The sequence below is a fragment of the Hydrogenophaga sp. Root209 genome, assembly GCF_001428625.1.
Taxonomy (GTDB): domain Bacteria; phylum Pseudomonadota; class Gammaproteobacteria; order Burkholderiales; family Burkholderiaceae_C; genus Hydrogenophaga.
Window position 1 is genome coordinate 1 of record NZ_LMIE01000033.1, and the last position, 226,173, is coordinate 226,173.

At 63.5% G+C, this 226,173-nt stretch carries 216 protein-coding genes, 4 tRNA genes and 4 pseudogenes (1 of these 224 only partly in view); 106 read left to right on the forward strand and 118 right to left on the reverse strand.

Translation table 11 applies throughout. From position 1 onward, the window contains the following. Positions 1 to 143: 143 nt before the first annotated feature. The 13 genes and pseudogenes from ASE11_RS22860 to ASE11_RS22910 all read right to left on the reverse strand — a co-directional run. A partial coding sequence (locus tag ASE11_RS22860) for a Tn3-like element IS1071 family transposase (RefSeq protein ID WP_235501429.1) occupies positions 144 to 2,197 on the reverse strand: 2,054 nt, incomplete at its 5' end. Position 2,198: 1 nt separating this feature from the next. Next, positions 2,199 to 3,158: pseudogene (locus ASE11_RS26830) on the reverse strand (DUF4158 domain-containing protein); the annotation flags it as partial. A gap of 118 nt (positions 3,159 to 3,276) precedes the next feature. Next, positions 3,277 to 3,678 (reverse strand): hypothetical protein, encoded by a 402-nt coding sequence (locus ASE11_RS22865; protein WP_056277387.1) that lies wholly within the window; start codon positions 3,676 to 3,678, stop codon positions 3,277 to 3,279. 96 nt (positions 3,679 to 3,774) lie between these two features. Continuing rightward, the gene (locus tag ASE11_RS22870; RefSeq protein ID WP_321166278.1) at positions 3,775 to 5,271 is read right to left on the reverse strand and encodes an IS5 family transposase; all 1,497 of its coding nucleotides are present in this window, start codon (positions 5,269 to 5,271) and stop codon (positions 3,775 to 3,777) included. Positions 5,272 to 5,618: 347 nt separating this feature from the next. Next, positions 5,619 to 6,548, reverse strand: a complete 930-nt coding sequence (locus tag ASE11_RS22875; RefSeq protein WP_235501430.1) for a LysR family transcriptional regulator — start codon at positions 6,546 to 6,548, stop codon at positions 5,619 to 5,621. 763 nt (positions 6,549 to 7,311) lie between these two features. Next, positions 7,312 to 7,581: a LysR family transcriptional regulator gene (locus ASE11_RS27170; protein WP_082585976.1), complete on the reverse strand. Its 270-nt coding sequence runs from the start codon at positions 7,579 to 7,581 to the stop codon at positions 7,312 to 7,314. Positions 7,582 to 7,812: 231 nt separating this feature from the next. Next, complete coding sequence (locus ASE11_RS25605) at positions 7,813 to 8,364, reverse strand: hemerythrin domain-containing protein (RefSeq protein ID WP_082585977.1); 552 nt, start codon at positions 8,362 to 8,364, stop codon at positions 7,813 to 7,815. Between the two features lie 63 nt (positions 8,365 to 8,427). Continuing rightward, positions 8,428 to 9,939 (reverse strand): tripartite tricarboxylate transporter permease, encoded by a 1,512-nt coding sequence (locus tag ASE11_RS22885; RefSeq protein WP_056277395.1) that lies wholly within the window; start codon positions 9,937 to 9,939, stop codon positions 8,428 to 8,430. An 18-nt stretch (positions 9,940 to 9,957) separates the two neighbouring features. Next, on the reverse strand, positions 9,958 to 10,446 hold the full coding sequence (locus ASE11_RS22890; RefSeq protein ID WP_056277398.1) for a tripartite tricarboxylate transporter TctB family protein: 489 nt from the start codon (positions 10,444 to 10,446) through the stop codon (positions 9,958 to 9,960). A gap of 232 nt (positions 10,447 to 10,678) precedes the next feature. Continuing rightward, the gene (gene fahA / locus ASE11_RS22895; protein ID WP_056277401.1) at positions 10,679 to 12,046 is read right to left on the reverse strand and encodes a fumarylacetoacetase; all 1,368 of its coding nucleotides are present in this window, start codon (positions 12,044 to 12,046) and stop codon (positions 10,679 to 10,681) included. Further along, positions 12,043 to 13,329, reverse strand: a complete 1,287-nt coding sequence (hmgA, locus tag ASE11_RS22900; protein WP_056277405.1) for a homogentisate 1,2-dioxygenase — start codon at positions 13,327 to 13,329, stop codon at positions 12,043 to 12,045. Before hmgA ends, fahA begins: the two co-directional genes overlap by 4 nt. Positions 13,330 to 13,384: 55 nt before the next feature. After that, the gene (locus tag ASE11_RS22905; RefSeq protein WP_235501431.1) at positions 13,385 to 14,383 is read right to left on the reverse strand and encodes a tripartite tricarboxylate transporter substrate binding protein; all 999 of its coding nucleotides are present in this window, start codon (positions 14,381 to 14,383) and stop codon (positions 13,385 to 13,387) included. Positions 14,384 to 14,430: 47 nt separating this feature from the next. After that, complete coding sequence (locus ASE11_RS22910; RefSeq protein WP_056277408.1) at positions 14,431 to 16,047, reverse strand: FAD-dependent oxidoreductase; 1,617 nt, start codon at positions 16,045 to 16,047, stop codon at positions 14,431 to 14,433. A gap of 99 nt (positions 16,048 to 16,146) precedes the next feature. On the opposite strand from ASE11_RS22910, the gene ASE11_RS22915 reads away from it, so the two are divergent. Continuing rightward, on the forward strand, positions 16,147 to 17,037 hold the full coding sequence (locus tag ASE11_RS22915) for a LysR family transcriptional regulator (protein WP_056278058.1): 891 nt from the start codon (positions 16,147 to 16,149) through the stop codon (positions 17,035 to 17,037). A 25-nt stretch (positions 17,038 to 17,062) separates the two neighbouring features. On the opposite strand, the gene ASE11_RS22920 is transcribed toward ASE11_RS22915, so the two are convergent. Further along, positions 17,063 to 18,364 carry a citrate/2-methylcitrate synthase gene (locus tag ASE11_RS22920; protein ID WP_056277412.1) on the reverse strand — a complete coding sequence of 434 codons (1,302 nt, stop codon included), beginning with the start codon at positions 18,362 to 18,364 and terminating at the stop codon, positions 17,063 to 17,065. 110 nt (positions 18,365 to 18,474) lie between these two features. On the opposite strand from ASE11_RS22920, the gene ASE11_RS22925 reads away from it, so the two are divergent. From ASE11_RS22925 to ASE11_RS22935, 3 genes are read left to right on the forward strand one after another with little or no spacing between them, the layout of a single operon-like run. After that, positions 18,475 to 19,617 (forward strand): aromatic ring-hydroxylating oxygenase subunit alpha, encoded by a 1,143-nt coding sequence (locus ASE11_RS22925; protein WP_056277415.1) that lies wholly within the window; start codon positions 18,475 to 18,477, stop codon positions 19,615 to 19,617. Positions 19,618 to 19,652: 35 nt separating this feature from the next. Continuing rightward, complete coding sequence (locus tag ASE11_RS22930; RefSeq protein ID WP_056277417.1) at positions 19,653 to 19,973, forward strand: non-heme iron oxygenase ferredoxin subunit; 321 nt, start codon at positions 19,653 to 19,655, stop codon at positions 19,971 to 19,973. 21 nt (positions 19,974 to 19,994) lie between these two features. Next, positions 19,995 to 21,209 carry an NAD(P)/FAD-dependent oxidoreductase gene (locus ASE11_RS22935; RefSeq protein WP_056277421.1) on the forward strand — a complete coding sequence of 405 codons (1,215 nt, stop codon included), beginning with the start codon at positions 19,995 to 19,997 and terminating at the stop codon, positions 21,207 to 21,209. A 23-nt stretch (positions 21,210 to 21,232) separates the two neighbouring features. Here the strand turns inward: ASE11_RS22935 and ASE11_RS22940 are convergent, their stop codons facing one another. Next, positions 21,233 to 22,012, reverse strand: a complete 780-nt coding sequence (locus ASE11_RS22940; protein ID WP_056277424.1) for an IclR family transcriptional regulator — start codon at positions 22,010 to 22,012, stop codon at positions 21,233 to 21,235. A 150-nt stretch (positions 22,013 to 22,162) separates the two neighbouring features. Between ASE11_RS22940 and ASE11_RS22945 the strand changes: the two genes are divergently transcribed. The 4 genes from ASE11_RS22945 to ASE11_RS22960 are packed head-to-tail and all read left to right on the forward strand — an operon-like array spanning position 22,163 to position 26,220. After that, positions 22,163 to 23,437, forward strand: a complete 1,275-nt coding sequence (locus ASE11_RS22945; RefSeq protein WP_056277426.1) for an aromatic ring-hydroxylating dioxygenase subunit alpha — start codon at positions 22,163 to 22,165, stop codon at positions 23,435 to 23,437. A 41-nt stretch (positions 23,438 to 23,478) separates the two neighbouring features. Beyond that, complete coding sequence (locus ASE11_RS22950) at positions 23,479 to 24,456, forward strand: Bug family tripartite tricarboxylate transporter substrate binding protein (protein ID WP_056277428.1); 978 nt, start codon at positions 23,479 to 23,481, stop codon at positions 24,454 to 24,456. A gap of 6 nt (positions 24,457 to 24,462) precedes the next feature. Beyond that, the gene (locus ASE11_RS22955; RefSeq protein WP_056277431.1) at positions 24,463 to 25,242 is read left to right on the forward strand and encodes an SDR family NAD(P)-dependent oxidoreductase; all 780 of its coding nucleotides are present in this window, start codon (positions 24,463 to 24,465) and stop codon (positions 25,240 to 25,242) included. A 3-nt stretch (positions 25,243 to 25,245) separates the two neighbouring features. Then, entirely contained in the window at positions 25,246 to 26,220 is a 975-nt protein-coding gene (locus ASE11_RS22960; protein ID WP_056277434.1) for a PDR/VanB family oxidoreductase, read from the forward strand. A gap of 153 nt (positions 26,221 to 26,373) precedes the next feature. Here ASE11_RS22960 and nadC read toward each other — a convergent pair whose 3' ends face one another. The 4 genes from nadC to ASE11_RS22980 are packed head-to-tail and all read right to left on the reverse strand — an operon-like array spanning position 26,374 to position 29,489. Next, positions 26,374 to 27,225, reverse strand: coding sequence for a carboxylating nicotinate-nucleotide diphosphorylase (gene nadC / locus ASE11_RS22965; protein ID WP_056277438.1), 852 nt, complete (start codon positions 27,223 to 27,225; stop codon positions 26,374 to 26,376). A 28-nt stretch (positions 27,226 to 27,253) separates the two neighbouring features. Beyond that, a complete protein-coding gene (locus ASE11_RS22970) occupies positions 27,254 to 27,703 on the reverse strand; it encodes a bacteriohemerythrin (protein WP_056277441.1) in 450 nt (149 codons plus the stop codon). 59 nt (positions 27,704 to 27,762) lie between these two features. Next, positions 27,763 to 28,521, reverse strand: coding sequence for a TSUP family transporter (locus ASE11_RS22975; protein WP_056277443.1), 759 nt, complete (start codon positions 28,519 to 28,521; stop codon positions 27,763 to 27,765). Beyond that, complete coding sequence (locus tag ASE11_RS22980) at positions 28,518 to 29,489, reverse strand: Bug family tripartite tricarboxylate transporter substrate binding protein (protein ID WP_056277446.1); 972 nt, start codon at positions 29,487 to 29,489, stop codon at positions 28,518 to 28,520. Before ASE11_RS22980 ends, ASE11_RS22975 begins: the two co-directional genes overlap by 4 nt. Positions 29,490 to 29,669: 180 nt before the next feature. Here ASE11_RS22980 and ASE11_RS22985 point away from each other — a divergent pair, with 180 nt between their 5' ends. The 3 genes from ASE11_RS22985 to ASE11_RS22995 are packed head-to-tail and all read left to right on the forward strand — an operon-like array spanning position 29,670 to position 32,358. Further along, positions 29,670 to 30,632, forward strand: a complete 963-nt coding sequence (locus tag ASE11_RS22985) for a PDR/VanB family oxidoreductase (protein ID WP_056277449.1) — start codon at positions 29,670 to 29,672, stop codon at positions 30,630 to 30,632. An 8-nt stretch (positions 30,633 to 30,640) separates the two neighbouring features. Continuing rightward, the gene (locus ASE11_RS22990; RefSeq protein WP_308331090.1) at positions 30,641 to 31,834 is read left to right on the forward strand and encodes a Gfo/Idh/MocA family oxidoreductase; all 1,194 of its coding nucleotides are present in this window, start codon (positions 30,641 to 30,643) and stop codon (positions 31,832 to 31,834) included. An 8-nt stretch (positions 31,835 to 31,842) separates the two neighbouring features. Next, positions 31,843 to 32,358, forward strand: a complete 516-nt coding sequence (locus tag ASE11_RS22995) for a MarR family winged helix-turn-helix transcriptional regulator (RefSeq protein ID WP_056277456.1) — start codon at positions 31,843 to 31,845, stop codon at positions 32,356 to 32,358. Positions 32,359 to 32,406: 48 nt separating this feature from the next. Here the strand turns inward: ASE11_RS22995 and ASE11_RS23000 are convergent, their stop codons facing one another. After that, positions 32,407 to 33,396 carry a hypothetical protein gene (locus tag ASE11_RS23000; protein WP_056277459.1) on the reverse strand — a complete coding sequence of 330 codons (990 nt, stop codon included), beginning with the start codon at positions 33,394 to 33,396 and terminating at the stop codon, positions 32,407 to 32,409. Continuing rightward, on the reverse strand, positions 33,396 to 34,727 hold the full coding sequence (locus ASE11_RS23005; RefSeq protein ID WP_056277461.1) for a Rieske 2Fe-2S domain-containing protein: 1,332 nt from the start codon (positions 34,725 to 34,727) through the stop codon (positions 33,396 to 33,398). Before ASE11_RS23005 ends, ASE11_RS23000 begins: the two co-directional genes overlap by 1 nt. Positions 34,728 to 34,926: 199 nt before the next feature. Between ASE11_RS23005 and ASE11_RS23010 the strand changes: the two genes are divergently transcribed. The 16 genes and pseudogenes from ASE11_RS23010 (at position 34,927) to ASE11_RS26035 (ending at position 49,275) form a co-directional block, all read left to right on the forward strand. Next, positions 34,927 to 35,124, forward strand: a complete 198-nt coding sequence (locus ASE11_RS23010) for a DUF2798 domain-containing protein (protein WP_321166275.1) — start codon at positions 34,927 to 34,929, stop codon at positions 35,122 to 35,124. A 254-nt stretch (positions 35,125 to 35,378) separates the two neighbouring features. Then, a complete protein-coding gene (locus ASE11_RS23015; protein WP_056277467.1) occupies positions 35,379 to 36,311 on the forward strand; it encodes a LysR family transcriptional regulator in 933 nt (310 codons plus the stop codon). Then, complete coding sequence (locus ASE11_RS23020; protein WP_056277470.1) at positions 36,308 to 36,577, forward strand: EexN family lipoprotein; 270 nt, start codon at positions 36,308 to 36,310, stop codon at positions 36,575 to 36,577. The genes ASE11_RS23015 and ASE11_RS23020 overlap by 4 nt, the downstream gene beginning before the upstream one ends. Positions 36,578 to 36,821: 244 nt before the next feature. Beyond that, a complete protein-coding gene (locus ASE11_RS23025; RefSeq protein ID WP_056277471.1) occupies positions 36,822 to 38,843 on the forward strand; it encodes a conjugal transfer protein TraG in 2,022 nt (673 codons plus the stop codon). Then, positions 38,840 to 39,334: a CopG family transcriptional regulator gene (locus ASE11_RS23030; RefSeq protein ID WP_056277474.1), complete on the forward strand. Its 495-nt coding sequence runs from the start codon at positions 38,840 to 38,842 to the stop codon at positions 39,332 to 39,334. The genes ASE11_RS23025 and ASE11_RS23030 overlap by 4 nt, the downstream gene beginning before the upstream one ends. Then, a complete protein-coding gene (trbB, locus tag ASE11_RS23035) occupies positions 39,331 to 40,374 on the forward strand; it encodes a P-type conjugative transfer ATPase TrbB (protein ID WP_056277476.1) in 1,044 nt (347 codons plus the stop codon). Before ASE11_RS23030 ends, trbB begins: the two co-directional genes overlap by 4 nt. Beyond that, entirely contained in the window at positions 40,371 to 40,775 is a 405-nt protein-coding gene (locus ASE11_RS23040) for a TrbC/VirB2 family protein (RefSeq protein WP_056277478.1), read from the forward strand. Before trbB ends, ASE11_RS23040 begins: the two co-directional genes overlap by 4 nt. Continuing rightward, positions 40,772 to 41,056 carry a VirB3 family type IV secretion system protein gene (locus ASE11_RS23045; RefSeq protein ID WP_056277481.1) on the forward strand — a complete coding sequence of 95 codons (285 nt, stop codon included), beginning with the start codon at positions 40,772 to 40,774 and terminating at the stop codon, positions 41,054 to 41,056. Before ASE11_RS23040 ends, ASE11_RS23045 begins: the two co-directional genes overlap by 4 nt. 10 nt (positions 41,057 to 41,066) lie before the next feature. Further along, positions 41,067 to 43,441: pseudogene (locus tag ASE11_RS23050) on the forward strand (conjugal transfer protein TrbE). Further along, a complete protein-coding gene (gene trbJ, locus ASE11_RS23055; RefSeq protein ID WP_056277484.1) occupies positions 43,438 to 44,202 on the forward strand; it encodes a P-type conjugative transfer protein TrbJ in 765 nt (254 codons plus the stop codon). The pseudogene ASE11_RS23050 and the gene trbJ overlap by 4 nt, the downstream one beginning before the upstream one ends. Before the next feature lie 27 nt (positions 44,203 to 44,229). Then, the gene (trbL, locus tag ASE11_RS23060) at positions 44,230 to 45,597 is read left to right on the forward strand and encodes a P-type conjugative transfer protein TrbL (RefSeq protein WP_056277486.1); all 1,368 of its coding nucleotides are present in this window, start codon (positions 44,230 to 44,232) and stop codon (positions 45,595 to 45,597) included. Between the two features lie 12 nt (positions 45,598 to 45,609). Further along, complete coding sequence (gene trbF, locus ASE11_RS23065; protein WP_056277489.1) at positions 45,610 to 46,314, forward strand: conjugal transfer protein TrbF; 705 nt, start codon at positions 45,610 to 45,612, stop codon at positions 46,312 to 46,314. After that, complete coding sequence (gene trbG, locus ASE11_RS23070) at positions 46,311 to 47,324, forward strand: P-type conjugative transfer protein TrbG (RefSeq protein WP_056277491.1); 1,014 nt, start codon at positions 46,311 to 46,313, stop codon at positions 47,322 to 47,324. Before trbF ends, trbG begins: the two co-directional genes overlap by 4 nt. A gap of 8 nt (positions 47,325 to 47,332) precedes the next feature. Then, a complete protein-coding gene (locus ASE11_RS23075; RefSeq protein ID WP_235501450.1) occupies positions 47,333 to 48,640 on the forward strand; it encodes a TrbI/VirB10 family protein in 1,308 nt (435 codons plus the stop codon). Next, a complete protein-coding gene (locus ASE11_RS23080; RefSeq protein WP_056277494.1) occupies positions 48,637 to 48,912 on the forward strand; it encodes a DUF2274 domain-containing protein in 276 nt (91 codons plus the stop codon). Before ASE11_RS23075 ends, ASE11_RS23080 begins: the two co-directional genes overlap by 4 nt. Before the next feature lie 114 nt (positions 48,913 to 49,026). Continuing rightward, the gene (locus tag ASE11_RS26035) at positions 49,027 to 49,275 is read left to right on the forward strand and encodes an AlpA family transcriptional regulator (protein WP_156406467.1); all 249 of its coding nucleotides are present in this window, start codon (positions 49,027 to 49,029) and stop codon (positions 49,273 to 49,275) included. Here the strand turns inward: ASE11_RS26035 and ASE11_RS23085 are convergent. Further along, complete coding sequence (locus tag ASE11_RS23085; protein ID WP_056277497.1) at positions 49,265 to 50,473, reverse strand: tyrosine-type recombinase/integrase; 1,209 nt, start codon at positions 50,471 to 50,473, stop codon at positions 49,265 to 49,267. The two genes, ASE11_RS26035 and ASE11_RS23085, sit on opposite strands and share 11 nt — an antisense overlap. Before the next feature lie 185 nt (positions 50,474 to 50,658). After that, positions 50,659 to 51,912: an NADP-dependent isocitrate dehydrogenase gene (icd, locus tag ASE11_RS23090; RefSeq protein WP_056277500.1), complete on the reverse strand. Its 1,254-nt coding sequence runs from the start codon at positions 51,910 to 51,912 to the stop codon at positions 50,659 to 50,661. 210 nt (positions 51,913 to 52,122) lie between these two features. Between icd and ASE11_RS23095 the strand changes: the two genes are divergently transcribed. Continuing rightward, entirely contained in the window at positions 52,123 to 52,572 is a 450-nt protein-coding gene (locus ASE11_RS23095; protein ID WP_056277503.1) for a DUF192 domain-containing protein, read from the forward strand. A 27-nt stretch (positions 52,573 to 52,599) separates the two neighbouring features. Here ASE11_RS23095 and ASE11_RS23100 read toward each other — a convergent pair whose 3' ends face one another. The 3 genes from ASE11_RS23100 to xseA all read right to left on the reverse strand — a co-directional run bounded on the left by ASE11_RS23100 (position 52,600) and on the right by xseA (position 57,000). Further along, positions 52,600 to 54,837 (reverse strand): NADP-dependent isocitrate dehydrogenase, encoded by a 2,238-nt coding sequence (locus tag ASE11_RS23100; RefSeq protein WP_056277505.1) that lies wholly within the window; start codon positions 54,835 to 54,837, stop codon positions 52,600 to 52,602. Between the two features lie 239 nt (positions 54,838 to 55,076). Then, entirely contained in the window at positions 55,077 to 55,658 is a 582-nt protein-coding gene (locus ASE11_RS23105) for a superoxide dismutase (protein WP_056278063.1), read from the reverse strand. A gap of 100 nt (positions 55,659 to 55,758) precedes the next feature. Then, positions 55,759 to 57,000, reverse strand: a complete 1,242-nt coding sequence (xseA, locus tag ASE11_RS23110; RefSeq protein ID WP_056278066.1) for an exodeoxyribonuclease VII large subunit — start codon at positions 56,998 to 57,000, stop codon at positions 55,759 to 55,761. Positions 57,001 to 57,415: 415 nt separating this feature from the next. Between xseA and ASE11_RS23115 the strand changes: the two genes are divergently transcribed. From ASE11_RS23115 to adk, 6 genes are all read left to right on the forward strand, one after another. Further along, entirely contained in the window at positions 57,416 to 58,057 is a 642-nt protein-coding gene (locus ASE11_RS23115) for a MotA/TolQ/ExbB proton channel family protein (protein ID WP_056277508.1), read from the forward strand. 4 nt (positions 58,058 to 58,061) lie between these two features. Continuing rightward, on the forward strand, positions 58,062 to 58,499 hold the full coding sequence (locus tag ASE11_RS23120; RefSeq protein WP_056277511.1) for an ExbD/TolR family protein: 438 nt from the start codon (positions 58,062 to 58,064) through the stop codon (positions 58,497 to 58,499). Positions 58,500 to 58,524: 25 nt separating this feature from the next. Beyond that, positions 58,525 to 59,595 (forward strand): tetraacyldisaccharide 4'-kinase, encoded by a 1,071-nt coding sequence (gene lpxK, locus ASE11_RS23125; protein WP_056277514.1) that lies wholly within the window; start codon positions 58,525 to 58,527, stop codon positions 59,593 to 59,595. Positions 59,596 to 59,622: 27 nt separating this feature from the next. Further along, positions 59,623 to 59,829, forward strand: coding sequence for a Trm112 family protein (locus ASE11_RS23130; protein ID WP_056278068.1), 207 nt, complete (start codon positions 59,623 to 59,625; stop codon positions 59,827 to 59,829). After that, positions 59,826 to 60,608, forward strand: coding sequence for a 3-deoxy-manno-octulosonate cytidylyltransferase (gene kdsB, locus ASE11_RS23135; protein ID WP_056277517.1), 783 nt, complete (start codon positions 59,826 to 59,828; stop codon positions 60,606 to 60,608). Before ASE11_RS23130 ends, kdsB begins: the two co-directional genes overlap by 4 nt. Positions 60,609 to 60,765: 157 nt before the next feature. Next, positions 60,766 to 61,422, forward strand: a complete 657-nt coding sequence (gene adk / locus ASE11_RS23140; RefSeq protein WP_056277519.1) for an adenylate kinase — start codon at positions 60,766 to 60,768, stop codon at positions 61,420 to 61,422. Positions 61,423 to 61,482: 60 nt separating this feature from the next. On the opposite strand, the gene ASE11_RS23145 is transcribed toward adk, so the two are convergent. The 3 genes from ASE11_RS23145 to ASE11_RS23155 are packed head-to-tail and all read right to left on the reverse strand — an operon-like array spanning position 61,483 to position 63,372. After that, positions 61,483 to 61,962, reverse strand: a complete 480-nt coding sequence (locus ASE11_RS23145; RefSeq protein WP_235501432.1) for a DUF6152 family protein — start codon at positions 61,960 to 61,962, stop codon at positions 61,483 to 61,485. Between the two features lie 11 nt (positions 61,963 to 61,973). After that, entirely contained in the window at positions 61,974 to 62,393 is a 420-nt protein-coding gene (locus ASE11_RS23150; RefSeq protein ID WP_056277522.1) for a hypothetical protein, read from the reverse strand. A gap of 1 nt (position 62,394) precedes the next feature. Continuing rightward, entirely contained in the window at positions 62,395 to 63,372 is a 978-nt protein-coding gene (locus ASE11_RS23155; protein WP_056277526.1) for an asparaginase, read from the reverse strand. 116 nt (positions 63,373 to 63,488) lie between these two features. Between ASE11_RS23155 and lexA the strand changes: the two genes are divergently transcribed. The 3 genes from lexA to ASE11_RS23170 all read left to right on the forward strand — a co-directional run bounded on the left by lexA (position 63,489) and on the right by ASE11_RS23170 (position 65,729). Then, a complete protein-coding gene (lexA, locus tag ASE11_RS23160) occupies positions 63,489 to 64,166 on the forward strand; it encodes a transcriptional repressor LexA (protein WP_156406481.1) in 678 nt (225 codons plus the stop codon). 136 nt (positions 64,167 to 64,302) lie between these two features. After that, positions 64,303 to 64,677: a hypothetical protein gene (locus tag ASE11_RS23165; protein ID WP_056277531.1), complete on the forward strand. Its 375-nt coding sequence runs from the start codon at positions 64,303 to 64,305 to the stop codon at positions 64,675 to 64,677. A gap of 44 nt (positions 64,678 to 64,721) precedes the next feature. Beyond that, the gene (locus tag ASE11_RS23170; RefSeq protein ID WP_056277535.1) at positions 64,722 to 65,729 is read left to right on the forward strand and encodes a D-2-hydroxyacid dehydrogenase family protein; all 1,008 of its coding nucleotides are present in this window, start codon (positions 64,722 to 64,724) and stop codon (positions 65,727 to 65,729) included. Between the two features lie 63 nt (positions 65,730 to 65,792). On the opposite strand, the gene ASE11_RS23175 is transcribed toward ASE11_RS23170, so the two are convergent. Further along, positions 65,793 to 67,874 (reverse strand): FimV family protein, encoded by a 2,082-nt coding sequence (locus ASE11_RS23175; protein ID WP_156406469.1) that lies wholly within the window; start codon positions 67,872 to 67,874, stop codon positions 65,793 to 65,795. Positions 67,875 to 68,007: 133 nt separating this feature from the next. Here ASE11_RS23175 and ASE11_RS23180 point away from each other — a divergent pair, with 133 nt between their 5' ends. The 5 genes and pseudogenes from ASE11_RS23180 to ASE11_RS23200 all read left to right on the forward strand — a co-directional run bounded on the left by ASE11_RS23180 (position 68,008) and on the right by ASE11_RS23200 (position 73,485). Continuing rightward, positions 68,008 to 69,528 carry a 3-hydroxyacyl-CoA dehydrogenase gene (locus ASE11_RS23180; RefSeq protein WP_056277541.1) on the forward strand — a complete coding sequence of 507 codons (1,521 nt, stop codon included), beginning with the start codon at positions 68,008 to 68,010 and terminating at the stop codon, positions 69,526 to 69,528. Positions 69,529 to 69,530: 2 nt separating this feature from the next. Beyond that, positions 69,531 to 70,224 (forward strand): annotated as a pseudogene (locus tag ASE11_RS23185) (enoyl-CoA hydratase). 109 nt (positions 70,225 to 70,333) lie between these two features. Continuing rightward, positions 70,334 to 71,053, forward strand: coding sequence for a Crp/Fnr family transcriptional regulator (locus ASE11_RS23190; protein ID WP_056277544.1), 720 nt, complete (start codon positions 70,334 to 70,336; stop codon positions 71,051 to 71,053). Between the two features lie 49 nt (positions 71,054 to 71,102). Next, positions 71,103 to 72,188, forward strand: a complete 1,086-nt coding sequence (locus tag ASE11_RS23195; RefSeq protein ID WP_056277547.1) for a phosphotransferase family protein — start codon at positions 71,103 to 71,105, stop codon at positions 72,186 to 72,188. A gap of 37 nt (positions 72,189 to 72,225) precedes the next feature. Then, the gene (locus ASE11_RS23200; protein WP_056277550.1) at positions 72,226 to 73,485 is read left to right on the forward strand and encodes an acyl-CoA dehydrogenase family protein; all 1,260 of its coding nucleotides are present in this window, start codon (positions 72,226 to 72,228) and stop codon (positions 73,483 to 73,485) included. Positions 73,486 to 73,506: 21 nt separating this feature from the next. On the opposite strand, the gene ASE11_RS23205 is transcribed toward ASE11_RS23200, so the two are convergent. Further along, entirely contained in the window at positions 73,507 to 74,172 is a 666-nt protein-coding gene (locus tag ASE11_RS23205; protein WP_162258084.1) for a hypothetical protein, read from the reverse strand. Positions 74,173 to 74,239: 67 nt separating this feature from the next. Here ASE11_RS23205 and ASE11_RS23210 point away from each other — a divergent pair, with 67 nt between their 5' ends. The 3 genes from ASE11_RS23210 to ASE11_RS23220 all read left to right on the forward strand — a co-directional run bounded on the left by ASE11_RS23210 (position 74,240) and on the right by ASE11_RS23220 (position 75,219). Then, complete coding sequence (locus ASE11_RS23210) at positions 74,240 to 74,944, forward strand: glutathione binding-like protein (protein ID WP_056277556.1); 705 nt, start codon at positions 74,240 to 74,242, stop codon at positions 74,942 to 74,944. A gap of 57 nt (positions 74,945 to 75,001) precedes the next feature. Beyond that, positions 75,002 to 75,078, forward strand: a tRNA-Pro gene (locus tag ASE11_RS23215). A 64-nt stretch (positions 75,079 to 75,142) separates the two neighbouring features. After that, positions 75,143 to 75,219, forward strand: a tRNA-Arg gene (locus tag ASE11_RS23220). Positions 75,220 to 75,421: 202 nt separating this feature from the next. Here ASE11_RS23220 and ASE11_RS23225 read toward each other — a convergent pair. Beyond that, positions 75,422 to 75,694, reverse strand: a complete 273-nt coding sequence (locus tag ASE11_RS23225) for a 2Fe-2S iron-sulfur cluster-binding protein (protein ID WP_056277559.1) — start codon at positions 75,692 to 75,694, stop codon at positions 75,422 to 75,424. A 138-nt stretch (positions 75,695 to 75,832) separates the two neighbouring features. Next, complete coding sequence (locus ASE11_RS23230) at positions 75,833 to 76,207, reverse strand: hypothetical protein (protein WP_056278075.1); 375 nt, start codon at positions 76,205 to 76,207, stop codon at positions 75,833 to 75,835. 297 nt (positions 76,208 to 76,504) lie between these two features. On the opposite strand from ASE11_RS23230, the gene ASE11_RS23235 reads away from it, so the two are divergent. From ASE11_RS23235 to ASE11_RS23280, 10 genes are all read left to right on the forward strand, one after another. After that, positions 76,505 to 77,695, forward strand: a complete 1,191-nt coding sequence (locus ASE11_RS23235; protein ID WP_235501433.1) for an HPP family protein — start codon at positions 76,505 to 76,507, stop codon at positions 77,693 to 77,695. 184 nt (positions 77,696 to 77,879) lie between these two features. Next, positions 77,880 to 79,142 (forward strand): phosphoglycerate dehydrogenase, encoded by a 1,263-nt coding sequence (gene serA, locus ASE11_RS23240; RefSeq protein WP_056277562.1) that lies wholly within the window; start codon positions 77,880 to 77,882, stop codon positions 79,140 to 79,142. A 44-nt stretch (positions 79,143 to 79,186) separates the two neighbouring features. Then, positions 79,187 to 79,375, forward strand: coding sequence for a hypothetical protein (locus ASE11_RS23245; RefSeq protein ID WP_321166276.1), 189 nt, complete (start codon positions 79,187 to 79,189; stop codon positions 79,373 to 79,375). Positions 79,376 to 79,744: 369 nt separating this feature from the next. Beyond that, entirely contained in the window at positions 79,745 to 80,443 is a 699-nt protein-coding gene (locus ASE11_RS23250; RefSeq protein ID WP_082585979.1) for a succinate dehydrogenase iron-sulfur subunit, read from the forward strand. 164 nt (positions 80,444 to 80,607) lie between these two features. Then, entirely contained in the window at positions 80,608 to 81,081 is a 474-nt protein-coding gene (locus tag ASE11_RS23255; protein ID WP_056277568.1) for a flavodoxin domain-containing protein, read from the forward strand. Between the two features lie 137 nt (positions 81,082 to 81,218). Continuing rightward, positions 81,219 to 82,406, forward strand: a complete 1,188-nt coding sequence (locus ASE11_RS23260) for an ABC transporter substrate-binding protein (RefSeq protein WP_056277571.1) — start codon at positions 81,219 to 81,221, stop codon at positions 82,404 to 82,406. A gap of 112 nt (positions 82,407 to 82,518) precedes the next feature. After that, a complete protein-coding gene (locus ASE11_RS23265) occupies positions 82,519 to 83,382 on the forward strand; it encodes a branched-chain amino acid ABC transporter permease (RefSeq protein ID WP_056277574.1) in 864 nt (287 codons plus the stop codon). Beyond that, the gene (locus tag ASE11_RS23270) at positions 83,379 to 84,371 is read left to right on the forward strand and encodes a branched-chain amino acid ABC transporter permease (RefSeq protein ID WP_056277577.1); all 993 of its coding nucleotides are present in this window, start codon (positions 83,379 to 83,381) and stop codon (positions 84,369 to 84,371) included. Before ASE11_RS23265 ends, ASE11_RS23270 begins: the two co-directional genes overlap by 4 nt. Then, entirely contained in the window at positions 84,368 to 85,129 is a 762-nt protein-coding gene (locus tag ASE11_RS23275) for an ABC transporter ATP-binding protein (RefSeq protein WP_056277580.1), read from the forward strand. The genes ASE11_RS23270 and ASE11_RS23275 overlap by 4 nt, the downstream gene beginning before the upstream one ends. Further along, positions 85,129 to 85,839: an ABC transporter ATP-binding protein gene (locus ASE11_RS23280; protein ID WP_414842481.1), complete on the forward strand. Its 711-nt coding sequence runs from the start codon at positions 85,129 to 85,131 to the stop codon at positions 85,837 to 85,839. Before ASE11_RS23275 ends, ASE11_RS23280 begins: the two co-directional genes overlap by 1 nt. 6 nt (positions 85,840 to 85,845) lie before the next feature. Here the strand turns inward: ASE11_RS23280 and ASE11_RS23285 are convergent, their stop codons facing one another. Further along, on the reverse strand, positions 85,846 to 86,628 hold the full coding sequence (locus ASE11_RS23285) for an IclR family transcriptional regulator domain-containing protein (protein ID WP_056277586.1): 783 nt from the start codon (positions 86,626 to 86,628) through the stop codon (positions 85,846 to 85,848). 138 nt (positions 86,629 to 86,766) lie between these two features. Here ASE11_RS23285 and pobA point away from each other — a divergent pair, with 138 nt between their 5' ends. Further along, complete coding sequence (gene pobA, locus ASE11_RS23290; protein ID WP_056277589.1) at positions 86,767 to 87,957, forward strand: 4-hydroxybenzoate 3-monooxygenase; 1,191 nt, start codon at positions 86,767 to 86,769, stop codon at positions 87,955 to 87,957. 102 nt (positions 87,958 to 88,059) lie between these two features. After that, a complete protein-coding gene (locus ASE11_RS23295; protein ID WP_056277591.1) occupies positions 88,060 to 88,965 on the forward strand; it encodes a CoA transferase in 906 nt (301 codons plus the stop codon). Here the strand turns inward: ASE11_RS23295 and ASE11_RS23300 are convergent, their stop codons facing one another. After that, a complete protein-coding gene (locus tag ASE11_RS23300; RefSeq protein ID WP_235501434.1) occupies positions 88,966 to 89,574 on the reverse strand; it encodes an AAA family ATPase in 609 nt (202 codons plus the stop codon). Then, the gene (locus tag ASE11_RS23305; protein ID WP_056277594.1) at positions 89,571 to 89,915 is read right to left on the reverse strand and encodes a TA system antitoxin ParD family protein; all 345 of its coding nucleotides are present in this window, start codon (positions 89,913 to 89,915) and stop codon (positions 89,571 to 89,573) included. The genes ASE11_RS23300 and ASE11_RS23305 overlap by 4 nt, the downstream gene beginning before the upstream one ends. Between ASE11_RS23305 and ASE11_RS23310 the strand changes: the two genes are divergently transcribed. Further along, positions 89,914 to 90,678, forward strand: coding sequence for a cold shock and DUF1294 domain-containing protein (locus ASE11_RS23310; protein WP_235501435.1), 765 nt, complete (start codon positions 89,914 to 89,916; stop codon positions 90,676 to 90,678). The genes ASE11_RS23305 and ASE11_RS23310 overlap by 2 nt on opposite strands. 84 nt (positions 90,679 to 90,762) lie before the next feature. On the opposite strand, the gene ASE11_RS23315 is transcribed toward ASE11_RS23310, so the two are convergent. From ASE11_RS23315 to ASE11_RS23330, 4 genes are all read right to left on the reverse strand, one after another. Continuing rightward, complete coding sequence (locus ASE11_RS23315; RefSeq protein WP_056277599.1) at positions 90,763 to 93,078, reverse strand: YgiQ family radical SAM protein; 2,316 nt, start codon at positions 93,076 to 93,078, stop codon at positions 90,763 to 90,765. A 65-nt stretch (positions 93,079 to 93,143) separates the two neighbouring features. Continuing rightward, complete coding sequence (locus ASE11_RS23320; protein WP_056277603.1) at positions 93,144 to 93,620, reverse strand: MarR family winged helix-turn-helix transcriptional regulator; 477 nt, start codon at positions 93,618 to 93,620, stop codon at positions 93,144 to 93,146. Continuing rightward, on the reverse strand, positions 93,610 to 93,807 hold the full coding sequence (locus ASE11_RS23325) for a hypothetical protein (protein WP_056277606.1): 198 nt from the start codon (positions 93,805 to 93,807) through the stop codon (positions 93,610 to 93,612). Before ASE11_RS23325 ends, ASE11_RS23320 begins: the two co-directional genes overlap by 11 nt. After that, positions 93,804 to 95,375 (reverse strand): FAD-dependent monooxygenase, encoded by a 1,572-nt coding sequence (locus ASE11_RS23330; RefSeq protein ID WP_056277609.1) that lies wholly within the window; start codon positions 95,373 to 95,375, stop codon positions 93,804 to 93,806. Before ASE11_RS23330 ends, ASE11_RS23325 begins: the two co-directional genes overlap by 4 nt. 118 nt (positions 95,376 to 95,493) lie before the next feature. Here ASE11_RS23330 and ASE11_RS23335 point away from each other — a divergent pair, with 118 nt between their 5' ends. The 6 genes from ASE11_RS23335 to ASE11_RS26045 all read left to right on the forward strand — a co-directional run bounded on the left by ASE11_RS23335 (position 95,494) and on the right by ASE11_RS26045 (position 100,698). Further along, a complete protein-coding gene (locus tag ASE11_RS23335) occupies positions 95,494 to 96,432 on the forward strand; it encodes a crotonase/enoyl-CoA hydratase family protein (protein WP_268766329.1) in 939 nt (312 codons plus the stop codon). A gap of 102 nt (positions 96,433 to 96,534) precedes the next feature. After that, a complete protein-coding gene (locus ASE11_RS23340) occupies positions 96,535 to 97,095 on the forward strand; it encodes a bactofilin family protein (RefSeq protein WP_056277615.1) in 561 nt (186 codons plus the stop codon). 79 nt (positions 97,096 to 97,174) lie between these two features. After that, on the forward strand, positions 97,175 to 98,842 hold the full coding sequence (locus tag ASE11_RS23345; protein WP_056278092.1) for an ExeA family protein: 1,668 nt from the start codon (positions 97,175 to 97,177) through the stop codon (positions 98,840 to 98,842). Between the two features lie 37 nt (positions 98,843 to 98,879). Continuing rightward, positions 98,880 to 99,512 carry a general secretion pathway protein GspB gene (locus ASE11_RS23350; protein WP_056277618.1) on the forward strand — a complete coding sequence of 211 codons (633 nt, stop codon included), beginning with the start codon at positions 98,880 to 98,882 and terminating at the stop codon, positions 99,510 to 99,512. 3 nt (positions 99,513 to 99,515) lie between these two features. Next, positions 99,516 to 100,184 carry an ABC transporter ATP-binding protein gene (locus tag ASE11_RS23355; protein WP_082585980.1) on the forward strand — a complete coding sequence of 223 codons (669 nt, stop codon included), beginning with the start codon at positions 99,516 to 99,518 and terminating at the stop codon, positions 100,182 to 100,184. Positions 100,185 to 100,293: 109 nt separating this feature from the next. Beyond that, complete coding sequence (locus tag ASE11_RS26045; RefSeq protein WP_156406471.1) at positions 100,294 to 100,698, forward strand: hypothetical protein; 405 nt, start codon at positions 100,294 to 100,296, stop codon at positions 100,696 to 100,698. Between the two features lie 33 nt (positions 100,699 to 100,731). Here the strand turns inward: ASE11_RS26045 and ASE11_RS23365 are convergent, their stop codons facing one another. Beyond that, complete coding sequence (locus ASE11_RS23365; RefSeq protein WP_056277623.1) at positions 100,732 to 101,712, reverse strand: LysR family transcriptional regulator; 981 nt, start codon at positions 101,710 to 101,712, stop codon at positions 100,732 to 100,734. Between the two features lie 98 nt (positions 101,713 to 101,810). Next, on the reverse strand, positions 101,811 to 102,974 hold the full coding sequence (locus ASE11_RS23370; RefSeq protein WP_056277626.1) for an acyl-CoA dehydrogenase family protein: 1,164 nt from the start codon (positions 102,972 to 102,974) through the stop codon (positions 101,811 to 101,813). A gap of 98 nt (positions 102,975 to 103,072) precedes the next feature. On the opposite strand from ASE11_RS23370, the gene ASE11_RS23375 reads away from it, so the two are divergent. The 8 genes from ASE11_RS23375 (at position 103,073) to ASE11_RS23410 (ending at position 111,665) form a co-directional block, all read left to right on the forward strand. Continuing rightward, positions 103,073 to 104,278, forward strand: a complete 1,206-nt coding sequence (locus tag ASE11_RS23375; protein ID WP_056277629.1) for an acetyl-CoA C-acetyltransferase — start codon at positions 103,073 to 103,075, stop codon at positions 104,276 to 104,278. Positions 104,279 to 104,297: 19 nt separating this feature from the next. Further along, entirely contained in the window at positions 104,298 to 106,454 is a 2,157-nt protein-coding gene (locus tag ASE11_RS23380; protein ID WP_056277632.1) for a 3-hydroxyacyl-CoA dehydrogenase NAD-binding domain-containing protein, read from the forward strand. A gap of 67 nt (positions 106,455 to 106,521) precedes the next feature. Continuing rightward, a complete protein-coding gene (fabG, locus tag ASE11_RS23385) occupies positions 106,522 to 107,265 on the forward strand; it encodes a 3-oxoacyl-ACP reductase FabG (RefSeq protein WP_056277635.1) in 744 nt (247 codons plus the stop codon). A 135-nt stretch (positions 107,266 to 107,400) separates the two neighbouring features. Then, complete coding sequence (locus ASE11_RS23390) at positions 107,401 to 109,002, forward strand: ATP-binding protein (protein ID WP_056277638.1); 1,602 nt, start codon at positions 107,401 to 107,403, stop codon at positions 109,000 to 109,002. Between the two features lie 7 nt (positions 109,003 to 109,009). Further along, positions 109,010 to 109,414: a response regulator gene (locus ASE11_RS23395; RefSeq protein ID WP_056277641.1), complete on the forward strand. Its 405-nt coding sequence runs from the start codon at positions 109,010 to 109,012 to the stop codon at positions 109,412 to 109,414. A gap of 52 nt (positions 109,415 to 109,466) precedes the next feature. Beyond that, positions 109,467 to 110,423, forward strand: a complete 957-nt coding sequence (locus tag ASE11_RS23400) for a helix-turn-helix domain-containing GNAT family N-acetyltransferase (protein WP_056278097.1) — start codon at positions 109,467 to 109,469, stop codon at positions 110,421 to 110,423. Positions 110,424 to 110,457: 34 nt separating this feature from the next. Then, complete coding sequence (locus ASE11_RS23405; RefSeq protein ID WP_056277644.1) at positions 110,458 to 111,072, forward strand: chromate transporter; 615 nt, start codon at positions 110,458 to 110,460, stop codon at positions 111,070 to 111,072. Continuing rightward, positions 111,069 to 111,665, forward strand: coding sequence for a chromate transporter (locus ASE11_RS23410; RefSeq protein WP_056277647.1), 597 nt, complete (start codon positions 111,069 to 111,071; stop codon positions 111,663 to 111,665). The genes ASE11_RS23405 and ASE11_RS23410 overlap by 4 nt, the downstream gene beginning before the upstream one ends. 13 nt (positions 111,666 to 111,678) lie before the next feature. Here the strand turns inward: ASE11_RS23410 and ASE11_RS23415 are convergent, their stop codons facing one another. From ASE11_RS23415 to ASE11_RS23430, 4 genes are read right to left on the reverse strand one after another with little or no spacing between them, the layout of a single operon-like run. Next, positions 111,679 to 112,068, reverse strand: coding sequence for a nuclear transport factor 2 family protein (locus ASE11_RS23415; RefSeq protein ID WP_056277650.1), 390 nt, complete (start codon positions 112,066 to 112,068; stop codon positions 111,679 to 111,681). 45 nt (positions 112,069 to 112,113) lie between these two features. Next, complete coding sequence (locus tag ASE11_RS23420) at positions 112,114 to 112,836, reverse strand: SIR2 family NAD-dependent protein deacylase (RefSeq protein ID WP_056277653.1); 723 nt, start codon at positions 112,834 to 112,836, stop codon at positions 112,114 to 112,116. A gap of 5 nt (positions 112,837 to 112,841) precedes the next feature. Continuing rightward, positions 112,842 to 113,585: a 23S rRNA (guanosine(2251)-2'-O)-methyltransferase RlmB gene (rlmB, locus tag ASE11_RS23425; RefSeq protein WP_056277655.1), complete on the reverse strand. Its 744-nt coding sequence runs from the start codon at positions 113,583 to 113,585 to the stop codon at positions 112,842 to 112,844. A 32-nt stretch (positions 113,586 to 113,617) separates the two neighbouring features. Continuing rightward, a complete protein-coding gene (locus ASE11_RS23430) occupies positions 113,618 to 114,316 on the reverse strand; it encodes an ABC transporter ATP-binding protein (RefSeq protein WP_056277658.1) in 699 nt (232 codons plus the stop codon). Between ASE11_RS23430 and ASE11_RS23435 the strand changes: the two genes are divergently transcribed. Together ASE11_RS23435 and mnmH are read left to right on the forward strand one after the other, a co-directional pair. Further along, positions 114,315 to 114,995 (forward strand): arylesterase, encoded by a 681-nt coding sequence (locus ASE11_RS23435; RefSeq protein WP_056277659.1) that lies wholly within the window; start codon positions 114,315 to 114,317, stop codon positions 114,993 to 114,995. The genes ASE11_RS23430 and ASE11_RS23435 overlap by 2 nt on opposite strands. A gap of 6 nt (positions 114,996 to 115,001) precedes the next feature. After that, positions 115,002 to 116,069 carry a tRNA 2-selenouridine(34) synthase MnmH gene (mnmH, locus tag ASE11_RS23440; protein ID WP_056277662.1) on the forward strand — a complete coding sequence of 356 codons (1,068 nt, stop codon included), beginning with the start codon at positions 115,002 to 115,004 and terminating at the stop codon, positions 116,067 to 116,069. Positions 116,070 to 116,104: 35 nt separating this feature from the next. Here mnmH and ASE11_RS23445 read toward each other — a convergent pair whose 3' ends face one another. The 22 genes from ASE11_RS23445 to ASE11_RS23550 form a co-directional block, all read right to left on the reverse strand. Beyond that, on the reverse strand, positions 116,105 to 116,290 hold the full coding sequence (locus tag ASE11_RS23445; protein ID WP_056277665.1) for a hypothetical protein: 186 nt from the start codon (positions 116,288 to 116,290) through the stop codon (positions 116,105 to 116,107). Between the two features lie 32 nt (positions 116,291 to 116,322). After that, positions 116,323 to 117,513 (reverse strand): PLP-dependent transferase, encoded by a 1,191-nt coding sequence (locus ASE11_RS23450; RefSeq protein WP_056277668.1) that lies wholly within the window; start codon positions 117,511 to 117,513, stop codon positions 116,323 to 116,325. A 5-nt stretch (positions 117,514 to 117,518) separates the two neighbouring features. Further along, the gene (locus tag ASE11_RS23455; RefSeq protein ID WP_056277672.1) at positions 117,519 to 118,043 is read right to left on the reverse strand and encodes a phosphoribosyltransferase; all 525 of its coding nucleotides are present in this window, start codon (positions 118,041 to 118,043) and stop codon (positions 117,519 to 117,521) included. Between the two features lie 68 nt (positions 118,044 to 118,111). After that, positions 118,112 to 119,500, reverse strand: a complete 1,389-nt coding sequence (locus ASE11_RS23460) for an adenylosuccinate synthase (protein WP_056277674.1) — start codon at positions 119,498 to 119,500, stop codon at positions 118,112 to 118,114. Beyond that, on the reverse strand, positions 119,497 to 120,681 hold the full coding sequence (locus ASE11_RS23465; RefSeq protein WP_056277677.1) for an ATP phosphoribosyltransferase regulatory subunit: 1,185 nt from the start codon (positions 120,679 to 120,681) through the stop codon (positions 119,497 to 119,499). Before ASE11_RS23465 ends, ASE11_RS23460 begins: the two co-directional genes overlap by 4 nt. Before the next feature lie 118 nt (positions 120,682 to 120,799). Then, on the reverse strand, positions 120,800 to 120,982 hold the full coding sequence (locus ASE11_RS23470; RefSeq protein ID WP_056277680.1) for a DUF2065 domain-containing protein: 183 nt from the start codon (positions 120,980 to 120,982) through the stop codon (positions 120,800 to 120,802). A 59-nt stretch (positions 120,983 to 121,041) separates the two neighbouring features. After that, entirely contained in the window at positions 121,042 to 121,935 is an 894-nt protein-coding gene (gene hflC, locus ASE11_RS23475) for a protease modulator HflC (RefSeq protein WP_056277683.1), read from the reverse strand. Positions 121,936 to 121,966: 31 nt separating this feature from the next. Continuing rightward, entirely contained in the window at positions 121,967 to 123,274 is a 1,308-nt protein-coding gene (gene hflK, locus ASE11_RS23480) for an FtsH protease activity modulator HflK (protein ID WP_235501453.1), read from the reverse strand. A 134-nt stretch (positions 123,275 to 123,408) separates the two neighbouring features. After that, positions 123,409 to 124,545: a GTPase HflX gene (gene hflX, locus ASE11_RS23485; protein WP_156406483.1), complete on the reverse strand. Its 1,137-nt coding sequence runs from the start codon at positions 124,543 to 124,545 to the stop codon at positions 123,409 to 123,411. 127 nt (positions 124,546 to 124,672) lie between these two features. Further along, positions 124,673 to 124,942 carry an RNA chaperone Hfq gene (gene hfq / locus ASE11_RS23490; RefSeq protein WP_056277693.1) on the reverse strand — a complete coding sequence of 90 codons (270 nt, stop codon included), beginning with the start codon at positions 124,940 to 124,942 and terminating at the stop codon, positions 124,673 to 124,675. 64 nt (positions 124,943 to 125,006) lie between these two features. Beyond that, a complete protein-coding gene (gene der / locus ASE11_RS23495; protein WP_056277694.1) occupies positions 125,007 to 126,341 on the reverse strand; it encodes a ribosome biogenesis GTPase Der in 1,335 nt (444 codons plus the stop codon). A gap of 41 nt (positions 126,342 to 126,382) precedes the next feature. Beyond that, the gene (bamB, locus tag ASE11_RS23500; RefSeq protein ID WP_056278100.1) at positions 126,383 to 127,516 is read right to left on the reverse strand and encodes an outer membrane protein assembly factor BamB; all 1,134 of its coding nucleotides are present in this window, start codon (positions 127,514 to 127,516) and stop codon (positions 126,383 to 126,385) included. An 8-nt stretch (positions 127,517 to 127,524) separates the two neighbouring features. Continuing rightward, positions 127,525 to 128,199, reverse strand: coding sequence for a YfgM family protein (locus tag ASE11_RS23505; protein ID WP_056277698.1), 675 nt, complete (start codon positions 128,197 to 128,199; stop codon positions 127,525 to 127,527). 104 nt (positions 128,200 to 128,303) lie between these two features. Beyond that, positions 128,304 to 129,617 (reverse strand): histidine--tRNA ligase, encoded by a 1,314-nt coding sequence (gene hisS / locus ASE11_RS23510; RefSeq protein ID WP_056278103.1) that lies wholly within the window; start codon positions 129,615 to 129,617, stop codon positions 128,304 to 128,306. Positions 129,618 to 129,663: 46 nt separating this feature from the next. After that, on the reverse strand, positions 129,664 to 130,959 hold the full coding sequence (ispG, locus tag ASE11_RS23515; RefSeq protein WP_056277701.1) for a flavodoxin-dependent (E)-4-hydroxy-3-methylbut-2-enyl-diphosphate synthase: 1,296 nt from the start codon (positions 130,957 to 130,959) through the stop codon (positions 129,664 to 129,666). Between the two features lie 2 nt (positions 130,960 to 130,961). Further along, positions 130,962 to 131,873, reverse strand: a complete 912-nt coding sequence (locus tag ASE11_RS23520; protein WP_056277705.1) for a RodZ domain-containing protein — start codon at positions 131,871 to 131,873, stop codon at positions 130,962 to 130,964. Positions 131,874 to 131,877: 4 nt separating this feature from the next. After that, positions 131,878 to 132,714 carry a type IV pilus biogenesis/stability protein PilW gene (gene pilW, locus ASE11_RS23525; RefSeq protein WP_056277708.1) on the reverse strand — a complete coding sequence of 279 codons (837 nt, stop codon included), beginning with the start codon at positions 132,712 to 132,714 and terminating at the stop codon, positions 131,878 to 131,880. Continuing rightward, positions 132,711 to 133,856 carry a 23S rRNA (adenine(2503)-C(2))-methyltransferase RlmN gene (gene rlmN / locus ASE11_RS23530; protein ID WP_056277710.1) on the reverse strand — a complete coding sequence of 382 codons (1,146 nt, stop codon included), beginning with the start codon at positions 133,854 to 133,856 and terminating at the stop codon, positions 132,711 to 132,713. The genes pilW and rlmN overlap by 4 nt, the downstream gene beginning before the upstream one ends. 20 nt (positions 133,857 to 133,876) lie before the next feature. Then, positions 133,877 to 134,302 (reverse strand): nucleoside-diphosphate kinase, encoded by a 426-nt coding sequence (gene ndk / locus ASE11_RS23535; protein ID WP_056277714.1) that lies wholly within the window; start codon positions 134,300 to 134,302, stop codon positions 133,877 to 133,879. A 128-nt stretch (positions 134,303 to 134,430) separates the two neighbouring features. Continuing rightward, positions 134,431 to 135,783 carry a pseudouridine synthase gene (locus ASE11_RS23540; RefSeq protein WP_056277717.1) on the reverse strand — a complete coding sequence of 451 codons (1,353 nt, stop codon included), beginning with the start codon at positions 135,781 to 135,783 and terminating at the stop codon, positions 134,431 to 134,433. Then, positions 135,749 to 136,492: an SMC-Scp complex subunit ScpB gene (scpB, locus tag ASE11_RS23545; RefSeq protein ID WP_082585985.1), complete on the reverse strand. Its 744-nt coding sequence runs from the start codon at positions 136,490 to 136,492 to the stop codon at positions 135,749 to 135,751. The genes ASE11_RS23540 and scpB overlap by 35 nt, the downstream gene beginning before the upstream one ends. Before the next feature lie 253 nt (positions 136,493 to 136,745). Further along, positions 136,746 to 137,801 carry an RluA family pseudouridine synthase gene (locus ASE11_RS23550; RefSeq protein ID WP_235501437.1) on the reverse strand — a complete coding sequence of 352 codons (1,056 nt, stop codon included), beginning with the start codon at positions 137,799 to 137,801 and terminating at the stop codon, positions 136,746 to 136,748. Positions 137,802 to 137,832: 31 nt separating this feature from the next. Between ASE11_RS23550 and ASE11_RS23555 the strand changes: the two genes are divergently transcribed. Next, entirely contained in the window at positions 137,833 to 138,639 is an 807-nt protein-coding gene (locus tag ASE11_RS23555) for an outer membrane protein assembly factor BamD (protein WP_056277720.1), read from the forward strand. Here ASE11_RS23555 and ASE11_RS23560 read toward each other — a convergent pair. Then, the gene (locus ASE11_RS23560; RefSeq protein ID WP_235501438.1) at positions 138,602 to 140,650 is read right to left on the reverse strand and encodes an ATP-dependent DNA helicase; all 2,049 of its coding nucleotides are present in this window, start codon (positions 140,648 to 140,650) and stop codon (positions 138,602 to 138,604) included. The genes ASE11_RS23555 and ASE11_RS23560 overlap by 38 nt on opposite strands. A 101-nt stretch (positions 140,651 to 140,751) precedes the next feature. Between ASE11_RS23560 and ASE11_RS23565 the strand changes: the two genes are divergently transcribed. Further along, positions 140,752 to 141,510, forward strand: coding sequence for a PP2C family protein-serine/threonine phosphatase (locus ASE11_RS23565; protein ID WP_056277723.1), 759 nt, complete (start codon positions 140,752 to 140,754; stop codon positions 141,508 to 141,510). Between the two features lie 63 nt (positions 141,511 to 141,573). On the opposite strand, the gene zapE is transcribed toward ASE11_RS23565, so the two are convergent. The 8 genes and pseudogenes from zapE to ASE11_RS23605 form a co-directional block, all read right to left on the reverse strand. Next, a complete protein-coding gene (gene zapE / locus ASE11_RS23570) occupies positions 141,574 to 142,671 on the reverse strand; it encodes a cell division protein ZapE (protein ID WP_056277726.1) in 1,098 nt (365 codons plus the stop codon). Between the two features lie 18 nt (positions 142,672 to 142,689). Then, on the reverse strand, positions 142,690 to 144,117 hold the full coding sequence (gene lpdA / locus ASE11_RS23575; RefSeq protein ID WP_056277729.1) for a dihydrolipoyl dehydrogenase: 1,428 nt from the start codon (positions 144,115 to 144,117) through the stop codon (positions 142,690 to 142,692). Positions 144,118 to 144,180: 63 nt separating this feature from the next. Next, positions 144,181 to 145,455: a 2-oxoglutarate dehydrogenase complex dihydrolipoyllysine-residue succinyltransferase gene (gene odhB, locus ASE11_RS23580; protein ID WP_056277732.1), complete on the reverse strand. Its 1,275-nt coding sequence runs from the start codon at positions 145,453 to 145,455 to the stop codon at positions 144,181 to 144,183. An 83-nt stretch (positions 145,456 to 145,538) separates the two neighbouring features. After that, positions 145,539 to 148,430, reverse strand: a complete 2,892-nt coding sequence (locus ASE11_RS23585) for a 2-oxoglutarate dehydrogenase E1 component (RefSeq protein WP_056277735.1) — start codon at positions 148,428 to 148,430, stop codon at positions 145,539 to 145,541. Positions 148,431 to 148,608: 178 nt separating this feature from the next. Beyond that, positions 148,609 to 148,983, reverse strand: coding sequence for an ArsR/SmtB family transcription factor (locus ASE11_RS23590; protein ID WP_082585987.1), 375 nt, complete (start codon positions 148,981 to 148,983; stop codon positions 148,609 to 148,611). Between the two features lie 98 nt (positions 148,984 to 149,081). Then, positions 149,082 to 150,986, reverse strand: a pseudogene (locus tag ASE11_RS23595) (propionate--CoA ligase); the annotation flags it as partial. 121 nt (positions 150,987 to 151,107) lie between these two features. Then, positions 151,108 to 151,719: an isochorismatase family protein gene (locus tag ASE11_RS23600; RefSeq protein ID WP_056277742.1), complete on the reverse strand. Its 612-nt coding sequence runs from the start codon at positions 151,717 to 151,719 to the stop codon at positions 151,108 to 151,110. Between the two features lie 87 nt (positions 151,720 to 151,806). Further along, positions 151,807 to 152,541: a TetR/AcrR family transcriptional regulator gene (locus ASE11_RS23605; RefSeq protein WP_056277744.1), complete on the reverse strand. Its 735-nt coding sequence runs from the start codon at positions 152,539 to 152,541 to the stop codon at positions 151,807 to 151,809. Between the two features lie 267 nt (positions 152,542 to 152,808). Here ASE11_RS23605 and ASE11_RS23610 point away from each other — a divergent pair, with 267 nt between their 5' ends. Beyond that, positions 152,809 to 153,360, forward strand: coding sequence for a C40 family peptidase (locus tag ASE11_RS23610; protein ID WP_056277747.1), 552 nt, complete (start codon positions 152,809 to 152,811; stop codon positions 153,358 to 153,360). A 324-nt stretch (positions 153,361 to 153,684) separates the two neighbouring features. Here the strand turns inward: ASE11_RS23610 and lpdA (ASE11_RS23615) are convergent, their stop codons facing one another. The 3 genes from lpdA (ASE11_RS23615) to aceE are packed head-to-tail and all read right to left on the reverse strand — an operon-like array spanning position 153,685 to position 159,920. Continuing rightward, a complete protein-coding gene (lpdA, locus tag ASE11_RS23615; RefSeq protein ID WP_056277749.1) occupies positions 153,685 to 155,511 on the reverse strand; it encodes a dihydrolipoyl dehydrogenase in 1,827 nt (608 codons plus the stop codon). Positions 155,512 to 155,520: 9 nt separating this feature from the next. Beyond that, entirely contained in the window at positions 155,521 to 157,197 is a 1,677-nt protein-coding gene (gene aceF / locus ASE11_RS23620) for a dihydrolipoyllysine-residue acetyltransferase (RefSeq protein ID WP_056277751.1), read from the reverse strand. Positions 157,198 to 157,217: 20 nt separating this feature from the next. Continuing rightward, on the reverse strand, positions 157,218 to 159,920 hold the full coding sequence (gene aceE / locus ASE11_RS23625) for a pyruvate dehydrogenase (acetyl-transferring), homodimeric type (protein ID WP_056277755.1): 2,703 nt from the start codon (positions 159,918 to 159,920) through the stop codon (positions 157,218 to 157,220). A gap of 204 nt (positions 159,921 to 160,124) precedes the next feature. Between aceE and ASE11_RS23630 the strand changes: the two genes are divergently transcribed. The 3 genes from ASE11_RS23630 to folD all read left to right on the forward strand — a co-directional run bounded on the left by ASE11_RS23630 (position 160,125) and on the right by folD (position 164,239). Further along, positions 160,125 to 162,686, forward strand: coding sequence for a PAS domain-containing sensor histidine kinase (locus ASE11_RS23630; RefSeq protein WP_056277759.1), 2,562 nt, complete (start codon positions 160,125 to 160,127; stop codon positions 162,684 to 162,686). Further along, positions 162,683 to 163,309, forward strand: a complete 627-nt coding sequence (locus ASE11_RS23635) for a response regulator transcription factor (protein WP_056277762.1) — start codon at positions 162,683 to 162,685, stop codon at positions 163,307 to 163,309. Before ASE11_RS23630 ends, ASE11_RS23635 begins: the two co-directional genes overlap by 4 nt. Before the next feature lie 78 nt (positions 163,310 to 163,387). Then, positions 163,388 to 164,239: a bifunctional methylenetetrahydrofolate dehydrogenase/methenyltetrahydrofolate cyclohydrolase FolD gene (gene folD / locus ASE11_RS23640; protein ID WP_056277766.1), complete on the forward strand. Its 852-nt coding sequence runs from the start codon at positions 163,388 to 163,390 to the stop codon at positions 164,237 to 164,239. On the opposite strand, the gene ASE11_RS23645 is transcribed toward folD, so the two are convergent. From ASE11_RS23645 to rpsB, 21 genes are all read right to left on the reverse strand, one after another. Then, positions 164,236 to 164,679 (reverse strand): DUF4149 domain-containing protein, encoded by a 444-nt coding sequence (locus tag ASE11_RS23645; protein WP_056277769.1) that lies wholly within the window; start codon positions 164,677 to 164,679, stop codon positions 164,236 to 164,238. The two genes, folD and ASE11_RS23645, sit on opposite strands and share 4 nt — an antisense overlap. After that, positions 164,679 to 165,155, reverse strand: a complete 477-nt coding sequence (gene greA / locus ASE11_RS23650) for a transcription elongation factor GreA (RefSeq protein ID WP_056277773.1) — start codon at positions 165,153 to 165,155, stop codon at positions 164,679 to 164,681. Before greA ends, ASE11_RS23645 begins: the two co-directional genes overlap by 1 nt. A 155-nt stretch (positions 165,156 to 165,310) precedes the next feature. Next, positions 165,311 to 168,568 carry a carbamoyl-phosphate synthase large subunit gene (gene carB, locus ASE11_RS23655; protein WP_056277775.1) on the reverse strand — a complete coding sequence of 1,086 codons (3,258 nt, stop codon included), beginning with the start codon at positions 168,566 to 168,568 and terminating at the stop codon, positions 165,311 to 165,313. A 26-nt stretch (positions 168,569 to 168,594) separates the two neighbouring features. Then, complete coding sequence (locus ASE11_RS23660) at positions 168,595 to 168,957, reverse strand: hypothetical protein (protein ID WP_056277777.1); 363 nt, start codon at positions 168,955 to 168,957, stop codon at positions 168,595 to 168,597. Positions 168,958 to 168,969: 12 nt separating this feature from the next. After that, on the reverse strand, positions 168,970 to 170,136 hold the full coding sequence (gene carA / locus ASE11_RS23665) for a glutamine-hydrolyzing carbamoyl-phosphate synthase small subunit (protein ID WP_056277781.1): 1,167 nt from the start codon (positions 170,134 to 170,136) through the stop codon (positions 168,970 to 168,972). Between the two features lie 165 nt (positions 170,137 to 170,301). After that, the gene (locus ASE11_RS23670; RefSeq protein WP_056277782.1) at positions 170,302 to 171,081 is read right to left on the reverse strand and encodes a TrmH family RNA methyltransferase; all 780 of its coding nucleotides are present in this window, start codon (positions 171,079 to 171,081) and stop codon (positions 170,302 to 170,304) included. Further along, positions 171,074 to 171,724, reverse strand: coding sequence for a ribonuclease HII (rnhB, locus tag ASE11_RS23675; RefSeq protein WP_056277785.1), 651 nt, complete (start codon positions 171,722 to 171,724; stop codon positions 171,074 to 171,076). Before rnhB ends, ASE11_RS23670 begins: the two co-directional genes overlap by 8 nt. Continuing rightward, the gene (lpxB, locus tag ASE11_RS23680) at positions 171,696 to 172,817 is read right to left on the reverse strand and encodes a lipid-A-disaccharide synthase (protein ID WP_056278112.1); all 1,122 of its coding nucleotides are present in this window, start codon (positions 172,815 to 172,817) and stop codon (positions 171,696 to 171,698) included. The genes rnhB and lpxB overlap by 29 nt, the downstream gene beginning before the upstream one ends. A 140-nt stretch (positions 172,818 to 172,957) precedes the next feature. Further along, on the reverse strand, positions 172,958 to 173,752 hold the full coding sequence (lpxA, locus tag ASE11_RS23685; RefSeq protein ID WP_056277788.1) for an acyl-ACP--UDP-N-acetylglucosamine O-acyltransferase: 795 nt from the start codon (positions 173,750 to 173,752) through the stop codon (positions 172,958 to 172,960). A 19-nt stretch (positions 173,753 to 173,771) separates the two neighbouring features. Continuing rightward, the gene (gene fabZ, locus ASE11_RS23690) at positions 173,772 to 174,212 is read right to left on the reverse strand and encodes a 3-hydroxyacyl-ACP dehydratase FabZ (RefSeq protein ID WP_056277791.1); all 441 of its coding nucleotides are present in this window, start codon (positions 174,210 to 174,212) and stop codon (positions 173,772 to 173,774) included. Next, a complete protein-coding gene (gene lpxD / locus ASE11_RS23695; protein ID WP_056277794.1) occupies positions 174,209 to 175,261 on the reverse strand; it encodes a UDP-3-O-(3-hydroxymyristoyl)glucosamine N-acyltransferase in 1,053 nt (350 codons plus the stop codon). Before lpxD ends, fabZ begins: the two co-directional genes overlap by 4 nt. A 16-nt stretch (positions 175,262 to 175,277) precedes the next feature. Further along, entirely contained in the window at positions 175,278 to 175,796 is a 519-nt protein-coding gene (locus ASE11_RS23700) for an OmpH family outer membrane protein (protein ID WP_056277796.1), read from the reverse strand. Then, positions 175,796 to 178,123: an outer membrane protein assembly factor BamA gene (gene bamA, locus ASE11_RS23705; RefSeq protein WP_056277799.1), complete on the reverse strand. Its 2,328-nt coding sequence runs from the start codon at positions 178,121 to 178,123 to the stop codon at positions 175,796 to 175,798. Before bamA ends, ASE11_RS23700 begins: the two co-directional genes overlap by 1 nt. A gap of 12 nt (positions 178,124 to 178,135) precedes the next feature. Beyond that, entirely contained in the window at positions 178,136 to 179,500 is a 1,365-nt protein-coding gene (gene rseP, locus ASE11_RS23710) for an RIP metalloprotease RseP (protein WP_056277802.1), read from the reverse strand. A 57-nt stretch (positions 179,501 to 179,557) separates the two neighbouring features. Then, positions 179,558 to 180,742: a 1-deoxy-D-xylulose-5-phosphate reductoisomerase gene (gene ispC / locus ASE11_RS23715; protein WP_056277804.1), complete on the reverse strand. Its 1,185-nt coding sequence runs from the start codon at positions 180,740 to 180,742 to the stop codon at positions 179,558 to 179,560. Positions 180,743 to 180,747: 5 nt separating this feature from the next. Further along, positions 180,748 to 181,581: a phosphatidate cytidylyltransferase gene (locus tag ASE11_RS23720; protein WP_056277807.1), complete on the reverse strand. Its 834-nt coding sequence runs from the start codon at positions 181,579 to 181,581 to the stop codon at positions 180,748 to 180,750. Further along, positions 181,574 to 182,344, reverse strand: coding sequence for a polyprenyl diphosphate synthase (uppS, locus tag ASE11_RS23725; protein WP_056277810.1), 771 nt, complete (start codon positions 182,342 to 182,344; stop codon positions 181,574 to 181,576). The genes ASE11_RS23720 and uppS overlap by 8 nt, the downstream gene beginning before the upstream one ends. Positions 182,345 to 182,379: 35 nt before the next feature. Then, entirely contained in the window at positions 182,380 to 182,940 is a 561-nt protein-coding gene (frr, locus tag ASE11_RS23730) for a ribosome recycling factor (RefSeq protein WP_056277813.1), read from the reverse strand. 41 nt (positions 182,941 to 182,981) lie between these two features. Further along, positions 182,982 to 183,692, reverse strand: a complete 711-nt coding sequence (gene pyrH / locus ASE11_RS23735; protein WP_056277817.1) for a UMP kinase — start codon at positions 183,690 to 183,692, stop codon at positions 182,982 to 182,984. A 148-nt stretch (positions 183,693 to 183,840) separates the two neighbouring features. Then, positions 183,841 to 184,758 carry a translation elongation factor Ts gene (gene tsf / locus ASE11_RS23740; RefSeq protein ID WP_056277820.1) on the reverse strand — a complete coding sequence of 306 codons (918 nt, stop codon included), beginning with the start codon at positions 184,756 to 184,758 and terminating at the stop codon, positions 183,841 to 183,843. A 114-nt stretch (positions 184,759 to 184,872) separates the two neighbouring features. Next, entirely contained in the window at positions 184,873 to 185,628 is a 756-nt protein-coding gene (rpsB, locus tag ASE11_RS23745; RefSeq protein WP_056277823.1) for a 30S ribosomal protein S2, read from the reverse strand. Between the two features lie 337 nt (positions 185,629 to 185,965). On the opposite strand from rpsB, the gene ASE11_RS23750 reads away from it, so the two are divergent. Continuing rightward, complete coding sequence (locus ASE11_RS23750; RefSeq protein WP_082585989.1) at positions 185,966 to 187,258, forward strand: FAD-dependent oxidoreductase; 1,293 nt, start codon at positions 185,966 to 185,968, stop codon at positions 187,256 to 187,258. Positions 187,259 to 187,273: 15 nt separating this feature from the next. Next, on the forward strand, positions 187,274 to 188,860 hold the full coding sequence (locus ASE11_RS23755) for a bifunctional ADP-dependent NAD(P)H-hydrate dehydratase/NAD(P)H-hydrate epimerase (RefSeq protein WP_056277828.1): 1,587 nt from the start codon (positions 187,274 to 187,276) through the stop codon (positions 188,858 to 188,860). 14 nt (positions 188,861 to 188,874) lie between these two features. On the opposite strand, the gene ASE11_RS23760 is transcribed toward ASE11_RS23755, so the two are convergent. The 3 genes from ASE11_RS23760 to rnr all read right to left on the reverse strand — a co-directional run bounded on the left by ASE11_RS23760 (position 188,875) and on the right by rnr (position 192,768). Beyond that, positions 188,875 to 189,426 carry a YggT family protein gene (locus ASE11_RS23760; RefSeq protein ID WP_056277831.1) on the reverse strand — a complete coding sequence of 184 codons (552 nt, stop codon included), beginning with the start codon at positions 189,424 to 189,426 and terminating at the stop codon, positions 188,875 to 188,877. Positions 189,427 to 189,487: 61 nt separating this feature from the next. Next, a complete protein-coding gene (locus tag ASE11_RS23765; RefSeq protein ID WP_235501440.1) occupies positions 189,488 to 190,453 on the reverse strand; it encodes a gamma-glutamyl-gamma-aminobutyrate hydrolase family protein in 966 nt (321 codons plus the stop codon). A 14-nt stretch (positions 190,454 to 190,467) separates the two neighbouring features. Continuing rightward, positions 190,468 to 192,768 carry a ribonuclease R gene (gene rnr / locus ASE11_RS23770; RefSeq protein ID WP_056277834.1) on the reverse strand — a complete coding sequence of 767 codons (2,301 nt, stop codon included), beginning with the start codon at positions 192,766 to 192,768 and terminating at the stop codon, positions 190,468 to 190,470. 34 nt (positions 192,769 to 192,802) lie between these two features. Here rnr and ASE11_RS23775 point away from each other — a divergent pair. Beyond that, positions 192,803 to 192,887, forward strand: a tRNA-Leu gene (locus tag ASE11_RS23775). 169 nt (positions 192,888 to 193,056) lie between these two features. Here ASE11_RS23775 and rimO read toward each other — a convergent pair. The 5 genes from rimO to ASE11_RS23800 all read right to left on the reverse strand — a co-directional run bounded on the left by rimO (position 193,057) and on the right by ASE11_RS23800 (position 198,656). Beyond that, on the reverse strand, positions 193,057 to 194,442 hold the full coding sequence (gene rimO, locus ASE11_RS23780) for a 30S ribosomal protein S12 methylthiotransferase RimO (protein WP_056277838.1): 1,386 nt from the start codon (positions 194,440 to 194,442) through the stop codon (positions 193,057 to 193,059). 104 nt (positions 194,443 to 194,546) lie between these two features. Next, on the reverse strand, positions 194,547 to 195,083 hold the full coding sequence (phaR, locus tag ASE11_RS23785) for a polyhydroxyalkanoate synthesis repressor PhaR (protein ID WP_056277839.1): 537 nt from the start codon (positions 195,081 to 195,083) through the stop codon (positions 194,547 to 194,549). 214 nt (positions 195,084 to 195,297) lie between these two features. After that, positions 195,298 to 195,374 (reverse strand) — tRNA-Val (locus tag ASE11_RS23790). A gap of 47 nt (positions 195,375 to 195,421) precedes the next feature. Then, positions 195,422 to 197,722: a RelA/SpoT family protein gene (locus ASE11_RS23795; RefSeq protein WP_056277843.1), complete on the reverse strand. Its 2,301-nt coding sequence runs from the start codon at positions 197,720 to 197,722 to the stop codon at positions 195,422 to 195,424. Positions 197,723 to 197,735: 13 nt separating this feature from the next. After that, complete coding sequence (locus tag ASE11_RS23800; RefSeq protein WP_056277846.1) at positions 197,736 to 198,656, reverse strand: alpha/beta fold hydrolase; 921 nt, start codon at positions 198,654 to 198,656, stop codon at positions 197,736 to 197,738. An 86-nt stretch (positions 198,657 to 198,742) separates the two neighbouring features. Here ASE11_RS23800 and ASE11_RS23805 point away from each other — a divergent pair, with 86 nt between their 5' ends. Then, positions 198,743 to 199,513, forward strand: a complete 771-nt coding sequence (locus ASE11_RS23805) for a 3-hydroxybutyrate dehydrogenase (RefSeq protein WP_056277848.1) — start codon at positions 198,743 to 198,745, stop codon at positions 199,511 to 199,513. Between the two features lie 64 nt (positions 199,514 to 199,577). Here the strand turns inward: ASE11_RS23805 and ASE11_RS23810 are convergent, their stop codons facing one another. Next, positions 199,578 to 200,315 carry an SIMPL domain-containing protein gene (locus tag ASE11_RS23810; RefSeq protein WP_056277851.1) on the reverse strand — a complete coding sequence of 246 codons (738 nt, stop codon included), beginning with the start codon at positions 200,313 to 200,315 and terminating at the stop codon, positions 199,578 to 199,580. Beyond that, a complete protein-coding gene (locus tag ASE11_RS23815) occupies positions 200,312 to 200,725 on the reverse strand; it encodes a hypothetical protein (RefSeq protein ID WP_156406472.1) in 414 nt (137 codons plus the stop codon). Before ASE11_RS23815 ends, ASE11_RS23810 begins: the two co-directional genes overlap by 4 nt. A gap of 52 nt (positions 200,726 to 200,777) precedes the next feature. Between ASE11_RS23815 and ompR the strand changes: the two genes are divergently transcribed. Together ompR and ASE11_RS23825 are read left to right on the forward strand one after the other, a co-directional pair. Next, positions 200,778 to 201,509 (forward strand): two-component system response regulator OmpR, encoded by a 732-nt coding sequence (ompR, locus tag ASE11_RS23820; protein ID WP_056277857.1) that lies wholly within the window; start codon positions 200,778 to 200,780, stop codon positions 201,507 to 201,509. Next, a complete protein-coding gene (locus ASE11_RS23825; RefSeq protein WP_056277860.1) occupies positions 201,509 to 202,912 on the forward strand; it encodes an ATP-binding protein in 1,404 nt (467 codons plus the stop codon). The genes ompR and ASE11_RS23825 overlap by 1 nt, the downstream gene beginning before the upstream one ends. Before the next feature lie 119 nt (positions 202,913 to 203,031). On the opposite strand, the gene ispF is transcribed toward ASE11_RS23825, so the two are convergent. Together ispF and ispD are read right to left on the reverse strand one after the other, a co-directional pair. After that, complete coding sequence (gene ispF / locus ASE11_RS23830) at positions 203,032 to 203,535, reverse strand: 2-C-methyl-D-erythritol 2,4-cyclodiphosphate synthase (protein ID WP_056277863.1); 504 nt, start codon at positions 203,533 to 203,535, stop codon at positions 203,032 to 203,034. Then, the gene (gene ispD / locus ASE11_RS23835) at positions 203,532 to 204,266 is read right to left on the reverse strand and encodes a 2-C-methyl-D-erythritol 4-phosphate cytidylyltransferase (RefSeq protein ID WP_235501441.1); all 735 of its coding nucleotides are present in this window, start codon (positions 204,264 to 204,266) and stop codon (positions 203,532 to 203,534) included. Before ispD ends, ispF begins: the two co-directional genes overlap by 4 nt. A gap of 139 nt (positions 204,267 to 204,405) precedes the next feature. On the opposite strand from ispD, the gene mfd reads away from it, so the two are divergent. The 8 genes from mfd (at position 204,406) to ASE11_RS26050 (ending at position 210,818) form a co-directional block, all read left to right on the forward strand. After that, on the forward strand, positions 204,406 to 207,927 hold the full coding sequence (mfd, locus tag ASE11_RS23840; protein WP_056277866.1) for a transcription-repair coupling factor: 3,522 nt from the start codon (positions 204,406 to 204,408) through the stop codon (positions 207,925 to 207,927). A 52-nt stretch (positions 207,928 to 207,979) separates the two neighbouring features. Further along, complete coding sequence (serB, locus tag ASE11_RS23845; RefSeq protein ID WP_056277869.1) at positions 207,980 to 208,702, forward strand: phosphoserine phosphatase SerB; 723 nt, start codon at positions 207,980 to 207,982, stop codon at positions 208,700 to 208,702. 160 nt (positions 208,703 to 208,862) lie between these two features. Next, positions 208,863 to 209,180, forward strand: coding sequence for a BON domain-containing protein (locus tag ASE11_RS23850; RefSeq protein ID WP_056277872.1), 318 nt, complete (start codon positions 208,863 to 208,865; stop codon positions 209,178 to 209,180). 66 nt (positions 209,181 to 209,246) lie between these two features. Further along, positions 209,247 to 209,447 carry a glycine zipper 2TM domain-containing protein gene (locus ASE11_RS23855; protein ID WP_156406485.1) on the forward strand — a complete coding sequence of 67 codons (201 nt, stop codon included), beginning with the start codon at positions 209,247 to 209,249 and terminating at the stop codon, positions 209,445 to 209,447. Between the two features lie 59 nt (positions 209,448 to 209,506). Continuing rightward, on the forward strand, positions 209,507 to 209,896 hold the full coding sequence (locus tag ASE11_RS23860) for a hypothetical protein (RefSeq protein WP_056277879.1): 390 nt from the start codon (positions 209,507 to 209,509) through the stop codon (positions 209,894 to 209,896). Positions 209,897 to 209,913: 17 nt separating this feature from the next. Further along, complete coding sequence (locus ASE11_RS23865) at positions 209,914 to 210,297, forward strand: hypothetical protein (protein WP_056277881.1); 384 nt, start codon at positions 209,914 to 209,916, stop codon at positions 210,295 to 210,297. Continuing rightward, positions 210,294 to 210,659 carry a hypothetical protein gene (locus ASE11_RS23870; RefSeq protein WP_056277885.1) on the forward strand — a complete coding sequence of 122 codons (366 nt, stop codon included), beginning with the start codon at positions 210,294 to 210,296 and terminating at the stop codon, positions 210,657 to 210,659. The genes ASE11_RS23865 and ASE11_RS23870 overlap by 4 nt, the downstream gene beginning before the upstream one ends. A 9-nt stretch (positions 210,660 to 210,668) precedes the next feature. After that, entirely contained in the window at positions 210,669 to 210,818 is a 150-nt protein-coding gene (locus ASE11_RS26050) for a lmo0937 family membrane protein (protein ID WP_156406473.1), read from the forward strand. 21 nt (positions 210,819 to 210,839) lie between these two features. Here ASE11_RS26050 and ASE11_RS23875 read toward each other — a convergent pair whose 3' ends face one another. Continuing rightward, entirely contained in the window at positions 210,840 to 211,202 is a 363-nt protein-coding gene (locus ASE11_RS23875; protein WP_056277888.1) for a translation initiation factor Sui1, read from the reverse strand. 74 nt (positions 211,203 to 211,276) lie between these two features. Here ASE11_RS23875 and ASE11_RS23880 point away from each other — a divergent pair, with 74 nt between their 5' ends. Then, entirely contained in the window at positions 211,277 to 212,512 is a 1,236-nt protein-coding gene (locus tag ASE11_RS23880) for a DEAD/DEAH box helicase (RefSeq protein WP_056277891.1), read from the forward strand. Between the two features lie 6 nt (positions 212,513 to 212,518). On the opposite strand, the gene ASE11_RS23885 is transcribed toward ASE11_RS23880, so the two are convergent. Beyond that, on the reverse strand, positions 212,519 to 213,100 hold the full coding sequence (locus ASE11_RS23885; RefSeq protein ID WP_082585992.1) for a GNAT family N-acetyltransferase: 582 nt from the start codon (positions 213,098 to 213,100) through the stop codon (positions 212,519 to 212,521). Between the two features lie 13 nt (positions 213,101 to 213,113). Then, positions 213,114 to 213,851: an RNA polymerase sigma factor gene (locus tag ASE11_RS23890; protein ID WP_082585993.1), complete on the reverse strand. Its 738-nt coding sequence runs from the start codon at positions 213,849 to 213,851 to the stop codon at positions 213,114 to 213,116. 47 nt (positions 213,852 to 213,898) lie between these two features. Here ASE11_RS23890 and ASE11_RS23895 point away from each other — a divergent pair, with 47 nt between their 5' ends. From ASE11_RS23895 to ASE11_RS23925, 8 genes are all read left to right on the forward strand, one after another. Further along, a complete protein-coding gene (locus ASE11_RS23895; RefSeq protein ID WP_056277904.1) occupies positions 213,899 to 214,315 on the forward strand; it encodes a CesT family type III secretion system chaperone in 417 nt (138 codons plus the stop codon). 11 nt (positions 214,316 to 214,326) lie between these two features. Then, positions 214,327 to 215,811 carry a hypothetical protein gene (locus ASE11_RS23900; RefSeq protein ID WP_156406474.1) on the forward strand — a complete coding sequence of 495 codons (1,485 nt, stop codon included), beginning with the start codon at positions 214,327 to 214,329 and terminating at the stop codon, positions 215,809 to 215,811. Between the two features lie 96 nt (positions 215,812 to 215,907). Further along, positions 215,908 to 216,366: a hypothetical protein gene (locus tag ASE11_RS23905; RefSeq protein WP_156406475.1), complete on the forward strand. Its 459-nt coding sequence runs from the start codon at positions 215,908 to 215,910 to the stop codon at positions 216,364 to 216,366. An 11-nt stretch (positions 216,367 to 216,377) separates the two neighbouring features. Further along, complete coding sequence (locus ASE11_RS23910; protein WP_056277911.1) at positions 216,378 to 218,534, forward strand: hypothetical protein; 2,157 nt, start codon at positions 216,378 to 216,380, stop codon at positions 218,532 to 218,534. Between the two features lie 234 nt (positions 218,535 to 218,768). Then, positions 218,769 to 219,950 (forward strand): tyrosine-type recombinase/integrase, encoded by a 1,182-nt coding sequence (locus ASE11_RS23915; protein ID WP_162258086.1) that lies wholly within the window; start codon positions 218,769 to 218,771, stop codon positions 219,948 to 219,950. A gap of 286 nt (positions 219,951 to 220,236) precedes the next feature. Beyond that, positions 220,237 to 220,401 (forward strand): AlpA family phage regulatory protein, encoded by a 165-nt coding sequence (locus ASE11_RS25610; protein ID WP_082585995.1) that lies wholly within the window; start codon positions 220,237 to 220,239, stop codon positions 220,399 to 220,401. Positions 220,402 to 220,426: 25 nt separating this feature from the next. Continuing rightward, a complete protein-coding gene (locus ASE11_RS26055) occupies positions 220,427 to 220,801 on the forward strand; it encodes a hypothetical protein (protein ID WP_156406476.1) in 375 nt (124 codons plus the stop codon). 545 nt (positions 220,802 to 221,346) lie between these two features. Then, a complete protein-coding gene (locus ASE11_RS23925) occupies positions 221,347 to 222,357 on the forward strand; it encodes an HTH-type transcriptional regulator ArgP (protein WP_082586004.1) in 1,011 nt (336 codons plus the stop codon). Here ASE11_RS23925 and ASE11_RS23930 read toward each other — a convergent pair. Then, positions 222,283 to 223,560, reverse strand: coding sequence for a hypothetical protein (locus tag ASE11_RS23930; RefSeq protein WP_235501445.1), 1,278 nt, complete (start codon positions 223,558 to 223,560; stop codon positions 222,283 to 222,285). The two genes, ASE11_RS23925 and ASE11_RS23930, sit on opposite strands and share 75 nt — an antisense overlap. Then, on the reverse strand, positions 223,557 to 224,501 hold the full coding sequence (locus ASE11_RS23935; RefSeq protein WP_056277922.1) for a fatty acid desaturase family protein: 945 nt from the start codon (positions 224,499 to 224,501) through the stop codon (positions 223,557 to 223,559). The genes ASE11_RS23930 and ASE11_RS23935 overlap by 4 nt, the downstream gene beginning before the upstream one ends. A gap of 267 nt (positions 224,502 to 224,768) precedes the next feature. Between ASE11_RS23935 and ASE11_RS23940 the strand changes: the two genes are divergently transcribed. The 3 genes from ASE11_RS23940 to ASE11_RS25615 all read left to right on the forward strand — a co-directional run. Next, positions 224,769 to 225,182, forward strand: coding sequence for an ACT domain-containing protein (locus ASE11_RS23940; RefSeq protein ID WP_056277923.1), 414 nt, complete (start codon positions 224,769 to 224,771; stop codon positions 225,180 to 225,182). Between the two features lie 402 nt (positions 225,183 to 225,584). Then, positions 225,585 to 225,821 carry a hypothetical protein gene (locus tag ASE11_RS26190; protein ID WP_056277926.1) on the forward strand — a complete coding sequence of 79 codons (237 nt, stop codon included), beginning with the start codon at positions 225,585 to 225,587 and terminating at the stop codon, positions 225,819 to 225,821. Between the two features lie 49 nt (positions 225,822 to 225,870). Further along, a protein-coding gene (locus tag ASE11_RS25615; RefSeq protein ID WP_162258087.1) for a helix-turn-helix transcriptional regulator crosses the window boundary here: on the forward strand, positions 225,871 to 226,173 show its 5' portion. Its footprint extends 405 nt past the window's final position; only the first 303 of its 708 coding nucleotides appear in the window; the start codon lies at positions 225,871 to 225,873; the stop codon falls past the right edge of the window.

The following is a 226,173-nucleotide window of genomic DNA, read 5'->3' on the forward strand; positions in this document are numbered from 1 at the left end:
GGGGTCTCCTCGTTTTCAGTGCAATAAGTGACGGTACGAAAAGCTAGCACTGGCGCGGAGGTGGTGTTGGTAGATCGTTGATTTCATTGACTTTCCTGTTCACTTTCAAATCTGCGATTCGTGGCGTCAAACCGTGGTCGGTTTCATCCATTGGTGCCAGTTATCGATGCATTTGGCCGCGAAGGCAGGATTTGGTCAGCATAGCGGTCAACCGGGAAGCGAAACACACCCCGCAAGTTGATGCTCTCCAGCCTGGTGGGCGCAATCTTCCCGATCAGTTCCGGTGGAATGACCTGGCGGCGGTTCGACCAGCGATCCAGGACCGCCTGCATCTGTGAGGTATTCCACGCCATCACGATGTTGGCCATCAGGCTCAACGCATCGGCCACAGCCTGCATTTCATCGACACGTTTGGCCTGCGCCGGGCTGATCCGGCCGGTATAAATGGCGCGCTTGAGGGCGTTAACAGCCTCGCCCCGATTGAGCACCCGGCGCAACTCGTTCCTGAAAGCGTCCTTGACAAAGTAGTCAGCCAAAAACGCCGTACGCAGCAACCGCCCCAATTGCACGCCAGCCTCATAGATTGGATCGCCCTGGGCGGCAGAACCGAACCGCGCAAGAGCTGCCACCGCACTGGCATGTCCGCTCATGACCGAGGCTGCCAGGTGCACCAGACTATCCCAATGCTTTTCGATCAAAGCGACGTCGACATTGGCTTCGCACACCGCAGCGATTTCTGCGGGCACTTTGGTGCCGCGTGGCACAAAGAGGTGGCGCTGTTTGAGTTCCTTCAACCGCGGGCAAAGATCAAAACCAAGCAAACGGGCATGTGACATGGCAAAGTCGGTGTAGCCATGGGTATCCACAGCAAGCTGGCTGGTCTCCAGCTTTTCTTGGCGGATGACACCTTCAATGGCCACGCCCGCCTGGCGCTCATTGAGCACAAAGGGCTGCGCATGGAAGATGCCCCACCGGTCTTTTACATGGGAGTAGATTCCAATGGAAGGTGTGTTGCGCCGAGGATCAAGCCGGGCTTGCCACACCCGTTTGGTGGTCTCCATGSTCATCATGTCAGAAGATGCCAAATCGGACCGCCCCCAGGTGGCGGCAATCGGGTGTCGCTGCATGAATTCCAGCACAGCCTGGCAGGCCTGGCTCAGACGCCGTTCGTCCCGCGCCCAGCGCATGGCCTGGCGAATGCTGGTGGCAGACAATTGCGGAATCATGCGCGCGCATTCGACCGCAGTCAGACTGGTGCCGTGGGCCATGATGCCGGCATAGACCATCAGCAGCTCGTCGGTAGAGCGCGGCTCACGTCCGAGCATGATCCAGCTAAAGCGCACCTGGGCGTCAACGGCCAGAATCACTTCCGGCAATTGAACCTCACCGATGCGGTGATCCAAAGCCGCGCGCAGCTTGGTCACTTCTGGGTCTTCGTCCTCTGCGGGCAATGGCGACAAATGGAGTTCATCATCCACGCGCAGTACGCCACTGCGGGCTGCAGCGGCCACCGCATCGACACCGGCAGTTACTCTGGCCAGCAAAGGCTTCAAGAAAGTGGCAGCCTTGCTGGGTAACGATAGACGGGCATAGTGTTTCTTGGACTCTGCCTGCCAACGCTCGTCCGTGAAGAACAAGCGCGCACGACCCCGAAAGCTCAGGCTGTGCTCAATCCAGACCGAGCCATTGCGCACCGCGCGGCGCAGGGCAAACAGGGTGGCCACCTCCAACGCCTGAAACGCCCGTTCCCGGTCTGGGCTGGAGATCGAAACCTGCCAGATCATTCCCAGACTTGGTGCCACCACTTCAACTGGCAGCTTTCTGGATCCTTTGAGATATAAAGCTTGCAGCTTGGCAAGGTACTCGATGGCAGGATGCTCGCCGGTGGCCTGCCAGGGCAGCTTTGCAATGGCGACGAGCAACGACCGCACGGGGCGAATTCCATCAATCAATCCCTCGCGGACCAGGGAGGCCCTGCTCGGTGGTTTGCGTTTCTGGGTTTCGGTGATCAAGGCTTCAAGACGGGCACGCAACTCAGCATCTGGCACCGCACCTTGCGCGCTCAAGGCAACAAGTTCGCCGAGCAGCGTTTTGTACATTGCGGCCCAATTGACGGTAGCGGGGACATCGGCGGCAGCCTGACGCCACAGATCGGCGATCCGGCGCTGCACCATAAGGATCAACTGGTCTGTGGTGGNTGCGGCCCAATTGACGGTAGCGGGGACATCGGCGGCAGCCTGACGCCACAGATCGGCGATCCGGCGCTGCACCATAAGGATCAACTGGTCTGTGGTGGTGAACAGGCAATACCGAAGAAAGCATGCGACCTCCACGGTGCGCGCTGGCTCTTTGATCTTGGCTCCGGCTGAGGGCGGCCTGGAGACAAGTCGGCGCGCGTAGCGGCGCAAGATGAGATCGGGGATGTCTGCCAGGTGCTTATGAACGTCCAGCGTGTAAAGCAGGTCGATGCGCTCCAGTACCTCGCTGATTTGGCGGGTTGAGTGTTTCGCCGGTGCAGCCCATAGCCAACTCTGCTGGGTTTGTCCATCTGGGCGCAGCTCTGAAACTGAGGCTCGCCAGCGATCAAGTGTTGCTGGATCAACGCTGGCGGCGATGGCGGTGCCTGTTTCAACTTCAAGCTGGGCAAGTGCCGCCGCAATCAGTGTCCGAATTGCCCGCTCGTGCACGATCACCAGCTTGTTCTTGTACAGCCATTGACGCGCCCGCACGAGTAGCTGATCGCGGTCGGCGCAGCGCGCCACTTCGTCGCGCAGTTCACGTACCAGTGAGCGGCGCTGGTGCTCGCTCATCCACTGGAATCCAAGGACCGTGCAGGCTACTTGTTGGTGATCGAATAGCGTGCGCCCGCGTTCATACATGGCTCTCAGCGAGGCGACTTCTGGTGCTGCAATGCCAAGCTCGTTGCCAAGGTGGCGCCACAAGGCTACTGGAATTACCCGAAAGGCACCGAGCAAACGCCCACTCATGCGCAGGAAACCAATATGGAGCGCCAGACCAAGCTTGTGGGAATCACCTCGGCGTGCATTGATTGCGTCGCGCTCGGCACCATCGAAGGTGAAAAATGCCTTCATCTCGAAGTCGCTGATATCGCGGGGGAGCCCACGCATCCCCAAAAACGTTGTGTGCCAACCCTGCATCGTGAACCTCAAAAGTGGGAGGCCACCATACCCGTTTACAAAGCGAACAGGAAAGTCAATGAAATCAACGGTCTACCCAGACCACCCCCGCGCCAGTGCTAGCTTTGCGTACCGTCACTTATTGCACTGAAAACGAGGAGACCCCTCCCCAGAGCAGTTCGCAGACCCTCTCGAACGGGACGTTCTGCTGCGCGAGCTCGCTGGCCAGATGGCCTCTGTAGCTGGGGCCAGCCTCGGTGATCTCCGTGATGCCGCTGCTCACGATGGGGGGCCCGTGGTCCATCGCGCCGGCCGCCACCGCCCCATGCCCCGCCCGCGCCGCAGCGCGTGCGACAACGCGCTCGATGTCCGCTCGGCTGTACAGGTGCGCCTTGGTTCCGGGCTGGGGAATGCTGCGGATGGCTCCCCGGCTCACATAGGCATAGAGCGTCTGCGGACGAACGCCCAGGAGAGCGAGACTGGCCTTCGCATCAATGAAATCCGGGGGCCGTGAAGGCGCGGGATCAGGGCGTGGGGTCATGAGGTCTCGCACGATTCCAGCTTATGGTGGTAAGACATGACCAAGAACCGCGATATGCCTCCACCGAAATAATTCGTCGTCCCTGATTTATTCATTTCAAGCGGCGGCGACGAAGGCTGATGGCGGTCGTGGGTCAGATTTCAGCCATTGACGGACCGTCTGCAGCCAGTTGGGCGATACGTCGGCGAGTTCACACAGGCGCAAATAAAGTCGCTGTAAGAAGGTGATGCCCTTGCGGGCAATCATGCGCAGCAGCCATTTGATGTTGTAGCCCGCAGCACACAGAACGGCGTGCAGCCGGTCGCCGGTTTCGCCCTTGAGGTGGCAGCGATCCATGCGGTGATCGGCCTTGAGGTGGCCGATGATCGGCTCGATCGCCTGACGCCGCCTGAGCTGGCGCCGATCCTGCTCGCTGATCCGCTTGGCCTTGCCTCGGTGCACGATATGCACATCCGGGTTCTGTGCGTCCACACCCCGATAGCCCAAGTCGACGAACGCCGTCGCTGGCTTGGCTGCACTGTCCTGCATCAGGATCGCGGCCTGCTCCAGTTGCTCATTGAGGGTGTGGCCGTCGTACGGGTTGCCGTGGAAGGCTCGTGAGCCCACTATCAGGTTGCCCTGCAGCGTGCTGGCAATGCCCACCTTCACGCCGAACTCATAGGGTGTTCGGGCCTTGCCCTTGCTGATGCAGTCCACCTCCGGGGCGTGCCAGGCGTAGAGCTTGCGCTGTCCGTCCACCGCTTTGCGCTGACCGCTCTGGTCTGTGATGCGCGCGGCCTTGTTCAGGACATCGCCCAGCGCCTCTCGTACCGCTGCGCCGATGGCGCTGGCCTTGCGATCAATCTCGCGCTGCAACCGGCCGACGATGGTGCGCTGGCGTTTGATGGCGCGCTTCATGCGCTTGAACTGCCGGGCGTGGGCATAACGACCGGCCTTGTGGCTGAGGTGCTGGCCTTCCTTGGCAAAGGTCTGCTTGAGCTCGATGCCGACGTCTTTGGCCGCTGCCACCAGCTTGGTGCGTGCCGTCTCCAGCAGGCGGCTGTCGGTGGGGTGTGCAATCGCCTTGTGCTGCACCGTGCTGTCCACGATCACGCGGGCGAGCTCCTGCGGCTTGATCAGCTTGAGCTGCACTGCCACGTTGATGGTCTGCGCCAGCAGTTCTTCCACGCCTTCTTCGCCCAGGAGCTGGCGGAACTTGACCAGGGTGCTGGCGTCGCAGGGGCGGTGGTGTTCAAAGTACGCCTGGCCCGAGAAGAACTGCCAGGTGGGTGTCTCGCCCCAGCGCTCGACGACGCCCTCGTCGGACTCGTTGAACGCATGTTTGAGGTACAGCAGCGCGATCATGATGCGCAGCGGAACGCGAGGCCGTCCGGCATTGCTGGCAACGGCAACGCGCTGCGCCTGTTCACCGAAAAGGTCCAGGTCGGGCATGGCCACACCGGCGCGGCCTTTGCGGGAGAACACCTGGGCCACCCGTGCTTCGATCTCCTGCCAGGGCATGCGCGAGGACAGCACGGCCAGCGGGTGGCGCAGATCGATCATGTGGTCGATGCGCGAACGGAAGAAATCGTCGGTGGCGGGGCAAGCAAACATCACGGCAGAACTCCCAGCAAACAGCTCCTATTGGAATTCCAACTGGGAGCCCCGGCTATCCGCAATCACCCCGAAAGCCAGTGTTCATGCGGCTTCCCGGGGTTCTTCAGGGACGACTAATTCGTCATCTAATTATTTCATATGCTATCGCTTGGTGGGAGTACTGTGCCCTACGGGCCCGATCATGGAGAAATTGGAGTGCTCGGGTTTTCAAGGGAACTTCACCAAGAATAAGGTGCAGTTGCAAACCAGACCTCGCAAGCTTGGACTTCATCGCCAGCAGAGTTAAATGCAACCTGCTCTTTGAGTGTGTTTTGCAAACTTTCTCCATTCCAGTCAACCACACCCTAGCCAATTACTCGCCTTTGTAAGGTATCCCGCACCAAGGTCCGCAGCCATCGATGGGAGAGATCCTCATGGTTTCGCTTATGCCAGATCTGGATGACTTCGACGCTCGGCGAAGCGAATGGCAGCGGCAGGGCGGTGATGCCCTCTTTGCCTTCGAATGCACTGATCAGGTCCATGGGAACGATGGCAGTCAGTCCAGTCTGGGGAATGATGGTTAAAAGGCCGAGATAGTGGGGAATCGTGGCCACCACGTTCCGATGAATCCCCATGGCAGCCATCGCCTTCTCGATAACTTCCTGGCTTCGGCCTTCCGTCCTGACGGCGATATGGAGCGCCGTCTGGAACGAGACAAGATCGAGTTCGCCACGCGCCGCAATATCCTTGTCGCCCGTAATGCACAGGAACCCGCTGTTGCGCAGTAGCCGCTGTTGAAACACGCCACCGTTCGTGATGTCGGGGAAGTACCCGATCGCTAGGTCGACGCCGCCGGATTCGAGGCCCTCCTCGAGCTTCTCCACGATCGGAGATACTGTTCTCAGCCGGACGCCCGGCGCATGGTTGCGCACCGCGTTGATCACCATTGGCATATAACAAGTCTCGCCGACGTCCGTCATACAAATCGTGAACTGCCGAGAGGACGTTCGCAAGTCCAGAGCTGCCCGGGAGAAGATCTGCCGGCGCGCGAGAGAAAGTGCCTGCCGGACCGGCTCGGCGACCTCCAAAGCCTTCAAGGTCGGCTGCATCTCGTTCTTGACGCGCACGAACATCGGGTCGTCGAAAGCCCTCCGCATCTTCGAAAGCGCATGGCTCATGGAAGGTTGGCTCAGGTTCAGTCGCTCCCCGGCCTTGGACACGCTGCGGGTCTCCATTAACGCCTCAAAGATAATGAGCAGATTCAAATCTTTGTCTGTGGGGTGCATCTTGTTCATGCTATGAACGCGTGTTTAGCACTGAGCCAGAGGTCGCGTGCCGCAAGTTTGAGGGTGCTGTAACCCGGCCCCTGCAACCGCAGTTTCTGAACATCTGACGCTTCACCACCTCGCCTGCATCGAGGTCACTGTGGTCTTCAGCACCGGGTAGCTTTCGAGCGTGGTATGCACCCGTTCGCTGCCACACAACAGAACGACCCCGTTAGCCACTAAAGCATCAAAGTCTGAGACGGCATTGAGGCGAGGTACCGCTGTCCGGATGAGGAGGACATCATTCTTTCATTAAGTCACTTTGGTAGTAGACGCATTCTGAAAAGCGTCGCTCACGACATTGTTTGCTCGACACCATTGTTTTGCCAGCAAGCCTGGTCGACTAGCGCCATCCACAGGCGGTACTGGCCCTACACATGCGTTAAAGCCCCTTCAAAGAAGTCTCAGGACGTGCAAGGTTTTCCGATCGTGAATTTGTAGAGCTTGCAGTTCTTCGCTCGACCCGTTGGTGCAGAGAGTTCTGCCCCGCCGACCTTAATGTCGTTCATCAATGATCCTCTTATTATCTTGTCTCAGCTAGCACCATTTGTCACTACCTGATTACACCATCCCGAATTTTTAACTCACTGACACAAGTGACCCATTGATCAAATCAAATTCTTGTCCTCTTGGTCGACGGACTCCTTTGAAACTCGACCATGGAAAGATCATTAGGCCATCTCAGCCGCTTTGTACCGCAGGAGACGTAAAGAGAAAGTTTACGATCCTGTGATCATGACTGCGAAAGGCTTTTTTCAATGGCTACGACCGCTGAGACAGGACCCTGAACATCCTCGAGCAATGCACGCCCTTCCTTTGTAAGAGCAATTCCTCGAAAATTGCGCTCAACCAAGCGTTTCCCTACGCACTTCTCGAGACGCGTTAGGCGTCTGCTCAGCGCTGGTTGAGCGAGGCGAAGCACTATTGCGGCTTCAGATATGCTCCGACAGTGGGCCACGACAACAAAAGCGCGGAGATCATCGAATACAAGAGTCGTCTGCATATTCCTAATTATCCCAATTGGCGTGATGCACTCAGTCTATTGGGAATAATTCAGTGATCGAGGGCGGCAATTTTTTCTTACGCCACTCCTTCGATCTGGGTGTGGGCATGCCTTTTCTCATGACGCTTTCAATCTGCTTGACACGAAAATTTTAAAAACAACCGCGAATGTTACAAGCATGTAGCCAATTAACTATTTACCCCCACAACTTCCGACTCTTGTGGCTTATTATCAAGATCCCCGCAAGCCGCGACGTGCAGCACGAAAAGCGTGGCGTGTGTGCAAAGCGAGTCCAAGTGCTGCCATTTTGGGATCCCTCCGGCCAAGAATTTTCTCTGCCAGAGGCAAGAATTCGCGTTCTTCCAGCCTCGCATGAGCTGTATACTGATCTACGAGTTTCTGAACAGCTGCTTCATCGATTTCGACAATGTGTCCTTTCGCGAGCTTCACCAGCTTGGGCTCTAAACGTACCCATTGAGACTCAATTTCCCTATGCTCTGCTGTAAGTCCATCCACCAACGTCCGAGCAATGGACTGTTCCTCTCCAGGCTCTGCATTGGCCAGGACAGCAGGAAACAAATCTCGCTCTTCTTCTGAGTGATGGTCAAACACTGCCACTCTGAAGAACGCTACAGTATCCTCAGCTATCTTCCGGGCACTGGTTGCCGCCTTAACAAGACTAGTGATTTCGCCAAACCTATTTAAGTGTGAAATAATCCCATCATGACAACTGGAAAAGCTATCAATGGGAGAATTACTGCTCAAGTTTGAGTCGGCGGTCATGCTAATGTCCTCATGAATTAATCAGGGTGATGTATGGCTATACTGAACGCCTCAGAGTAACCTTCAATCCTCGACGAAGGCCTCTTCGCGCTTCTTCTTCACGGCCGGCAGCAGGACGATCGTCAACAGCACCAGCGCCACCACCAGCAGGCTGGCCGAGATCGGACGGGTCACAAATACTGACCATTCACCTCGCGAGATTAACAAGGCGCGCCGCAGGTATTCCTCCATCATGGGCCCCAGGATCAGGCCCAGCAGGAGCGGTGCGGGCTCGCACCCCAGTTTGATGAAGACATAGCCGATCAGGCCGAACAAGGCGACCATCCAGATGTCAAAGCTGTTGTTGTTGGTCGAGTAGACGCCGATGGCACAGAACAGCACGATGGCCGGGAACAGCCACTTGTAAGGCACGGTCAGCAGCTTGATCCAGATGCCGATCAGCGGAAGGTTCAGGATCACCAGCATGGCGTTGCCGATCCACATCGAGGCGATCAGGCCCCAGAACAGTTCGGGGTTGCTGGTCATGACCTGCGGACCCGGCTGGATGTTGTGGATGGTCATGGCGCCGACCATCAGTGCCATCACGGCGTTGGGCGGAATGCCCAGCGTGAGCAGCGGGATGAACGAGGTCTGGGCGCCCGCGTTGTTGGCAGCTTCGGGCGCGGCCACGCCGCGGATATTGCCCTGGCCGAACGGGATCTCGCCTGCCTGCAGTTTGGTCTTCTTCTCGATCGTGTAGGCGGTGAAGGCCGAGAGCAGCGCGCCACCGCCGGGCAGGATGCCCAGCGCCGAACCCAGCGTGGTACCACGCAGCACGGCAGGCAGCATGCGCTTAAAGTCCTGGGCGGTCGGGAAAATGTGGTCTACCTTGCCGGTGAACACCTCGCGCTTCTCGTCCGGGTGCGACAGGTTCTGGATGATCTCGCCGTAGCCGAAGATACCCATCGCGATGGCGAGAATGCTGATGCCGTCTGTGAGCTCGGGGATGTCGAAACTGTAGCGGGCCACGCCGGAATTCACGTCGGTGCCGACCAGGCCCAGCAGGAGCCCCAGCACGATCATGGACAAGGCCTTGAGCAGCGATCCGGAGGCCAGCACAACGGCCCCGATCAGGCCCACCACCATCAGCGAGAAGTACTCGGCGGGACCGAATTCCAGCGCTACCTCCGTCAGCGGCGCGGCAAAACCGGCCAGGATCAGCGTACCCACGCAACCGGCAAAGAAGGAGCCCAGGCCGGCGGCCGCAAGGGCCGGGCCTGCCCTGCCCTTGCGTGCCATCTGGTAACCGTCCAGCACCGTTACTACGGAGGACGATTCGCCTGGCAGATTCACCAAGATGGCGGTGGTCGATCCGCCGTACTGCGCACCGTAATAGATGCCAGCGAGCATGATGAGGGCCGCCACAGGCGGTAGGCCATAGGTCGCCGGCAGCAACATGGCGATGGTGGCCAGCGGGCCGATGCCGGGCAGCACACCGATCAAGGTGCCCAGCAAGCAGCCGACGAAGGCGTAAATCAGATTCTGGAAGGTGAACGCGACGCCAAAACCCAGCAGCAGGTTGTTGATCAGATCCATGTTCTTGTTCTCCTCGGATCAGTTGGCCAGGAACCAAGGCAGCACGGGAAACTGCAGATTGAGCAATTTCACGAAGGCCACATAGCTGCCAACGGCCAGGATCGTCGCCAAAATGATCGACTCCCTCAGTTTGCAGCCTTGTCGGGCGTAACCGGACAATGTGACTAGGCCGAAGATGGCGACGATGAAACCGAATGGAGGCAGTCCAAAGGATGGCACGCCCACCAGCAAGGCACCGAACAGCAGGTTGGCGCCCAAGATGAACACCAGAGGGCGCCAAGCGATCGAACCGATCCGGTCGCCACCCGGAGGGCCGCTGCGGAATGAATTCACAGCGACCAGTGCACCCAGGCCGACCAGAATCAGGCCGAGCATGAACGGAAAATAACCGGGCCCCATGCGGGCCGCTTGTCCAATCTCGTAGTCCACGGCACCCCAGGCGAACGAACTTCCGACGATCATGAACATGAGGCCGGACAAAAAATCTCTCTGACTAACCAATGGCACAACTTGTCTCCTAATTTTCTGCATGCTTCTTAGTTATCGAAGCTTATTATTTTATACCTAAGCATTCAAGGAATAACGTTAGGGTATACACCTAGGAAAGGTAACGCAACGCCCTTATCGACAGAGTTGGTATCTAACTTCGCCGGATCCACTTTCCACTTGAGGTGTGTCCTTCGAAGCGTTACGCGAAAATCAGCGGCGCGGACTCCGGGTACCAGAAGCGAGCAATGGCTTAGTCGCCGTGGGGATGGCCGGTTTGAGCTGGGTGCAAGGCGCCTGGAGTGTCGAATGGGGCCGCCCGGATAGTGCCGACGCATTCTCCAAATCCGATCCGCTGTGCTCCTTCGCGCTCGCACCAAGCGCGCAAGGAAACCGTATCTCCATCCTCCAGGAAGATTCGACTCTCTCCCGAAGGCAGCGTGATGGCTTCGCGCCCTCCGATGGTTTTCTCGATCAGTGAGCCAGCCTGCGAGGGATGTGGTCCGGACAGTGTGCCGGAGCCGAGCAGATCTCCTGCGTTGAGATTGCAGCCCCCGGCCGCATGGTGTGTCAGCAGCTGGGAGGGTGTCCAGTAGGCGGCTTCCACGAAGCTTGAGCGTGACAGGCACACAGGCTGGCTGCCCACATGCTTCATTTTCTCTGTTTGGAGCAAGACCTCGAGTTGGACGTCGAGCGAGCCGCGGGCCATGTTCTCGTCAGACCGCAGGTAGGGCAGCGGCTCGGGATCACCCTGTGCTCGCCGGCAGTAGGCCCGAAACGGTGCCAATGCCTCAAACGTCACGATCCAGGGAGACAAGGTGCTGGCGAAGTTCTTGGACAGAAACGGACCCAGAGGCTGGTATTCCCAGGGCTGGATATCCCGAGCAGACCAGTCGTTGAAAAGCGCCACGCCAAACAGGTGGCTTTCGGCATCTTCGATGGGGATGTGCGCACCTCGCCGATTGCCCGGGCCTACAAAGAAGCCGAGTTCCAGTTCGTAGTCCAGGCGCTTGCTGGGCCCAAAGTCTGGCGTGTCGGCGGTGCCCTTGCTCTGGCCGTGTGGGCGGTAGATGGGCTCACCGCTGACAACCACCGAAGAACTGCGACCGTGGTATCCGATGGGCACCCACTTGTAGTTCGGAAGCAGTGGGGTATCTGGTCTGAAAAGCCGACCAACGGCCGTGGCATGGTGGATGCCGATGTAGAAGTCGGTGTAGTCGCCGATGGTCGCGGGCAGTGCATGCTCCGCCGCCGATTGCGCAACCAGGCATGCTTCCAGCGCATGGCGCTCGTTCGCGCCTTCACGCAGCGCGCGCGACAGCGCCAGTCGCAGCGCGGACCAAGCGGATGTGCCCATGGCCATGAAATCGTTGAGCCGTTCGCGCGATGCCGAGACCGCTGCGCCCTGAGCCAGACCGTTGAAGACACCTCGATGAACCGCCGAAGCCAAGTCGAGGATCTGGTCTCCGATCGCAACGCCTCCTCGAAACGACTCGTTGGATCCGCGTCGCCGAAAGATACCGAAAGGCAGGTTCTGAAGGGGAAAGTCCGTCGCGCCGTCGTTCGCCGAGGCCACCCAACTGCGCAGGTCAATCGAGTGGGTTTCGTTCAAGGGCGTCATGCTTGTGTCGGGTTGAAGTGCTTCTTGAGGTCTTGCCAGCAGCGGTAGTAATCGTGTTGCAGCTGAGCGGACTCCATGGCAAACCTCGTTGGCCTGAGTACTTCGTTTGACTCGAACATGAAGGCCATGGTCTCGGTCAGATAGTCCGCTCGCGCTGTGTCTGCAGCGCTGGCTTTGGCAAACGTGTCTGCGTCAGGGCCGTGCGCGCTCATGCAGTTGTGCAGGGACGAACCACCCGGCACGAAACCTTCCGCCTTGGCGTCGTAGGCGCCGTGAATGAGCCCCATGAATTCGCTGGCGACATTGCGGTGGTACCAGGGTGGCCTGAAGGTGTCCTGCGCTACGAGTATGCGAGGCGGAAAGATCACGAAATCGATGGTGTCGACACCCGGGGTGTTGCTGACGGATTGCAGCACGAGAAAGATCGAAGGATCTGGATGGTCGTAGCTGATTGAACCGATGGTGTTGAAACGCCGCAGGTCGTACTTGTAGGGGGCGTGGTTGCCATGCCAGGCAACCACGTCCAAAGGGCTGTACCCGATGCGCGCGCTCCAGAGATTGCCCTGGAAGCGGGCGACCAGTTCGAAATCGCCTTCCCGGTCCTCGTAGGCCGCGACGGGGGTAGAGAAGTCGCGCGGGTTCGCCAAACCATTGGAACCGATGACGCCGAGGTCCGGCAGCTTCAGGGCGGCGCCGAAGTTCTCGCACACGTAGCCGCGCGCGCGGGCGTCTGGTAGCCGAACCTGAAAGCGCACGCCTCGGGGAATCACGGCGATCTCCTGGGGTTCCAGGAGCAGGCGCCCCATTTCCGTTGCCAGCTCAAGGCGACCCTCCTGGGGGACGATGAGCAACTCCGCGTCGGCGTCGTACAGGAAGCGATCTTCCATCGACCGGTTGGCGGTGTACACGTGAATGGCACAGGCCGCATTCACCGCCATGGTGGTCATGCCATCGATGAAGTCGGTGGGCTGCCCAGGCAAAGGGAGCGGATCCCAGCGCAACTGGTTCGGCGTCACCGGCGCATCGTCGGCCCGGCTGATCCATCGACCTGAATCCAAAAGCACAAAAGGCTGGTGCATGGTGGATGGTCGAATGCGGTACAGCCAGGCGCGGCGGTTGGCATGCCGGGGCGCGGTGAACGCCGTGCCAGAAATCTGCTCGGCATAGAGCCCATAGGGTGCGCGTTGTGGTGAGTTGCGCCCTTGAGGGAGCGCCCCGAGGAGCGCTTCAGAGGCAAACTCGTTGCACATACCCGTTTGGTAGGTGATGGGAATGTCCGGCATGATTTCGTCACTCGGTGATTCGTGATGGCATGAGGAGGGAACGAAGCGTTTCAATTCATTCGGCACGCGCGCCGGTTTCTTTGATGACCTTGGACCAACGCACCGTGTCTTCGTGCATGAGTGCCTTGAGGGCAGCCGGGGTCGACGGAGTCGGCTCCAGCCCTTGCGCTTCCAGAGAGGCCTTTACGGCAGGGTCGCGCAAAGCCCGGCCGACAGATTCTTCGATCTTGGCAGCGATGTTGGCTGGTACACCTGTGGGGGCGACGAGGCCAATCCAGACCTCGCTGCGGAAGTCTTTGAAGCCGGCGCTGGCCACGGTCGGAACGTTCGGCAGGTAGGACAGAGGCTGCTCGCCACCCACCGCCAGCGGGCGCAGGGCGCCGGTCTTGATGTGGGGCAGCACCGAGTTGGCGACGCCAAAAAGCACCTGGATCTGGCCACCGAGCAGATCCGCGACCACGGGCTGCGCACCACGGTATGGAACGTGCACCATATCGATACCAGCCATGCTCTTGAAGAGTTCCCCAGTCAAATGGTGTGGCGTGCCGACACCAGCGGAACCATAAGACAGCTTACCTGGCTGGGCTTTGGCCAGCGCCACCAGCTCCTGGGTCGACTTCGCAGCGACATTGGGGTTGACGACGAGGACAAAAGGAACGCGCCCTAACTGGGTGATGGGAACGAATTCCTTGACCGGGTCATAGCCAGCGCGCCCATCTGGATAAAGGAAAGGGTTGGTGACGAAGTTGTTGGCAACCACCAGCAAGGTATAGCCGTCAGGTGCCGCCTTCGCGGCCAGCTTTGTTCCAAGATTGCCGCCAGCCCCGGGACGGTTTTCGACGATCACCGGTTGCTTCCAGTACTCGCTGAGCTTTTGTCCTACCGTGCGGGCAAGAACGTCGTTGCTTCCGCCGGCGGTGAAGGGAACCACGATCGTGACGGTCTTGCTGGGGTACTCGTCGGCATGGGCCGGCAGCGCAGCGTTCAGCCCGAGAAGCGCAAGCACAAGCGCTTTGGTGGCGCGGCCAAGGGCAAGAGGTTTGAGCATGTTCATGAGGATGTCTCCTTGTGTTATCGATGGGAAGGGGAAAGCGATTCGAACTATCCGGCGCCGCGCACGGTATCTACCAATTGGTCCGGAGAAGTCACCTGGGCGCCGCGCCAAGCGACATGGCCATCCGGTCGGACCAGTACGAGGGGGCGCTCATATGCGGCCGCCACATCAGCTTGCTCGATGGATTCGATCCGGAATGGGACGCCTTTTGCGGCAAACGCCTCGGCCAACGTGTCCGCCTCGTGCTGAAGCCTCGGGTCGGTGCACACGAGCACGAACCCTTGGCCGAACAGATCAAGCGTCGAGCGGCCATCGCTGAGCCATACGTGCGGCGCGCGCGAACCAGGCCGCGTCGTGGGGATGTAGGTCGAGTATTCATCCGGGGTCGGCGTCGTGCCGTCCGGTATGCAAATGGGAGAGTCGTCGTAGCGGTGGCCGAGTTGCAGACCCAGCGACTCCCACTCCACCCGGGTCGATTCGCGCAGGCGTCGGCCAAGGTCCTGGCGCACTTGCTCTCCTTCGGGCGTCAGGTCGCAGACCGCTGCCGGGCTGGGGGTGTCTTGCCATGCCCTGAAGTTCTGGGTGGAGAAACCGATGTTGCGTCGCGCGACCGGTCGGCGCTCGGCATCGTAGCTGCGCAGCAGGGCAGGACCGCCCCAGCCCTTGACAAGTCCTTCGAGCTTCCAGCCAATGTCCAGCACCTCCTGCGTACCCGTGTTCATGCCCATGCCGCCCGTTGGCGACATCGTGTGCGCCGAGTCGCCGACGAGGACAACGCGCCCCTGGTGGTAGCGATCGGCGAGCATCTCGCTGCGTCGCCAGGGGATGGTGGAGTCCACATGAAACGCGACATCGTCGCGACCGATCGCTCGGCGGACCCAGGCCGCCGCGTCGAAATTCTTGAGGTCCATCTTCTCTTCGGTACCCAGCACGGTCAGGCGCCAGATCTCATTCCCGTCGACGACCGTCAGGTTGCCCCAGGTCCCCTCCGGGCCAACGAAGAGATAACGCTCGGCAGGCCCCATTTTGTGTTGGTTCACCAAGCCTGGCGCGTGGAGCAGGATGTTGACGGAGTAGCTGAGCAGCTTGCCTTCCATCTTGATGCCGACCTGCTCCCGAACACTGCTGGTGGCACCATCGCAACCGAGCAGGTAGTCGGCGCGGATCGTGACCGGCTCGCCCGTGTTCAGATCGGTGACCACCGCCGTGACGCCTTGGTCGTCCTGCTGCAACGATTCGAAGCGGTGCCTGAAGAGCAGCCTGGTTTTCGGTTCCGCTCGTGCAGCATCGGTAAGGATGGGCTGTAGCCACAACTGAGGGCAGCGCTGCTTCTTTTCGGGCGTCTCGGGCGGTGTCGGCGCATCGCGCATGCTCGGGTACTTTTCCTGGTCGAGCAGCAAGCCGTTGAGCGAGGTGCAGAAGACCATGGAAAGCTCATAGTCCTCCGGGAAACCGCACTCGCGCACGCGCTGGGCCAGACCCCAGCGCCGGAACAACTCCATCGTCCGCATCGCGATGAGGCCGGTGCGCGGGTGCTCGATCGTCCCGTCACCCTCGTCCACAAGCATCGATTCGATACCCCTCCAGCCCAGCTCGATGGCCATCGAAAGGCCCACCGGGCCTCCACCCACGATCAGCACAGGCGTCTTGATCATTGTCTCCATAAGTTCGTTTCCTTGATGTGTTTTTGATCCGTTCGAAAAATGATCTTCGAGAAAGGCAACCACGTCCAATCGATATTGGAGAGAAATAGAATTCAGGATATGAATATCAAGACGTTCGACTTGAACCTGCTGAGGGTCTTCGCCGCTGTCTATGCGGAGCGCAATGTTTCCAAGGCGGCTGTCGCTGCGGGTCTGTCGCAACCCGCGATGAGCAATGCGTTGCTTCGGCTGCGCAAGGCCTGCTCCGATGTGCTGTTCATCCGGACATCGCGAGGCATGGAGCCCACTGCGCTGGCCGAGGAACTCATCGATCCGGTTAGGCACGCGCTGTCGATCCTCCAGGCGTCCTTGGAACACCCTCACGGCTTCGATCCGCGAGAGTCCGAACGGACGTTCAAGATCCTCATGTCAGATGCAGGTGAAGCCATCGTTCTGCCCCAACTGGTACCCGCAGTGCTCAGGGAGGCACCTCACGTGCGCATCGAAGCGCTACGGCGCCCCAATGAGCTCTATTCGCAGATGCTTCAGAGTGGAGAAGCGGATCTCGCCATCGGAAACCTCGCGTTTCTGAAGACCGGGTTTTACCAACAGCGCCTCTTTGGCGACCCCTACTGCTGCCTGGTGCGAAGAAAGCACCCGTCGATCAGTGGCGAGTTGACTCTTAAGCAGTTCCTGGAAGCGCAGCACGTTTCGGTTGCCACTGGAAACGCAGACGCCTTGGTCGAGCGCACGCTTGCGAAGATGCGTGCGAAGCGCAAAGTCGTCCTGCGCGTGACCCACTACCACGTCGCGGCAGATGTCGTCGAGCGGTCCAACCTGGTGGTCACCGTTCCCCGCAACGCGGCGCGCAACGCCCGGGGCGTTCAGATTCTTCCTGTACCCTTGAAGATCCCCGCCGCGGATGTGCGCCAGTTCTGGCACAGTCGCGCGCACAAGAATCCGGCCAACCAGTGGCTGCGGTCGATGCTGGCCAAGCTCGTGTTCGAATAGTCACGGCGAAGGTTGACGGGTCTTCTCAACTGGATCCCTGCTGCCCCATGTATCTGGCCCGAGGCCGCAGCATGGCGCCGGTCAGGCGTTGCTCCAGTGCGTGGGCGATCCAGCCCGTGGTGCGTGCGAGGGTGTGCAGCATCGCGCCCGTTCCGTTGGGCAGCCCCATCGCCTTGCAAAGCATCACGAGGGAGGCAAACACATTCGGATGCTGTCCCGCCTGGCGGGCGCCAACCACCAGCGCCCGTATCTTCGGCGTGTCAGGGCCGTGCGACGTCAGGCGTTCCATCATGTCGAGCAGCACCACCGAGCGGGGGTCCTCTCCTTCATACAGGGGATGGTTGAAGCAGGGCAGTTCGTTGCTCATGAAGCCCATGGCCGCCGCCAGCGACAGAGCGTCTTCGGACTCCAGTCGCGAAGGCAGCGCGTCGATCAGGGCCTCCACTTCCACGGCGCCGCCCACCTGCATCGCTCCGGACTGGGTCAGCATCGCGGTGGCGACGCAGGCGTGCAGGTCGGCGCCCGTGGAGGCGCATATCCGTGCCGCGAACGATGGCGCCGACAGTTCGTGCTCTGCGGACATCACCAGCGCGGCATCGATGGCCTGCACGGCATCCACACGGTCTCCCAGGCCGAGCCCGCGGGCGATGCACTGCGCCACGAACTCGCCCTCGCGGGGAGCGGAAAACCGCGCGTCCGGCCCGAAGACGCCGGCCGTGCCGGCCAGGGTCTGCAGCAGTCGCCGGTACGTCGCAAGACCGGTCGCCTGTATGTCATCTTCGGCCTGCTCGAATGCCGACAGCGAGGTCGCCAGCAGCGTCAGCAGCTTGAGCGGCGTGACCCTGTCGGCCGGGTGCGAGGCGAGCTTGATCAGGTGCTCCAGTGGCCGGGTTTCCTGCAGGGCTGGCCATGCAACGTCCCGGGTGCGCGCAAGCCCCGTCCAGATGAGTTCGCTCGCGAATTCGAATGATCGTCCGTCGCGCACCAGGTCGCGCGCAAGTACGCCGCGGTAGCGTGGCCCCTGGGCCGTGATCTCGCTGATCCACGTCTGTGCGATGGGTTCCCCGTAGCGCAGGGAGTGCGAGACCTGCGGTCCGCCCGAGCGGGCGGCGGCCCGGCTTCTGAGTTTCTCGACATCGGCCTTGCGGTAGAGCTTGGCCTTCACGCCCGGGCGCTGCACCGTCTTGATGAGCCCTCGGCTGACGTAGGTGTACAGCGTTTCCCGGCGCACACCCAGGGTCGACGTTGCTTCGGCGCTGCTGACGTACTCAACGTCGTTGATCTGGCGCTTCTGGCGTCGCGTCTTTGTATTTTCTTTCGGCGGCATAGGGTTCTCCCGGTGAAATACGTCGATTCTCACATCGATCTATACATTGATCAATGTATTGCCTAACATCCGCGGCACTCCGTCAACACCCTTTTGAAAGGACAACCACCATGCAAGTCGCCGAGCAACAACTCCTGGACCTTCGTCCCAAGTTCAAGGAAACCCGCAAGAAGCTGCTCAGCGCACGGCACCTGCCGGGCGAGGTGTACAGCTCGCCGGAAATCTACGACATGGAGAAGCAGCAGATCTTCATGAAGTACTGGCTCTCCGTGGGGCGTGTCGAGGAGATCCCCAACGTCGGCGACTACTACACCTTCCAGGTGATGAAGGAGTCGATCGTGGTGTCGCGCCCTGCGCCCGATCAGATCGTCGCCTACATGAACCAATGCCTGCACCGAGGGGTCGAGGTCGCGGTGGGCAGCGGCAACGCCAAGGAGTTCAGCTGCCCCTACCATGCGTGGCTGTACGACGTGAGCGGCAAGCTGGTGGTCGCGCCCGGCATGAAGGCTTCGGAGGTCGATCTGAAGAACTGCAGCCTGCGGCAACTGCACGTCAAGATCTGGCGCGGCTGGATCTTCGTGAACTTCAGCGACGAACCGATGTCCTTCGAGGACTACATCGCGCCCTTCGAGGAGCCGCTGTGGTGGTTCCAGACCGACCAGTGCAAGCTGGCGCAGAAGGTCGAGATCGACGTCAAGTGCAACTGGAAGTTCCTGGTCGAGAACCTGATCGACATCTACCACGTGGGCGTCATCCACAAGGGGACGTTCGGCGGCTTCGTCAAGGGCGAGCAGGTCCGCTTCAACCTGCTGGCCAATGGCGGCTGGCATACCCAGTACGAAGCGCGCCCACACTCGAAGTCCGGCGACCAGGTCTTCCCGACGCTGCCCTGGGCACAGGACAAGCCCAGCGGCATCGCCTGCAAGGCGGGTATCTATCCCAACCTGAACCTGTCGATGCGTGCCGACAGCGTTCGCATGTGGCACATCTGGCCCATCTCGCCCACGGAAACCCGGGTCATCTGCTACCTGCTGTTTCCGCAAGCCGCTTTCTCGATCCCGAACTACGACGAAGAGATGGACAAGTACGTCGGCTTCGTGCGTCAGATCATCGCCGAGGACGCGGTGATGGTGGAGGGCATGCAGAACACCGCGGGCTCGAAGTTCTTCAAGCCCGGCCCGATGTCGCCGCTGGAGGAAGCGCTGTACCACATGGAAAACCACTATATCGACGCGATGACGTCGCAAGACTGAGGCAGCCGCCATGGGAACAACTGTGTGGAGACAGCATGCACGATGAATGGATCAATGTAGGCAGCGTTGCCGATGTCGACGAGGACGACACGCATTCGGTGGAAGTCGACGGCAAGCGGGTGTGCCTGTACAAGCTCGGTGGAGAAATCTATGCGACGGACGGTACGTGCACACATGGCGAGGCGGATCTGTCGCTGGGCATGGTGGTCAACTCCTGTCTCATCGAGTGCCCCTTGCACGAAGGCACCTTTGATATCAGAACCGGCCGCGCGGTGGACGCCCCTTGCACCGAGCCGCTGCATTGCTACCCGGTCAAGGTCGAGCAGGGGGTCATCTACCTGCGGCCCGTCCGCTGAGCACCTGATCGGGAAACAGAGATGGATGTTGTCATCGTAGGAGCCGGCCAGGCCGGCGCTTGGGTCGCCCGGTCGCTGCGGCAGGGGGGGCACGAGGGGGGGATCACGCTGCTGGGCCGGGAGTTGCACGCGCCGTACGAGCGGCCCCCCCTGTCCAAGGGGGTGCTCAGCGGGACGGAGGCACATCCGCCGGTGCTGCTTGACCCGCAACAGTGCGATGCCTTGCGTGTGGATTTCCGGCCGGGTGTCGAGGTGGTCGACATCGATCGCTCCCGCCACCAGGTCCGGTGCGCGGATGGCTCGGTGGTTCCCTACGACAAGCTCGTGCTGGCCACCGGCGGGCGTCCCCGGCCGTTGTCGTGTCCTGGCGCGGACCTGCCCCATGTCCATGCCTTGCGAACGATCGAGGACTCCATGGCCATCGCCAGGCAGTTGGTGCCTGGCAAACGCTTGCTGGTCATTGGGGGTGGATGGATCGGGCTGGAGGTCGCGGCGACGGCGAGGGCGAAGCAGGTCGATGTCATGCTGCTGGAGGCGGGCTCCCGCCTGTGTGCGCGGTCGCTGCCGCCCCGGTTTTCAGAGCTTTTGCTTGAGAAGCACCAGCAAGAGGGTGTCGAGGTCCGCTTGTCGACAACGGTCTCGTCGATCACTGCCGGGCGTCAGCGCACTCTGGCCGTGCAACTGCCCGGCGGGGCGCAGGAGTTCGACGCGGTCGTGGTCGGGATCGGGCTGCTGCTCGATACCGGCCTGGCCGAGACCTGCGGGCTGGAGGTCCGGGACGGCATTGTCGTCGACCAGGCAGGAAGAACGTCCGACCCCGACATCTATGCGGTGGGCGATGTGGCCAACCAGCCCAGCACCTGGGCAGGCGGCCGCTTGCGCCTCGAATCGTGGGCCAACGCCCAGAATCAGGCGATCGCCGTAGGCAAGGCACTGGCCGGAGAAGACGTGGCCTATGACGAGATACCCTGGTTCTGGTCCGATCAGTACAACCTGAACATACAGGTGCTGGGGATACCGCTGAACGATGTGGAAGGCATTCAGCGCGGATCAGTGGAGTCGGGCCAGTTCTCCGTGTTCCAGTTCTCGGGCGAGCGATTGCACAGCGTGATCTCGGTCAATGCGCCGCGGGACATCAAGGTCGCCAAGCGCTGGCTCAAGCAGGGGACTTGTCCGTCTCCAGATGTGATCGCAGATCCATCGGTGCGCCTCGACAAGCTTGAGCGCTCAGCGTGAACCCTTGCGCCAATTGGCAGAGTTCAATCGGTTGTCGCGCCGGCTTTCGCTGAAAGCTCGCGCGAGGCGTCCAGCAGCAGCGCCACAATCTGCTGCACCCGCGCGTCGTCCAGACGGGCGCTGGGTCCGTAGACGACGAGCGACCCCATGACTTTGCCGCCTGCGGCGCGGAACGGCACCGCCATGGCCACGGCGCCCTTGATGAGTTCGTCGCGGCTGATGGCATAGCCCGCCTCGCGGATGCGGGCCAGCCCTTCGAGGTAGGCTGGCTGCTGATTGGGCGGCACCTTGCCATCGAGGTAGCTCGCCGCGTCCTTCACGAAAGCCAGAATCGCTCGCCCGCTCGCGCCCTGGATCACGCTCTCGCTGTGGCCCACGCCGCGCTTGAAACTCAGCGGCTGCGGGCTGGGCATCTCGGCCACACAGACCCGCTCCCGGCCGTGGTGCACCAGCAGCGCGACAGTCTCGCCGGTCTGCTCCCACAAACGCCGCATCATGGGCTGCGACAGTTCCGCCAGGTCCAGGCCGGAGGTCCAGACGTGGGCCAAGTGCGCCACCGAGGGACCGAGCTGGAAGCGCTGCGGCTCGCCCGAGGCCACGATGAAGCCGCGCAGCTCCAGCGTGCGCAGCAACCGGTAGAGCGTGGGCCGGCTCAGATCGATGCGCCGCAGCAACTCGCTCGCGCTCAACTGCCGGTCGCCCGCCCTGAAAGCCAACAGGATGTCCAGCGCGCGGTCCACCGCGCGCACCCCTTCCCCCGGCTTCTCCACCACCGGCCCGCGGTCCGCGCTGTCATCGCTCATGGTCGTCCCCACGTTGCTCCGTGTCTGTGATGGTTGATTGTACAAAATATGTCCATCAGATGGACAACATGTTCATTCTGTTTGACTTAAATCAAGCCCATCCAAATAATGGACATCCGTCTCATACAACGTACAACCTCTGGAGCCCACATGAACAAGGAAATGTCTGAAACGCTCACCCGCGTCGGTCCCGGCACGCGCATGGGTAAGTTGCTGCGCCGTTACTGGGTACCGGCACTGATGTCGAGCGAGATCGCCGAGCCGGACAGCCCGCAGGTGCGCGTGCAGCTGCTGGGTGAGAAGCTGCTCGCGTTCCGCAACTCCGACGGCCAAGCCTGCCTGATCAGCGAGTTCTGCTCCCACCGCGGCGTGTCGCTGTACTTCGGCCGCAATGAGGAAAACGGCATTCGCTGCGCCTATCACGGCGTCAAGTTCGATGGCATGGGTAAGTGCGTGGATGTGCCGTCATCGCCCCAGGCTTGCGCCCGGATGCACATCAAGGGCTACCCCTGCATTGAGCGCGGCGGCATCGTCTGGACCTACATGGGCCCGGCCGACCAGCAGCCTGCAGCGCCTGAGCTTGAGTGGTGCACGTTGCCGGCCGAGCACGTGTTCGTCTCCAAACGGGTGCAGTACTCGAACTATCTGCAGGCCATGGAAGGCGGCATCGACACCGCGCACGTATCCTACGTGCACAGCTTCGAGGTTGACGGCGACCCCATGCACCAGGGCGTCAAGGCGTTGGACTACATCAAGGCCGACGGCAACGTGAGCTTCGAGATCGAGAAGCAACCCTTCGGGCTGAGCCTGTTCGGCCGCCGCCTGGGCGAACCCGACTCCTATTACTGGCGCATCACGCAGTGGCTGTTCCCCTGGTTCACCCTGATCGCGCCCTTCGGCAAACACGCGCTGGGTGGACACGTGTGGGTGCCAATCGACGACCACAACTGCTGGGCCTGGAGCATCAACTGGCAGCCCGATCGCCCGCTCACGACTGAGGAGCGCTCCGCCATGGAGGCCGGCAAGGGCATCCATGTGGAATACGAAGCTCCTGACAGCTTCATTCCTAAGTACAACCGCGACAACGATTACGGCATGAACCGCCAGGCCCAGAAAGACAAGCGCTCCTACAGCGGAATCTTCGGTTTCGCGGCCCAGGACTACTCGTTGCAGGAGAGCATGGGCCCGATCCAGGACCACGAAGCGGAAATGCTGCTGCCCACCGACAAGGCCATCGTGATGGCGCGGCGCATGCTGCACGAGGCCGCGCTGGGCCTCGAAGAAGGCCAGACGCCGCCGGCGCTGGACGCAGGCGAACAGCACGTGCGACCGGCTGGCGTGCTCCTGCCCCGGGACCAGGACCCCGTCGAATGGGCACGCGAGAACCTGGCCGCAGCCATGAGCAAGCCGGTCTTCAGCCTTTGACGGCACGATCTTTCATTCCCATGACAACACGGAGACAACCCATGACATTCACCCGCAGGCTCCTCACCACCGCATTGGTCGCCGCAACGATTCCTTCCGCTTGGGCGCAGGGCACGCCCGACTGGCGCCCCAGCAAACCGGTGCGCATCGTCGTACCCATCGTCGGCAGCACCAACGACGTGTTGGCCCGCCTGGTCGCGCCCGAGCTGCACAAGGCATTTGGTCAGCCCTTCGTCGTGGAGAACAAACCCGGTGCGGGCGGCAACATCGGTGCGCTGGATGTCTCGCGTGCCGCGCCCGACGGCCACACCCTGCTGGTGGGCTACAACGGGCCACTGGCCATCAACGTCACGCTGTTCGACAAGATGCCCTATGACCCGACCAAGGACCTGGCACCCATCACGCTGGCGGTCAAGGCACCGCAGTACCTGGTGGCCACCCCATCGGCCGGGTTCACCAGCGTGCAGGATTTCATCGCCAAGGTCAAAGCCAATCCCGCTCGGTACTCCTACGGCTCCGTGGCCATGGGCAGCGCCTCGCACCTGACCATGGAGATGATGAAGTCGGCGGCCGATTTTCGGATGACGCATATCCCTTATCGAGGGGCCGGGCCTGCGCTTGCGGATCTGATCGCGGGCAATGTGCAGGCAGGCTTTTTCGTGCCGGGCAACGTGCAGGGGTTCGTCAAGGAGGGGCGTCTCAAGCTGCTGGCCTCGACCGGTCGACAGCGCTTTCCGAGCACGCCCGACATTCCCACGCTTTCGGAATCGGGTCTCAAAGACTTCGAAGCCACTTCATGGATCGGCTTCCTCGCGCCGCCGGCCACGCCACCAGAGATCATTGGTCGTTACCACGCGGAGATCGTCCGCATCCTGAAGTCGCCTGAGATTCAGAAGCGGCTGCACGAGATGGAGTTTGAAGTTGTTGCCACCACACCCCGCGAGTTCAGCGACTGGATCGGCACCGAGATCACGCGCTGGGGCAAGGTCATCAAGAGCACTGGCGCCAAGGTGGAGTGAACTGAGATGAGCACTTCCCGACTGGCGGGGCGCACCGCGCTGATCACTGGCGCTGGTGCCGGCATCGGTGCAGCCGCCGCCTCGATCTTCAGCCGCGAAGGCGCGGCCGTGCTGATGGTGGACGCGAATGCGCAGGCCCTTGAGCGCACGCGCGCCGCGATCGAGCAGGCACAGCCTGGCGCGCGGCTGGCTTGCGTCGCGGCCGACGTGGCCGACGAGGCGGCCGCGCACGCGGCGGTAACGCAATGCGCCACGCTTTGGGGCGGACTGGACATCTTGGTCAATAACGCGGCCATGCGCAACTACAGCGCCGCCGCCGATGCCACGCCCGACGAATGGCAGGCCATGGTCGGCGTCAACCTGGTGGGCATGTCCAACTACTGCCGCGCGGCGCTGCCGGCGCTGAGGCGCTCGGGTGTCGGCAGCATCGTCAACGTGTCCTCATGCTACGCGGTCACCGGCCGCAAGGGCATGGCGCTGTACGATGCAACGAAGGCTGCGCAGTTGGCCTATACGCGCACGCTGGCCTTCGAGGAGGCACCGCACGGTGTCCGCGCCAATGCCGTCTGCCCGGGCTCGACGCTGACCGACTTCCACCTCGGCCGCGCGAACCATGCTGGCAAGAGCGTCGAACAGCTCAAGAACGAACGCAAGGACACCTCGCTGGTTGGCCGCTGGGCCGACCCCGCCGAGATCGCCTGGCCCATCCTCTGGCTCGCATCCGGCGAGGCCTCATTCATCACCGGCACCACGCTGATGGTCGATGGCGGCCTGCACATCATGTAAGCCATGGTCACAAAAACTCTGCAGGCGCTCATCTTCCAGATGCGCCACGAAGCCCCGGGTATCGTCGGTGTCGAACTGCGCCCGGTGCCGCCTGCCGCCGCGTTCCCCGCCGTCGAGGCCGGCGCGCACATCGACCTGCACTTGGGCAACGGCCTGGTGCGCAGCTACTCCCTGGTCAATCCGGGCGAGACCCATCGCTATGCTGTGGCGGTGCTCAACGACCGCCACAGCCGAGGCGGCTCACGCTTCGTACACGAGCAGCTTCGCGTGGGCCAGACCATCGCTATCGGTGCGCCGCGCAACCACTTCCGGCTGGACGAGGCCGCGCCACGCAGCGTGCTGCTGGCCGGGGGCATTGGCATCACACCGGTCTACGCCATGCTGCGGCGCCTCGCAGCGCTCGGGCGCGAGGCGCAGCTCGTCTATTGCGCGCGAAGCCGCTCTGAGGCGGCCTTCCTGGCCGAGATCGAAGCGCTGGTTGAGACTCACGACTTCCGACTTTCTCTGAGATGTCATTTCGACGACGAGCAAGGTGGCCCACCTGACCTCGAACGCCTGCTCGCCGACCATCCGCCGGGCACCCACTTCTATTGCTGCGGCCCCGGCCCCATGCTCGATGCCTATGAACGCGCCTGCGAGCGCTTGGGCCAGCAGAACGTACACCTGGAACGCTTTGCCGCCACCCCGACGACCGCACCCGCGATTCCCGCCAGCGGCTACACCGTGGAACTGCGCAGAAGCGGCCGAACGGTCCAGGTGCCGCCCGGTGTGACCCTGCTCGACGCACTCATTGAGGCGGGCCTCAGCCCCGACCACAGCTGCCGCGAGGGCGTGTGTGGCGCCTGCGAGACCAAGGTCATCTCGGGCGATATCGATCACCGCGACCAACTGCTGTCCAAGCAGGAGCGCGCGGCCAACAAATCCATGATGATCTGCGTCTCTTCCTGCCGCTCGGGCTGCCTTGTACTTGATGCTTGACGTCAGTACTTCGGTCAGAGCAATCACTCAGTCGCGGCCGACAATGAACCGCTCCGGGAATGAACTGTCCCCCTAGTACTTGGACGGTCAGGCTTTTAAGCGGACTTCAACGTTATCCCAGGACAACCCCCGATTTTCGAAAACCTGAGCTCACTATTGCTCAACGGGTTTGTCTTGGAAACGCATGGAAAAATCCACGGCCTTGACATCCTTGATCAGCGCTCCGACAGAGATTCGGTCCACACCCGTTTCGGCATACGTCCGAAGGTTTTCAAAGGTGACCCCGCCAGATATCTCTAGACTGCATCGCCCTTTGGCCAACTTCACAGAGGCTCTGATGTCTTCAAGAGACATGTTGTCCAGCAATACCATCTTTACGCCAGCGTCGAGGGCCTCCTCGAGTTGCCGAAGGGTTTCGACTTCTACTTGAATGAACGAGACAAGAGACTCGACCTTGAGCGCAGCATTGAACGCAGCAGTCAGTCCTCCAGCCGCAGCGATGTGATTCTCTTTGATCAAGATCGCATCGAAAAGCCCTATGCGGTGGTTCACTCCGCCTCCGCATCGCACGGCATATTTTTGTGCAGTCCGCAATCCAGGTATCGTTTTTCTGGTGTCCAGAATGCTAGCGGCAGTACCCTCCACCGCTTTGACATACTGAGCCGTCTTGGTCGCAACGGCACTGAGTGTTTGCAGCCAGTTCAAACATGTTCGCTCAGCGGTCAGCAACTCTCGAGCCACGCCTTGGATATCAACGACTTTTTGACCAGGTTCACACCGTTCACCGTCATTGAGAAGCCATTGAATCTGGGCAGTAGGAGCGGTTTGACGAAGCACCTCGTTGACCCAGGGACGACCACAGATGACGGCGGATTCCCTGCAGATGATGGTGGCAACGGCCTTGCGATCCGCTGGGATGAGCGCCGCCGTCAAGTCTCCCGTGCCCACATCCTCTTCCAGTGTGCGTTGGACATCCGCGTGAACTTGCTCTTCAAAAGTCTTCATGTGAAAAGGTATTAGATATGCTTTGGGTTTACTCAGGAGCAGACTCATGGCTTCTGATGTTACGACGCAGAACCACAGGCTTCCCGCCCAGTGTCCGTTTGCACATCCAGTGCGCCAAGGCTGAGTCGAGGTAGTCCGCATGACCAGGAAACCAGGTGGCCAGCTCGCTACCCAGTCGGCGGCACACAGCCACGTTGCCGCTGGCCAGTTGTTGCCCGACCTCATGGATGCTTTTCAACACGGCGGCGTGTTCGTTGATGTGACACTCGCTGGCAGGAAAGTCGGTTTCGCACATCCAGCGGTTTTCCATCTCGAAATGCTCTTCACAGTGCCGGGCAAGCGTGTTGAGTACGCCCTCCAGGTCGGCTTCTTCTGCCCGTTGAAGCGCCGCCACACAGTCGACGAACTCCCGGTGTACCAAATCCATGGGTGTGAACCCAAGAAGGTAGCCATCATCCCAACTGATTGCTGAATTCATTGGTCACGTTACTCATAAAAAGGAAACAGTTCTCCCCTGCTCCATGTGGTCAGATGTGGTTACTTGGTGATGAGCAACACGGAGAGCGCGGTCAGCAGCCCCAGCAGCAGACGTCGAAACACGGTTTCACTGAGCCGATGACGAAGCAATCTTCCCATTCGAAGGCCGACGAACATGGGAATCAGGGCGAGGCAGGACAGAGCGACCTCAGTCCAACCAAAGCGTCCGTACCACATCATGGTCCCGTACATGGGTACAGAACCTAGAAGATAGATGATGCTGATGGACCTGATGAACTCGTCTTTGTGCAGCTTGAGTGCCAAGAGGTAGGCAATGAGTATGGGGCCCGTCAAGGTCGAGACGCCAGCCATTACGCCTGCGACCCCGCCAACCAGAGGCCCCATCCACCGCTCCTGGCTAGGGTTCACCCGAAAAGTTGCTCCAACGGCCATCATTCCTACGGCGACCATCACGACGATTGCTAGCAGAACATTGAAGCCCTGCACAGACAAGTTCCTTGTTAAATGGATAGCTGCAAGCGTCGCGACGAACTGGCAGACCAACAAGCCACCAAAACGCCGCAATCCCTCATTCAGCCTCTTGCCTTCAATGGCCTGCCACAGATTCGAAAGCAGGACCGGCATGACGAGCAGTCCCATCGCCCTTGGTGCAGGTAGAAGAAGCGACAGCAAGGGAAGCACCACAAGCGGCAGCCCCACTCCCAGAGTTCCCTTGACCAGCCCCCCCAGCACGATGGCTCCAAAGCATGCGAACCAAAGTACAAGGAGGGACAAAGCAACACCATCGACAGGCATCATTCAGCTTTGAGCTCTGCGTGCTTTCCTGCTTTCGCCATTGCTTGATTTTCTTGCTCGATGACTTTCCGGTAGACATCGCCACCAGCCCCTACGGGTTCGATACCGGCGATCTGGAACTTCTCGATGACATCAGGCAGTTTCACAACTTGTGCAATCTCATCAGCCACCTTTTTGGAGATCTCAGGTGGAGTCCCCGTTCGTGCCAGCACGCCAACGGAGACTGAAAAGTCAAACCCCGGGATGGTTTCTGCAATCGAAGGGGTATCGGAAGCAGAAGCTGAACGCTTGGGTGCGTTGCTGGCCAACACAATGACCTGACCACTTTTTACGAACCCCAACATGGACGGCAAAGCGGCAAACAAGAAGTCCACTTGCCCCCCAACCAGCGCCGGAACCGACTGACTCGATCCACGGAACGGAACGTGGACCATTGAAAGTCCAAGCTCCGACTTCAAAGCTTCCATTGTGAGGTGGTGCGTGCTTCCAATCCCCGAAGACCCATAGGTGAACGCTCCAGGCTCCTTCTTGGCGCGAGCCACAAACTCCTGAAAGGTCTTGACTCCACTTTTAGGGTGCGCCACCAAGAACAAAGGCGAGCGGGCAATCAGCGACACAGCCTGCAGATCCTGTCCGACAGCGTACTTGGCCGCCTTGTTGATCTGCGGAGTAATGGACAGCATGGAGCCATCGGAAACAATGAAGCTATACCCGTCGGCCGGCAGCGCGGCGAGTGTTTGTACCGACACGACGCCGTTACCCCCGGGCTTGTTTTCCACCACAAAGCCCTGCTTCATCCGCTCCGAGAGCTTTTGCGCGATGACCCGCGCCACGGTGTCAGGCAAGCCGCCAGGAGCATAGGGCACGATGAACTTGACCGGGCGGTTGGGGAAGTCACTCGCCTGCGCCTGCGAAAGACTGCACGCAAGGATGGTCGTCACAGCCAAGGCAGCAAAAAAACGTCGTTTCATGGATTGTCTCCGTTGGTGGGGTTGAAGCGAATCAGCAAGCACTTCTGCCTTGCCCCCGGAAAGAGCATGTGCGACAGTGCTTGTTTTTTTCTTAGATAACTAAGATAATCAATTTTTCCCTCTTGTTTGACCTTTGTCAAGAGTGGATACCACCATGTTTTCTAAGCAAGATCACAGACCATGACTACAGACGAGACAATGCGCACCCTCTTGGTGACCCACAAGGAGTTCATCGCTACAGACACCGTTCTTTTCGAACTGAAATCCCCTGACTCTTTGCCTCTGGCCCGCTTCACGGCGGGAGCGCACATTGCTGTACGGGTTCCCAATGGGGCGATGCGCCACTACTCTCTGTGCAGTAACCCCGATGAGGCAGACCACTATCAGCTCGCGGTCAAACGAGAAGCGGACGGCCGGGGGGGATCGCAGAGTCTGGTCGATGAGGTGAACGTGGGGGATACGCTCATGGCCGGCACCCCAAGCAATTTGTTCGGGCTGAGCGACAAGGCGAAGAGTTTCATCCTCGTAGCGGGTGGCATAGGCATTACGCCGATGCGCGCCATGATCCATTCACTGCGAGCGGAAGGCTTGCGCAGTTTCAAGCTCTACTACCTGACTCGCACACCTGAGTCAGCCGCCTTTCTGAACGAGCTGCGCTCGCCTGAACTTGCCAGCAGTGTGGTTGTCCATCACACCCACGGCGATCCCGCAAAGACATTCGACTTGTGGTCCGTTTTCGAGAAACCTCAGGCGGGTGTGCATGTCTACTGCTGTGGCCCCAAGCGTTTGATGGATGAGGTCAAGGACATGACTGGGCACTGGCCCAGCAGTGCGGTGCATTTCGAGAGCTTCGGTGCGGATACGAAACCCCACGCAGACGACAAACCATTCGAGGTCGAGTTGGCCAAAGCTGGCAAGACGCTACTGGTACTGGCCAACCGCAGTATCCTGGACGCGTTACGAGACCATGGCATCAGGGTGCCGAGTTCGTGTGAGAGCGGAACATGCGGCTCATGCAAAGTCCGGTTGCTCAAGGGTGAGGCGGATCACCGAGATCTGGCATTGCTCCCGGAAGAGCAGGAAGATCACATCATGGTTTGCGTCTCCAGAGCGAAGTCCGACACGCTTGTCCTCGACCTGTGATGGCAACGATGCAACCGATCAAGCTTGGCGTCCTAGGACTTGGACGCGCATTTACGTTGATGATTCCAACCCTCAGCAAAGACCCCCGCATCGATCTGGTCGCTTGCTTCGATACCAATGCAGGTGCTTCAGCGGCTTTTTCGAAAGCGTTCGGTGGTGTCGCGCACACCTCTGCAGACGCACTCTGCGCAGACCCGAACGTCGAATGGATCTATGTCGCAACGCCTCACCAGTTGCACGAAGAACATGTACGTCTTGCTGCCAAGCATGGGAAACACGCGCTCGTCGAAAAGCCCATGGCGTTGTCGCTTTCGGAATGCGAGCGCATGCGGGAGACCTGCGAACAAGCAGGCACACAGCTGATCGTGGGTCACAGCCACAGTTTCAATGCCCCAGTGTTGCGCGCGCGCTCAATCATTGAGTCGGGGCGGTTTGGTCGTGTCCGCATGATTCAAGCCATGAACTTCACCGACTTCCTCTACCGGCCAAGACGTCCGGAAGAACTGGATACAACGAAAGGGGGTGGTGTTGTCTTCAGCCAGGCGGCACACCAGATCGATATCGTTCGATTGCTTGCCGGAGGAGAGGTCGCTTCCGTCTACGCTAGAACTGGGGGGTGGGACCGGCAGCGCCCCACCGAGGGAGCGTACACCGCCATTCTGAACTTTCGTTCCGGCGCCTTTGCCAGCGTGACCTACAACGGGTACGGTTTCTTTGACACCGACCCGTGGATGGGCGGCGTCGGCGAGATGGGGTGGCCAAAGAACACCGACACCCACCGACTCACCCGAGAAAAGTACCTGAGTACACAAGACGAAATTGCCGAAGCCCGTCGGAAAGCCAACCGGAATTTTGGTGGACCGGACTACGTACCAGATCTTAGAGGCGCACCTACCGCCTTTCAACACTTCGGGCCTGTCATCGCCTGCTGCGAACAGGCAGACCTCCGTTTGACGCCCTATGGCGTAGAAATTCACGACGTCCATGGCGTACACCTTGATGCGCTGCCACCGCAGGCGGTTCAACGTTCAGAGGTCGTGGACGAAATGTGGTCAGTGGCCAGGGAAGGTGCAGCGCCTACCCATTCTGGCGCCTGGTCCATGGCAACGATGGAAGTGTGTCTGGCGATCCTCGAATCGAGCAAGAAAGGAGGCGCTATCATTTTGGAGCACCAAGCCGCAGTACCCGCCATTCGGCGTTGACGCTCCCAATGACCAGCAAATCCATAGAAACACAAAGCCTTCTTCATCACTGGCGAGAATCGGTCCCCAACGATCGTCTCGCCCATCTAGTCCGTGATGTTGCGCGGGCTCAGATGCGTGCGCTTCAGTATCGTCTATCACCCTTCGGCGTGTCATTTGGACACTGGACGTTCCTCCGAATCCTTTGGATTCGCGACGGACTGACCCAGAAGGAGCTGAGCGATCTGGCGGGCGTGATGGAGCCGACGACCTTCTCGGCCGTGAAAGCCATGGAGCGAATGGGTTTCATTGAACGCAGGCACCTTCCCGGCAACAAGAAGAACATGCACGTTTACTTGACCGATGCTGGGCGCTCACTTGAACATGTACTTGTGCCCTTGGCGGAAGAGGTCAACGAGATCAGTGCCGATGGACTTCCCGATCGCACGCTTTCTTTGGTGAGGAATGCGTTGGTGAGGATGATTGAAAACTTGGCACATGAAGAAGAAACCCGCGCCACTCTAGTGGGCGACGCGGGCGACTGAAGCGCAGTAGGTCACCAATCTTCGGTTGCTTGCATGGGCAAGAGCGCCTCAGATGCTGTAACTCTCGTAGGTAGACGGGTGAAAGAGCTCATCCAAACCCACTTTTCTGCACGACAAGCCTTGCGCATGGTGGTGATGCAAGAACGCTTCAATCGTCTTTCGATTGGGCTCCACCCCGTATGACCAGAAGTCGTTTCCAAGCGTTTCACGTGCCGCCTTGAGCTGTTCTTCCACAAACGGCAGCGTTACCTTGGTGGCAGAGGTATCCGCCAGGAGCTCCAAGGCCTTCGCCTTGGATTCACCAAAGGCCTTGAAAACGGCTGCCGGCAACCAGCGGTTCTGCTCTGCGAGCTCTTTGCGAATGCCCACCACGTGCATGATGGGAAAGATGCCTGTCCGCCGGTAGTAGTCCTTTGCCACCGTAGTCGGATCATCGAACAGCCAAGCCACATTTGGGTTACTCAACGCCGCTCCGCTGGGTGGTCGTGGTGCGATAAAAGCATCGATCTCACCTTTGTCGAGCAGGTCGGAGATGGTATGCCCTGCCGGAGCGGCCTCAATGGTCACGCCCGGGGGAAGATCCAGTTTGATCTTCTCCGGACGTCCGGGCGTGTCGATTCCGCCTCTGACCCAGGTCACGTCCTCGGGATTCACGCCATAGTCGTCCTGCAAGATCGACCGTGCCCAAACCACCGCAGTCAGTTGATACTCCGGCACGCCAATACGGCAGCCCTTGAGGTCTTCAGGCTTTTTGATGCGGTCCTTCCGAACATAGATAGAGGTATGCCGGAAGGCGCGTGACAGAAAAACCGGCACGGCGATATAAGGGCTCTCGCCTTTGGCGTGCTTGACCAGGTAGCTTGAAAAGGAGAGCTCGGTAATGTCGAAATCCCGGCTCCGCATGGCCCGAAAAAACATCTCCTCGGGATTCAGCAACATGTACACCGGGTCGCATCCATCGATCTGGACACGCCCGTCGTACAGAGCACGGTTTCGGTCGTAGTCGCCCATGGCGACCGATATGTGCAGCTTTGACATCAAGCGTTCGCCCCCTCTGTCACCACGTAGGAGCGATCCATCTCTGGACTGTCCTGACCTTCAAGCCATACGTAGCTCACTTCATGGGTACGCCAGTCGACTGTCTTGGGAATGACGCCCTGGAACGAACACACTTCTTTCGGGATGCGCTTCTCTCCGGTTCCGATGGCCTCGCCTGTCGCCTGGAAAGCTTGAACAGCGTCCACCATCTGTTTGCGAAACTCGACGATGGCCATGTCGCTGGCACCCAGCCGGTCGTGGCTTCGATCGGCGATTTTCCCCATGGTGATCCACATGGCCATATCCTGATTCGGAATGCCGGAGATGCCCGTGAAGTTTCCGCTCTTCATCGCCTGACGGTCTTGCCAGTAGCGATTTTCGTAGTTGCGCAGCGGACGGTATTGCTCATCCAGGTCCACCCCCACGGTCTGGCCCAGGAACTTGCGCCAGGTCGCCGTCTCCGGGGTCTGCGACGGATGACCCCAACCAATGAAGTAGAAGCAGGTATTGGTGTCATCCACCGGCACATTCACGTTCGCCACGTTGTACAAGTTGTTGGGCGGGATCAGCACCGTCCATGGCGCAACGAAAACCGTCGTACGCACATAGTCGTGCGTCTGCGCGTTGAAGATCGGCCGTCGCACCGCAGCGTAACGGAATCCGAAGCTGGCGCGCTGCACTTGCATCCGCGGCGCTTTGTCGGTCGAGGGGCGCAACCAGTTTTTGTCCGTGGCTTTGGCACCATCGACACGCGCAGGGACCATGTCCGAGCTGTGCAGACTCGAGCTGTGGGCAGAGTCAATCGCACCTTCAAGGATCTGAGCCCAGTTCACAGGAATGATCACCTTGGCAACGCTCACACGCGTGTCCGCCGTGGGCGCCCAACGGGGAGGCTCGAACTCCGGCATGGTCTCAGCCGCCCCCATGTAGGCCCAGACGAAACCACCCCACTCCTTGGTCGGATAGGCCTTGTGCTTGACCTTCTCCAGCATGCCACTGGCCTCGGGCTCGGAAGACATTTCCGTTACGTTGCCGCTCACATCCATCTTCCATCCGTGATAGAGACAGCGAAGACCACCCTCTTCGTTGCGGCCAAACACGAGCGATGCCCTGCGGTGAGGACAGTATTCATCCATCACACCAACTTCGCCGTCCGTGTTTCGGAAAACCACGAGATCTTCTCCGAGGATGCGGGCTTTGACGGGCGTCCCATCTGGCTCGGAGACCTCTTCGATTAGACAGATAGGAACCCAATGCCGGCGCATCAGTTGCCCCATGGGTGCACCGTTTTCAACACGGCACAGCAGATCGTTTTCTTCATGCGTAATCATGGAAATCTCCTGTAAGGATGGGAAAGTGCAAGGAGGCACTGCGTTGAAGTATACTTCGATATCTAAGTATTTTTTCAAGGGTTATCCCTTACCACTGCCTCTGCCAGTCTCTTTGTCTCAGCAACCACCTAGGGCGAAGGCCCTCTACAGCATGAGAAAGCTTCCTTACAAATTCAGTTCGCTCGCGTTTGCGTTCTACATGGCAACCATCATTGCCTTCATGATGTGTCTGCTCCTAACGGCCATCAACACCGGAGTTGACACCCAGTTCATTCAACGGGTACTGAGTACCTACGTAATCGCCATGCCAGTGGCCTTCGCATGCGTCGTCTTGGTACGTCCGCTGGTCCTCTATCTCGTCTCAAAGACCGTGGCCACGAACGCAGGTGACACATGAAATGACTTCGGCATCATCTGAGCACTGTCCAATTCAGACGCGGTCACGATCAGAAAGGACAGCCATCAACCGTGATGACTGCGCATTTAGTCCCGTTGTAGTGCGCTCAGCTTGGCCCAAGGACGCCAAGAACGCGAACTTCCGCGAGGCTGCTGCGTACTCAAACCAGACGTGTTTGATGTAGTCCTCTGGTGGGCCACATCACTGTCGGAGCAACAGGCATTTGAGAAAAATGAAAACATTCAGGGAAAACAATGGAACTGAGGCACCTTCGGTGCTTCTTGGCGGTCGCTCAGGAACTGCATTTCGCCAGAGCCGCCGAGAAGCTTCACATTGAGCAATCGCCACTTTCGAGAGCGATCAAGGAACTGGAAGAAGAGCTGGGGGTCCGCCTCTTCGACCGCAACACGCGCAGCACGCGTCTGACCCGTGCGGGTCAGGTCTTCATGGATCACGTGCCGCGCGTGTTCGTAGCGCTGACCCAGGCGCGCGACAGTGTTCGGGCCGTGTCGGCCGGGTATCAAGGGCAGCTACGCATCGCCTTGTCCGAAGGCATCTCGCAGGCCCGCTTCACAGCATTGCTATCGTGTTGCCGTGAGGAAGAACCAGATACGGAGATCCGGCTTTACGAGGTTCCGCTGTCACAGCAGATCAGAGGCCTCGAAGCCGACTTGTACGACGCCGGGTTCTCCCACTCATCGGAAGTTGGTGAAACACTCCTTGCCATACCAGTGTGGAACGATCCGATGGTCGTGGCCGTGCCATCGCGCCACCCGCTGTTGGCTCACAAGACGCTGCCTCTGGATGAAGTGCTGCGCTATCCGCTGGTGCTTTGCGACCCCGAGGTGTGCGAGGGCTGCAGCCGCCAGATGGCACGCGTGCTGCGCGCAACGGATCGCGAACCCATCGTAGCCGAGAAGGTCACCAGCCAAGAGCTGATGGTGACCCTGGTAGCAGCAGGCTACGGTCTGGGCTTCTCGACCGAGGCTCATGTTTCGACCTGCGGCCATCCGGAGATCGTCACAAGGCCGCTGGCTGGCCGCACACCGATGTTGACCACCTACCTGATCCACCGCATCGGCACCCCGTCTGAGACCTTGCGACGTTTCGTGGAAAGAGCCCGTGTCGCTGCGCCCGGTCGGGCGACTGACGACGCGTTGGACAGATTGCCAGGGAGTAGCACATGAGAAAGCTTCAAAACTTGACAGCAACCTTGGTGGTCGCCGCCGCAGCTTTGCTGCTGTCGGCCTGCGGCAAGCCGCAGCCCACCGATTCGCTGGAATCGTTGATGGCCGATCCAGAACGGTTGAAGCTGCTGCGAGAGCAGTGCAAGACCGAGCGCACCAAGCTGGGCGACGAACTTTGCGACCGCGTGGCCGAGGCCACGAAACGGCGATTCTTCGGGGACGGCAAGGTGCCGTACAACCCACCTAAGGAATCGCCCAAGTTCTGAACTTGCGCTCGTCGCCACACTCGGTGACGCGTATTTCGTGCATAGGCGCTGTACTACTTGCAGCGCGGCAAGGGGCCCTGACACGCGGCAGCACGCTGCCACTTGCATTCTTGCAGGCCGAGCTGCGAGCCTGTCGATTTCGGACTTTGACCCACCGATAGCCAGCCTTGATCCTCATGCGTGCGACACAGCTTCGTGCCGCGCGAACGGCCCCGTATGGCGGGCCACTGGATCGGAGGTCAAGGTGCAGGCTCAAGGCGCAAGCCACCAGGGGGTTCTCTACGGTCAAATCGCGGCGGTGCTGGGCGTCGTCGTGATCGGCGTGTGGGGTGCGACCCAGTGGACCGCTGCGGCGCTGGACCATCAGGCACGCCTGGGCACTCCGTTGTTCGAGGTCTTCGGCTCGCCGGTCTACCACCCCTGGCGTCTGTTCGAATGGTGGTTCTTCTTCGACGCCTACGCACCCGATGTCTTCGACGTGGGCGGCGCGATAGCAGGCGGCAGCGGCCTGGCCTCGGTAGGCGTGGCAGTAGGCATGTCGGTCTGGCGTTCACGGCAGTCGCGGCAGGTGTCCACCTATGGCTCCGCCCGCTGGGCCACAGCGGACGACGTTCGGCGTGCCGGGCTGAACCGCCCGTCCGGTGTGTTCCTCGGCCAGCATGACACACAGTACCTGCGCCACGACGGGCCCGAACACGTGCTGGCGTTCGCGCCCACACGTTCTGGCAAGGGCGTCGGCCTGGTGGTGCCCACGCTGTTGTCCTGGCCCGGCTCGGCCGTAATCCACGACATCAAGGGTGAGAACTGGCAGTTGACGGCAGGCTGGCGCTCGCGTTTCTCGCACTGCCTGCTGTTCAACCCTACCGACGCACGCTCGGCCGCCTACAACCCGTTGCTGGAAGTGCGGCGCGGCGAGCACGAAGTGCGCGACGTGCAGAACATCGCCGACATCCTGGTGGACCCCGAAGGCGCGCTGGAGCGGCGCAACCATTGGGAAAAAACTTCGCACGCGCTGCTGGTGGGGGCCATCCTGCACGTGCTCTATGCGGGCGAGGACAAGACGCTGCGCGGGGTGGCCAACTTCCTCTCGGACCCGGCCTGCCCATTCGAGGTGACGCTGCACCGGATGATGACGACACCTCACCTGGCGAATGAGCAAGGCGGCGGCCCGCACCCCGTCGTCGCCTCTGCCGCGCGCGAGGTGCTCAACAAGAGCGAGAACGAGCGCTCGGGCGTGCTCTCCACCGCGATGAGCTTCCTGGGTCTGTACCGCGATCCGACGGTGGCGGAAGTCACCTCGCGCTGCGACTGGCGCATTGCCGACCTGATCTCGACCGCGCACCCGGTGTCGTTGTACTTGGTGGTGCCGCCCTCCGACATCAGCCGTACCAAGCCGTTGATCCGGTTGATCCTGAATCAAGTGGGACGGCGGCTGACCGAGTCGCTGGACGGATCGGACGGCATCGCGCGGCGGCACAAGCTGCTACTGATGCTCGACGAGTTTCCGGCTTTGGGCCGGCTGGACTTCTTCGAGACCGCGTTGGCCTTCATGGCGGGTTATGGCATCCGCAGCTTCCTGATCGCGCAGAGCCTTAACCAGATCGACAAGGCTTACGGCCAGAACCACTCGATCCTGGACAACTGCCACGTGCGGGTGACCTTCGCCACCAACGACGAACGCACGGCCAAGCGCATCAGCGAAACGCTGGGCACGGCCACCGAGCTGCGTGCACAGCGCAACTACGCCGGCCACCGGTTGGCCCCTTGGCTGGGCCACCTGATGGTCTCGCGCCAGGAGACCGCACGCCCTCTACTTACCCCCGGTGAAGTGATGCAATTGCCGCCCGACAAAGCGGTGGTGATGGTCTCCAGCATGCCGCCGGTCAAGGCCCGCAAGCTTCGCTACTACGCCGACGCGAACTTCAAGCGCCGCGTGTTGCCGCCGCCCGTCCTGACTGCGGGCCCCTACCCCGATGCGCCGCCAGTGCGGGCGGACGACTGGGGCGAACTGGCCGCGCCGTTGGCACCCACTGCATCCAACCCAGCCTTCATGCCTGGCATGCATGCCGACGAAGGCGGTCCCCGCCTGCAGCCGGAACTGACGGAGATTGCGACGCACAGCCCCATGCTCGACGCACTGACCAATGACCTGGCGCTGCTCGACGACGACGACGCACCCCTGCCCCTTCCCCGCCAGCTCGATCCGGCCATGCAGCGCGCGGCGCGCCTGGCCGCACTCGACCCCGACGACGGCATCGCACTATGAGCCAGTACCGCCTGAACCTGTTCATTCCGCCCGAACATGCGCGCCGCCTGGAAGAAGTGGCGGCCAAGAAGGGCGTATCCAAGTCGTCCATCGTCGCGGCGGCGCTGGCCTCGTGGCTGTCACCAGACTCGGGCGATCAGCGGGAGGCTGCCATCGCCAAGCGACTGGACCGGCTCTCGCGCCAGTTCGAGCGGCTGGAGCGCGACCAGAACATCGAGATCGAGACGCTGGCGCTGTTCATCCGCTACTACCTGACCGTGAGTACACCGGTGCCTGAAGGTCATCAGGATGCGGCCCGCGCGCAGGGCAAGGCGCGCTTCGAACAGTTCGTTGAACAACTGGGTCGCCATCTGTTGCGCGGTCGCAGTCTGGTGCGCGACGTGATTGAGGAACTGCATCCGCAGGAGCAAGGCCTGAACCGGCAACTGGATGAGGCAGCTGAGATGGGCCGCTTGGACCCATCCCCTCCCGAGGAAGGTCCAACCCCATGACGACCCCGCCACCCAGCCCCGAAAAGACCACGCTCGATCGCCGTGTCCGCATGCTGCGCACGGCCATGGGGCCGGTGATCGCGGCCGCGCTCGAAGACCCGGACGTGGTGGAGGTGCTGCTCAACCCCGATGGCACGCTCTGGATCGACCGGCTTTCGACCGGAAGGGCACCGACGGGCATGACACTGTCGGCGACCGATGGTGAACGCATCATTCGCCTGGTGGCGGCCCACGTGGGTGCCGAGGTCCACCGGGGCCAGCCGCTGCTCACCGCCGAGCTGCCCGAGACAGGCGAACGCTTCGAAGGTGTGTTGCCGCCTGCCGCACCGGGGCCGGCCTTCGCGCTGCGCAAGCGCGCCGTGGGCGTGATCCCGCTGGACTCCTACGTGGCCGACGGGATGATGAGCTCAGAGCAGGCCGACTTCCTGCGTCGGGCCGTGCACGAGCGACAGAACATCCTGATCGCGGGTGGCACCAGCACGGGCAAGACCACGCTGGCTAACGCGCTGCTGGCCGAGATCGCCGCCACCGGCGACCGGGTGCTGGTGCTCGAAGACACGATCGAGCTGCAGTGCGCTGCGCGCGACCACGTGCCGCTGCGCACGCGCGCGGGTGCCGTCTCGATGACCGAGCTGGTGCGCGCCACGATGCGGCTACGGCCTGACCGCGTGGTGGTGGGCGAGGTACGCGGCGGCGAAGCGCTGGATCTGGTCAAGGTCTGGGGCACAGGTCACCCGGGCGGCATCGCCACCATCCATGCAGGCTCCGCACTCGGTGCGTTGCTGCGGGTGGAGCAATTGATCCTGGAGGTGGCGGTGAATCCACCGCGCGCCCTGATCGCCGAGGCGATCAACGTGGTGGTCTACATCGCTGGTCGCGGGCGCAAGCGCCGCATCGAGACGATTGCCCACGTCACCGGACACGACAGCACCGGCTACCACCTGGTGTCGGTGAACGAGCCATTGCCTGAACTGCCAGCGCCCTCCCCGCCCTCAGCGGCGGACTCCCCTTCTTCAACCCCACCCGGAGATCTTTCATGACCCCTTCGACTGCCCTGCGCGCCTTTGCCCAACCGTTCATCCGTCTGCAGGTGTCCTCGCGAACAGCCAGCCTGCGCCGCTTGAACCGGCTGATGCAGCCCGCCCGCCAGGGGCTGCTCACCGCCGCCGTCATGCTGAGCCTGGCCGGCACGGCCAAGGCGGCTGGCTCCAGCATGCCCTGGGAAGGGCCGCTGCAGTCCATCCTGGACTCAATCCAGGGTCCGGTGGCCCGCATCGTGGCCGTGATCATCATCATTGCCACCGGCCTGGCCCTGGCCTTCGGTGACACCTCGGGCGGCTTTCGGAAGCTGATCCAGATCGTCTTCGGCCTGTCGATCGCCTTCGCGGCCTCGTCCTTCTTCCTGAGCTTCTTCAGCTTCTCGGGCGGGGCCCTGGTATGAGCGGCGGTGCCGAGCAAGCCACCTCCCTGGCCAGCGGCTTCGAGATTCCGCTGCATCGCTCGCTGACCGAACCCATCCTGATGGGTGGTGCGCCGCGCACGGTGGCCATCGCCAACGGGACGCTGGCCGCCGCCGTGGGCCTGGGCCTGCAGCTGTGGATTCCGGGTGCCGTGCTGTGGATCGCGGGCCATTCGCTGGCGGTCTGGGGCGCGCGGGCCGATCCGCAATTCATGGCTGTGTTTGCCCGGCACCTGAAGCACAAGCCGCTGCTGGACGTATGAGGACAACGCCATGCTCAACCTCTCCGAGTACCGGCAACGCCCCGCCCTGCTGGCCGACTGGTTGCCGTGGGCCGGACTGGTGGCGCCCGGCGTGGTGCTGAACAAGGACGGCTCGTTCCAGCGCACCGCACGTTTCCGGGGCCCTGACCTGGACAGCGCCACGCAAGGAGAACTGGTGGCCACCACCGCGCGCCTGAACAACGCGCTGCGCCGCCTGGGCTCAGGCTGGGCGCTGTACGTGGACGCCGAACGTCGGCCGGCGGCCGACTATCCGCGTTCGCCCTTTCCGGAAGCGCTGTCGTGGCTGGTGGACGAAGAACGGCGCGCCGCCTTCGAGGAATCGGCCAGCCACTTCGAGAGCCGCTACCACTTCACGCTGCAGTACCTGCCGCCCGAAGAGTCCCGCGCGCGGGCCGCAGGCCTGCTCTACGAAAACCGCTCCAGCAACGGGGTGGACTGGCGCGAACGGCTGGCCGCCTTCGTCGCCGAGACCGACCGCGTGTTCGACCTGCTCGACGGGGTGATGCCCGAGATCGCCTGGCTGCAGGACGCCGACACGTTGAGCTACCTGCACACCACGGTGTCGCCACGCACTTACCCGGTGACCGTGCCCGAGGTGCCGTTCCACCTGGATGCGTTGTTGGCCGACGCGCCTCTGCTGGGTGGTCTGGCGCCCATGCTGGGTGACGCTTATCTGCGGGTGGCCACGGTGCGCGGGTTCCCCACGTCCACCTGGCCCGGCGTGCTGGACGACCTGAACCGGCTTGGCTTCGGTTACCGCTGGTCCACGCGCTTCCTGTGCATGGACAAGGCAGAGGCCGAGAAGGAGCTGGGCCGACTGCGCCGGCAGTGGTTTGCCAAGCGCAAGAACGTGCTGGCCCTGTTGCGCGAGACGCTGTTCCAGCAGGAGTCGCCGCTGGTGGACACCGACGCGGGCAACAAAGCGGCGGATGCCGACGCGGCCCTGCAGGAGCTGGGCAGCGACCAGGTGGCCTTCGGCTACGTGACCGCCACCGTCACGGTGCTCGATGGCGACGCGACCGCTGCCGACGAGAAGCTGCGCATGGCCGAGCGCGTGATCCAGGGGCGCGGCTTCGTCACCATCCCGGAGACACTGAACGCGGTGGAGGCCTGGCTGTCGTCGATCCCGGGCAATGCCTACGCCAATGTGCGCCAACCCATCGTCTCCACGCTGAACCTGGCACACCTGATGCCGGTGTCAGCGGTGTGGGCCGGGCCGGAGCGCAACCGGCATCTGGACGGTCCGCCACTGGTCGTGACCCGCACCGAAGGCTCCACGCCGTTCCGGCTGGTGACCCACGTGGGGGGTTCCGCCGCTACCCCGGCTCGCGCATCTTCGCGTTCGACATGGGCCGTTCGATTCGCGCCACGGTGCTGGGCCTTGGTGGCGAGCACTACGACCTGGGCAGCGACGGCGACATCGCTTTTCAGCCACTGGCCGGCATCGACCAGGAGGGCTACCGCAGCTGGGCCGCCGAGTGGGTCGAAGGCCGGCTGGTGCACGAGGGCGTGGCCGTGGGGCCGGACGAGAAGGCCGCGATCTGGTCGGCACTGGGCAGCCTGGCCGGCGCGCCGCGCGAGCAGCGCACGCTCACCGGTCTGTCGGTGCTGCTGCAGTCCAATGCGCTGCGCCAGGCGCTCGCGCCCTACGTGCTGGGCGGAGCCCACGGCAAGCTGCTGGACGCCGACCACGACCGCCTGGGCACGGCCGACGTGCAGTGCTTCGAGATGGAAGAGCTGATGGGCAGCCGTGCGGCGGTGATGGCCGTGCTGGGCTATCTGTTCGCACGCTTCGAGGCGCGCTTCGATGGTGCCCCCACGTTGCTGATGCTGGACGAGTCCTGGCTGTTCCTGGACGACCCGGTGTTCGCGGCGCGCATCCGCCAGTGGCTCAAAACGCTGCGCAAGAAGAACGTGTCGGTGCTGTTCGCGACGCAGAGCCTGGCCGACATTCAGGGATCGAGCATCGCGCCGGCCATCGTGGAGAGCTGCGCGAGCCGCATCTTCCTGCCCAACCCGCAGGCCACCGAGCCCCAGGTGCGCTCGATCTACGAGGCCTTCGGCCTGAACCGCCGGCAGATCGAGATCGTGGCCACCGCCGTGCCCAAGCGCGACTACTACTACCAGTCGCGGCTGGGCAACCGCCTGTTCGACCTGGACCTCGGACCTGTGGCACTGGCCTTCGCCGGGGCCTCCACACCACAGGACCAGCGCCTGATCGACGAGGTGCTGGCTTCGCACCCGACCGAGGGCTTCGCCCCGGCCTGGCTTCGCCGCCGTGGCCTGGACTGGGCGGCCGATCTCTTTCACCAACACCCCCACCACCAACCCGGGCATGCCCGACCTTCAGGAGAAACGCCATGAGCTTTCAGTTCCCCACCCGAGCCCTCAAGTCCCGCCTGACCGCACTGGCCACCGCCGCCGCGCTGACCCTGGGCGTCACGCAGCCCGCGCATGCACTCTTCGGCGTGGGCGACATCGTGCTGGACCCGGTCAACCTGGTGCAGAACACCATGACGGCTGCGCGCACGCTGGAGCAGATCAACAACCAGATCCGCCAGCTGCAGAACGAGGCGCAGATGCTGATCAACCAGGCGCGCAACCTGGCGAGCCTGCCGTTCAACGTGGTCAACCGCCTGCGCTCGACGCTGGACACGACGCGGCAATTGATCGCGCAGGCTCAGGGCCTGGCCTACCAGGTGTCGAACCTCGACACCGAGTTCGCCCGCCTCTATCCCGAGCAGTACGCCGCCACCGTGAGTGGCAACCAGATGTTCCAGGACGCGCGCCAGCGCTGGAAGAACACGCTCAACGGCCTGCAGACCGCCATGCAGATGCAGGCCCAGGTGTCGCAGAACCTGAGCCTGGACGAAGGCGTGCTGGCCGACCTGGTCAGCCAGAGCCAGTCGGCCACCGGCGCGCTGCAGGCCATGCAGGCCACCAACCAGTTGCTGGCCCTGCAAGCCAAGCAGTCCATCCAGTCGCAGCAGCTGATGCTCACGCAGGACCGTGCTGCCTCGCTGGAACTGGCCCGGCAGGCCGCCGCCATCGAGCGCGGCCGCGAGGTGACGCGCCGCTTCATCGGCACCGGCACGGGCTACACGCCTCAGGGTGTGAGCTTCTAAGGCCACTGAACCACCCGAGGCCCTTTCATGGACGACGTCGCCGTCATCGACCGCTTCCTGAACACCTTCTCCACCTACATCGACTCGGGTTTCGGGTTGCTGAACGGCGAGGTCGCTTTCCTCACCGCCACGCTGGTGGCCATCGACATGACCCTGGCCGGTCTGTTCTGGGCCATGGGCCATGCCTCCGGGCAGGGCGAGGACGTGATGGCGAAGCTGATCCGCAAGGTGCTTTACGTGGGTGCCTTCGCCTACATCATCGGCAACTTCAACAGCCTGTCGGGCATCGTGTTCCGCTCGTTCGCCGGCCTGGGCTTGCAGGCCAGTGGCTCGGGCATGAGCCTGGCCACCTTCCTGCAGCCGGGCCACCTGGCCAAAGCCGGCATCGATGCGGCAGCTCCCATCCTGCAGCAGATCAGCGACCTGTCCGGCTTTCCGGAGGTGTTCATCAACATCGCACCCATCGTGGTGCTGTTCCTGGCCTGGCTCACGGTGATCGTGAGCTTCTTCGTGCTGGCCGTGCAGCTTTTCGTGACGCTGCTGGAGTTCAAGCTGACGACGCTGGCCGGCTTCGTATTGGTGCCCTTTGCCTTGTGGAACAAGACCACCTTCCTGGCAGAGAAGGTGCTGGGCAACGTGGTGTCGTCGGGCATCAAGGTGCTGGTGCTGGCGGTGATCGTGGGCATCGGCACGGGGTTGTTCGCCCAGTTCCAGACGGCACCAGCAGAGCCCTCCATCGACCACGCGCTGGTGGTGATGCTGGCCTCGCTTTCATTGCTCGGCCTGGGCATCTTTGGGCCTGGCATCGCGACCGGTCTGGTGTCCGGCGCGCCGCAACTGGGCGCGGGCGCAGCAGCCGGAACGGCGCTGGGCGCTACGGGTCTGGCGGTGGCCGGAGGCGCTGCCGTGGCAGGTGCAGGTGCGGCCGTGGCCGCCGGCGCACGCATGGCACCCGGTGCGGCACGGGCCGCGATCGGCAGTGGCGCCTCAGCCGCCCGTTCGGCCGGTGGCCTCGCGGCCGGCGCGAAATCCGCCTACGAGGCCGGCGCTGCCGCGTCCTCGGGCGGTCCGCTGCGCGCCGCCGGTGCCGGCGTGGCCAACGTGGCCCGCACAGGCGCCAGCGCGGTGGGCCAAAAACTGGCCGATGGCGCCAAGGCCGTGAAGGACAAGGTTTCGGGCTTCGTGGCGGACGCTGCCGCGCCAGCGGCTGCCGGCGCCGAGTCGGCCACCACAGGCTCCTCCAGCCCGACCCCAGCCACCGAGCCCGCCTGGGCGCAGCGCATGCGCCGGCGCCAGCAGATGGGGCACGCCGCCACGACGGCCGCGCACACCCTGCGCGGTGGCGACGGGGGCGGCTCGGGCAGCGGGCCCAGCCTTCGTGATTCGGATTCCTGAGGAGAACCCAGCATGCGATTCAAACGACCGCAGGTGCGCTATGCCGACACGCCGCTGCCTGCCACCCCCTACCAATCGGCCGCACAGGCCTGGGACGAGCGCATCGGATCGGCCCGCGTGCAAGCCCGCAACTGGCGCCTGATGGCCTTTGGCTGTCTGTCGCTGGCCTTGTTGATGGCCGGTGGTCTGGTCTGGCGCTCGGCGCAGTCCATCGTGACGCCCTACGTGGTGGAGGTGGATCAGGCCGGGCAGGTGCGCACCGTGGGCGAAGCCGCCTCACCCTACCGCCCCGGCGATGCGCAGATCGCGCACCACCTGGCCCGCTTCGTGACGCTGGTGCGTTCGCTGTCCATCGACCCGATCGTGGTGCGGCAGAACTGGCTGGACGCCTACGACTACACGACCGACCGCGGGGCCGCCGTGCTCAACGAATACGCCCGCACCAACGATCCGTTCGTGCGGGTGGGCAAGGAGTCGGCAACGGTGCAGATCACCAGCGTGGTCCGGGCCAGCGATGCCTCATTCAACGTGCGCTGGACCGAGCAGCGCTTCGTCAACGGCGCACCGGCCGGCACCGAGCGGTGGACGGCCGTGGTCTCGACCGTGCTGCAGACGCCGCGCACTGAGCAGCGCCTGCGCAAGAACCCCCTGGGCATCTACGTCAACGGCCTGTCCTGGAGCCGCGAACTGGATGCAAACGAAGGAAGCAAACCATGAACACCCCGAACCCGACCCAGCGCCTGCTCTTCAGTGCGATCGCCGTTGCTGCGGCCTTGACGGGTTGCGCGTCGCAAGGCACGCCGCCACCCGTGATCCCGCTGGACGAGCCCGTGATGGCGCAGCCCCTGCCCGAGCCGCCCCAGCCGGTGGAGGTGGTCGCGGTACCGCAGGTGCTGCCCATGCCCTCGCAGATGAAGCCGCTGCCTGCAGCGCAGGACAAGCCGCCCGTGTCCGAGCCCGTGGACGAACGGCTGCGGGTGTCAAGGGCCAACGAAGAGGCCCGGGTCGCACCGACGCGTGAGGGCTACGTCAATGCGATCCAGGTCTGGCCGTACACCGACGGTGCGCTGTACCAGGTCTACGCAGCGCCGGGCCGCGTGACAGTGATTTCGCTGCAAGCGGGCGAAGAGCTGGTCACGGTGGCGGCCGGCGACACGGTGCGCTGGATCGTGGGCGACACGTCCAGCGGATCGGGCGATGCGCTGCGCGTGAACGTGCTGGTCAAGCCGGTGCGCACCGGCCTGAAGACCAACCTGGTCATCACCACCAACCGGCGCACCTACCTGATCGAGTTGACCTCAACCGAGAAGGCGTGGATGGCCTCGGTGTCCTGGGACTACCCCAAGGACCGCATGCTGGCCTTGCAGCGTCAGGCCCAGGCGGCACAGACTGCAGCACCGGTGGACGCAGGACTGTCGCTGGAACGCCTGCGCTTTCGCTACGCAATCAGCGGCAGCACGCCGCCCTGGAAGCCCTTGCGGGCCTTTGACGATGGCGAGAAGGTCTACATCCAGTTCCCGGCTGGCATCGCGCAAGGCGAGTTGCCGCCGCTGTTCGTCATCGGTGCGCAGGGCGACGGCCAGTTGGTGAACTACCGCTTCCGCTCGCCCTACTACATCGTCGACCGCCTGTTTGGTGCAGCAGAACTGCGGCTGGGCGCCGACAAGGGCGACGTGGTCCGCATCGAGCGCACGGACGTATGGCCGCCGACCACTCGGAGGAACTGAACATGCCCATGCACGACCCCGCACTGTCAGGGGCGCCCGGCCGCCCTGCAGCGGCCAAAGTGTCGCCCGAATCGATGGCGCTGCGCGCCCAGCCGCGACCGGTGACCCGGCTCAATCGCCGCAGCCTCGCGCTGCTGGCGGGTCTGCTGGCCTTGGGCGTGCTGGGGGCGACGGTCTGGTCGCTGCAGCCCAAGACCCGTCGTGAGTCCAGCGAGCCCGCCGAGCTGTTCAACGTTGATCGCGTCTCGCGCTCCGAGGGCCTGGGGCAGTTGCCTGCGGATTACTCCAAGCTGCAACAACCCGCACCGGTGCCAGAGTTGGGGCCACCCCTGCCCGGCGACCTGGGCCCAGCCATCGTCAAGTCGCAACAGCCAGTGGTCCCGAGCTATTCGCCACCGGGACACGATCCTGCCGCGTCAGAGCGCGATGCCCGGCGCAAGGAGTCCGAGCAGGCTGCCGCAGCATCGGTGTTTTTTCGCGATGGTTCGCAGCGCGCGGCAACTGCTGCGCCGTCCCCTGCGGCCCCTGGAACGCAGAGCTCGGCGCCCAGCGACCTAACAGGTTTCGACCCCATGGCGGCAGGCCCCGCGTCCACGCCAGCGCAGACCGGCGGTGCCGACGCCACGGCGTCACAGAACCGGCAAGACCAGAAAGAGGCTTTCCAGAAAGCCGCTTCCACGGAAACACGCAATTCCGGCTCGCTGCAACTGCCCCCCTCGCCCTACCAGGTGATGGCGGGTACGGTGATCGCCGGTGCTCTGGTCACCGGCATCCAGTCCGACCTACCCGGCGACGTGATCGCCACGGTCACCGAGCCGGTCTACGACACCGCCACCGGCAAACACCTGCTGATCCCGCAGGGATCTCGCGTCCTCGGGCGCTACAACAGCCAGGTGAGCTATGGCCAGAGCCGGGTGCAGGTGGTGTGGAACCGGGTGATCCTGCCCGACACGTCCTCGCTGACACTGGACAACCTGGTGGGTTCCGACCCTGCCGGGCGTGCTGGACTCGAAGACGGCGTGGACTGGCACTGGGATCGCGTCTTTACAGGCGCCGCGCTGACCTCACTGCTGGGCATCGGTGCCGAGCTGGCCGCGCCCGACAACCGGCAGGACGATAGCCGCATCGTGATCGCCGGACGCGACAGCTTGCAGGACAGCGTGAACCAGATCGGTCAGGAAGTGACCCGCCGCAACCTGAACATCCAACCGACACTGACCGCCCGACCGGGTTTGCCCATGCGCGTCATCGTCAACCGAGACCTGGTGCTGCGGCCCTACCAGCCGCTGTTCTTCGTTCGAGGAGTACCACGATGAGCACGGCCCGTAAGCTGCGCTTGGGGCCACTGCCCAAGACAGAGAACATCAAGCTGACCTTCTCTTGTCCATCCGACCTGAAGGCCGAGCTGGATCGCTACGCCGCCCTGCATACTCAGACCTATGGCGAGGCGACGGATGTGCTCGCCCTGATTCCGCACATGCTGGCGGCGTTCATGGCGCGAGATCGCGGGTTCAGGAAACACCCAGTTGAAGACCGCCGCAAAACTACTCGATCGGGCCCGTCGGAACCTACACAAACCGCGACGTAAATCCACGCAGCACATGGTGCTACGCCCTGCTACGCCGTGGCGAGTTTTCTTCTGTGACTCCTCTATTGAGAATGGGATCACAGTCGCTCGATTACCGCGCGCAGGAGCTTGACCATGAAAGACGAAAAGTTGGCGCCGCCCAGCAGACCCATAACCAGCTTCCCGCCAGGCGCGCTCGTGCGCAGCTCGGACATCTGCCGTGATCCCAAACGCGGCTACGCCGGCATCCTGCCGATCGACCGGAGCACCTGGCATCGGTGGGTGAAGTCGGGCAAAGCGCCGGTCGGTCGCTACCTCGCGGGGACTTCCACACGCGTATGGGAGATCGAGTCAGTCCGCAGCCTGGGAGCAACTACGTCGTAATCGTGTCAATCCGGTCTGCAAGCCACTGCAAGGCCTTGCGGCGCTCGTCGGCGTATTCGGCATGGGTGTAGGCCGCCACGACTGAACTGCGCTCCTGGTGCGCCAGCAACCGCTCCACAACGTCCCGAGTGAAGCCGTTTTCTCGGAGAAGCGTGGCCGCCGTCCCGCGCGTGCCATGCGGAGAAAACTCTGGCACACCGAAATCCAGGCGTTTGATGAAGTGGTTGAGCGTGGCGTCAGATATCGGTTTCCCCTGCCCGCCCAGGAAGCGCATCGGGAACACATACTCCCCATGCCCTGACATCTTCTTGAGTTCCTGCAGCAGCTCTACTGTCTGTTGCGACAAATAGACCCGGTGCGGGCTGCGCATCTTCATCCTTATGGCTGGAATATCCCAGATGCCCGCCGCCAAGTCGAACTCCTCCCATTTCGCCAACCGAAGCTCGGACTTGCGAACCATGGTCAGCATGAGCAGCTTGACCGCATAGACGGTCACAGCACTGGCCGTGTGCTGCATGCCCACCTTCTTCCAGAAGGCAGCAAGTTCCTTTTCCGACAAGTGCCGATGGTGCGTTTTGGGCGGCACTTTGATGACGCCCCGGATCGCAACTGCGGGGTTGCTGTCCACCAGCAGCTTGCGGATCGCGTGGTTGAAGATCTGCTGAATCAACGCACGACAACGATCCGCCGTTGTCGGTACGTGCTTGAGCGCCTCCACGATGGACAGCACGTGGGCCGGCTTCACCTCCACCAATACCTTCTCCCCGATCGTTGGGTTGATGTAGGCATCCAGAAGGCGGATTGTCTGGCTGCGGTAGCTCTCGGACCGATAGAACAGGGTATCGGCGATCCACTGCTTGGCGAAGGACGCAAATGTGACGCGCGCGCGGTCTTCTGCCTCCCGCTGTGCTGTGGTCTCACGGGTGAACTTGATCGGGTCCACCCCCTTGGCCACCAGCGCGCGCAACTCCGCATGTTTGTCCCGGGCGTCGGCAATGCCGATCTCGGGATACGGGCCGATCGTCAGCTTTGGCCGGCTACCACCAATCCGATAGCTGTAGCGCCAGACCTTCGAGCCCGTGGCCAGTACCTCGACGTACAGGCCCCCGCCATCCGTCAGCACGTAGGGCTTGGCCTTGGGCTTGGCCGCGTTGATGACGGTCGCCCGAAGGGCGTAGTTGACACTGCGATCTGCCATGGGTGGCTCCATGAAATCGGCGAAAGGTCACCGACATGGCTCCATATTCTGCACCATGGAGCAATTCATGGAGCCATGGAGCCGCAATACAGACCACCTTCGCGCAACGACGGGCAACAAAGAAGCCCCGAGTCCATGAGGAAACGAGGCTTTTTTGCCACCCGGCACACCCAGGCAAAACGAGATTACATGTTATCGATCATCACTTGACCGAAACCCGAGCAGCTCACCTGCGTGGCGCCTTCCATGAGGCGGGCGAAGTCGTAGGTGACCTTCTTGCTGGCGATGGATTTCTCGATCGAACTGATGATGAGGTCTGCGGCCTCCGTCCAGCCCATGTGGCGCAACATCATTTCGGCAGACAGGATTTCGGAACCGGGGTTCACATAGTCCTTGCCGGCGTATTTGGGCGCGGTGCCGTGCGTGGCTTCGAAGCAGGCCACGGTATCGGACAGGTTGGCGCCGGGCGCGATGCCGATGCCACCGACCTGGGCCGCCAGGGCATCCGAGATGTAGTCACCGTTCAGGTTGAGCGTGGCCACCACCGAGTACTCGGCCGGGCGCAGCAGGATCTGCTGCAGGAAGGCATCGGCGATGCTGTCCTTGACGACGATGTCACGTCCCGTTTTGGGGTTTTTGAACTTGCACCACGGGCCGCCGTCGATCAGCTCGGCGCCAAATTCCTTCTGCGCGAGGGCGTAGGCCCAGTCCCGGAAGCCACCTTCGGTGTACTTCATGATGTTGCCCTTGTGCACGATGGTCAGGTTGGGCTTGTCGTTGTCGATCGTGTACTGAAGGGCCTTGCGCATCAGGCGCTCGGTGCCTTCGCGCGACACCGGCTTGATGCCGATGCCCGAGGTGTTCGGGAAGCGGATTTTGGTCACGCCCATCTCTTCCATCAGGAACTTGATGAGTTTCCTGGCCTTGTCGGACTCGGCTTCGTACTCGATGCCCGCATAGATGTCTTCCGAGTTCTCGCGGAAGATCACCATGTTGGTCTTCTCGGGTTCTTTCAGGGGCGAAGGCACGCCCTTGAAGTACTGCACCGGGCGCAGGCAAACGTAGAGGTCGAGCTCCTGACGCAGCGCCACGTTGAGCGAGCGGATGCCGCCGCCCACGGGCGTGGTCAGCGGTCCCTTGATGGAGACAACGTACTCGCGCAGCGCGGCCAGGGTTTCTTCCGGCAGCCACACGTCGGGGCCGTAAACCTTGGTCGACTTCTCACCCGCGTAGACCTCCATCCAGTGGATCTTCTTCTGGCCGCCGTAGGCCTTGGCCACGGCGGCATCAACCACCTTGAGCATCACCGGCGTGATGTCCAACCCAGTGCCGTCACCTTCGATGTACGGCACGATGGGCTGATCGGGCACATTCAGCGACATGTCGGCGTTGACGGTGATTTTCTCGCCCTGGGGGGGTACTTTGATGTGTTGGTACATGTTGGAGAGCTCCGTGGTGTCTGGTGCCGGCGGCCGGCTCGCAGAGCCCAGGCTCGCCTGAAGGTCGCGCTGAAGCGCTGCGGAAATTCTAGTCCCCCCCAAGCACCCCAACGCAGCGTGGAAGCCTTCCTGCCAGATACACACCGGACACACGCCGGGCATTGGGTTGGCGGAGAATGCGGGCCTGAAGCGAACCACCCCATTCATTGCATGAAAAAACTGTCCATCCACCTGCTGTCTTTGCTGTTCCTCGTGGTGGGGCCGGCCTGGTCTCAGGATTCGCCCCAACTTCAATTGCCACGGGTGACCCTGTCAGCCGGCATGCACCTGATCCAGGCGCAGCTGGCAACCACCCCGCAGGAGCGCGCCGTGGGCCTGATGTTTCGCAAGGAGATGCCGGTCAACGAAGGCATGCTGTTCGCGTTCGAGCACGCCTCGGAGCAATGTTTCTGGATGAAGAACACCTTGCTGCCGCTGACGGCGGCGTTCGTGGCCGACGACGGCACCATCGTCAACCTCGCGGACATGCAGCCGCAGAGCCTGGCCTCGCACTGCTCTGTCAAGCCGGTGCGCTACGTGCTGGAAATGAACAAGGGTTGGTTCGACAAGCGCGGCCTCAAGGCGGGCTCAAAGCTGAGCGGCCCACCGTTCACACGGTAGGCCGCTTCATCTACTCACACGCCATCTTCAAGCCTGCACTGAAGCCAGCGCCGCGTTGAAGGTCTTGCTGGGTCGCATGATGGCCTCGAGCTTGTCGAAGTCGGGCTTGTAGTAGCCACCGATGTCCACTGCCTTGCCCTGGACGGCCGCCAGCTCGGCCACGATCGTCTTTTCGTTGTCGGCCAGTTGCTTGGCCAGTGGCGCGAATTTGGCACCCAGCGCTGTGTCTTCGGTTTGAGCAGCCAGCTCCTGGGCCCAGTACAGCGCCAGGTAAAACTGGCTGCCCCGATTGTCGAGCTGGCCGGTCTTGGGCGAAGGGTTCTTGTTGTTGTCCAGCAGCTTGCCCGTGGCCGCGTCCAGCGTCTTCGCCAGCACCTTGGCCTGCAGGTTGCCGGTCTTCAAACCCAGGTCTTCCATCGACACCGCCAGCGCGAGGAACTCACCCAGGGAATCCCAGCGCAGGTGGTTTTCTTCCACCAACTGCTGCACGTGCTTGGGCGCCGAGCCACCGGCGCCCGTTTCGTACATCCCTCCGCCGGCCATCAGCGGCACGATGGACAGCATCTTGGCACTGGTGCCCAGCTCCATGATGGGGAACAGGTCGGTCAGGTAGTCGCGCAGGATGTTGCCGGTGGCGCTGATGGTGTCCAGGCCGCGGATCACGCGCTCCAGCGTGTAGCGCATGGCACGCACCTGGCTCATGATCTGGATGTCCAGGCCACTGGTGTTGTGCTCGTGCAAGTACATCTTGACCTTGGTGATGAGCTGCGCTTCGTGTGGGCGGTACTGGTCGAGCCAGAACACGACCGGCATGCCCGAGTTGCGCGCCCGGTTCACGGCCAGCTTGACCCAGTCGCGGATCGCGGCGTCCTTGACCTGGCACATGCGCCAGATGTCGCCCTGCTCCACGTCCTGGCTGAGTAGCACTTCGCCGGTGGCCAGGTCGGTGATGTTGGCGACACCGTCTTCGGTGATCTCGAAGGTTTTGTCGTGTGAGCCGTACTCCTCGGCCTGCTGAGCCATCAGGCCCACGTTGGGCACCGTGCCCATGGTCTTGGGGTCAAAGGCGCCGTGCCACTTGCAGAAGTTGATGATCTCCTGGTAGATGCGGGCGAACGTGGACTCGGGCATCACGGCCTTCACGTCCTTCAGGCGGCCATCGGCGCCCCACATCTTGCCGCTGTTGCGGATCATGGCCGGCATGGAGGCGTCGACGATGACGTCGTTGGGCGAATGGAAGTTGGTGATGCCCTTGGCTGAATCGACCATGGCCAGCTCGGGGCGGCCCTCGTGGCAGGCGTGCAGGTCGCGCTTGATCTCGTCCTGCTTGGACTGCGGCAGCGTGGTGATCTTGTTGTAAAGATCAACCATCCCGTTGTTGACGTTGACACCCAACTCGTCGAACAGCTTGCCGTGTTTCTCGAACGCGTCCTTGTAAAAGATCTTCACGCAGTGGCCGAACACGATGGGGTGCGAGACCTTCATCATGGTGGCCTTGACGTGCAGCGAGAACATCACGCCGGTCTTGTGCGCGTCTTCGATCTCCTTCTCGTAGAAGGCCAGCAGCGCCTTCTTGCTCATGAACATGGAGTCGATGATCTCTCGGTCCAGCAGCGCGACCTTGGGCTTGAGCACGATGGTCTTGCCGCTCTTGGTGATCAGCTCCATCTTGACGTCGCGCGCCTTGTCCAGCGTCATGGACTTTTCACCGTGGTAGAAGTCGCCCGCGTGCATGTGCGAGACGTGCGAACGCGAAGCCTGGCTCCACTCGCCCATGCTGTGTGGGTTCTTGCGCGCATATTCCTTCACGGCTCTGGGTGCGCGCCGGTCGGAATTGCCCTCGCGCAGGACCGGATTGACGGCGCTACCGGTGCACTTGGAGTAGCGCGCGCGAAGCGCTTTTTCCTCCTCGGTCTTCGGGTTTTCCGGATAGTCGGGGATCGGATAGCCCTTGGCTTGCAACTCCTTGATGCAGGCCACCAGTTGCGACACGGACGCACTGATGTTGGGCAACTTGATGATGTTGGCTTCGGGCTTGAACGTCAGCTTGCCGAGTTCGGCCAGGTGGTCCGGCACGCGCTGCGCTTCCGTCAGGCACTCGGGGAAAGCGGCCAGCACGCGCGCGGCCACCGAGATGTCGCTGGTGGCGACGTTGATGCCCGCGGGTGCCGCGAAGGTGCGGATGATGGGCAGGAACGCACTGGTCGCCAGCAAGGGGGCTTCGTCCGTCAGGGTGTAAATGATGGTGGGTTGCTGGCTGCTCATCGCGTATCTCCAAAATTGTTGGGCTGAGGTCTTCGAACCGCTCCGGCACAGGATTTCCGGCGGACTGGATCGAACCGTATGTGATTTTGCTTTCGGGAGTCTGATTCAAACCCCATTTTTTGAACCGCCATCTCACAATGCAAAAATAGCAGTGAAATATCCGATTTCTTTTTCAGATTGCCACCAACAAAAAGGGCCCGAAGGTTGCCCTTCGAGCCCAGTCACCGGGAAGCGGTCCTTCAAGCGAAGTTGGCTTCGGCAAACGACCAGTTCACCAGTTTGTCGAGGAAGGTTTCCACGAACTTGGGACGGGCATTGCGGTAGTCGATGTAGTAGGCGTGCTCCCACACATCCACGGTCAGCAGAGCCTTGTCGCCGGTGGTCAGCGGGGTACCTGCTGCTCCCATGTTGACGATGTCGACGGAGCCATCGGCTTTCTTCACCAGCCAGGTCCAGCCCGAACCGAAGTTGCCCACGGCGGACTTCACAAAGGCTTCCTTGAATGCGGCGTAGCTACCCCACTTGGCGACGATGGCAGCAGCCAGTGCGCCGGACGGCTCGCCGCCGCCGTTGGGCTTCATGCAATTCCAGAAAAAAGTGTGGTTCCAGATCTGCGCGGAGTTGTTGTAGATGCCGCCGCTGGATTTCTTGACGATGGACTCCAGGTCCATGGCTTCGAACTCGGTGCCTTTTTGCAGGTTGTTGAGGTTGACCACATAGGCGTTGTGGTGCTTGCCGTGGTGGAACTCCAGCGTTTCACGGCTGTAGTGGGGAGCCAGTGCGTCCAGGGCGTAAGGCAATGCGGGCAGGGTGTGTTCCATGGGTTCCTCGTGAGTGGTGTTGTTGAAAGACTCGCCGCCAGGTTTCGGCAGGCCTGCGATCAGGCGGCCATTGTAGGCACGCGACTGTGCAGCGATGGTGTCAGGGTTTCTGGTCAGGCGCTTGCACCCGCACATCGACGCTGCCATCGGCCAGCGTGGCCCTGAGCTGCTGGCCAGGTTGCACCTGAGCAGCCCGCGTCACCGCCAGGCCTTGTACGTCGGTGAGAAATGCATAGCCGCGCTCCAGCACCAGTTGGGGGTCAAGCAGGCCCAGCGAGAGCTCGCACCGCTGCAAGCGCTGCTGCTGCTGGTTGAACGAGCGTTGCAAGGCGCTCGGCAACTGCGCTTCCAGGGCTCGCAGCCGGCTGCGCCGCTGTTGCGTGCTCAGCATCCACCCGCTCTGCAACCGATGCTGCAGACGGCTGAGGTTTTGCAGGCTGTCGTGCAGCCGCGCAGAGGGGCGCCCCATGCGCTGCGCCAGCCGGTCCAGCCGCTGACCGCGCTGGTCAAGGATGCTGAAGGCTGCCGTGCCAAGGCGCTCCTGCAGGTAGTCGAGTTCACCAAGGCGCTGTTCGCGCGCCGGGGCGCAAAGTTCTGCTGCAGCCGTGGGCGTGGGCGCCCGCAGATCGGCCACGAAGTCGGCCAGGGTGAAATCGGTCTCGTGCCCGACGCCGCACACCACGGGCATTGGTGCGCGCGACACCATGCGCACCAGTTCGGGGTCGTTGAACGACCACAGGTCTTCCAGAGATCCCCCACCGCGCACCAGCAGCAGGACCTCGCTCTCGCCCATTTCCGTATGGCGTCGGTACGCTGTCTGCAGTGCTGCACACAGCTCGGCTGGCGCCTGGGCACCCTGCACCGAAGCCGGGTAGATCACCACGGGCAGATGCGGCACCCGCCGCTGGAGGGCGGTCACCACGTCGCGCAAGGCAGCAGCCCCCAGCGACGTGACGACACCGATGCTGCGCGGCTGGGGCGGCAAGGGCCTTTTGCGTGCCGCGTCGAAGAGTCCCTCGGCCTCCAGCTGGGCCTTGAGCCGAAGAAATTGCTCGAACAGCGCGCCCTGCCCGGCTGGCTGCAAGCTGTCCACGATCAGTTGCAGTTCACCGCGCGCGCCGTATACGTCGAGCTTGCCGCGGGCCTGCACAAGTTGTCCATCGCGCGGAGCGAACGTGAGCTGCTCGGCCGAGCGCCGAAACAGCGCGCAACGCACCTGCCCGGTTTCGTCCTTCAGGGAAAAATAACAATGGCCGCTGGACGCGCGCGAGAAGCCGGATATCTCCCCGCGCACCGCCACCGGATTGAACCGCGCGGCCAGGGTGTCCGCCACAGCTCGCATGAGCGGGCCAACTGCCCACACGCGCCCCGCCGATGTGGCGTCCAATCCGGAAAACGGCTCAACCACGGGCGTCTCCCAGGAAAAAGTGTCCACAGACCGCATGAACGCTGGCGTTTTGGTGAGAGAAGCCTGCGTGCACAGGCTGGGGCGAATAGCGCATTGATTCAGAAGCGTTTTGCACTGCCTGTTTGCTGATCGATCTGTCAAAACTGAAGCCCCGCGCGGGCTGGCACCACTTGCGCGCCGGGTTCTTCACAAAGTTATCCACAGAATCTGTGCACTAAGGTCAGCGCGTTGCGTGGTGCATAGGGTACGGGGTTGGGGGCTGTTTCGCGGGGCAGGCACCACCCCTGAGACATAATCGCCGCACTGTCTCGCGCCGCGCGTCCCTGCGGCACCCGCCTGGAGCCCAGACTTGCTTTCCATCATACAAGCCGCCGGATGGCCCATCTGGCCACTGATCCTCTGTTCCGTCATCGGATTGGCCCTCGTCATCGAACGATTCGTCAGTCTCAAAACAGCGAAGATCTTTCCCCCCAAACTGTTGGACGAGGCCATCATGGTGTCGCGCAATGGCGTGCCAGGGCCGGACGTGGTGACCCAGCTTGAACAGAATTCCGTGCTCGGCACGGTGCTCGCCAGCGGTTTTCGCACCTTCAACAGCAACCCACGTGCCAGCGAGGACGACTTGCGCGCCAGCCTGGAGGGCGCCGGTCGCCAGGCTGCTGCGCAGTTGCAACGCTACCTCGGCGCGCTGGCCACCATCGCATCGGCTGCGCCCCTGCTCGGACTGCTGGGCACCGTCATCGGCATGATCGAAATCTTTGGCTCCCAGGGCGCGCAAGGAGCTGGCGTGGTGCCAGGCGTGGGGGACCCCGCCCAACTGGCCCAGGGCATCTCGATTGCCCTCTACAACACCGCCTTCGGCCTGATCGTGGCGATCCCCGCGCTCATCTTCTGGCGTTATTTCCGCGCCCGGGTCGACGACTACCTGCTCAATCTGGAGCTGGCGGCAGAGCGGTTCGCGCGCCACCTGCTGAGCCTGCGCAAGCACTGAAGCCATGAATTTCCGTCCCGGCTCGCGCGATGAACCCGAGATCAACCTGATCCCGTTCATCGACATCCTGCTGGTGGTGCTCATCTTCCTGATGCTCACCACCACATACAGCAAGTTCACCGAACTCAAGGTGAACCTGCCGGTGGCCGATGCCCAGGCACCCAAGAACAACACACAGGAAGTCGTCGTGGCGGTCGGCAGCGATGGGCGCTACTCGATCAACAGGCAGGTGCTTGAAGGCGCCAGCGTCGAGTTGCTCACAAGTGCGTTGAGCCAGGCATCACAAGGCAACGCAGAGACCGTGATCATCATCAGCGCCGATGCCACGGCCACCCACCAGTCGGTCATCAACGTGATGGATGCTGCCCGCCGCGCAGGCCTTGTCCAGATCACGTTTGCCACCCAGCAGACGGGCGCCGCAGCAGCCCGTGGCAAGCCCTGACGGGCTGACTCCCCGCCGCGCGCCGATGAGTCAGTCCCGCTGGCAGGCGCTATGGTTGGTGCATTCCCGCAAGCGAGGTTGGCTGGCCCGTCTGCTGTGGCCGGTCTCACAGGTGTACGCCGGCCTGATGGCTTTGCGTCGAACCTTGTATGTGCTCGGCATCTTCAAGACCCACCGCATCAAGGTGCCGGTGATCGTGATCGGCAATGTGGTGGTGGGCGGCGCGGGCAAGACGCCCACGGTGATCGCGGTGGTGAACCACCTGCGCGACCAGGGCTGGCGTCCTGGCGTGGTCTCGCGCGGCCACGGCCGGCACAGCCAGGAGATCGTCGAAGTCAGGCCTGATATGCCGTTGGAAGAATGCGGCGACGAACCCGCCCTGATTCGTCAGCGCACAGGTGTCCCCGTGTTTGTGGCTGCCAGCCGTGTCGCGGCAGCCGACACTTTGGTGGGAGCGCACCCCGAGGTGGACGTCCTGGTTTGCGACGACGGCCTGCAGCACTGGGCTTTGCACCGCGACCTGCAGATCGTCGTGTTCGACGACCGCGGCACGGGCAACGGCTGGTTGCTGCCGGCCGGCCTGCTGCGCGAAGCATGGCCTCGCGGCTCCAGCGGCAGCCCGCTGCAGGATATGGTCCTGCACCAGCACCGCGAAGATGCGCTTGCGCCTCCCCCGATCAGCGCGCCCGGCGCATCGCTGTTCAGCGCGACACGGCGGCTTGCCGCTCATGCCGTGGGGCCGACCGGAGATCGCATTCCATTGCACGAGTTGCGCACCCACCGCCTGACCGCGGTGGCCGGCATCGCCAGACCCTCGGTGTTTTTTGACATGTTGCATGCAAGGGGTCTGCGGCCCGAGCGAAAAGTGGGTTTGCCCGACCATGCCGATGCAGCCGACTATGCGGCGTTGATCCAGGACTCCGAGTGCACCCTGCTCTGTACCGAGAAGGACGCTGTCAAGCTGTTTCCCCTGCTGGCCGAGGCCCAGCCCGCCTCGCGTGTCCAGGCATGGGCCGTGCCTCTGGAACTGACGCCAGAACCGGCCTTCTTCAACACGCTCGACCACCGACTTCACACGCTCGGGCGCAAGCCCTGAATGGGCACGCGCGACTATCATCGCAAGATGGACACCAAACTGCTCGAACTGCTGGTCTGCCCCGTCACCAAAGGGCCCCTGATCTTCAACCGCGAGAACCAGGAACTGCTCTCTCGCAGCGCACGTCTGGCCTACCCGGTGCGCGACGGGATCCCGATCCTGCTGGAGCACGAGGCCCGTCCGTTGACCGACGAAGAAGCCGCCCGGCCCAACGCGCCCACGCCTCTGCCATGAGCGCTGCGCCGGAGCCGAATGACTTTGTGGTCCTGATCCCCGCCCGACTGGCCTCCTCCCGCCTGCCCAACAAGCCGCTGGCTGACATTGCGGGTCTGCCCATGGTGGTTCGCGTGGCCCGGCAAGCGCAACTCAGCGGTGCTCGCCTGTGTGTGGTGGCGGCGGACGACCTGCGCATCGTTGAGGCTTGCGAAACACACGGCGTCAAAGCCATCCTCACCCGCAACGACCATCCCAGTGGAAGCGACCGACTGGCCGAGGCCTGCGCCTTGCTGAGCTTGGCCGACGACGAGGTGGTGGTGAATGTGCAGGGAGACGAGCCCCTGATCGACCCCGATCTCATCAATGCCGTGGCCGCGCAACTGAAAGCCCGACCCGATTGCGTCATGAGCACGGCTGCGCATGCCATCGATCAGTTGGCCGATCTCCTGAATCCCAACGTCGTCAAGGTGGTGCTGGACCGTCGACAGACAGCGCTTTACTTCAGCCGTGCGCCCATTCCCTGGTGGCGCGACGGCATTTCCGCCGATGGCGCTCCATCGCTACCCTCACCCGCGCCGTTGCGACATGTGGGCCTGTACGCATATCGCGTGGGATTCTTGAAGCGTTTCCCCAGCCTGGAACCCGCTCCGCTGGAAACCACGGAATCGCTGGAACAGCTGCGGGTGTTGTGGCACGGCGAGCGCATTGCGGTGCACCTGAGCGCGGTCGCGCCCGGTGCGGGCGTGGATACACCCCAAGACCTCGACAGGGTCCGCCGCATGCTGTCTCGGGACTGACTCCACGCACCAGGGAACAGCCCGGTTTGGCGCCCTGCGGCGTAAGCCGGACGCGAGGATGTGCATGCTATCCTCGATTGGTTGCCCCGGCCCCCACGCCTTGGGCGGCCGCTCGAGACAAGCGGCCAAGCCATTGAAACACCATAGAAGGAAAGCGATGAGACTGATTTTGTTGGGAGCTCCGGGAGCCGGCAAAGGAACGCAGGCGACGTTCATTTGCCAGAAGTACGGCATTCCCCAGATTTCCACCGGCGACATGCTCCGTGCAGCGGTCAAGGCCGGCACCCCGCTGGGGCTGCAAGCCAAGGCCGTCATGGAATCTGGCGGCCTGGTCAGTGACGACCTGATCATCAACCTGGTGAAGGAGCGCATTGCACAACCCGACTGCTCGGGTGGTTTCCTGTTTGACGGCTTCCCCCGCACGATCCCGCAGGCCGACGCCATGAAAACCGCCGGCGTCAAGCTGGACTACGTGCTGGAGATCGACGTGCCTTTCGATGCGATCATCGAGCGCATGAGCGGGCGCCGTTCGCACCCTGCCTCGGGTCGCACCTACCACGTGAAGTTCAATCCGCCCAAGGTCGAAGGCAAGGACGACGTGACCGGCGAGCCACTCATCCAGCGCGAAGACGACAAGGAAGAAACCGTGAAAAAGCGGCTGGAGGTCTACAGTGCCCAGACCCGCCCGCTGGTCGACTACTACAGCAGTTGGGCGCGCAATGACGCCACTGCTGCGCCACAGTACCGCGCCATCAGCGGCATGGGCTCGGTCGAAGACATCACGGCGCGCGCCTTCGAGGCGCTCTCGAAGTAGCCCACCGTCCCCCCCAAAAAACCCGGCCTTGAGCCGGGTTTTTTGATGGGGCGCAGCGCCTCATGCCGGGCTGGAGCGCAGGCCATACACCTTGCCGCCGAGAAACACGTATTCGGCCCGCACGATGGCAGCGCCCGCCTCATCCTTGAAGGTGAAGCCCACCAACGAGAGCGCATCTCCATTCTTGATCTCGGGCATCTGCCACTGCCCCAGGCGGAACAACGGAGCCAACTCCACCTCCCAGCGCCGATCGCGCCGCGTCGGAACCACCGCCTTGGCCAGCAACGCAGGTCCGTCCACACCGGCGGTTTGCGCAGGCAGTGCGCGCTGGGCCAGATCGGCGGGCAGGCGCAGCGGTTCAGGCAGCTCCAGCACCAGTTCAACGTGCGGGTTGCGCCATTTCACATCGGCAGCCTTGCCTTGGAGGTAGATCGGGCGGCTCTGATCGAAGCTGCTCCAGCCATGGTGCGCCAGGGCACCGGTGGGGCCACCGCCCCAGCCCAGCAGGGCCACCAGTTGTACAAAATCACGTCGTTGCATGGTGCGCTCCTTCAGACATAAGCAATCCAGCGCCCACAGGTGATGATCAGAATCCAGATCATCGAAGACAAGAGCATGCTCACGCGGGCGGTGGCATCCTGGCGCTGCAGCGAACGGCGCGCATGAAACCAGCCCGCATTGCAGCCGGCCAGCATGATCAGCACCATCTTGGCTGTGAACACGCGATTGGCCAGCAGTTCCCCAGGTTGGGTGCCGAACATCAGCAATCCCGTCATCGCAGCCAGGCCGAAGCCCAAACCGACCAGCCCCAGGCTCAACCGCGCCAGAGGCTCGATCGGCAAAGCAGACGCCCATCCAAAAACACGCAGTTCGAGCAAGACCAGATTGCCGACGATCAAGGCCACGCCAATCAGGTGGACCACCTCCAGCATGGGGTAGGCCCAAGGGTGTGAACCCAGAGCCACCAGCATGTCAGGCATTCAGCAGCTGCAACGCCAAGGCAAGGCGCGCCTTCACGGGCGAAAGGCCGGCCGAGTCAGGCAGCGGTTGACCGTCATGCGGCACCACACGGCCCTGCGCGCAACGACTGGCCACCACCACATGGACACCACCGGCCTGTGCTTGTTTCAGCGCCACCAGCAAGTCGTCGTGCACCGTGCCGTTGCCTGTGCCTGCCACCACGATGCCGCGCAACCGGCCTGCACTCGTGGGGGGGTGGCCGAGCAGGGCTCGCACCAGCTCTCCATCGGAGCCGGCGTGGCTGAACATCAGTTCCACCCGCGGCAGCTCGGCAGCATCCAGCAGGCGTTGCAGGCCTGCGGGGTCGTGCGTGCCCTGGCTCACGGCTGGTGGCCACGGCCGGAACAGACGCAGCTGCGCTTCTTCCACGCAGCCCAGAGCACCTGCATCACCCGATTCGAACGGGTCCGTCCTGTAGGTATGCACCTTGGCCACGTCCAGAGCGCCGTGAATGCGCCCGGCGCACACGACCACCACGCCGCAGGCCTGCGGATGCAGGGCAACCGCCACCGCGTCGCTCAGGTTTTGGGGCCCGTCAGGCACCAGCGCGGTGGCTGGCCGCATCGCGCAAGTCAGCACCACCGGCTTGGACGGTCGCAACAATGCCTGCAGCAGGAAGGCCGTCTCCTCGATCGTGTCGGTGCCGTGGGTGATCACGATGCCGGCCACCTCGGGCCGATCCAGATGCACCGCCACACGCATGGCCAACGCCTGCCATACGCTCAGCACCATGTCCTTGCTGTTGATCTGTGCCACCTGCTCCACGTCCAGCGGGCAGGCTGCCAAGGCTGGAACCTTCGCCACCAGATCGCTCACCGCCACCTGCCCAGCCACATAGCCCACGTTGTCGTTCGCCTGGGTTGCGCGTCCGGCAATCGTTCCGCCGGTGCCCAGAACCACCAGGCGACGCCCCTGATTTTCATTCTCCACTTGCCAAGTCCTTTGAACTGGTTAAAAATACAGCCACTGGATAAGAAAACAGTAACCCACTGGACGGATACCCCGCCCGGTGAGGCATCCACCCCGATGAGGTTCACATGCTCGACATGCCCGCCACCACGCCCAAGCTCACCGCCCGGCAACAGCAGATTCTGGAACTTATCCAGACGGCCATTGCACGCACCGGTTCCCCGCCCACGCGTGCCGAGATCGCCAGCGAGCTCGGCTTCAAATCGGCCAATGCGGCCGAGGAGCATTTGCAGGCACTGGCGCGCAAAGGGGTGATCGAATTGGTCAGCGGCACATCGCGTGGCATCCGCCTGCGCAGCGAAGACCTGCGTTCCATCAACGATTCGCGCGGGCGCCAGCTTACACTCCCGCTCCCCAGCCTGTCCCAGCTGATGTTGCCCCTGATCGGGCGCGTGGCTGCGGGCTCGCCCATCCTGGCGCAAGAGCACGTCGACCAGACCTACCACGTGGAGCGCAGCCTGTTCCAGCGCGAGCCCGACTACCTGCTCAAGGTCCGTGGCATGTCCATGCGCGACGTCGGCATCATCGATGGCGATCTGTTGGCAGTGAAGTCCTCCAAGGAAGCCAAGAACGGTCAGATCGTGGTCGCCCGCCTGGGCGATGACGTCACCGTGAAGCGCTTCATGCGCCGGCAAAGCGTCATCGAACTTCACGCCGAGAACCCGGACTACAAGACCATCGTGGTCGAACCCGGTGAACCGTTCGAAATTGAAGGCCTCGCGGTGGGCCTCATCCGCAACAGTTTTCAACTCTGACCCTTGAGTCCATGTCGCCTCAGCAGGTGGCGGGCGTTTGGTCCGGCGAGCGAGCAGCCCGCCATATGGACACATCCCTGCGTTGGCGACTTCCTCGCAATCCTGCCTGTGTTCAACCCCTCATCTGGAGTTTCGCATGGGAAAAATCTTCAATACCAACACGTGGCGCGCACCCCTGCAGTTGATCGACTGCTGGTTGCCCCTGCCACCCCAACGCCATGCTCGCCCGGCCGCTTCGGCTGTTGCGGCCAGGGCCATGCAACGCTTCGCCCGTGCCGGCTGGCTGAACCGGGAAGCGGCCAACAGCGCTCCACCCCAGACGCGTCCGGGTGCTGTGGCTGAGCCGCTCGATTCGCCAACCTGCCGGGTTCGCGTGCTGCGTCAAGCCGAGGCCCGCCCTGTGAAGCGACCGGACATGCGTCTTGTCATATCCGGCCCGATCAATGACGTTTGCGCCGAACTCGACCGCCTTGCCGCGCTGGAGCAGGCGTCCATGACACGCGCAGCCTGAGGCCACAGAGCGGCCGGCTCGGAAGGCGCGGGCACAATAGGCCCATGAACATTGTGATTCTTGACGACTACCAGGACGCGGTTCGAAAGCTGAAATGCGCTGAAAAGCTGGAGTCTTACCCTGCCAAGGTATTCACCAACACCGTCAAGGGCGTCGGCCAGTTGTCGATCCGTCTGCGCGACGCCGACGTGCTGGTGCTGATCCGTGAACGAACCCAGATCTCTCGCCAGCTGATCGAGAAACTGCCACGCCTCAAACTCATCGCCCAGACCGGGCGAGTGGGTGGACATCTCGATGTAGCCGCCTGCACCGAGCGCGGTATCGCGGTGGCTGAAGGTGTCGGCTCGCCCGTGTCGACGGCCGAGCTCGCCTGGGCCTTGATCATGGCGTCGATGCGTCGGATTCCTCAGTACGTGTCCAACCTGAAGCACGGGGCTTGGCAACAAGCGGGGCTCAAGTCTTCCGCCATGCCGACCAACTTCGGCGTCGGCATGGTGCTGCGCGGCAAGACACTTGGCGTCTGGAGCTATGGGCGCATCGGCCAGTTGGTGGCGGGTTACGGCCGCGCTTTCGGCATGCGCGTGATCATCTGGGGCAGCGAAGATTCCCGCGCCCGCGCGGTGGCCGACGGCTTTGAGGCGGCAGAGAGCCGAGAGGCCTTTTTCGCATCGAGCGATGTGCTGTCGTTGCATTTGCGGCTGAGCGAGACCAGCGCGGGCTGCGTCACGCTGGAAGACCTGGGCCGCATGAAGCCCACGTCCTTGCTGGTCAACACCTCGCGCGCCGAGCTGATCGAGCCCGAGGCATTGCTTGCCTCGCTCAACCGCGGTCGCCCGGGATTGGCCGCAGTCGATGTGTTCGAGTCCGAGCCGATCCTGCAGGGTCACGCTCTGCTGCGACTGGAGAACTGCATCTGCACGCCTCACATTGGCTATGTGGAGCAAGACAGCTACGAGCAGTATTTTTCCTCGGCATTTGACAACGTCGTCAACTTCATCAAGGGCACGCCGACCAACATCGTGAATCCCGGCGCTTTGCAGGTTCGTCGCTAACCGGCCAGCCCACTCAGCAGAAACGCCACATCTGCGGCGTTTTTTTAGGGCAGCTCGTGAACCTCAGGTCTTCTTGCCGGACGTTCGGGCGCCATCGGGCTCATTCGGCAAGTCAAAGTCGAGAACCTCGAAGTCGATGAGGTTGCCCTCAGCCTCCCGGATTTCAAAGTCTGCAGGCTGGGTGGGCCGGGCCGATGGCTCCACCGCCGAGTTCACCTCGGGCAACAAGGCTTCGAAGCCGTCCATTTCTGCAAAGTCGTCCAGATTGATGTCCAGACCCAGGCGGGACGAGGCCGGCGACATGTTGTCCAGGCCCATGGGCTGGGTGTGGCGCTCCGAAGTATCTTGCAGCGAAGCACTCACCACGGACACCGACTTGTCTGCCGCTTTCAACGGCTGCATGGCGGTGTGCTGGAAATCTCCGGTGGTGCGGGGGGCCGCTTTGTCACGCTGGATGAGGTCTTTGGCAATCGCGTGCAGCATCAGCAGTTCGCGATAGGCTTCCAGATCAAATACCTCGGACGCACTGTCGGTGGCGTCACGGAAGATCGATTGCTCGATCAGGTCCAGCACCCGGGGTTGTGGCCACAGCGCCTGGATCCGGCTGAACGCGGTTTCGTACGCCTCAAGCCCTCGGCCCCGCTGGGAATAACTGTCAAACGGTGGCGCACCAGCGTTGAACACGTGATTGAATTCTTCGCGCAGACTTTCGTAATCACTGCGGCGCCCCAGCCGGTGGTAGATATGGAACAGGTCCATATACGTGAGTGCGCTGGGCTCGTGGCTTTCCGTCAAGTGATCCTTGAGGACCTGGATGGCTTGCTCGTCTTCGCCCAGCGACACGAAAAAATCGGCCTGCTGCTGCACGTCGAACAACTCTTCGGTGGCCACCGACCGGGACACGCCCAAGGCACTGGCGGAAAATTCCCGCCGATCGCGTGCGGACAACGGTACCGCGGTCTGCTCGTTCACCCGCGCACCCTTGGAGCTCAAAGCCGTTTCGTTGGCGCTCGCCAGCCCATCAAACGAAGAATCCTGGTCAAGATCGATGTCCAGATCCACGCCGCTGCTCAGCGGGGTGAAGCCGGAAGGCACCTGGGGTGCGCCGGCATCTGGTTGCAGGGGCACCAGCACCGTCTTCTCTTCCTCCTCAGGTGCCCACCAGGCGCGGGAGGCTTCCGAGCCCTGAACCACCGCCTCCTGGCGGCGGCGCCAAACCAACAACACGGCCAGCAAGGCCAGCAGCAGCAATCCGCCCAGCAGATAGACCAGCCAGTTCTGGTAGCGCTGCGCTTGCGATCGTTCCAGCTGTGAGTTCAGATCGCCCAGTGCGGCCTGGGCCTGCGTTTGCTCCTGACGAAGCCGCGCCACCTCGGATTCCAGTGCAGCCAGCTTCTGTCCTTCGCGCAGGATGTCTTCGGGCGAGGCGTTGATGCTTTTCCAGAGCTGGGCAGCAGCAGCGCGCGCTTCTTCCGAGGTGCTGGGCTCGCTCAGCAGCACCGGCGAGAGCTTGAGGGTGGGGTCGCGCTCGATGCCGATGCTGAGGTCGATGGGGTCCAGCTGCAACCGGGGCGCTACGGCCACGGGCGGCATGACAGGGGCGCGACGCACCACCGAAGGCGCTCGCGCGGGAGGCGTGTTTGCACGCGCAGGTGCCACCGGTCTTCGTTGCGATGTGCCTGAGGCTTGCGCCACAGGCGATGCGGTGGCCGACGACGAAGGCGCGCCAGAAGCACTCGTCGCAGGTGTCGCCCGTGGCAAACCTGAAGGCGCCACGGCTACCGGGGCCGTTGGCAGTGCGCCTGTGGAGGGCTGCGCCGCGGCCGTGACCGGCTCATTGACCAGATCGGCCAACAACACGAAACGGCGTGTGAACTGGGTGCCGCACCCGGCTCGCACATAGAGGGTGACGAAAGGCTCATTGACCGGCAGATTGGACTGAACCCGCACCGATGCTTCTGCATCGGGCGTGGTTCTTTGCGGCGATGTCCGCACCAAGCTGGGCGACACCTGCGTATCGCCGTAGAAGACGTCGGTCTCGATGCAAAGGTTGGCCAAGTCTTCGCCAGGTGCCAGCAGCACCTGCACGCGCACATCGAGCGAGCGCCCGATCATGGCCGCGCCACTGTGACGTCCGAGGGTCACGGCGGAACTGCTCAAGGCAGTTGATAGCAAAATACAACCTGTCCAGTACTTGCGCACGCCAGAGTTCCTTCTTTCGTTCGTTGGGCGATTCTGTCATAGCTCCAGAAGCACTCATTCCAAATACAACACACTTATGCAACCCATCTTTCACAACACCGGCCTCGTGGGAACCGGCGCCATGGGCCGTGGCATCGCACAGATGGCGGCCCAGGCGGGCAGCCAGGTCTGGCTGTTCGATGTCCAGCCTGGCGCGGCCCAGGCGGCGCGTGACGCATTGCACGCCACCTGGCAGACGCTGGTGACCAAGAACAAGATGTCTGCCGAGCAGATGCAGGCCTGCGTAGACCGCCTGCATCTGGCCAATGCCTTGGGCGACCTCGCTGCCTGCGATCTGGTCGTGGAGGCGATCGTTGAGCGGCTCGACGTCAAGCAACGCCTTTTTGCCGAACTCGAAGGCATCGTCGGGCCCGAGGCGGTGCTGGCCACCAACACATCATCCTTGTCGATCACGGCCATTGCCGCGCCGCTCAAGCGCCCCGCGCAGCTGGCGGGCTTCCACTTCTTCAATCCGGTGCCGCTGATGCGGGTGGTGGAGGTAATCGCCGGCCTGAAGACCAGTGCCAAGGTTTGCCAACAACTCACCGACTTCACCCGCCAGTTCGGCCACACGCCCGTCACCGCGCAGGACACGCCCGGCTTCATCGTGAACCACGCCGGACGTGGCTACGGCACCGAGGCACTGCGGGTGGTGGGTGAGCGCGTGGCCGACTTCGCCACGATCGACCGCATCCTGAAGGATCAGATGGGTTTTCGCCTCGGCCCATTCGAGCTGATGGACCTGACCGCGCTGGACGTGTCGCACCCGGTGATGGAGTCGATCTACCACCAGTACTTCGAGGAACCGCGTTACCGCCCGAGCGTGATCACCGCACAGCGGCTTGCCGGCGGTGTGGTGGGCAAGAAGGTGGGCGAAGGCTTCTACGCTTACGACAAGGGTGTGGCCCAGGTACCGGCCGAGCCCGCCGTGCCTGTGGTGGCCGAGATGCCGCCGGTGTGGGTGTCGCCCAAGGCGGCAAGACGCGCTGAGCTCTACCTGTTGCTGAAAAATCTGGGTGCTCAGATCGAGACTGCGGCTGCACCCTCTTCTGCCGCCCTGATCCTGGTGGCCCCCCTGGGACTGGACGTGACCACGCTGGCCGCCGTGGAGCGGCTCGACGCCACGCGCACGGTCGGCATCGACATGATGCTCGACGACGCAGCGGTGAAACGCCGTGTGCTCGCCACCAACCCGGCCACCCGCCCTGACATGGCCCAGGCCGCTCACGCGCTCTTCGCACGCGACGGCAAGGCGGTCAGCGTGATCCGTGACAGCGGCGGCTTCGTCACGCAGCGCGTGGTGGCCACCATCGTCAACATCGCCGCCGACATGTGCCAGCAGGGCATCTGCTCGCCGGCCGACCTGGACGTGGCCGTCACGCTGGGCCTGGGTTATCCCATGGGCCCGCTGGCCATGGGCGACCGCATCGGTCCGACGAACATGCTGGAGATTCTGTTCAACCTTCAGACGGTCTACGGCGACCCACGCTACCGCCCCTCGCCCTGGCTGCGTCGCCGCGGCGCGCTCGGCCTGAGCCTCACGCACGAGGAGACCTGACCATGACTGCCAGTCTCAAGAGTCACAGCCATGGTCAGACCATGGTGCTGACCATCAGCAACCCCGAGCACCGCAATGCGCTCGGGCCCGACATGTACGCCGCCGGCGTGGAGGCGCTCAACGTGGCCGAAGGCAGCCCGGAGGTGCGCAGCGTGGTGATCACTGGCGAAGGCAACCATTTCTGTGCGGGTGGCAACCTGCAGCGGTTGCTGGCGGGTTGTTGCCGCCGTGGAAGGCTCGTGCGCCGGTGCGGGTTTTTCGCTCGCCCTGGCCTGCGACATGGTGGTGGCTGCGCACAGCAGCGTGTTCGTGATGGCCTACAGCAACGTGGGACTGTCGCCCGACGGTGGCGCCACCTGGAGCCTCATGCGCGCCCTGCCTCGCGCGACCGCACTGCAACTGCTGATGTGCGGGGACCGCATCGGCGCCGAGCGGCTGCAGCAGCTCGGCGTGATCAACACCGTGAGCGCCACCGGCGAAGCGCTGGTGGATGCGCTCGCGCTGTGCGAGCGTCTCAATGCCCGTGCGCCCAATGCCCTGGCCAGCATCAAGGAGCTGGCCAACGATGCGCCCACCGTATTGCTGCATGCCCAACTGGGCGCCGAGCGCGACCACTTCGTGCGCAACCTGCACCACGCGAACGCAGGCGAAGGCATCGACGCCTTCATCAACAAGCGCCCGGCCAACTACCGTTGAACCTGCGCTGAAGCACGGCAGCGCCAACCGTCTGCGCGCATACCCTGAGCCCGTTGCCACGTCCCAGTGGCGACAATCATTGACTTTTCAGTCACTCAAAAGACAGCCCATGGACGAACCGATTCTGACAATGGAAGAACGCGAGGCGATCAACAGTGGTCGCTGGTTCTCCAACCTATCGCCCTCCCTGCGGCACGACATACTCCGATGCGCCTACGTCAAGCGATTCAAGGACAGCGACCTGATCGTCGCCCGAGGCGATCCGCCCTCCGAATGGACGGCGGTGGCCAAGGGTGCGGTGCGCGTGAGCTCCACGTCGCTCTCGGGCAAACAGATCACACTGACCTATGTGGAGCCTGGCGTGTGGTTTGGCGACGTGGCGATGTTCGACGGCGACCAGCGCACGCACGATGCCTACGCGCACGGACCAACCACGCTGCTGTGCGTGGCCCGCACCGATTTTCAGAAGATCCTCAGCTCCCACATCGAGCTGTACGAGGCTTTGATGCGCCTGCAGGCGCGGCGCATCCGCACACTGTTCGGCCTGGTGGAAGACCTCAACACCCTGCCCCTGCGCGCCCGCCTGGCCAAACAACTGCTGCATCTGGTGCGCAGCTACGGTGTGCCCTGCCTGGCCGATGGCAACGAGATGCGCATCGGCCTGCAGCTGGCCCAGGAAGAGCTGGCTCAATTGCTTGGCGCTTCGCGTCAGCGGGTGAACCAGGAACTCAAGTCGATGGAGCGCGACAACGCGATCCGCATCGAACAGGGAGGGCTGGTGGTGCGCAACCGGGACATGCTGATGCGCATCGCAGAAGCCGAAACCTGAGGCACCGCGCGATGGCCTTCTTCCCCACCTCCTCCCAAGGCCATCACACATGAGCGACACCCAGAACTTCACCGGCACCCGCCCCGTGGCCGGCCAGCATGCTTTCGACGAAGCCGCCCTGGGCAGTTGGCTTGAAAACCGGCTGCCAGGCTTTGAAGGTCCACTCACCGTGGAGATGTTCAAGGGCGGCCAGTCCAACCCCACCTACAAGCTCATCACGCCGCAGCGCTCCTACGTGATGCGCGCCAAACCCGGCCCGGTGGCCAGGCTGCTGCCCTCGGCCCACGCAATCGAGCGCGAGTTCCGCGTGATGAGCGCACTGCACGGCACCGGCGTGCCGGTGGCGCAGATGCACGTGTTGTGCGAAGACGAGTCGGTGATCGGCCGCGCGTTCTACATCATGGAGTGCGTCAACGGACGCGTGCTGTGGGACCAGTCGTTGCCGGGCATGACGAACGATCAACGTGGTGCGATCTACAACGAGATGAACCGCGTGATCGCGGCGTTGCACACCGTCAAGCCATTGGCCATCGGACTGGACGGTTTCGGCAAGCCCGGCAACTATTTCGAACGTCAGATCGGCCGCTGGAGCAAGCAGTACGTTGCATCCGTCACGCAGCCCATCCCCGAGATGGACCGGCTCATGGAATGGCTCCCCAACAACATCCCGGCGATGGCTCGCGATGAATCGATGCTGTCGGTGGTGCACGGCGACTTCCGGCTCGACAACCTGATGTTCCACAGCGAGGAGCCACGCGTGCTCGCTGTGCTCGACTGGGAGCTCTCCACCCTGGGCCATCCGCTGGCCGACTTCAGCTACCACTGCATGTCCTGGCACATCCCGCCCGGCATGTTCCGTGGCATCGGTGGACTCGACGTGAAGGCCTTGGGCATTCCCACGGAAGACGAGTACATCGCGCTCTACTGCGAGCGCACCGGCATCGCCAAGCCCGCACAGCTCAAGGCCGACTGGAATTTCTACCTCGCCTACAACATGTTCCGCCTGGCCGCCATCCTGCAAGGCATCGCCAAGCGGGTCGAGGCCGGCACCGCATCGAGCGACCAGGCGGTGAAGTCCGCCTCTGGCGCCCGCCCCATGGCCGAGATGGCCTGGCGTTTCGCCAGCGGCACCTGAACCGTTTCAAACTCCCGATCACCTACAAGGAGACACCATGAATTTCGACTACACCGACAAGGTGAAGGACATGCGCGAACGGCTGCTGGCGTTCATGGACGCGCACATCTACCCGAATGAGGCGCGCTTCTTCGCCGAGATTGCGGCCAACCGTGCCAAGGGCAACGCGTGGATCCCGACCGAGATCATTGAAGAGCTCAAACCCAAGGCCCAGGCTGCCGGCCTGTGGAACCTCTTCCTGCCCCGCAGCCCGCGCGCGCCACAGGGCCTGTCCAACCTCGAGTACGCACCCATGTGCGAAATCATGGGCCGCGTGCCGTTTGCTGCCGAGGTCTTCAACTGCTCGGCGCCCGACACCGGCAACATGGAAACCTTCGAGCGCTACGCCAGCGAAGAACTCAAGGACGAGTGGCTGGAGCCGCTGCTGCGCGGCGAGATCCGCTCGGCCTTTCTGATGACCGAGCCCGACGTGGCTTCATCGGACGCGACCAACATCGAGTGCAGCATCGAGCGCGATGGCAACGAGTACGTGATCAACGGCCGCAAGTGGTGGTCGTCGGGTGCGGGCGACCCACGCTGCGCGGTCTACATCGTGATGGGCAAGACCAATCCGGACGCGCCGCGCCACTCGCAGCAATCGATGATCATCGTGCCGGCCAACAGCAAAGGTGTGACCATCGTGCGGCCGCTCTTGGTGTTCGGCTACGACGACGCACCACACGGCCACATGGAGGTGCTGCTCAAGAACGTGCGAGTTCCGTTGGGCAACCTGCTGCTCGGCGAAGGCCGCGGCTTCGAGATCGCGCAAGGCCGCCTGGGTCCGGGCCGCATCCACCACTGCATGCGCTCCATCGGCGCGGCCGAGCGCGCGCTGGAACTCATGTGCAAGCGCCTCAACAGCCGCATCGCCTTCGGCAAGCCAGTGTCGGCCCAGTCGGTCTGGCACGAGCGCATCGCCGATGCGCGCTGCCGCATCGAGATGGCGCGCCTGCTCACGTTGAAAGCCGCCTACATGATGGACACCGTGGGCAACAAGGTGGCCAAGGCCGAGATCGCGATGATCAAGGTGGTGGCGCCCAACATGGCCTGCGACATCGTCGACATGGCCATCCAGGCGCACGGCGGCGGGGGCGTGAGCGACGATTTCCCGCTCGCCTACGCCTACGCCAGTCTGCGCACCCTGCGCCTGGCCGATGGTCCGGACGAGGTGCACCGCGTGTCGATCGCCAAGCTGGAGCTGGCCAAGCACATGCTCATCAAAACCGAGGTGGAGATGCCGATCACGCGCGGCTCCTGAGGCCACCTGCCCGCGGAAGATTCAGCGGGCAGCCATTGCCATGGCGCGTTGACTCGCTCGGTCAAACAGTCCCAAGGCGTGCAGCGCGGTGGTGGTGTCACCGCCGCGATCCATCTGCATGCGCATGTAGGTCTTGCCACGTTGCAGCATGAGCATCACCGGCGTCTCTTCAGAAACCCGGTCCGGCCAGTCCATCAACTGCTGTTCGGCCTCGCTGTCGATCCAGCGCCTGGCCATGTCGGGCGTGTCGGTGAGCACCGCGTAGCGGCCCCAGAAGCGACGGTCCGGTCCTGCCCAACCCGCATCGCGGTACATGGCCAGCCAACGCACCTCTTCGGGCACCACGCCCGCCATGGTCTGCAGATCGTCCGTGTACTGCGAATAGAGCTCCCGCGACTGCGCCTCAAGCAATTCCTTCAACCGACGGTTCATCACCACCACGTTGCCCTGCTGTTTCAGGCCCAGGTCGGCGCGCGCCATCAGCTCCATGCCTTGAATGAACGGGCGGGAGGCTTGCAGGCACTGGATGCGCACCGGGCGGTCCTGCCAACGACCGGCAAGCGCATACGCGCCACCCATCATCGAGTTGAAGCTCAACGCATGGTCGTGCGCCCATTCGGCCAGCGGCGCCGAGCGGTCGCGCAGCCAGGTCGAGGGCGTCAAGGCATTCTTCAAGCGTGCGTACATGGTTTTGGGTTTTACCTTAGAGTGCGGCAGCTTGCGCATGGCAAGCATGCACAGAAAGGCCGATTTGATGATCAATGTCCATTCTTGGCCCACGCCCAATGGCCACAAGGTCCACGTCATGCTCGAAGAGTGTGGTTTGCGCCTGGGCCGAGACTGGCATGTCCACGCCGTCAACATCGGCCAGGGCGACCAGTTCCAACCCGAGTTCCTGAAGATCAGCCCGAACAACAAGATCCCGGCGCTGGTCGATTCCGACGGCCCGGACGGCAAGCCCATCAGCCTGTTCGAATCGGGCGCCATCCTGCTGTACCTGGCAGCCAAGACAGGCAAGTTCCTGCCCAAGTCGGACCGGGCGAAATTCAAGGTGCTGGAGTGGCTGATGTTCCAGATGGGGGGCGTAGGCCCCATGCTGGGTCAGGCTCACCACTTCCGCATGTATGCGCCCGAGAAGATCGAGTACGCCGTCAACCGCTACACCAACGAGGCCAAGCGTCTCTATGGCGTGATGAACAGGGAACTCGAGAACCAGAAGTTCATTGCCGGCAACCAGTACACCATTGCCGACATCGCGATCTTCCCTTGGCTGCGCAGTTGGCAGAACCAGGGCATCGACTGGGCCGACTACCCGCATCTCAAGGGATGGTTCGACAGAATAGCGGCGCGGCCCGCAGTGCAACGCGGGGTGGCGGTGCTCGCCGATGCCCGCAAGCCACTCACCGACGACAAGGCCCGCGACATCCTGTTTGGCAAGACTCAATACGAAAAGAGATGAAAGAGGAGCCTGCGCTCCAGAACCGCCCCATTCAGCAGGTACAATTCGCAGCTTAGTCGGAGCGTAGCGCAGCCTGGTAGCGCATCTGCTTTGGGAGCAGAGGGTCGCGAGTTCGAATCCCGCCGCTCCGACCATTCATCGAAAAAAGAAAAAGGCCCACTCTGTGGGCCTTTCTTCTATGTGCTGCCGGTTATCTGTCTGCCCGTAGCTCAACCGGATAGAGCAGCTGCCTTCTAAGCAGCAGGTCGGGGGTTCGAGTCCCTCCGGGCAGGCCAAAAATCTCTAATAAAATCAACAGGCTATCGCCAATCAATTGATTTTCGAGAGATCGGAAACTTGCGTATTTCGGCCTGTCCTTGTCCCCGAATTGACCCAAGCATGCCCCGCTTGGTACTCACCCCTTCCCAAGTGGGAGCAGGCGAGAACACCCATCTACCTGAAAAGTGCCGGATCGCCAGACGCCGAAGTCGCCTGGTGTCAGGCCCGGACGATGACAACATCTGCCATTGGCCGGGCAACGCAGGGCAGGCAATAGCCCTCCATCTTTTCCTCGGCGCTCAGGCCTGGCCAGGGAATGTCGTAGCGCACTTGCCCCTGCAGCAAGCGAGCAATGCACGTGCGACAGGTCCCGTTGCGACAGGACACCGGCCATGCAACGCCCGCGCGCGTCATCGCAGCGAACAAGCTGTTCTCGCTGTCGGCCTCCACGTCAGCCGCTTGGCCGTCAACCCGGATACGAAAGGTTTTCATGCGCTGTCGAGGTGGATGGCAAGCGTCTATGGGCTCGCCGCATACCGAGCCACAACCGTGGCGAGACCGACAGTCTGGTGTACCACACAGAGCTGCCGATCCGGGCGCTCAGCTTGCCGCCGAGCGCCCGGGGAGACCTTACAGCGAGGCGTCCTTGATCTTCTTCAGGGGCCGAACCTTCACGCGCACGGTGGCGGGTTTGGCTGCGAATTCGCGCTCAACCTTGGTGAAGGGGTCGATGCCGCGGCGTTTCTTCTTGGCGGGGATCGCCTGCGCGGTGATCTTGAGCAGACCTGGCAGCGTGAACTCGCCCAGGCCGGCCTTCGGCTCGACACCGGCAACCTCAGCCAGGTGAACCTGGAGCGTGGTCTTGTTGAAGGCCGTCTTGATCGGCTTCAGTGTCGCCACGCTTGCCGCCGGCTTCTTGGTCACCGCGGCCTTGGGAGCTGCGACTGACTTTTTCGCGGCGGGTGCTGCCTTCTTTGCAGCGATGGTCTTCTTTGCAGTTGCCATGGAGTTATCTACTTTCGATTGATGAAAATGCGCAAAGCGCGCCACGCGATTGTAGAAACCATAGGTGCACACGCGAAGGACGTTCCACGATCGACACTCGAGCGGTCGGTGCTTGATCAGAAAGAATTGAGCGTGCAGATTCTTGGACGGCTGCAAAGAGACTCAAACCGGCCACTCCTGCGTGCAATCAAAGGAGTTCCACGCATTGCCTTCCTTTGAAGGCAACTGAGCTAGCATTGAGCACGGTAGACGAGCGTCATCCGCCCCTTCCTGCAATCTCATCTGGTTACTTTCGCTTTGCTGTTTCCGCCAAAACGCGACACCCCCGGGCATTCGCGTGTTCACCTTGCCAAGAGATGGCTGCGCGCGCTACTGCCCCCCTCTCCAGGAGCTGACTGGCGCGAACGCCTGCGGGTCGTGGTGGGTGCTGCGCTGGGCATCTTTGCAACGGCGCTGATATGTCGGGCGTTTTCGGGTGCGGGGGCGTCCTGGCCCTGGCTGGTTGCACCACTCGGCGCCAGTGCGGTTCTGGTATTCGCCGTTCCCTCCAGCCCCCTGGCGCAGCCCTGGTCTGTGGTGGCCGGCAATACGCTGTCGACACTGCTCGGAATTGCTTGTGTGCGTTGGGTGGGTAACCCTGAACTCGCTGCCGCGTTCGCAGTGGGCCTTTCCATTGCCCTGATGTTCGCTCTTCGATGTCTGCATCCACCGGGAGGCGCATCCGCCCTGATGGTGGCGCTGAGCGGAGTCCAGGATCTGCAGTTCGCACTCACGCCGGTGCTCGTGAATTCTGTCCTTCTGGTGGCTATCGGAATGCTCTACAACAGTGTCACCCGGCGCCCTTACCCACACAGCCCGCCTGCTGAGGGTGCAGATCAAGCCCGAGACGAAGAAGCCGAAGCTGTGGACGCCGACCTGGACGCCGTGCTTGCCCGCTACAACCAGGTTCTCGACATCGGTCGTGAAGATCTCAAAGCCCTGCTGCAGGACACCCAACTCAGCGCTTATCAACGCAAGTTGGCCAATCTCCGGTGCGGCGACATCATGTCGAAAGATCTCGTGACCGTGAGCCACCACACGTCATTGCAACAAGCGTGGGCGCTGTTCAGAGCACATCGTATAAAGGCTTTGCCAGTGGTCAACGCAACTGGCGGCATTGTGGGGATCGTGACGCCTGCCGATTTCATGCGAGCCGCCGAAGGAGACAGCGGCGAGGCCTTCGAGACCCGACTTCGCCAGCTTCGAGACTGGAGAGAGGGGACGGCGACGGGCGGGTTGGGGCGGGTCGGTGACATCATGACGCGCGAGGTGCGTGTAGCCAGCGTGAACCGACACCTCTCGGAATTGATCCCCCTCTTCGGCAGCACCGGCCACCACCATATTCCCATCATCGATGGCAGCGACTCCCTGGTGGGTATCGTTACCCAGTCCGACGTGGTCGCGGCGCTTGCCGGGTTGGGTCGAGATGTGAACGTCGACACGAGGTAGCGAGTTCCATCCAACCTGGTAACAGCCTGTTCCGTGTGCCTCCGCGCCGACGAATGACGGGTTGAGCGCGAAGTGAACTGGAACAGCCGTCCCCGTCGGTGGTTCGCGTATGACCTCAGCGCCCCTGGGGCTCCTCAGCCGAACGTTGGCCCGCAGCGATAGATCCCGACTATATTAGTCGGATATGAACACCGCCCTTCCGCTCCCCAGCCTCGAAGCCGCCACGACCTCGTTCGACAAGCGCAAGATTCGTTTCTTGCTGCTCGAAGGCATCGACCCCTCGGCCATCTCCACGTTGCAAGCCGCCGGTTACAGCCAGATCGAAAGCCTCGCAGGCTCACCTTGCGACGAAGAACTGCGCCAGAAGATCGCCGATGTGCACTTCGTCGGCATTCGCTCGCGCACCCAACTCACGGCCGAGGTGCTGGCCCATGCCCCCAAGCTGATCGCCATCGGCTGCTTCTGCATCGGCACCAACCAAGTGGATCTGGTGGCGGCGCGCCAGCGAGGCATCGCAGTGTTCAACGCCCCGTTCTCCAACACCCGGTCGGTGGCCGAGCTGGTGCTAGGCGAAGCCATCCTGCTGCTGCGCGGTGTACCCGAAAAGAGCACAGTGGCGCACCGCGGCGGCTGGCTCAAGACGGCCCGCAACGCCCACGAGATCCGTGGCAAGACGCTGGGCATCGTCGGCTACGGCGCCATCGGCTCGCAACTGTCGGTGCTGGCCGAAGCGCTGGGCATGCAGGTGGTGTTTGTCGACGTGCTCAGCAAGCTGCCGCTGGGCAATGCCCGCCAGTTGGCAACCTTGCCCGAACTGCTGAGCGCCGCCGATGTGGTGAGCTTGCACGTGCCCGAGAACGCCAGCACCGAATGGCTGATCGGCGAGCGCGAGCTCGCGCAGATGAGGCCCGGCGCGGTGCTCATCAACGCCTCGCGCGGCCGCGTGGTCGAGATCGAGCCGCTGGCCGCCGCGCTGCGCGAACACCGCCTGGCCGGTGCTGCCATCGACGTCTTTCCACAAGAGCCACAGAGCAACGCCGATCGTTTTGAGTCGCCGTTGCGCGGCCTGGACAACGTGATCCTGACCCCGCACATCGGTGGCTCCACGCTGGAGGCGCAAACCAACATCGGCAACGAGGTGGCGGAAAAATTGGTCCGGTACAGCGACAACGGCACCACGACCTCGTCGGTCAACTTCCCCGAAGTGGCGCTGCCCGCCCACCCCGGCAAGCGCCGCCTGCTGCATGTGCACCGCAACGTTCCGGGCGTGCTGTCGGCCATCAACCGGGTGTTCGCCGACAACGGCATCAACATCGCCGCACAGTACCTGCAGACCCGCGATGACGTGGGCTACGTGGTCATCGACGTTGACGCCGTGCACGCCGACATCGCCCTGTCCGGGCTGTCCGGTGTGGGCGGAACCTTGCGCACCCGCGTGCTGTTCTGACGCCCGGCCTGACCATCGGCCCGGATCGGGGCGGCGTCTGCCCGGTGTGGGATGAGCAGGGCCGCCAGGTCGGCAACCTGAAACGCATTGGCGGGCGATGGAAGTTCAAGGCCATTGGCCAGGACGCACAGGGCCAGGTTGTCCCCGGGGGCGGGCCGCTGACCGAGCGGCACAACATGAGCTTCGACCGGCTGGACAGCACCGAGATCGCCACCCGCCTGCTCGGCCGCTGAACAGATCGGCGGACAGTGGCTTGCGCTGTCCCAACTCGGCGTGGTGGGCGTTTCGTCCTGCCCATCTGCTCGTGGTCAGGGCGCATCCTGACGGGGCGAGTCGATGACGTTTGTGGTCACCGAAGCCTGCAAACGCTGCAAATACACCGACTCATCGAATGCGCCGTGTGCGTCCCGGAGTGCCCGGTCAATGCCATCGATGTCGAATACCGCGTTATAAGTTCGGATCCGTACGGACCCGTGGCTTTGGATTCATCAACATTGCCCATCCGCCAACCTATCCCGCTCTCGAAGGAATGCGGAAACAATGTTGAGGCGCCCCATGAATGCAGCGGCTGATGGAGCCTGAACCTTTATTGAAAGAACCCCGTGCACACCTTCAGGATCTACCGCTACGACCCGGATGTCGACACCAAGCCCACGATGCAGACGATGAAACTTGAGGTCAATCCCGGCGACCGCATGCTGCTCGATGTGCTCATGCGCCTGAAGGCCGTGGACCCGAGCCTGTCTTTCCGCCGCTCCTGCCGAGAAGGCATCTGCGGCTCGGACGCCATGAACATCAACGGCAAGAACGGGCTGGCTTGCGTCACCAACATGAAGTCGCTAAACGGCGTGGTGACACTCAAACCCTTGCCGGGCTTGCCGGTCATTCGCGACCTGATCGTCGACATGACCGACTTCTTCAAGCAGTACCACTCGATCAAGCCCTACCTTATCAATCTCGCTCCGCCCCCGGAGCGGGAACGCCTGCAGTCGACCGAGCAACGTGAGGAGCTCAATGGACTGTACGAATGCATTCTGTGCGCCTGCTGTTCATCGGCTTGCCCGAGTTTCTGGTGGAACCCGGACAAGTACGTGGGGCCTGCGGGCCTGTTGCAGGCCTACCGATTCCTCGTCGACAGCCGCGACACGGCCACCGCCGAGCGACTGGACAACCTCAACGATCCGTTTCGCCTGTTCCGCTGCCGCGACATCCTGAACTGCGTGGACGTGTGCCCCAAAGGATTGGTCCCGGCGGGTGCCATCAGCAAGATCAAGGAGATGATGGTTCGACGCAGTGTTTGATTGCGGTCTGCGGCACGCACGTTCAGACTTCATGCCTTGCGCAGGCTGGACAAAGCGGTACTCCCAACGGGAGTGTTGCGCCGTGCGCCCTTCTCGTTGATGGCGATCGGGGTTTCCCCGGGTGGTCAGCCAAAAAAACATGAAGTATATTGCGTGCACTCCACATGAGCACACCTCCCAAACTCCTCATCCTGGTCGGCACCATGACTGACACTGCAGAGCATGTGGCTCAGGCCGTTGGGATGAATTGCGCGGATCTGCTCCCGATTATTGAAGTTCGATTGATGGATGGTCTGGACATCCGGGTTTTTGAGGAAGATGCACTTTACGTCATCTGCTCATCCACCCACGGCTCGGGCGATGTGCCCGACAACGCCCGCCACCTGTACGAATCGCTGGCCACCGAGCCCCGGTACCTGGGCTCGGTGCGCTACGGTGTCATCGCCCTGGGTGACAGTGCCTACCCACAGACGTTCTGCAACGGCGGCCTGCGGTTCGACGAGCGCCTGGCGGATCTGGGTGCGGTGCGCATTGGCGAGGTGTTTCGCCACGACGCATCAGCCGGGACCGAGCCCGAGGTGGTGTGCACGGCCTGGGCGCGCGACTGGCTGGCAACCACCCTGAATGCCGCCGTCTGATGCCAGGGCACCCTCCGATTCATATGTAAATAGTTCAAGCCTCAAGTACGGGTTATTCTGTATCGTCAATCGCGACCCCGCCGTCTACAGTGCCCTGACACCTCACCGCTTTTCGCCAACCCACCTGGAGATCCTCAATGACCACTCGCCGACTTGTCCTGACCCGCAGCGCTGCCGTGATCGGCGCCGCGTCCACCGGCCTGCTGCTGCCCGAAATCGTGCGCGCACAGTCGGACAAAGTCCGTGTGGGTTTCATGCTGCCCTACACCGGCACCTTCGCCCAGTTGGGCGTGGCGATTGAAAACGGTTTCCGCATGGCACTCAACGAACAAGGCGGCAAGCTTGGCGGCCGCGAGGTGGAGTTCTTCAAGGTCGATGACGAATCCAACCCGGCCAAGGGCATCGAGAACGCCACCCGCCTGGTGCAGCGCGACAAGGTCGACGTGCTCGTCGGTACCGTGCACTCGGGCGTTCAGATGGGCATTCACAAGGTGGCGCGCGACAGCGGCGTGCTCAGCCTGATCCCCAATGCCGGCGTGCACGTGGCCACCCGCGCCCAGTGCGCTCCCAACGTGTTCCGTACCTCGTTCAGCAACTCCCAGCCCACGCTGGCGCTGGGCAAGGCCATGATGGAGCGCGGCCACAAGAAGGCCGTGTGGATCACCTGGAACTACGCGGCCGGCGACGAGGCCTTTGAAGGCTTCGAGAAGAGCTACACCGAGGCCGGCGGCACCATCATCAAGAAGCTGGGCCTGCCCTTCCCCAACGTGGAGTTCCAGGCGCTGCTGACCGAGATCGCCTCGCTCAACCCCGATGCCGTGGCCTGCTTCTTTGCGGGTGGCGGCGCGGCCAAGTTCCTGCGCGACTTCGCAGCAGCCGGCCTGAACAAGAACATCCAGCTCTACGGCTCGGGCTTCCTGACCGAGGGTGTGCTGGACGCCGCCGGTGACGCCGCCAACGGCGTGCTGACCACCATGCACTACAGCGACGCGCTGGACACGCCGCGCAACAAGAAATTCCGCCTGGACTACGCCAAGACCTTCAGGCTGCAGCCCGATGTGTATGCGGTGCAGGGCTACGACACGGGTCTGTTGCTCATCAAGGGCGCCAACGCTGTCAAGGGTGACCTGAGCAACAAACAGGCGCTGTACGCCGCCATGAATGGCGCCGAGATCGACAGCCCACGCGGCAAGTGGAAGATGAGCGCGGCGCACAACCCGATCCAGGACATGTACCTGCGCAAGGTCGAGAACAAGGAAAACAAGGTGATCGGCATTGCGGCCAAGGCCGTGGCCGACCCGGCCACCGGCTGCCGCATGGGCTGAAGCCGGGCGGACCAGCGCCCGATCCGGGCGGGACGCACCAAAGGCCGGCGCCTCACGGGCGCTGGCCTGTTTTTTGCACGCTTTCAAGATCCCACCACCCACCTGCTTTCCCATGGATTTCGCCAACTTCCTCATCCAGCTGCTCAACAGCCTGCAATACGGCCTGTTGCTGTTCATGCTGGCCGCGGGCCTCACGCTGATCTTCGGGATCATGGGTGTGGTCAATCTGGCCCACGGCAGCTTCTACATGCTGGGCGCGTATCTGGCGTGGTTCCTGGTGGGGCAACTCGACAGCCTGGTGCTGGCCATCGTGCTGGGCACGGTGATCGCCGTGGCGCTGGGCTGGCTGCTGGAGTGGTCGCTGTTCCGGCACTTCTACCACCGTGACCACCTTGACCAGGTGCTGCTGACCTTCGGCCTGATCTACATCTTTGAAGAGGTGCGCTCCATCCTCTGGGGCGACGACGTACACGCAGTGCAGGTGCCCGAGGTGTTGAACTGGTCGATCCCGCTGACCGAGAACCTCTCGTACCCGGTGTACCGGCTGGTGATGTCGGGCGTGTGCATTGCGCTCGCCCTGGGTCTGTACCTGCTGATTTCCAAGACCCGCCTGGGCATGAAGATCCGCGCCGGTGCGTTCAACCGCGAGATGACCGAGTCGCTGGGCATCAACATCCGCCTCATCCACGGCGTGGTGTTTGCCCTGGGCGTGGCGCTGGCCGCCATCGCCGGCATGATCGCCTCGCCCATCGCCAGCGTCTACCCGGGCATGGGCAGCTCGGTGCTGATCATGTGTTTCGTGGTGGTCGTCATTGGTGGCATCGGGTCGGTGCGGGGCGCGCTCGTCGCGGCCCTGCTCGTGGGCTTGGTGGACACGTTCGGCAAGGTGCTGGTGCCTCAGATCGCGGGCATGGCCGTGTACATGCTCATGGCTGGTGTGCTCCTTTACAAGCCCGAAGGGCTCTTCAAACAATGAGTTCCCCCAAAGCCCAACTCGAGAAGCTGCCGCGCAGCATCCAGGCCATTCTGGTGCTGGGCGCCATCGCGCTCGCCGCGTTTCCACTCATCCCGTTGACCGGTGGCGAGTTCTACCTGCAGATGCTCTCTCAAATGATGATCCTGGCGATCTTCGCCATGAGCCTGGATCTGCTGCAGGGCGTGAGCGGCCTGGTGTCGCTCGGCCACGCAGCCTACTTTGGCCTGGCGGGCTACGCGCTGGCTTTCCTCACGCCAGCCGACACCCCCATCAGCCTGTGGTGGTCCCTGCCCGCCTCGGCACTGGGCGCGGGCCTGGCCGCGCTCATCATCGGCTTCTTCGTGGTGCGCACCCACGGCATCTACTTCATCATGGTCACCATGGCGTTCGCGCAGATGGTGTTCTTCCTGTTCTTCGACAACAAGATGCTCGGTGGATCGGACGGCGTGTACGTGAACTTCCGGCCCACGGCGTCGCTGTTCGGCTGGACCGGCATCGACCTGGAAAACAAGACCACCTTCTATTACTTCACGCTGCTGCTGCTGGTGCTGGTCTATGCCTTCCTGCGCCGCCTGCTGTTCTCGCCGTTTGGCCGCGTGCTCGCCGGCATCCGCGTGAACGAACACCGCATGCGCGCCGTGGGCTATGGCACCTTCGGCTACAAGCTCGCGGCCTTCACGCTGGCCGGTGCACTCGCCGGCGTGGCGGGCTTTCTGTGGGCCGCGCAGACCGGCTACGTGAACCCCGAACTCATGGGTTTTCACATGAGCGCGCACGCCATCATGATGGTCATCCTCGGGGGCATGGGCAACTTCGCCGGGGCCATCGTGGGCGCCTTCGCGTTCGAGTACGTGATGCACTTCTTCAAGGACCTCACCAAACACTGGCAATTGCTCATGGGCACGTTCATCGTGCTGGTGGTGGTGTTCGCGCCGCGTGGCCTGCTCGGGCTGGTGGAGCGGTTCACCAAGAAACGGACCACGCCATGAGTGAACTCCTGCTCACCGCGCGCAACCTTACCAAACGCTTCGGGGGTCTGGCCGCCGTCAACGACGTGTCCGTGGACCTGCACCGTGGACGCATCCACGCCGTGATCGGCCCCAACGGCGCGGGCAAGTCCACGCTGACCAACCTGCTCTCGGGCGACCTGCCGCCCACCTCGGGTCGCATCACGCTCAATGGTGTCGAGACCGCCGGCAAGAGCCCCGAAAAGATCTCGCGCCTGGGCCTGGGCCGCAGCTACCAGAAGACCAACATCTTCCTGCCCTTCACTGTGTGGGACAACGTGCGCCTCGCGGCCCAATCGCGCGAGCGGCACGCGCCCTGGAACCCGCTGCGCTGGGTGTCCTCGGCCAGCGCCATGGGTGCCGTGAACCAGCGCTGTGAACGTGCGCTGGAACTCGCGGGGCTGACCGCGCGCGCCAACGTGGTGGCCGGCACCACCAGCCACGGCGAACAGCGCCAGTTGGAGATCGCCATGACCCTGGCCACCGAACCCACCGTGTTGCTGCTCGACGAACCCCTGGCCGGCATGGGCCAGGCCGAGGCCGAGAGCATGGTGGCGCTGTTGCTGCGTTTGAAGAAAGACCACGCCATGATGCTGGTGGAACACGACATGGACGCCGTCTTCACGCTGGCCGACCAGCTCACCGTCATGGTGAACGGCCAGGTGATCGCCAGCGGGACACCGCCCGAGGTGCGGGCGGATGCTTCGGTACAAGCGGCCTACCTGGGTGAGGAGCATTGATGAGCGCCTTGATTGAAGCCAGGGGCCTCAACACCCACTACGGCGCCAGCCACATCCTGCGCGGCATCGACTTCACCGTGGGCCAGGGCCAGACCATTGGCCTGATGGGTCGCAACGGCATGGGCAAGTCCACGCTGCTCAAATCCATCATGGGCATCGTCAAACCGAGCGGCGGCAAGGTGCACGTGAAGGGGCGTGACATGACCGGTGCACCCACCTTCGAGATTGCGCGCCTGGGCCTGGCCTACGTGCCCGAAGGCCGCGGCATCTTCGGCAACCTGAGCGTGAGGGAAAACCTGGTGATGTCGGCCCGCGCCGGCACGCAGGGCCAGCGCGACTGGACCTACGACCGCGTGCTGGAAACCTTCCCCCGCCTGGCCGAACGCCTGAACCACGGCGGGCAGCAGCTCAGCGGCGGCGAGCAGCAGATGCTCACCATCGGCCGTGCGCTCATGACCAACCCCGACCTGCTCATCCTCGATGAAGCCACCGAAGGCCTGGCGCCCCTGATCGCACGCGAGATCTGGCGCATCTGCGGATTGATTCGCGAGAGCGGCATCAGCAGCATCATCGTGGACAAGAACTGGAAACACGTCACCCAGATCACCGACCGCAACGTGATTCTTGTGAAGGGTGAAGTGGTGTTCGAGGGGAGTTCCGAGGAACTGCTCTCTCAGCCCGGCCTGCTGGAGCAGCACCTGGGCGTCTGAGCCCAGTCAGAGCAGAGGCCGCAGCTCGCGCGCGGCATCCTGCAGCAGCGGCAGCATGTCCCGCTGGAACTGTGGTGAATCCATGCGCTCGGCGGACGACACCACGTTCAAAGCGGCCACCGCCTTGCCCTGCATGTTGCGCAGCGGCACCGCCAGCGCAAACACACCCAGCTCGTGCTCCTCGCGCGCAATCGACACGTCCTGGCTGCGCACCTGTGCAATGACGGCCTTGAACGCCTTGTGGTCCACCGCGGTGTGTGGCGTCAACCGGGGCAGTTCACGTCCTTTGAGCCAGGTGGTGAATTCGGCTCTTGGCATGGCCGCGAGCAGTACCCGGCCGGTGGACGTGGCGTGCGCGGGTAGCCGCGCACCGAGGTGCAACCCATAGGCCATGAGCCGTTGCCCGCCAATCGACACGTTGCGCGCAACGATCACCACCTCGTCTCCATCGAGCACGGCCGCCGAGAAAGAGTCGCGGGTCAGGGCCGCGAGTCGGTTCAGCGTGGGCTGCAGCAAGCGCGGCAGGCGCGCCGAGGCCAGGTAGCTTCCTGAGAACCGCAGCACCTTGGCCGAGAGCCAGTAGTGGCTGCCGTCGGTGTCCAGATACCCCAGGTGCGCCAGCGTGAGCAGATGGCGCCGGGCCGCCGCGCGTGTGAGGCCGGCGCGTTCGGCCGCCTGCGTGGCGTTGAGCCGCTGGCGCTGGGTGTCAAAGCTCTCCAGCACCGCCATGCCCTTGGCCATGCCTTCGATGAAATCCGCCTTGGCGATAGGGTGCTCGGGTGCGTTCATGGCCGGATTATGCGCCGAGCGCCCCATATTGCGCGGTGATCGCACAAGCTGTCCGATCATCGCGCAAGCTCGATCACGAACGATTGTGTTGTACGTCCCAGGTTTCTACGCTTGGTGATTCCCACCAGGAGACAAGACATGCGAACCCAAGTCGCCATCATCGGCGCCGGCCCGTCGGGCCTGCTGCTCGGCCAGTTGTTGTACAAGGCCGGCATCGACAACATCATCATCGAGCGCCAGAGCGGCGACTATGTGCTGGGCCGCATCCGCGCTGGCATCCTGGAGCAGATCACGGTGGACCTGCTGGCCGAGGCGGGCGTGGGCGAGCGCGTGAAGGCCGAAGGCACGGTGCACCACAGCATCGAGCTGGTGTTTGCCGGCAACCGCCACGCGATTGACGTGCACGGACTCACTGGCGGCAAGGTGGTCACGGCCTACGGCCAGACCGAGGTGACCCGCGACCTGATGGACGCGCGCCGCGCCGCCGGTCTGCCCACGGTGTACAGCGCAGCCAACGTGACGGTGAACGACTACGACACCGACCACCCGGTGGTGCGCTACGAGAAGGATGGGCAGACGCATGAGGTGACCTGCGACTTCATCGCCGGCTGCGACGGCTTTCACGGCGTGTGCCGCGCCAGCGTGCCCAAGAGCGCCATCACCGAGTACGAGAAGGTCTACCCGTTCGGCTGGCTCGGGGTGCTGGCCGATGTGCCGCCGGTGTCCACCCACGCCATCGTCTACGCCAACAGCGAGCGCGGTTTCGGCCTGTGTTCCATGCGCAGCCTCACGCGCAGCCGCTACTACGTGCAGTGCCCCATCGACGACAAGGTCGAAGCCTGGAGCGACGACCGCTTCTGGGACGAACTGCGCCGGCGCCTGGACCCCGAGATGGCCGAGCGCATGGTCACCGGCCCGAGCATCGAGAAGAGCATTGCGCCGCTGCGCAGCTTCGTGGCCGAACCCATGCGCTTCGGGCGTTTGTTCCTCGCGGGCGACGCGGCGCACATCGTGCCGCCCACCGGCGCCAAGGGCCTGAACCTGGCGGCCAGCGACGTGAAGTACCTCTCCAGCGCTTTCATCGACCACTACCTCGACAAGAGCAACGCCGGCATCGACAACTACTCGCAGCAGGCCCTGGCCCGCGTGTGGCGCGCCGAGCGCTTCAGTTGGTGGCTCACCTCGCTCATGCACCAGTTCCCCGACACCGCGGGCTTCGGCCAGAAGGTGCAGGAGGCCGAGCTCGACTACCTGGTGAATTCAGAGGCCTTGTCGCGCTCGCTGGCCGAGAACTACGTCGGCCTGCCGCTGGACTTCGGGCGCCGCTGAAGGCTTGCCGGCGCCATCGAACGGGCGACGCTGTCGCCCGTTTGCGTTTCAGGCGGCCAACGCGGCAGTACAGTGCAGCGACCTCACCCACCCGATGCGCCCATGACCGCCACCCTCCGCCCTGCCCCCGCCCTCAAACCCCTGCGCGGCCTGCGCGTGCTCAGCCTCGCGCTCAACCTGCCAGGGCCGGCCGCGCTGATGCGCTTGAAAGCCATGGGCGCCACCTGCCTCAAGGCCGAGCCCCCGGCGCCCAAAAGCGCATCGAGTGGCGACCCCATGGGCCAGTACAACCCCAAGGCTTACGCCACGCTGCACGACGGCATCAAGACCATCACCATCGACCTCAAGGTTGAGAGAGGCCAGGCCACGCTGCACAAGGCCCTGGCGCGCACCGACCTGCTGCTCACCTCGTTCCGCCCCTCCGCGCTGCTCAAACTCAACCTGGGCTGGAAGGCGCTGCACAAGCAGTACCCGGCGCTCAGCGTGGTCGCCATCGTGGGCGCGCCGGGCGAGCGCGCCGAAGAACCGGGCCACGACCTCACCTACCTGGCCGATGCCGGCCTGGTGCCAGGCCTGGAGTTGCCCGCCACCCTGTTTGCCGACATGGGCGGCGCCCTCATGGCCAGTGAAGCGGCACTCAAGGCTGTGATGGTGCAGAAATCCACCGGCAAGGGCGTGTTTCAGGAGGTGGCCTTGTCGGATGCCGCCGCCTGGCTCGCCCTGCCCCGCGCCTGGGGCCTGACGCAACCCACCGGCGCGGTGGGCGGTGCGCACGCGGGCTACCGCGTGTATCCCTGCAAGGACGGGCGCGTGGCCGTGGCCGCGCTGGAGCCGCATTTCGCCTCAGCCCTGTGCACAGCGGCCGGCCTGGCCGTGAGCGACATGCGCACGCTGTTCAAGCCCGCCACCCACGCGGCCATCGCCGCGTTCCTCCAAGGCATGACACGCAAGCAGCTCGATCAGTTGTCGGTGGCGAAAGACATTCCGCTGCACACGCTGGCCACCTGATCAAACAGCCAGCACGGCGGCCGCCCACCCGGGCAACACACCGGGCACCACCGGCGGCAAGCCTCGGCGACAGTGCGCCACCAGCCGTGGCGGCTGGATGGCGGTGCCCGAGGTGTCGTAGAGCAAGGCCAGGTCGGCCAGGCGCACGGCTTCCTTCAGATGCCCCAGGGTGCGCGGGTAGCGCGCCACTATCCGGTCGGGCGGCACGGCGTGGCCGCCTTCGCGCACCCGCTGCGCCACCCGGCGCACCAGTTGCTGCGCATCGTCCACACACACCACGAGCAGCACGGTGCGAAACCCCGCGGCCCGGGCAGTGCCCATGAGCTGCAGTTTGGAGGGGTGGGAAAACACGGTTTCGCTCACGAACGAGTGGCCTGCGGCCAGCAGCGTGGCGCGGCGCTGGTCCGCCCAGGCTCTGGCCTGTTCGGAGCGCGCTTTCGGCTCGATCACCTGCGCCAGGTGGGTCGCCTCAAACAGGTCGGCGTTGACGAATTCCAGTTGGGCCGGGATCAGACCTTCTGTCACTGCAGCGCGGTACAGGGTGGATTTGCCGGCGCCGTTGGGGCCGGCCAGCAGGTAAAAAACCGGTGGCAAAACCGGTGGCGTCACGCAGCGCGGCGGACGGTGGGTGCCTTGCTGCGGTTGTCCTGCACGGTTTGGCGCACGGCCTGGGCCAGGCGGCCGCTGGATTCAGCGGCCAGAAAGCGGGCTTCGATGGCATCGAGCGGATCGGCCGGCACCGCGTGCCGCGCAGCTGCGTCGTAACAGGCGATGGCCTCGCGAGCTTCCTGCACCGTGAGGCCGGTTTCTTCGGCAATGCGCCCGAGCGTGGCCCAGTACTCGATCTGCCCGGCGACCGAGCGCCGCTGTGGCTGCGCAGCCTCACGCGCCTGCTGAACCAGCCCGGCGGGCAACTTGACAGAGGAAAATGCAGAACCGGTGGCCGACATGAAACATCTCCTGTTTGGCGCATTTTGCGCCATTCTGGACAAGCTGGCAAGCCACCATTTCCGTCCATCGACCCATATCAACATCATGCGAAAACAGGGAACCGTGGTGCGCTGGGATCCAGCCAAGGCGTTCGGCTTCATCCGCAGCGAACAGACCGTCGCCGACATCTTTTTTCACATGCGGGACTTCAGCGGCCACCAGCCGCCCAGCGAGGGCCTGCCGGTCACGTTCCAGGAAATCCATGTGGGGGGCAAGGGGCCGCGCGCGCTGTCGGTGGAGCCGCTGCGCAACGAGGTGAAGGCGCCGTTCGAGACACCCAAGGCGGTCGTGCCGCCCGAGGCCGAGTTGTTGCCCCGCGCCGCGCCCGCCAGACGATCTCCATCGGCGCGCGAGAAGCGCCGCGAAGACCTGCCCCTGTGGATCGGCCTCGGGCTGATCGTCTTCTGGGTACTGCTCTGGCTGGTGGGTATCGGCCTGGGCCGTTTCCCGTGGGTGATTCTCACGGCGGTGGTGCTGATCAACCTGGGCACCTTCTACATGTACTGGCGCGACAAGGACGCCGCCGTCAACGAAACTCAGCGCACGCCCGAAGACCAGTTGCACGCGCTGGCGCTGCTGGGCGGCTGGCCGGGTGCCTGGTTTGCTCAGCAGATCCTGCGCCACAAGACGAGCAAGCAGCCGTTCCGGCTGTACTACTGGACGACGGTCGCGGTCAACACCATTGCATTGTTGGGTTGGATCGCCTGGCCAGCCATACGATGAAACACCCCCGCGCCGCCTTCGGCGTCACCCCCTCAAGGGGGCGCACCCTGCGGCCCGGCAGAGCCGGTTCCGCGGGAGCTCTGGTCAGCGTGGCTTGCGCTTGACGGGCCCCGCACCGGTCACCCGCGGCGGAAGGCCGGTGTGCTGCGTGAGCAGGCGGCCCGCAACGGGTTGCGCTGCCTTGCCCACCGGCGTGCTGTTCTTGCGGCGCGCGCTCTGGTAACTGCCATCCGTCATGGGCTGGAAGGTGGGGATCAGGTGGTGCTTGCCGTTGCCGATCAAATCTGCGCGGCCCATGGTTTTCAGCGCCTCGCGCAGCAGCGGCCAGTTGTTCGAATCGTGGTAGCGCAAGAAGGCCTTGTGCAGGCGGCGGCGTTTGTCGCCGCGCACGATGTCCACCCGCTCGGCGCGCTGCGCGTCGCGACTGATGCCTTTGAGCGGGTTCAGGTTGGTGTGGTACATCGCCGTGGCCGTGGCCATGGGGCTGGGGTAGAAGGTCTGCACCTGGTCGGCGCGGAAACCATTCTTCTTCAGCCACACCGCGAGGTTCATCATGTCTTCGTCGCTGGTGCCCGGGTGCGCGGCGATGAAGTACGGGATGAGGTACTGCTTCTTGCCAGCCTCTTCGCTGAACTTCTCGAACAGCTGCTTGAACTTGTCGTAGCTGCCGATGCCGGGCTTCATCATCTTGGACAGCGGACCGCCCTCGGTGTGCTCTGGCGCGATCTTGAGGTAGCCGCCCACGTGGTGCTGCACCAGTTCCTTCACGTACTCCGGGCTTTTGACGGCAAGGTCGTAGCGCAGGCCGGAGCCGATCAGCACCTTCTTGATGCCGCGCAATTCGCGCGCCCGCTTGTAGATCTTGATCAGCGGGCCGTGGTCGGTGGTGAGGTTGGAGCAGATGCCGGGGTAGACGCAGCTGGGCTTGCGGCACGCGGCCTCGATCTCGGGTGTCTTGCAGCCCAGGCGGTACATGTTGGCCGTGGGGCCACCGAGGTCGGACACCACGCCGGTGAAGCCTTCCACCTTGTCGCGGATGTCCTCCACTTCTTTGATGATCGACTCTTCCGAGCGGCTCTGGATGATGCGGCCCTCGTGCTCGGTGATCGAGCAGAAGGTGCAGCCGCCGAAGCAGCCGCGCATGATGTTCACGCTGAAGCGGATCATTTCCCAGGCCGGGATCTTGGTCGCGCCATCGTGCTTGCCGTGTTCGTCGGCGTAGACGGGGTGCGGGCTGCGCGCGTACGGCAGGTCGAACACGAAATCCATCTCGGCCGTGGTCAGCGGAATCGGCGGCGGGTTGATCCACACATCGCGCGAGGTCGCGCCTTCGCCATGCGCCTGCACCAGCGCGCGGGCATTGCCGGGGTTGGTTTCCAGGTGCAGCACGCGGTTGGCGTGGGCGTAGAGCACGGCGTCGCTTTTCACCTGCTCGTAGCTGGGCAGGCGGATCACCGAGCGGTCGCGCGCCGGTGGCTTGCGTTTGCTTTGCAGGGCCGGGTTGGGCAGGAACGTCAGCGGCTGGATGGCGGGGTTGGCCGTCCCGGGCGCTGTATTGACCTCCTCTTTCGAACACGTCGCCCCCTGCGCCTGCGCCTGCTCGCTGGTCGTCAGATACGGGTTGATGTGATCCTCCACCCGCCCCGGCATGTCGACCTCGGTGGAGTCGATCTCGATCCAGCCCTCGGCCGTGGGATCGTGCGGGCGGCGCACGAAGGCGGTGCCGCGCACATCGGTGATGTGTTCGATCGGCTCACGCGCCGCAATGCGGTGCGCCACCTCGACCAGCGCGCGCTCGGCATTGCCGTAGAGCAGGAGGTCGCACTTGCTGTCCACCACGATCGAGCGGCGCACCTTGTCGCTCCAGTAGTCGTAGTGGGCGATGCGACGCAGGCTGCCTTCGATGCCGCCGAGCACGATGGGCACGTCCTTGAAGGCTTCCCGGCAGCGCTGGCTGTAGACGATGGCCGCGCGGTCGGGCCGTTTGCCACCCACGTCGCCCGGCGTGTAGGCGTCGTCGCTGCGGATCTTGCGGTCCGCCGTGTAGCGGTTGATCATCGAATCCATGTTCCCGGCGGTCACGCCCCAGAACAGGTTGGGTTTGCCCAGGGCCTTGAAGGCCTCGGCGCTCTGCCAGTCGGGCTGGGCGATGATGCCCACGCGAAAGCCCTGCGCCTCCAGCACACGCCCGACCACCGCCATGCCGAAGCTGGGATGGTCCACATAGGCGTCACCGGTCACCAGGATGATGTCGCAGCTGTCCCAGCCGAGCCGCTCCATCTCGGCGCGGCTCATCGGCAGCAACGGCGCCACGCCGAACCGCTTGGCCCAATACGGGCGGTAGCTGGTGATCGGCTTGGCGGCGCGAGCAAAAAAGGAGACGTCGACGGGAGCGTTCATGGGGTGACACGGACCCGGAGCGCGGGTGGGTGGAAAACCCTCGATTTTACGGGTTGCCCCTGATTTCAGGGGATCGCAGGGCTACTGGCCTCCAGCCGGTCGTGCGCGTGGGCAATCAGGCGGTCAAACAGGGCTTCTAGCTGGCGCCGCTCGGCGCTGGAGAGGCAGCCGAAGATGTCGGTGTTGCGCTGCTCAATCAGCCGCATCACCTTCTTCCACAACGGCCGGCCGGTGCGCGTTAGCGTGAGCACCACGCCGCGCGCATCGGTTTCGCTGGTCGACTTCAACACCAGAGCGCGGTCCACCAGCATCTGCGCGGCACGGCTGGCCTGCCCTTTGTCCAGGTTGGCCCGGGCAGCGAGGTCCTTCACCGACAGCGGTGCGAACTGACCAATGGCGGCCAGACACCGCGCCTCGCCCACGCCCAAACCGAAGGTGTTGGCGTAGGCGTCGCTGCTCTGGCGGTCGGTGAGTTTGGCGAGCCGGTGCAGGCGGTAGGTAAGGAAATCCTGCAGTGCGGGCGGGGTGGTTTCAGCGGCCATCGCCGGCTCCCTCTGCGCACTGGCGCTCGGCATGGGCCATCAGGGGCAGCACCTCGTCGGCCCGCTGCAGGCGGCTGATCAGCGAGAGGCACAACATGGAGAGGAACAGCGGTGCCCTGTCTTCGCCCACGCGGGTGAGAGCCTCGCACAGGGCGCTGTAGCTGCGGTCGAGATCGGCGTCGGTCATGAAAGCACTCCGGTGGTGGCGAGGGCTTGGAATACGGGTGCCGGGTCGTGTCCGTGCCATCGGCCCATCACGTAGCCGTCCGGCCGCACCAGCACCAGGGCCTGATCGCTGGCCGCCGGCAGACCGTAACGCTGCCAGGCCTGCCCGTGGACATCCATGGCGGGATCGATGCTCAGCAATTCCAGGCCTGGCAAGGTCGGCTCCTGCTGATGCACCGGGCCCAACGCGAGCACGAGGAAGTCCCGCCCGAAACGGCTGCTGAGGTGAAAGGCACCCTGCCCGTCCTGCAGCAAGGCTTCAGGTGCCGGGGCACCCGGGGCGGCCATGTCGTGGCTCCAACCCTCGGTGGCGTCGGCATTCAAGGGCGAGCCCACATAGGTGATGGGTGTGGACTGGCGCGGGTTGATGAGCGAGCGCACCTGCGCATCGCCCTCGGCCAGCCGCAGCGTGGCTTCCCTCATGAGCTGGTAGGCAAAGTTGGGGGGCGCCATGAACTCGGTGCTCTTGGCCCCGAAGGCGATGTTCTCTCGTGTGGCGTGCACGCGCTCGGTGGAGTACGAATCCAGCAAGCCGTCGGGCGACTGGCCGCGCACCACCCGGGCCAGCTTCCAGGCCAGGTTGCCCGCGTCGTCCAGCCCCGAATTGAGGCCGCGCACGCCAAAGATGGGCACCAGGTGCGCCGCGTCGCCCGCGAACATCACACGTCCATGCCGGTAGCTGGGCAAGGTGAGGCACTTGGCGTTGTAGATCGAGATCCACAGCGGCTCCCAGGGCTCGGTCTCGCCGATCATGTTCAGGTGGCTCTGCACGCGCGGCAACACGTTCTCGGGCTTCACCGCCTCCAGCGGGTCTTCGTCGTCGCGGATCTGGTAGTCGATGCGCCAGACGTCGTCGGGCTGGCGGTGCATGAGGATGGTGGAGCCTGGGTTGGACGGTGGGTCGAACCAGGCCAGGCGCTCCACCGCGCGCCGGGTCTTCTGCACCACGTCGACAATCACGTACTTGCCGTCGTACTGCGTGCCTTCGAGCTGCAAGCCGAGCTGCTCACGCACCGTGCTGCGGCCACCATCGCAGGCCACAAGCCAGTCCGCGCGCACAGTGTGCATCCCGTCGGACGTGCTCACCACCACTTCAACCCCGTCGGCATGGGGCCTCACGCCGGTCACGCGGCTGGCCCATTGCACCTGCGCCGGTTCAACGGTGGCCTGTGCCGCACGGTGCGCGAACTCTTCCACGTAGAACTGCTGGATGTTCACCATGGGTGCGAAGCGCTGCGTGGGCTCGCTCGGCATCTGGAAATGCAGCACCTCGTTGCGGCGCCAGTAGCTGCGCCCACCCACCCAGCTCAAGCCCTTGGCGACCAGCGCCTTGTCGGCCCCCACCCAACCCAGAATCTCCTGCGAGCGGCGCGACATGCAGATGGCGCGACTACCGCTGCAGTAGCCCTCGTCATCCTCGATCACGAGGTTGGCAATGCCCTGGGCCGACAACAAGGCAGATAGGGTGAGACCGACGGGGCCACCGCCAACGATCAGCACGGGAATGGATGGAGGTAGGGGTTTATTCATGTTGTCAATATGGTTGCGTGCGCAACTTTATCCAGTTTCCGTTGCGTGCGCAACCATATGCAAAGGCACAGATCCACTGTCGCCAACGCAACTGCCGCGCACCCACCCGCTGCCTATCATGAAAAAACACCAGGAGACACCCATGCCCGCTTTCACCACCCTGCGCATCGAAAAGGACAGCGCTCAGCCGCGCATCGCCCGCCTGCTGCTGAACCGCCCCGAGCGGCTCAACGCCATCAACGAGGAGATGCCGCGCGAGATCCGCGCCGCGGTCGACTGGGCCAATGCCGACGACGAAGTGCACGTGATCGTGGTGGAAGGTGCCGGCAAGGGCTTCTGCGGCGGCTACGACCTCTCGTTGTTCGGCGAAGGCGAGATCGACCACCCCTGCCAGCAGGAGCGCGCGCCCTGGGACCCGATGGTCGACTACGCCTACATGAAGCGCAACACCGAAGACTTCATGAGCCTGTGGCGCAGCCCCAAGCCGACCATCGCCAAGGTGCACGGGGCAGCGGTGGCCGGCGGCAGCGACATCGCACTGTGTTGTGATCTGCTGGTGATGGCCGATGACGCGCGCATCGGCTACATGCCCACCCGCGTGTGGGGATGCCCCACCACCGCCATGTGGACCTACCGGCTGGGCGCCCTGCGCGCCAAGGAAATGATGTTCACCGGCAATGTGATCGACGGCCGCACCGCAGCCGCCTGGGGTCTGGCCAACGAAGCCGTGCCCGAGCATCGACTGGAAGCGGTCACGATGGCGTTGGCCGAACGCATCGCCGGAGTACCGCGCTCACACCTGGCCATGCACAAGATGGTGGTCAATCAGGTCATGCTCACCATGGGCCTGGAGCAGACGCAGATGATGGCCACGGTGTTCGACGGCATCACGCGCCACAACCCCGAGGGCGTGTGGTTTCGTCGCCATGCGCAGGAGGCCGGTTTCAAGGACGCGGTGCGGTGGCGCGACAGCGGCAAACCGATTCCCGAAGGCGATGAGGCACGCGCCCTGATCCGCGAAATGGAATTGCGCAAGCCCTCTTCATCGGAGAAATGAAACAGCGTGTACGGTTCATCTCGTTACCCCTCTTACCGAACCGACCCGAATGTAAGCCGCACCGCACTTAGCATGGCTGCTTCACTTTTTGAAGGAGCTGGCATGGCACTGCACTTTGGCAAACGCGACATCGATCAACCCAAAACCTTGAACACCGGCATGGCCACACCGCGCTACGGACAAGCCACCGGCGGTTCCGCCGCTCAGCCCCAACCCGCCCCTGCATCACAAGCAACACAGATCACGCCCGACGTGGACCTGACGCCCAGTACCAAGTCGGCCGGCGCACCTCCCGAAGGCGGCAGCAAGCTCACCGTGGGCCCGAACATCAAGCTCAAAGGCGTCGAGATCACCGATTGCGACACGCTGGTGGTCGAAGGCATGGTGGAGGCCACCATGGACTCGCGCGTGATCCAGATTGCCGAGCAGGGTGAATTCAAGGGTTCGGCCGAGATCGACATCGCGGAAATTCGCGGTGTGTTCGACGGCAACCTGACCGTGCGCAACAAGCTGGTGATCTACTCCACCGGCAAGGTGACCGGGCGCATCCGTTACGGCAAGGTGGTGATCGAGGAAGGCGGCCAACTCTCCGGCGACATCGAATGCTCGGTGGCCGCGGGCAACAAGGTCGGCAGCAAACACGCGATGGCCCTGGCGGCCTGATTTCACCAGCCGGCAAGACGGCAGGATCAGCGATCCCGCCGTCTTCGCCTGCGCATGAGACGGCGGTATGCTCAAAAGCATGTACGCCGAGTTTTTCGGGCTCCAGCAGAGCCCGTTTTCAATTGCTCCGGACCCGCGTTACCTCTTCATGAGCGAGCACCACCGGGAAGCCTTGGCGCATCTGCTCTACGGCGTACAGGGCGATGGTGGTTTCGTGCTGCTCAGTGGCGAGATCGGCGCCGGCAAGACCACGGTCTGCCGCTGCTTTCTGGAGCAACTGCCCGAGAACTGCCGGGTTGCCTACATCTTCAACCCCAAGCTCACCGTCAACGACCTGCTCAAGACCATCTGCAGCGAGTTCCACGTCGAGGTGACACACGAGGGCATCGGTCCGCCCACCATCAAGGACCACCTCGACCCGCTCAACACCCACCTGCTGGCCAGCCACGCCCGGGGCGAGCGCAATGTGCTCATCATTGACGAAGCCCAAAACCTCACACCGCATGTGCTGGAACAGCTGCGCCTGCTCACCAACCTGGAAACCAGCGAACGCAAGCTGCTGCAGATCATCCTGATCGGCCAACCCGAGTTGCGCACCCTCCTGGCCACACCCGAGCTGGAACAGCTCGCCCAGCGGGTGATTGCGCGCTTTCATCTCGGCACCCTCGACAAGGCCGAGACCCAAAAATACATCGAGCACCGCATGCAGGTGGCGGGACTGAGCGGGCCACTGCCTTTCTCGAAAAAGGCTGTGGCGCGCGTCCACGCGCTGGCCCGAGGCGTGCCCCGGCGCATCAATCTTCTCTGCGACCGCGCACTGCTGGGCGCATACGCCGGTGGCGTGTCTCATCTGACGGCGACCGTGGTCAACAAGGCCGCGCGCGAGGTGTTCGACTGCGACACCGCGGCGCCTACCGCGCGGAGGCATGCGCAGCCGGGGCCGGCGTGGCTGGGCACGCTGGGCATGGGCGCGCTGGGCGGCGCCTTGGTGGCAGGCGCGTTGTTCTGGTGGTGGAACACCACCCAGCCAGCCCTGCGACCCACGGTGCAGCCTGCAGTCGCTGCGATGACCGCGCCCGACGAAGTGCCCGCCCCAGCCACTGTCGAGCAACCCGTCTCGACGCCGGCGATGGCCTTGGCGGTGTCGGACACCGTACCCGACCTCGAGACACTCATCGGCAGTGAGGCCCAGGCCTGGCGCGAACTCGGGCCCCTCTGGGGCCAAGCCCTCGCCGACGGCGAAGCCTGCGCGAACGCCTTGCAACACCAGCTCCAGTGCTACCGCACCGACCGCATGACGATCCACGGCCTGCGCCAACTCAACCGCCCGGGCATCCTCACACTGCGGCTGCGTGGGCAAGGCACCGCATGGGCCCTGCTCACCGCCATGACGGACGACAGCGCCACGCTGCAGTCTGGTGAGCAACGCTGGCGACTGCCCCTCGCGACCCTGAACGACCTCTGGCGGGGTGAGTTCGCCACCCTGTGGCGAACACCACCAGGGCAGACGGGCAGACTGGTGGATGGGCGCGCGGGAGCCGCAGCCGAGTGGCTGGACACGCGCATCGCCGATTTGCAGGCCCATGGACACGTTCCACCGTCAGCCAACAACCTCAATGCGCGTATCCAGGCGTTTCAACGATCACGAGGTGTGGACGCCGCCGGCGTGGCCGGGCCGCTCACCTTCATGCAGGTGAACCTCGCCAGCGGTGTGAACGAGCCCCGGCTCGTGGCGTCGCAACCCTGACGGCTGGCCGAGCCATCGCCCACTTCATCCATACCGCATGTCTTACATCCTCGACGCACTCCAACGGGCCGAAGCCGAGCGCGATCAGGGCCGCGTACCCGGGCTCAAGAGCGGCCTCGTTCCGCCCGACCAGGTGGCGCGCGGGCACGCCGCAACCCCGCGCCGCTGGCGCGCCGTGGGGGGACTGGTCGTCGCCCTCGCTCTCGCAGCCCCCGCGGCCTGGTGGTGGGCCGCCGGCACCGGCGAGCCCGAAACCCGGCCCATCAGCCAACCGATCGGCGCGCCGGCGCCGCTGGTGGCACCCCCAACAACCAGCGCACTGCCGGCCGAGCCCTCAGTAGCAGTGCGTGCACCCGAACAAGCCCCTGCACCCGCGTTACCCATACTCGCACCCGCGCGACCGAGCACCCCACCGCCCGCCGTCGGACCCACCGTTCGCGCGGACGTACCCACCTTCGGCCAACTCTCGCCCGAGGCCCGTGCGCAGCTTCCCGGCGTCAATGTGAGCGGCTCCACCTGGTCAAAAAACCCGGCGCTGCGCACCTTGATCGCCAATGGCAAGGTCGTGCAGGAAGGTCAGGACATCGCACCCGGTTTGCGCCTGGAAGCCATCGGCCCGCGCAACGCCGTGCTCAACCACCAGGGCCTGCGCTACAGCATCGGCTACTGAACAATGACACCCACCACCAACGCCCCAGTGCTGGAAGTCACCGGCCTGCATTTCGGCTGGCCAGACATCCCCCTGTTTCAAGACCTGAGCCTGCAGCTGCCCGCCGGCGTCTCGGTGGTCCATGGAGAGGAAAGCAGTGGCAAGACGACTCTCTTGAGACTGCTGGCAGGCGACCTGCGCGCCGACAGCGGGGCCTTCGTGCTGCGCAACACCCACCTGCAAACGCACGCAGATGCCTACCGGGCGCAGGTGTTTCGCACCGAGCCGCGCAGCGATGCGCTCGATGCGATCAGCGCGCGGGCATGGTTCGCCACCCTCGTGTCGCGCTACCCCGGCTTCGACTTGGGCAGTGCGCAAGACCTCGCGCGAGCCTTCGCGCTGGATCCCCACATCGACAAGCCGATGTACATGCTGTCGGCCGGCAGCAAACGAAAGGTCTGGCTGAGCGCGGCGTTTGCGGCAGGCACCGCCCTCACACTGATCGACGAGCCTTTCGCAGCGCTGGACATGAGCTCCATCCGCTTTCTCAACGCCTTGCTGCAGGAGGCTTCGGAGCACACCGATCGCGCCTGGGTGCTGGCCGACCACGCACCCCCCGAGGGCCTTGCGCTGAAGACCCGACTGGCGCTCGGCGACCCGCCCTTGCCCCGCTTTGTCCGACTGCACGATTGATTTTCGCTATTCATTTCTCCGAAAGCGCTATCGTTATCTTCGAAATGGACGCCTGAGCGGCGCGCTTCTAAATTCCTCCCATCGACAACGCAGTCATCGGAGGAAGTTCATGGCACACCAAGACCCACCGCGCGGCGCTCACCGCCTTCTCGCACAACCGTCTTTTTCCTGTTTCGATCCCGTCCCCGGCTCGGCAAGACAGGTCAACAGCGCCCCCAACACCAGCTTTCGAGAGTGGCTCAGAAGGATCACGTCCAGCGAGCACGAATCGATGCGGGTGGCGTGTGAACACATCCGGCTCGAACGACTCAAGAAGCTGCTGGGAACGATGCTCGGAGCGCACATCGCGGACATGTCCCGCCGGGACCTTCGGCTGTACCTGAAAGTGATCTCGGCCTCGCAGCTCGCCACCATTCGAGACCTGCGCTTCGAGTGCTTTGACCTCATCTGCAGAAAGATCAGCGAACCTGTCGCCGTGCAAAAACTGCGCGAGATGGATGCGCTGCTGGGGTGATGCGGCTCTTGCAAACGGCGCGCACGAAGCGTCTCACGAAGCGCGGGAGATGATCCCTCGGCTGGCGACCGGCGCGCCCTCCCCCGAGCCGTACGCGAGGTACTCGCGCAACTGCAAGCGCATCCACCGATGGGGTTTGCTGTTGTGGGTGCGCTGGTGCCAGATCATGTTGACAGGCATGGTGGGCCAGTTGAAGTCGGTGGGCAAGGGAATGCACCTGATCTTCGGATTTCCCCGCACCAGGTGCCGGGCCTGTTGCGGGCTGGTGGTCACCAGCCGGTCGGTGCGACCCAGCAACTCCGAACACAGGTGCCAGGAATTCACGATGGTCGTCCTTCGTGGCGCAAAACCCCGCGCTTCAAGCTCCAGGTCGATGGGGCTGCGGCGCCCGCCGTGGCGCTTGAGGAAGGTGATCAAGAGGTGCTCTTCGGCCTGGTATTGATCCAGCGTGAGCTCGTCGCCGATGCGCGGATGGTCCACATTCACGCAACAGTGCGTGATCTCGAAGTGCTTGACGGTTTCCACGTACAGATCGCGCGCATCGCCCGGCGGCTCGTAGTGGCTGCAGACCACGTCCACATCACCGGCGCGCAAGGCTTCCACGTCCTGGGGTCCGTTGGCAGGCGCATGAATATCCAGGCTCAGGCTGGGGGCCTTGCGCAGGATGCTGCGATACAGCTCCGCCAGCTCGGTTTCGCCGAACGCGTCGTAGCACGACATGATGATGTGCGCGTCGCATTGCAGCGGGTCAAACGCCCAGGCGCTGTTGCTCACGTCCTTCCACAGACCGACCATCTGCTGGAACACGGCAAACGCGCCATCGGCATAGGGCGTGAGCTGGTATCGGTTCTTCTCGCGAACGCACAGGTCGTCGTTGAGCACATTGCGCAGGCGAGTGAGCGCCTGACTGGCTGCCGACGGCGTGATGTTCATGCGCGCAGCCGCCTCGGTGAGGCTCTGACTCTCGATGAGTTCGCAGAACAGCGCCAGTTGTTTGATGTCGACGTTTTTCACCTTCCACCCTCCCCAGTACAAAAACCGAAGCAATCATACTTTTTAAGTACAAATCACGGATTGATCTGGACAGAAGGAATGCGAAATATTTCCGAGAATCAGCGCCCGCCCAGACCCATGCTGCGCGAGATCACCTCCTTCATGATCTCGTTGGTGCCACCGTAGATGCGCTGCACGCGCGCATCGGCGTAGGCGCGGGTGATGGGGTATTCCCACATATAGCCGTAGCCACCGAACAGCTGAACGCACTCGTCCATCACCTTGCACTGCAGGTCGGAGCACCAGTACTTGGCCATGCTGGCGGTGGCGGTGTCGAGCTTGTCCACATTCACCAGTTCGCAGCATTTGTCCACGAACACGCGCGCCACCTGCACCTCGGTCTGCAGCTCGGCCAACTTGTAGCGCGTGTTCTGGAAGGCGGCCACCGGCTGGCCGAACACCTTGCGGTCTTTCGTGTACTCCACCGTCCAGTCGATCGCGGCCTGCGCCGCGGCCACCGCACCAATGGCGATTTGCAGCCGCTCCCAGGGCAACTGCTCCATGAGGCAGATGAAGCCGCGGTTTTCGTGTGCCGCACCGCCCAGCAGGTTCTCGGCCGGCACTTTCACATTGTCGAAAAACAGCTCGGAGGTGTCTTGAGCCTTCATGCCCAGTTTCTTCAGGCGCTTGCCCTTCTCGAAGCCCGGCATGCCGCGCTCCACCAGCAGCAGGCTGGTGCCCTTGGCACCGGCGCTCGGGTCGGTCTTGGCGACCACGATCACCAGATCGGCGTGCCACCCGTTGGTGATGAAGGTCTTGCTGCCATTGAGCAGGTAGCTGCCATCGGCCTGTTTGATGGCCGTGCTCTTGACGCCCTGCAGGTCGCTGCCGGCGGCGGGCTCGCTCATGGCAATGGCACCCACCATCTCGCCGCTGGCGAGCTTGGGCAGGTACTTCTGTTTCTGCGCCTCGGTGCCGTAGTGCAGGATGTAGGGCGCCACGATTTCGCTGTGCAGTCCAAAGCCAATGCCGCTGAAACCGGTGCGCGCGATCTCCTCCATCTGCACCACCGAGTACAGCTTGTCGGCTTCAGAGCCACCGTAGGCTTCGGGCAAAGTCATGCACAGAAAGCCGTTGTCGCCGGCCTTGCTCCACACCGCGCGGTCCACGTAACCCTGCTCTTCCCAAGCCTCGTGGTGCGGCGCGATTTCTTTTTCAATGAACTTGCGAAAGCTGTCGCGGAAGGCCTCATGGTCGGTGTTGAACAGGTTGCGCTCGATCATGATGTCACCTATCAGACTGGGGAAGAGAATTTGACAAAGCAGTTGCTTGGCAAAAGTCTATACTGATTCGCGGCATCCGCCTTCCCCCAGGAGACTCCATGAGCGAAGCATTCGTATTCGATGCCGTGCGCACGCCGCGCGGCAAAGGCAAGAAAGACGGCAGCCTGCACGAGGTCAAGCCGGTCGACCTGCTCGCCGGTGTGTTGACCCATCTGCAGCAGCGCAACGGCTTCGACACCGCCGCAGTGGACGACGTGGTCATGGGTGTGGTCTCTCCGATCGGCGAGCAGGGCTCGGTTATCGCCAAGGTGGCCGCGCTCAAGGCCGGCTGGGACTGGCGCTGCTCGGGCGTGCAACTCAACCGTTTCTGCGCTTCCGGCCTCGAAGCCGTGAACATGGCGGCGATGAAGGTGAAGAGCGGCTGGGAAGACCTGGTCGTCGCTGGCGGCGTGGAGAGCATGAGCCGCGTGCCGATCGGGTCGGACGGCGGCGCCTGGGCGCAGGACCCGCAGACCAACAGCGACACGATGTTCGTGCCGCAAGGCATCGGCGCGGATCTGATCGCCACCCTGGAGGGGTTCAGCCGAGACGACGTGGACGCCTTCGCGCTCGAATCGCAGAAGCGCGCGGCGGCCGCGCGCGCCGCGGGTTACTTCAAGGGCTCGGTCGTGCCGGTCACCGATTTCCTGGGCCAGACCATCCTGGACGAAGACGAGTTCATCAAGCCGCACACCACCATGGACGGCCTGGCTGCGCTCAAACCCGCGTTCGAGCAACTCGGCGGCATGGGGTTTGATTCGGTGGCGCTGCAGCGCTACCCGCAGGTCGAGCGCATCCACCACGTGCACCACGCGGGCAATTCCTCGGGCATCGTCGACGGCGCCACGGCCGTGCTGATCGGCAGCGAGGCCGCTGGCAAGACGCACAAGCTCACGCCGCGCGCGCGTATCGTCTCGGTGGCGCTCTCGGGGGCCGATCCCACCATCATGCTCACCGGCCCCATGCCCGCGGCGCGCAAGGCGCTGGCCAAGGCGGGCCTCACCATCGACCAGATCGACCTGTTCGAGGTGAACGAGGCCTTTGCGGCCGTGCCCATGAAGTTCATGAAGGAGATGGGCGTGCCGCACGAAAAAGTAAACGTCAACGGCGGCGCGATCGCCATGGGCCATCCACTGGGCGCCACCGGCGCCATGATCCTGGGCACGCTGGTCGACGAACTGCACCGCCGCCAGCTGCGCTATGGCCTGGCCACGCTCTGCGTGGGCGGCGGCATGGGCATCGCGACGATCGTCGAGCGAGTCTGAACAGGAAGCCGATCACCACATGAAAACCATCCGCTACGAACTGCACGAAGGCATCGCCACCCTCACCTTCGACGAGCCCGGCTCGCCAGTGAACACCATGTGCGCAGACTGGCAGCGCGACCTGACCACCGCTACCGGCCTGGTGGTGCGCGACAAGGGCTTGATCAAAGGCATCATCCTCGCGTCGGCCAAGAGCACCTTCTTCGCTGGCGCCGACCTCAAGAGCACGATGCGCCTGACACCGGCCGACGCGCCGCGCGTCTTCGCCGAGATCGAGCAGACCAAGAAGAACTTCCGCACGCTGGAGACGCTGGGCGTGCCGGTGGTGAGCTGCATCAACGGCGCGGCCCTCGGCGGCGGCTGGGAAGTGGCGCTCGTGGGCCACCACCGCGTGGCGGCGGACGACCCCCGAATCCAGCTCGGCCTGCCCGAAATCACGCTCGGCCTCATCCCTGGCGCCACCGGCATCACCAAGATGACGCGCCTGCTCGGCCTGATGGGCGCGCAGCCTTTCATTCTGGAAAGCAAGCTATTCAATCCGCGCGAAGCGCTCGAACTCGGTCTCGTGCACGAACTGGTGCCGGCCAACGGAGCCGATCTGGCGGCCTCCCTGCGCACCACAGCCCTCCTGTGGATCACGGCCAACCCTAAGGCCCAACACCCCTGGGATGCCAAGGACTACAAGATCCCGGGCGGCACTCCGTCCAGCCCCAAGATCGCCAGCATGCTGACCGTGGCCCCGGCCGTGCTCAAGCAGAAGACACGCGGCCTGTACCCCGCACCTGAAGCCGCGCTGGCGGCCATGGCCGAAGGCGCGATGGTGGACTACGACACCGCCACGCGCATCGAGAGCCGTTACCTGGCCAAGCTCATCGTGAGCCCGGTGGCCAGAAACATGATCAACACGTTCTTCTTCAACATGAACGCGATCAAGAGCGGGCAGTCGCGTCCGAAAGATGTGCCGCGCTACAAGCCGAAGAAGGTCGGCATTCTCGGCGCCGGCATGATGGGCGCGGGCATCGCCTACACCCAGGCCAGCCGTGGCATCGACACCGTGCTGGAAGACGTGAGCCTGGAGAACGCCCAGCGCGGCAAGCTCTACAGCGCGCGGCTCACACAGACACGCGTGGACCAGGGGCGCATGAACCCGCAAGATCAGCAGGCGCTGCTCGAACGCATCAGGCCCACCGCCTATCCGTCGGACCTGCAGGGCTGCGACCTCATCATCGAGGCCGTGTTCGAGAACCGCGAACTCAAGGCCACCGTCACACACGAAGCCGAGCCCATGCTGGCCCCGGGTGGCTTCTTCGCCAGCAACACCTCGACCTTGCCCATCTCCAGTCTGGCCCAGGCCAGCATCAACCCAGCCAAGTTCATCGGCATCCATTTCTTCAGCCCGGTGGACAAGATGAGGCTGGTGGAGATCATCCGCGGCAAGGAAACGGACGACGAGACGGTGGCGCGCGCCTACGACTACGTGCAGGCGCTGGGCAAGCTGCCCATCGTGGTGAACGACTCGCGCGGTTTCTACACCAGCCGCACCTTCGGCACCTTCGTCATGGAAGGCGCGGCCATGCTGGGCGAAGGCATTCCCGCGCCGGTGATCGAAAACGCGTCCATGCAGGCCGGCATGCCGGTGGGGCCCTTGGCCGTGCTGGACGAAACCGCGCTGTCGCTCTCGGTTCATGTGCTCGACCAGACCCGTGCCGACTTTGCCGCCGAGGGCAAGGCCTACGCCGCCACACCGGGTGAACTGCTGGTCGAGCGCATGGTCAAGGAACTCAACCGCGCAGGCCGCGCGGCCGGCGGCGGCTTCTACGACTACCCAGCCGGACAAAAGAAGACGCTCTGGCCGGAACTCAAACCTTTGTTCGAAAAGCCCGGGCGCGCCTGGGACCTGCAGGACGTGAAAGACCGCCTGCTCTACCGCCAGGCCGTGGAAACCGCGCGCTGCCTGGCCGAAGGTGTGCTCACATCCGTGCACGACGGCAACATCGGCTCCCTCTTCGGCATCGGCTTCCCGGCCTGGACCGGTGGTGCGCTGCAGTTCATCTACGGCATGGGCATCGACGCCTTCGAGCAGCGCTGCGCCGGGCTGGCCGCCCGACATGGCAATGGTTTCGACCTCGACGAGGCCACCCTGCGCGCCATCCGCCACCATCAACCCGTGTACTGAGCGCCCTCATCCCTCCCGCCGGCAGGTCCTGCCGGCTTTTTTTCGACCCCCTCCTCACCGATCCAGCATGAAACGTCTCCAAGGAAAAATCAGCCTCATCACCGGTGCCGCCCAGGGCATCGGCCTGGCCACCGCGATCAAGTTCGCACACGAAGGCGCCGTGGTCATCGTGTGCGATGTGAAGCAGGCGGCGGTGGACGCCGCCGTGCAACAGTGCGAAGCGCTCGGCGCCCAGGCGGTGGGTTTCGTGATGGACGTGACGCAGCGCGAGATGGTGGATGCAGTCGTGGCACGGGTGATGGAGCGCTTCGGTCGAATCGACGTGCTGGTGAACAATGCCGGCATCACGCAGGACGCGCGGCTGCAGAAGATGACACTGGAGCAGTTCGACCGGGTGATCGACGTGAACCTGCGAGGTGTGTTCCATTGCGCCCAGGCCGTGACCGAGCACATGACCGCGCAAGGCAGTGGTGTGATCCTCAACGCCTCGTCGGTGGTGGGCATTTACGGCAACTTCGGCCAGACCAACTACGCGGCAACCAAGTTCGGCGTGATCGGCTTCACCAAGACCTGGAGCCGTGAACTCGGCCCCAAGGGCATTCGCGTCAACGCCGTGGCGCCTGGCTTCATCGCCACCTCCATCCTCGGCACGATTCCGGAGAAGGTCATCACAGAGATGGAGCATCGCGTGCCCTTGCGCCGACTTGGTCAGCCTGAAGAGATCGCCAACGTGTACGCCTTTCTCGCCAGCGACGAGGCGAGCTACATCAACGGCGCCGTGATCGAGATTTCGGGCGGTATGTCGGTTTAGCCGGCGCGCGCAGCTTCACCGTGTGCGCCCTGGGGGGCGCGTGTCGAAGTGGACAGGCGGCGCTATATCGCTGCTGGAAACGGGTGCTGCGCAGGGGGCTGTGTTACAACTTGACGACCCCCTGAAACGCTCACGATGCAGACATCCCCGATCCCGGCCAACGAGGCACAGCGACTGGCCAGACTCCACGGCCTGGGCATCCTGGATACGCTGCCGCAAAAGGCATTCGACGACATTTCAGCACTGGCCCAGATGATCTGCGGGACTCCGGTGGCGCTCATCACGCTCATCGACCAGGACCGCCAGTGGTTCAAGTCGCGCATTGGCCTGGAAGCGCAGGAAACACCGCGGGACGTGGCCTTTTGCTCACACGCCATCATGGATCCCGAGCAGGTGATGATGGTCGAAAACCTGCAACTGGACCCTCGTTTCAACAGCAACCCGTTTGTGGCCGGCCCGGCCAGCGCGCGCTTTTATGCCGGTGCCCCCATCGTCACCCATGACGGTTTTGCGCTGGGCACGGTGTGCGTCGTCGACCTGAAAGCCCGCTCGCTTCAACCTGACCAGTTGGGCGCCTTGCGCCGCCTGGCCAGCCTCGTCACCAGCCTGCTGGAACACGAGTCGGTGCGCCGCGAAGAAGCCCGGCTGCAGCACGAGCAACTCACCGCCATGGCAATTTCGGGTCTTGACCTGCAGGTCTACATCGACACACAACACGTCTATCAACATGTCAACGACACGTTCCTGGCGTATTGGGGTTGTACCCGCGAGCAGATCATCGGACGCCGCGTTGCGGAGCATGTGGGTGAAGAGGAGTTTCGCACGATCATCCAACCCCAGCTGGTGCGCGCATTGGCGGGCGAGCCCGGTTTCTACGCCCGCAAACCGAATTTCCCCGGACGCGGTCCTCGTCACCTGGAAGTGGCCCTGCTGCCGGTGCGCAATCCCAGGGGCGAGATCACCGGCGCCGTGATGCGGGCACAGGACGTGCACGAAACCCGGGCGCGCGAAGCGCAGCTGCAGCAAACAGTTGCACTGCTCGAACAAAAAACCCTGGAGCAGGATCGCTTCATCCACATCATCTCCCACGACCTGCGCGAACCGATCAACACCGTCAACAACTTCACCTCGCTGCTGGTCACCGACCATGTGGACGAACTCAGCCCCCCGGCCCAGCGATACCTCTCGTTCGTGCAATCGGGCGGCCAGCGCATGAGATTCTTGCTCGACGACCTGCTGCATTTCGTGCGACTGGGCAACCATGCCGTGCAACTGCGCCCGCTGGAGGTCTCCCGTTTGATGCACCAGCTTCAGGACGACCTGACCCCCTTGCTTCAACGCACGGGCGGGCGCGTCGAATGCGCACCACAAGCGTCGGTGATGGCCGATGAACCGCTGCTGCGCATCGTGCTGAAGAACCTGACCTCCAACGGCTTGAAATTTTCCCGCCAGGGCGTGCCTCCCGTGGTGCGTATCGCGGTTGAAGGGGTCGATGGCGGCCACCGGATTCACGTGCATGACAACGGCATCGGCATTGCGGAGGAACACCAGCACGACATCTTTGACATGTTCAAGCGCCTGCACACGCGCAAGCACTTTGAGGGCTCCGGTCTGGGCCTGTCCGTCTGCCGCCGCGTCGCGCAATTGCACGGCGGTAGCATCAGCGTGCAGTCCACACTTGGCGAAGGCAGTCGCTTCACGCTCCATCTGCCCGCCGCCCCGCCGCACTCCACTTGACATGACCATGACCATGACCGCACCCGAGCGTTTCATCCTCATCGACGACAACGAAGCGGACAACGTCTTCCACGAGATCATGATCCGGCGCGCCGGGTTCACCGGCGACATCCTGGTGTTTGAAAGCGGCATCGAGGCATTGCGCCACCTCAAAACCGATCCCCTCACCCTTCCGACCTGCATCTATCTCGACATCAACATGCCGCTGATGGACGGCTTCGAGTTCGCGCTCGAAGCCACACCCCTGCTGATGGGCAAGCCCGCGGTGGTGGTGATGATGCTGACCTCGTCGGACGCCCCACAGGATCGCGAGAAGGCCGCCCAAACGCCGCTCATCCAGGGCTTCGTGACCAAGCCGCTCACGCGCGAGCGGGTGCGCGAAATCCTGCAATCGGGCGCCAACTTCAGCTGACATCGGCAGACATTTAATTGCCATAGTCAACAAAATGCCCGACACTGCGGGCATGCAAGCAGCCGCTTCCACCGCAGATGCCTCGAGACCAGTCGACCCCAGTCAGGTGCGCGCTCTGCGCGCCTTCAACCGCTTCTACACCCAACGCACCGGCCTGCTCGACCCCTACCTGGGCAGCGCGTTTTCCCTCACCGAAGTGCGCGTGCTCTACGAGCTGGCACACCACGCGCCCTGCACCGCCAGCGAGCTCGGGCGTCGGCTGCTGCTCGATGCGGGCTACCTCAGCCGCATCGTGCGCCGCTTCATCGATGCCGGCTGGATCACGCGCACCCCCTCGCCCACCGACGCCCGCCAGCATGCGCTGAGCCTCACACCCGAAGGCCGCGCCGCGTTCGAGCCCATGCAACAGCGCTCGCGCGAGGAGGCCGCGCGCCTGCTGGCTCCGCTGGCGCCGGAACGGCGGGACACCTTGGTGGCTGCGCTGGCGCGGGTGCAGGCCCTGCTGGACCCGGACGCTGGCAAGCCCTCGCGCACCGCCGTGCTGCGCGACGTGCGAGCTGGCGACATGGGCTGGGTGGTGCAGCAGCATGGCGAAATCTACGCGCGCGAGTATGGCTGGAACAGCGAGTTCGAGGCCCTGGTGGCGGAGATCGTCGCCGGCATGATCCGCCAGCACGACCCGGTGTGGGAACGCGGCTGGATCGCTGAGCTCGATGGCGAACGCGTGGGTTCGGTCTTCGTGGTGCGCAAGAGCGAGACCGAAGCGCAGTTGCGGCTGCTGATCCTCAGCCCCGCCGCGCGCGGCCTGGGCCTGGGTGCGCGCCTCACCGACGAATGCCTGGCCTTCGCGCGCGCCAAGGGCTACCGCAAGATGGTGCTGTGGACCAACGGCATCCTCACCGCCGCGCGCGCCATCTACGCGCAGCGCGGCTTTGTTCTTGTGCACAGCGAGGCCCACCACAGTTACGGCCACGACCTCGTGGGGGAGACCTGGGAACTCGCGCTCTGAGCCAAGCCATGAGCGCAGCACGATAATCGCGGCCATGCCCACAGCCCCAGCCCACCTGCCCGACGACGCCCTCAACCACCCCCAGTCGAAAACCGACCTGTTCGTCTCCTTCACCTGGCTGGCCTTGCAAGGCTTTGGCGGGGTGCTGGCGGTGGTGCAGCGCGAGCTGGTGGAGAAAAAGCGCTGGATGACGCGCGAGCAGTTCATTGAAGACTGGGCGGTCGCGCAGATCATGCCGGGACCCAATGTGGTCAACCTCTCCATGATGATCGGCGGGCGCTACTTCGGCCTGCCAGGTGCCATGGCAGCGCTGGCCGGCATGCTGGCTGCGCCGCTCGTGGTTGTGCTGCTGCTGGCGGTGCTCTATGGCAACGTGGCCGACAACCCCGTGGCGCAAAACGCGCTGCGGGGCATGGGCGCCGTGGCCGCCGGCCTGATCACCGCCACCGGCATCAAGCTCATCGCCGCGCTCGGCAAGAACGCGATGGGCATGACGGTGTGCGTCGGCCTCGCGGTGCTCACCTTCATCGCCATCGGCCTGATGCGCTGGCCCCTGCTGTGGGTGCTGCTGGGCATTGGCGGCGCGGCCTGCCTGTGGGCCTATCGCGTACTGGCCGACGGGCCTGCTGACCGCAAGGCATTGCCATGAGCATGGCGCCCACTGTGGCCAACTGGCTCGACCTCTTCACCCATTTCGCTTCGCTCTCGCTGCTCGGCGTGGGCGGTGCCATCACCACCGCACCTGACATGCACCGCTATCTGGTCTACCAGAACGGCTGGCTCAGCGACGCACAGTTCACCTCATCGATCGCGCTCTCACAAGCCGCACCAGGGCCCAACGTGCTCTTCGTCGCCCTGCTCGGCTGGAACGTCGGCCTCAACGCAGGCGGCGGCCCCGCTGCTGGTGGAAATGCCTGGGCGCTCGCGTTTCTGGGCGTGGTGGTCACCATGGTGGCCATCATGCTGCCCTCCTCCGTGCTCACCTACACTGCCACCCGCTGGGCGCACAAGAACCGCGAACTGCGCGCGGTGCGGGCCTTCAAGACCGGCATGGCGCCGATCGTGATCGCCTTGCTGATTGCCACCGGCTGGCTGCTCACCGGTTCCCACGACCACCCCGAGCGTGACTGGCCCCTGTGGCTGCTCACCACCGCGGCCACGCTGCTGGTGTGGCGCACGAAGATCCACCTGCTGTGGATGATCGGTGCGGGCGCCGTTCTGGGCGCGCTGGGCTGGGTGTGAAGCCCGCTGCAGGCTACTGGTTGGCCTGCAGCATGGCCGCCATCTTCTGGTGGATCAAGTTGATCGCCTTGAGCGGGCGGATCATCACCTTGAAATCGACGATGCGGCCCTCGTCGTTCCAACGAATCATGTCGACGCCGTTGACTGTGATGCCGTCGATCTCGACCTGGAACTCCAGCACCGCGTCGCGTGGCCCGACCACTTCACGCACGTAGCGGAATGAAGCGTTGAAGAACACGTGGAACGCCGCGGCCAGGTACTGCGTGGTGACTGCCTTGCCGGCCTGGGGCGTGTGCACCACCGGCGAATGAAAGACGACGTCATCTGCCAGCAGGTCGCGCAGGCCCTTGATGCTGCGGGTCTGGACCACTTCGTGCCATGTGTCGAGGGTGGCGATCGCCATGTGTCGTCTCCAGTGGTGCCAGCGGGCGTGGCAGGTGGCGACAGCTTACGCCAGCAGCAGCGGCAGACACAGCGCCGCTGGCTGCCTGAGGCACAGCTCGGCCACGGCATCCAGTGGCGTGACCTCGGGGTTCACGATCACCACGCGCGCGCCGCACTGGTGGGCGGTGAGCGCCAGGCCTGCGGCGGGATAGACCTCACCCGAGGTACCCACCACCAGCATCAGCTCGCAGTGGCGCGCGGCCTGCTCCGCAGCCTCAAGCGCGACCGTGGGCAGGTGCTCGCCGAACCAGACCACCGCCGGCCGGCGCAGGTTGCCGCAGACCGGGCAGCGCGGCGGCCGTCCCGCCTCGATGGCGTCGACCCGGCAGCAGGCGCGCGGCGCGTCCAGCCAACGGTCGTCGGCGATGTTGCCGTGCAGGGCCAGGGCATTGGTGTGGCCCGCGCGCTGGTGCAGACCGTCCACGTTCTGGGTGATGAGGGTCAGGCGGCCAGGGTGCCGCTGCTCAAAAGCCGCCAGCGCCACATGGCCCGCGTTGGGCGCCACGCCTGCGATCATTTCACGACGGTGGGCATACCAGTCCCACACGCGCTGAGGGTGGGCGCGAAAGGCGGCTTCGGTGGCGAGCTCCTGCGGATTGAATTGCGACCACAGTCCGGTCTGCGCGTCGCGGAAGGTGGGCACGCCGGACTCTGCGCTCATGCCCGCGCCGGTGAGCACGGCGATGTGGCGCGCTTCGCGGATCCAGCCGCGCACCGTCTCGAGCATGGGCTTCAGCTGCGCTGGCGCAGCGCCTCGTACAGACACACGCCGCTGGCCACCGACACGTTCAAGCTCTCCACCGCGCCGTGCATGGGAATGCTCACGAGCTCGTCGCAGGTCTTGCGCGTGAGCTGGCGCATGCCCGCGCCTTCGGCGCCGAGCACCAGCGCCACCGGGCCCTTGAGGTCCACCTGGTAGAGCGTCTTTGGCGCGTCGTCGCTGGTGCCGATGATCCAGATGTTGCGCTCCTTGAGCTCACCCAAGGTGCGCGCCAGGTTGGTCACCATGAAGTAGGGCATGGTCTCGGCCGCACCGCTGGCCACCTTGGCCACGGTGGCGTTGATGCCGGCGGCGTGGTCCTTGGGTGCGATCACGGCGTGCGCACCAGCGCCGTCGGCCACGCGCAAGCAGGCGCCGAGGTTGTGCGGGTCGGTGATGCCGTCGAGCACCAGCAGCAGGGGTGCCACACCGGTGGCCTCCAGTTGCTCCAGCAACTCGTCAAGCGAATGCACCTGCTTGATCTCTTCCACGCGGGCGGCCACACCCTGGTGGCCGTGGCTACCGGCGAGCTTGGCGATGCGCAGGCCGTCGGCTTCGATCAGACGGGCGTTGGCCTCGCGGGCCTTGTCGAGGAACTGGCGCATGCGCGCGTCGCGGCGCGTGGGCTCGTAGTAGATCTCGATGATGGATTGGGGCGCGGTTTTCAGGCGCACGCCCACGGCGTGAAAGCCGAAAAGCACTTTGGGGGAAGACATGCCCGGATTATCCCCTCCGGGCGCGGGCGGCCTCAGGCGATGGCCGCGGCCTCTTGGGCTTCGGGCACCACCTGCCCGGCCTCGATGGTGATGCGCCGTTCGCAACGCTGGGCAATGCCCCGGTCGTGCGTGACCAGCACGAGCGTGGTGCCCTGCTCGCGGTTCAGATCGAACATGAGCTCCATGATCTTGCCGCCCGTGGCGAAATCGAGGCTGCCGGTGGGCTCGTCGGCCAGCAGCACGGCGGGCTGCACCACGAATGCACGCGCCAGCGCCACACGCTGCTGCTCACCACCCGAGAGCACCTTGGGGTAGCTGGAGAGCCGTTCGCCCAAACCCACACGCTGCAGCATGTGGGTGGCGGTGGCGCGGGCATCGCGCCGCCCGGCGAGCTCCAACGGCAACATCACGTTTTCCAGCGCAGTGAGGTTGCCCAGCAACTGGAAGCTCTGGAACACGAAACCGACCTTTTGTGAGCGCAGCGCGGCGCGCTGGTCTTCGTCCATCGCAAACAAATCAACGCCATCGATGTGAATTGTGCCGCTGGTGGGGGTGTCCAATCCGGCCACGATGGACAGCAGCGTGCTCTTGCCCGACCCGGAGGCACCCACGATGGCGGCGGTTTCCCCCTTGTTCAGGGTGAAATCGATATCGCGCAGAATGGTCAGCGAACCGGTGGAGTCGGTGACCGACTTGAACACATGCTGGACCGCAATCATCACATCGGACATGGAAGGACTTCTCAAGTTGAAACGCCGTCACTTTAACGCGCTGGCCTGCAGCGTGTGCGCGCTCGCCACTGCAGGGTCTTTGGGCCATGCGCTGGCGCAAGCCGCCAGCAGCAACCTGCCGGTGGTTCTGGTGGTGGGCGACTCGCTGAGCGCTGAGTACGGTCTCAAGCGCGGCACCGGCTGGGTGGCCTTGATGGGCGAGACGCTCGCTGAGGAAAAGGTCAAGGCGCGCATGGTCAACGCCAGCATCAGCGGTGACACCACGTCCGGCGGGCGTTCGCGCATCGCGGCGCTGCTCAAGCAGCACAAACCGAAGTGGGTGGTGATCGAGCTCGGCGGCAACGATGCGCTGCGTGGTCTGCCGCTGAACATGACGCGCGACAACCTCGCCACCATGGCGCGCCTCTCGCGCGAAGCGGGTGCGCAGGTGCTGCTGCTGGGCATGGAGATGCCGCCGAACTACGGCGCGAAGTACGCGCAGGAGTTCCGCGACCTGTACACCACCGTGGCCAAGGCCGAAAAAACCGTGCTTGTTCCGTTTTTCCTCAAGGGCGTGGCCGACACGAAAGACCCAACGGCGCTTTTCCAGGCCGATCGCATCCATCCCAACGAGCGCGCCCAGGCCACCATGCGCGACAACGTGTGGCCCGAACTGCGCAAGCTGATCACGCGCCGATAATCGGGCATGCCCGTACACACCCTGAATGCCGCAGAGGCGCTGAGCCGCCTGGCCGAATTCGACCTCATCATCGACGCCCGCACCGAAGACGAGCACGCGCTCGACCATGTGCCGGGCGCGGTGAACTGGCCCACGCTCAACAACGAGGAGCGCATCACCATCGGCACGATGTACAAGCAGGTCAATCCGTTCGAAGCGAAGAAGCGCGGCGCGGCGCTGTCGGCGCGCAACATCGCGGCGCACATCGAGCGCGAAGTGATCGACAAGCCGCGCACCTGGAAGCCACTGGTGTACTGCTGGCGTGGCGGCAACCGCAGTGGCGCGCTGGCCACCATCCTGGGCGCCATCGGTTTCCACGTCACCCTGATCGAAGGCGGCTACAAGGCCTGGCGCGCAGCACTGGTCGACTCCTTGCCTTCAATGGCCGAGCGCCTGCACTACCGCATCGTCTGTGGCCCCACGGGCAGCGGCAAGACACGCCTGCTGCAGGCGCTGGCCGCGCAAGGCGCGCAGGTGCTCGATCTGGAAGCCCTGGCCAGCCACCGCAGCTCGGTACTGGGCCACATTCCCGGCCAGCCTCAGCCGAGCCAGAAGCGCTTTGATTCGATGGTGTGGCAGGCCCTGCGCGGCTTCGACCCGGCGCATGTGGTCTACGTGGAGAGCGAAAGCAAGAAGGTGGGCAATGTGCGCGTTCCCGATGCGTTGATTGACGCCATGCGGGCGAGCCCCTGCATCGACCTGCGCCTGTCAGATGAAGAGCGCGTGGCCCTGCTGCTGGAGGACTATGACTTCTTCGTCAAGGACCCCGCTTCGTTCTGCTCGCGCCTGGAAGCATTGACGGAATTGCGGGGCAAGGAGGTGGTGTCGAGCTGGACTGAAAGGGTCAAGAGTGGCAATACGCCTGAGGTGGTGCTGGAGCTGTTGACCCACCACTACGACCCGATGTACGCCCAGTCGATCGGGCGCAACTTCAAACAATTCCCGCAGGCCCTGCCCTGTGAGCTGCGGGACCGCTCAGCCGATTCGCTGAACGAGGCTGCGCGATCGTTGATCGCCAGCGAAAACACGGCCTGAGCGCGGGGCCCAGGCCGCTGACCTTGTCCGACGGGTCAGTCCGCAGCGCCAGCGCCGTCGCCGCCCGATGCGCTGTCCGGTGCATCGGTGCCCGGCTCTTGCGGCGCATCGGTGTCGTCGTGGCGGCGGCCTTCGGCCTTGGCCTTGAGCTTTTCCTCTTTCTTCTTCTTCTTGGCAAGCTCGCGCTGGCGCTTTTCGTATCCGTAGTTGGGAGTAGCCAAATCAGTCTTTCAGGTCTGTTGAAACAAAGGGGTCAGGCTTGCAGGGCCGCCATGGCCTGTGCGAGGTCGGCACGCAGATCGTGCACGGATTCCAGACCGACCGCAAAGCGTACCAGACCACCGGCGTGCGGCCAGCCTTTGGGTCGAATGGACGCTGTGTCGTAAGGGGCGCACAAGCTGATGGGCCCCGCCCAGCTCCAGCCCAGGCGAAAGAGCTTCAGGCTGTCGCAGAACGCATCAATGCGCGACTGAGGAATCGAGGGATCGAACACGGCGCTGAACAGGCAAGCCGCGGCGCTCGCGTCACGCAGCCAGGTGGCGTGGCCGAGCGAGCCCGGCAGTGCCGGGTGCAGCACACGCACCACGCCCGGCTGTGCCTGCATCCAGATGGCGAGCTCGCGCGTGCTGGCATCTTGGGCCTGGTAGCGCAACGCCATGCTGGGCAGCCCACGCAGCACGAGTTCGGCATCGTTGGCCCCCACGCCCAGGCCCAGGCGCATGCGGGTCAGCAGGATCTTGCGGTGCAGGGCCAGGTTGCGCGTGATCACCGAGCCCATGAGCACGTCGGCGCCACCACTGGGGTATTTGGTGAGTGCCTGCACCGACACGTCCACACCCAGCTCGAACGCATTGAATGCAATGCCCGCGCCCCAGGTGTTGTCCAGAGCGGTGACGATGGTCTGCTCTTGAGCACGCAGTGCGTTGGCCTGACGCACACGCTCGACCAACGCAGGTATGTCGGGGTACTCCAGCGTGATCGAACCCGCAGCCTCCAGCCAGACCAGGCGCGTGGCCGGGCCGATCTGGCGCGCGAGGTCCTCGGGATCCATGGCGTCGTAGTAGCGGTGCGTGATGCCCCAGGCGGCCAGTTCGACCTCGGCGAACACCTTGCCCGGACCGTAGGCGTTGTCGGGGATCAACAGCTCGTCGCCACTGCGCAGCAAGGCCATGTCCACCAGCGTCATGGCGGCCAGGCCGCTGGGGGCGAGCATGCAGTGCTGGCCACCCTCGATCGTGGCCAGGCGCTCTTCCAGCGTGAACGTGGTCGGCGTTCCGTGCAGACCGTAGGTGTAGCCGCTCTTGTCTTTCCAGTCCTTGGTGCGCAGTGCCTTGACGTTGGGAAAGAGAACGGTGGACGCCTTGTGCACACCCGGCGCCACCGCCTCGAAGCCTTCGGGCGGCTTGTACGGGTGGTGGATCAGGCGGGTGGAAAGATCAGCCATTCAGATCAGAGCTTCCATTTTTCAAGGAGTTGCGCCGGGCGCATGCTGTCATAGCCCTCGAACGGCTGGTGGATCCAGGGGTTGGTCGGCAGGAACTCCACCGAATAGTCGGGCGTGAAGGCCGACAGCTGTTTGGTCCAGATCACCGCACTGCGCATCTCGGTGATGGGCACGTAGTTGTTCTTGAGCATGTCGATCACCGCCTTGAGGGTGTGACCGGAGTCCGCCAGATCGTCCACCAGCAGCACCTTGCCGGCAATCTCGCCCTTCGGCGTGGTGATGTAGCGGGCGATGTCCAGGTTGCCCTGCTCGGTGCCGGCGGCGGCCCGGTAGGAGCTGGTGGACATGATGGCCAGTGGCTTGTCGAAGATGCGCGAGAGGATGTCGCCGGGGCGCATGCCGCCGCGGGCCAGGCACAGGATGGTGTCGAACTCCCAACCCGACTGGTAGACCTTGAGCGCGAGCTTCTCGATCAGGTTGTGGTACTCGTCGTATGAAACGTAGAGATGTTTGCCGTCTTCGGTGAGCATTCGGACTCCTGGGGGTATCGATCGGGATTTTGCACGATGCACGGGCCCGCGGGCCGTGCATGCGCCGCTCAGCCGTGGTACGGATGGTGGATCAGAATGGTGTGGTCGCGATCAGGGCTGGTCGACACCACATGGATCGGCACACCGGTGGTGTCCGCGATGCGTTGCAGGTAGCGGCGCGCATTCTCGGGCAGTTTGTCGTACTGCGTGACGCCCACCGACGAGTCGCTCCAGCCCGGCAGGGTTTCGTAGATCGGCTCGCACCGTGCGATGTCCTCGGCACCCATGGGCAGGATGTCGATGACATCACCGTCGAGCTGGTAGCCGGTGCACAGCTTGAGTTCCTTGAGCCCGTCGAGCACGTCGAGCTTGGTGATGCACAGGCCGGTGAGGCCGTTGACCTGGGCCGAACGTTTGAGCAGCGCGGCGTCGAACCAGCCGCAGCGGCGGCTGCGCCCGGTTGTCACGCCCTTCTCTGCGCCCACGGTGGCCATGTGCCAGCCTGGCGTGCCTTCCTTTTCCCATTCCAGCTCGGTGGGGAACGGGCCACCGCCCACGCGGGTGCAGTAGGCCTTGGTGATGCCCAGCACGTAGTGCAGCAGGCCAGGGCCCACGCCCGATCCGGCGGCAGCATTGCCGGCCACGCAGTTGCTGGAGGTGACGAAGGGATAGGTGCCGTGGTCGATGTCGAGCAGCGTGCCCTGCGCGCCCTCGAACAGCAGGTTGGCGCCAGCCTGGTGGGCTTCGTTGAGCTCGCGCGAGACGTCGGCGATCATGGGCTTGAGCAGCTCGGCCTGTTGCATGGCCTCGGCGTAGACCGGTTCGAACTGGATCGCACCGTCTTTCATGTAGGCGGCAATCTTTTCGTCCCAGACCATGTCGGCAGAGTGCAGGTAACTGGTGAGCAGGTGGTTGTGCAGGTCGAGCAGCTCGCGCAGCTTGGCGGCAAAACGCTCGGGGTACTTCAGATCCTGCACGCGCAGCGCGCGGCGCGCGATCTTGTCTTCGTAGGCCGGGCCGATGCCGCGGCCGGTGGTGCCGATCTTCTCGGTGCCGGCCTTGACCTTGGCGGCTTCGCGCGCGATGTCGATGGCGGCGTGGAACGGCAGGATCAACGGGCAACCTTCGCTCACACGCAAGCGCGAACGCACTTCCACACCGGCCTTTTCCAGCCCCGCGATTTCTTCAAACAGTTTGCCCACCGAGAGCACCACGCCGTTGCCGATGTAGCACTTCACACCGGCACGCATGATGCCGCTGGGGATGAGGTGCAAAGCCGTCTTCACACCGTTGATGACCAGCGTGTGACCCGCGTTGTGGCCTCCCTGGAAACGCACCACGCCGGTGGCGGTTTCAGTCAGCCAGTCGACCAGCTTGCCCTTGCCTTCGTCACCCCACTGGGTCCCCACCACCACTACATTGCGACCGGGTGTCACGGCGTTGCTGCTGTTCGTCATTGGCTGATTTCCGTTTGAATGTTCTTTACCGTCCATGCACCCGCGCGCGCCGCATCGGGCACCAGTTCGCGGTCGCAATGAAATTCGTCGACTTCGTGTTCGTGGCCGGGCAGCACACACACCACTGTGTGGCCTTGTGCACGCAGGTCGGCAATGGCCCCCCGCAGACTGGCGTCCATGCCCCAGGGTGCACGGATTGCCGCCACCAGGGGGCGCGGTGCCACTGCGGCCACCAGCTCTTTCAGGTCCAGGCTGAAGCCCACGGCCGGGCGGTTGCGGCCGAACACGGCACCCACCTCGTCGTAGCGGCCACCGCGCGCCAGTTCCAGCGACTGGCCCTGCCCTGCCTGTGCAAACAACGCAAAGCGCATGCCGGTGTAGTAGGCATAGCCGCGCAGGTCGGCGAGATCGATCGATACCGTCATGTTCTGCGCATGTGAGGCAAGCCAGCGCAAGCTGTCGAGCGCGGCATGCAGCTCGGGCGAGGCTTGCAGCGTCTGCCGGGCTTCATCGAGCACGGCCACATCACCGAAAAGGCGCGGGAGTGCGCAGAGATCGCGCCTCACGGCAGGCGGCAAGTCGCGCGCGAGCACGTTGAGTTCGGCCACATCCTTGGCGTTGAGCGCTGCATGGATACGGGTTTCCTGGGCCGCCGTGAGCACGACCGGCGCCAGCACGGCATCGATCACGCGCACGTCGGCCATGTCGAGCTGCAGGCCCTTCACGCCGGTCACGCGCAGGCAGGCCTGCGCGAGTTCGATCACCTCCAGGTCGGCCTCCAGGCCGGCGTGGCCATAGATCTCGGCGCCGAACTGCAATGGTTCACGGCTGGCAAGCGGACGGTCGATGCGTGTGTGCACCACCGGCCCGCAGTAACTCAGGCGAGCCACGCCCTGGCGGTTGAGCAAATGCGCATCGATGCGGGCTACTTGCGGCGTGCTGTCAGCGCGCAGGCCGAGTGTGCGGCCAGAGAGCTGATCAACAAGTTTGAAGGTTTGCAGATCGAGCGCTTCACCGGTACCGGTGAGCAGGGACTCGAGGTGCTCCAGCAGGGGAGGCATGACCAACTCGTAGCCATAGCCACGGGCGGTATCGAGCAAGCTCCTGCGCAATTCTTCGATGTGGCGGGCCTCGGAAGGCAAGACATCGGCAATGTGATCCGGGAGGACCCAGGCAGACATGGGCATTTTCAGGAGCTGTTAAAACCGCGATTTTACCGGGGTGCGGCAGGGTATCCGCAGGCATGTCGCATGAGTGGGTGGGCACAGGCGCGTTGAGCACCCGGCCACCCAGGGGAATTCATCCCAGCAGCCAGACCATCAGGGCACCGCTGGCCACGCAGATCAGGCCGAAGAAGCGGAGCTGCCCATCGCGCAGACTCAGCATTTCAGAGAAGACCTGACGCCACAACCGCGGCGCCACCAAGGGCAGGATGCCCTCGAACACGAGTACAAGCGCCAGGGCGGTCCAGATCAGGTCCACGTCGCCGAAGCCGCGTTGTCAACGCGTGCGAACGATCAACCCGACGGGCATCATGGCACTCACCGATTGGGCGCCAGATTGCTGCTGCGCAAGGACTTGAAGAAGTCGGAAGAAGGATCGACCACCAGCACGTCGGATTTGCTGGCGAAGCTCGCCTTGTAGGCCTCCAGGCTGCGGTAGAACTGGGCGAAGGCCGGGTCGCGGCCGAAGGCGTCGGAGAACGATGCAGCGGCTTTGGCGTCACCCTCACCCTTGATGAGCTGGGCATCGCGATAGGCCTCGGAGACGATCACCTCACGCTGACGATCGGCATCGGCGCGGATTTTTTCTCCTTCGGCAAAGCCGGTGGATCGCAGTTCATTGGCCACGCGCTTGCGCTCGGCTTCCATACGCTGGTAAACCGACGCAGTGATGCTCTCGGCGTAGTCGACGCGGGTAATGCGCACGTCCACCACGTCCATGCCCCACGGCTTGTCGGCGCTGCGCACCGCGGCCAGCACTTCGCGCTTCACATCGGCCATCAGCTCTTCACGCCGGGTCGACAGCAGCTCGTTGACGGTGCGCTTGTTCACTTCCTGCTGAAACGAGTTGCGGACCACGCGGTTGAGCTGCAAGGCGCCGGCGCGCTCGGTGATGCCGACGTTGCGGATGTACTCCTGCGGCTCGGCGATGCGCCAGCGAACGTACCAGTCGATCACCACACGCTGTTTCTCGGCCGTGAGCGTCGGTTCGGTGTCGGTGCTCTCCAGGGTCAGCAGGCGCTTGTCGATGTAGGACACATTCTGGAACGGTGGCGGCAGTTTGAAATTCAGACCTGGCTCGGTCACGACCTGCTTGATCTGGCCCAACTGGAAGACCACACCGAACTGGCGCTGGTCAACCACGAAAAGCATGGAGCTGGCGATGGCCAATGCCACAACGAGGCTGGTGAGGATGAAACCCAATTTGTTCATGTGCGTTGCTCTGTGGTCTCGTGTGCTGCGTTCAACGGCTTTCGCGCTCGCGCGAGCGTGCCGCGTTGTCGAGGCTGCGGCTGGCCGAGGTGGACGCAGCGCCTGCGGTGGGCGGTGGCAAGGCGGTCGCGGGTGCAGCCGCCGGTGACTGGGCCGTCATCTGCATGATTTTGTCCAGCGGCAGGTACAGCAGGTTGTTGCCCGCCTTGGAGTCCACGAGCACCTTGGTCACGTTGCTGTAGATCTCCTGCATGGCGTCGGTGTACATGCGTTCGCGGGTGACCTGCGGCGCCTTCTGGTACTCGGTCAACACCGAGCGGAAGCGCTGCGAATCACCCTCTGCTTGAGCGACGATGCGGGCGCGGTAACCTTCGGCTTCCTCAGTCAGGCGCGACGCAGCACCGCGAGCCCGGGGCACCACGTCGTTGGCGTATGCCTCGGCTTCGTTCTTCGCACGCTCGCGCTCCTGGCCTGCCTTGAGCACATCGTCAAATGAAGCCTGCACCTGCTCGGGCGGGCGGACACCGCCCTGCTGCATGTTGATGCCCACGACCTCGATACCGACCTTGTAGCGATCCAGGATGGTCTGCATGAGCGCGCGCACGCGCGGTGCGATCTGGTCACGCTCTTCGGCCAGCGCGGCGTCCATCTTCATCTTGCCGACCACCTCACGCACTGCCGTTTCAGCGGCTTGGACCACCGAGGCGTCCGGGTCGCGGCTTTCAAACAGGAAGGCCCGGGCGTCGTTGAGGCGGTACTGCACGGCGAACTTGATCTCGACGATGTTCTCGTCTTCCGTCAACATGGCGGATTCACGCAGACCAGTGGCGGGCACGAGGTTGTCACGGCCCACGTCGACCGAACGGATCTGGGTCACAAACACCGTCTCATGGCGTTGGACGGGGTACGGCAGGCGCCAGTTGAAACCGGCACCCACGGTGCTGCTGTACTTGCCAAACTGCGTGATGACGGCCTGCTGGCCCTCTTGCACGATGAAGAAGCCGGTGCCCAGCCAGATCAGTGCCGCGACGCCGACAATGAGGCCCGCACCAATGCCGGTGGTCTTGGGGCTGGGGTTGAAATTGGGCATACCGCCGCCACCGGAACCGTTGCCACCACCCTGACCACCGCCCTTTTTGCCCAACAGGCCACCGAGCTTGCGGTTGAAGTCGCGCCACAACTCGTCGAGATCTGGAGGACCTTGGTTGGGCCCCTGACCTCGCGGGCGCTGCGGCGGACGGTTGTCGTCGTTGCGTTCGGGCTCCTGACCGTCCTTCGATCCCTCATTGCGGGATGCGTCGTCGCCCCGGCCCCAGCGTGGATCGTTCAGGTTGAACATGCCCAACAGCTTGCTCAAGACCTGCCGTGGCTTGGCGCTTGAGCCTGGCTGATCAGCGCGGGCGGGGGTTTGCAGATTCACATCCATGTGTTGCCAACTCTTTGTCGATTCAAAAACCATCACATTGTGCCCAATCAGGACACCGGACTTTCCATTTCAGGGAACGCCCCGGGGGCCATGGGGCCTTGCCCGCCATTGAGGTTCGTGACCTGTGCAGCCAGAAGCGCTCGCAAGGCAGGCAATCCTTCGCCTGTTTTCGCACTCACGTAGATTCGAGGCACCGGTTGACCATCCAGTTCCATTTGATCACTCAGGGCATGCGGATGGACGGCTTCGTCCATCGCATCGAGCTTGTTGAACACCAGAACCTGCGGAACTTGATCGGCACCGATATCTTTGAGCACCCCCATCACGGAAGCAATCTGTTCAAGATGCGAAGCGTTGGAAGCATCCACGACATGCAGCAGCAGATCCGCATCGGCCGCCTCCTGCAAAGTGGCCGCGAAGGCGTCGACCAGCCCGTGCGGCAGATCGCGGATGAACCCCACCGTGTCCGACAACGACACCGATCGGCCCGCCTCGCCCAGGTACAGCTGGCGGGTGGTGGTGTCCAGCGTGGCAAACAGCTGATCAGCCGCATAGGCTCGCGCCTTGACCAAGCCGTTGAACAAGGAAGACTTGCCCGCATTGGTATAGCCCACCAGCGAGATGGAGAAGGTATCGCGGCGCTCACGCTGGCGTCGCTGGGTGGCTCGCTGCTTCTTCACCTTCTCAAGACGCTCTTTGGTCCGCTTGATCGAATCGCCGATCATGCGGCGATCAAGTTCGATCTGCGTTTCACCAGGGCCGCCCCGCATGCCGATGCCACCACTTTGTCGCTCCAGATGCGACCAGCGCCGCACGAGCCGGGTGGAGAGGTATTGCAGCCTCGCCAACTCAACCTGCAGTTTGCCTTCGTGGCTGCGCGCTCGCTGAGCGAATATCTCCAGAATCAACAGCGTGCGGTCATTGACCGGCATGCCGAGGTGGCGCTCCAGATTGCGCTGCTGCGCCGGACTGAGCGATTGATCGAACAGGACCTCCGAAGCGCCGGTCGATTGGGCCAGCAGCTTGATCTCATCGGCCTTGCCCGAACCGACGAAAAGCGCCGGATCGGGCGCACGCCGCTTGCAAGTGACCCGATCGGCAACGGTGTACCCCGCCGTCTGGGCCAACAAGCCCAATTCCTCAAGGGGAGCGTCAAAGTGTGGCGTGCCGAAATCCACCCCCACCAGGATGACGGATGGAGTGGGCGTGGAAGAGGTTTCAGAAGATTTCAAATCGGTTCAGCGACAGCGCCATGGGCGCTGTGGGCCAGGTGGCACAGCATTGCCGACCCGGCGTTCAAGAGGCACGTGTTCAGGACGCGGCAGGTTCATCCGCAGTCGCTGCGGTGAACTGCACGGGACGACCCGGAACGATGGTGGAAATGGCGTGCTTGTAGACCATCTGGGTGACCGTGTTCCGAAGAAGAACCACGTACTGGTCAAAAGACTCGATTTGCCCCTGCAGCTTGATGCCATTGACCAAGTAGATCGACACGGGAACGTGCTCCCGGCGCAGCTGGTTCAGGAAAGGGTCTTGCAAGAGTTGGCCTTTGTTATTGCTCACGATATGCTCCGTGTTCAGAAAAAAGTTGATAGGAAGAGAACCATACCACAGGGTTTGTACTGCTCAAGCCTGCAGGGAAATCCTATTCCTTGAAGGGATTGGTCGAGGTCTTGAATTCAATCCGCAAGGGCGTTCCCACGAGGTCGAACGCCTTGCGAAAGCGACCTTCCAGAAAGCGTTTATAGGAATCTGGCACGTGCTCCAGCGAATTGCCGTGGATCACGATCACTGGAGGATTCATGCCGCCCTGGTGGGCGTATCGCATTTTGGGGCGGAACATGCCGCCACGCGTGGGCGCCTGAAACTGCACGGCTTCGGCCAGAAGTCGGGTCAAAACCGGCGTGGACATCTTGCGCATGGCTGAGGCCTGAGCCTGAATGATCGATTTCCAGACCGGCGCCAAGCCCTGGCGCTTCTGTGCCGAGATCCTGTGCATCGAGGCAAATTTCAGGAATGCCAGCCGGGTTTCTATCTGTCGCTCGATTTGCTCACGCTGGTACGCATCCACCGCATCCCACTTGTTGATGGCCAACACCACGGCGCGGCCACTCTCCAGGATATAGCCGGCAATGTGGGCGTCCTGGTCGGTCACGCCTTGCGTGGCATCGAGCAGCAGCAGCACGACGTGGGCATTTTCGATCGCCTGCAGGGTCTTCACCACCGAGAACTTCTCGATGGCCTCGAACACGCGCCCCTTGCGGCGAATGCCTGCCGTGTCGATCAGCTCGAACTTCTGGCCGTTGCGTTCGAACGGCACGGAAATGGTGTCGCGCGTGGTGCCGGGCAGGTCGAACGCGACCAGGCGCTCTTCACCCAACCAAACGTTGATCAGGGTGGACTTGCCCACGTTGGGCCGGCCCGCAACCGCCAGGCGGATCACGCCGACTGGAGCAGGCTCTTCCTCTTCGTCTTCGGGCGGCAGTCCGGGGATGCGTTCAAGTGCGAGCTCGACCATGGAGCGAACACCTTGCCCGTGCGCACCAGAGACTGGCAGCACCTCGCCCAGACCCAGCTCGAAAAATTCGACGAGCTGCAGACCCTGAGTCATGCCCTCGGCCTTGTTGGCCACGAGCACGCAGGGCTTGCCGAGGCGGCGCAGGTAACTCGCTATCTCGTGGTCTTGTGCGCTGATGCCCGCGCGGGCGTCGACCACGAACAGCACCACGTCGGACTCCGCTACGGCTTGGCGGGTCTGTTTGGCCATCTCCTTGTAGATGCCTTCGGTGGCATCGGGCTCGAAGCCACCGGTGTCGATGACGATGTACTCGCGCGCACCGAGTCGGCCGTTGCCGTAGTGGCGGTCGCGGGTGAGACCGGCAAAGTCGGCCACGATGGCATCGCGAGAACTCGTCAAGCGGTTGAACAGAGTGGACTTGCCCACATTGGGGCGGCCCACCAGGGCGATGACGGGTTTCAAGGAAAGCTGCTTTCGTTCAGGGGGGCGGTTCGGCTCAGCCGTTATTGGGGGCGCCAGGCGTACACGCCGCCGTTGCGGGTCTGCACCACGAGCGCGTCGCCCGAGAGCACAGGAGCCACGAGGATCGGCGAGCCGTCGGTGCTCAGACGGGTCATTTCGCTGCCGTCTTCGCGCGAGATCAGGTGCACCAGGCCGGTGCTGTCACCCACGGCGACCACGCGACCCAAGGCCAACGGCGCGCTCAGGCCGCGGTATTTCAGTCGCTGGGTGCTCCACGCTGGTTCACCGGATACGCGTTGCCACGCCTGGAAGCGGCCTTCGCTGTCAGCACCAAAAACAAGGCGGTCGTCTCCGTGGACGCCGGTGGTGCCCTGCGCTGCGCGGGTCCACACCACCGTGCCCCGGCTGGCGTCCACGCAACCCACGGCTGCCGAGTAGGCGCGCACGCACACGCTGTCGCCGATCCTGCTGACCGGGCCAACGATATCCACCAGTCGCTCCACCTCGTTGGTGCCGCGCGACGTGGCCACAGGTGCTTCCCAGCGCACGGAGCCATTGGTTGGGTTGAGGCCCACCAGGCGACCCGACAATCCAGCCACAAGCGTGTCGCCCACGGCCAGCAAGGCGCCGCTCTGGCTCAGCACCAAAGGCTCGCTCGTACGCGACTGAGCCCACAGGCGAACGCCGTTCTGGGCGTCAAAAGCGGTGACGGTGCGGTCGGCGGTGAGCACGAACACACGCGCGCCAGCCACCAGCGGCGCAGTGAAGGCGCGCGCTGGCAGACGCACACGCCACACCTCACGGCCGTTGGCCAGCGCCACCAGGTGGTTGGACTGCGTAACCACCGCGGCCGTTTGCCCATCGGAGCCCACGCCGGCGGCAATGGGGGTTCCCACGTTAAGGCGCCAGACATCCTGACCGGTGTTGCCATCCAGCGCGGCCACCGTGCCTGATGTGCTGGCCACAAACACACGTCCCGATGCCACGATCGGCGTGATGGACTCAGTGCCGGCTCCGATCTGGGCCGCCCAGGCCGCGCGAGTACCCATGAGTGCGGCCACGGGTGGCAGCTCGGTGGGTTGCGGTTTCTTGGAACCGGATGAGCAAGCCGTCAGACCCGCCAGGAGGAGTACGGCAAGACAGGTGGTTCGCAGGCTGCGTTGCCATGAAATCAGAAATGGGTTCAACGGACCACCTCGGTTGTTGGAGTCAAGCCGGCCACATCCACGCCCAGCGAAGCCAGCTTCACTTCCACAAGCCGGCGGTATTCAGTGCGGCTGCTCAGGCCGCGCCAGGCGGCCTGGTACTGTGCCTTGGCCTCGTCGAGCTTGCCCTGAGCCATCAACACATCGCCGCGGCGGTCGGCCACGAGCGGCTCAAACGACTTTGGCACGGGTGCTTCCAGCGTTTTGAGCGCCTGGTCGTAGGCTTGCGCCTCGATATCCAGGGCGGCCAGGCGCAAGCGGGCAACTGCCTTGTAAGAGTCATCGGACGATTTTTCAGCGGCCCAAGCCAGCGCCGCACGCGCTTCGGGCAGCTTGCCGGCATCGAACAGCGTCTTGCCGGCTTGCAAGGCCGCCTGGCTGGCAAACGTGGTACTGGCAAATTGGGACTGCATGTCAGCCAGCGCACGTTGCATGCGATCGGCATCCTTGGCGACAGCCGCGCGGTCCACCTCGTCATACAGCGCGGCGGCCTTGGCCGCCTGGGTGCGTTGCCAGTAATTCCAGCCGTTCCAGGCGGCGAACGAACCAAACACCACGATCAACATCCAGCTGATGAGGTTGCCGTATTGGTTCCAGAAGTGTTTGATCTGATCGAGCTGTTCCTGCTCTTCAAGGTCGAGGTGTTTGGCCATGTTGCAATTCAGTTCGGGTTCGCGCGCTGAAGGCGCAACGCTCGATTGTAGGCGGGCGGCTCTGGCACCACTGCCTCGGCCGCACGAAGGAAACCAGACGGGATTCAGGCGCTGCGCAAACTGACCGCCCAATCGGCAACGGCAGTGAGCGGCAACAGTCTTTGGGCGGCTGCCGGGGGCGGTGATTCACCGTCGGGCCGAGGTCCACGCAGCGGCTTCACGGCCACGCTGGCTTGCTGCAGCTCCTGCTCGCCAAAGATCAGAGCGAAGCGCGCACCACTGGCGTCGGCCTTCTTGAACTGCGACTTCATGCTGCCCATGCCGTCGGCGCCTCCCGCGTGCATCTGCACGTTGACGCCATGTTGGCGCAGCGCACGCAGCACCGGCATGACCTGCGACACATGGGCCGCATCGGGCACCACAGCGTAGGCGTCGGGCACCGGTTGCTCGGGCAGCCTGCCCTGCTCCTTCAGCAGCTCCAGGATGCGCTCCATGCCCAGCGCCCACCCCACGGCGGGCGCGGCCTTGCCACCGATCTGTTCGAACAGACCGTCGTAGCGACCACCCGCGCACACCGTACCCTGCGAGCCCAGTTGGGTGGTGACGAACTCGAACACCGAGAGGTTGTAGTAGTCCATGCCACGCACCAGGCGTGGGTTGATGCGGTAGACAATGCCGTGCGCATCAAGCAGCCCGCGCAAGCGGTTGAAGTGATCCAGCGACTCGGTGCCCAGGTGGTCCATCAGACGGGGCGCTGCATTCACCAGCGCCTGCATCGCCGGGTTCTTGGTGTCCAGGATGCGCAGCGGATTGCTGTGCAGGCGGCGCTTCGCTTCTTCATCGAGTTTGTCGGCGTGGGCTTCGAGGTAGGCAATGAGGGCCTGGCGATGCGCCAGCCGTTCGGGTGGCTGGCCCAGGCTGTTGATCTCGAGCTCGATGCCGGTCAGGCCCAGCTCGGCCCAGAGGTCACAGGCCAGCACGATGAGTTCGGCGTCCACATCCGGCCCGGCAAAGCCCAGAGCTTCGGCGCCGAACTGGTGGAACTGCCGGTAGCGCCCTCGCTGGGGCCGCTCGTGGCGGAACATCGGCCCCATGTAGTACAGGCGCTTGCCGCCGTCGTACAGCAAGGAGTGCTCGAGCGCAGCACGCACCACGCCGGCGGTGTTCTCCGGGCGCAGCGTGAGTTGTTCGCCATTGAGCCGGTCTTCGAAGGAGTACATCTCCTTCTCGACGATGTCGGTCACCTCACCGAGGCCACGCACAAAGAGCGCCGTGGGTTCCACGATGGGCGTGCGCAGGTTGCGGTAGCCGTAGCGGCGCATCAGGCGACGCAAGGTGTCTTCGAGCCACTCCCAGTGCGCGGACGCGGGAGGGGCGATGTCGTTCATGCCTTTGACGGCGCTCAGTTTTTCTGCCATGTGCTGCAAGCCTGTGCGTTCAGCGCAAGCGGGTGTGGACCCAGCTTCAAGCGGTAACGCCAAACTTGTTCTCGATGTAGTTGTCCACGATCACCTGGAACTCGCGCACGATGTCGTCGCCACGCAAGGTCAGTGCTTTTTGTCCGTCGATGAAGACCGGTGCTGCCGGCGCTTCGCCGGTGCCCGGCAGGCTGATGCCGATGTCGGCGTGCTTGCTCTCGCCGGGGCCGTTGACAATGCAGCCCATCACCGCCACCTTGAGGTTTTCCACGCCGGGGTAGCGCGTGCGCCAGACCGGCATGGAGTTGCGCAGGTAGTCGTCGATCTGCTTGGCCAGCTCCTGGAAAGTAGTGCTGGTGGTGCGGCCACAGCCCGGGCAGGCGGTGACCGAAGGCACAAAAGCACGCATGCCCAACGCTTGCAGAATCTCCAGCGCGATCACCACCTCTTGCGTGCGTGACTCCCCCGGCTGTGGTGTCAGCGAGATGCGGATGGTGTCGCCAATGCCTTGCTGCAACAGTACCGAGAGCGCCGCCGCCGAGGCCACCGCGCCCTTGGTGCCCATACCGGCTTCGGTCAGGCCCAGGTGCAGTGCGTAGTCGCAGCGCTGCGCCAGCGCCTGGTACACAGCGATCAGGTCCTGCACGGCGCTGACCTTGCACGAGAGAAAAATGTTGTTGCCGTTGAGCCCGATCTCCTCGGCACGTCTGGCCGAGTCGAGTGCGGACGTGATCAACGCTTCGTACATCACCTGGCGCGCCTCCCAGGGCTGGCGACGGCCGGCGTTCTCGTCCATCAGGCGGGCGAGCAGGTCCTGGTCCAGGCTGCCCCAGTTCACGCCGATGCGGATGGCTTTGTCGTGCCGCGCGGCGATCTCCACCATCTGGGCGAACTGCCGGTCGCCCTTGTCGCCACGGCCCACGTTGCCCGGGTTGATGCGGTACTTGGAGAGCGCCTCGGCGCAGGCCGGGTGGTCGGCAAGCAGGCGGTGGCCGTTGTAATGGAAGTCACCGATCAGAGGCACATCGACGCCCATGCGATCGAGCTGCTCGCGGATGTAAGGGACCGCCTTGGCGGCCTCGTCGTTGTTGACAGTGATGCGCACCAACTCGGAGCCGGCCAACGCGAGCTCTTTCACCTGGATCGCGGTGCCCACAGCGTCCGCAGTGTCGGTATTGGTCATGGACTGCACGCGCACGGGCGCGTCGCCGCCCACCGTCACGCGGTGGTTGCCCCAGGCCACCAGCCCTTGCCGGGTACGGCGCGAACGGGCTGCAGCCAACGCGATCGGTTGGTCGCTGGATGCAGCAGACGCAGGAGATGGTCGGGACACGGTGTCCATGCTCATTTCACCTCGAATCGGGCCACGTTGTTGCGAGCAAATGGCGACGTGTCAAAAGACTTTCCGCGCACGCTCACCTGTGCGGCGTCCACCTTGCCCAGCACCACCGTGTAAGGCGGTGCAGCCGAAAAATCGATCACGTCACCCGACTGCAACAGCCGTTTGGCCACGACGGTACCGGAACCATTGACCACCTCGACCCAGGATTCACCGGTGGCGGCAATGCTCAGCAGGCTGGCCGACTGGGGGGCAGCAACCACCTCGGGTGACGTCACTGGGTTGACAGCCACCTCGGGTGACTGGGTGGATGCTGAAGCTTCTGGCGGTGCAGTCGTGGTGCCGCCGGGGGTGGCTGCAGGGTCAACTGCAGGGTCAGTGGTGGCAGGCCCGGCGACATCTTGCGAACCAGGTTCCTGCGCGGCCACCGGCCCAACTGCAGGCGCCGGCTCCGAAATCGTCTCGGTGGCACTGGATGGGGCTGGCGGGTTCTCGGCCTTCGGCAGGAAAACGATCACCAGCGCACCCAGGAGCAAAGCAATAGCCGCCAGCAACGCCGGACGCGACAGCCAACTCAGGGGATTGAACGGTGCTTCATCATGACCGGAATTGAACGGTGCATTGAGTGTTTGACCAACGTGCCCGAGCTTGAGCAATGCACCTTGCGGAATCTGTTGCAGGATTGGCGCGGGGTCGACCCTGAGTTGGCGGCAGGCACTGGAAGCCAGGGCACGGGCAAATGTGAGGTCGGGCAGCTCGTCGTAACGCCCCGCTTCGAGCGCTTCCAGCTTCTTGACTGGCACCTTCAAAGCTGCGGCCAGTGCGGCAATGTGCAACCCGGCGGCTTCTCGAGCGTCCTTGAGGCGAATGGGCCGAGAAATGGTCTCCGCGGAAGTCTCGCCCCCTGGATGCGTCATCGCCTCACTCATTGAATGCTCCCCGCTGGTAGTGCGCCCACTGCGCGGAATCGGGGTAACGACGGCCCAGTTGCTGGGCGAGTTGCGTCATGGCCTGGGTGTTTTGCAGATGCCGCTCCACCTTGATGCCCAACCACAACGTTTCGGCGTTCGCCAGATCGGTGTTGTTCAGTCGGCGGATCGTGAACTGCGCCTTGCTGGCCTCACCCCGACGGAACTGCAATGAAGCAAGGTTGTACGCGACGATGGGATTGCCTGCGTCAAGCTCGTACGAACGCGCCAGGCTGGCTTCGGCCTCAGGCAGCTGGCCAGCACGAATCTGGCAAATACCCATGGCCAACAACGACTTGGCCTGACCGCCATACACCGGACTGGCCAGCGCGCGCCGAAACAAGTCGGTGGACTGCGCGTAGCGGCCCGCCTGACATTCGAACCAGCCGTAGTTGTGCAGCGCATCCGGGTCGCGCGGGTTGAGCTGGATGGCGCGCTTGAAGCTGTCCTCGGCCAGCGCGTTGTTGTTCAGTTGCATGTACACCAGTCCGCGCAGCGCGTAGGCAGGGGCGTAGGTGGGGTCGGCTTGCAGGGCAAGCTTGATTTCATCGAGCGCCACGGTGGTCTGGCCTTCCGCGAAATAGCCTGCGGCGAGTTCGATGCGGATGCGTGCGCGCTTGCGCACCTCGGGTTCGTCCGAATCGGTGATGGGCTCCTGCAGGGAGGTCGCACTGGGCGCCGCGCTCGTCTGGGCGCAACCCGCCAACAGCGCCAGGCAGCACAACATGAACGCCAGCAACCCCACCGTGGCGCCTGAGAACCGGGCTGGGAATCGAGTGGCTGAAGTCATGCCTGCCTTTCCTTGTGAACGATGCGGATGGGATGCTCGAGCGCGCTGCGGCGTTTGGCAAGGCGGCTCGCGGCATTGGTGCGATCAAGCACGTCGCCGGCGAGTTGACCACAGGCTGCGTCGATGTCATCGCCTCGGGTCTTGCGCACCGTCGTTACCAACCCGCCTTCGCTGAGTATCTTGGCAAACTGCTGGACCACCGGCCGTGGCGAACAGAGCAAGCCCGAGCTGGGAAAGGGATTGAAAGGAATGAGGTTGATCTTGCACGGAACACCGCGACCCGCATGCCCCTTGAGCAGGGTGAGCAACTCACGGGCATGTTGCGGCTGATCGTTCACGCCATCGAGCATGCAGTACTCGAAAGTGATGAAGTCGCGCGGTGCAGCCGGCAAGTAGCGCAGACAGGCATCGAGCAGTTCAGCGATGGGGTACTTGCGGTTGAGCGGCACCAGATCGCTGCGCAGCGCGTCATCTGGTGCATGCAGGGACACGGCGAGCGCCACCGGGCAATCCTGCGCGAGGCGATCCATCATGGGAACAACACCCGAGGTGGATACGGTGACGCGGCGGCGCGAGAGGCCATAGCCGTGGTCATCGAGCATGACGCGAAGCGCAGGCACCAGCGCGCTGTAGTTCTGCAGGGGCTCACCCATGCCCATCATGACCACGTTGGTGATCACGCGCTCTTCGCGTTTCAAATGCTTGCGCAGGAAAAACTCGGCCTGCCAGAGCTGGGCCAGGATTTCACCGGTGGTGAGGTTGCGTGAGAAGCCCTGATGCCCTGTCGAGCAGAAACGGCAGCCGACCGCACAACCCGCCTGGGACGAGATGCACAAGGTGCCGCGGTCTTCTTCGGGAATGAACACGGTCTCCACCGCGTTGCCGCCGCCCACGTCGAACAGCCACTTGATGGTGCCGTCGGCAGACTCCTGACGCGAGAGCACAGGCAGGCCGGTGATGGTGCAGGAGCCGGGCAGCTTCTCGCGCAGGCTGCGCGCGAGGTCGGTCATCTCGGTGAAGTCCGACGCCCCTTTTTGATGAATCCAGCGAAACAGCTGGACAGCGCGAAAACGCTTTTCGCCCAGCTGCTCGCACCAGGCGGCCAAACCCTCGAGATCGAAGTCGAGCAGATTGGCCGTCATGACATGGTCAGCGCGCTGGCTCAGCGCGAGTAAACGTTGAGACCGGCGAAGAAGAACGCAATCTCGGCGGCGGCGGTCTCGGGCGCGTCGGAGCCGTGCACGGCGTTGGCGTCGATGCTGTCTGCAAAGTCAGCGCGAATCGTGCCGGCATCGGCCTTCTTCGGGTCGGTGGCGCCCATCAGGTCGCGGTTCTTGGCAATGGCGCCTTCGCCTTCGAGCGCCTGGATCATCACCGGGCCGGAGATCATGAAATCGACCAGATCCTTGAAGAAAGGACGGGCCTTGTGCACAGCGTAGAACGCCTCGGCTTCTCCGCGCGACAGGTGCGCCATGCGAGCAGCCACGACCTTCAGGCCAGCAGCTTCAAAGCGGGCGTAAATCTGGCCGATGACGTTCTTGGCAACAGCGTCGGGCTTGATGATGGAGAGAGTGCGTTCGATGGCCATGAAAATCCTGAGGTTTTGTGGGTCAATTTGCTGAAGGTTCTGCCGGGGTTTGGGGCACCCCGCAAAGCCCATGATTCTACATTGGTCGCGTCACGGCGCCGTGACGGTGGGCCATGGGCGGCGCGCGCTCAACGACTGCCCGATCGACCCCCACCCCCACCCCCACCCCCGCCACGGCGACGGGCTCCCCCGGGCGCACTCCCACGACCCGCTTCCTGCTCCCGGCGGCGCTGCAGAGCGTCCTGCCCGATGTAGCCGAACGAGGTCTTCATGGGATCGGGCTGCGAGGCCCCACCGCCCGGTCCTCGCCCGCCCGATCCGCTGCCAGGCTTGCTGCCACGGCCTTTGCCACCGGGTCCGGTGGGTGCACCGCCCATGCCGTATCCGCCACTGCGGCGGTCCCCGAAACCTGGGCCTTCGTTTCGGCTGCCAGGCGGGTTGCCCTGGGTGCGACCGGGTCTGGGGCCCTGTTTCCCACGCTGCGCTGGATGGCGGCCGCCGGGACGGGGTGGGCGGGCGCCCTCCTCGTCTGCGCTCGGCATGCCGGCGGCGGCAGTCAGGCGGGCAATGTCGCGCTCGTCCAGCTCCAGCCATGCGCCCCGCTTGAGTCCGCGCGGCAACATCATGGCGCCGTAGCGGATGCGGATCAGGCGGCTGACCGCGTGGCCCACCGCTTCGAACATGCGGCGCACCTCTCGGTTGCGTCCTTCGCCGATGGTCACGCGGTACCAGCAGTTGGCCCCCTCGCCGCCACCGTCTTCGATGGAGGCGAACTGGGCCATACCGTCGTCCAGGCGCACGCCGTCGAGCAGACGTGCTTTTTCTTCGTTCGACAGCGCACCGAGCACGCGCACCGCGTATTCACGCTGCAAGCCGAAACGCGGGTGCATCAATCGGTTGGCCAGTTCACCCGAGCTGGTGAGCAGCAGCAGGCCTTCGGTGTTGAGGTCGAGCCGGCCAACCGACTGCCACTTCCCCTGCATCAGCTTGGGCAGACGGCGGAACACGGTGGGCCGGTTTTGCGGATCGTCGTGCGAAACCACTTCGCCTGCAGGCTTGTGGTACGCCAGTACGCGGGGCGGCGGCGGCGTCATGCGCACGCGCACCGGCTTGCCGTTGACTTTGATCACGTCGCCAAACTGGATGCGCTGACCCACGTGGGCGGGTTCACCGTTGACCGAAATGCGGCCTTCCAGGATCAACTGCTCCATTTCCAGACGCGAACCCATGCCGGCCTGCGCCAGCACCTTGTGCAGCTTGGGCGATTCGGCCTGGGGTGCGAGCACGCGCTTGGCGGGCAGCAGCGGCAGGTCCTGCTCTTGCTCGGCGTCGAAAGCGCCGCTGACCACGTCGTCAAAGCGCAGCACCTCGGGCACAGCCGGCGCTGGCACCGGGCGTGCCGCACCGGGTTGCTCGGGCGCGTTCGCCTCGGGAGCGTGATCAGGTTCAGGCGAGGCGGGGGGGGTTTGATCCGGGGTCATGGTCTTCCTGGGTGGACGGTTCCAACAACTGCGGGTCGGAGGGCGGGGAAATGGGGTCAGGGGAAATGGGGTCGGTGGCCAGGGGGTCGGCCACCAGCAGCAGATCTGATTCAGGTGTGTCGGACTCGGATGCGCCGGGCTGCAGGCTGTTGGCCAGGGATTCGAAGTCGAGGCGGTCCAGCGCAGACTCCTGCACCTCGCTGCCGTCCAGCGGCGGCAACTGGTCCAGCGAAGCCAGCCCCAGGTCGTCGAGAAACTGGCGCGTGGTGGCAAACAAGGCCGGGCGACCAACGGTTTCGCGGTGGCCGATGACTTCAATCCAGCCCCGGTCTTCCAGTTGTTTGATGATCAGCGAGTTGATCGTGACACCACGGATGTCTTCCATGTCGCCGCGCGTGACCGGCTGGCGGTAGGCAATGATGGCCAGCGTTTCCATGGCGGCACGGCTGTAGCGTGGCGGCTTCTCGGGATGCAGGCGGTCCAGGTAGGGACGCAGCTCGGGCCGGCTCTGGAAGCGCCATCCCGTGGCGACCTGCACCAGCTCCACGCCGCGCCCGGTCCACTCGAGCTGCAGATCGGCCAGCAAGGTCTTGAGCGTGTCGGCCGACACTTCCATGTCGAACAGCGTGCCGAGCTCGCGCACCGACAGCGGCTGGGGCGCGCAGATCAATGCCGTCTCGAGGACACGCTTGGCATCCGTTGTGTTCATGGTGTCTGTCAGTCAAAAACCGGTTTGTGACCGGGACGGTGCGAAAAGCAAACGGTGCTTGCATCATCCGGGCAGTTTGTCCGGGCCATGCGGCATGCGGGCGCGACCGTTGGGTCGGGGCGAATCAGCCAGATCCTGCAGCGCCCGGGTGTGGGCTCTCGGTCAGGCGGTTGGCTCGGGCAGCTGGACGATGGTCGGAGTGAAGGGGACTGTCGGGCGACAGGGCCATCCATCCGCGTTGGATGGTGCAGCTTCAGGCCGTCGATTCGCTGTCCCAGCTTGTCGCATTGTAATGGAGCCCGCTGGATTCCAGTGCCAGGAGCATGTCGGTCGGCGGCGTGGAGCGAAACAACAACGGCTGGCCACTGATCGGGTGCTTGAGCTCGAGGCGCGCGGCGTGTAGCGACTGTCGGCCCATGCCCCACAACGCGCGCCCGCCATACAGCGTGTCGCCCACCAGCGGATGACCGAGCCAGGCCATGTGCACCCGGATCTGATGGGTGCGCCCAGTGTGCAGCTTGCAGGCCACCAGACTGGCCTGATCGCAGGTGTCGAGCAGGCGGAAGGTGGTCTGGGCGGTCTTGCTGCTGCCGCCCTCCACCCTCACCACTGCCATGCGCAGGCGGTTGTGCACGTCACGGCCGATGGGCTGGTCCACATGCTGATCGCCCAGACCCTTCCAGCGGCCGTGGGCAAGGGCGAGGTACTGGCGGCTCACCTCGCGCGCGGCGATGGCGCGCACCAGCGCTTCCACAGCTTGACGGGTCTTGCCCACCAGCATCAGGCCCGAGGTGTCCTTGTCGAGACGGTGCACGATGCCCGCGCGGGGCAAGCTGGCGGCACCCTTGTGGTGGGCCAGCAGGCCATTGAGCAGGGTACCGCTCCAGTTGCCGGCGGCGGGGTGCACCACCAGGCCGGCGGGTTTGTGAATGACCAGCAGATCGGCGTCTTCGAACACCACCTCCAGCGCCATCGCCTCGGGCACAAACGCCTGGGCTTGCTGGGTGGGGCGCAATTCCACGCGCAGCTGATCGCCGGCGGCGATGCGCGCCGAAGGCTTGGTCTGGGCCGCACCGCGCAGCTCCACAGCACCATCGGCCATGAGTTGTTGCAGGTAGGAGCGGGAGAACTCGGGGATCAGTTGGGCCAGTGCGCGGTCGATTCGCCAGCCATGCATGCTCACAGGCACGGCACAGAGGCGCTTTTCAATCTCAAGCGCCCATTCGTCGGCAGTCGCCACCACGTCGTGGCCCGCGTCTGCTGCCAGACCGTTCGACTCACCCCCCGTCGATATACTTTGCGCTTTCAATCCGTAGTTCCGTTGTGAAGGTGAGTTCGTTATGTTGACGTTCAGATTATCGGCTCTGAGTGCTTGTGCGCTGGGCGCCGCGCTCACGCTCGGCGCTTGCGGCAGCACCAAGCCGGTGGACGAAACCGTGAACTGGAGCCCCAACCGCATTTACAGCGAAGCCACCGAAGAACGCTCGGCTGGCAACTACGAGCGCTCGGTCACCTTGCTCGAGAAGCTCGAAGGCCGCGCTGCCGGAACCCCGCTGGCACAGCAGGCCCAGCTCGACAAGGCCTACACCCACTACAAAGCGAACGAGCCGGCCCAGGCACTGGCTGCCATTGAGCGTTTCCAGAAGCTCCACCCGGCCAGCCCGGCCATGGACTATGCGCTCTACCTCAAGGGTTTGGTGAACTTCAACGACAACCTGGGCCTGTTCGGCGCGATTGCGCGGCAGGACCTGTCCGAGCGCGACCAGAAGGCCGCCAAGGAATCGTTCGAAGCTTTCCGTGAACTGAGCACCCGTTTCCCGGACTCCCGCTACACGCCGGACGCACGCCTGCGCATGACCTACATCGTCAATTCGCTGGCGCAATACGAAGTTCATGTGGCGCGCTATTACCTCAGCCGGGGCGCTCATGTGGCGGCCATCAACCGAGCTCAAACCGCGCTGAACGAATACACCGACGCGCCCGCGCTGGAAGAGGCCCTGTTCATCATGGTGCGTTCGTACGACGCGCTGGGCATGACGCAACTGCGCGACGATGCCCGACGTGTCATGCAGGCCAACTACCCGCAAAGCGAGTACTTGAGCCAGGGCTTCAAGAGCAAGGACGATCCTTGGTGGAAGATCTGGTGAACGCCAGCGCGTCCAGCGCCGCGCTCATCTCGGCGTCGTCCATCAAGCGGCGCATGGGTGGCAGGCCGGCCAGCAACTGATGGCCGTAGCTGCGTGTGAGCAGCCGGCGGTCGCCGATCACCAGCACCCCCCGGTCGGTCTCGGTCCGGATCAAGCGACCGGCTCCCTGCTTCAGGGCCATGGCGGCTTCGGGCAGATGCCCGTCATTGAATGCCTTGAGGCCCTGCGCCTCCAGGCGCTCTGAGCGCGCAGCGGTCAAGGGATCGTCCGGCGAGGGAAACGGCAGCTTGTCGATCACGAGCAGCTGAAGCCCATCTCCAGGCAAGTCCACCCCTTCCCAGAACGATGCCGAAGCCACCAGGATGGCGCCGTGGCGCGACGACTCGGCCGCCCGAAACCGCGCCAGCAGCGCTGCGCGCGACAACTGCCCCTGAGCCAGCACCGTCATCGGTGCACAACGACCCTGCAGCACCTGTTCGTTCAAGGCATCGGCCATGCGCGCCACTGCGCGCAGTGTGGTGGTCAGCACCAAAGTGCGCCCACCCAACCGACCGGCCCACTGCGCCACCCGCACCGCCAGTTGGGGCGTGTGCGCAGCATCGGATGGCTCGGGCAGATCGTGCGGCACATACAGAGCGGCTTGGTCCCCATGGTCGAACGGGCTGGCCACCCTCAGCGTGCGGACCGTGCGGTGATCCGCCAGGCCCAGGCTGCGGGTGAACCAGCTCAGCGCATCGTCGTGACCCAGCGTGGCGGACGCGAAGATCCAGCTGCGAGTGCCGGGCCCTGCATCCGACACGAGGCGGGTGAAGCGGGCTGCACTGTCCAGCGGCGCGCGCACCATGCGCCAGGAACGATCAGCGCCCCACTCCATCCAACGCACGCTGGCGGCATCCTGTGGGCCCGGGCCGCCCGGCGCCAACAGGCTCCAGGTGATCTGCAACGCCTTGATGCGCTCGAGCAGGCGTGCGAGCTCAGCGGCGCTCTGGGCGGTGGCTGACACAGCCTCCAGCACAGCCGTCAAGGCGTGGTCAAGGCCGGATACCGCCAGGAGCCAAGTTCCAGGGTTCAGGCCTTCGGGTGTGGACTCGGTCCATCGACCGCGACCCTGGGTGCCCGCCTCACGGGACAAAGAGCCCAAGGCGCGACAGGCCTGCTCCAGGCAAAGCGCCAGATGACCCCAAGGCCGCAGCCCGCGAGCCCAGGCGTGGCCCTGCACACCCAGCTCGCGCGCGAGATCACGCAGGTTGTCGGAAGAGATGGACTGCGACAACAGCTGGATGCCGGTGTCGTTGAGTTGATGCGCTTCGTCCAGCACCACCACACCGGTTTCGGGCAACCAGTCCACCGCTTCGGCTTCGCGGATGACCTGGTCTGAAAAAAAGAGGTGGTGGTTGATCACCACCCAGTCGGCTTCGCGCGCCTGGCGGCGCGCCAGATTGACGTGGCACTGTGCGGCCTGCGGGCAACTGGTTCCCACGCAGTTGTGGCGGGTGGACGTGATCAGGGGACGCAGCGGCGAGCGCTCGTCCAGCATGTCCAGCTCGCCCACATCGCCACTGCGGGTGACTCGAGCCCAGCGCTGCACCTGCTCCAGGCCCGCAGCAATGACAGGGTCGCGCTGAGCAGACGTTCCCACGGCTCTGGCCAGCTCCAACCTGTGCAGGCACAAGTAGCTTGAGCGCCCTTTGAGCAAGGCCGCGCGCACCGGCAGGCCCAGCGCGCGGGAGACGGCCGGAATGTCGCGGGTAAACAATTGGTCCTGCAAGGCCTGCGTGGCCGTCGACAACAGCGCACGCTGCCCGCTCAGCAGCACCGGCACGAGGTAGGCAAACGTCTTGCCCACGCCGGTGCCAGCTTCCACCGCAAGATGCTCACCGGCCTGCAAAGCCTGCGCCACGGCCAGCGCCATCTGCAACTGGCCGGGTCTGGGGCGAAGACCGGGATGGCTCGCAGCCAGAGGGCCTCGGGCAGCAAAAGCGGCTGCCACGCCATGAGCCAGATCAATCACGCCAGCGGCGTGCAAAGACGCACGGGAGGTGAAGGTACCGCTGGAACATAACTGGATACCATTGCACGCATCGAACGGCATCCGAACAACGATTGATTCATATGTCCAAAGGCTACCGCATCCAGGCATCCACCGGCATCCACCGGGGAGACCGCGACTACCAGCAGGACCAGGTGTGCCTGCTGAGCCATCCGCGCCACAGCAGTTGCATGCTGGCCGTGCTGGCCGACGGCATGGGTGGGCGCAGCGGGGGCCGCAAGGCGTCTGACCAGGTGATGCTCACCGCGCGCCAATTGTTTGAACGCTACGACCCCGACACCGACGACGCGTCCGCCCTGCTGCGCCAGATCGTCGAAGAATCGCACCTGGTGATCAAGCTCACCGCCGTGTCGGCCGAACAGGAGCCTCACAGCACCATCGCCGCTTTTCTGATCGATCCCGACGGTGAAAGTCACTGGGTTCACGCTGGTGATTCGCGGGTCTACCACTTCCGCAACGGACGCCTGGTGTTCCGCACCATAGACCACTCCTACGTGCAAACGCTGGTCAACCAGGGTGAGATCAGCGAACAGGATGCCCTGGATCACCCGCACGCCAACATCCTCATGGGTTGCCTGGGGACCGAGAACGACCCGCCAGTGGACTTGCACGTGGTACCACAACTCATTCCGGGTGAGGCGTTGATGGCATGCAGCGACGGCGTGTGGCACTACTTCACGCCCGAAGAACTGGCCAGCACGATCGCCATGCTCTCGCCGCGCGAGGCTTGCGAGTTCCTGATCCAGAAGGCACGCACCCGGGCCAAGGGAGCGGGCGACAACCTGTCGATCGTGATCGTGAAGCTCGAGCCACTCTCCTGAGGCCAATCGGGCCCAACGCTCCACCGCCTTGGGGCGGCCCGGTGGCAGATCGCTCGCCGCCTCTCAGGTCAACCCGGTATCCACCACCCGATGCTCCAGCGCCAGAAACTCTTGTGACTGCATCTCGCTCAGGCGGGAGACCGTGCGCGGGAATTCGTGCGACATCGGGCCTTCAAGGTACAACGCTTCCGGCGGTACGGCAGCCGACATCACCAGCTTGACACGGCGGTCGTAGAGCACGTCGATGAGCCATGTGAAGCGACGCGCTTCGGACGCCTGGCGCACCTGCATCTGCGGCACGTTGGAGAGCATCACAGTGTGGAACTGGGTGGCGATTTCCAGGTAATCGTTCTGTGATCGCGGCCCGCCACACAGTGTGTGGAAGTCAAACCAGATCACGCCACCGGCACGGCGCAACGCGCGGATCTGGCGCGACTCGATCTGCATCACCGGCTCCTGATCGCCCGCTTCAGCCAACTCATCGAAAGTGGCTCGCAGCGCCGCATCGGCCTGTGGCCCGAGCGGGCAATGGTAGAGCTGGATGTGGTTGAGCGTGCGCTGGCGATAGTCGGTGCCGTTGTCCACGCTGAGCACCTCCAGCCGCGCCTTCAACAGCTCGATGGCGGGCAGGATGCGGTCGCGGTGCAGACCGTCGGGGTAGAGGTCGTCGGGGTGGAAGTTGGAGGTGGTGACGAAGCCCACGCCGGCCTTGAACAAGGCATCCAGCAGGCGGTGCAGGATCATCGCATCGGTCACGTCCGCCACGTGAAACTCGTCGAAGCAGATCAGCTTGTAACGTTTGGCGATACGCAGGCCGAGTTCGTCCAGCGGGTTGACCGTGCCCTGCAGATCGCGCAGTTCGCGGTGCACCTCGCGCATGAACTCGTGGAAGTGCAGCCGCGTCTTGCGTTTCAGAGGCACTGCGTTGAAGAAGCACTCCATCAGAAAACTCTTGCCCCGGCCCACGCCGCCAAACATGTACACGCCGCGCGGAATGTCGGGCTTGATGAAGAGCTTCTTGAGCGAATTGGAGCGACGCTGCTTGTACACAGCCCACTCGGAGGCACACCGCTCCAGCGCGTCGATGGCACGCTGCTGGGCGGGATCGGCGTTATAGCCGCGCTCCTTCAGCGCGGCTTCGTAGGTGCTGCGAACGCTCAAAGTCGGGACCGTACGCGTTCAGAAGTTCAGCGTGCGCTTGTCCACCGCCAGCGCGGCCTCTTTCGTCGCCTCTGACAGCGACGGATGAGCGTGACAGATGCGTGCGATGTCTTCCGCACTGGCCTTGAACTCCATGGCCACGACGGCTTCCGAAATCAGCTCGCTGGCCATCGGACCCACGATATGCACGCCCAGTATTTCGTCGGTGGTGGCATCGGCCAGAAACTTGACCATGCCGGTGGTGTCACCCAGCGCGCGAGCGCGGCCATTGGCCAGGAACGGGAAGGTGCCGGCTTTGTAGGCGGCGCCGCGCGCCTTGAGCTGCTGCTCGGTCTCACCCACCCAGGCAATTTCGGGACTGGTGTAGATCACCCAGGGGATGGTGTTGAAGTTGACATGACCGTGCTGGCCGGCGATGCGCTCGGCCACTGCAACGCCCTCTTCTTCCGCCTTGTGCGCCAGCATGGGACCACGCACCACGTCACCCACTGCCCACACGCCCTTGAGGTTGGTGCGGCACTCGGCGTCGACCACGATGGCGCCGCGCTCATCGAGCTGCAGGCCCACGGCTTCTGCGTTGAGACCGATGGTGTTGGGCACACGTCCAATGGAGACGATCAGCTTGTCGGCGTCCAGCGACTGGGCTTCTCCCTTGGCGTTGGTGTAGGCCACGCTCACGCCTTTTTTGGTGCTCTTGATCTCACCGACCTTCACCCCCAGTTCGATCTTCAGGCCCTGCTTGTCAAACGCTTTTTTGGCCTCCTTGGCGATCTGCTCGTCCACCGCGCCCAGAAAGGTGGGCAGCCCTTCGAGGATGGTCACGTCGGAGCCGAGCCGGCGCCAGACCGAACCCATCTCCAGCCCGATCACGCCCGAGCCGATCAGCACCATCTTCTTGGGCACTGCGCCCAGGCGCAGTGCGCCATCGTTGGAGAGCACCACATCTTCGTCAAACGGCGTGCCGGGCAAGGCGCGTGCGTTGGAGCCCGTGGCCACGATGATCTGGCGCGCGGTCAGCAGCTCCTCCTTCGCCCCCGTCACCTGGATTTCATAGCCGGCTTCCACCGCCTTGGCGAACGAACCACGGCCATGGAAGAACGAAATCTTGTTCTTCTTGAACAGGTACAGGATGCCGTCGTTGTTCTGCTTCACCACGGTGTCTTTGCGACCGATCATCCTGGCGATGTCGATCTTGACGTTGGAGGCGGTGATGCCGTGGTCGGCGAAGTGGTGGTTGGCGTGGTCGAAGTGTTCCGACGACTGCAGCAGCGCCTTGCTGGGAATGCAACCGACGTTGGTGCAGGTGCCGCCCGGGGCTGGGCCGCCGGTGGCGTTTTTCCACTCGTCGATGCAGGCGACCTTGAAACCGAGTTGAGCAGCACGGATGGCGGCGATGTAGCCACCGGGGCCACCGCCAATGACGACGACGTCAAATGTTTGGGACATGTTGGATTCCTGAATTCAAAAGGCCAACGCCCCTGTCGGGGCGTTGGCGAGCGGGGTTGCCGATCAGATGTCGAAGAGCAGACGGGCCGGATCTTCCAGCGCCTCTTTCATGGCCACCAGGCCCAGCACGGCTTCGCGGCCGTCGATGATGCGGTGGTCGTACGACATGGCGAAGTAGTTCATCGGGCGCACGACCACTTGGCCGTTTTCCACCATGGCGCGGTCCTTGGTGGCGTGCACGCCCAGGATGGCCGACTGGGGTGGGTTGATGATGGGTGTGGACATCATCGAACCGAAGGTGCCGCCATTGGAAATGGAGAAGGTGCCACCGGTCATTTCATCGATGCCCAGCTTGCCGTCCTTGGCCTTCTGGCCGTACTCGGCGATCTTCTTCTCGATGTCGGCAAAGCTCATCTGGTCGGCATTGCGCAGGATGGGCACCACCAGTCCACGCGGTGAGCCCACCGCGATGCCGATGTCAAAAAAGCCGTGATAAACGATGTCGTTGCCATCCACCGAGGCATTGAGGATGGGGTACTTCTTGAGCGCGTGCACCGCAGCCTTGACGAAGAAGCTCATGAAGCCGAGCTTGACGCCGTGTTCCTTCTCGAACTTCTCCTGGAACTTCTTGCGCATCTCCATGACCGGGGCCATGTTGATTTCATTGAAGGTGGTCAGGATGGCGTTGGTCGACTGCGACTGCAGCAGGCGTTCGGCCACACGGGCACGCAGACGCGTCATGGGCACACGCTCTTGCGGGCGATCACCCAGATCGGGGGCGACCACAGGGACTTGCGGCAGCACCTTGGCGGGCGCGCCGGTCGAGATCGCCACGGGTGCGGCCACCGCTGGCTTGGGTGAGGCCACGGCGGAGAGCACGTCACCCTTGGTCACTCGGCCGTCTTTGCCAGTACCGGGCACCGAACCGGAGGCCAGGTTGTTGTCGGCCATCAGCTTGGCGGCGGCGGGCATCGCCACACCGGCTTTGCTGGTAGACGCGACCGCAGCTGCTGCGGCGGCAGGGGCTGGGGCTGGGGTTGGGGCGGCAGCGGGCGCTGCTGCAGCGGCAGGTGCTGGTGCGGCAGCACCGGCCACGGCTGCCGTGTCGATGCGAGCGATCAATTGTTCGGCTGCCACCGTGGCGCCGTCGGCTTGCAGGATTTCAACCAGCACGCCGGCCGAGGGCGCCGGCACTTCCAGCACAACCTTGTCGGTCTCGATTTCGATCAGGATCTCGTCGACCGCCACCGCGTCGCCGACTTTTTTCTTCCACTGCAGCATGGTGGCTTCGGCCACCGATTCGGAGAGCTGCGGAACTTTGACTTCTACGATTGCCATGTTTCTTCTACCTGGGTTGTTTCGGACTGCGCTTTGTCACCTGGCCCGAGGATGAAACATCCGCGGACCAGGGGGAGAGCGACTTACTTGGTAAGGATGTAGCCCTTGAGCTTGCCGAAGGCGGCGTCGATCAGGTTCTTCTGCTGTTCCTGGTGCAGGTGCGAGTAACCCACCGCTGGCGATGCCGAGGCAGCGCGCCCGGCATAACCGAGCTTCTGACCGTCGAGCATGTTCTCGTGGATGTAGTGCTGCACGAAGAACCAGGCCCCCTGATTCTGCGGCTCGTCCTGGCACCACACGATGTCGGTGGCGTTGGGGTACTTGCGCAGTTCGGCACCAAACACCTTGTGCGGGAACGGGTAGAGCTGCTCGACGCGCAGGATCGCCACGTCGTCGGACTCGCGCTCCTCGCGCTTCTTCACGAGGTCGTAGTACACCTTGCCCGAGCAGCAAATGACGCGCTTGACCTTCTCGGCCTTCTTGGCGACGTCAGCGCTCTGGTCGGGGATCACGGTCTGGAAACCGCCCTTGGTGAATTCGGACAGCGGCGAGGTCGCGTCCTTGTTGCGCAAGAGCGACTTGGGCGTGAAGATCACCAGCGGCTTGCGCAATCCGCGAATCATCTGGCGGCGCAGCACATGGAAGATCTGGCTGGCCGTGGTGGGCTGCACGATCTGCATGTTGGTGTCCGCCGCCATCTGCATGAAGCGCTCCAGGCGTGCAGAGCTGTGCTCTGGCCCCTGGCCTTCGTAGCCGTGCGGCAGCATCAGCGTGATGCCGTTGACGCGGCCCCACTTCACCTCACCCGAGGCAATGAACTGGTCGATCACCACCTGCGCGCCGTTGACGAAGTCGCCGAACTGCGCTTCCCAGATCACCAGCGTGTTCGGGTCGTTCGAGGCGTAGCCGTACTCAAAGGCCAGCACCGCTTCTTCGGACAGGATCGAATCGATCACCACAAACGGGGCCTGGTTGTCGGCCACGTTCTGCAGCGGCACGTAGGTGCCCTCGTCGAACTTCTCGCGGTTCTGGTCGTGAATCACGGCGTGGCGGTGCGTGAACGTGCCGCGACCACAGTCTTCGCCCGACAGGCGCACCGGGAAGCCGCTGGCCACCAGCGAGGCAAACGCCATGTGCTCGCCCATGCCCCAGTCCACCGGAATCTCACCACGGCCCATGGCCGCGCGGTCGGCGTACACCTTCTTCACCAGCTGGTGCGGCGAGATCGTGTCGGGGATCGTGGTGAGCCGCTCCGACAGGCGCTTCCACTCGGCCATGGGAATGGCGGAGTCGGAGCTGTCGGTCCACTTCTTGTTGAGGTACGGGCTCCAGTCGACCGCGAACTTGCTCTTGAAGTTGGTCAGCACCGGATCGACCGTGTGGCGGCCGTCGTCGAGTGCGGCGCGGTAGGCCTTGACCATGTCGTCGCCGATCGACTCGCCCAGGCCCTGCGCGACCAGCTTGTCCGCGTACAGCTTGCGCGTGCCGGGGTGGGACGCGATCTTCTTGTACATCAGCGGCTGGGTCAGGCTTGGAGTGTCCTGCTCGTTGTGGCCCAGCTTGCGGAAGCACACGATATCGACCACCACGTCCTTCTGGAAGGCCATGCGGAATTCGAGCGCGAGCTGCGTGGCGTACACCACGGCTTCGGGATCGTCACCGTTCACGTGCAGCACCGGCGACTCGATCATCTTGACCACGTCGGAGCAGTACAGCGTAGAGCGGCTGTCGCGCGGGTCGGAGGTGGTGAAACCGATCTGGTTGTTGATCACCAGATGCACCGTGCCGCCGGTGGAGTAACCACGGGTTTCGGCCAGTGCCAACGTTTCCATCACCACGCCCTGGCCGGCAAAGGCGGCGTCGCCGTGCACCAGCACCGGCAGCACCTGCTTGCCCAGCGGATCGCCGCGGCGGTCCATGCGGGCGCGCACCGAGCCCTCGACCACGGGGTTGACGATCTCCAGGTGCGATGGGTTGAATGCCAGCGACAGGTGCACCGGTCCGCCAGGGGTGGTCACGTCAGAGCTGAAACCCTGGTGGTACTTCACGTCGCCAGACGGCAGGTCTTCGGGGGCGGTGTGATCGAACTCGGCGAACAGGTCCTTGGGCATCTTGCCCAGGGTGTTCACCAACACGTTGAGGCGGCCGCGATGGGCCATGCCGATCACGATTTCCTGGATGCCGACCTGGCCCGCCTGGCGGATCAGCTCGTCCATGGAGGCAATGAAGCTTTCACCGCCTTCGAGCGAGAAACGCTTCTGGCCCACGTATTTGGTGTGGAGGAATCGCTCCAGGCCTTCTGCCGCGGTCAGGCGGTCAAGAATGTGCTTCTTTTTGTCGGCGTTGTAGGCCGGCTTGGAACGGGTGCTCTCCAGACGCTCCTGCCACCAGCGCTTCTGGCTCTGGTCGGTGATGTACATGTACTCGGCGCCGATGGAGCCGCAGTAGGTGTCACGCAAGGCATTGAGCAACTCGCGCAGGGACATCGTCTCCTTGCCGAAGAAAGTGTTGCTCGTGTTGAAGATGATTTCCAGATCGGCGTCGGCAAAGCCGTAAAACGACAGATCGAGTTCAGGAATGTTGTCGCGTTCGGCGCGCTTGAGCGGATCGAGATCGGCCCAGCGGGCACCCACATTGCGGTAGGCGGCGATCAGCTGCTGGACGGCAACGCGCTTGCGACCGAGGTCCGAGTCGGCGCCGGTGGCGATGACGACCTTGGTGCCGCCCTGCTTGGCGCGGTCGGCAAAGGCATTGATGACGGGTTGATGCGGCACGTCACGGGCATCAGAACCGTCGCCGGCTGGCACGTGCTGCAGTGCATCGAAGTAACCGCGCCAGGTGTCCGGCACGCTGCCCGGGTTGGCGAGGTAGTTCTCGTACATCTCTTCCACATACGGCGCGTTGCCGCCGAAGAGATACGAGTTGGTCTTGTAGGCAACATAGACGTTGCCCCCATTGGCTTGGGAATCGCTCATAAATCCGCTGACCTCCGTTTCCCTGCAGGAAACATTAGCTGGTTAGAAAAACCTTCCGCTGCACGGCTTGACCGTTATGCGGATGCGACAGTGACTGTGGAAGGACCTGGCTGCAACCCGAGATTGTGCCACCTTGCCGGTGAGTGCAGGAAAAAGTTCGGCGCCAAAGGCGCCGTCATCAGGATGTCACGCGCGGCGAGAGCCGTTCCGAGGCGGGAACGGCGCTGGGCTCGTCGATCTCGATCGCAATCTGGGTGCACACCGTGCGACACAGCATGACGGCCTTCTCGCTTTGCACCCGGTAGATGACTTGCGTGCCTTCCTTGCGTTTGGCAAGCACCCCTGAGCGGTACAGCAGGTTCAGATGCTGAGACAGGTTGGGTTGGGTGGTGTCGATTTCCTGCAGCAACTGCGAGACCGATTTTTCACGGTCGCACAGGGCGCTCAGGATGCGCAGGCGCATGGGCGTGGCCAGCACACCAAAAAGTTCTGCCGCGAGTTCGAAAACCCGAACCCGTTCCACCTGCCCGTCAGATGCGATCATCTTGTCCATGGTGCCCGTCGCTCGTGTGAATATAAGCATGAATCATACTTAGAAAGCGCCTTGCCGACCATGCGCCGAGCGTAAGGGTGCGATGTGCACCGCTCCTGTCAGCCGAGCAAATCCTTGATCTGCTGCAACGCGGCCGGATCATCCATGGTGGTGAGGTCGCCAGGATCACGCCCCTCGCACACCGCCTGAATGGCGCGACGCAACAATTTTCCGCTGCGGGTCTTGGGCAACACCGAGACAAAACGCACGCGGGCCGGGCGTGCCACCGCGCCCAGTTGCTCGTCCACCACCTTCATCACCTCGCCTTCAAGCTTCAAGCGTGAGGCGTCGTCGGTCAGCGTTGAGGCGTCCTTGACCACGGCAAACGCCATCGCCACCTGTCCCTTGAGTTGATCGGCCACGCCGACCACCGCCACCTCGGCGATGCGCGGATGGCTGGAGATGCTCTCTTCGATCTCGCGCGTGCCCAGCCGGTGGCCAGCCACGTTGATCACGTCGTCGGTGCGTCCCAGGATGAAGAAGTAACCGTCCGCGTCCTTGATACCCCAGTCGAACGTGCTGTAGACCATCTTGCCCGGCACGCTCGACCAATAGGTCTTCACGAAGCGCTCGTCGTCGCGCCACACGGTCTGCATGCAGCCGGGCGGCAGTGGGCCCTCGATGGCCACCACGCCTTTCTGCCCGGGCTCGGTCAGTTCCGCACCGGTCTGATCGTCGAGCAACTTGACGTTGTAGCCATAGACGGCGCGCCCGGGCGATCCGAACTTGCTGCTGGCCGGCTCCACGCCGTTGCACAGCGACAGGATGGGCCAGCCAGTCTCCGTCTGCCAGTAGTTGTCGATGATGGGCTTGCCCAGCGCTTCGGCGATCCATTGCGCAGTCGGCTCGTCCAGCGGCTCGCCCGCGAGAAAGAGCGCCTTGAGGCTGGAGAGATCGTGGTTCTTGATGAACGAGGGGTCGTACTTCTTGAGCACGCGCACGGCGGTGGGCGCGCTGAACATCACGCTGACCTTGTACTTCTCGACCAGGTGCCACCAGATGCCTGCGTCCGGACGGATCGGCAGGCCCTCATACATGATGGTTGCCATGCCGGCGATCAACGGTCCATAGACAATGTAGCTGTGGCCTACCACCCAACCGATGTCGCTGGTGGAAAAGTAGGTCTCACCCGGTTCGCCCATGAACACATGCTTCATGCTCGCGGCCAGTGCCACCGCGTAGCCACCGGTGTCGCGCTGCACACCCTTGGGTTTGCCGGTGGTGCCGCTGGTGTAGAGCGTGTAGCTCGGGTGGGTGGCATCCACCCACTCGCAGGGCACCACGGTGTCCAGCTGCCGTTCGCGCGCGCTGGCGTAGTCCACATCACGCCCCGGGACGAGCTTCATGGGCGCCAGGCCGCGGTTGACCATCACGACCCGGGCCGGCTTGTGGGCCGACAGGCGGATGGCCTCGTCCAGCAGCGGCTTGTACTCAACCACTTTGCCGCCGCGCGAACCGGCGTCGGCGCTGACGATGGCCACGGGCGAGGCGTCCTCGATGCGGCTGGCCAGCGAATGGCTGGCAAAGCCTCCAAACACCACCGAGTGAATGGCGCCAATGCGGGCGCAGGCCAGCATGGCGAAGGCGGCCTCCGGGATCATCGGCATGTAGATCAGGACGCAATCGCCCTTTTTGACGCCCTGACCGAGCAGCACCGCGGCCATGCGCTGCACCTCGGCATGCAATTCACGAAAGCTGTAGCTGCGCTCCACGTCGGTTTCGGTGGAAACGAAGATCAGCGCGTTCTGGTCGGGGCGATCTTTCAGATGCCGGTCCACCGCGTTGTGGCAGAGGTTGGTGAGCCCCCCTTCGAACCATCGGGCAAACGGGGGGTTGTCGTCGTTGCAGACGCGGTCGAACGGTCTCTTCCAGTCCACCAGGGCGGCCTGTTCGGTCCAGAAGGCGTCGCGGTCTTCGATGGAGCGGCGGTAGAACTCGGTGTAGCCCTGGTTTTGGCTCATGCATGTCTCCTGCTGGGGTTGTGTCGGGTGGCTTCACCCAAACTGAATTCATAATTATGGCCAGGCGGCTTTCGACAGGCTGACATGCGCCCGGTGCCACCACCTGGCGCATGCCCTGCCGGCCCTATTTGATGAGCGCCTGCACCTCGCGAAACAGCGGATGGTCCGCGGTGCGCAACCACTCGAAAGCCACCATCTCGGTTGTCACCAGTTCGGCGCCGGCGCCGGCCAGACGGTCAAAGGCGGCGTCCCGGTTGCGCTCGGTGCGCGAGCCGCAGGCATCGGTCACCACCCACACGTCGAACTCCTGCTCGATCAGTTCCAGCGCGGTCTGCATCAGGCACACGTGGGCTTCACAGCCGGCCACCACCACGGTCTGGCGTTCGGCGGCAGGCGCTGCCGCGGGCTTCTGCAGATGCTTGGGCAGGCTGCGCGCGTTGCCGCCACCCTGGGCCGGGCGCGCAGGCGGGCGCAGCCAGTCCCCCAGTCCGTCGGACACCGCACCAAAGTGCATCTTGGCCAGCGTCTTGCGGCAGAGTTCGCGCAACTCCGGCGGGTTGGGACCGAGCTTCTCGGGGTTCTGCTCGGTGCCAAAGGCCGGCACTTCCAGCAGTTGGGCCATGCGGGCCAGGCGCAGCGCATTGGCCAACACCTGCGGGCCCTCGAAGAGGGTGGGCATCAGGCGGGCCTGGTAGTCCACCAGCACCAGTTGGGAGTCTTCAGCGTCCAGCAGCATGCTCGTCTTTCCTTGTTTCGTGTGTCGTTCAATTCGCTCGGGATGCTGGATTTTCGCAGCGCAGTTCGCGTCTTCGCCTGACGAGCGTCAAAGGCCGAACAAATCCGGCTGATCGAGCCCCCGTAGGGCTGCAAACGCGCCCGGGTTCAGGCGCTCCACGAGCTGTTCCACATAAGCCGTGAAAAGCGGTTCTACCGATTGCCCAAACAACCGGATGCGGCCAGTGTGCAGCAGCAGCAGCAAACCCACGCCGTGTGCGAACAGGGCCGTGTTTTCCCGCAATGCGGACTCGGGCGACAAACCCATGGCCTGCAACGCCAGCTCGCAAGGACGCAGGGCGTCCTGCAGGCGGCCATCGAGATGCTGGTTGAGTTCACCGTCGAGGCCGCGCGGCGCCAAGCCCTGGACCAGATAAAAGCAGAGATCCAGGTCGCGCGGACTGCGGGCGTAAAAACCAAACCAGGCTTGCGCCTTGGCTGCCAGGGTCAGTTGCGGCTGCAGCTTGGAATGCCGGGCAGACGCCACCTCGGCGTTGAGCCGCTCCAGCGACTCAGCGAGCAGCGCGGCGTAGATGGCTTCCTTGTTGTCGAAATAGCTGTAGATCGCACCCGGGGTGTAGCCGGCACGACGGGCAATCTCACGGATGCTCGCCCCCTCCACACCGTTCTCGGCAAACACGCTGCGCGCGGCGTCCAGCACCAACGCGCGGCGGGTATCGGACATGGCCAGCTGGCGCTGTTGGCGTTGCTGCTGCTGGCGTTGCGCAGCCTCCTGCTCGGCGGTCGACAAGACCGGGGTGAGCTCGTGCAACTGGACTTCCATGTCGGCAGTTTACCAATCACAGGCTTGGTCGATCGAATATTTGAACAAGACTTAATAAAATTAAACATCGATCAACAAATTGATCTTCACTCATTCAAACTGACCATATTCAGTCATTGCACCTTGCAGTCAAAACCATGCCGAAGGCTCTTGCCAAGGGGTGGTCAGTTGATTTGCAGGACGTCCGCGGCAAAACTCAACAAAATCAATGCTTTGCAGGGTATTTCTCGCTTGACTTCATCAGGTATCGCCGATACCCTGCGGGCCATGCGTCGAATCTTCCCTGTCCTCATGCTCAGCTTCGCTGCCGCGGCCCATGCCGCGCCTCCCGACGCCGCGTATGAAGATATGGACAGTTTGCTGACTGAGAAAGGCCTGATATCCCGCCTGGGCAGCCATATCCAGCACGCACGCGACACCGTGGGTGAGCAGGCCTCCGGGCTGGTCATCAATGCCATGGCATTCCTGGGGGTCCCCTACAGATACGGCGGCAACACGGTGGACACCGGCTTCGACTGCAGCGGTTTTGTTCGCGCCGTTTTCGAGCAGTCGGTGGGCAAGATCCTTCCACGCCGCTCCGATGAACAGGCGGCCGCCACCCAGGAAATCGACCGCAGCGAACTCAAACCCGGTGATCTGGTGTTCTTCAACACCATGCGTCGCGCATTCAGTCACGTGGGCATCTATGTGGGTGACGGCAAGTTCATCCACTCGCCTCGCTCCGGGTCACACGTGCGCGTGGAAGACATGCGCATGGCGTACTGGAGTAAGCGCTTCAATGGCGCGCGTCGCGTGCAGATGGCCGACAAAGGCCCTTGAACCTGCGGGCCCGGTTGATCTTCATGTTCAGGTGATCGAGCCGGGCTGTCGGCGTGCCCTTCGGTGCGAACAAACCAAACAGTGAGCCGCCGTTGGCGCGAGACAGGCCCAGCTCGGCAGAAGAGTGGGCACACGATGCGGGCGAAGACGGCCTTGGCGGCTTCTACTGCAAAGGCTATGAGGCCGCCTATGGCGGCACCTGCAAACTGCTGCCCGACCACCGCAGCGCGCCACTGGCCAACCGCGTCCCCCCGCGTTGAATCGCACCCATGAGAAAGGCCGCCAATCCGTGAGGCCTGGCGGTTTTTTTTGGACCGGGCGCGTTTATTTGCGCTGCGGAGGCACGTCCGTGCACGAGCCGTGCGCAATCTCCGCGGCCATGCCGATGCTCTCGCCCAGCGTGGGGTGCGGGTGGATGGTCTTGCCGATGTCCACCGCGTCCGCGCCCATCTCGATGGCCAGCGCGATCTCGCCGATCATGTCGCCCGCGTGCGTGCCGACCATGCCCCCGCCCAAAATCTTGCCGTGGCCATGGGCTTCGGGTGAATCGTCGAACAGCAGCTTGGTCACGCCCTCGTCGCGGCCGTTGGCAATCGCGCGGCCGGAGGCATTCCACGGGAACAGGCCTTTCTTGACCTTGATGCCCTGTGCCTTGGCCTGGTCCTCGGTGAGGCCCACCCAGGCCACCTCGGGATCGGTGTAGGCGACGCTGGGGATCACGCGCGCATTGAACGCCGCGGCCGCCAGTTCCTTGTTGCCTTGCAGTTCGCCCGCAATCACCTCTGCCGCCACGTGCGCCTCGTGCACCGCCTTGTGCGCCAGCATGGGTTGGCCCACGATGTCGCCGATGGCGAAGATGTGCGGCACGTTGGTGCGCATCTGGATGTCGACGTTGATGAAGCCGCGGTCGGTCACCGCCACACCGGCCTTCTCGGCCGCGATCTTCTTGCCATTGGGCGTGCGGCCCACGGCCTGCAGCACCAGGTCGTAGGTCTGCGGTGGTGGCGCCGTACCGCCCTCTTCGGCCGCGGCAAACGTCACCTCGATGCCTTCGGGCGTGGCCTTGGCCCCCACCGTCTTGGTCTTGAGCATGATGTTGTCGAAGCGCTTGGCGTTCAACTTCTGCCAGATCTTCACCAGGTCGCGGTCGGCGCCCTGCATCAGGCCATCGAGCATCTCCACCACGTCCAGGCGTGCACCCAGCGTGCTGTAGACCGTGCCCATCTCCAGGCCGATGATGCCGCCGCCCAGGATCAACATGCGCTTCGGGACTTCCTTGAGTGCCAGGGCCCCGGTGCTGTCCACCACGCGCGGGTCTTCGGGCATGAAGGGCAAACGCACGGCTTGCGAACCGGCCGCGATGATGGCCTTCTTGAAGGCGATCACCTGCTTCTTGCCAGTCTTTTCCTGCGCCGTTCCGCTGGTTTCTTCCACCTCGAGGTGGTTCGCACCCACGAAGGCGCCGTAACCCCGAACCGTGGTGACCTTGCGCATCTTGGCCATGGCGGCCAGGCCGCCGGTGAGCTTGCCAATCACCTTTTCCTTGTGGCCACGCAGCTTCTCGATGTTGACCACCGGGCGGCCGAAGTCCACGCCCAGATCGGCCATGTGGCTGACCTCGTCCATCACGGCAGCCACGTGCAAGAGCGCCTTGGAGGGGATGCAGCCCACGTTCAAACACACACCACCCAGGCTGGCGTAGCGCTCGACCAGCACGACCTTCAGGCCCAGGTCGGCCGCGCGGAAGGCCGCACTGTAACCACCGGGACCGCCGCCGAGCACGAGCACGTCGCACTCGAGGTCGGCGCTGCCACCGAAAGCAGAAGCATTTGGCGCAGCCGCAGCAAGTGCGTTCGGTGCAGCGGCAGCTGGCGCCGGTGAAGCTGCGGGAGCAGGCGCCGCAGCGGCCTCACCGGCAACCTCCAGCGTCAACACCACACTGCCCTGCTTCACCTTGTCGCCCAGTTTGACCTTGAGCTCCTTCACCACGCCAGCGGCGCTTGATGGAATCTCCATCGAGGCCTTGTCGGACTCCACCGTGATGAGCGATTGCTCGGCCTTCACGGTGTCGCCCGGTTTGACCAGCAGTTCAATGACCGCGACTTCGTCGAAGTCGCCAATGTCCGGTACTTGTATATCGATCAGTGCCATCGTCATTCCTTAGAGCAGAACGCGACGGAAGTCGCCGAGGATCTGACCGAGGTAGGCGTTGAAGCGCGCCGCCGCAGCGCCGTCGATCACGCGGTGGTCCCAGGTCAAGGAGAGCGGCAGCATCAGGCGAGGCGCAAACGCCTTGCCGTCCCACACCGGTTCCATCTGGCTCTTGCACACACCCAAAATGGCCACCTCGGGTGCATTGATGATGGGCGTGAAGTAACGCCCACCGATACCGCCCAGGCTGGAGATGGTGAACGTGGCACCGCTCATCTCGGCCGGGCTCAGCTTGCCCTCGCGCGCTTTCTTGGCGAGCTCACCCATTTCCTGGCTGATCTGCAGCACGCCCTTTTTGTCGGCGTCCTTGATCACCGGAACCATCAGGCCGTTGGGCGTGTCAGCCGCAAAGCCGATGTGCCAGAACTGCTTGTAGACCAGCGCGTCGCCATCGAGCGAGCTGTTGAACTCGGGGAATTTCTTGAGCGCGGCCACGCAGGCCTTGATCAGGAAAGCGAGCATGGTCACCTTGACGCCGCTCTTCTCGTTCTCCTTGTTGGTGGAGACGCGGAAGGCTTCGAGGTCGGTGATGTCGGCGTCGTCGAAGTTGGTGACGGCCGGAATCATGATCGCGTTGCGCAGCAGGTTGGCGCCGCTGATCTTCTTGATGCGGCCCATCTCCTTGCGCTCGATCGGGCCGAATTTCGCGAAGTCCACTTTGGGCCAGGGGATCAGGCCCAGCTCGGAGCCGCCACCGCCACCGCCAGCGGAAGCCGGGGCCTTGGCCGCTTGCGCGGTGGTCTGCACCGTGCCGGCCATCACGGATTTCGTGAACGAGTGGATGTCCTCGGCGGTGATGCGGCCCTTGAGGCCCGAGCCCTTCACCTCGGCCAGCGGCACGCCGAGTTCGCGGGCGAACTTGCGCACCGACGGCGAGGCGTGGGGTAGGCCCAAAGGGACAACTGCAGTGGGGTTGTGGGCGGGAGCTGCAGGCGCGGAAACGCTCGCAGCCTGCGGAGCAGCCGCAGCGGGTGCGGCCGGAGCGGCGGGTTTGGCTCCCTCGCCCCCTTGGGGAGAGGGCTGAGGTGAGGGGCTCGCCGCCGCAACACCTTCCAGAATCGCCAGCAAGTCACCGATGTTGACCGTGTCGCCCACCTTGACCTTGAGCTCTTTGAGCACGCCGGCGTGCGACGACGGGATCTCCATCGAAGCCTTGTCGGACTCCACCGTGATCAGGCTTTGCTCCAGCGCGATCTTGTCGCCGGGCTTGACCAGCACCTCGATCACGGCAACGTCCTTGAAGTCACCGATGTCGGGCACATGCACCTCGACGGGGCCGCTGGCGGCAGGGGCCGCTGCCGGCGCCGCTGCCGCCGGGGCAGGAGCGGCCGCGGGCGCGGCAGCCGCGACTGAGGGCGCGACTGCCGGAGCGGGAGCTGCGGCTTCACCCGCGGCCTCAAGCACCAGCACCACCGAACCCTCTTTCACCTTGTCGCCCAGCGACACCTTGAGTTCCTTCACCACGCCCGCCGTGCTCGAAGGAATCTCCATCGAAGCCTTGTCGGACTCCACCGTGATCAGTGACTGCTCGGCCTTGACCGTGTCGCCCACCTTCACCAGCAGTTCGATCACCGCGACTTCGTCGAAGTCGCCGATGTCCGGGACTTTCACATCTATGAGTGCCATGTTGTTGTCTCCTCGCCGTATCAGGCGTACAGCGGGTTGATCTTGTCGGCCTTGATGCCGTACTTGGCAATGGCTTCGGCCACCTTGGCCGCAGGCACTGTGCCTTCTTCGCTCAGCGCCTTGAGCGCCGCCACCACAATGTAGTGGCGATTGATCTCGAAGTGCTCGCGCAGCTTGCTGCGGAAGTCGCTGCGGCCAAAGCCATCGGTGCCCAATACCTTGTAGGTGCGACCCTTGGGAATGAAGGGCCGGATCTGCTCGGCGTAGTTCTTCATGTAGTCGGTGGAAGCCACCACCGGGCCGGTGTGCTTTTCCAGCTGCTTCGCCACAAACGAGACGCGCTGCGGCTCGGTCGGGTGCAGCAGGTTCCAGCGCTCGGCGTCCTGGCCATCGCGCGTGAGTTCGTTGAAACTCGGGCAGCTCCACACGTTGGCGGCCACGCCCCAGTCTTTCTCCAGCAGTTCCTGCGCGGCGATGGATTCGCGCAGGATGGTGCCGGAGCCCAACAGCTGCACGCGCGGGGTCAGCTTGGCGCCCTCTTTGCAGAGGTACATGCCTTTGATGATCTGGTCTTCGGTGCCAGGCGTGAGGCCAGGCATGGCGTAGTTTTCGTTGAGCAGCGTCAGGTAGTAGAAGACGTTGTCCTGTTTCTCCACCATGCGCTTCAAGCCGTGGTGCAGGATCACGCCAACTTCGTGTGCGAAGGTCGGGTCGTAACTGATGCAGTTGGGAATGGTGCCAGCAAGGATGTGGCTGTGGCCGTCTTCGTGTTGCAGGCCTTCGCCGTTGAGCGTGGTGCGCCCGGAGGTGCCACCCAGCAGGAAGCCGCGCGCCTGCATGTCGCCAGCCGCCCAGGCCAGGTCGCCGATGCGCTGGAAACCGAACATCGAGTAGTACACGTAGAACGGCACCATGATGCGGTTGCTCGTGCTGTAACTCGTGGCAGCCGCGATCCAGCTGCTCATGCCGCCGGCCTCGTTGATGCCTTCCTGCAGGATCTGGCCAGCCTTGTCCTCCTTGTAGTACATGACCTGGTCCTTGTCGACCGGGGTGTACTGCTGGCCTGCGGGGTTGTAGATGCCGATCTGGCGGAACAGGCCTTCCATGCCGAAGGTGCGCGCCTCATCGACCAGGATGGGCACAACGCGTGGGCCCAGGGCCTGATCGCGCAGCAGCTGGGTGAGGAAACGCACGTAGGCCTGCGTGGTCGATATCTCGCGGCCTTCCACGGTGGGCTCCATCACGGCCTTGAAGGTCTCGATCGAGGGCACGGTGAAGCTCTCGTCGGCCTTGGTGCGGCGCTTGGGCAGATAGCCACCCAGGGCCTGGCGGCGCTCGTGCAGATAACGCATTTCCGGCGTGTCGTCGGCCGGCTTGTAGAACGGAATCTTGGAGAGTTCGCTGTCCGGGATCGGCAGGTTGAAGCGGTCACGGAAGATCTTGATGTCTTCGTCGGTGAGCTTCTTGGTCTGATGGACCGTGTTCTTGCCCTCGCCCGACTTGCCCATGCCGAAGCCCTTGACGGTCTTGATCAGGAGCACGGTCGGCTGCCCCTTGTGGTTGACAGCCTTGTGGTACGCCGCATAAACCTTCTGCGGGTCGTGTCCACCGCGCTTGAGGTTCCAGATGTCGTTGTCGCTGAGGTGAGCCACCATCTCCAGCGTCTTGGGGTCGCGGCCGAAGAAATGCTTGCGCACGTAGGCACCGTCGTTGGCCTTGAATGCCTGGTAGTCGCCGTCGACCGTGTCCATCATGATCTTGCGTAGCGCACCGTCCTTGTCGCGCGCCAGCAGCGAATCCCACTCGCTGCCCCACAGCAGCTTGATCACGTTCCAGCCGGAGCCGCGGAACTCGCCTTCGAGCTCCTGAATGATCTTGCCGTTGCCGCGCACCGGGCCGTCCAGGCGTTGCAGGTTGCAGTTCACCACGAAGATCAGGTTGTCGAGGTTCTCGCGCGCGGCCAGGCTGATCGCGCCCAGCGATTCGACTTCGTCCATCTCGCCATCACCGCAGAACACCCAGACCTTGCGGTTCTCGGTGTTGGCGATGCCACGGGCGTGCAGGTACTTCAGGAAACGCGCCTGGTAGATCGCCATCAGCGGGCCCAGGCCCATGGACACCGTGGGGAACTGCCAGAACTCGGGCATCAGCTTGGGGTGCGGGTAGCTGGAGAGGCCCTTGCCATCGACTTCCTGGCGGAAGTTGAGCAGTTGCTCTTCGGTCAGGCGTCCTTCAAGGTAGGCGCGGGCATACACGCCAGGCGACACGTGGCCCTGGATGTAGAGGCAGTCACCACCATGGTTCTCGCTCTCGGCGTGCCAGAAGTGGTTGAAGCCGGCACCGAACATGTGGGCCAGCGAAGCAAATGAACCGATGTGGCCGCCGAGGTCGCCACCGTCTTCGGGGTTGTGGCGGTTGGCCTTGACCACCATGGCCATGGCGTTCCAGCGCATGTAGGCACGCAGGCGCTCTTCGATCTCGATGTTGCCCGGGCAGCGCTCTTCCTGATTCGGCTCGATGGTGTTCACATAGCCCGTGGTGGCCGAAAACGGCAGGTCGATGCTGTGCTGGCGAGCCTCCTCAAGCAGTTGCTCCAGGAGGAAGTGGGCGCGCTCGGGGCCCTCCCGCTCGATCACGGCGCCCAGCGCCTCCATCCATTCGCGTGTTTCCTGGGTATCCAGGTCGCCGGCGCCGCGGCCGTCCTGAGCGTTGTTCGCTGCCATGCTTGTCTCCTGTTGATTGAAATCGAGCTTACGGGGGTCATTCCGCGCTGTCACGGAGTTTCCCACAATGCCTTTCAAATTTCAATATGTGCTTTCAGTTTCTACATTATGAAATAATGAATGGCACTGAAAAGCGGAGATTCGCCACACTGGCGCTGCACAAATGGAAGCATTGGGCGCTTGCTCACGTAGACTCGGCAGGCTATGAGTTCAGCGCCCTCGACACCTGCAGCACCACCGCCAAAAGCCGCACCGGCGCCTTGGTGGAAACGCTGGTGGCGACGTCTGCCGCCGTCTCGGCAGGACCGTTTTGCCACGCTGGCGCCGTTGCTGTCGGTGCTGCTGTTCCTCTCGGCCATCGTGGTGGCCATCACTTATCTGCGATTTGAAGAACTTGAGCGCGAGCAGGAAGCCGTGACGCGCGATGTGGAGTACGCGCAGCAACGCTTGCGCCTGCGCCTGCTGGAGCGCCAGGAGCAGCTGATGCGACTGGCCCGCGAGATCGACAATCGGGACATCGACACGGAAGAGTTCGTGTTTCAGGTCGAAACGCTGGTGAGCCAGTTCCCCGAATTACTGGCCGTGACCTGGGTGGACGCCCGACGCAACGTGCTCGCCAGCTACACCTCCCCCAGCGCACCGTTGCGCCTGATGCGCTCGACCGGCAGCACGCTGTCTCCGAACGAAACCGACGGCACCTTCGACCTCGCGCGCGATTTGCGTCAACCCACCTATTCGCGCCCGTTGGAAACCCAGGACCCGCGCAACGCGACGCTGATGCTGCATGTGCCACTCAGCGAGCAAGGCCGCTTTGCCGGCACCGTCATGGGCGAGTACGCCATTGACGGCCTCATGCGCTTCGGCATGCCCCCGGAGATCATGGCGCGCTACGCGGTGGCGCTGGTGGACGACCGGGGCCAGGTGCTCGCGGGAAGCCTGCAGGCGCCCAGCGATGTGCTGCGCTTGTTGCCCTGGTCCAACCCGCCGCTGGAGCACGAGGTGCCGGTTTCGCCGGTGGGCAACGGATTGATCGTGAAGGCGCAGGGCTACCGGACCTCGCAGGACATCGTGGGCAGCGGCTTCTTCTGGGTGATCGGCGCGCTCTCTGCCCTCACGGTGTGGATGCTGCTCGGAACCTGGCGCCACACACGCCGGCGCGTGCAGGCGCAGCAAGCCCTGGTGTCAGAGACCAACTTTCGCCGCGCCATGGAGAACTCCATGCTCACCGGCATGCGCGCGCTCGACATGCAGGGCCGCATCACCTACGTGAACCCGGCCTTCTGCTCGATGACGGGCTGGACCGAAGGCGAGTTGGTGGGGCGCACCGCCCCCTTCCCTTACTGGCCTGACGAAGACCACGACCAGCTGTCGGCCCGCCTGGAAGACGAGCTGCGCGGGCGCTCCACGCCCGGAGGCTTCGAGGTCCGGGTGCAACGCCGCGACGGCAGCATCTTCGACGCGCGCATGTATGTTTCACCGTTGATCGATCCCAAGGGCCACCAGACCGGCTGGATGACCTCGATGACCGACATCACCGAGCCCAAGCGCATTCGCGAGGAACTCTCTGCGTCCTATGAGCGCTTCACCACCGTGCTGGAAAGCCTGGACTCGGCCGTGTCGGTGGCGCCGCTGGGCAGCGACGAAATGCTGTTCGCCAACAAGATGTACCGCATGTGGTTCGGCACGCGCGGCCAGGGTCACCGCCATTTGGTGGACCTGGCGGGCAACCAGCCCACGCCCAGCCCGGACGACGGCGATGCGGTGGACGCCTTCGCCGGCATGCCCACCGAAACCTTGACGGACGCCGGTGCGGAAAATGCCGAGGTGTTCGTGGAAGAACTCGACCGCTGGCTGGAGGTGCGCACGCGCTACCTCACCTGGGTCGACGGGCGCCTGGCGCAGATGGTGATTGCCAGCGACATCACGCCGCGCCGCTATGCCGAAGAGCAGGCCTCGCGCCAGGCTGAACGCGCGCAGACCGCGAGCCGCCTGATCACCATGGGTGAGATGGCGTCGAGCGTGGCGCACGAGCTCAACCAGCCGCTCACTGCGATCAGCAACTATTGCAACGGCATGATCTCGCGCGTCAACGAAAACCGGATCAGTACGGAAGACCTGCTGGGAGCGCTGGAGAAGACCGCTCGCCAGGCACAGCGCGCCGGGCAGATCATCCAGCGCATCAAGGCCTTCGTAAAACGCAGCGAACCCAACCCGGCGCCGTCTGACGTGGCGCAGATGGTGAGCAACGCGATCGAGCTGGCCGACATCGAACTGCGCCGCCACCAGGTGCGCCTGTCGCCCTATGTGGCGGCGCGCCTGCCCAGCCTGATGGTCGATCCCATCCTGATCGAGCAGGTGCTGATCAACCTGCTGAAAAACGCCGGCGAGGCCATCATGCAGGCAGGCCGTGCGCCCGGAGAGCGCTATGTCGAGCTGCGCGTGGGGCCGCGCCGCCAGGATGATCTGGACGTGGTCGAGTTCTCGGTGCGCGACTCAGGCAACGGCGTGCCCGACGAGATGATCGAGCGCATCTACGAAGCCTTCTACAGCACCAAGAGCGAGGGGATGGGCATTGGCCTGAAACTGTGCCGCAGCATCGTCGAATCCCACCACGGCAGGATGCATGTGCACAACATCTACAATGGGGAAGAGGTTGTGGGTTGCTGCTTCAGTTTCTGGATCCCCGTGATTTCAAGATTGAAGGTCAGCGATGCATCAACCGGACCAGCCACAGAGCCGGTGACGGACACAGAAAGAGCGAGATGAGTTTGATCCCGAAAAAAGGCACGGTCTATGTGGTCGATGACGACGAGGCGGTGCGCGACTCACTTCAATGGCTGCTCGAAGGCAAGGACTTCCGGGTCCGCTGCTTCGAATCGGCCGAGGCATTCCTCAGCCGCTACGACGCCCGCGAGGTGGCTTGCCTCATAGCCGACATCCGCATGGGTGGCATGACCGGCATGGAGTTGCAAGAGCGCCTGATCGAGCGTCAGTCCCCCCTGCCCATCGTCTTCATCACCGGCCATGGCGACGTGCCGATGGCGGTGGAGTCCATGAAGAAGGGCGCGCTCGACTTCATTCAGAAGCCGTTCAAGGAAGACCAGCTCGTCACGTTGGTCGAACGCATGCTTGAGCACGCGCGCGAAGCCTTCACCACCCACCAGCAGGCGGTGAGCCGCGACGCTTTGCTCTCCAAGCTCACCAGCCGCGAAGCCCAGGTGCTGGAACGCATCGTCGCCGGCCGGCTGAACAAGCAGATTGCCGACGATCTGGGCATCAGCATCAAGACGGTAGAGGCGCATCGCGCCAACATCATGGAAAAACTTGGTGCCAACACCGTGGCCGACCTGCTGAAGATCGCGCTGGGACAGACCCCGGCCAAGGCCTGACACACCAACCAAACACACCCGATCAACGCCCGCCCTTCCCGGCGGGCGTTTCCATTTCAACCGCAGACCGATCATCCCATGACCGCACAACTCATCGACGGCAACGCCCTCTCCCGCCAACTTCGCGCCGACGTGACGGCGCGGGTTACCGCTCTGAAAGCACGTGGCATCACGCCGGGTCTGGCGGTGATCCTGGTGGGCGAGAACGCGGCGTCGCAGGTGTATGTGCGCAACAAGGTCAAGGCCTGTGAAGACACCGGCATGCACTCGGTGCTGGAGCGTTGGCCCGCCACCATGACCGAGGCAGCACTGCTTGCGCGCGTGGATGCACTCAATGCCGACCCCACCATCCACGGCATCCTGGTGCAGCTTCCGTTGCCCGCGCACATTGAGGCGCAGAAGGTCATCGAGGCGATCTCGCCTGCCAAGGACGTCGACGGCTTCCACATCGCCAGCGCAGGCGCGCTCATGACCGGCATGCCCGGTTTCTGGCCCTGCACGCCCTACGGCTGCATGAAGATGCTGGAGAGCATCGGCTACGAGCTCAAGGGCAAACACGCGGTGGTGATCGGGCGCAGCAACATCGTCGGCAAGCCCATGGCACTCATGCTGCTGCAGCAGAACGCCACGGTCACCATCTGCCACAGCGGCACCCCCGATCTCAAGGCCATGACGCTGCAAGCCGACGTGATCGTGGCCGCAGTGGGCAAGCGCAACGTGCTCACAGCCGACATGGTCAGGCCCGGTGCGGTGGTGATCGACGTGGGCATGAACCGCAATGACGAAGGCAAGCTGTGCGGCGATGTGGACTTTGAAGGGGTGCGGCAAGTCGCCGGCTGGATCACCCCGGTGCCCGGTGGTGTGGGACCCATGACCATCACCATGCTGATGGTCAACACGCTCGAATCGGCCGAACGCCTGGTCGCCTAATCCTGGCCGATGCGCGGCGCGCTGAGACGCCACAACACGGCGCCAGCGCACAGCCACTGACCCAGCACCATCGCGGTGCCCATGCCATGCCAAAGGCGCAGGTTGCCGCCGCTGGCACGGGCGGTGACGATGTTCTGGGCCACGGCGAATTCCTGCAACAGCGCGAGCAACATCGCGAACAGCACGAAGCCCATGGTGGTGAGTGCGGCGGGCGCTATGTTGGCGCCCTCGCCACGCCAGCGGCGCAGGATCACCAGCAAGGCCATGCCGAACACGAGGCCGACCCAGCATTGGAGGGAAAAAATATTCGCGGCCATGGGCCCTGCCACGGCCGGACTGCCCAGCGTGGCAAACAACAGCGGCACGGCGAGAAAGCTCAGTGCGCTCATGCCACCCCACCAAAGGGCGGCGATCAGGATGGCCTGGCGCTGCAGCGGCATCAGGCGTAGCGCACGGCCACGATCTCGAAGCGCTTGGTGCCACCCGGTGCCTGGACCTCGGCCACATCGCCCTCTTCCTTGCCGATCAGCGCGCGCGCAATCGGGCTGCCGATGTTCACCAATCCCAGCTTGAGGTCGGCCTCGTCTTCGCCCACGATCTGATACGTGACGGCCGCACCGCTGGCTTCGTCTTCCAGCTCCACCGTGGCACCAAATACAACCTTGCCGCCGGCGTCCACCGCGGTCGGATCGATGATCTGCGCGGCCGACAGCTTGCCCTCGATCTCGGCAATGCGACCTTCGATGAAGCCTTGGCGGTCCTTGGCGGCGTCGTATTCGGCGTTTTCGCTTAGATCGCCCTGCGCGCGCGCTTCGGCAATCGCGTTGATCACCCAGGGGCGGTCCACGGTCTTCAGGCGATGAAGCTCGTCCTTAAGTTTTTCTGCGCCGCGCTTGGTGATGGGTAGGGTGGCCATGTGGTGCTCCGGAAGTCGGGGATGCAGCAGTCTTCGTCTGCGTCGATACAAAAGGAAACCGCCGAGCGTTGCCGGTCGGCGGTGTACTGTGAACAATTATGCCCCGGGTAGTCCCCGGCTCCACTGGGAACAACCCGAAACCACCTCAGCAGGGATCAGAGCTGCCCGTGCATCTCCTGCACCGAGATCACGCTCAGCTTGTCCAGGTACTTCATGCCTTCCACCGCGGCTTCGGCGCCAGCGATGGTGGTGAAGGTCGTCACACGGGCCAGCAGCGCCGAGGTGCGGATGGCGCGCGAGTCGGTGATGGCATTGCGGCGCTCTTCCACCGTGTTGATCACCAACACGATATCGCCGTTCTTGATCATGTCGACGATGTGCGGGCGACCCTCGGTCACCTTGTTCACCGTCTGAACGGCCACACCGGCCGCGCTGATCGCCGCGGCGGTACCGCGGGTGGCGACCAGCTCGAAACCCATGGCGACCAGCTGACGTGCGATGTCCACCGCGCGCGGCTTGTCGCCGTTCTTCACCGTCAGGAACACCTTGCCCGACGTCGGCAGCTTGGTGCCAGCGCCCAGTTGGCTCTTGACGAAGGCTTCACCGAAGGTCTTGCCCACGCCCATCACCTCGCCAGTGGACTTCATTTCGGGGCCGAGGATGGTGTCCACGCCCGGGAACTTCACGAACGGGAACACGGCTTCCTTGACACTGAAGTACGGCGGCGTGACCTCGGCGCCGATGCCTTGATCATCGAGCGACTGGCCGGCCATGCAGCGCGCCGCCACCTTGGCCAGCTGGATGCCGGTGGCCTTGGAAACGAAAGGCACGGTGCGCGAGGCGCGCGGGTTGACTTCGAGCACGAAGATCACGTCCTTCTTCACGCCGTTCTCTTCCACTTCCTGGATCGCGAACTGCACGTTCATCAGGCCAATCACGTTCAAGCCCTCGGCCATGGCCGCGGTCTGGCGCTTGAGTTCGTCCACCGTGGCCTTGCTCAGGTAGTACGGCGGCAGCGAGCAGGCGGAGTCACCACTGTGCACGCCGGCCTGTTCGATGTGCTCCATCACGCCGCCGATGAACACACGGCCGGTGTGGTCGCGGATCGCGTCCACGTCGCACTCGATCGCATCGTTGAGGAAGCGGTCGAGCAGCACGGGCGAATCGTGGCTGACCTTGACGGCTTCGCGCATGTAGCGCTCAAGGTCGCGCTGCTCGTGCACGATTTCCATCGCGCGGCCGCCCAGCACATAGCTCGGGCGCACCACCAGCGGGTACCCCAGCGCGGCGGCTTTTTCAAGTGCTTCGGGCTCGGCGCGCGCGGTGGCGTTGGGCGGCTGGCGAAGACCCAGCGTGTGCAGCAGTTGCTGGAAGCGTTCGCGGTCTTCGGCTGCATCGATCATGTCGGGGCTGGTGCCGATGATGGGCACGCCTGCGGCCTCCAGGCCCAGCGCAAGCTTGAGCGGCGTCTGGCCGCCGTACTGCACGATCACACCCAGCGGCTTTTCCTTGTCCACGATTTCCAGCACGTCTTCGAGGGTGAGCGGCTCGAAGTACAGGCGGTCGCTGGTGTCGTAATCGGTCGACACGGTCTCGGGGTTGCAGTTGACCATGATGGTCTCGTAGCCGTCTTCGCGCATCGCGAGCGCCGCGTGCACACAGCAGTAGTCGAACTCGATGCCCTGGCCGATGCGGTTGGGCCCGCCACCAAGCACCATGATCTTCTTGTTGTTCGTCGGCTCCGCCTCACACTCACCGTCGCCGTGGCCCTCGTAGGTCGAGTACAGATAGGCGGTGTCGGTGGCGAACTCGGCGGCGCAGGTGTCCACGCGCTTGTAGACCGGGCGGATGTTCTCGGCAATGCGGCGCTCGCGCACCGCCTGGTCGTTGGTCTTGAGCAGCTTGGCCAGGCGGCGGTCGGAAAAGCCCTTTTTCTTCAGGCCGCGCAGCGTCTCGGCGTCGATGGCGTCCAGGCTGGTCTTTTCAAGCGCGAGCTCGATCTTCACGATCTCTTCGATCTGCACCAGGAACCACGGGTCGATCTTGGTGAACTGATGCACCTCGTCCATCGTCCAGCCGGCGGCAAACGCGTCGCCCACGTACCAGATCCTGTCCGGACCGGGCTCGCCGAGTTCACGCTCCAGCGTCTCGCGGTCCTGCGTCTTCTCGTTCATGCCGTCCACGCCCACTTCCAGGCCGCGCAGGGCTTTCTGGAACGATTCCTGGAACGTGCGGCCCATGGCCATGACCTCGCCCACGCTCTTCATCTGCGTGGTCAGGCGGCTGTCGGCGGTGGGAAACTTCTCGAACGCAAAACGCGGAATCTTGGTGACCACGTAGTCGATGCTGGGCTCGAAGCTGGCGGGCGTGGCGCCCCCGGTGATCTCGTTGCGCAGTTCGTCCAGTGTGTAGCCGATGGCCAGCTTGGCCGCCACCTTGGCGATGGGAAAGCCGGTGGCCTTGGAGGCGAGTGCAGACGAGCGCGAGACACGCGGGTTCATCTCGATCACCACCATGCGACCGTCGGCGGGGTTGATGGAGAACTGCACGTTGGAGCCACCCGTGTCCACACCGATCTCGCGCAGCACGGCCAGCGAGGCGTTGCGCAGGATCTGGTATTCCTTGTCCGTCAGCGTCTGGGCGGGCGCCACGGTGATCGAGTCGCCCGTGTGCACGCCCATGGGGTCCAGGTTTTCGATCGAGCACACGATGATGCAGTTGTCCGCCTTGTCGCGCACCACTTCCATCTCGTACTCTTTCCAGCCAAGCAGCGATTCTTCGATCAGCAGTTCGCTGGTCGGCGAGGCTTCCAGGCCGCGCTTGCAGATCACCTCAAATTCTTCCGGGTTGTAGGCGATGCCGCCGCCGGTGCCACCCAGCGTGAAACTGGGGCGGATCACCACGGGGAAGCCCACGGTCTTCTGCACGCCCCAGGCCTCTTCGAGGCTGTGGGCAATGCCCGAGCGCGCCGAACCCAGACCGATCTTGGTCATGGCGTCCTTGAACTTCAGGCGGTCCTCGGCCTTGTCGATCGCCTCGGGCGTCGCGCCGATCAGCTCCACGTCGTACTTCGCCAGCACGCCATGGCGCCAGAGGTCGAGCGCGCAGTTCAGCGCGGTCTGGCCACCCATGGTCGGCAGGATGGCGAAGCCGCCCTTCGCCAGCGGGCGCTCCTTGGCAATGATCTTCTCGACCGTCTGCCAGGTGATGGGTTCGATGTAGGTGACGTCGGCGGTGGCCGGGTCGGTCATGATGGTCGCGGGGTTGCTGTTGATCAGCACCACCTTGTAGCCCTCTTCGCGCAAGGCCTTGCAGGCCTGCACGCCGGAGTAGTCGAACTCACAGGCCTGGCCAATGATGATCGGGCCGGCGCCGATGATGAGGACGGTTTGGATGTCGGTTCTTTTGGGCATGTGGTTCGCGATGGGTGCGCGCCGGCTCAGGCCTGGCGCTGGGTATCCAGTGTGTTCAGCAAGGCCTGCAGTCGCTCGGCCGGCACGTTTTTCTGCATCAGTTGCAGCAGGCCGTCGCCTTCGATCAGGGGACGCAGCACCTCGACTTCAGCGGCGTAAAAGCGCGCGTCCCAGGCAGCCAGTTCGGTGTTGAAGGTCTCATCGTCCCAGGTTTTTCCCTTGGCCAGCAGCGTCACCAGCGGCCCGGCCTTGTTTTCCAGAAACGCCTTGCGGTAGGGCTTCTGCGCCCAGCGCTGGGCGAACCAGTCCTTGTGCGGGGCCTCCAGCGTCAGCATGCGCTTGCCGATGGCTTTCTCGATGGCGAACACTGGAAAACTGAAGAGCTTCATGGTGCGATGGCCTCAGGCGGTAGCAGGCACACGTGCCTGCATGAGATCGATGAAACGGTCGAACAGGTAGCCGATGTCGTGCGGGCCGGGCGATGCCTCGGGGTGGCCCTGAAAGCAGAAGGCGGGCTTGTCGGTGCGGGCCAGGCCCTGCAGCGTGCCGTCGAACAGGCTTACGTGGGTGGCGCGCAACGTAGCCGGCAGGTTCTTCTCGTCCACCGCGAAGCCGTGGTTCTGGCTGGTGATTGAGACACGGCCGTTGTCGAGGTCCTTCACCGGATGGTTGGCGCCGTGGTGGCCGAACTTCATCTTGAAGGTCTTGGCGCCACTGGCCAGCGCAAGAATCTGGTGGCCCAGGCAGATACCGAAGGTGGGCACGCCTGCTTCGATGATCTCGCGCGTGGCGGCAATGGCGTAGTCGCAAGGCTCCGGATCGCCCGGGCCATTGGAGAGAAAAACGCCGTTGGGCTTGAGCTTGAACACGTCGGACGCGGGCGTCTGAGCCGGCACCACGGTGATCTTGCAGCCCCGCTGCGCCAACATGCGCAGGATGTTGTTCTTCACCCCGAAGTCGTAGGCCACCACATGGAAACGCGGTGCGATCTGTTCGCCGTAGCCGAAGCCAAGTTGCCACTCGGTCTGCGTCCAGGCGTAGGGTTCGGTGGCTGAGACCACCTTGGCCAGATCCAGTCCCGCCATGTTGGGAGCGGATTTCGCCGCGGCCACGGCCGCGGCGCGGTGGGCCTCGGTGATGGTGGTGCCGGCGGGCAGCGCCACAATGCAGCCGTTCTGTGCGCCATGGGTGCGCAGGCGGCGCGTGAGGGCGCGGGTGTCGAGGTCGGCAATGGCGACCGTGCCTTCGCGCTGCAGGTAGTGCGAGAGGGTTTCGGTGCTGCGGAAGTTGGAGGCCAGCAGGGGCAGGTCTTTGATGATCAGGCCAGCGGCGTGGATCCGGCTGGCTTCGACGTCTTCAGCGTTGATGCCGGTGTTGCCGATGTGCGGATACGTGAGGGTCACGATCTGCTGGCAGTAACTCGGATCGGTGAGGATTTCCTGGTAGCCGGTGAGCGAGGTGTTGAACACGACCTCACCCGTGGTCTGACCGGTGGCGCCGATGGAGACGCCTGTAAAGACCGTGCCGTCGGCGAGCGCGAGAAGGGCTTTCGGGTGGACGGGAAGCACGGATGGGACTCCAGAAGTGGGGCGAAACGCAGGCCACCGGCGGTTGGTGCCGCGCAGGCTTCGCACCCGCCCTGCCCCTCATCGACTGGGGGCCCGGACGGACAAAACCTGGGGTGAGGAACCGGGGTGAGCGCGCGTCGCGCTGATTGCGGGTAAACCCCGGAATTATATGCTGGCCTCGCGCTCCGCCGCGCTCGCGTGCAGGCAGATGGCGGCAGCAGCGGCCACGTTGAGCGACTCTTCACCACCTGGCTGCGCAATGCGCACCGATTGCGAGGCCATGGCCTGCAACGCGGTGCTCACGCCCTGCCCCTCGTGCCCGAGCACCCAGCCGCAAGGCCATGGCAAAGCGGCCTGGTGCAGCAGATTACCCTGGTGCGAGCTGGTCACCAGCAGCGGCACCTCCAGCGCAGCGAGATCGCCCACCGACAGGCCTTCAACGAGGCGCAAGGCAAAGTGCGCACCCATGCCCGCACGCAGCACCTTGGGCGACCAGAGCGCAGCCGTGCCTTTGAGCGCGAGCACCTGGCCAAAACCGAACGCCGCCGCGCTGCGCAAGATGGAGCCCACGTTGCCGGCGTCCTGCAGACAGTCCAGCACCACGGCGGCCTGGCCTGGGTCCAGCGCGGTGGATCTGGGCAGATCCCACACAAAGCCCACGCCAGCCGGCGACTCAAGACCGCTGATGGAAGCCATGAGCGCGCGCGGCACGGTCACGTTGTGGTCGGACGCGTCGCGCAAGTCGTGCGGGGCCTGTGCCCAGGCGTCCTCGGTGAACACGGCCACGGCGGGCCGATGACCGCGCGCGAGCAGGGCCCGGCAGAGGTGGTCGCCCTCAAGCCAGACCTGTCCCTGTTTGCGGTAGGCCGTGTTGTCCTGCGCCAGCACGCGCAGGCGCTTGAGCAGCGGGTTGTCGCGCGAGGTGATGGGGGCGGGTTCACTCAAGCGGCTGCGCTCCCGTCAACACTGCCTGGGCGAGTACCCGCGCCACCGGCGCAAACGTTCGCCGATGCATCTTTAACGCCCCGTGCTCCTGCAGCGCACGCAGGTGTTCGACCGTGCCGTAACCCTTGTGGCGATCGAATCCGTATTCAGGGTGCTGCAAATGCAGTTCACACAGCAGCCGATCGCGCGTGACCTTGGCCAGGATGGAGGCCGCAGAAATGCAGTGCACCAGCGCATCGCCCGAAACAATGGCCTCGGCCAGCACGTCCAGCGCCGGCAGGCGGTTGCCGTCCACCAGCACCTTGTTGGGCTTCAGGCGCAGTCCCAGCACAGCGCGGCGCATGGCCAACATGGTGGCTTGCAGGATGTTGAGCTGATCGATCTCCTCTACAGAGGCCTGCGCAACGCTGCAGCAGAGCGCCTTGGCGCGGATTTCGTCATACAGGCGCTCGCGGCTCAACGCGGTGAGCTGCTTCGAATCGGCCAGCCCCTTGATGGGCGAGCGGTCGTCCAGAATCACGGCCGCGGCCACCACCGGCCCGGCCAGCGGGCCGCGCCCGGCTTCGTCCACCCCGGCCACCAGACCGGGCACATGCCAGGCCAGGTGTGCCTGCTCAGCCTTCAAGAACTTTTTCGATCGCATCGGTAGCCAGTTGGGCAGTATCGCGCCGCAGGGTGTGGTGCAACGCCGTGAAGCGCTGTTGCAAAGCTTCGATTCTCGCAGGCGCGTCGAGCCAGTCCAGCACGCTTTGAGCCAGGGCCTGGGGCGACGCCGCCTCTTGCAGGAACTCCGGCACCACAAATTCGCCACACAGAATGTTGGGCAGGCCCACCCAGGGCTGCAGTTGCTTGCGCCGCATGATCTGCCACGACAGCCAGTTCATGTTGTACGCAATCACCATCGGGCGCTTGAACAGTGCCGCCTCCAGCGTGGCCGTGCCGCTGGCGATCAAGGTCACGTCACAGGCGGCCAACGCCATGTGTGACTGGCCGGCAATCACTTGTAGCTCGGCACCCAGGCCGGCGTTGCGGGCAGCGTCCCCGATGCGCTCGCGCAGTGCCGGCACGGCCGGCACCACGAACCGGATGCCCGGCCTTTGGCTACGCAGGCGCACGGCGGCTTCGAAGAACACTTGGGCAAGGTACTGCACCTCGGAGGCTCGGCTGCCCGGCAGGATCGCCACCACGGTGTCTTCATCGCGCAGACCCAGGGCGACCCTGGCGGCAGATCGGTCCGGCGTCAGCGGTATCACATTGGCCAGGGGGTGACCCACGTAGGTCGAGGCAATGTCATGCCGGGCCAGCAACTCGGGTTCAAACGGGAAGATGCACAGAACATGGTCGGCGCTGCGGCGGATCTTGTCGACCCGCTCGGCGCGCCAGGCCCAGACAGACGGGCACACGAAATGGACGGTGCGCACGCCGCTGGCCTTCAGGCTGGCTTCCAGATCCAGATTGAAGTCGGGTGCGTCGACGCCAATGAACACGTCGGGCCGGTCGCTGGACAACAGGCGCTGCAGCAATTGCGCACGGATGCCGATGATCTCCCGGTAATGGCGCAGCACCTCCACGTACCCGCGCACCGCCAGTTTTTCGCTGGGCCACCAGGCCTCAAATCCTTGGGCCGCCATCTGCTGGCCGCCAATGCCGAACGACTTCAGATCGGGCCAGCGCTGCCGCACCCCACCGAGCAACAGGCCCGCGAGCAGATCACCCGAGGTCTCGCCCGCCACCAGGGCAAAGCGCTTCACTTGACGGGCTCCAGCGCGCGTGCGGTGGCCCCACCCAGGGACACCGAGGAACCGGCTCCGCCGGGCCTCAGGTGTCGCCCCCCTTCCAGGGGGGTGGCGCCGAAGGCGACGCGGGGGGTGCTCATCTACCTGACAATGCCGCGCTGGGGCGACACCTGCCCGAGGAAATCCAGCATCATGGCCACGTCGGGCGCGGCATCGGGCGTCTTGTCGGTCAGGGAACGGATGCGCTCCATCGACTGCTCCAGCTTGAGGTCTTCGCGGTACAGCGCCTTGTGCATGGCCTTGACGGCCGAGATGCGCTCGGGCGAAAAACCGCGGCGGCGCAGACCTTCGAAGTTCATGGAGCGCGCCTGCGCCGGCTGACCCTGACACATCACGAACGGCGGCAGATCGGCGAACAGCAGCGAGCACATGGCCGTCATGGCGTGCGCACCCACACGCACGAACTGGTGCACCACGGTGAAGCCACCGAGGATCACCCAGTCGTCCACCACCACGTGGCCTGCAAGTTGGGAGTTGTTGGCGAAGATGGTGTGGTTGCCCACCAGGCAGTCGTGCGCCAGATGCACGTAAGCCATGATCCAGTTGTCGTTGCCGACCTGGGTCTTCGCGCGATCCCCGGGCGAGCCAATATTGAAGGTGCAGAACTCGCGAACGGTGTTGCGGTCACCGATGATGAGCTCACACGGTTCACCAGCGTATTTCTTGTCCTGCGGCACCGCGCCCAGCGAGTTGAACTGGAAGATGCGGTTGTCACGTCCAATGGTTGTATGGCCCTCGATCACGCAATGCGCACCGATCGTGGTGCCCGCGCCGACCTTCACGTTCGGACCGATCACGGTGTAGGGGCCGATCGCGACCGAACTGTCGAGTTCGGCGGCCGGGTCCACCAGCGCGGTGGGGTGGATCAGAGACACAGAGCGCCCTCCTCCACCGTCAGGCGAGGGTGCGCATGGTGCACATCAGCTCCGCTTCGCACGCCACCTGTTCGCCCACGCGGGTGACGCCCTTGAACTTGAAGATGCCGGCCTTCATGCGGTCCAGCGTCACGTCCATCACCAACTGATCGCCCGGCTCCACCGGGCGCTTGAAACGCGCACCGTCGATGCCGGCGAAGTAGTACACCGTCTTGTCGTCCGGCGTCACACCAAGGGTGTCGAAAGCCAGCAAGGCGGCGACTTGCGCCATGGCTTCAAGCATCAGCACACCCGGCATCACCGGGCGGTGCGGGAAGTGCCCGACGAAAAACGGCTCGTTGATGGTCACGTTTTTGAGCGCCTTGATGCTCTTGCCCTTTTCAAGCTCCAGGACCCGGTCCACCAGCAGGAACGGATAGCGGTGGGGCAATTGCTTGAGAATCTGGTGAATGTCCATCATGGCTTTGTGTTGTTCTGTAGGGCCTGTTCGATCGCATGTTCCGCCACCTTGAGGCGTTCGCGAATGCGGTTGAGCTGCTTGAGCGATGCAGCATTTTTTTCCCAGCTCGCATTGTCGTCGATGGGAAACATGCCGGTGTAGTGACCGGGCTTGAGCAAGGAGCGGGTGACGACCGAGGCCGCGGACACATGCACGCCGTCGCCCAGCTTCAAATGGCCCAACACCACCGCGCCACCTCCGATGGTGCAGCCCGCGCCGATGGTGGCACTGCCGGCCACCCCCACGCATCCAGCCATGGCTGTGTGGGCACCCACGTGCACGTTGTGGCCGATCTGGATCAGGTTGTCGAGCTTCACGCCGTCCTCGATCACGGTGTCGTCCAGCGCGCCGCGGTCGATGCAGGTATTGGCGCCAATCTCGACGTCGTTGCCAATGCGCACAGCGCCAAGTTGCTCGATCTTGATCCACTCACCTTGCTGCGGCGCAAAGCCGAAACCGTCCGCGCCGATGACCACGCCGGAATGCACCACACAACGCTCGCCCAAGGTGCAGCGCTCCCCCACCGTCACACGCGGGTGCAACTGGGTGTTCGCACCGACCTGCGCATGCTCGCCGAGAACGCAGTGCGCCCCGATGCGAACGCCCGAGCCAACGCGAACGCCGGCAGCGATGACGGCAAACGCACCGACATCGACGCCTGGCGCCAACTCGGCAGTTGGGTGAACCAAAGCGGTCGAATGGATGCCTGCCACCGACGCGGGCGCATGCTCCCGTCGCCACCATTGCGTGAGACGGGCAAAGTACAGGTAAGGATCGTCGGTGACGATGCACGCACCGCGCTCGCTGGCAGCACCACGCAGCGACGGCGGAACGATCAGCCCGGCTGCGCGCGTGGTGGCAATTTGCGATGCGTAGCGGACGTGTGAAACAAAGGCCAGTGCATCCGGCTCGGCCGTGGCCAGCGGGGCCAGCCGGCGGATGGCCAGCTCGGGTGAGCCGACGAGTTCACCACCGAGGGCTTCGACAATGGAGCCCAGTGGTCTCGACACACCCGGTTCCTGCGGCTTACTTGGCGCCGTTCAAGCCGCTAAGCACCTTGTCGGTGATGTCGTGCTTGGGGTTGATGTAGACCGCCTCCTGAAGGACCAAGTCGAATTTTTCCGCCTCGGCCACCTGGCGGATGATGCGGTTGGCGCGTTCCAGAACGCTTTGCAGCTCTTCGTTCTTGCGCATGTTCAGGTCTTCCTGGAACTCGCGCTGCTTGCGCTGAAAGTCTCGATCCTGGTCAACCAGTTGTCGCTGGCGCGCGGTGCGCTGACTGTCAGGCAGCGTGGGCGCTTCACGCTCGAACTTCTCTGACGCCGTCTTGAGTTGAGCAGCCAAGGCCTGCACTTCTTTCTCGCGGCGGGAGAATTCCTGCTCGAGTTTGGTCTGAGCGGCCTTGGCCGAGTTGGAGTCGCGCAAGATGCGCTCCAGGTTCACGAAGCCGATACGCAGGTCTTGCGCGGCAACGCCGAGCGTTGCGAGCCCCAGGGCCACGGCAACGAGCGTCTTGCGGTTGAACAGGCTGGTAAGTGTCTTCATCAAAAGGAGGTTCCGATCTGAAACTGGAATTTCTGGATTTTATCGCCAGTGAATTTCCGAATGGGGTTGGCGATGGCGAATCTGAGCGGACCGACAGGCGAGATCCAGCTCAGGCCCACGCCCACTGAAGCACGCAGGTCTTTGGCATTCGGGCGTGAGTCGTTCTCACCAAACACATTGCCCACGTCCACAAACCCGAACATGCGCAGGCTGCGGTCGTTGCCGGCGCCGGGAAATGGAGCAATGAACTCGGCATTGAGCGCAATGCTGCGGTTGCCGCCGATGTTGACGGTGTCCGTGGAGCCCGTGACCAGTGAACTGGGGCCGAGGGTGCCTTGCTCAAACCCGCGCACAGAACCCAGGCCACCGCCAAAGAAGTTCTTGAACACCGGATAGGGGCGCCCACCCAGGCCTTTGCCGAAACCCAGCTCGCTGTTCAGGGCCAGGGTGTACTGCTTGCTCAGCGGGTAATACTGCTGAAACTGGTAGTTCGCCTTGACGTAGCGAGCGTCGCCAGCGACGCCGAGTTCGGTGTTGAATCGCTGCAGGCGGCCCCGGGTGGGCACCAACGCACTGTCACGGGTATCGCGCGACCAGCCCACCGTCAATGGCAAGGTGTTGCTGGTTTCGCCAAACTCATCTCGGTAAGCCGCGTATGCATCTGGCAGAAAAATGCCGGATTCAATCGTTGTCTGCTCGATACCGGCACCAAAGAACACCGTGTCGGCCTCGGTGAACGGCACGCCAAAGCGCAAGGACATGCCCTTGGTGATCAGGCGATAGTCACCGGTGTCGGTGGTGGACTGGGTGTCGTAGGGCCGCGTTGTTCGGTAGTAGGCGTCAATGCTGCGCGAGATGCCGTCGGGTGTGAAATACGGATCCACAGTGCTGACCACCAGCTGACGGTTGAACTTGCTGGTGTTGATGTCGATGCCGAGGTAGTTGCCCGAACCGAACACGTTCTCCTGGCGAATGCCCGCGATGATCGACAGCTCCTCGGCTTGCGAGTAGCCCGCGCCCAGCGACAGGTTGCCGGTGGGCTTTTCCACCACCGAAATGGTGAGATCAACCTGGTCTGGCGAGCCCGGCACGGGCTGTGTGTCGATACCGACCTCGGTGAAGAAGCCCAGGCGGTCCACGCGATCGCGGGACAGGCGGATGCGATCGCTGTCGTACCAGGCCGATTCGAGCTGGCGGAATTCGCGGCGCACGACTTCGTCGCGCGTGCGGTTGTTGCCTTCGACGTTGATGCGGCGCACATATACGCGCCGGGCCGGCTGGCCGCGCACCACGAACGAGACGCGCTTGTTGACGCGATCGATCTCAGGGGTGGCTACCACCTGTGCGAAGGCGTATCCGAAGGCGCCGAAGTAATCGGTGAATGCCTTCACGGTGCTGTTGACGTCTTCGGAGTTGTAGGCCTCACCGGCACGCAGGGTCACCAGGGACTTGAACTCATCTTCCTTGCCCAGGTACTCGCCCTCCAGCGCCACCGACGACACCACGTAGCGGTTGCCCTCAGTGATGTTCAGCGTGATCGACATGTCCTGCTTGTCAGGCGAGATGGCGACCTGCGTTGAGTCGATGCGGAACTCAAGGTAGCCTCGGGTGAGGTAATACGAGCGCAGCGTTTCGATGTCGGCGTTGAGCTTGGCACGCGAGTAACGGTCGGACTTCGTGTACCAACTCAGCCAGCCACCTGTATCGAGGTCGAACAGGTTGCGCAAGGTCGACTCGGAAAAGGCCTGGTTGCCCACGATCCGGATTTCCTTGATCTTGGCGACTTCGCCTTCAACCACGCTGAAATTGAGGTTGACCCGGTTGCGCTCACCCGGCGTGACCGTGGTCACCACCTGGGCGGCATACATGCTCCTGCTGATGTACTGGCGCTTGAGTTCCTGCTCGGCACGGTCGGCCAGCGCCTTGTCGAACGGTCGGCCCTCGGTCAGCCCGATGTCGCGCAGTGCCTTGGTCAGCACATCGTTGTCGAATTCCTTGATGCCGGAGAAGCTCACATCGGCCACTGTGGGCCGCTCTTCCACGATCACCACCAGCACGTCACCATTGATCTGGAGGCGGATGTCGCTGAACAGCCCCAAGCCAAACAGCGAACGGATCGCGGTTGAACCCTTGTCATCGCTGTACAGGTCACCAATGCGGAACGGCAGCGATGCGAACACCGTGCCGGGTTCAACCCGCTGCAGTCCCTCCACGCGGATGTCGCGCAAGGTGAATGGATCAACGGCCCAGGCGGGCAAAGCGCTCAGCAAGGCGGCCGCGAGCGCTGAAAGGGTCAGGCCACGCAGACCGTTTTTGTTTTTTGTCATGAGGAAAAGTGTTCAGCCAGCCAAGCGGGCCACATCATTGAACAAGGCAACGGACATGAGCGCCATGAGAACCACGACACCACCGCGTTGCAGGCGCTCCATCCAAACGTCAGACACGCTGCGACCGGTCACACCCTCCCAAAGATAATACATCAGGTGCCCACCGTCCAAGACCGGCAGCGGCAGCAGATTCAGCACCCCCAGACTCACGCTGATGAGAGCCAGAAACAGGATGTAAGAGGTGATGCCCAGGCTGGCCGATTTGCCAGCGTAGTCGGCAATCGTCAGCGGCCCGCTGAGGTTCTTGACCGACGCTTCGCCAATCAGCATGCGACCCATCATCTTCAGCGTGAGCCAAGACACTTCCCAGGTGCGCACCACGCCCTTGAGCAAACCGTCCACCGGCCCATGGCGCACCGTCATCATCTCGGGTGCGGCGCCGACGTAGGCTCCAATGCGTCCCACCCACGCATCGCCTTGCAATTCAGGAACCGGCTTGACCATCAGATGGACGGTCTGTCCCCCGCGCTCCACGATCCATTGCTGTTCGCGGGCTTCACCGGCAGCGCCGGTGGATGCGCGGATCAATGCGCGCAGACCCTGGCCATCGGACACGGCAGCGCCATCCACGCTGCGAACGGTGTCCCCGGCCTGCAAGCCGGCGGCTGCGGCGGCACCGCCCGCCATCACCTCGCCCACCACAGGTTGCGTCCAGGGTCCGTTGATACCGATCTTCTGGAACAGGCTGGCATCGGCCTCGCGCACATCGAGCTGGGCCAGGGGCAGCAGCACCGAACGGGGCACTCCGCCCTCCTGGTTGCTGACTCGCAACGTCATGTCTTCACTCGACAGGGCGGCCTGGGTCAGGCGCCAGCGCAGGTCTTCGAAAGAGCCTACGTCGGTGAGGCTGTCTTCATCGGCTCCGGCCTGAGACACCCATTCGCCACCCCGCAGCCCTGCGTCTGCAGCCAGCGAGCCCGCTGCCGGGCTGGCCAACACGGGCTTGGGTTCTTCGACGCCGCTCCAGTTCACCACCGCATACAGCAACACGGCCAACAGCAGATTGGCCGCGGGGCCGGCGGCAACGATGGCCGCGCGCGAGCGCAGGGGCTGGGTGTTGAAAGCGAGGTGGCGTTCCGCCGCGTCGACCGGCGCCTCGCGTTCGTCCAGCATGCGCACGTACCCGCCCAACGGCAAGGCACACAGCACGAACTCGGTAGGGCTGCCTTTTTTGCGCCATGTCAGCAGCGGTTTTCCAAAACCCACCGAGAACCGAAGCACCTTCACGCCACAAGCCACTGCCGCGCGGTAGTGCCCGTATTCATGCACCGCAATCAGCAGGCCGAGGGCAACCACAAAAGCAACGAGTGTGAGCATGGTGGACGGGTCGTGAAGTTGAAAAACGCGGGCTTCAGCACCTGTGCGTCAACGCGGTCAGCGAGACAGGCGCTCGACCTGGGCTTGTGCCAGTTGGCGCGCCTGCTGGTCAATGGCCAGCAAGTCGGGCAAGTCGTTGGGCTTGGAGGGCACCAGTGCCTGCAAAGTTGCATCGTTGATGACGTGGATCTGGTCAAAGCGCAACCGCTGATCGAGAAACGCCGCCACGGCCACCTCGTTGGCCGCATTGAGCACCGCGGTGGTCCCGATCGGGCCGTTGAGGGAGTCCCACGCCAATTGAAGCCCTGGAAAACGCAGGTCATCGGGTTTCTCGAATGTCAACGCTCCCAAGGTGCTGAAATCCAGCGCAGCGGCGCCCGATGCAATGCGCTCGGGCCAAGCCAGACCGTAGGCAATCGGGACCCGCATATCGGGCGTGCCGAGTTGCGCAACCACCGAGCCGTCGTTGTACTGAACCATCGAATGGATCACGCTTTGCGGGTGGATCACCACCTCGATCTGCGCCGATGGCAGGCCAAAGAGATAACAGGCCTCGATCACTTCAAGCGCCTTGTTCATCATGGTGGCCGAGTCGACCGATATCTTGCGCCCCATCACCCAGTTGGGATGCGCGCAGGCTTCATTGGGGGTCACCTGTGCCAGGGTCTGGGGGTCGCGCGTGCGAAACGGTCCGCCGGACGCTGTCAAGACGATCTTCTCCACCCGGCGCGACCACGACGCCGGGTCTTCAGGCAGCGACTGGAAGACAGCGGAGTGCTCGCTGTCGATGGGAAGCAGCATGGCACCGCCATCGCGCACCGCCTGCATGAACAGCGCGCCCCCCACCACCAAGGCTTCCTTGTTGGCCAGCAGCAGCTTTTTGCCCGCGCGTGCCGCTGCCAGGCTGGGCGCCAGGCCGGCAGCGCCCACGATGGCGGCCATGACCGCATCCACCTCGGCATCGATGCACACGTCGCACAGGGCCTGCGCACCCGAGAGCACCTGCACCTTCAGACCGAGTTCTCGCACCCGGTTGGCCAACTGCCTGGCGTGCGCCGGGCTCACCATCACGGCATACCGAGGGGCGAACTGCTGGCACTGCGCCAACATCAGATCGACCTGTGTGGACGCCGTGAGGGCAAACACGCGGTAGCGGTCGGGATGGCGGGCCAGCACGTCCAGCGTGCTTGTGCCGATCGACCCGGTGGACCCCAGAATGGTGATGGACTGCGTGGCGTTCATGAATATCAGAGGGTGGAGAGCATCATCGCCAACGGCAACACCGGCAGCAAGGCGTCGACCCGGTCGAGCACACCGCCGTGGCCGGGCAGCAGGTTACTGGAATCCTTCACGCCTGCGCTGCGCTTGACCAGGGACTCCACCAAGTCGCCGACCACGCTCATGGCCACCATGAAGCCCAACGACAACACGGCCAACAGCGGCCCGAAAGCCCAGAGTCGGGCATACAGGCTGGTCGCGCTGCCCATGCCTTTTGCGTCGGCCCAGAGCCAGGCTGCCGCCAGAACGAACACGCCGATGAAACCGCTGATGGCGCCTTCCCACGACTTGCCCGGGCTGATGGTGGGAGCGAGCTTGCGGCGCCCGAATGCCTTGCCCCCAAAGTAGGCAGCGATGTCGGCCATCCACACCAGCAGCAGCACCGACAGCAGAAAGCCCAATCCCATGAGGCGAGCCTGCACCATGGCTAGCCACGCGCAGCCGATCAGGGCCAAGCCCAACCACAGGCGCAGACCAGCAGGCCATGCACCCCAGCCCGACACACCGCGCGCGAGCATGGCCATGGACAACACAACCCAAAATGCCCCCACGCCGATCCACAAGGGGCGCCAGGAGTGGTTCAGACCGCCCGATAGCCAAAGGGCCGCCATGGCCACACCCAGACACAGACCGAACGCGAGCGCCGGACGCGAGCCCACCCCATTGAGGCGCGACCACTCCCACCCGGCCGCCACGATCAGCAGCAACGTGAGGGCCGCAAAGGGTTCGATGGAGGGATAAAACAGCGCCGGCAACAAGACCGCCAGCAGCAGCAAGGCGGTGATGACGCGCTGTCTAAGCATGTCGGTCGCCACCCACCGCGAGCAGGGGCTCGGCATGGCCGACTTGCTCCGACGTCTGACCGAAGCGGCGCTCGCGGTTGGCGTACTCCAGCAGGGCTCGGTCCAACTCCGCCGCGTCGAAGTCCGGCCACAGGCATGGGGTGAACACCAGCTCGGTGTAGGCCGCCTGCCAGAGGAGGAAGTTGCTGATGCGCAGCTCGCCGCCGGTGCGGATCAGGAGGTCGGGGTCGGGCACATGCGCCAGGGCCAGCTCACCGTTGAGGCTTGCCTCAGTGATCTCGCGCCCTTGCGCGGCCAGCCGCTGGGCGGCCTGCGCCACGTCCCAGCGTCCGCCGTAGTTGAAGCAGACATTGAGCACGAGCTTGACGTTGTGAGCCGTGTCGCGCTCGGCAACCATCAGGCCTTGCACAACGCGGTTGGACAGCCCACGGCGATCACCAGGAAAGTGCAGACGTACGCCATTGCCGCTCAGCGAGGGCACTTCTCGCGAGAGCGCCAGCACCAGCAAGTCCATCAGGCTGGAAACTTCCTCCACTGGACGGTTCCAGTTTTCAGAGGAGAACGCGAACACCGTCAGCACGGACACACCGCGCTCCAGGCACGCCTTGACGACGCGGCGCAGAGCTTCAACGCCCTGTTTGTGCCCCGCCACGCGGGGCAACCAGCGCTTCTGCGCCCACCGGCCGTTGCCGTCCATCACGATGGCGACGTGGCGGGGCATCGAGGCCGCGGGTACGTCTGGTGTGGAACTGGGCTGGGACATGTTTGAGGTGCGTGGGGTTGCTGACAGGCCTGCGGTCAGACCGCCATGATGTCCTGCTCCTTGCCGGCCACGAGTCGGTCCACCTCGTTGATGACACGGTCGGTGAGCTTCTGGATGTCTTCCTGCGAACGGCGATCGTCGTCCTCGGACGCCAGCTTTTCCTTCACCAGCTTCTTCACCTGTTCGTTGGCATCGCGCCGCAGGTTGCGGATGGCGATCTTGGCGGCCTCGCCATCCCCGCGCACGACCTTGGTGAGCTCCTTGCGGCGCTCTTCGGTCATTGGCGGCATGGGAACGCGGATCAAATCGCCTTGACTCGAAGGGTTCAAACCCAGGTCAGATTCGCGAATGGCTTTCTCGATCTTGGCTCCCATGCCCTTTTCCCATGGCGCCACACCGATCGTGCGCGAATCGAGCAAGGTGAGGTTGGCCACTTGGGACAGCGGCAGCATGGAGCCGTAATAGTCCACGTGCACGGTGTCGAGCAGCGCGGGGTTGGGGCGACCGGTGCGGATCTTGGTTAATCCGTTCTTGAACGCTTCAACCGACTGCATCATCTTGTGCTCGGCGGTTTTGCGAATGTCATCAACGCTCATGAAAACTCCTCATTTCAGCAAGTGGTGCGCGCCTTGGGGCATCACACGTGAACCAACGTGCCTTCATCCTTGCCCATCACCACATCGCGCAATGCGCCCGGCTTGAAGATCGAAAACACCTTCACCGGCAGCTTCTGATCGCGGCACAGCGCGAAGGCAGTGGCGTCCATGACCTGCAGGTTCTTGGACATGGCTTCGTCAAAGGTGATCGAGGCGTATCGGGTGGCGGTGGGGTCCTTGTTCGGGTCGGCGCTGTACACACCGTCCACCTTGGTGGCCTTGAGCACGATCTCGGCGCCGATTTCGGCACCGCGCAAGGCGGCGGCCGTGTCGGTGGTGAAAAAGGGGTTGCCCGTGCCGGCGGCAAAGACCACGACCTTGCCTTCCTCCAGGTACTGCAGCGCCTTCGGGCGCACATAGGGTTCGACCACCTGCTCGATGGCGATGGCCGACATCACGCGGGCCACCAGGCCAGCCTTGTCCATGGTATCGGCCAGCGCCAGCGAGTTCATCACGGTGGCCAGCATGCCCATGTAATCGGCAGTGGCGCGGTCCATGCCGACCGAACCACCCGCCACGCCACGGAAGATGTTGCCACCACCGATGACGATGGCCACCTGCACACCCAGGCGGGTGACTTCTGCGATTTCTTCCACCATGCGCACGATGGTGGCCCGATTAATGCCAAAGGCGTCGTCGCCCATGAGGGCTTCACCCGACAACTTCAACAGAATCCGTTTGTAGGCAGGCATGTGACAACTTTCAGGAAGCGAAAACACAAAATTCAACCGGCAAGTGTACCGAGGAGCCACTCCCCTTCGGTGCCGGTTACACACAAGACAACGGGCCTTGCGGCCCGTTGTCTTGTTCAGGGCAGCAACGGCTGCCACAACAGAACGCTCAGGCGCCCTTGGCGGCAGCGACTTGGGCGGCCACTTCGGCAGCGAAATCGTCCACTTTCTTCTCGATGCCCTCGCCCACCACATACAAGGTGAAACCCTTGACCGTGGTACCCACGGCCTTGAGCATTGCCTCGACGGTCTGCTTGTCGTTCTTCACGAAGGGCTGGTTGAACAGCGACACTTCCTTGAGGTACTTCTGCACAGCGCCGTCGATGCGCTTGGCAACGATTTCGGCGCTTTGTGCGGGCTTGCCGGCGGCCACCAGCTCCTTGTTGGCCTCATCGGCCTTGGCCGTGGCCACCGAGCGCTCGCGCTCGATGAACTCGGCGGGCACGTCATTGCTGGTCAGGGCGACAGGCTTCATGGCGGCCACGTGCATGGCGACGTCCTTGGCAGCGGCGTCTTCGCCGTCAAACTCCACCACCACACCGATGCGGGTTCCGTGCAGGTAGCCGGCCAGCTTGGTCGAGCCGCTGTAGGCCTTGAAGCGGCGGAACGACATGTTCTCGCCGATCTTGCCGATCAGGCCCTTGCGCACGTCTTCCAGAGTGGGGCCAAAGCCGTCCTGGCTGTAAGGCAGCGCGCCCAGCGCGGCGACATCGGCCGGCTGGTGCTTGGCCACCAGCTGAGCGGCAGCGTTGGCCAGGGCCAGGAAGCTGTCGTTCTTGGTGACGAAGTCGGTTTCGCAGTTGACTTCGATCAGGCCACCGGTGGTGCCTTCGATGAAGCTGGCCACGACGCCTTCAGCCGTCACGCGGCTGGCGGCCTTGCCGGCCTTGGTGCCGAGCTTGACGCGCAGCAGCTCTTCGGCCTTGGCCATGTCGCCTTCGGCTTCGGTCAGGGCTTTTTTGCACTCCATCATGGGAGCGTCGGTCTTGGCGCGCAGTTCGGCGACCATGCTTGCGGTAATTGCCATCTGTGTTCTCCTTGGCGCCGCCTCACGCTGGTGGGTGAGATCGGCCATGTTCAATGATCGGTTTTCGGTGCGAAAAAGGGGCTCACGAGCCCCTCTTTCATGGGAGCAGCGCCTTCAAGCGGCGGTGTTTTCCTTGACTTCGACGAACTCGTCGGTGCCTTCGGCGGCAACAGCCTTCACGACATCGTTGACGGCGTTGCTGCGGCCTTCGAGGATGGCGTCGGCGATGCCACGGGCATACAGAGCCACGGCGCGTGCCGAGTCATCGTTGCCGGGGATCACGTAGTCAATGCCCACGGGCGAGTGGTTGGTATCCACCACACCAACCAGCGGGATGCCCAGCTTCTGCGCTTCGAGCACGGCGATCTTGTGGAAGCCCACGTCGATCACGAAGATGGCGTCGGGCAAGGCGGTCATGTCCTGAATGCCGCCAATGTCCTTTTCCAGCTTTTCCATTTCGCGGGAGAAGGTCAGTTGCTCCTTCTTGGTCATGCTGTCCAGGCCGCCTTCTTTCTGGGCTTGCATGTCCTTCAGACGCTTGATCGAGGTCTTGACGGTCTTGAAGTTGGTGAGCATGCCGCCGAGCCAGCGCTGGTCGACGAATGGCACGCCGGCGCGGCGGGCTTCCTGGGCCACGATGTCGCGCGACTGGCGCTTGGTGCCCACCATCAGGATGGTGCCGCGGTTGGCGGAGAGCTGGCGCACGAACTTGGCTGCATCTTCAAACAGAGGCAGCGTCTTTTCGAGGTTGACGATGTGGATTTTGTTGCGGTGACCGAAGATGTACGGAGCCATCTTGGGGTTCCAGAAGCGGGTTTGGTGACCGAAATGGACACCGGCTTCCAGCATTTCGCGCATGGAGATAGACATGAGTTAACTTTCCAGAGGTTGAGTCTAAAATCCAGCCCCGATCACCTGATGGCCACCCAATCGCTTCTGATTCGGTCGCCGCAGACGACACCCGGTTGGGCTGGTTTGCGATTTGCCTTGCGGGGCTGGCGAGATTGTTGTCCCGCCCATCACCCGCAAAGCCTGTCGATTATAGCAGTCTGATCCCTTCCTTCAGCCATCCCCACCGGGCGTGCCAGTTGTGCGCCGCCCGGCGACTTTGCGTGCCTCCCTCCATGCCTGACACCGTGCCAAGCGTTTCGAGCCTCGAACAGCACCTGCCGCTCACCGGCAGAATGCAGTTTTCAGGGAGCCAAGTTTGAAAATCGCGATCGTAGGAGCGGGTGTCGTGGGTATTGCCTGCGCGCACGAGTTGTCACAGGATGGCCATGAGGTCACGGTCTTCGAGCGGCGCAGCACGGTGGCCGAAGAAGCCAGCTTTGCCAATGGCGCGCTCATCGCCCCGGGCTGGACGGCGCCCTGGGCCCACGACCACCGGCGCCTCGCATGGCCTTGGTCCGCCAACGGAGCCGGCCTCCAACTGTCGCGCCTGCCCAGCGGGAGTGAATGGAGTTGGCTATGGCAATGGCGGCGTGCCGGCCAGGGTTCGCGGATGCTGACGAACCACGCGCAGATGCACCGTTGGGTGCGCTACAGCCAGGAGCGGCAGCAGGCGATCACGGACCGGTACCAGTTTGAACACGATCGCAGCCACGGCATGCTGGTGCTGTTGCGCAGCGAGCCGGAAGCCGCGGTGGCCGCGGCCCCATTGCAACAACTGCGCGACCTCGGCCTGACACCCAGGATGCTCTCGGCCGATGAGGCTCGCGCCCTGGAGCCCGCGCTCAACACCGAAACGCCACTGCACGGCGCTGTTGAACTCGGTGGGGAGGCTGTGGCCAATTGCAGGGAATTCGCCGTCTTGTTGCGCGCCCAGGCTCAGCGGATGGGCTGCCGCTTCGAGTTCAACACCATCGTCAGCCGCATCGAACCGCAATTGACTGCCGGTGTGAACCTGACACTCACCCACACCGCCTCCCACCCGTCCGGCGAAACCCCGAACAACATGGCGCAGCGGTTCGATGCGGTGATGGTCTGCACCGGCGTGGCCGCTGCAGGCATGCTTTCACCGTTGGGCTTGAAATTGCCGCTGCAATCGGTGGTCGGCCATTCGCTGAGTGCCGCGGTGCGCGAACCCATGGATGCACCGCAATCGGCGGTGCTGGATGCGCGGCACGGCATTTCCATCGCCCGCCTCGGCCAGCGCGTGCGCGTGGCCGGCGGAGCCGAGTGGGGACGCGAATCCGGCCCACCGTCAAAAGCCGGATTGCAACGCTTGTACCGCGCGCTGTCCGACTGGTTTCCGGGCGCTGTTCGCTTGGGCGGGCCGGCCGGAAGCGTGCAGGAATGGCGCGGCGTGCAGGCCACCGTGCCCGATGGAATGCCACTGATCGGCGCGAGCCGGCTGCCCGGCATCTGGCTGAACCTGGGTCATGGACAAGTCGGGTGGTCCGTGGCGTGTGGTGCCGCGAGGGCACTCGCCGACCGCATCGAAGGCCGCACACCCGACATTGACCTGGGCGCCTGTTCACCCCAACGCTACGGACTTTGAGCCAGACTGGGGCCCATGCGAATCATCAACAACGATCGACTTGAGCCCCTCTTTGACACGGCGGCCACACGGGCCATCGAGCATGCAGCCCAGGCCACCCTGCCCCACCATGCCCTGATGGCGCGGGCCGGTCTGGCGGTCGCGCGGCTCGCGCAGGCGCTGGCGCCCCATGCCCGCTGCATCTGGGTGGCTTGTGGGCCAGGCAACAACGGGGGGGATGGTTTGGTGGCCGCCATGCACCTGCACGCGTGGGCGCGACAGTCGGGCAGCGCCCTGCGGGTGGTGGTTACCCATGCCGCCGACCCCGCGCGTCTGCCTCCAGACGCGCGCCAGGCACTGGTCGCCGCGCAAGTCGCAGGCGTTGCTTTCCATTCCTCTCCACCAGACGAAGCCGACCTCGCGATCGACGCGCTGCTGGGCATCGGCGCCATACGTCCACTGAGAGGACCGCTCGCCGCCTGGCTGGCCAGGCTGCGCACCAGCGCCGCGCCGGTGTTGTGCGTTGACCTGCCCAGTGGCCTGCACGCCGACACCGGTGGGCTGACGGCGATAGAGCATGTCGGGAACGACCCAGCCGTCGCCATGCGGCCTGGCCCGCGCCACACCCTGTCGTTGCTGACCTTGAAACCGGGGTTGTTCACCGGGCAGGGGCGAGATGCTTCGGGCCAGATCTGGTTCGACGATCTGGGTGCGATGCCTGCTGCCGACGTGCCCGTGACGGCCTTGCTGGCCGGCCGGGCGGCGCATGCCGGCGCCAAGGCGTCCATGCCGCACGCCAGCCACAAAGGCAGCTTTGGTGATGTGGTGGTCGTCGGTGGACAGGGCGTTGCCACGAACGGCGCGGGCATGACGGGCGCGGCGGTACTGGCGGCCCGCGCGGCGTTGCACGCTGGCGCAGGAAGGGTGTTCGCCGGGCTGCTGGAAGCGGGTTCGCAGAGCGAAACCACTTGGGACCCTGTGTGCCCCGAACTCATGTTTCGCAGACCGGAAACCGGGCTGGACACCGCCCTGCTGCGGCGGGCCAGCGTTGTCTGCGGTTGCGGGGGTGGCGCGGCAGTGGCGGCGATGCTGCCCCGTTTACTGTCCAGCGCCACCAGGTTGGTGCTGGACGCCGATGCACTCAACGCCATCGCACAAGACGCCAACCTGCAAGCACAACTGACACACCGCCAGAGACGTGGCTGGATCACCGTGCTCACCCCGCATCCGCTGGAAGCAGCGCGGCTGCTCGGCACCGACGCCGCCCAGGTCATGATCGACCGCCTGCAGGCCGCTCAAACCATCGCCGCGCAGTTCGGCGCCATCTGTGTTCTCAAGGGTTCGGGCACGGTGATCGCCGCACCGAACGAGACCACACGCATCAATCCCACCGGCAACGCCGCGCTCGCCACGGCTGGCACCGGCGATGTGCTGGCGGGCATGATCGGCAGTGCCTTGGCGCGGCCGGTTTCGTCGAGCGGAGCGGCGCTGGACCGAGTGGCAAGCGCGGTGTTCCAGCACGGTTGGCTGGCGGATCACTGGGGTGACAGCGAAGAGTCTAAGACCGGGCACCGGGCGCTGGTGGCGGGCGAGCTGGCCTTGCGCGCCAGGCCCGTCGGCTGACGCGGGACGGGCAATCAGCCCAGGATCATCAGTCCGACCTGCAGCAGGATGATGAGCACCAGCACCGACAGATCGACGCCGCCCACGAGCGGAATCACACGGCGGATCGGGCGCAGCAGGGGCGCACACAGACGATCCAGTGTGACCATCACGGGCGACTGCGGCTGCACCCACGACAAGATGGCGTAGCCGATCAACAGGATCATCAGGCCCTGCAGGAGCGTGCGCACCAGGATGCGCAGGGCCATGGTCAGGATGGTGAGCACCCAGGTGGCCGGCGAGGCCGAAACCTCCGACACGCCGTTTGCCAACATCAGCCAGATGCCGCCATAAGCCAATGCCAGCAGCATGGCAGACAGCAGGCTGCCCCAGTCTATGCGGCTCTGCGCCAACGCACGCGGCAGGATGCGCCGCACGGGTTGGACCAGCCAATCGGTCACGGCAATCGCAAAGCGCCCGGGTTGGGCCGACATGTGCACGCGCAAGTGGTTCATCCAGGCGCGCAGCAAAGCCATCGCCATCAGGAAAAAGAACAGGGTTTCGAGCAGGAAGAAGACGATGCGCATGTGTTGCGGATGTGTTGCGGAAGTGTTGTGGATGCGAAGACCGGGCGAGGCGCTGCGGAGTTCAGGTGCCTGCCAACCGCAATGGCGGACGAGGCACGCGTGGATCGGACTCGCGGCCCGCAGCCAGCCGTTCCATGGCCGCGGCGCGAGACGCCTCCAGGAAGTCCAGCATGATCGGCGAGCTGTCGGCCAGCGCGTGCCGCCCGTGATGGAACTCCGGATGCCACTGAACACCTCGGGCGTAAGCGTCGCCGGTCCAGCGGATCGCCTCCACCATGCCGTCGAGCGTCGATACCGCCTCCACCACCATGTCCTTGCCGAGTTCGGCGACCGCCTGATGGTGGATGCTGGTCACCCGCAACTGAGATGCATTGGGGTACAGCCTGGTCAGCGCCGTGCCCTGCAGAAAGGTCACGTCGTGTTCGAGCTGGTCATACAGATCGGTGTCCACATGGGCATGGGCCGCCGGGCACTGGGTGGGAATGTCCTGGTACAGGGTGCCGCCAAACGCCACGTTGAGCAGTTGCGCGCCGCGGCACACGCCCAGCACCGGCTTTTTCTGTGTCAGAAAAGCTCTGAGCAGCGCCAGTTCGTATTTGTCGCGCACCAGGTCGCCGTGCCAGCGCGGGTCGATCGGCGTCTGCCCGTAGGTTTGAGGCGCCACATCGGCACCGCCCTGCAACACCAACGCATCGAGTTCCTGTACCACATGCTCCACTTTGAGATGGCGGGCTGCGTGCTTGCTGTCGTGCGCGACGGCGGGCACCATGAACGCAATGGCCCCATGCTCCATGATCCAGTGCGCCAGTGACTGCTCGATGTATTGAAGGTTCTTGTTGCGAAACCCCAGTTCAAGCGGCACCTGGTACAGCAGCCGGGCCGACACGCCAATGCGCAGCGGGCGCTCGGTGGGCATGGGCGAAACTTTGGGCGCAGCGGTCTTCACCGGCCGCGAACGCACACGGCTGGTGGAGGGGATTTCCAGCGCGGCAGACCTGGCCAGGGTCTTCTTTGGAGCATTGCTCACGGTGTGCAAACCCTTCAACGGCGGCTTTTGCGTGGCTGATTGGCGGTGCTGCGCGCACCACCGCGGTCCGACTTCTTGCCCGCGGCCTTCTTGACCGCGGCCTTGACTTCCATTGCCGGTGCACGCGGCGCGCGCTCCTGACGGCCCGAGGGCGCGACCTCGGAGCCGCGACCCCGATGGGATTTTCCCCCGCGCCCGGCTCCGGTGGCCCCATCTGTCGGGCCAGCTTGACCCGTCTTGTCGCGCATGGCTCGCAGCACCAGATCGTCGTCGCCACTGACAAGACGGAAGTCGATGCGACGACCATCCAGGTCCACCCGGCTCACCTGCACCTGCACTCGCGTGCCCAGGGCATAACGAATGCCCGTTCGCTCGCCGCGCAATTCCTGCCGCGCTTCGTCGAAGCGGAAGTACTCACCACCGAGCTCTGTGATGTGAACGAGACCTTCAACGTACATGGCGTCGAGCGTGACGAACAGTCCGAAGCTGGTCACCGAACTCACGACACCGCTGAACTCCTCGCCCAGGTGCTCGCGCATGTATTTGCACTTGAGCCAGGCCTCCACGTCGCGGCTGGCCTCATCTGCGCGGCGCTCGTTGGCGCTGCAGTGCAGGCCAGCAGCCTGCCAGGCCAGCGTATCGACCGAAGGCTTCTTCGCCACCTCGCCCACCGCCAAAGGCTTGGCTCGACTGGCCAGGCGTTTGCTCAGCTTGGCATGTGCCTCGCCCGGTGTGGGCAGCGCGGGCAACTCATAGCGCTTGCGCGCCAGGATCGCCTTGATCACGCGGTGCACCAGCAAGTCGGGATAGCGGCGGATCGGGCTGGTGAAGTGCGTGTAGGCCTCGAAGGCCAGGCCGAAGTGACCGCTGTTGACAGGCGTGTAGATGGCCTGCTGCATGGAGCGCAGCAGCATGGTGTGGATCTGTTGCGACTCGGGCCGATCCTTGGTGGCGGCCGCGATCTTCTGGAAGTCGGCCGGCTTGGGGTTGTCACCAATCGTCTGCGACACGCCCATGGCCTTGAGGTAATTGCGCAGGATCTCCTGCTTCTCGGGCGTCGGGCCTTCGTGCACGCGGAACAGACCAGTGTGTTTGCCTTCGCTGATGAAGTCGGCCGAGCAGACGTTGGCCGCCAGCATCGCTTCTTCAATCACCTTGTGGGCGTCGTTGCGGGTGCGCGGAATGATCTTCTCGATGCGACCCGACTCATCGCAGACAATCTGCGTTTCGGTGGTCTCGAAGTCCACCGCACCCCGCTCGCCACGCGCTGCGAGGAGCGCGCGGTACACGTCGTGAAGATTCAGCAGATAAGGCACCAGTGCCTTGCGCTGACTCGCCTCGGGACCACGCGTGTTCTGCAGGATGGCCGCCACTTCGGTGTAGGTGAAGCGCGCGTGACTGAACATCACCGCTGGATAAAACTGATAGGCATGGACCTCGCCCTTGGCGTTGACCAGCATGTCACACACCATGCACAGGCGCTCCACGCCCGGGTTGAGCGAGCACAGGCCGTTGGAGAGCTTCTCCGGCAGCATGGGGATCACGCGGCGCGGGAAGTACACCGAGGTCGCGCGGTCGTATGCATCGATGTCGATGGCCGAGCCGGTCTGAACATAGTTGCTCACATCGGCAATAGCGACCAGCAACCGCCAGCCTTTGCCCTTGCCGACCTTTGCCGGCTCGCAGTACACCGCGTCGTCGAAGTCGCGCGCGTCTTCACCATCGATCGTGACCAGGGGCACATCGCGCAGATCAACACGGTCCTTGTGATCGGCTGCGCGCACATGGTCGGGCAGTGCACGTGCCTGCGCCATGGCGGCATCCGAGAACTCGTGAGGCACACCGTATTTGCGCACTGCAATCTCGATCTCCATGCCGGGGTCGTCGATCTCGCCCAGCACTTCCTTCACGCGACCCACCGGCTGCCCGTACAGCGCAGGTGGCTCAGTGAGTTGCACCACCACCACCTGGCCCGGCTTTGCCGAACCGGTGGCCCCCTTGGGGATCAACACGTCCTGCCCATAGCGCTTGTCTTCGGGCGCCACCAACCACACACCGCTCTCCTGGAGCAGGCGGCCGATGATGGGGGAATCGGAGCGTTCGACGATTTCCGTCACGCGTCCTTCGGGGCGACCCTTGCGGTCCAGACGCACGATGCGAGCCTTGACCCGGTCCTTGTGCAGGACCGCCCGCATCTCGTTGGAAGGCAGGTAAATATCGGCCTGACCATCGTCGCGGATCACAAAACCATGGCCATCCCGATGACCAGAGACGACACCTTCATATTCGGCCAACAGGCTGTTTTTTTCGTTCACTTTTTCTCTGCTATAATTTCGTTTTTCCTGAAATGCCCAGGTGGCGGAATTGGTAGACGCACTAGTTTCAGGTACTAGCGCTGAGAGGCGTGGAGGTTCGAGTCCTCTCCTGGGCACCAATCATAAGGGCTTGCAAACGTGATGTTTGCAAGCCCTTTTCTTTTGTCTCAACGCAAGCAAGCGGACAACCGCCTGCTGACGCGTTGATCACATGCTCCGAAATTCGGAGCATGCGTTGCTGAACAGTTGCCGCGCTGCCTGGGGTCACCAAGAGGCGGGCCTCCGCCATCAAATCGGGACCGCCAACAGGTCGTGTCCCTGCGCTGCGACGACCCGCGCCTTGGTGAATTCACCCACCTTTAAAGTCTTGCTGATCTTCTCGGGCGGCAGTAAACGCACCAATCCGTCGATCTCTGGCGCGTCCGCGTAACTGCGGCCAATGCCGCCCTTCTTGCCCATGCCGGGCGCCGAATCCACCAGCACCTGCATGGTCGCGCCAACGCGTTGTTGCAGCTTGTCGGCCGACACGGCTTCGGCCACCGCCATGAAGCGCGCTCGGCGCTCTTCACGCAAGGCATCGGGCACAGCATCGGGCAATGCGTTGGCCGTGGCGCCCGGAACGGGTGAGTAGGCAAAGCAGCCCGCTCGGTCAATGCGCGCTTCGCGCAGGAAGTCCAGCAAGTGATCGAACTCAGCCTCCGTCTCGCCGGGAAAACCAGCAATGAAGGTGCTGCGCACAACGATCTCGGGGCACAGCTCGCGCCAGCGCGCGATGCGCTCAAGGTTCCTTTCACCACTGGCCGGCCGTTTCATGCGACGCAACACATCGGGGTGGCTGTGCTGCAGCGGCACGTCGAGGTACGGCAAGCACAAACCTTCGGCCATGAGCGGGATGATCTCGTCCACGTGGGGGTAGGGGTACACATAGTGCAAGCGAACCCAGGCACCATAGCCTTTGGCCAACTCACCCAGTGAGCGCACCAGGTCGAACATGCGCGTCTTGACCGGTTTGCCGTCCCAGAAGCCGGTACGGTACTTCACATCCACGCCATACGCCGAGGTGTCCTGGCTGACCACCAGCAGCTCCTTGACGCCCGCCTCGAACAACTTTCGCGCTTCTGTCAGCACGTCCCCGATCGGGCGACTCACCAGATCACCGCGCATGGAGGGGATGATGCAAAAGGTGCAGCGGTGGTTGCAGCCTTCACTGATCTTCAGGTAGGCGTAGTGGCGCGGCGTGAGCTTGATGCCCTGCGGCGGCACGAGATCCACAAACGGGTCGTGCGGTTTGGGCAGATGCTGGTGCACCGCGGTCATCACCTCGTGCGTGGCGTGCGGTCCGGTCACGGCGAGCACGCTGGGGTGCATCTGGCGCACAAGGTTGCCCCCGCCCTCGCCTTCGCGCGCGCCCAAGCAACCGGTCACGATGACCTTGCCGTTCTCGGCCAGGGCTTCACCTATGGTGTCCAGGCTTTCGCGCACGGCGTCGTCGATGAAGCCGCAGGTGTTGACGATCACCAGATCGGCACCGGCGAAGGTCTTGGAAGTTTGGTAGCCCTCGGCGCTGAGTTGCGTGAGGATGAGTTCGGAGTCGGTGAGCGCCTTGGGGCAACCCAGGCTGACAAAACCGACTTTGGGGGCCGCGTTGGCGACCGGGACAAGCGTTTCAGACATGCCCCGATTGTCTCAGACCTGCTGCAACGCCGCAGAGGAGCGGATGATCCGGCGCCGATCCGCTCCAAGCCGGATCAGCCCAGCGGCGGAGTGAGGGCCACGCCTCAGCGTTTGAGCCCCAGGGCGGCCAGCATCTGCTCGCTGTTCTTCTGCATCTGTTCCTGCATCTGGGTGAACGCGCTGCGCGACTGCTCCAGGTAGGTGCCCATCATGCCCTGCATCATGGGCGATTGCACGTTCATGAACTGCTTCCAGGCCTCGGGATTCACACCGCTGGACTGCTCGGTCATCTTGTGCTGCAGGTCCATGAAGATCTGCACGTTCTTCTCCAGGTAGGCGCCCATGAAGTCCTGCATGGCGTGTCCGTAGAAGCGAATGATGTTGGCCAGCACCTGCTCGGTGAAGATGGGCACGCCGGCGGTTTCCTCTTCCAGAATGATCTGCAGCAGGATGCTGCGCGTGAGGTCGTCGTTGGTCTTGGCATCGCGAACCACGAAGGGCTCGTTGTCCATCACAAGCGTCTTGACCTCGGCCAGCGTGATGTACGACGAAGTATCGGTGTCGTACAGACGCCGGTTCGGGTACTTCTTGATGACGCGCACAGCGGGCTGGCTGCCACTCTCGGCCTTGTTTTTTTGCACTGATGGATCTTTCTGGAAAGAAGGGAACGAACCACCGGATACGACCGGGGGTTCACAGGTCATTCTAGAAACGCTTGAACGCCCCCGCAGCATGGGTTTTCCCTGTGCATGCTAACGATCTCCGCGCTTTTCAGGAGAACAATCCGAGCAGGCCACAAAAAAGCCCGACTCAGGGTCGGGCTTGGTTGCTGGATGCTCTGCATCCGGAATAATTTGGTAGGCGCGATTGGACTCGAACCAACGACCCCCACCATGTCAAGGTGGTGCTCTAACCAGCTGAGCTACGCGCCTACAAACGATTCGAAGCTGCGAAGTATAGCAGCACTTCAAGAGCGCTTTCAGCGCCGGCGAACCACGCGCACGCCGGGCACATCGCCCACCACCGCCATGGCCCTGGCGACCTGCCGCGCATCGGCCACTTCGATGGTGAAAGTCATCCAGGCCACGCCTCGCACCGACTGGGTCTGCACGCCGATGACGTTCATCTTCTCCCGGGCAAACACGTCCGAGATGTCACGCAGCAAGCCCTGCCGATCCTGCGCCTCGATTCCCACATCCACCGGGTACACCGCGGCCTGTCCGTCCCGACCGGCACCGGTCTGGCCACTCCACTGCACCTCGATCACGCGGTCCGGAGTCTTGCGTTGCAGGTGCGCGAAATCGGTGCAGTCGACGCGGTGGATGCTCACACCCTTGCCGCGGGTGACGAACCCGCCGATCTCGTCGGGCGGCGCAGGTTTGCAGCATTTGGCCAGTTGCGTCATGAGCGAGTCCACGCCCACGACCAGCACGCCACCGGCTGATGCACCGGAGTTCTTGCGCGGCTTCTTGAGCCACACGGGCATTTCGTCGGGTGCGGCCACTTCGGGCGGACGCAAATGCTGTTCGATGGCGCGCAGCGACAACTCGTCCTTGCCCACCTGTTCAAACAGTTCCTGCGCCGACGCCAGGCCCATTGCGATGGCGAGATCGTCCAGCTTCAGCGCAGTCTTGCCTTCACGCTGCAGCAGTTTTTCCACCGCTTCGCGTCCGCGCGCCACGGTCTCTTCCATGGCTTGCGCGTTGAACCAGGCTCGCACCTTGCTCTTGGCGCGGTGGCTGACCAGATAGCCCAACTCACCATTGAGCCAGTCACGCGAAGGCCCGCCCTCCTTGGCGGCCGTGATCTCCACAGTCTGACCATTCTGCAGCGGTGTGTTGAGCGTGACCATGGCCCCGTCCACACGCGCGCCGCGGCAGCGATGGCCGAGGTCGGTGTGCACCGTGTAGGCGAAGTCGACCGCGGTGGCGCCCTGCGGCAATTCGACGATGGCCGCGTCCGGCGTGAGCACGTAGATGCGGTCATCGAACAGGCCCTGGGCCGTCCCACTGAGGTCCCGCTCCCAGGCCAGCAGCTGGCGCAGCACGGCGATCTTGGCGTCGTAGTCGGAACTGGCCGACACACCCGCATATCCCTTGGACCCGGCTTCCTTGTAGGCCCAGTGCGCGGCCACACCGTGCTCGGCGTGGTCGTGCATCGCCTGTGTGCGAATCTGGATCTCGAACGCCCTGCCCTGAGCGTCGCGCACGACGGTGTGCAGCGACTGGTAGCCGTTGGGTTTGGGCTTGGCGATGTAGTCGTCGAACTCGTCAGCCACCGGCACGAATTGGGCGTGCACATGCGCCAGCACGGCATAGCAGTCGCCCACCTGCGGCACGATCACGCGCAGCGCGCGGATGTCGAACACCTGATCAAAGTCCAGCGACTTGCCGCGCATCTTTTTGACGATGCTGTAGATGTGCTTGGGTCGGCCCTGAACGGAGGTCGACACGCCTTGTTGTTGCAGATCGTCTTCGAGTTGCCGGCGCACCTGCTCCACATGGGCTTCGCGCTCTGCGCGCTTTTCATCGAGCAGTCGGGCCACTTCCTTGTAGGTCTGCGGCTCCAGGAAACGGAACGCCAGGTCTTCCATTTCCCACTTGATCTGCCAGATGCCCAAGCGGTTTGCCAGGGGCGCGAACACTTGCAGCGACTCGCTAGCGAGGGCCTGCCCCGGATCGCCCTTGCTGGCGGCGAAGTAGCGCAACGTCTGCAGGCGGGAAGCCAGTCGCAGCATGACCACGCGCAGGTCGCGCGAGAACGCCAGCAACATCTTGCGCACGTTTTCGGTCTGGCTGGCCGCCAGTTCCGACACAGGCCCCTTGTTCGGGGCAGCCACTGTGGGGTCCAGCGCCGCCAGACGTTCTTCTTCCTTCTTGGCCTGCACCTCGGCGGTCTTGATGCGCGCCTGGCGCTGCAGTTGCACAAGCTTGGTGGTTTCCAGGGCAAGCGCAGCAAAGTTTTCGCCGAACGCCTTGGTGATCACTTCCTGAGGGCGGTTCAGGTACTGGCAGGCATAGACCAGATAGGCTGCGGCCTGCATGGCTTCGGAGCCACCGATGTCGGACAGCACATTGGCCACGGCATCGGCGTGCGCGAGGGTGTTCTCGCCGGTGTCGAGCTCCTCGTGGGACAGCAGCGGTTCGGCAAAGGCCCGCGCGCGCTGCAAGGCCTGCGCCTGTTGCGGCAGGCTCTCGGCAGTGGCCGCCACGATCGCCGACGGCACGGCGGAAGACGCCTCGGCCGTTTCGGCGTGTCCTGGGGATGGAGAGCGCTTCATGCCGGTTTCCCCATCAACTCGACCACAGGAAATCCCGCACCACGGCCACTTGGTCGTCGGCCACCAGCGTGGGCGCGTGACCCACGCCGCCGAAGGTGACCAACGTGGCCTTGGGCCCACGCTGCGTCATCTGCCACGCCGTCTCGGGCGTGAGCAGGTCGGACTGCGCGCCACGAAGCAGCAACGTGGGCGCCTGGATCGCGTCGTACAACCCCCAGAGGGCGGCCTCACCCGCCTGCACGATCTGCTGCGCCCGCGCCTCATCGGCAGTGGCCGTCATGTCCTTGAACGGCACCGCAATCGCAGGGTCGTAGTGCAACCACCAGCGTCCCTCTCGCTCGCGCAGCAGCGGACGCGAAAGCGCCTGCCACTGCTCGGGCGTGTGGGGACCGAAGCCGGCCGAGATGGAGGCCAGGTACGCCACTGCGGCCTGTTCGCTGTCGAACGACGGGTTGAGTCCGAGGTAGGTGCCGATGCGCAGCAGCGCCTCCCATTGGATCACCGGCCCCACATCGTTGAGCACCAGGCGGCGCAGCGCCATCTGCGGCTGGGCTGCCATCGCCATGCCGATGAGGCCGCCCATGCTGGTGCCCACCCAGTCGATCTGAAGGTCGGGCGCGTCGGCGCGCAGGTGCGTGACCAGCGCCGCCGCGTCGGCTGCGTAGGTGGGAATCTGGTACCCCATGGGATCGGCCAGCCGGTCGCTGTGGCCACGACCGGCCACGTCCAGCGCAATGACCCGTGTGCGCTGGCGCAACGTCTGAGCCAGCGTGTCGAAGTCCAGGCCCTGGCGCGACAGGCCGTGCACGCAAACCACGACACCGAGGTGATCAGCGGCCTGGCAAGACCAATCCCAGTAAGCCAGGCGGCGGGGTGCACCCGTCGCAGCGGCAGCGCCGCCCACGGTGAGATGTTGGAGTTGGGGTGCTTGCATGGTGCGAGGAGATGGGGAGGCGAGATGTGTCCGTGATAATGAACCGGACACCGTTCAATCAATCGTAATGGAAGTGGGGATTTCACATGCTTGCCAACAAAACCGCCCTCGTCACCGGCTCCACCAGCGGCATCGGCCTGGGCATCGCCAAGGCCCTGGCGCGCCAGGGTGCCAACATCGTGCTCAACGGGTTCGGTGATGCCGAAGGCCCCAAGGCCGAGATCGCAGCGCTGGGCGCGAAGGTGGCCTACCACGGCGCGGACATGAGCAAGGCGGCCGAGATTGAAGCCATGATGGCCTTTGCCGCCGAGACCTTCGGGCAGGTCGACATCCTGGTGAACAACGCAGGCATCCAGCACGTGGCACGCATTGAAGACTTCCCGGTCGAGCGCTGGGACGCGATCATCGCCATCAACCTCACCAGCGCCTTCCACGCCAGCCGGCTGGCCCTGCCGGCGATGCAGAAGGCCAACTGGGGCCGCATCATCAACGTGGCTTCGGTGCATGGGCTGGTCGGCTCGGCGGAGAAGTCGGCCTACGTGGCGGCCAAACACGGCATCGTCGGCCTGACCAAGGTCACTGCGCTGGAGAACGCCACGTCGGGCGTGACCTGCAACGCCATCTGCCCAGGCTGGGTGCTCACGCCTCTGGTGCAGAAACAGGTGGACGCCAAGGCCGCCGCGCTGGGCATCTCCAACGAAGAAGCAAAAAAACAGTTGCTGGGCGAAAAGGAGCCATCAATGCAGTTCACCACGCCGGAAGAACTGGGCGAGTTGGCCGTGTTTTTCTGTTCACCTGCCGGCAACAACGTGCGCGGTGTGGCCTGGAACATGGACGGCGGCTGGACTGCGCAATAACGCTGTCCAAAAAACAAAAGGCCCGCTCGTTGCGGGCCTTTTGCCGGGTGCCGTGCGCGTTCGATCAGCGCAGCTGCACAGAACCAGACACGGTCACATTGACGGTTGATTTTCCGGGCTCCACCGGCACGGCAGCATCCGACATGGCGGCTTTGGCTTCCATGGCCATGGCGCGTGGCTGGAATGGGCGACCTTCCTGATCGGCCGAGCTCACCGCCACTTCACGCAAGCTGTAGCCGGCGAAGCCGAAGCCCTTGGCCACTTCGCCCGCCTTCGACTTGAAACGCTCGATGGCCATCGCCTGCACGTCGGATTCCAGTTTCAGTCGAGCTTCGCGTGAGAGTGAGAAGCCCATGTTGCTCATGGTGAGCGTCTGGATCTTGCCGGCGGTGGTGCTGATGCGGGCGAAGTCGCGTCCTTCAAGCACCAGCTCGGTGCTGCCCTGCCAGCCACTGATCTTGCCCTTGTCGGTGTAGCGCGGGTACAGACTGAACTGACCGGTGCGCACCTCAAGATGCTGGGGCTGGGCACTGGCACGGGCGACCGCCAGAGCGGATTCGAGCGCCGCCTTGAGTTGATTCTGCACCGTGACCGCATCCGGTCCTTCGCGCGTGGTGCTCAGGCTCATGCTCAGCCAGTCTTGCGGTGCTTCGAGGAAGCCGCTGGCCGAGAGGTTGACGACGTTGAGAGGTGGGGGCTGAACGCCCTGGGCGTGTGCCAGGGAGCCGATGGCGATGAGAGATGAGAAAAGAAGAGTGCGGAAACGGGGAAGTTGAACGGAACGTTGGGCTGACAAGGTCATGGTTTGAATCGGTTCTCATGCGGCGACTGGCCGCGAAGCTGTTCGCGCAGTCGCAGGCGCTCTTCAACGGACAAGCGGTAAGGCTTGGCGTTGTCCTCCATGTCGTCAAAGGGTTGCCGAAGCACATCGCGCAGACGAAGAACGTTGCGGGATTCCCCTCCTTCATCCACCGAAATGGGCATGACCATCACCGATGCGTTGGTGGGCATCGGATGCACGCGCTGATCACCTGGCGCAGCATGCGCCGAACCCAGTGTCAACATGATCAAGCCCAAAGGCAAATACGTTTTCATGGTCCGCTCAAGTATCGTCAATCTGGTCATTGTGTGATGTGTGCGCCGTGAACGGTTCGAGCGCGCGGGCAACATCTGTAACAGCATGTCAGGAAAATAAAAATCCAGTGCTGACAAGCACTTGGCGCTGCCACAATCGCGTTTGTTACATATTCAGGAAGTTGCCTACATGCCACAAAACAACGCACGCCCCAACAAGATCCTCGTGGTCGACGACGACGTCCGTATCCGCGACCTGCTGCGCCGCTATCTCATGCAGGAGGGATTTGAGGTCATGCTGGCCGAAGACGGCAAGTCGCTCAACCGGGTTCTGCAGCGCGATTCGGTGGATCTGATCGTGCTCGATCTCATGATGCCGGGCGAAGACGGCCTGTCCATCTGCCGCCGCCTGCGCGCCAACGGCGACCGCACGCCGATCATCATGCTCACCGCCAAGAGCGAAGACGTCGACCGCATCGTCGGCCTCGAAGTCGGCGCCGACGACTACCTGGGCAAACCGTTCAATCCGCGTGAACTGCTGGCCCGCATCCACGCCGTGTTGCGACGCCGCCCCCCCACCGAAGTGCCCGGTGCACCTTCGCAGGATCAGGAAGTCGTGAACTTCGGCCCCTTCGAGTTCGATCTGAGCCTGCGCACGCTGCGCAAGGAAGGCTCCGACCTTCCCCTGACCACCGGCGAGTTCGCCATGCTCAAGGCGCTGGTGCGCCACCCGCGACAGCCACTGTCTCGCGAGAAGCTGGCACAACTGGCCCGCGGACGCGAGTTCGAGCCGTTTGACCGCAGCCTGGACGTGCAGGTCTCCCGCCTGCGCAAGCTCATTGAGGAAGACGCTGCTTCGCCGCGTTACCTGCAGACGGTGTGGGGCGTGGGCTATGTCTTCGTGCCGGACGGCAACGCCTGATGTCGGAAGAGTCGCGGGTTCCTTTTGAGACCCATCCCACTTCACTGGAGACCGCACCTGCTCCGCTGGAACTGAGGCCCAGCCGCGGCTTCAGTCTGTTCTGGCGCACCTTCTTCTTTCTGGCCTTGCTGCTGGTGGGTTGCATCGTGGCCTGGCTGCAGACCTTCCGCGCGCTCGAATACGAACCCCGGGCGCTGCAAAGCGCCAACCAGCTGGCCTCGTTGGTCAACCTGAGCCGTGCGGCCCTGGTGCACTCGGATTCGATTGCACGGGTCTCGCTGATCAAGACCCTGGCGGACGAAGAAGGCCTGCGCATCGCGCCGCGCGAGCCCAACGACACCTTCCGCCTCTACGACACCGATGTGCTCAGCCGCAACGTGGCCGAGCGCCTGAGCGGTCGCCTGGGGCCCGGCACCCTGGTGGCGCGTGAAGTCAACGGAACACCGGGTCTCTGGATTGGTTTCAACATTGACGGCGACCCCTACTGGCTGCTCACCGATCCGTCGCGCATCGGCCCTGTGGCGGGCACCACCTGGTTGATCTGGCTGGGCACGGCCGCCCTGCTCTCGCTCACCGGTGCGGCACTCATCGCCCGTTTGATCAACCGGCCGCTGAAGAAGTTGTCGTTCGCGGCCAGCCGCGTGCGGGAGGGTGACTTCAACGCCAGCCAGCTCAACGAAACCGTGGCCACCAGCGAAATCCGCGAGGTCAACATCGGTTTCAACCGCATGGCGCAACGTCTGTCCAAGATCGAGCAGGACCGCGCGCTCATGCTCGCCGGCATCTCGCACGACCTGCGCACACCGCTGTCACGGCTGAGGCTGGAAACCGAGATGAGCGTGGCCGACCCCATCGCCCGGGAGCACATGGCGGCAGACATCGAGCAGGTCAATTCGATCATCGACAAGTTCCTCGACTACGCGCGACCTGACCACATCAAGCCCGACCGGGTGAGCCTTAACCAGGTGGTCGATGCGGCGGTGTTTGCGCTGGGCGACGACGAACGCAACGTGTTCACCACCAGCATCCCGCCCGACACCATCGTGATGGGAGATGCGGTGGAGCTGCAGCGCGTGTTTGCCAACCTGCTGGAGAACGCCTGCCGCTACGGCCGTGACCCCCGCACCGGGGTGGCGCGCGTGGACATTGCTGCAAAACCCAAGGACGATTGGGTGCTGATCAAGCTGCGCGACCATGGACAAGGCGTTGACCCCGAGATCCTGGAGCAACTGACTCAGCCGTTCTTCCGGGGCGATGTCTCACGGACCTCGGCCACCGGCACCGGCCTGGGCCTGGCCATTGTCGACCGTGCCATCGCTCGCATGGGTGGGCGCTTTGCGCTGGCCAACAGCAGCACGGGCGGCCTCTCGGCCCACTTGAAGCTGCAGCGCGCTCCCGCCTGATCCCGCCCGGGGCTCATACGGATCTGCAATCAAAGTGAGAACAAGGCGCGAAGCCGCAGACAGTGCTGTAGCACGGCAAGGCGAAGCAACGCCGTTATCGCTTTGATTGCGAGTCCGTATCAGGCCCGCACGAAGAGCATGGCCACGGCCCGCGCTTCGATGCAGAGGCCCTGCCCCACCGGGCCGATCTTCTCGGCGGTCTTGGCCTTCACATTGACCTGAGCGACCGTCACGCCCAGCGTGCGGGCGATGCCCTCCACCATGCCCGGGATGTGCGGCGCCAGCTTGGGCGCCTGCGCGATCACGGTGCTGTCGACGTTGCCGATCTCGAAGCCCGCCTCACGAACGCGGCGCGCGGCCTCGTTCAGCAGCACGCTCGAATCCGCTCCCTTGAAACGCTCATCGGTGTCTGGAAAATGGCGACCGATGTCGCCGAGTGCCGCGGCCCCCAGCAAGGCGTCGGTGATGGCGTGCAGCAGCACGTCGGCATCGGAATGGCCCAGCAGACCCTGACTGTGCGGGATGTGCACGCCACCGATGATGAGTTTGCGGCCCGGCACGAGCGCATGCACGTCCCAGCCCTCGCCGATGCGCCACGTCGGGACCGGGATCGGGGTGTTCATGCGCGGCTCCTGAAGACGGCTTCGGCCAGCGCGAAGTCATCGGGGTAGGTGATCTTGAAATTGCGGGTGCTGCCCGGCACCAGCAACGGCCGGTGTCCGGCCATCTCCATGGCGCTGGCTTCGTCGGTCACACCCGCAAAACCCTGCGAGGCGGTGGCGGCCAGCGCGGCATGCAGCGCCCCCAGGCGAAACATCTGCGGCGTTTGCGCGAGCCACTTGCCCGCGCGGTCCACCGTGGTCGTCACGCGCCCATGGGCCTCGGCCTTGAGCGTGTCGGGCAAGGGAATCGCGAGCAAGCCACCCACCGGGTCGTGCTGGCACGCATCGATCAGTGCGTTGACCATGGTCGCGGTGATCAGGCAGCGCGCCGCATCGTGCACCAGCACCCAGTCGGCCGGATCCGTGCCTTGGTCCAGCAAGGCCTGCAAACCGTTGAACACGCTCTGCGCGCGCGTGCCGCCGCCGCAGCGCAGTGCCGTCACACCGGGGTAACCCAGGGCCCAGAAATCATCGCCCGGGGCCACCACCACCACGAGGCGATCCAGGCGGAGCACAGCCCGCAAGGCCACCAGGGTGTGCAACACCATCGGCAAACCGAGGATGGGCTGGTACTGCTTGGGAACCTCGGTACCGGCCCGCGAGCCGGTGCCGGCGCACGGCAGCAAGGCATGGCAACGGATGCCGGCCTCGGTAGAAGTGTGGGGGGTCAATTCGTGGGCGGCATCGGGCATGGGTGGCTGCATTCTAAAATCACGGCTCACACACCCCCTGCTCTGCCGAGCCGGGGGTGTTCGTCATGGACGCTCCGGGCGCACGCCCGGATCGCCTGCCTGCCAACCGCAACGCACCGCGCGCCGACCACTGCCCTTCATGGACCTGCCCAAACTCACCCCCGGCAAACGCTTCACCCTGCCCCACCCAGGTGGCTCGGCCGACGCGCTGTTGCTGGCGAAGCTGGCCGCGCGCGACAAGGCCGCGGGTCGGCTCACGGCCATCATCACGTCGGACGCCAACGACGCGCAGCGGCTCATCGACGAGATGTCGTTCTTCGCGCCCGAGCTGCGATGCGCCCTGTTCCCCGACTGGGAGACCCTGCCCTACGACACTTTCTCGCCACACCAGGACCTGATCAGCGAACGGCTGGCCACCCTCTGGCGCATCTCGCAGCGCGACAAGGAGACCGGCGCCGACGTGGTGCTGGTGCCCGCTACCACCGCGCTGTACCGCGTGGCGCCGCCGGCGTTTCTGGCCGGCTACACGTTCCAGTTCAAGGTCAAGCAGAAACTGGATGAAGCCCGCCTGAAGAGCCAGCTCACACTGGCGGGCTACCAGCATGTGACGCAAGTGGTGAGCCCGGGCGAGTACGCGGTGCGCGGCGGCCTGATCGACCTCTTCCCCATGGGCAGCCCCGTGCCCTACCGCGTGGACCTGTTCGACGACGAGATCGACAGCATCCGCACCTTCGACCCCGACAGCCAGCGCAGCCTGTACCCGGTGCCCGAGGTGCGGCTGCTGCCCGGGCGCGAATTCCCCATGGACGACGGCGCGCGCGCGAAATTCCGCAGCCGCTGGCGCGAGCTGCTCGACGGCGACCCTACCAAGAGCCGCATCTACAAAGACATGGGCAACGGCGTGGCCACCGCCGGTATCGAGTACTACCTGCCGCTGTTCTTCGACGACACCGCCACCGTGTTCGACTACCTCGGTGCGGACGCCACCGTGGTGCTGCACGGCGACCTGGAGCCGGCCTTCCAGCGCTTCTGGCAGGACACGAAAGACCGCTACCGCCTGGTGCACGGCGACCCGGAGCGCCCGGTGTTGCCACCCGAGTCGCTGTTCCTGGGCGTGGAGCAGTTCTATGCGCGGGCCAACGAGCACGCGCAGCTCGCCATCAAATCCGTTCGCCCAGAGCTTGTCGAAGGGCTCGGCGAGGCTTCGACAGGCTCAGCCCGAACGGCGTTTGTGCAATTCAACGGATTGCCAGACCTCTCGGTGGTGCGCGGCGCCGAAGACCCGCTCTCGCGCCTGCAGGGCCACATCCGCAACACCGCGCAGCGCGTGCTGCTGCTGGCCGAGAGCGACGGTCGGCGCGAGAGTCTGCTCGACTTCCTGCGCGCCAGCGGCGTCAATCCGCCGGCCTTCGACTCCTTGCTGGAGTTCCAGACCAGCAGCGAGAAGCTCGGCATTGCCACGGCTGCGCTGTCCACCGGTTTTTCGTGGCTCGAAGACGGCATCGACTTCGTCACCGAGACCGAGCTGTTCGCAGCGAGCCCCACCACGCGTCGGCGCAAGAAGCAAGAGCAGGTCAGCGATGTCGACGCGCTGATCAAGGACCTCTCGGAGCTCAACCTGGGCGACCCGGTGGTGCACATCGCCCACGGCATCGGGCGCTACCGCGGCCTGATCAACCTGGACATGGGCGAGAAGAACGCCGATGGCACGCCAGCGTTGATGGAGTTCCTGCACCTGGAATACGCCGACAAGGCCGTGCTCTATGTGCCGGTGAGTCAACTGCAGTTGATTGGCCGCTACACCGGCGTGGGTGCCGACGAGGCGCCGTTGCACCGCCTGGGCAGCGGCCAGTGGGAAAAGGCCAAGCGCAAGGCGGCCGAGCAGGTGCGCGACGCCGCAGCCGAACTGCTCAACATCTATGCCCGCCGCGCTGCGCGCCAGGGCCACGCCTTCCGCTACTCGGCTCAGGACTACGAGGTGTTCGCCAACGACTTCGGTTTCGAGGAAACCGCCGACCAGCGCGCGGCCATCCACGCCGTCATCCAGGACATGATCAGCCCGCGCCCGATGGACCGGCTGGTGTGTGGCGATGTGGGCTTCGGCAAGACCGAGGTGGCGCTGCGAGCCGCCTTCGTGGCCGTGACCGGCGGGCGCCAGGTGGCCCTGCTCGCGCCCACCACCCTGCTGGCAGAACAGCACCACCAGACGCTGGTGGACCGCTTTGCCAAGTGGCCGGTGAAGATCGCCGAGATGAGCCGCTTTCGTTCGGCGAAAGAAATCACCGCCGCCGCCAAGGGCCTGGCCGACGGCTCGGTGGACATCGTGGTCGGCACGCACAAGCTGCTCAGCGAAAGCGTGAAGTTCAAAGACCTCGGCCTGCTCATCATCGACGAGGAGCACCGCTTCGGCGTGCGCCACAAGGAGCAGATGAAGGCGCTGCGCGCCGAGGTCGATGTGCTCACGCTCACCGCCACACCGATCCCGCGCACGCTGGGCATGGCGCTCGAAGGCCTGCGTGATCTGAGCGTGATCGCCACCGCACCGCAGCGCCGCCTGGCCATCAAGACTTTCGTGCGCAACGAGGGCAACGGCGTGATCCGCGAGGCCGTGTTGCGCGAGCTCAAGCGCGGCGGGCAGGTGTACTTCCTGCACAACGAGGTCGACACGATCGAGAACCGCCGGCAAAAACTCGAAGAGCTGTTGCCCGAGGCGCGCATTGCGATTGCCCACGGCCAGATGCCCGAGCGCGAGCTGGAGCGCGTGATGCGCGACTTCGTGGCGCAGCGCTTCAATGTGCTGCTGTGCTCCACCATCATCGAGACCGGCATCGACGTACCCACCGCCAACACCATCGTGATGGCGCGCGCCGACAAGTTCGGCCTGGCCCAGCTGCACCAGCTGCGCGGGCGCGTGGGCCGCAGCCACCACCAGGCCTACGCCTACCTCATGGTCCCTGACATCGAGGGCCTGACCAAGCAGGCCGCGCAGCGGCTGGACGCCATCCAGCAGATGGAAGAACTCGGCAGCGGCTTTTATCTGGCCATGCACGACCTGGAGATCCGCGGCGCCGGCGAGGTACTGGGCGAGAACCAGAGCGGCAACATGCTGGAAGTGGGCTTTCAGCTCTACAACGAGATGCTCAGTGAAGCCGTGCGCTCGCTCAAGGCCGGCCGTGAGCCCGACCTGCTCTCGCCGCTCTCGGTCACGACCGACATCAACCTGCACGCACCGGCCCTGCTGCCCAGCGACTACTGTGGCGATGTGCACCTGCGCCTGTCGTTCTACAAGAAGCTCGCCACCGCGCAAACCACCGACCAGGTGGACGGTCTGCTGGAAGAGATCGTGGACCGCTTCGGCAAGCTGCCACCACAAGCGCAGACGCTGGTGGACGTGCACCGCCTGCGCGTTCTCAGCGCGCCTTACGGTGTGGTGAAGGTGGACGCAGCGCCCGGTGTGATCCAGATCACGTTCCGCCCCAACCCGCCGTTCGATTCGATGCGCATCATCGAACTGATCCAGAAGAACCGCCACATCAAGCTCGCCGGCAACGAGAAGCTGCGCATCGAACGCTCCTTGCCTGAAGTGAAAGACCGCGTGCAGCTGGTGCGCGACGTGCTGCGTTCGCTCGGCCAACCCATCCAACAACCCGTCACCGCCTGAAGGCACTCGACCCATCCGTTCGGGCTGAGCCTGTCGAAGCCCCCGCCAACCCATGACCACCACCGAATTCGCTCCCGGCCTCACCGTTCAAGGCTTCACACCGCCGCTCAAGCTCAGCGACTTCAAGCTGATCGCCTTCGACATGGACTCCACCCTCATCAGCATCGAGTGCGTGGACGAGATCGCCGATGCCGTGGGCAAGAAAGCCGAGGTGGCTGCCATCACCGAAGCCGCGATGCGCGGCGAGATCGCCGACTACAAGGACAGCCTGCGCCAGCGCGTGGCGCTGCTGCGCGGCGTGACCATCGCCGACATGGAGCAGGTCTACACCGAGCGCCTGCGCATCAACCCCGGCGCGGCCGAGCTCATCACCGCCTGCAAGGCCGCGGGTCTGAAAGTGCTGCTGGTCTCGGGCGGCTTCACCTTCTTTAGCGAGCGCGTGCGCCAGACCCTGGGCATCGACTTCACGCGCGCCAACGTGCTGGAAGTGGAAAGCGGCCCCAACTGCGGCCAGCTCACCGGCCGCATGGTCGACCAGCCCTGGGGCGACATCTGCGACGGCGCCGAGAAGCGCCGCACCCTGCTTGAAGTGGCCTCGCTGCTGGGCATCGAGCCCGCCCAGTGCATCGCCATGGGCGATGGTGCCAACGACCTGCCCATGATGGGTGTGGCCGGTCTTTCGGTGGCGTACCACGCCAAGCCCGCGGTGCGCGCGCAGGCGATGGTGGCCATCAACGAAGGCGGACTCGACCGCCTGCTCAGCGTCCTGCGCTGAGGCGTCGCCTCCCTTTGCATGAGGGTGCGACAGCGCACAGACGGTGCGCAAATCTCCTTTTAGAGTCTGCTCATTGGCGGTAGGGCTTCATGCCCTGCACCATGCGGTGACCTTGCAAACATGTTGGGCCACGCGTCTCAGCAACTCCAAGGAACACTCCATGAAAACACGTCAATTCTTCCCCATCGTCATGCTCGCCGTGGCCGCTTCCGTCCTGACCTTGGCCGGGTGCTCCTCCACCTCCAAGCAGGCCAGCACCGGCCAGTATCTGGACGACACCGCCATCACCGGCAAGGTGAAGGCCGCGATCTTCAATGACGCGTCCCTCAAGTCGGCGGAAATCAACGTCGAAACCTTCAAGGGCGCCGTGCAGCTCAGCGGCTTCGTGAATTCGCAAGCCGACATCCAACGCGCCGTGGCCGTGACGCAAGGCGTCGCCGGCGTGAAGTCGGTCAAGAACGACATGCGTCTGAAGTAAGCCGCAGTTGCCCCTTCTACGGTCAACATCAAGGAGACCACCATGAAATCCATTGCATCGCGCTCGATGACGATCGCAGCTTCCATCGCACTGCTCGCCGGCCTCACAGCCTGCAGCGGCATGTCGCGCCAGGACCAGAACACCGCCATTGGTGCAGGTGCTGGTGCGGTCGGCGGCGCCGTCCTCACCGGCGGCAGCACGATGGGCACCCTGGGAGGTGCCGCCATCGGTGGCCTGATCGGCAATCAGGTCGACACCAAGAAGTGATCCACAAGCCGGCCAGCGCCGGCTTCGGGTCCACTGTTCCACCCTTATGAAAGACGCCCATGATCAAGTCTGATAAATACGTGGGAGACGAGCTCTCCACCCTGGCTCACGACGCGGCGCAAACCGCGGAACGTGCTGCCCATTCAGCCCGCAGCGGCATCGGCCAAGGCCTGCATGAAATGTCCAACGGACTGGAGCATGCACGCTCGGAAACCGGACAGGCGCTGCGCCAGCTGGCCTCCGACTCGGACGTGCTGCTGCACCGTGGCATCGACAAGGTGCGCGACGGTGCAGACCAGCTGCGCGAAAGATCGCTGCATGCCAAAGACACGGCCACGACCTACATCCAGCACGAACCCATGAAGTCGGTGCTCATGGCTGCCGCGGTGGGCGCTGGTCTGATGGCGCTCGTGGCCCTGTTCAGCCGCAACCACCACTCCGGCCGCTGATCGCGGGCGCAACGTCCATGCTTCACCCCGTGTTCCGCCTCGCGGCGTCACAACCGCAATTGCTGGCGGAACACGCCGCAGGCTATGCCGGCCTGCTGGCGGAAGAATTGGCCATCAGCGGTGCGCAACTCAAACGGCGCGTCACCCTGCAGATCGTCGGCCTTCTGGGTCTGATGGTGGCAACCATTCTCGGCGGCGTGGCCGTGTTGCTGTGGGCGTCGTTGCCTGCGGCGTCGATGCAGCAGCCCTGGTTGTTGTGGTTCGTCCCGCTGGTTCCAGCCCTGCTGGGTGCGCTGGCGCTCTGGGTGTCCAACAGCAACCCGGTGGAGCCCGCCTTTGCAACGCTGCGCGAGCAGCTTGCGCAGGACGCGGCCATGTTGCGCAGAACCACCGCGCCATGAACCCAGCTGAATCTGCCCAGCAGCGCCTTGCGCGCAGTCGCGCCCAGATGATGCTGTGGCTGGACACCGATCACGAGCGTCGCGAAGCCTTTGCGCACAGCGGTCTGGGCCAGCTCTCGGCGCTGCCATGGGTCCAGCGCATCGGCAACCATCCCCTGGCCAGCCTGGCCTTCGGAGCACTCACGAGATGGTGGATGAAGCCGCGTGAGAAGCGCTCATCCACAACCAGTGTGCTGGCACTGGGCACGGGCCTGGGCCTGCTGCGCCGCCGGCCGCTGCTGACTGTGGTCACCATCACGGTGATCGGCGTGCTCGCCTGGTGGAGCCAGATCCGCAAACGTCCCACTGCTCGATTGAAATAAGGAATCACCATGCTCTACACCATCGCCGTCGTGCTGCTCGTCCTCTGGCTGCTCGGCCTGGTCACCTCCACCACCTTGGGCGGCTTCGTCCACGTGCTGCTGGTGATCGCCGTTGTCATGGTGCTGCTGCGCCTGATCAGCGGACGCAAGCCCTTCTGACGCCACGAGGGCTGAACGGCCTCAGCCCCCCGCGCGTTTGACGGTGTGACCGCGCGCCTGGAGCGCCGCCATCACCTTCTCGACGTGATCGCCCTGGATCTCGATCACGCCGTCTTTCACGGTGCCGCCCGATCCACACGCAGCTTTCAACTGCTTGCCCAGTGCGGCCAGATCCTGCGCTTCCATGGCCACCCCTTTCACCAGGGTAACAGCCTTGCCGCCGCGCCCCTTGGTCTCGCGCGACACGCGCACCATGCCGTCGCCCGCCGGCACGACCGTGGCCTGCTTGCACACGCATTGCGCCACCGGCTGGCGGCACGTGGGGCACATGCGACCTGCTTCGGTGGAATAAACCAGACCGCCGGTGGAGAGCTTGCTTTTCATGGGGCTGGATCGTAGCGCGCTCCGCCCGCTTGCACCCGCACCACCGGTACACTGGGCCGAACCATTCCAACGCCATGCCATTCCACGCTCTGGGCCTCGCGCCCGCCCTCGCCCAAGCCGCGGCCGAACTCGGCTTCACCACCCCCACCCCCATTCAGCATGCTGCGGTTCCTGCCGTGCTCAGCGGGGGTGACGTGCTCGCCACCGCCCAGACCGGATCCGGCAAGACCGCCGCCTATGTGCTGCCGCTGCTGCAGCGCCTCATGGTCAGCCCCGGCCACACACCCCGGCGCGTACGCGCGCTGGTGCTGGTGCCCACGCGCGAGCTGGCGGCGCAGGTCGGTGAAGTGGTGCGCAGCCTGGCGCAACACCTGCCCACCAAGACCAAGACAGCCGTGGTGTTTGGCGGTGTCTCCATCAATCCGCAGATGCTGGCCCTGCGCGGCGGTGCCGATGTGGTGGTGGCCACGCCAGGGCGCCTGCTCGATCTGGTCGAGCACAACGCCCTGAAACTTGCCAGTGTGGAGCTGCTGGTGCTCGACGAAGCCGACCGCCTGCTCGACCTCGGTTTTGCCGACGAACTCGCCCGTGTGCTGGCGCTGCTGCCCCCCGTGCGCCAGAACCTCTTTTTCTCGGCCACCTTCCCGCCCGCCGTGCAGGAACTGGCCAGCACCCTGCTGCGCGAGCCGCAGCGCATCGACGTGCCCGGCGTTGAAGTCGACGAAGCGGTGATCCTTCAGCAGGCCTTTCTGGTCGACAGCACACGCCGCACGCAGTTGCTGCGCCAGCTCATCAAGACGCAGGGCTGGCAACGCGTGCTGGTGTTCGTGGCCACGCAGTACCTGGCCGAACGCGTGGCCTCCAAGTTGCATCAGGGCGACCTGTACGCCACCTCGTTCCATGGTGGCCTGAGCCAGGGCGCGCGCAAGCAAGCACTGGACGAATTCAAGGAAAAGCGCTGGGACGTGGTGGTGACCACCGACCTGGCCGCGCGCGGCATCGACATCAGCCAGTTGCCGGTGGTGGTGAACTACGACCTGCCCCGCTCTGCCGTGGACTATGTGCACCGCATCGGCCGCACCGGTCGCGCAGGTGCCAGCGGTCTGGCCGTGAGCTTCGTCACCCCGGCCACCGAGGCGCATTGGCGCCTGATCGAAAAACGCCAAGGGCTGAGCTTGCCGTTGGAAGTGGTGCCCGGGCTGGAGCCCACCGAGGTGGCACCGGTGAGCGAGGCTGGCGGCGGCGTCAAAGGCAAACGCCCCAGCAAAAAGGACAAGCTGCGCGCGGCCGCCGCGGCCAAGCCGGGCTGAGCGCCTTCATGGCACGGCAGCGTGCAGGTGCAGCCCGAGCAAGGGAGCCGATGCTCTGTAGAACCGCAAAGCAGCCAGATTCAGCGCAGACCTCGAAGCCGCTCCATTCACGGCCAGCGCCCAGATCCCGCAGTCGCTGAAAGGCGCGCCCACCCGCCAGTCGGTCCTGGCCCAGCCACAGCGCTGAAAAGCGGCGCACGAGGCCACGTTCCCGTGGCGTATGCCCGTGACCAGGGCATTGAGCCGAGCGCGTTCGGCCAGGCCCGCCAAACCGCGTATGACCCGCGACCCATGCCCGCGCTGGCGCAGGGATGGCGTCAACCACAGCGCCGGGCTCCCCACGTCCTCCTCCAGGCGCAGCTGCGCGTATCCCACGGGCTGCTCGCCCTGGAAAACCACATAGCAGGCTGGCGTCTTGCTCAGGCGCGTGAGCACCCACGGCACAGGATCGTCCGGATCGGGGCGCGCAATGGCCGTCCAGTGCGCGCCCTCGAAATCGTCCAGCAGACGCGCCATCAGACCTGCGTGCTCAACGCACAGCGGCTCCAGATGCCCTCCCCCTCCGATGTTGAAAACACGGCGCCACATCGGCAAACGGTGGTCAAGCCGAGCCCATCACCGTGCGCAACTGAGCCCGGGCACGCGACAAGCGGGACCGCACTGCGCCGGGGGTGATGGCCAATCGCAGGGCGATTTCATCGCGGCCCAGACCCTCCACCGCGACCAACCACAACACCTCTGCCTGCGTTGTTGGCAGCACAGCCATGGCGCGGTCCAGGGCTGCCAGTGCCTGCCGACTGGCCAACAATTGGCCCGGCTCCGACGACAGACCGATTTCCTCGTCAATCTCCGGTTCATGCAAACGCCTAGAGGCACCCTGCGCGGCCAGCCAACGCCGCGACAGATTCAACGCGATGCCGTAGAGCCAGGTGGACGGGCGCGAGTCACCGCGAAAGCGGTGGCCGCCCCGGTGCGCCTGCAGAAAAGTGTCCTGCACCATGTCTTCGGCATCCACGGTCGAACCAACCCGGCGGGTGAGCCAACGCCGTATGGAGCGGGCCTGCGTTTGAAACTCGCTCCCCCAGTCCACGGGAGCCCGCAAGGCCGAAGACAAATCCTCGTTTTCCAAGGCAGCGACGGTGTCTGAAAGCGGGGGGCCGGGGAGGAGAGAAAGGTCTGACATGACCTCAGCCTGAGGCACCTGCCCGGCCGCGTACATCGTGTCTTTGCACCAGGGCACCTGCACCACTGTCGGACCACTGGGCTTGAAACCGCAGAGAGCGGCACGTTGGGCGCCGGCCCTGCACTCACGCTGTGTGCAGACAGTCCGGTCATGCATGTTCAAGCCCAGGCTTGGTCCCAGTTACCCCTATTCCATCCCACACCATGAACCCGAACTTTGAAAAACTGGCCACCGCGTTTGCGACCAAAGCTGGCCTGGATCCCAAGCACATCATCGAAGCCGGCGCGTTTGACGCCTCAGGCACCTTGTGTTCACTCTTGCACGACGCGGCCATTGATCGAGATCGGTTTTTCGTTTATGCCGATATGGGCCCCCCTCCCGCCAAAAATGCGGAAGTAGCGTTCATAAATCTTCTGAAACAGAATTACGACGCCTTCGCTGTCGCCTATTCCCGTTTCAGCATTTCACCCGCCAATGGCCACGCAATCTTCACCATTTCCCTGGATGCCAATACCACCACCCTTGATCAACTTGTGGAAGAGATCAAAGGCGCAGTAGGTTTGAGCCAGGAATGGCAAAAAAGCTACTTCAGCGGTGTCCAGATCGGTGCCAAAGTTTAAAAGGATGCATCATGGAATTCGATGTATTGTTTCATGCATCCACAAAACCTTCACCGAGCATAGGGGTTGCCAAAACCCAGAAACGGTACAAGGTTGCCGATGTGCATTTCCATCCCACGAATTACGCTCAGCAAGGCACAGATCCTCTGCTTTTGCTGAGCGCCATGGATGACCTGAAAATCATGTATACCACTTTGTCGCCCATTCCGACCAATGTGTTGGCTTGCGGGTGCGGCGGTAACAAAGATTACAGCCCCGCCACCGGCCATCCTACCCCACAAGCCAACTATTACATCTCCAACGAAGTGGTTCGGTTCGATAAATGGGAAGTCGATCGCAAAACTTATGAAGAAGAGATCGCAAAGGATGCTCCTTTGGCTTACAACCAAGGTGTCGACTCGGACACCGCCACACGCTACAAACAATTGAGTGAAGAGCAGAAAAAGCGCTTTGACCCAATGATCACAGGCTTGGTGTTGGGGGATCTGCGCTGCTCGGAAGACCTGTTGCGCAAACTCTCGAACAATCCCGGTGTGTTTACCGGGGTGGGCGAGATCACGGTTCACAAGGAGTGGGTCGAAAGAAAAGTGCCCATTCAGCACCAGGCCAACCTGACCGACCGATCCGAGGGCCTCAAAGGCCTCATGAAAACCTGCGGTGTGATCGGCATGCCGGTGGTCTTGCACTGCGATGTCGATGTCATGCCATTCGACAGGCGTGAGGGTGCTCCTCCTGCTTACTTCGAACCCATCAAGGCCTTTCTGGCCGACCCGGACTGCGTCAACACCAAGATCATCTGGGCGCACGCTGGGGGACTGGGCAAATATTCCGGCATCAGCGATGGCCATTTGGAGCGGCTAAAGAAAATCCTGGATTCGAAAGCCCACAGCCATGTGTATTTCGATATTTCCTGGGATACCGTTGCCAAGCAACTTCTGCGCAGATCGCAGGGAGATGTTGTTGACGACGATGCCAAAGTCAAGGCCTTCTGCAATTTGCTTTCAGATTATCCAACGCGTTTCCTCTTCGGTTCGGATTCCTTGTCTCCGAACACTCACGCGCATTGGGGCGCAACCGCCGATCTTTACGCAAAGGTTTTCATCACCATCGACAAAAGCGTGAGCAAAGCACTTCGTTACGACAATTACCAGCGCCTGCTCGTGAATGCCCGCCCTGTGGTTCGAGCGTATGAAAAATATTGCTTGCCCTACGCCATGATTCTGGCAGACATGCGGCAAGACAATGAGATTCCCCTCAGCGTGAAAGAGGCCATCAAACAAGCAGTTCAGGATGGTATCGATGTCGGACTGGCGCTGCGGCTGAACGAATTGGAGAAAAAACCAATCCCACCGGAAATTGCCAACCTTCAGAAGAAATTGGTGAAACCTGATGAATTGCGTTTGATTGCCACCAGCATCATAGACAAGAGCAAACCGCCACTATGGGAAACCAATGTGACGTTCAAAACCAATTATTTAAGCAAAGCCAAACTTTAAATAACGACACCAGAGCGCCGCGCAGGCTGCTTTGTCAGACACCGCGCACGGCGCTCGCGGCTTCTTTCCCCATCCTCATTTCAACGATTGATCATCATGGACCCCAAATTTTTTGCTCAACTCTGCGCCGAAGCCAGCAAAACACTCGCTCTGAAAGACAGCACCGCCCTTGGTCTGGGCCAGCCCATCACCATCCACGGCGTGGACATCGAACTGATGATGAAGACCTCGTTCCCCGCCGGTGTTCAGCTCATCCTGGAAGTGGGCGCACCCGAGCCCAAAGCGCGCCAGGCCGTTTACGAAGCCCTGCTGGCTCAGCAAATGCTGTGGATGGGCGATCTCAATGGCCTTTTTTGCTACGACGCCAGCCACGACCGCGTCCTGTTCAGCGTAGGCATGCCCACCGACGCCAACACCAAAGGCGAACAACTGGCCAAGTCCATCCAGGGCTTCGCCGATCTGGTGCTGAGCTGGCGCAGCGGCCTGCTCAAAGGCCTGCTGGATCCGGACTGGTTCCTCCAGGACGCCATGCTCGACAAAGCAACCCACGCCTGAGGAGAACCCCCATGGAGATTTCAGATCACGACGACGAGCACGGATCGGACCACGAAGGGCGTCAAGCGCAAGACGAGGACTTGCTGGCATTCAGCAAAATTTTTGGCGGCCTCCCGGAGGGAGAGCACTTGCAGATGCCGCCCCTGCCGTCTTTGCCTCCCCTGCCCACCGCCACCTTGGCCCAGAGCAGCCCGCCGCTGAGCAAACGCGCGCGGTTCGATTTGTCGAGCTCACTCGGCCATTCCGCACCCGGCTCACCCAAATCCACGTCGCCCGGCCCCATGTCGCCCCGCATCGACATCATGATGGTGCCCACACCGCGCGATTCACAGGGCATGGTCAACGAGGGTGCGGCCTGGGTCACCAAGTTGCTGAAGCAGATGGAGGCCATGTCCGCGCTGTCGGCAAGTGCCCAGGCCGAGTTGATGACGCGGGTGCCCGACATGGTCATCGTCAACGAACAGGCGAAGCAGGATACCCTGGCCCGTGAAAAGGACCTGCGCAACCGGCGCATTCGCACCAGCACCTACGCCGCCATGGTGATGTACTGGCTGACCTTTGGCCTGGGCAAGGTGGCGGGCAATGCCTATGGTGCTGCCATGGTGGCCTGTGGTCTGCCTGCGGCCGCTCTTTACGCCCCGCTGTTCACCATGCTGGGCGTTCCGTTCACGCAGGTGATCTTTGGTGAGCCTTATGGCGGAGCCTGGCGCAGCGCGGGTGTGAGCTACGGCTCACCCGATCAGGCGGCCTACATCAACTACCAGACCGCGCACGCCCTCTACATCCGCGCCTGGCTGGAGGGCAATGCCGCCGACGAGGAGAAGTACCGCAAGATCATGAACGCCATCGTGGACGGGCTGATCAAGCGGGAGGGCGGCAAGCATGCTGATGGCAGTTCGTGCATTCCCCGGCGACTGCGCTCGAACGCCAAGGTACCCGAGCGCCACGACGATGGCACGGTGAAGGTTGGACAGATCGACCCCTCGCGCGCGGTGGTGGGCGCGGCGCGCACGCGCTCCTTCATCACCGACGAAATCCCGGTGCACACCTTCACGGTGCTCAACGGCATGTCGGGTGCGGCCAACCTGTTCTGGAAACTCGGCATGGGCAGCGCTCTGGCACGGGTATCCGACATGGTGACCCACACCGTGCTCGGCTCCATCGCCATGATCTCGATGTTCGAATGGCAGAACGTGTGGCGCGCGAAGTACCAGGGTGTGGATCTTTCCGATGGCGGGCACCCAGCGGTGCTGCAGGCCAAGAAGGAAACAGCCCGCATGACCGTGGAGCTGTGGCGCAAGCGGTGTACCGATGCGTTCGACCTGATCTACAAAATCGAAGACATGCTCAAACGTGTCGAAGAGTACCGGGCCACGCACCACGAAACCGATGTGCACTGGAACGACATGCTGAGCTACGAGGCCACCTTGTTCGCCACCCATGGGCAGCTGCGCCAATCGCTCAAAACCATATTGGCCGCGGCCAAGCGGAGCCGAAAGGAGCTCAACAACCTGGAAACACGCAACGCCAGAGCCAACCAGGCGGCCAAGCGGATCATGTCTTCAATGGTGGGCGAAAGCGCGGCTCCCGAGCCCTGGCTGGACGGTGCACCCTTGCAGATACGCAGCGTCGCGCGGGTGCTGGGTTACATGACGGTGCTGGCCACGACCACCAGCCAGGCGATTTTGCTGGGCATGTCGCTGATGGAGTACGACCAGCACCGCACCGACGCCATGGCACAGGCGGCCATGCACAACACCACGCTGGTCGGCGAACCGCTCAACATCATCGGCCTGACCCCGGACCAGATGGCCATCGCCACCTTCACCGCGAGCACCGTGGCCGCTAACGCCATCGTCGGCTGGACAGCCAAGACCTTGTACGGTCTGTCGGCGTGGGAATACGGCATTCATGGGGTGGCCGGCATCGCCACACGGGCCATCAAGGGCGTGCGCAAATGTTTGGGCATGGCGCCAGACACCACACTGCCTGCAATGGATGACGAGGAAAACCCGCAGGGCGCCATGGAGCCGGCCGACATGCCGGCGTACAGCAGCGAAGACGAGGGCTCAGGCGATGAGATGAAGCTGCCGAGGCTGCCTCAAGTCAGGATCAGCGGCAGTTCCAACACCTCCGGTTCATCGAGTTCCAGCAGCGATCACCACTGAACGGTGGCCCAAAACGAAAACCCCCGGTGGCCGAAGCCAACGGGGGTTGATGTTTTGGTGGGCGGTGCAGGGTTCGAACCTGCGACCCCTGCCGTGTGAATGACGGGAAACGGGACTTTGCGGGACCATCTGGGACCCCGTTTGTCTATGAAGCTTGTCTCCCGAAATCCCAAGGTGTTGAATAGTGTTTGGCCCACTTTTGGCCCACTACTTCCTCACCCCAAGGACCAAATCATGGCAAGAATCGATACGGTCGACTCACGTAGCAAGCTCAAGCCACGAGCAGAACCCTACTGGATCAAGCTCTCGTCGGGCTGCATGCTCGGGTTCCGCAAGATGACTTCAACTTCAACAGGCACCTGGGTTGCCCGATACCGTTCTGCAGACACGGGAAAACGAGACAAACGCAGCTTGGGGGAGTTCGATGACAAGATCCCCTCTCAACGTTTTGACGAGGCAAAGAAGGCGGCAGAGACTTGGTTTTCGCATCTTGGCAAAGGCGGGTCCTCTGAAGCGGTGACGGTAAGCATGGCTTGCAAACGGTACGTCAAGCACGTCCGCGCCATTCGGGGGAACGAACCCGCTGACGATCTCGAAATGCGGTTCAGAAGATGGGTCTACGACGATCCAGTGCTCGCAGATATTGATCTTTCGAAACTGACCAAAACGCGCATAGAAAATTGGCGCAAAGCGATGGCGCTCACGCCAGTCAAAGTGAATCGAGACAGTCGCGAAATACCGGTTACCCGGCCACGGGCGGCATCCAGTGTGAACCGGGATATTGCGGCCCTGCGCGCAGCCCTGAACTATGCCCATGACGCAGGCGATGTCACCACGGACATGGCTTGGCGGGTCGCGCTACGCCCTACCAAAAATGCTGATGGACGCCGTGACGTTTACATCGATCTTGAACAGCGCCGCAAGCTGATCGAGAAGGCGCACAGTGACCTTGCCATCTTTCTAACTGGGTTGTCCTCCGTACCTCTGCGCCCTGGCGCTCTGGCGTCCTTGAAAGCTGCCAACTTCGAGTCCCGGTTGTCGGTGCTGACGATCGGCAAAGACAAAGCCGGACAGGATCGCAAGATCAAGTTGCCTACCGCCACGGCGGCCATGTTTGCAAAGCTTTGCGAGCACAAGCCACCAAATGTTTGCATCTTTCGCCGAGAGGATGGCCAAGCTTGGAACAAAGACGCCTGGAAGAAGCCGATCAAGGCAGCCTTGGCCGCGGCGGAGCTGCGCGATGGAGTCACTGCATACACCCTGCGCCACAGCGTCATTACTGATCTGGTCACGGGTGGCCTTGATCTGCTCACGGTAGCCCAATTGAGTGGGACCAGTGTCGCAATGATTGAGCGCCACTATGGACACCTCAGGGCTGACCACGCTGCTGCTGCACTGGCCAAACTGACCGTCTGATCCAAACCTTGGACATCATCGGGAGAAAGGCCGATGGCCGAAAAGGCGATGCTCATAGCTGGTTGGCTATGGATCAAGATCTTTCAGATTTGCACCAACGCTGTATCAGTGGCCCAATGATTACCGGACTGGGAGACAGCACGATTCGAAGGTAAATCCAGCGCTTGAAACGCGCGCCATGTCCCTACATTGAGAGCATTGCTGCTACCGGGAACGCGCCGTGCAAAACCTACACACCAACTCGCCTTCAAACGGACAAAACCAGCCTCCAACCGTGTTCTTGCGAATGCACTCAGTCATGAAGATCACGGGTCTTGGCCGTTCGACGATCTACCGACTGGTCGCTTGCCAGAAATTCCCGAGTCCTGTGCGCCTGACTTCACGTGCTGTGGCCTGGCGAAGCACAGACATTGACGCTTGGAGCGAAAACCGTCCCGTTGTCGCTCACTGAGTGCCGTTGTTTCGGGAGCGGCGAAATGGGACTGTTACACCAGCCGAATGTCACGCAGTGGAGTCACGGCGATCTGGTCATCCACGATGCAGATGCTAAGCGCGCGGACATGCTCATGATCGTGATTGGCCGAGATGCCTCCGGTTTCTACCGCACCCGCTATGCCTTCCCCTGGGCACAACCTCGACCATGGCGCCGGAAGGTCTGGCGCAACACCGTTGAATGTTTGCACGACCCTGAGCTTTTCGGCATCTGTGTCACTCGCCTCTTCCAGCGCAAGTTAGAGCCACTTCAGAACGGCCCCCAGCAGGATCAGAATGAGCGCAACGCGGCCCCATCGCCAGATGGTGAACCAGTAGCGGTGGTTGACCCAGATAGCGCGATGCAGTCGAACACCTGACATTCCAAGCGCCACCGCAATCGCAACAGGGCCAACGATGCCCAAGGGCACGAGTGCCGTGTGGATCAGCAGAATGCCGACCATTGGCCAAATGACGGCATCAAAAGCGGCAAGCCACTTCCTTCCCCTCCAACGAGGGGCATCTTGCCGGGGTTCGCGAGCTACAAGCAGCCACATAAAGTGCCTCCAATTGCTGTCCTTCCAATGGTGCCACGTCACTTCAAATGATTCGATTCCCATGGCAACCATGTGTAATTCTTGTTCGATGCTGAACAGCAATCACGCGTACGCGCATGTCGAACTTGAACCGCTAGGGTCAGGCAATTCATTGACATTCCTCAACATCAAGGGCTCTATGATTCATTCGAGCTTATGAATTGAAAGCGGGCACAAAAGGACGGCTTTGGAAGCCAGCCTCCATATACCGCTTGTAACCATTGAAGCTCGTTCGCAACGCCAAAACCATCGACATTTTTCTCGTTTGCACTACTAAATTGAGGGAGGGAGGCTGACCACACAGTCAGCCAGCACATCGGGAGATGTCTATGCTGGATCGCGATCAATTAGAAACCTTTGCGGTGGTGATTGAGCAGCAAAGCTTTGAGCGAGCAGCAGCTGTTTTGAGCATCACAAGGGGCGCCGTCTCCCAACGCATCAAAGCACTGGAAGAATCTTTGTCTACCGTCCTGGTACTTCGAGATCGACCTGTCTCCCCTACCCCTGCGGGCGAGGTACTGCTCCGTCACGTCAAGGCGCTGCGCATCCTCGAAGGCTCGGCCTTGCAGCAACTGGTCCCAAGGCCCAAACTTCACGCTCCTGTTCCGCTGTCAATCGCGGTCAATGCAGATTCGCTGGCGACCTGGTTTCCAGAAGTCTTGAAGGAGCTTTTTTTGAGTCAGCTCGTTGCCCTAGAAGTGGTTGCGGATGATCAAGACCACACCTCGCAGCTGCTGTCACGAGGTGAAGTCATCGGTTGTATTTCGACAAACTCCAAGGCCGCTGACGGTTTCATTGCTGAATGCCTTGGCGCGATGGAATACCGCTGCTACGCGACACCTGAATTCGCCAGCAAGTCGTGTCCCGACGGCTTGACTGTTCCTGCTGTTCTTGCCGCACCAGCCGTGCTGTTCAATCGAAAAGACTCTCTGCACGACGACTTCCTGAAAGACCGGTTTGGTTTTCCGATAGACAGGTACGCCAAGCACTACTTGCCGTCGCCAGTTGCCTTATTGGAGGGTATTGCCATGGGTGCCGGATATGGGCTAATACCGAGCACGCAAGCCGTGCCATTCGTGGAGAGTGGGAAGCTCATCGACTTGTGCCCCGGCGACGGCGTCATGGTGGACTTGTACTGGCATCACTGGGAACTCGAACCGCCTCTGGCTCACGACATCACAGCGCTGATCGTCAAGGTTGCTCACCGCATCCTCGTACCACGCGACGCGGCGGAACAACAGGTGGAAGCGCCAGCGCCTGCGGTCTCATTGGTACGTCTTCGAAACACTATTTCTGCGATGGCCAGCAACAAGGCCAAAGCCGACTGCAACACCGGCTGAAGCGGCCACTCCAGCCAACAGGGAAACAGCATCTGCCTGCGACCCCGGCCCCAGCATCCCTGTCCAGTTGGCCAAGTAGACACCCACTGATACCCCTAAGCCTGCAAGCATGGCAGCTCTGGCGTGATGGGGTGGCAGCGAGATGTTCGCCAATAGCGCAACAAAGCAAACGCCGATACTGGCGAGGTAAATGATGTTGACCGACACCATGGTCTCCACAATGCCCTGGTCTCGCGATGCCAGGATGGCACCGATCAATAGAGAAAAGCCAGGAGCCACCCAGCGATGACTGCCCCACCTCACCGGCAGTGTCGCACTCGTTGCAGAAGCCATCGCCCGCAAAACGGCAGCGCCAGATCCGAGTGCCGCGATAGACAGCGCCACCAGCATGCCGGCCCCCATGCCATTTGCAAGTGACCCTGCGGCCTTGGAAAGGGCCCACGGTATGACCTGCTTGCTGTCTGGCAGTTCGGCAAGTGCCCCCGTGGCCTGCATGGCCACCACGACGGTGGCGGGTAGAAAGCCGATCACAAAAAGCACAACGCCAGCGACGATGCAGCCTACAACAGCGCTTCTGGCACTTCGACCGGACATCACGAACTGATGGTAATCGGCGCCTGTGATGACCAGCAGGCAAACAGCCAGTGACACAGTGCCCAAATGTGTCGGACTGAACGTGTGCAGGTCTTCGAGAAACGTCGGCACGGCGCGCAAGTACAGCCCGACTCCGCCAGCCACTAAGAGGGCATAGATCAGAACCAGCCCGCTTGCAAGCAGACAGGCGGCGAAGACGCTTGAAGCAACGCGAACGTTCAGGCGTGAGGCGGAGAAGATCAGACCCAAGACCAGGAGCAGTCCGTACGGATCGGAGACTTCCAGCAATCGCGCCACAGCCACGCCACCATGAATCTGGGCAGCAAGCACGCCCGCCATCCAGACCAAAGACAGCATAGCTACCAACCCGCGAAGCTGTGATCCGTAGGCTCGCCCAAACAGATCCCACACCGAAAGGCCAGATGTCCACAGTGGCCTAGCCACCACCGCCAAGATCAGCATGCCAAATCCGGTGGCAACGCCATAGATGCTGCCAGCGATCCCGTGCGTCAGTGCCAGTTCGCCTGATCCGAACAGGAAGCCAATACCGTAGCTGGCCGACACCAACAGCGCAGCAAGCTGGACGCTGCTCAATACTCTGTCGATCACGTCACTGCCTCGCTCTGCCAGGCAGACGTGACCGCTGTCGGCATCGTGAAATAGGAACGGCAAACGTGGGATCGCTCGTTGAACGATGGCAGACCGAGCAATAGATCGTGAGCTTCTGGAAGCCGGTAGTAAGGAACAGCAGGCAGCAGGTGGTGGGTGAGGTGGTAGCCGTTGTTGCGCGGATGAAAGATCCAGCGCCACGGGCCATGACAAACCACGTCCCGGGTGAATCCAAACACTCCGCCTGGATGCAAGCCAAAGTGATCGCACATCTCCCGAAAGGTGGTGATGCAATGAAACAGAGTTGCACGTGCGATCAACCACAGCGACAGGAAGCCAAACGCAAATTCCACCCCGAGCAAGCCTGCTATGGCACCGATGAAACAGAGCCACCAGCCCACGATGTAGAGCTTGCTCTGCAGACCAACCTTGCCAGCAAACAAGTGACCGCCCAAAGAGCCCATCCATGTTGACCAACAAACCAGACATCTCAGGTAGCTGGTCATCCAATGCGACGGCAAGCCATCTTGCCCGGGAAGCAAGTCCGGATCGCCGTCCACTCGCCCCAGCTCAAGGTGATGCTGGAAATGCGTCTCGCGGTACCGGGTGAGACTCGAAAACAGAAATGGGGCCACCAGCGTTCGCGCGATCAAGTCGTTCCGCTTCTTGTCGCGCCAAAGGTTTCGATGCCCCGCATCGTGGAGGATGTTGCCTAGAGCGCGCTGCCGGTTCGAAATCACCAGCACGGACAAGGGTGCCCATCCGACATGGAGCCACACGGCGGCAGCGACTGCGCTGAAGATGAGTGCCCAGTCGAATGCGATGTCCAACAATGCATGCACAGGCTGCAACTTGAACAGCTCGCTGTACGGAAGGCCTCTCAACTTCAACTGGTTGCGAAGCTCGGCCATGTCCGCAAGGACTTCGGAAGTCGGTGCCATTTGGACACTCCTTCTCACTGCGCCTTGCCGTGCGGAGCCCGGCGGCAAGAACTGTGGACTGCGGGTGTGTGTTCCGGGCTGCGTCAGACGGTAGCAGGTGATACCAAAAATGCTGCAGAGTTTAGGAACTTTGGCGCTCGGTCAATTCCGCTAAACCAGCCCGATCACCGTCAAAGGTGAGCACATGTGCACAAACTGAACGCCCTCTGGCGGCACATAATCAACGCCGCGATTCGCATTCGGTGCGCCAGTTCTGGAGGACTCCTGATGAGCGGTGAAAAGGATCAAGGTCGACTGCAGCAGATGATGGCCCCCGAGCTGCGACCAGAGACGTTCGTGTATTGCACCTTCCCCGACTTTCGGATTCCGGCGGGCATCCACCCCATCTGCACGTTCAGGGAAGTAGAAGGCATGACCGCCATCGTGGAACGGTCACAGGCCTTGAGAGCAGAAGTGCCTCACATCTTCGAAGCCCGTCTCATCACGCTTACCGTGCACTCGTCTCTGGAGGCTATTGGATTTTTGGCCATGGTCTCCGCCAACCTGGCCAGAGCCGGCATTCCATGCAACGCAGTTGCAGCCTTTCATCACGATCATCTCTTCATCCCAGTGGACCGCGCCAGAGAGGCACTCAGCTTGCTGGAAGCACTCAGCCAACGCGACGCCCAAGCAGCCATCTGATCTGCCTTGCCCGCGCTTCGCTCGCTGTTTAGCTCTGCTGCACAGCGTGCAGATTTGGCCACCCCAGCCTGATTTCCTTTGACAGTACGCGCCGCGCTTGTCTACCCTTCCCTTCCCTCAGTCGTCTGAGGGTAAAGCGTGGATCGCGCGATGACAGCACACCGCGCGGCCTTTAGGTCAACCCGATCCGAGGGAGCGACGATGAACGGCTTTGAGCTACCCACGGCAACAACGCCACCGCATTCGACCCTAGAGCGGCCAGTGGCCAAGCGCCGTCTCGATCCGATCGATAAACCGGCGCGACCGCTGGGGACGAAACGAGCGGCGCTACAGAGGCAACGCGTAACAACTTCGACCCTACCTGCTCGCCAAAGAAGGTGTGGCACGGAGCCGGGGATATCGTTGCTGGCCTCCCACGATGACAAGGTCACGTTCTTGCTGCGATCGACCACTTTTGGTCTGCTGATGGAGCGAACTCAACGACAGATTCATGGTGTGTGTCTGGTGCAGGCTATGGTGTTTCCCGATGCGGAGAGTTTCGACCGCTGGTGTGGATGCGAGCCACTGCGCTTTGAAGACGGCCTGTTGTTCAACAAATTGGTTCGCGAAGGCCATGCGGCACTTGCTCACATCCGCTGACTCCGGTGATTCGATCTCTCCACATCGGGTGGTCGTCGAACACACCCGCTTGCTGGAAATCCTTTCCAGGATTGCAGATTTGGGTCCGACAGGCGAAGTGATTTCTCTGTTCCGAGAGGCCGTGAGTTGCCTTGGTGCTGAGTCCGGGGTTTTTCTGAGCTGCCTTCGAGATGACGCGTCCCGAACATCCCTGCACACGCTTTGGGCGTGCGACCCTGAGTGGACTGCAGCCTACGCAGGCCAACGCTGGTTTGAGAATGACCCGTGGTTGAGATACGCATCGCATGAAGCCGAGCCCACTCGTTCCAGCGACCTAATTACCGTATCGAAGGAGGAGGAAGCGTTTTCCCTT

Bases quoted from the DNA above. Each gene is read 5' to 3' on its own strand.
- ASE11_RS22865 (WP_056277387.1), bottom strand. From the start codon at position 3,678: ATGACCCCACGCCCTGATCCCGCGCCTTCACGGCCCCCGGATTTCATT.
- ASE11_RS22870 (WP_321166278.1), bottom strand. From the start codon at position 5,271: ATGTTTGCTTGCCCCGCCACCGACGATTTCTTCCGTTCGCGCATCGAC.
- ASE11_RS22875 (WP_235501430.1), bottom strand. From the start codon at position 6,548: ATGAACAAGATGCACCCCACAGACAAAGATTTGAATCTGCTCATTATC.
- ASE11_RS27170 (WP_082585976.1), bottom strand. From the start codon at position 7,581: ATGCAGACGACTCTTGTATTCGATGATCTCCGCGCTTTTGTTGTCGTG.
- ASE11_RS25605 (WP_082585977.1), bottom strand. From the start codon at position 8,364: ATGACCGCCGACTCAAACTTGAGCAGTAATTCTCCCATTGATAGCTTT.
- ASE11_RS22885 (WP_056277395.1), bottom strand. From the start codon at position 9,939: ATGGATCTGATCAACAACCTGCTGCTGGGTTTTGGCGTCGCGTTCACC.
- fahA (WP_056277401.1), bottom strand. From the start codon at position 12,046: ATGACGCCCTTGAACGAAACCCACTCGATTGACCTGCGCAGTTGGGTG.
- hmgA (WP_056277405.1), bottom strand. From the start codon at position 13,329: ATGCCGGACATTCCCATCACCTACCAAACGGGTATGTGCAACGAGTTT.
- ASE11_RS22905 (WP_235501431.1), bottom strand. From the start codon at position 14,383: ATGAACATGCTCAAACCTCTTGCCCTTGGCCGCGCCACCAAAGCGCTT.
- ASE11_RS22910 (WP_056277408.1), bottom strand. From the start codon at position 16,047: ATGGAGACAATGATCAAGACGCCTGTGCTGATCGTGGGTGGAGGCCCG.
- ASE11_RS22915 (WP_056278058.1), top strand. From the start codon at position 16,147: ATGAATATCAAGACGTTCGACTTGAACCTGCTGAGGGTCTTCGCCGCT.
- ASE11_RS22920 (WP_056277412.1), bottom strand. From the start codon at position 18,364: ATGCCGCCGAAAGAAAATACAAAGACGCGACGCCAGAAGCGCCAGATC.
- ASE11_RS22925 (WP_056277415.1), top strand. From the start codon at position 18,475: ATGCAAGTCGCCGAGCAACAACTCCTGGACCTTCGTCCCAAGTTCAAG.
- ASE11_RS22930 (WP_056277417.1), top strand. From the start codon at position 19,653: ATGCACGATGAATGGATCAATGTAGGCAGCGTTGCCGATGTCGACGAG.
- ASE11_RS22935 (WP_056277421.1), top strand. From the start codon at position 19,995: ATGGATGTTGTCATCGTAGGAGCCGGCCAGGCCGGCGCTTGGGTCGCC.
- ASE11_RS22940 (WP_056277424.1), bottom strand. From the start codon at position 22,012: ATGAGCGATGACAGCGCGGACCGCGGGCCGGTGGTGGAGAAGCCGGGG.
- ASE11_RS22945 (WP_056277426.1), top strand. From the start codon at position 22,163: ATGAACAAGGAAATGTCTGAAACGCTCACCCGCGTCGGTCCCGGCACG.
- ASE11_RS22950 (WP_056277428.1), top strand. From the start codon at position 23,479: ATGACATTCACCCGCAGGCTCCTCACCACCGCATTGGTCGCCGCAACG.
- ASE11_RS22955 (WP_056277431.1), top strand. From the start codon at position 24,463: ATGAGCACTTCCCGACTGGCGGGGCGCACCGCGCTGATCACTGGCGCT.
- ASE11_RS22960 (WP_056277434.1), top strand. From the start codon at position 25,246: ATGGTCACAAAAACTCTGCAGGCGCTCATCTTCCAGATGCGCCACGAA.
- nadC (WP_056277438.1), bottom strand. From the start codon at position 27,225: ATGAAGACTTTTGAAGAGCAAGTTCACGCGGATGTCCAACGCACACTG.
- ASE11_RS22970 (WP_056277441.1), bottom strand. From the start codon at position 27,703: ATGAATTCAGCAATCAGTTGGGATGATGGCTACCTTCTTGGGTTCACA.
- ASE11_RS22975 (WP_056277443.1), bottom strand. From the start codon at position 28,521: ATGATGCCTGTCGATGGTGTTGCTTTGTCCCTCCTTGTACTTTGGTTC.
- ASE11_RS22980 (WP_056277446.1), bottom strand. From the start codon at position 29,489: ATGAAACGACGTTTTTTTGCTGCCTTGGCTGTGACGACCATCCTTGCG.
- ASE11_RS22985 (WP_056277449.1), top strand. From the start codon at position 29,670: ATGACTACAGACGAGACAATGCGCACCCTCTTGGTGACCCACAAGGAG.
- ASE11_RS22990 (WP_308331090.1), top strand. From the start codon at position 30,641: ATGCAACCGATCAAGCTTGGCGTCCTAGGACTTGGACGCGCATTTACG.
- ASE11_RS22995 (WP_056277456.1), top strand. From the start codon at position 31,843: ATGACCAGCAAATCCATAGAAACACAAAGCCTTCTTCATCACTGGCGA.
- ASE11_RS23000 (WP_056277459.1), bottom strand. From the start codon at position 33,396: ATGTCAAAGCTGCACATATCGGTCGCCATGGGCGACTACGACCGAAAC.
- ASE11_RS23005 (WP_056277461.1), bottom strand. From the start codon at position 34,727: ATGATTACGCATGAAGAAAACGATCTGCTGTGCCGTGTTGAAAACGGT.
- ASE11_RS23010 (WP_321166275.1), top strand. From the start codon at position 34,927: ATGGCAACCATCATTGCCTTCATGATGTGTCTGCTCCTAACGGCCATC.
- ASE11_RS23015 (WP_056277467.1), top strand. From the start codon at position 35,379: ATGGAACTGAGGCACCTTCGGTGCTTCTTGGCGGTCGCTCAGGAACTG.
- ASE11_RS23020 (WP_056277470.1), top strand. From the start codon at position 36,308: ATGAGAAAGCTTCAAAACTTGACAGCAACCTTGGTGGTCGCCGCCGCA.
- ASE11_RS23030 (WP_056277474.1), top strand. From the start codon at position 38,840: ATGAGCCAGTACCGCCTGAACCTGTTCATTCCGCCCGAACATGCGCGC.
- trbB (WP_056277476.1), top strand. From the start codon at position 39,331: ATGACGACCCCGCCACCCAGCCCCGAAAAGACCACGCTCGATCGCCGT.
- ASE11_RS23040 (WP_056277478.1), top strand. From the start codon at position 40,371: ATGACCCCTTCGACTGCCCTGCGCGCCTTTGCCCAACCGTTCATCCGT.
- ASE11_RS23045 (WP_056277481.1), top strand. From the start codon at position 40,772: ATGAGCGGCGGTGCCGAGCAAGCCACCTCCCTGGCCAGCGGCTTCGAG.
- trbJ (WP_056277484.1), top strand. From the start codon at position 43,438: ATGAGCTTTCAGTTCCCCACCCGAGCCCTCAAGTCCCGCCTGACCGCA.
- trbL (WP_056277486.1), top strand. From the start codon at position 44,230: ATGGACGACGTCGCCGTCATCGACCGCTTCCTGAACACCTTCTCCACC.
- trbF (WP_056277489.1), top strand. From the start codon at position 45,610: ATGCGATTCAAACGACCGCAGGTGCGCTATGCCGACACGCCGCTGCCT.
- trbG (WP_056277491.1), top strand. From the start codon at position 46,311: ATGAACACCCCGAACCCGACCCAGCGCCTGCTCTTCAGTGCGATCGCC.
- ASE11_RS23075 (WP_235501450.1), top strand. From the start codon at position 47,333: ATGCACGACCCCGCACTGTCAGGGGCGCCCGGCCGCCCTGCAGCGGCC.
- ASE11_RS23080 (WP_056277494.1), top strand. From the start codon at position 48,637: ATGAGCACGGCCCGTAAGCTGCGCTTGGGGCCACTGCCCAAGACAGAG.
- ASE11_RS26035 (WP_156406467.1), top strand. From the start codon at position 49,027: ATGAAAGACGAAAAGTTGGCGCCGCCCAGCAGACCCATAACCAGCTTC.
- ASE11_RS23085 (WP_056277497.1), bottom strand. From the start codon at position 50,473: ATGGCAGATCGCAGTGTCAACTACGCCCTTCGGGCGACCGTCATCAAC.
- icd (WP_056277500.1), bottom strand. From the start codon at position 51,912: ATGTACCAACACATCAAAGTACCCCCCCAGGGCGAGAAAATCACCGTC.
- ASE11_RS23095 (WP_056277503.1), top strand. From the start codon at position 52,123: ATGAAAAAACTGTCCATCCACCTGCTGTCTTTGCTGTTCCTCGTGGTG.
- ASE11_RS23100 (WP_056277505.1), bottom strand. From the start codon at position 54,837: ATGAGCAGCCAGCAACCCACCATCATTTACACCCTGACGGACGAAGCC.
- ASE11_RS23105 (WP_056278063.1), bottom strand. From the start codon at position 55,658: ATGGAACACACCCTGCCCGCATTGCCTTACGCCCTGGACGCACTGGCT.
- xseA (WP_056278066.1), bottom strand. From the start codon at position 57,000: ATGCGAGCTGTGGCGGACACCCTGGCCGCGCGGTTCAATCCGGTGGCG.
- ASE11_RS23120 (WP_056277511.1), top strand. From the start codon at position 58,062: ATGAATTTCCGTCCCGGCTCGCGCGATGAACCCGAGATCAACCTGATC.
- lpxK (WP_056277514.1), top strand. From the start codon at position 58,525: ATGAGTCAGTCCCGCTGGCAGGCGCTATGGTTGGTGCATTCCCGCAAG.
- ASE11_RS23130 (WP_056278068.1), top strand. From the start codon at position 59,623: ATGGACACCAAACTGCTCGAACTGCTGGTCTGCCCCGTCACCAAAGGG.
- kdsB (WP_056277517.1), top strand. From the start codon at position 59,826: ATGAGCGCTGCGCCGGAGCCGAATGACTTTGTGGTCCTGATCCCCGCC.
- adk (WP_056277519.1), top strand. From the start codon at position 60,766: ATGAGACTGATTTTGTTGGGAGCTCCGGGAGCCGGCAAAGGAACGCAG.
- ASE11_RS23145 (WP_235501432.1), bottom strand. From the start codon at position 61,962: ATGCAACGACGTGATTTTGTACAACTGGTGGCCCTGCTGGGCTGGGGC.
- ASE11_RS23150 (WP_056277522.1), bottom strand. From the start codon at position 62,393: ATGCTGGTGGCTCTGGGTTCACACCCTTGGGCCTACCCCATGCTGGAG.
- lexA (WP_156406481.1), top strand. From the start codon at position 63,489: ATGCCCGCCACCACGCCCAAGCTCACCGCCCGGCAACAGCAGATTCTG.
- ASE11_RS23165 (WP_056277531.1), top strand. From the start codon at position 64,303: ATGGGAAAAATCTTCAATACCAACACGTGGCGCGCACCCCTGCAGTTG.
- ASE11_RS23170 (WP_056277535.1), top strand. From the start codon at position 64,722: ATGAACATTGTGATTCTTGACGACTACCAGGACGCGGTTCGAAAGCTG.
- ASE11_RS23180 (WP_056277541.1), top strand. From the start codon at position 68,008: ATGCAACCCATCTTTCACAACACCGGCCTCGTGGGAACCGGCGCCATG.
- ASE11_RS23190 (WP_056277544.1), top strand. From the start codon at position 70,334: ATGGACGAACCGATTCTGACAATGGAAGAACGCGAGGCGATCAACAGT.
- ASE11_RS23195 (WP_056277547.1), top strand. From the start codon at position 71,103: ATGAGCGACACCCAGAACTTCACCGGCACCCGCCCCGTGGCCGGCCAG.
- ASE11_RS23200 (WP_056277550.1), top strand. From the start codon at position 72,226: ATGAATTTCGACTACACCGACAAGGTGAAGGACATGCGCGAACGGCTG.
- ASE11_RS23205 (WP_162258084.1), bottom strand. From the start codon at position 74,172: ATGTACGCACGCTTGAAGAATGCCTTGACGCCCTCGACCTGGCTGCGC.
- ASE11_RS23210 (WP_056277556.1), top strand. From the start codon at position 74,240: ATGATCAATGTCCATTCTTGGCCCACGCCCAATGGCCACAAGGTCCAC.
- ASE11_RS23225 (WP_056277559.1), bottom strand. From the start codon at position 75,694: ATGAAAACCTTTCGTATCCGGGTTGACGGCCAAGCGGCTGACGTGGAG.
- ASE11_RS23230 (WP_056278075.1), bottom strand. From the start codon at position 76,207: ATGGCAACTGCAAAGAAGACCATCGCTGCAAAGAAGGCAGCACCCGCC.
- serA (WP_056277562.1), top strand. From the start codon at position 77,880: ATGAACACCGCCCTTCCGCTCCCCAGCCTCGAAGCCGCCACGACCTCG.
- ASE11_RS23255 (WP_056277568.1), top strand. From the start codon at position 80,608: ATGAGCACACCTCCCAAACTCCTCATCCTGGTCGGCACCATGACTGAC.
- ASE11_RS23260 (WP_056277571.1), top strand. From the start codon at position 81,219: ATGACCACTCGCCGACTTGTCCTGACCCGCAGCGCTGCCGTGATCGGC.
- ASE11_RS23265 (WP_056277574.1), top strand. From the start codon at position 82,519: ATGGATTTCGCCAACTTCCTCATCCAGCTGCTCAACAGCCTGCAATAC.
- ASE11_RS23270 (WP_056277577.1), top strand. From the start codon at position 83,379: ATGAGTTCCCCCAAAGCCCAACTCGAGAAGCTGCCGCGCAGCATCCAG.
- ASE11_RS23275 (WP_056277580.1), top strand. From the start codon at position 84,368: ATGAGTGAACTCCTGCTCACCGCGCGCAACCTTACCAAACGCTTCGGG.
- ASE11_RS23280 (WP_414842481.1), top strand. From the start codon at position 85,129: ATGAGCGCCTTGATTGAAGCCAGGGGCCTCAACACCCACTACGGCGCC.
- ASE11_RS23285 (WP_056277586.1), bottom strand. From the start codon at position 86,628: ATGAACGCACCCGAGCACCCTATCGCCAAGGCGGATTTCATCGAAGGC.
- pobA (WP_056277589.1), top strand. From the start codon at position 86,767: ATGCGAACCCAAGTCGCCATCATCGGCGCCGGCCCGTCGGGCCTGCTG.
- ASE11_RS23295 (WP_056277591.1), top strand. From the start codon at position 88,060: ATGACCGCCACCCTCCGCCCTGCCCCCGCCCTCAAACCCCTGCGCGGC.
- ASE11_RS23310 (WP_235501435.1), top strand. From the start codon at position 89,914: ATGAAACATCTCCTGTTTGGCGCATTTTGCGCCATTCTGGACAAGCTG.
- ASE11_RS23305 (WP_056277594.1), bottom strand. From the start codon at position 89,915: ATGTCGGCCACCGGTTCTGCATTTTCCTCTGTCAAGTTGCCCGCCGGG.
- ASE11_RS23315 (WP_056277599.1), bottom strand. From the start codon at position 93,078: ATGAACGCTCCCGTCGACGTCTCCTTTTTTGCTCGCGCCGCCAAGCCG.
- ASE11_RS23320 (WP_056277603.1), bottom strand. From the start codon at position 93,620: ATGGCCGCTGAAACCACCCCGCCCGCACTGCAGGATTTCCTTACCTAC.
- ASE11_RS23325 (WP_056277606.1), bottom strand. From the start codon at position 93,807: ATGACCGACGCCGATCTCGACCGCAGCTACAGCGCCCTGTGCGAGGCT.
- ASE11_RS23330 (WP_056277609.1), bottom strand. From the start codon at position 95,375: ATGAATAAACCCCTACCTCCATCCATTCCCGTGCTGATCGTTGGCGGT.
- ASE11_RS23335 (WP_268766329.1), top strand. From the start codon at position 95,494: ATGAAAAAACACCAGGAGACACCCATGCCCGCTTTCACCACCCTGCGC.
- ASE11_RS23340 (WP_056277615.1), top strand. From the start codon at position 96,535: ATGGCACTGCACTTTGGCAAACGCGACATCGATCAACCCAAAACCTTG.
- ASE11_RS23345 (WP_056278092.1), top strand. From the start codon at position 97,175: ATGTACGCCGAGTTTTTCGGGCTCCAGCAGAGCCCGTTTTCAATTGCT.
- ASE11_RS23350 (WP_056277618.1), top strand. From the start codon at position 98,880: ATGTCTTACATCCTCGACGCACTCCAACGGGCCGAAGCCGAGCGCGAT.
- ASE11_RS23355 (WP_082585980.1), top strand. From the start codon at position 99,516: ATGACACCCACCACCAACGCCCCAGTGCTGGAAGTCACCGGCCTGCAT.
- ASE11_RS26045 (WP_156406471.1), top strand. From the start codon at position 100,294: ATGGCACACCAAGACCCACCGCGCGGCGCTCACCGCCTTCTCGCACAA.
- ASE11_RS23370 (WP_056277626.1), bottom strand. From the start codon at position 102,974: ATGATCGAGCGCAACCTGTTCAACACCGACCATGAGGCCTTCCGCGAC.
- ASE11_RS23375 (WP_056277629.1), top strand. From the start codon at position 103,073: ATGAGCGAAGCATTCGTATTCGATGCCGTGCGCACGCCGCGCGGCAAA.
- ASE11_RS23380 (WP_056277632.1), top strand. From the start codon at position 104,298: ATGAAAACCATCCGCTACGAACTGCACGAAGGCATCGCCACCCTCACC.
- fabG (WP_056277635.1), top strand. From the start codon at position 106,522: ATGAAACGTCTCCAAGGAAAAATCAGCCTCATCACCGGTGCCGCCCAG.
- ASE11_RS23390 (WP_056277638.1), top strand. From the start codon at position 107,401: ATGCAGACATCCCCGATCCCGGCCAACGAGGCACAGCGACTGGCCAGA.
- ASE11_RS23395 (WP_056277641.1), top strand. From the start codon at position 109,010: ATGACCATGACCGCACCCGAGCGTTTCATCCTCATCGACGACAACGAA.
- ASE11_RS23400 (WP_056278097.1), top strand. From the start codon at position 109,467: ATGCAAGCAGCCGCTTCCACCGCAGATGCCTCGAGACCAGTCGACCCC.
- ASE11_RS23405 (WP_056277644.1), top strand. From the start codon at position 110,458: ATGCCCACAGCCCCAGCCCACCTGCCCGACGACGCCCTCAACCACCCC.
- ASE11_RS23410 (WP_056277647.1), top strand. From the start codon at position 111,069: ATGAGCATGGCGCCCACTGTGGCCAACTGGCTCGACCTCTTCACCCAT.
- ASE11_RS23415 (WP_056277650.1), bottom strand. From the start codon at position 112,068: ATGGCGATCGCCACCCTCGACACATGGCACGAAGTGGTCCAGACCCGC.
- ASE11_RS23420 (WP_056277653.1), bottom strand. From the start codon at position 112,836: ATGCTCGAGACGGTGCGCGGCTGGATCCGCGAAGCGCGCCACATCGCC.
- rlmB (WP_056277655.1), bottom strand. From the start codon at position 113,585: ATGTCTTCCCCCAAAGTGCTTTTCGGCTTTCACGCCGTGGGCGTGCGC.
- ASE11_RS23435 (WP_056277659.1), top strand. From the start codon at position 114,315: ATGGAAGGACTTCTCAAGTTGAAACGCCGTCACTTTAACGCGCTGGCC.
- ASE11_RS23430 (WP_056277658.1), bottom strand. From the start codon at position 114,316: ATGTCCGATGTGATGATTGCGGTCCAGCATGTGTTCAAGTCGGTCACC.
- mnmH (WP_056277662.1), top strand. From the start codon at position 115,002: ATGCCCGTACACACCCTGAATGCCGCAGAGGCGCTGAGCCGCCTGGCC.
- ASE11_RS23450 (WP_056277668.1), bottom strand. From the start codon at position 117,513: ATGGCTGATCTTTCCACCCGCCTGATCCACCACCCGTACAAGCCGCCC.
- ASE11_RS23455 (WP_056277672.1), bottom strand. From the start codon at position 118,043: ATGCTCACCGAAGACGGCAAACATCTCTACGTTTCATACGACGAGTAC.
- ASE11_RS23460 (WP_056277674.1), bottom strand. From the start codon at position 119,500: ATGACGAACAGCAGCAACGCCGTGACACCCGGTCGCAATGTAGTGGTG.
- ASE11_RS23465 (WP_056277677.1), bottom strand. From the start codon at position 120,681: ATGTCTGCCTGGGTCCTCCCGGATCACATTGCCGATGTCTTGCCTTCC.
- hflC (WP_056277683.1), bottom strand. From the start codon at position 121,935: ATGAACAAATTGGGTTTCATCCTCACCAGCCTCGTTGTGGCATTGGCC.
- hflK (WP_235501453.1), bottom strand. From the start codon at position 123,274: ATGTTCAACCTGAACGATCCACGCTGGGGCCGGGGCGACGACGCATCC.
- ASE11_RS23505 (WP_056277698.1), bottom strand. From the start codon at position 128,199: ATGGCCAAACACCTCGACCTTGAAGAGCAGGAACAGCTCGATCAGATC.
- hisS (WP_056278103.1), bottom strand. From the start codon at position 129,617: ATGGCAGAAAAACTGAGCGCCGTCAAAGGCATGAACGACATCGCCCCT.
- ispG (WP_056277701.1), bottom strand. From the start codon at position 130,959: ATGGACACCGTGTCCCGACCATCTCCTGCGTCTGCTGCATCCAGCGAC.
- ASE11_RS23520 (WP_056277705.1), bottom strand. From the start codon at position 131,873: ATGACGCATCCAGGGGGCGAGACTTCCGCGGAGACCATTTCTCGGCCC.
- pilW (WP_056277708.1), bottom strand. From the start codon at position 132,714: ATGACTTCAGCCACTCGATTCCCAGCCCGGTTCTCAGGCGCCACGGTG.
- rlmN (WP_056277710.1), bottom strand. From the start codon at position 133,856: ATGACGGCCAATCTGCTCGACTTCGATCTCGAGGGTTTGGCCGCCTGG.
- ndk (WP_056277714.1), bottom strand. From the start codon at position 134,302: ATGGCCATCGAACGCACTCTCTCCATCATCAAGCCCGACGCTGTTGCC.
- ASE11_RS23540 (WP_056277717.1), bottom strand. From the start codon at position 135,783: ATGACCCCGGATCAAACCCCCCCCGCCTCGCCTGAACCTGATCACGCT.
- scpB (WP_082585985.1), bottom strand. From the start codon at position 136,492: ATGAACACAACGGATGCCAAGCGTGTCCTCGAGACGGCATTGATCTGC.
- ASE11_RS23555 (WP_056277720.1), top strand. From the start codon at position 137,833: ATGTTGACGTTCAGATTATCGGCTCTGAGTGCTTGTGCGCTGGGCGCC.
- ASE11_RS23565 (WP_056277723.1), top strand. From the start codon at position 140,752: ATGTCCAAAGGCTACCGCATCCAGGCATCCACCGGCATCCACCGGGGA.
- lpdA (WP_056277729.1), bottom strand. From the start codon at position 144,117: ATGTCCCAAACATTTGACGTCGTCGTCATTGGCGGTGGCCCCGGTGGC.
- odhB (WP_056277732.1), bottom strand. From the start codon at position 145,455: ATGGCAATCGTAGAAGTCAAAGTTCCGCAGCTCTCCGAATCGGTGGCC.
- ASE11_RS23585 (WP_056277735.1), bottom strand. From the start codon at position 148,430: ATGAGCGATTCCCAAGCCAATGGGGGCAACGTCTATGTTGCCTACAAG.
- ASE11_RS23590 (WP_082585987.1), bottom strand. From the start codon at position 148,983: ATGGACAAGATGATCGCATCTGACGGGCAGGTGGAACGGGTTCGGGTT.
- ASE11_RS23600 (WP_056277742.1), bottom strand. From the start codon at position 151,719: ATGCTGCTGGACGCTGAAGACTCCCAACTGGTGCTGGTGGACTACCAG.
- ASE11_RS23605 (WP_056277744.1), bottom strand. From the start codon at position 152,541: ATGGAAGTCCAGTTGCACGAGCTCACCCCGGTCTTGTCGACCGCCGAG.
- ASE11_RS23610 (WP_056277747.1), top strand. From the start codon at position 152,809: ATGCGTCGAATCTTCCCTGTCCTCATGCTCAGCTTCGCTGCCGCGGCC.
- lpdA (WP_056277749.1), bottom strand. From the start codon at position 155,511: ATGGCACTGATCGATATACAAGTACCGGACATTGGCGACTTCGACGAA.
- aceF (WP_056277751.1), bottom strand. From the start codon at position 157,197: ATGGCACTCATAGATGTGAAAGTCCCGGACATCGGCGACTTCGACGAA.
- aceE (WP_056277755.1), bottom strand. From the start codon at position 159,920: ATGGCAGCGAACAACGCTCAGGACGGCCGCGGCGCCGGCGACCTGGAT.
- ASE11_RS23630 (WP_056277759.1), top strand. From the start codon at position 160,125: ATGAGTTCAGCGCCCTCGACACCTGCAGCACCACCGCCAAAAGCCGCA.
- ASE11_RS23635 (WP_056277762.1), top strand. From the start codon at position 162,683: ATGAGTTTGATCCCGAAAAAAGGCACGGTCTATGTGGTCGATGACGAC.
- folD (WP_056277766.1), top strand. From the start codon at position 163,388: ATGACCGCACAACTCATCGACGGCAACGCCCTCTCCCGCCAACTTCGC.
- ASE11_RS23645 (WP_056277769.1), bottom strand. From the start codon at position 164,679: ATGCCGCTGCAGCGCCAGGCCATCCTGATCGCCGCCCTTTGGTGGGGT.
- greA (WP_056277773.1), bottom strand. From the start codon at position 165,155: ATGGCCACCCTACCCATCACCAAGCGCGGCGCAGAAAAACTTAAGGAC.
- carB (WP_056277775.1), bottom strand. From the start codon at position 168,568: ATGCCCAAAAGAACCGACATCCAAACCGTCCTCATCATCGGCGCCGGC.
- ASE11_RS23660 (WP_056277777.1), bottom strand. From the start codon at position 168,957: ATGAAGCTCTTCAGTTTTCCAGTGTTCGCCATCGAGAAAGCCATCGGC.
- rnhB (WP_056277785.1), bottom strand. From the start codon at position 171,724: ATGCGATCGAAAAAGTTCTTGAAGGCTGAGCAGGCACACCTGGCCTGG.
- fabZ (WP_056277791.1), bottom strand. From the start codon at position 174,212: ATGATGGACATTCACCAGATTCTCAAGCAATTGCCCCACCGCTATCCG.
- ASE11_RS23700 (WP_056277796.1), bottom strand. From the start codon at position 175,796: ATGAAGACACTTACCAGCCTGTTCAACCGCAAGACGCTCGTTGCCGTG.
- bamA (WP_056277799.1), bottom strand. From the start codon at position 178,123: ATGACAAAAAACAAAAACGGTCTGCGTGGCCTGACCCTTTCAGCGCTC.
- rseP (WP_056277802.1), bottom strand. From the start codon at position 179,500: ATGCTCACACTCGTTGCTTTTGTGGTTGCCCTCGGCCTGCTGATTGCG.
- ispC (WP_056277804.1), bottom strand. From the start codon at position 180,742: ATGAACGCCACGCAGTCCATCACCATTCTGGGGTCCACCGGGTCGATC.
- ASE11_RS23720 (WP_056277807.1), bottom strand. From the start codon at position 181,581: ATGCTTAGACAGCGCGTCATCACCGCCTTGCTGCTGCTGGCGGTCTTG.
- uppS (WP_056277810.1), bottom strand. From the start codon at position 182,344: ATGTCCCAGCCCAGTTCCACACCAGACGTACCCGCGGCCTCGATGCCC.
- frr (WP_056277813.1), bottom strand. From the start codon at position 182,940: ATGAGCGTTGATGACATTCGCAAAACCGCCGAGCACAAGATGATGCAG.
- pyrH (WP_056277817.1), bottom strand. From the start codon at position 183,692: ATGCCTGCCTACAAACGGATTCTGTTGAAGTTGTCGGGTGAAGCCCTC.
- tsf (WP_056277820.1), bottom strand. From the start codon at position 184,758: ATGGCAATTACCGCAAGCATGGTCGCCGAACTGCGCGCCAAGACCGAC.
- rpsB (WP_056277823.1), bottom strand. From the start codon at position 185,628: ATGTCTATCTCCATGCGCGAAATGCTGGAAGCCGGTGTCCATTTCGGT.
- ASE11_RS23755 (WP_056277828.1), top strand. From the start codon at position 187,274: ATGCGAATCATCAACAACGATCGACTTGAGCCCCTCTTTGACACGGCG.
- ASE11_RS23760 (WP_056277831.1), bottom strand. From the start codon at position 189,426: ATGCGCATCGTCTTCTTCCTGCTCGAAACCCTGTTCTTTTTCCTGATG.
- rimO (WP_056277838.1), bottom strand. From the start codon at position 194,442: ATGTCTGAAACGCTTGTCCCGGTCGCCAACGCGGCCCCCAAAGTCGGT.
- ASE11_RS23795 (WP_056277843.1), bottom strand. From the start codon at position 197,722: ATGAAGCGCTCTCCATCCCCAGGACACGCCGAAACGGCCGAGGCGTCT.
- ASE11_RS23800 (WP_056277846.1), bottom strand. From the start codon at position 198,656: ATGCAAGCACCCCAACTCCAACATCTCACCGTGGGCGGCGCTGCCGCT.
- ASE11_RS23805 (WP_056277848.1), top strand. From the start codon at position 198,743: ATGCTTGCCAACAAAACCGCCCTCGTCACCGGCTCCACCAGCGGCATC.
- ASE11_RS23810 (WP_056277851.1), bottom strand. From the start codon at position 200,315: ATGACCTTGTCAGCCCAACGTTCCGTTCAACTTCCCCGTTTCCGCACT.
- ompR (WP_056277857.1), top strand. From the start codon at position 200,778: ATGCCACAAAACAACGCACGCCCCAACAAGATCCTCGTGGTCGACGAC.
- ASE11_RS23825 (WP_056277860.1), top strand. From the start codon at position 201,509: ATGTCGGAAGAGTCGCGGGTTCCTTTTGAGACCCATCCCACTTCACTG.
- ispF (WP_056277863.1), bottom strand. From the start codon at position 203,535: ATGAACACCCCGATCCCGGTCCCGACGTGGCGCATCGGCGAGGGCTGG.
- ispD (WP_235501441.1), bottom strand. From the start codon at position 204,266: ATGCCCGATGCCGCCCACGAATTGACCCCCCACACTTCTACCGAGGCC.
- mfd (WP_056277866.1), top strand. From the start codon at position 204,406: ATGGACCTGCCCAAACTCACCCCCGGCAAACGCTTCACCCTGCCCCAC.
- serB (WP_056277869.1), top strand. From the start codon at position 207,980: ATGACCACCACCGAATTCGCTCCCGGCCTCACCGTTCAAGGCTTCACA.
- ASE11_RS23850 (WP_056277872.1), top strand. From the start codon at position 208,863: ATGAAAACACGTCAATTCTTCCCCATCGTCATGCTCGCCGTGGCCGCT.
- ASE11_RS23855 (WP_156406485.1), top strand. From the start codon at position 209,247: ATGACGATCGCAGCTTCCATCGCACTGCTCGCCGGCCTCACAGCCTGC.
- ASE11_RS23860 (WP_056277879.1), top strand. From the start codon at position 209,507: ATGATCAAGTCTGATAAATACGTGGGAGACGAGCTCTCCACCCTGGCT.
- ASE11_RS23865 (WP_056277881.1), top strand. From the start codon at position 209,914: ATGCTTCACCCCGTGTTCCGCCTCGCGGCGTCACAACCGCAATTGCTG.
- ASE11_RS23870 (WP_056277885.1), top strand. From the start codon at position 210,294: ATGAACCCAGCTGAATCTGCCCAGCAGCGCCTTGCGCGCAGTCGCGCC.
- ASE11_RS26050 (WP_156406473.1), top strand. From the start codon at position 210,669: ATGCTCTACACCATCGCCGTCGTGCTGCTCGTCCTCTGGCTGCTCGGC.
- ASE11_RS23875 (WP_056277888.1), bottom strand. From the start codon at position 211,202: ATGAAAAGCAAGCTCTCCACCGGCGGTCTGGTTTATTCCACCGAAGCA.
- ASE11_RS23880 (WP_056277891.1), top strand. From the start codon at position 211,277: ATGCCATTCCACGCTCTGGGCCTCGCGCCCGCCCTCGCCCAAGCCGCG.
- ASE11_RS23885 (WP_082585992.1), bottom strand. From the start codon at position 213,100: ATGTGGCGCCGTGTTTTCAACATCGGAGGGGGAGGGCATCTGGAGCCG.
- ASE11_RS23890 (WP_082585993.1), bottom strand. From the start codon at position 213,851: ATGCATGACCGGACTGTCTGCACACAGCGTGAGTGCAGGGCCGGCGCC.
- ASE11_RS23895 (WP_056277904.1), top strand. From the start codon at position 213,899: ATGAACCCGAACTTTGAAAAACTGGCCACCGCGTTTGCGACCAAAGCT.
- ASE11_RS23900 (WP_156406474.1), top strand. From the start codon at position 214,327: ATGGAATTCGATGTATTGTTTCATGCATCCACAAAACCTTCACCGAGC.
- ASE11_RS23905 (WP_156406475.1), top strand. From the start codon at position 215,908: ATGGACCCCAAATTTTTTGCTCAACTCTGCGCCGAAGCCAGCAAAACA.
- ASE11_RS23910 (WP_056277911.1), top strand. From the start codon at position 216,378: ATGGAGATTTCAGATCACGACGACGAGCACGGATCGGACCACGAAGGG.
- ASE11_RS23915 (WP_162258086.1), top strand. From the start codon at position 218,769: ATGGCAAGAATCGATACGGTCGACTCACGTAGCAAGCTCAAGCCACGA.
- ASE11_RS25610 (WP_082585995.1), top strand. From the start codon at position 220,237: ATGCACTCAGTCATGAAGATCACGGGTCTTGGCCGTTCGACGATCTAC.
- ASE11_RS26055 (WP_156406476.1), top strand. From the start codon at position 220,427: ATGGGACTGTTACACCAGCCGAATGTCACGCAGTGGAGTCACGGCGAT.
- ASE11_RS23925 (WP_082586004.1), top strand. From the start codon at position 221,347: ATGCTGGATCGCGATCAATTAGAAACCTTTGCGGTGGTGATTGAGCAG.
- ASE11_RS23935 (WP_056277922.1), bottom strand. From the start codon at position 224,501: ATGGCACCGACTTCCGAAGTCCTTGCGGACATGGCCGAGCTTCGCAAC.
- ASE11_RS23940 (WP_056277923.1), top strand. From the start codon at position 224,769: ATGAGCGGTGAAAAGGATCAAGGTCGACTGCAGCAGATGATGGCCCCC.